Consider the following 221,692-nt stretch of genomic DNA (forward strand, 5'->3'; position numbering starts at 1 on the left):
TGGGCCTCGCCTCGCTGACCAGCGGTGTCGACTTCATCGATAACGCTGCCACCAACAAGGTGCTGACCAACCTCAACGCCGCCTCGAGCACGCTCCGCTCGCAGGCCTCGAGCCTCGGCTCGAACCTGACGATTGTGCAGGTCCGTCAGGACTTCAACAAGAACCTGATCAACGTGCTGCAGACCGGCTCGTCCAACCTCACCTTGGCCGACACCAACGTCGAGGCGGCCAACAGCCAGGCGCTGTCGACCCGACAGTCGATCGCGGTCTCCGCGCTGTCGCTGGCCAACCAGTCGCAGCAGAGCGTGCTCCAGCTGCTCCGCTAAGTCGCGGACGACGTCGCAAGACGATTACGGCGGCGGGGCTTCGGCCCCGCCGCTTTCTTTTTGCGCACTGTTCGGAGATTTCGAGAGAGCAGGCGCCGCTCGAAAAAGTAACCAGCGGTTATGGTTAATGGATCGTAGTCGCCAGGAATTGCCAATGATTTCAGATGGATTGCGCGCCGTGCGCGCACGGTCCGCCCGCTTATGGTGAACCGGCGCTTATGCGGGCTTCATGCGTTTCACCCTTTGTTAGCCATGTCACGGCACGCTGGCCCCGTCACTCGATCCGGAAGCGATCGAACGAAGACGCGTAAGCCAGAAGGGTAAGAGTCATGTCCGGTATTGTTCTCTCTGCGTCGGTTCGTCAGAACCTCCTGTCTCTCCAGTCCACCGCCGATCTTCTCGCCACCACACAGAACCGTCTGTCGACCGGCAAGAGCGTCAACTCGGCCCTGGACAATCCCACCAACTTCTTCACGGCCCAGTCGCTCGACAACCGCGCCAGCGACATCAACAATCTGCTCGACGGCATCGCCAACGGCGTGCAGGTGCTGCAGGCTGCCAACACCGGCCTGACCTCGCTGCAGAAGCTGATCGACAGCGCCAAGTCGATTGCCAACCAGGCGCTGCAGACCACGGTCGGTTACTCCACCAAGTCGAACGTTTCGACCACGATCGCCGGTGCGACGGCGGCGGACCTGCGCGGCACGACTTCGTTCGCCAGCGCGACGGCGAGCAGCAACGTGCTGTATAACGGCACCGCCGGCGGCACCACGGCCGCGAACGGCACCAGCACGCTCGGCGCCACCATCGGCGTCTTCGCCAGCACGGGCGCAACGGCCGGCGACGGCACCACGGCGCTGGGCGGCACCATGACCCTGATCGCCACCAACGGCACGACCGCGACCGGCCTCGCCGGCAACGCCCAGCCTGCCGACGGCGACACGCTGACCGTGAACGGCAAGACCATCACCTTCCGCAGCGGCTCGGCTCCGGGCGCGTCCTCCGTTCCGGCCGGCTCGGGCGTCAGCGGCAACATCGTCACCGACGGCAACGGCAACAGCACCGTCTATCTCGGCACCGCCGGCGCGCCGGCAGCGAACGTCAACGATCTGTTGAGCGCGATCGATCTCGCCAGCGGCGTCAAGACGGTCTCGATCACCTCGGGTGCGGCGACGATTGCCACGAGCAACGGCCAGACCGCTTCGACCGTCGCTGCGGGCGCCGTCACGCTGAGGAGCTCGACAGGTGCGGATCTGAGCGTCACCGGCAAGGCCGACCTGCTCAAGGCTCTCGCCCTGACGACGTCGACGGGTGCAGGCAACGCCACTGTCAACGTCAACCGGACCACCAGCGCGGCCTCGCTGGGTGCGACGATCACCGACGGTTCGACGCTGAACGTCAACGGTCACGTCATCACCTTCAAGAACGCGCCGGTTCCGGGCTCCACCGGTGCTCCCAGCGTTCCGAGCGGCTTCGGTGTCAACGGCAACGTCGTCACCGACGGCAACGGCAACTCTACCGTCTATCTGCAGTCCGGTACGGTCAACGACGTGCTGAAGGCGATCGACCTCGCCACCGGCGTGCAGACCGCGACCATCAGCGCCGCCGGCGTTGCCACGCTTGCGACGGCCACCGGCCAGTCCAACTCGACGATCAATACGTCCGGTCAGCTCAAGATCTCGACCGGCGTCAACGCTGATCTGTCGATCACCGGCACCGGCAATGCGCTGAACGTGTTCGGCCTCGCCGGCAACACCGGTAATGCGACCGCGTTCACCGCGGCACGCACCTCCGGTATCGGCGGCATCGCCGGCAAGACCCTGACCTTCACCTCCTTCAACGGCGGGACGGCGGTCAACGTCACCTTCGGCGACGGCACCAACGGCACGGTCAAGACGCTCGATCAGCTCAACACCAAGCTGCAGGCCAACAATCTGGCTGCGACGATCGACGCCAACGGCCTGCTGACGATCACCGCGTCCAACGACTATGCGTCCTCGACGCTGGGTTCGACGGCTGCCGGCGGTGCGATCGGCGGCACGCTCACCTCGGCCCTGACCTTCTCGACCGCTTCCACGCCCGTCCAGGATGGCGTTGCCCAGACGGCGCGTGCCAATCTGGTGACTCAGTTCAACAATATCCTCAACCAGATCGACACCACCGCGCAGGACTCCTCGTTCAACGGCGTCAACCTCTTGAACGGCGACCAGCTCAAGCTGGTGTTCGACGAGACCGCCAAGTCGAGCCTGAACATCACGGGCGTGACCTACAATTCCAAGGGTCTCGGCCTCGCCTCGCTGACGGTCGGCGTCGACTTCATCGACAACGCCGCCGCCAACCGGGTGCTGACCAACCTCAACGCCGCCTCGAGCACGCTGCGCTCGCAGGCCTCGAGCCTCGGCTCGAACCTCTCGGTGGTGCAGATCCGTCAGGACTTCAACAAGAACCTGATCAACGTGCTGCAGACCGGCTCGTCCAACCTGACCTTGGCCGACACCAACGTCGAGGCGGCCAACAGCCAGGCACTGTCGACCCGGCAGTCGATCGCGGTCTCGGCGCTGTCGCTGGCCAACACGTCGCAGCAGAGCGTGCTGCAGCTGCTCCGCTAACAAGCGGCTGAAATCACTGACTAAATCGAGCGGCGGGGCCTTGGCTCCGCCGCTTTTTCTTTGCGTCCGGGGGCGGGCAGGGGCGTTCATCGGCGGTTAACCCTATCCCTTAAACCGCCGTTAACCATACTTTAAAGGACACCTCCTAAAACTGGACAAAAGGCCGGCTTTCCAGTCCGCGCGGCCGATTCGTATCCGGTTCAAGAGGAAGACTCGCCAATGTCCAACATCGTTCTCTCGGCGTCAGTTCGCCAGAACCTGTTGTCGCTGCAGTCGACGGCCGACTTGCTGGCCACGACGCAGGAGCGGCTGTCGACCGGCAAGAAGGTCAACACGGCGCTCGACAATCCCACCAACTTCTTCACGGCCCAGGGGCTGGACAACCGGGCGAGCGACATCAGCAACCTGCTCGACGGCATCAATAACGGCGTCCAGGTGTTGCAGGCCGCCAACACAGGCATCACCTCGCTGCAGAAACTGATCGACAGCGCCAAGTCGATCGCCAACCAGGCGCTGCAGACCACGGTCGGCTATTCAACCAAGTCGAACGTCTCCACCACGATTCCCGGCGCGACCCCGGCCGACCTGCGCGGCACGACCTCCTATGCGAGTGCGACCGCGAAGAGCAACGTGCTCTATACCGGCGCGGCCGGCGGCGTGACCCCGGTCACGGGAACTGCCGCACTCGGCGCCTCGCTCGGTTCGAGCGCCGGCACCTTCACAGGTACGGCCGCGCTCGCGGCCGACGGCACCACCGCGCTGTCCGGCACGGCGACGCTGGTCGGCACCACGGCATCGACCACCTTCGGCACGCCGCCCGCGGACGGCGACACCATCACGGTGAACGGCAAGACCATCACCTTCCGCACCGGCGTTGCTCCGAGCGCCCAGCCGACCGGCTGGGGCCTCGACGCCAGCGGGCACATCGCCACCGATGGCAACGGCAATTCGATCATTTATCAGGGAACGGCGGCGGCGCCCCTAGCGACCGTCAACGACGTCCTCACCGCCATCGACCTCGCCAGCGGCGTCAAGACCGCAACCATCAGCGCAGGCGCGGCGACCGTCGCCGTCAGCGGTGCGGCGGGTCCCGTCGGCACGCTTCAGGTCGCATCCTCCATCACGGCGGGCGCGGTTACGTTGAAGAGCTCGACCGGCGCCGATCTGAGCGTGACGGGCAAGGCCGACTTCCTCAAAGCACTCGGCCTGACGTCCGCGACCGGCGCGGGCAACGCGAACGTGACCGCGAACCGCTCGACGACCGCGGGTTCGCTCGGCACCCTGGTCCAGGACGGCTCGACGCTGAACATCGGCGGCAAGACCATTACCTTCAAGAACGCGCAGACGCCGCAATCGACAGCGAGCGTGGCCACCGGCTATGGCGTCAGCGGCAACGTCGTCACAGACGGCAACGGTAACTCGACGGTCTACATCCAGAGCGCGACGCTGACCGATCTGCTTAACGCGGTCGACCTCGCCACCGGCGTCAAGACCGCCAGCATCTTCAACGGCGCGGCAACCATCTCGACCACCGCGGGCCAGATCCCGTCGTCGGTCAACAGCAGCGGTCAGCTTGCGCTCTCGACCGGCATCAATGCCGACCTGTCGATCACCGGCACCGGCAATGCGCTCAGCGCCTTCGGCCTCAGCGGCAACACGGGAACGGCGACGGCCTTCACCGCGGCGCGCACTTCGGGCGTCGGCGGCATCAGCGGCAAGACCCTGACCTTCACCTCCTTCAACGGCGGCACGCCTGTCAACGTCACCTTCGGCGACGGCACCAACGGCACCGTCAAGACGCTTGACCAACTCAACGCGCAGCTTCAGGCCAATCACCTGACAGCCACGATCGATGCCAACGGCGTGCTCACGGTGACCACCGTCAATGAATACGCCTCTTCGACGCTCGGCTCGACGATCGCGGGCGGCGCGGTCGGCGGCACGATCACCGGCGTTCTCGCCTTCACCACCGCGCAGCCGCCGGTCCAGGATCCCGTGGCGCAGACCGCGCGCTCCAACCTGGTCAACCAGTTCAACAACATTCTGGCCCAGATCGACACGACCTCGCAGGACTCCTCCTTCAACGGCGTCAACCTGCTCAATGGCGACACGCTGAAGCTGGTCTTCAACGAGACCGGCAGCTCCACGCTGAGCATCAACGGCGTGGTGTTCAATGCGGCGGGCCTCGGTCTCAGCAATCTCGTCAACGGCGTCGATTTCATCGACAACGGTGCCACCAACAGGGTGCTGGCCAGCCTGAACGCGGCCTCGAGCACGTTGCGTTCGCAAGGCTCCACGCTCGGTTCGAACCTGTCGATCGTGCAGGTGCGTCAGGACTTCTCCAAGAACCTGATCAACGTGCTGCAGACCGGCTCAGCCAACCTGACGCTCGCCGACACCAACGAGGAAGCGGCGAACAGCCAGGCGCTGTCGACGCGCCAGTCGATCGCGGTCTCTGCGCTGTCGCTGGCCAACCAGTCGCAACAGAGCGTGCTGCAGCTGCTCCGCTAATTCCGCAGCGCAACTTCGCTATTCGAGATTACGCGGCGGAGCTGATGCTCCGCCGTTCTTTTGAGGAAGATCGCTAAGTCGAGATTAGCCGAGATCGACGCGGATCACGCCAGGCGAGTTTACATCGTGCGTGCGTAGATCTAGCGTTGCGCTGACGAAGGACTCCGTGCCCCGTAATTCTGCGGAGTACTTCCAAGCACGATACGTAAGCAAATCTTAAGCGGTGCTGCCTAGGGTTGGGAAAGAAATCCTTAAGCGCGTACAACGCGCTAGGTAACCTCCAGGGTGTGATTGATGTCGAATTCCGCTGCCTCGGCTTATGCGCGTGTTGCAACCACCACCGCATCTCCTCGCGACATCGAGGCGCAGACTCTGCTCAAGGCCGCCAACAAGCTCCAGGACGCGGTGAACAACGCCGATCCGCTCAGCGAGCAGACCATGCAGGCCCTGATGTTCAACCGCAAGCTCTGGACCATCTTCCTAAGCGAGGCGATGCGCGACAGCAATCCGCAGCCGATCGACGTCCGGCAGAAGATCGCCAACATCAGCGTGTTCGTGTTGAGCCAGACCGCCGCGCTGCAGATGAGCCCGCAGTTCGATCACTTCCGTCCGCTGATCGAGATCAACCGCAATATCGCGGCAGGGCTGTCCGGACGGCCGTGACGGAATTCGTGATGGTCGCATCACGAGCACATCGGCGAAACTCGCAATTTAGGCAGGAGCTGATCGCGGCCAGTGGTCTTGCCTCGGCACGCGAACTCCGCGCTGACCGATGACGGCCAGACGCAGAGCAGAAACATCGGCATCGATCGCGTGATCGTTAGGCGCTGAGATCCGTGCTGAGCGGACGCGAGGGCTCGGACTTCATGTCCAGTGCGTGGAAATAGGCACGCCGGCGGAGCATCGCCTCGTCAGGGAACTGGTTCACCACCGTGTCGGTCTTGTCGTTGACGACCTGAAAGACGAAGGACGCGGCCGCCTGGTCGAACACGACCTGGCGCGAGATGTTCTCGTGGTTCGGCAAATCATTGCGCACCGGCGCGCTCGTATCGCTCGCGGCGACCGTTTGCCTCACCGGAAGATCAGTTTGCACAGCATCGTTCGCCGCCGAATTCGACGTCGGTACGATCTGCACGGGGGCCGGGATCCCCACCGGCCTGATGCTGAAATCTGTACTCATGGCAGCCTCCTGGTTGCCTTACGTGAGTCAAATCCCAACCCCTCTAATCACGCAAGCATGGAACACCAGGACTGAACACCCGGTAAGGAAACGTGCCTAACCGCGCGACGCCATCGCCGCGCGGTTTTTCTTAAAATTGTCGGTTGTTCTCGTGCTGCTCAGAGCGAGCGGCTGACCGCAAGCGGCGTGATATGGCGCGGACCTGGCGCTGCGCTGCGCCCGGCGGCCGTATAGGTGTTCGGCACGTTGCGCTTCTGGATCTCGGCGTTGACGCCGCGCACGACGCTTTCGGAAACCGCGTGCGCGGTCGCGAGCACGGTGAGATTGACCTGGAGCATCGCGCGGAACGCATCGTGATGGCGATGCAGCGTCGAGAGCAGCTCCGGCGCGGACTTCGCGAGCTGGTCCTGGTTTGCCTTCAGCTGGCCGACTGCGCTGACGTAGCTGCGCGACAATTCCTGCTTCTTGCTCTCGAGCGTCATCGCCTCGCGGACCTTGCCGGCGCGGACGAGCTCTGTCTCGCGCTCGATCAATCCGAGCAGGGCGCTCATCGCGTCCATTAGGCCTTCGGCGAGCTTGCGCGCCTCGCTGCTGACGGGCGCGCTGCCCGGGCGCTGGGCCTGCATCGGCTGACGTGAGGCGTTGAAATGGTTCATCTCGTTTGACCTTATGCCGTGCGGATCGTTTTCGCCTGCTGCAGGATGAGGGTACGGTAGACGTCGCTGGCGATGCCGACGCCGCCGGCCTGGGCGAAGTTCTTGGAATATTGCTCGGTCAGCATCGAGCGCCATACGCCGGTACCGGGCGTGTCGCCGAACGGGCCTTCGCCTTTCAGGCCCGAGGTCATCTGCGCGAACATGCTGTTGAGGAACATTGCCTCGAAGTCGGTGGCGGTCTTCTGGGCCTTGGCCTGTTGCTGCGGCGAGACCTTTTGCAGCGCCGCGGCGAGCTCGAAGTCCGGCCGGCCGTTCCGGCTCTCGACCGAGAAGGCCGAATTGGTGGCGAGGCGAGGGGGGTTGATCGCGCTGGTCTGCATCACATCACCTCGATGTCGGCTTCGATGGCGCCGGCGGCCTTGATCGCCTGGAGGATGCTGATCATGTCGCGGGGGCCGATGCCGAGGCCGTTGAGGCCGTCGACGAGCTGCTGGAGCGAGACGCCGTCCTTGACGAGCGCCAGTTTCTTGCCGTCCTCGGTGACGGTGACGCTGCTGCGCGGCGCGACCACGGTGCGGCCGCGTGACAGCGGATTGGGCTGGCTCACTTGCGGGCTCTCGGAGATGGTGACCGTGAGGTTGCCCTGCGCCACCGCGACGGTGGCGACGCGGACGTCGCGGCCCATCACGATGATGCCGCTGCGTTCGTCGATGACGATCTTGGCGGCGAGATCAGGGTCGACCTGGAGCTGCTCGATCTCGGTGAGGAAAGCGACGACGTTGCCCTTGAACTCGGGCGGGATCGACAGCTGCACCGTCGAGGGATCGATCGGCTCGGCGGTCTTGACGCCGAGATAGTCGTTGATTGCGGCCGCGATGCGCTTGGCGGTGGTGAAGTCGGGATTGCGCAGCGCCAGGCGGACGTTCGGCAGCCGGTTGAGCGCGAACTCGATCTCGCGCTCGATGATGGCGCCGTTGGCGATGCGTCCTACCGTCGGCACGCCGCGCACGATCTTGGCGGCCTCGCCCTCGGCCTGGAAGCCGGAGATCGCGAGCGAGCCCTGCGCCACCGCATAGACGTTGCCGTCGGCGCCGAGCAGGGGGGTGACCAGCAGTGTGCCGCCCTGGAGATTCTTGGCGTCGCCGAGCGCGGACACGGTGACGTCCATGCGCGTGCCCTGAGTGGCGAAGGCCGGCAGGTTGCCCGTGACCATGACGGCGGCGACGTTGCCGGTGCGGATGGTGGCGCCGCGGATGTTGACGCCCATGCGCTCGAGCATCGCCTGCAGCGACTGCTTGGTGAAGGGGATGTTGTTGAGCGTGTCGCCGGTGCCGTTGAGGCCGACGACGAGGCCATAACCGATGAGCTGGTTCTGCCGCACGCCCTCGATATTGGCGAGGTCCTTGATGCGCGAGGTCGCCGCCGCCGAGGTGACCGACAGCGCCAGCGCCGACAGCGCGGCGCAGGCCAACCCAACAATCCTCACCCAACGAACGCCTGGCATCTCTGCTCCCCAAGGCCCCTAGAAAGGGCTCCTCAAATCGGACAGGACTTGCACGACACTCCCATGACGAGCTGGTCCGGCGCTTTCCTTGCGAGCGCTGTGCCAACGCCTGGTGGCGAGCTAGGTGGCTGAATAGCTTGAATAAATCTGTTGCGTCCGCTGTCAGCACTCGTTCGCCCTGGGGAGCGAAACTGCCGCCTGTCGGCAGATTTTGCCGGGCCGTTTACGCAGCGTTAACCATAAGACAGCGAAGGTGAGGCATCGATCACCCGGATTCTTTCCGATGCGCATCTACGGACCGAACGGTACGACGCTTGGCACGCCGGCCAGCCAGGCCAAGCGGACGGGCTCCGGCAGTTTCGTGCTGCCCGACACCTCATCGGCGCAGGAGACGCGGAGCGCTGCCGCACCGAAGGCGGCCGCCAACATCGATGCGCTGCTAGCGTTGCAGGGTGTCGAGGAGGATCCGGTCGAGCGCCGCAAGCGCTCGGTCGCCCGCGGCAGGACTGCGCTCGACGTGCTCGACGATCTCAAGATGGGCCTGTTGTCCGGCAATCTCGACGCCTCGACCGTGATGCGGCTGCGTGATGCGGCGGCCCACCTGAAATCGTCCTCGGGCGATGCCGGTCTCGATGCGGTGCTCTCCGAGATCGAGCTGCGGGTCGAGGTCGAACTGGCGAAGGCCGGGCAGGCGTAGTCACGGAGGCTCTTACGCCGCTTCCTCCTTCAACTGCGCATCATAGCGGCGCTGGGCGGCGAGCACGTCTTTCAGATTTTGCTCGGCCCAATCGCGTAAGGGATCCACAGCCGCCGCCAGTGTCAGGCCGAGCTGGGTGATCGAATATTCCACCGTCACTGGCACGGTCGCGATGGCGCGGCGCCTGATCAGGCCGTCGCGTTCGAGCGACTTAAGCACCTGGCTCAGCATCTTCTGCGAGATGCCTTCAATCGTGCGGCGCAATTGATTGAAGCGCATCGGCTCCTCGCGCAGGAGCAAGAGGATCAGCACCGCCCATTTGTCGCCGACGCGATCGAGGATTTGGCGGGTGGGGCAGTTCGCTGCGTAGACGTCGGGTTTCATCGTCGGTTCTCGGAAATCCATACCGTTGCTTGGCATCCGCGTGCCGGTTGTACGCGATCAGTTACCTCAGCGTAATCAGGTAAGCACAAAGTGCTCTCTTAACACCAGCATTCTTTGCGATATCTAGTCTCTGTCAGTTACCATAGAAGCAAAGGAGCCTTCCATGAAAATCGCAGTCGCCGGCGCCTCGGGCCGGGCGGGGTCGGAGATCACCAGGGAACTGTCCCGCCGCGGCCACACGGTCACGGCCATCGCCCGGAACCCGGAAAAGATTGCGGCCCTGCCGAACGTCACGCCAACCAAGGGGGATGTGCTCGACCAGGCGGGCCTCGCCAAGCTGTGGGCCGGTCACGACGTCGCCGTGAGTTCCGTGCACTTCCTGGCCAGTGATCCGCTCAAGCTGATCGGTGCGGCGAAGGACTCCAAGGTCGGTCGCTACCTCGTGGTGGGCGGCGCCGGGAGCCTCGAGGTTGCCCCGGGCGTGAAGCTGGTCACGACTCCCAATTTTCCGGCCCAATACAAGGCCGAAGCGGAGGCGGGCTCGGCCTTCCTGGACCTGCTGCGGCAGGAAAAGGACCTGAACTGGACCTTCATCTCGCCCTCGGCGCTGTTCGAGGAGGGGGAGCGCACCGGCAAGTTCCGGCTCGGGACCGACCAGCTTCTCGCAGATGCGAACAGCAAGAGCTGGATCACCTTCGCCGACTACGCCATTGCGCTCGCCGACGAGATCGAAAAGCCGGCCCACCTGAAGCAGCGCTTCACGGTCGGCTATTAAGGGCGGCCAGCCGCCTCCAAGCCCTCAAGGATAAACCTTCCTGTGCAAGGGTTTGGGGGCGCGGACCGGGCGGTGAGGGAAATATTGTCTGTCACGGGAGGCCACTATATAAGGCCCGGCTCAACGGACCCCGGTCCGTCCGCGAGTCGTTGCTTAAGAAGATAGGCCTCCCTTGGAAAAGTTGAAAAACTACCGACCGACCGACAAAGAGCCTTTCATGAACGACCGGCAGAAGGAGTACTTCCGTTTGAAGCTCCTCGCCTGGAAGGATGAGATCCTCAAAGAATCCAAGCTCACCCTGCAGGCTCTGCAGGAGGAGAACGTGAACCACCCAGATCTCGCCGATCGGGCCTCGTCCGAAACCGACCGTGCCATCGAACTCCGCGCCCGCGACCGCCAGCGCAAATTGATCGCCAAGATCGATGCCGCGCTCCAGCGTATCGAGGACAACACCTACGGCTATTGCGAGGAAACCGGCGAGCCGATCTCGTTGAAGCGGCTCGAGGCCCGGCCCATCGCGACGCTCTCGGTGGAAGCGCAGGAGCGCCACGAGAAACGCGAGAAGGTCTATCGCGACGAATAAGGTCCGAGCCGCAGAGATGCGGCTCTTTGTTTTTGGACGCAGGGCGCCATTTCGCGCCATGCTCCGCATATTGCCCATAGCTTGCCGTCGCGCCCACCATGGCGACAGCGCGATCGCGAAAAGTGAATCGCGATCAACGGGCTAGACCGGATTGCTCCGAGCTCACGTGAGTTCGGATGAGAAGCAGCCTTCACTTCAGGTGCGGGAGATTTTGCGAGTCGCATCAACGAGATCGACTCTGAAGTTGAGACGCTGATCCAGCTGCATCAAGCATCGCTGCAATCAGGCCTGCTGCGACGTCTCGAGACGGGCCTTCCCATAAAGCCTGGACCAGCTCAATATTTCCTTAAACGCCAACAACAGGCCGTGGGCCGCATCGGTCAGCTCGTACTCGACCCTCAACGGCTTTTCCGCGAAGACAGTGCGCGACACGAGGCCGTCCTGCTCGAGCTCGCGCAGCTGCGTGGTCAGCATGTGCTGGGTGATGCCGCCGATCGACGCAAGGCGCCGAAACGAACCGCGCCGTTCATCAGCGCAAACAGGATCTCCAGTTTGAGGGGGAATGCGGGTCATGAGCACTGTTCTGGTCACCGGCGGGTCGGGCTTCGTCGGCATCCATGTCGTCCTGCAACTTCTGGCCGCCGGCCATGCCGTGCGGACGACGGCGCGACGGCCGGAGCGCCAAGCCGATGTGCTCGCCATGCTGCGCGAGGGCGGGGCGGCGACGCCCGAGAGCGTGGCCTTCGTCACCGCCGATCTGACCCGGGACGACGGCTGGGCGGCGGCGGTCGCGGGCTGCGACTCGTTCTCCATGTGGCGTCCCCGCTCTCGACCACCGTCCCGACGGACGAGAACGAGATGATCATCCCCGCCCGCGACGGAACGCTCCGGGTGCTCCGGGCCGCGCGCGCGGCCGGCGTCAGGAGGGTCGTCGTCACCTCGTCGCTGGGCGCGATCGGCTACGGTCATCCGCCGCGCGACAAGCCGTTCGACGAGACCGAATGGACCAATCTCGCCGGTGTCGACGGCCCAAGACGCTGGCCGAGCGGGCGGCTTGGGATTTCGTCGCGGGCGAGGGGAATGGGCTGGAGCTGTCGGTGATCAACCCTGCCGGTATTTTCGGGCCGGTGCTGGGGCCGGACTTTTCCGGCTCGATCGAGATCGTCAGATCTCTGCTCGACGGTGCCATGCCGGCGGTGCCGCGGGTCTATTTCGGCGTGGTCGACGTCCGCGACGTCGCCGAGCTGCATCTGCGGGCGATGATTGCTCCGGAGGCGAAGGGCGAGCGTTTCATCGCGGTCTCCGGCGAGACGATGTCGATCCTCGACATCGCCCGCGTGCTGCGGCGGGAACTCGGGCCCCGGGCGCGCCGGGTTCCGCGGCTCCAGGCGCCGGACTGGCTGGTGCGGCTCGCCGCCCGCCGGATTCCGCTGCTGCGTGCGGTCGTGCCGATGCTCGGAAAGGTCAGGCATTCCACCAGCGCCAAGGCCAAGTCGCTGCTCGGCTGGCAGGCGCGCTCCAATGAGGAGGCGATCCTTGCGACCGCCGAGAGCCTGATCCGGCTCGGCCTCGTGAAGGGGTGAGGGCACGCCAGCCGCGCTTGTCAGGCCGGGGCGGGGATGCTGAAGTGCCGCCTTGGACTGCGTAGCGTGGGAGGCGGCGCCGATGGACAAGATTCTCGAAGCCGCAAAGGCGATCGCGCTGGCGCGCCGCAACCACGCCCCGCTTGCGGCGCTGGAGCGGCCCCCTGCGGACGAAGCCGAGGGCTATCAGGTCCAGCGCACCCTGCACGATCTGCTGCTGCCGCATGTCGGCCCGCTCGTCGGCTACAAGATCGGCTGCACCAGCCAGGTGATGCAGGACTATATCGGCATCCCGCACCCTTGCGGCGGAGGCGTGTTCCAGAAGGGCGTCCATGACAGCGGCGCCAAGCTCGCCGCCTCCAATTATGTCCGCGTCGGCGTCGAATGCGAGATCGCGGTGCGGCTGAAGCGGGACCTTGCCGCCGGCGAGGCGCCGTTCACGGCCGAATGGGTCGGCGAGGCGGTCGAGTCCTATCACCCCGCGATCGAGATCGTCGACGATCGCTACGTGAAATGGGAGACGATGGGCGCGCCGACCTTGATCGCCGACGATTTCTTTGCCGCCGGCTGCGTGCTGGGCCCATTGGTCCCGCGCTCGTCGGTGCCGGACCTCAAGGCGGTCAAGGGCCGCGCCATCGTCAACGGCGAGGAGGTCAGCCACGGCACCGGCGCCGACGTGCTCGGCCATCCCCACAACGCGCTTGCCTGGCTCGCCAACCATCTCGCCGCCGAGGGCAAGGGGTTGCACGCGGGGCAGCTCGTGCTCACCGGCAGCCTGGTGAAGACGCTGTGGCTGAAAGCCGGCGACAAGGTGCGGATGGAGCTGGACGGGCTCGGCCTGGTGGAGGCGGAGTTTACGTGAGGGGCATTGGTCATTGGTCCTATCCGCAGTCATTCCCCGCGAAGGCGGGGAATCCAGTACGCCGCGCAGAATCGATTTAACCACTGACGTCTCGGAATACTGGATCGTCCGCCTTCGCGGACGATGACGGGGCACACGCTTCTGCCTTCATTTTTCCGTCGTTGCGAGGAGCCCTCGCGACGAAGCAATCCAGTCTGTCTCCGTTGAGGGATTCTGGATTGCTCCGCCTTCGCCAAGGCTTCGGCGGACAAGTCGCTGCGCTCGCAATGACGGAGTGTGTTGTCGCGGCGTTGCAATAATGTCGCGGACCTGCCTCGCAGTACGCAGTTTCTGACACATCCCGACAAAGGCATCTTGCGCCCGCCGGCAATCGGGTCTATGAGCCCCGTCCCATTCAACCTGCGCGTTCAAAATTGAGGAGACCAGCCGTGAGTACTTTGTGGCGATCGACACATTCCGTGCCGACGCTCTCAGTGCGTCCGGCTGACAGTCATCCAATCATGTTGAACGACAATGGCACAGTCATTGATTCAGCGCCGGCGGGAGGCCGAGCGCACGCGGGTTGAAGCCTACGAGCTGTCGCTGCGGCACGTGTCGCAGCGGACGCGTCCTCCACCGGATTTCGAGAACGCGATCAAAGAGGCCAGGCGTGGCTTCGAGGCGAACGTCCTTCGCGATGCTTCGGCATGGAAGCCGCAGCTGAAAACTCGCGACGCGGCGCGTCTTCGTCTTGGCGCCGCCCGCTATCTCTTTGCGCGCTATCCTGTCGCTGAGCATCTGGAGCAGATCTGGATCGACAGCGCGGGACTGAGCCGCGACGAGATCATGTTGCGCAAGGGATGGTATGTCGTGGCGGCCGGCGGCGGTTCGCTCTACGCCGCCGGTGCGGCCGAATGGCTGTCTCGCAAGGAGGTCCATGCCTTCCTCAATCCGTTGGGGAAGGTCGGCTTCGAGGCTGCGATCTGGCAGGCGATTGCGCGTTCCTATGCGACCGATCCCGCTGTTGCGATGCGGATCGCGCGCACCAGGATCACGCAGACGCAGCGCGCTCAGCATCGCTTCTGGCGCGAGGTGGTGCGCTTCTTCTGCGCGCAACCCACCACGGTCGAGGACATGGATGACTTCCATGACTACCTCGCCGATTGCCACCGGCGTGATCCAGAGTACACCCTCAAGGGGCGTTCACTGGTCTCGCTTGGGCGGCAGATGCGCGAATGGCATCGCGATCTCGATGCGATTGCTCGTATCGAGGCCGCACGCCGTCGCGCCGAGGCGGCGCGAAACCGTGCGGGGGGGCTGGCAGCAGGCCCCGAGCAGAGCGAGGACCGTTGGCCCGGTGCAGCGATCGCGGACTGGTCATGGACCAAGTCGTCCAAGGACCGCGCCAAGCGCGAAGAATATGTCGTGGTCCAGTTGCGGACCGCAGCCGATCTCGTGGCTGAGACGCGGGGCATGCGTCACTGCGTCGCCACTTACGCGACAAAGTGCATTGCCGGGCATGCCTCGATCTGGTCGCTCCGTCGCCGTGCCTCGGGTGACGTCCAGCGGCTGCTGACCATCGAGCTTGATACCCGTTCCAGGGCGGTTCAGGTTCGTGGGTTTGCGAACCGTCCGCCGTTTGCCGAGGAGTGCAAGATCCTCCAGCGATGGGCGCAAGCACGCGGGATCATGCTGCTGTGAGAGAAGCCTGCGCCGCTTTGGCGGCGCAGGCAAAATACATGCGGCCCTCGCCAGGGGAGCTAGCGAGGGCCGCGTAGTACATCGTCGTTCGCGCCTTTAGTTCGCGAGCACGATGTGGGAGCTCTTGAAGGGGCTTAGAAGGGCAGCAGCACGTCCATGACCTGCTGGCCGTAGCGCGGCTGCTGCACGTCGGTGATCTGGCCGCGGCCGCCATAGGCGATGCGGGCCTGGGCGATCTTGGTGGAGTCGATGGTGTTGTCGCTCTGGATGTCCTCGGGGCGGACGATGCCGGCGACGATCAGCTCGCGAATTTCGAAGTTGACGCGGATCTCCTGCTTGCCTTCGACCACCAAATTGCCGTTCGGCAGCACCTGGGTCACCACCGCGGCGACGTTGGTCTGCAGAGCTTCCTTGCGGTCGACGCTGCCCTTGCCCTCGCTCGAGGAGGTCGAGTCGGCGGTCAGGATGCGGCCGGGGAGGATCTTGTTGGCCTGGGTGATCGTCTGGGAGCCGATGAAGTCCGTGATCCCGGAATCTTCCTTGTTGCTGCGGCTGCGCGAGGTGTCGTTCTCGATGTTGGCCTTGTCGGTGATGTTCACGGCTACCGTCAGGAGATCGCCGACCTGGCGGGCGCGCTGGTCCTTGAAGAAGGCGCGGCTGCCGTTGCGCCACAGCGAGTTCGGATTGTAGGAGGCGACCTCAGGCTTGGGCATCGGCATCTGCACCGGCTTGTAGCCGGGCTGCGTCGTCGGGTTGTCGATCGCCGACAGCTTCGGCTGCTCGCCGATCTGCGACAGGCGGTCGATCGAGGAGCAGCCGCTCGCCAAGGCGCAAATTGCAAGCAGCAGGGCAGAGATCGCGATGCGACGAAGGCGGGAGGCCGAACTGAACGTGGACATGAATCTACTCTGACTTGGCTGGAGCTTGCGAGAGGCGGACTTGCGGAATCTGGGCTTGGGCGATCTCGGCTGCGGACGCGGGTGCCTGGACCAGGCTCTGCGCCAGGGCAGCGGCCGCCGGCACGGGGTCGCGCTTGACCGACGAGGTCTGCTCGACCGCCGGTGCCATCGGTGCGGACTGGCTGGCGCCCTGCACCGTGATCTGGCCGCGGCCGGTCACGACGCCGGTCAGCGTGCGCTTGGAGTGCAGATTGAGCACGCTGACGGTGTCGCCCTCGGCGCCGCTCTCGATCGCCTTGCCGCGCGTGGTGAGATAAAGGCCGGGCACCTGGTAGATGATGGTGACCGCCTGGTCGCGCACCACGAAGTCGGGCCTGACGAGGTCGGCGGCGCGGATCGGCGTGCCCGCGCGCATTGCTCGGCGCAGCTGCATGCCGATGCTGCGGTCGCGCGAGGCAGGCTCGCCGGCGACCTCGGCCTTCGGCCGGCGCTCCAACGACAGGTCGGAGGATTTCAGGAGATCGGCGCGGTCGATGTCGCGGGTCAGCACGGCCACCTCCACCGTCTCGATTGCGGTGCCGGTGAAGCGCAGCTGGGTCGGCGCGGCGTTGCCGTCGTTGGCGATCTCGAAGGCGATGTCGAAACGCGTGCTGCGGGCATCATAGCGGGTTGCGACCGGCTGCAGCGCGCCGCTGTTGGAGGCGTCCAGCCGCATCTCGGCGACGCTGCGGTCGAACGTGATGGTGATGTTGGCGGCGTCGCCGAGGCCGAAGCGGCGCTCGAGCGCCGCGGCGACGGCGTTTTCGATATCCTTGCTCGCGAGCGTGCGGGCGAGGCGGGTGACCTGGACCTCTTTGATGTCCCCGGTCATGACGCCGATCACCTGCTTGGCCCGCAGGACCGAGAGCACCTGGCCTGTCGTCAGCGTGCCGGTGGTGCCGAGATCGGGCGAGCGGTAGACCGGGATCAGCGCGGCCGATCCGGCGTTGTCGATGAGATCGCCGATCCGCACCACGTCCGAAGTCACCGTGACGCTTGCGCGCAGCGTCGGCGCGGCGATGAAATCGTCGGCGGCCGCTGCCGGCAAGGCCAGCGCGAGAAGGGTGGAGATGGCGGCGAGGGTGGCGCGGATCATGGTCATCACCTCAGCGGAACAACGCCGTGGTCGATTGCATCATCTGGTCGGCGGCGCTGATCACCTTGGCGTTCATCTCGTAGGCGCGCTGGGCGGCGATCAGGTCGCTCATCTCCGAGACAACGTCGACATTGGCCTGCTCAAGGCTGCCTTGCGTGAGCTTGCCGTAACCCTCGGTGTTCGCGGTGCCGTCCTGCGGCGCACCGGACGAGGGCGTCTCGGTGAACTGGTTGTTACCGACCGGCTGCAGGCCCGCCTTGTTGATGAAGCGCGTGACGCCGATCTGGCCGACGATCGAGGAGGTGGTTGAGCCCGGCAACGTCACCGAGACCTGGCCCTGCTCGCTCACGGAGATGCCCGAGGCGTTGTTGGGAATGGTGATAGTGGGCTGCACCGGATTGCCCTGCGCGGTGACGACGCGGCCCTGATTGTCCATCTGGAAGGTGCCGTCGCGGGTGTACTGGAAGGTACCGTCGGGCATCAGGATCTTGAAGAAGCCCTCGCCCGAGATGGCGAGGTCGAGGTCGTTGCCGGTCTGCGACAGCGTGCCTTGGGTCATGCTGCGCGGCGTGCCGACGGTCTTGACGCCGCCGCCGATGTCGACGCCGACCGGCAGGATGGTGCCCTGGTCCGACGATTGGGCGCCGACGCGGCGGACATGCTCGTAGATCAGGTCCTGGAACGCCGCCGTCTGCTTCTTGAAGCCGGTGGTGCGGAGGTTGGCGATGTTGTTGGAGATCACCTGAACGTTGAGTTCCTGTGCCGCCATTCCGGTCGCTGCGGTGTGAAGCGCCTGCATCTCAGTTCTCCTTCAATCAGGCCGGAACGTCGGCGAGCTTCTCGATCGCCGATTTGTGGAGGTCGCTCTGCTGCTGCAGCAGGTTGGCGACCGCGGCGTAGCTGCGCATCACCTCGACCATGCGGGTCATCTCGCCGACCGCATTCACGTTCGACTTCTCGACATAACCCTGCTGCAGGGTGGACTTGGTGTCGGGCTGCTGGTTCGCCGAGCCGGCGGCATAGAGATTGGCGCCGAGCTTGGTCAGCTTGGCCGGATCGTCGAACGAGACCATGCGGATCTTGCCGCGGATCGAGTCGGTCCGCGCCGTGCCCTCGAGCACCGTGACGGTGCCGTCGGGCGCGACGTTGATGTCGTGGTCGGTCGGCTGAAAGGTGATCGGGCCGGCATTGCCAAGCACGAGATTGCCGTCGGCGGTGACGAGCTGGCCGGTGCTATTGAGCGAGAACTTGCCGTCGCGGGTATAGAACTCGCCGCCGTTGGCCTGCACCGCGAAATAGGCGCCGCCGTTAATCGCCATGTCGAGCGGATTGTTGGTCGGCTCCAGCGGCCCCTGGCTGATGTTGCGGAAGGTGCCGCGGTCCTGGACATAGGAGACCCGGCGGTCGCGGCCGATGAAATTGTCCTCACGCGCGTTCGAGTTCAGATATTCCTCGAACAGCGAATGGTCGGATTTGAAGCCGTTGGTGTTGGCATTGGCGACGTTGTTGGCGATGACATCCATCTGCCGCTCCAACGTCATCTGCCGTGACAAGCCGATCAGACGCGCGTTCTGCATCGGAAATCTCCCCTGAGCGGATCTGCCATTTCGCTCTCCCAAGCGCCTTGGCGGACCCCGTGACCGAGACCGTCGGGTTCTCCCAAACCGTGAAGTCTCGGCCCCTTCTCAGCGAAAGCCGTGCCAATCAGGAAAATCACGTAACTTCAATGTGTTGGCGATTTTCGAGCGGCGCGAGCAGGCGGCAGAAAGGTTCTGTTAGCCATGTTTGCCCGGCAGATTTTTCCTAGCGGCGGCCCAATCGAAAGATTCCGTTAACCATTATTACCGTAGCGTTTGCGCATCAGAGGAGCGCATTGCGCTGGGGCATTCGTATCGCGTCATTGTCTGCCAGGAGGCTTCGCTCTTTCGACCCCTTTGAGAGATGAACGGGCGCGGCAACCATGGCAGAGAACGAGGAAGGCGGCGCAGCCGCTGATGGCGCGGAAGCCGCTCCGCCGAAGAACAAGCTCAAGCTCATCATCATGGTCGTCGGCGCGCTCGCCGTGCTCGGCGGCGGTGCTGCGACCTGGTTCTTCTTCTTCCGTCATAGCGGCGATGAGCATCATGCCGAGGCCGCGCCGCCGCCGAAGCCGCCGGCCTTCGTCGACGTTCCCGACCTGATGGTCAACCTCGCCGGTTCGCCCGGCGAGCGCGTGCAATATCTGCGGTTGAAGATCGTGCTGGAGCTGAAGGAAGAGAAGCAGATCGAGGCGATCAAGCCGACGATGCCGCGCGTCACCGACATCTTCCAGACCTATGTGCGCGAGCTGCGCCCGTCCGACCTCAACGGTTCGGCCGGCATCTTCCGCCTCAAGGAGGAGCTGACCAAGCGCGTCAACGCGGCGGTCGCCCCGATCCAGGTCAGCGCCGTGCTGTTCAAGGAAGTCGTGGTCCAGTGAGCATGACGGACTAGGGATCATGGCGGGCAACGACCAAGTCGACCAGGATGCAATTGCCGCCCAGTGGGAGGCCTCGCTCGATAGCGAGGATCCCGCCGAGGCGGCAAAGGCTGCCGCCGAGAACGAGCTATCGGAGACGATGGCCCTGCAATGGGCCGCCATGGTCGAGGACGGCAGCCGCGATCTCGGCACCGGCAAGAATTCCGGCGAGCGGGTGTTGTCCCAGGAGGAGATCGACAATCTCCTCGGCTTCACCGTCGGTGACGTCACGCTCGACGACCATTCCGGCATTCGCGCGATCATCGATTCGGCGATGGTCTCCTACGAGCGCCTGCCGATGCTCGAAATCGTCTTCGACCGCCTGGTGCGGTTGATGACGACCTCCTTGCGCAATTTCACCTCCGACAACGTCGAAGTCTCGCTCGACCGCATCACCTCGGTGCGCTTCGGCGACTACATGAACTCGATCCCGCTGCCCGCCGTCCTCACCGTCTTCAAGGCCGAGGAGTGGGAGAACTTCGGCATGGCGACGGTCGATTCCAACCTGATCTATTCGATGATCGACGTGCTGCTCGGCGGCCGCCGCGGCACCAGCCAGCTGCGCATCGAGGGCCGGCCCTACACCACGATCGAGACCGAGCTGGTCAAGCGGCTGGTCGAGGTGGTGCTGGCCGACGCCGAGCAGGCGTTCCGGCCGCTGTCGCCGGTGACCTTCTCGATCGACCGGCTCGAGACCAATCCGCGTTTCGCCGCGATCAGCCGTCCCGCCAACGCCGCAATCCTGGTGCGCCTGCGCATCGACATGGAAGACCGCGGCGGCAATATCGAGCTGCTGCTGCCTTACGCGACCATCGAGCCGATCCGGGGCGTCCTGCTCCAGATGTTCATGGGCGAAAAGTTCGGCCGCGACCCGGTCTGGGAGGGCCACTTCGCCACCGAGATTGTGCAGGCCGAGATCGCCGTCGACGCCGTGCTCTACGAGGCCGACATTCCGCTCAAGCAGCTGATGCGGCTCAAGGTGGGCGACACGCTGCCGCTCGACATGCGCGCCGACGCCAACGTCACCGTGCGTTGCGGCGACGTCACGCTGACCGAGGGGCGGATGGGCCGGGTCGGCGACCGCGTCGCGATCCGTGTGACGAAACCCTTGCGCAAGCCAAGTACGACACTTGCGATGTTCGAGAAGGTGGACGAGCAGAACAAGATGATGGAGGCCCCATGAACCACTCCCTGGGAATGGCGATCGAGACGCTGGTGGCTATCCTGCTGATGCTGACGATCGTCTACTGCGTCACGCTCAACAAGCGCTTGAGGCGGCTGAAGGCGGACGAGCATTCGCTGAAGGCCGTCATCGCCGAGCTGATCACCGCGACCGAGATTGCCGAGCGCGCGATCGGCGGGCTGAAGCTCGCCGTGCGCGACGTCAACGAGAACCTCGGCAGCCAGCTCGCCGCCGCGACGCAGATGTCGGATCAGCTCTACAAGCAGCTCGGCGAGGCCGACAACGTGGTGCGGCGCCTGTCCAAGATCGCGATCGCCGCGCGTCCCGTCACCAATCCGGAGACGGTCGCCGCGCCCGCGGCCAAGCCGTCGTCCGCGAAGGCAGTGGCGGCGGCCGCCGAAGCCTTCTCCGAGCGCCGACGATCCAACGGCCTTGCCGCATGAAGCCTGGGTATGAAGTCATTTCGTAACATCCGCGTCATTCCCGTCGTCCTGGTCGCCGTCGCCGGCCTCGCCACGCTGAAGGTGGCGGGCCTTGCGATCAACGGCGGCTATGTCTTCGACTACAAGCCGAACCAGGGCAAGAAATCCTGGGCGGAAGAGAACCTGAGTTTCCCGACCGGCCGCGAGGATCCCGACATTACCGGCTCGACCCCTGCGCCGAAGGAAGCACCTAAGCCGGCAGCGCCCGAGACCAAGATGGAGGGTGGCACCGTCGTCAAGATCGACGAGGGGCAGCCGCAGGTCTCGGCCGCGGAGCGCGCGATCCTGGAACGGTTGCAGGCGCGGCGTCAGGAGATCGAGGCGCGCCAGCGCGAGATCGACATCCGCGAAAGCCTGCTCAAGTCGGCCGAGAAGCGCATCGAGACCAAGGTCGAGGAGATGAAGGCGGTGGAAACCCGCATCTCCGCGACCCAGGCCGAGCAAAAGGCCGCCGAAGCCCAGCGCATGAAGGGCCTCGTGACCATGTACGAGGGCATGAAGCCCAAGGATGCCGCGCGGGTGTTCGACCGGCTCGAAATGGGCGTGCTGATCGAGATCGCCTCGGCGATCGCGCCGCGCAAGATGTCGGACATCCTGGGCCTGATGTCATCGGAAGCCGCCGAGCGGCTGACCGTCGAGATGGCCCGCCGCGCCAATGGCGGCGGCGATCAGTCCGCCTCGGCCGGCGAATTGCCCAAGATCGACGGCAAGCCGACGCAAAAGCCGAATTGAGGGCTCGAGGAGAAGCGCGCTTTCAATCCGCGCGCTGTCGACTGAAGCCCAGAGAAATGCCTCGTGCGCCTAATTCGCGAAGGCCTGTTGCACCCTGCGAACAGGCGGGCGCAACTGCTGCTCCATCTGGGCGAGGATATTGACCTGCTGCTTGATCAGCGCCGCCTTTGAGACGCGGGTCACGAGCTGCAGGGTGCTGTGGCAACAGGCACATTCATATGTCTTCAGGGCATATCCTCTTGCAATCGGGACGATCGCGACGACCGCTCTTGCTCTGCTACACACAATGCAACCGGCTTCTCCGCTCATTGATTACCCCCAGAGCTAACCAATGCGATTTGCATCGCCGAGATTCACATCTGATTCAGAGTCGCGCGCGAACCGCAACGAGCCGAAGGTTGTGAGTGCGCGCGCTCAGCAACCCGTCAAGGTGGAAATCAGAATCCCGTGGCGGATGCAGCCGGGGCAGGCGGCATCCTCCGGGACTGCGATGACTTGACGCGCGCAGGTGTGAAGTGGCGTACAGTGGTGCTCAAGGCGCCGTCCTACGCTTCGGTCATTCGCAGTCGGCAGCGCAGGAGGAGGCCATGAACTACTCGTCCGCAGCAGAACGCGTCATCGAGGCCGTCAACCGGATGCTCATAGCGGCGATGACATCCGCATGGACATCCGCGCTAAGCCATCAGCATGCCGCGCCGCCGGATGGCGAGGCCGGCAACGATGATCAATCTTCTCTTGGCGAAGAGAGCTCCTCGGCGCCCGATGGCGCCGGGACGCAACACTGAAGAGCCCATTGGCTCGGGGGTCACAAGATCAGATCGTGCAAGCCGTGGCCGTGAGCCGGACTTGGGCCATGAGGCGGATCAACATCGGGCGGAGATGGTTCAGGCGTGAACGCCAGTTCGAGCCCGTGGAATCCTCCAGCGTGGCCGGGATGACCGGCGAGGTCTAGATGATCCGGCACCACGCTGTGCTGTGAGCCCTGCGAAGCGTTATCCTTGAACTTGAACGACTCGCCGAGCTGCTGCGTCTCGCTTGCAAGCGAATGGTTGGCGCCTCCGCTCGACGACTTCAGAAGGCTCGGATTGAGCGTCGCCTCTGCCATTCCATCGTTGGCACGACCGTGGGCATGCGCCGCCTCGTCGGCGTTTCCTTGAGGCGAGGCGCCGTGATTCCCGGCATTGTTCCCCGGTGCAAGCCCGCGCCCGGCGTGCTGTTCGGCGGCATTCTGGTCAAAATTCAGCGCGGCGATGGCAATGTCAGGCATGTGGCCGCTTCCAGCAATCGCGCCACTTTTGGCCAGCAATGCTGTGTCGGGACCGGCCAGGTGGTCGAAGACAAAACTGGCCTCCGTCGGTGCGGCGACGTATTGCGACATCGTAGACGGTCCGCTGCCCGAAGGAGCTACCGCAACAATAGCGAGTGTTTCGGTCGAGGGCGTTTGCATCGGGTCCGAACTGGAGATGCTCGAATATTCAGTTTGTTCGATCTGGTCCGAAGGCGTATCCAGGTTGTGGAGCGGCTCGCTTGACTGGATGTCCGGACTCTCTGCGAGGAGCGTGCCGTCGCCGCTTCCGGAGTCGGACGAGATTTCGGAAGTGATCGTCATTAGCCCGGCCGCATCACTCTGCAGGGTTGCGGTGAGGTCGGTCAGCTCGCTGGCGACCGCCACTACAGGCGCCGCTGGCGCCAGGATGAAGTCCGAGGCATCGACGGTTGCAATCCCCTGCAAATGGATTTCGAGCAGACTGGAATCGCCGATGTGCAGGGTCTGGTCCGTTGAGTTGACGTACACGATGGTTTCGTTCGACGCGCTGTCATAGATCCAGGCGATCGTATGTGGCGGCACCGTCGTGTTGGTTGAGCTCAACGCCAGGATGGCAAACCCGAGCGCGCCAAAGGCGGTCAGGTCGATCCTGTCCGCTCCCGATGCGAAGTCGGTGATGGTGTCGAACTGACCGGCACGGGAATCGGCAACGAACAAATATGCGAAACGATCGTTGCCATTGCTGCCGGTGAGTTGGTCCGCACCAAATCCGCCGGTTATGATATCGGCGCCGTTGTTGCCGTTTACCGTATCGTTTCCCGAGCCGCCGTAGATGGTATCATTGCCATCGTTGCCCTTGATCGTGTCATTGCCTGAGCCGCCATAGAGAACGTCCGTCTTGCCGGTCCCATTGACCGTATCACTGCCGGCTCCCGCATAGATGACCTGACCTGTGTCGCCGCCGCCGGCGATGGTTTCGCTCCCCGGCGTTCCGTACACGTTCGGAGGATCGGAGATCACGACCGATCCGGTGGCCAGGTTGTCAAAATCGTTGGGGTCGGCATCGCTGGCGCCATGAATGGCGACGGTCACCGTCTGCGTGGTACCGTCGATCGCGGTCACCGTGAATGTGTCGGTCAGGGTGTCGCCGGAATCGAGAGCCTCAACCACGCTGTTGTTGTTGTCGAGGGTGTACGTCCATGCGCCGGCTGCGGTCATCGTGAAGGTGCCGTATCCGTCGTCGCTCGCGGTCGGCGAAGAGATCGCGGTGAACGTATTCGGCGCGTTGTCGACGTCGGTATCGGTCAGCGTGCCAGTCGCGATGGGAGCGCCGGGCGAGAAGGTTCCTGCCTCGGTCACTGAGCCGGTCGTGGTGCCGGAAATGAGGGCCGCGTCGTTGCTGCCGTGAATGGTGATCGTCACCACTTGTAGCGTGCCGTCGAGGGTCGTGACAGTAAAACTGTCGGTGAGTGTGTCCCCGACATTCAGCGCCTGCACCGCGCCGCTCGCATTGTCGAGCATGTAGGTCCACGCGCCGGCGGCGGTTAGCGTAAAGGTGCCATAACCATTCGTGCTTGCCTTGGGCGAACTCACCGCAGTGAAGGTATTGGACGCATTGTCGACGTCGGCGGCAAACAGCGTGCCGGTTGCGCTCGGGCTGCCCGGTGTCGCATTGGCAACGCCGCCGGCCTCGGTCACCGCACCGGTCGTGGTGCCGGAAACGATGGCGGCATCGTTGGTGCCATGGATGGTGACCGTCACCACTTGGGCGGTTCCATCCAGAGTGGTCACCGTGAACGTGTCGGTCAGCGTTTCGCCGGTATTGAGCGCCTGCACCGCAGCGTTGGCGTTGTCGAGCGTGTAGGTCCACACGCCGGCAGCCGTCATGGTGAAGGTGCCGTAGCCGGCGGCGCTCTGCGTCGGCGAGCCGACGGCCGTGAATGCATTTGCGATCGTGTCCACGTCGGTATCGGTGAGGGTGCCGGTCGCGATGGGCGTGCCGGGGTTAGCACTGGCGACGCCGCCAGCCTCGATGACGGCGCCGGTCGTGTCGCCGGAGATGACCGCTGCATCACTGGCTCCCTGGATGGTGATCGTCACCACCTGGGGCGTGCCTCCGATCGTGGTCACCGTGAAGCTGTCGGTTAGCGTTTGGCCGGCATTGAGCCTCTGCACTGCGAGGTTCGAATTGTCCACGGTGTAGGTCCACACGCCGGCAGCCGTCATCGTGAAGGTGCCATAGCCGCCGGTGCTCGTCGTTGGCGAACTCACGGCCGTGAACGTATTTGGTGGGTCGTCGACGTCGGTATCGGAAAGCGTGCCGGTCGCAATCGGCGTGCCGGGCGTTCCATTGGCAATGCCGCCAGCCTCGACGATCGAGCCGGTCGTGGTGCCGGAGATGATTGCAGCGTCGTCGACACCGTTGATGGTGACTGTGAACGTCTGACTCGCAGAACTGAGGCCGTCGGAAACCGTGATGACGAAACTGTCGGTCGTGGGCGCCTTCAGCGCGTTGATCGCGATGCTGTCAGGCACGAACGTGTAGGCGGCGCTCGTACTGTTGACGTAGAGCGTTCCGTACGGACCGGGCTTTGACAGGTCGTATGTCACTCCGCCGAGGACCGTCTCGCCGGCGGTTGCCCCTATGACGCCAAAGGTCAGCTTGGCGCTGCCGCTGGTGCTGCTGGCAGCGAAGATTCCGCTCGTCGCAGTGAATGTATCAAACACCACCGTATCGAGCTCGGTCGGCCCCGCACCGGTGCTGAGTGTCGGCGGTATGGGGTCGAAAACGGGAATGGCGAATGGCGACACAGGCGCCAGCAAATTCTGCAGCGAGGGCGCGTCGGGCTGAATGAAATTGATCGGCTGCAGCGATTGGGTTTTGACGAAGGGAGGCGTGCTCGAGCCATGCGGCCCCTGTCCGTCCAGATTGGCGAGCACGTCCTGCTGTGCGGCGCGCAACTCGTCCATGCGAGCGGCCGAGTTCGCGACCTGATTGACACTGATGGTGGATCCCACTTTCTTGACGATGATCGTTTCGCCGGGATCATCGACGATGATGTGCCGTGGGATCGGCTCCTTGGTCACGAGCTCAAATGCGCCGTGCGCAAGGTCCTTGTAAGTGATGGAGTCGTCATCCAGGAATGTGACGTCCGGGTCCGCGGCCTCGGCATTTTCCGCAACCGAGAAAGTCAATGCTGCAAGCGTCAGCATTCCGAAACCGCCCGCGTGACTTCGGGCGCGAATGCCTGCAATTGGCGTATTCAGCTGGAGAGACCCGGTTTCTGCCAGCCGACCTGGTACGAAACTGAAGCTGCCTCGGGTCACGTCGAACAGGGCTGTAGGTGGCGTGCCTTCGACGTCGAAGACGAATTCGCTCAGCGCGAGGCGAGTGTCGCAGGAGATGTTGAAGAAAGTACCGTCGATAAAGCGAATCGTGATCTGTCCGTCGGCGTCAGTCTCTATCACGTCAGCCCGGTAGACAGGCGCGCCGGCTACGGCCTGTGTGGCGACGCCACTGGCTCGCGTGAGCGTACCGCAGCCGATCGCTGTATGAATATGGCCAATGATTTGGACGGGCAGGGCCGCGGCGGCCCTATTGCCAACCTGGACATCGGATGCAACCAACATGGCTCGACCTCGCCTGGGTGATTAATTCAGGCTCGGCGTGCTGCCATGGTCTTTCGGGGCGGCCCTCGCCAAGGGACAAATATCCTGGGCGCTGGCAGCCGAAGGCTTGCCGCCGAAAATCATCAAGTCTGGTCCAGAGAGACGCATGGCGCGGGGACGGCGGCGCGTAATGCCATTCCCGGCGCGTATCCCTCCCGCTAAAGTGATTAAATTGACAAATGAGAGCTTATTTAATTTGTGGCGCTTCCGTAGCGTTACGGTAAATTAGGACGATTAAAATTATTAAACAAGAAATTTATTTATTGCGACCGCGTTTCGCGGTTCAAGAGCGGTTCAAGAAATGAGCCGCCGCTAGTCGATAGGATCTTCTCGGAAAGGGCGGATCATGTGCAGACCTACGACAGCCGCTTTGGCGACCGGCTTGGTCTTGGCGCTAGCCAATTTCTCGCCGAGTGCGGCTCAAGCGCAAGTCGATTCCACCGGGCCCGCCGTCGCCAGCTCGTCTTCCAAACCGATCGGGAAGGTGGCGACGGCCACAGGCTCCGTCACGATCGAACATGCGGGCGCAGTGATCGTTCAAGCGAATGTCTCAAGTGAGCCCGGCCAGGCCAAGAGGGGTGATCCCGTATATCTTGGTGACGTGGTGCTGACCGGAGACGACGGCCGGGTCGGAATAAATCTTAGCGACGGCAGCTCGTTCAATTTATCCAGCAACGCCCGTATGGTGCTGGATCACTATGTGTATGAGCCGGCCGGCAAGTCCAACGCGACCCTGTTCAGTCTTGCCAAGGGAACGTTCACTTTTGTTGCGGGCAATGTTGCGAAGACCGGCGATATGAAGGTCGATACGCCCGTTGCCACGTTGGGGATCCGAGGTACGACGCCGCACATCGAGATTTCTGATGACGGGTCAGCCAAATTTTCGACGCTGATCGAAGAGGGCAAAAGCAAGGTCCTGAAGAAGCCGCCGGCCGGCGCGGCGCCGGAGCCCGATCGAAGCGCCAATCGCAGGCTCATTATCTGTCGGGGATGCTGAGAAGTTTGCTCGGCCGAAGCCGCCGTGATGCCGGCGCAGCGTCCGGCCCGGCAGAGAGACGCAACATGAGTGCTTCGTTTCGCTCGCGGAGTTCGGCGCTTGGTGTGAAAATCGCACGGGCCAGTGTCATCAGGGCAGGGATGCTCATTCTGATCGTTGGACTCTCCGGTTCGTCAGGCTTGGCGCAGACGTCGAAGAAGAGCAGCTCACTCAAGAATATCGAGCTATGTAACGGGTCAGATCGGGTCTCGCCCGAAGCTCGCATCGAGGCCTGCACGGCCTTTATCGATGCGGGCGAGGGGAGCACAAATGGCTTTGCCGTCGCCCACAACAACAGGGGCAATGCCCATAGCGCCAAAGCCGACTACGAAGGCGCGATCAAGGATTTCGTCGCAGCGACCCGGCATAACCCGAATTATGCAAAAGCCTTCAACAACCTCGGAGTGGCCTATCTGAGGACGGGCTCGCACGACCTTGCCCTTGGCGCTTTTCAGGAGGCGCTGAAGCTCAACCCCAACTATGCCACTGCCTTTGCCAACCGTGCGGCAGCGTTCTTGAAGAGGAATGCGTACGACCGTGCAGCGCAGGACTATGACGAAGCAATTCGCCTTGACCCGAAGCTGGAGGCGGCCTGGAGCGGACGCTGTTGGGCCCGGGCCATCCTCGGCGCCTTGCAGGCCGCGATGGAGGATTGCGAGATGGTGCTTCGATCGGGAGCGGGTAACGCCGCGACATACGATTCGCGAGCCCTGATAAATCTGAAAATGGGACAACTCTCCGCGGCTATCGACGACTACAACGCGGCGCTGCGGTACGCCCCCAAGCTGGCGAGCGCGCTGTACGGTCGCGGGGTCGCCAGATTCAAGCTCGGCGACACCGATGGCGGCAATACGGATATCTTAGAGGCCAGAAGAATCGAGGCTGGAATCGCCGAAGACTTTGTCCGCTATGGGGTGCCGCAAAGGGACTGACCAGCCGCGACGGCACCGTCGTGCAGCCGTTAACAACTGCTTAACCGCCTGCGTCTCAAATTCAAACTGGCGATCGGCCCCCCGCTCGATCGGCGCGGCGTGCTGTTCCCGACGCAAGCCAAGAGATAGCATTAACAAGTCCTTAATTGGCGACACCTACAGTCGACGGCACCGCCGGCGTCAGTGCCGGCATGACCGCCGAACCGGAAGAAATGCCGCCAATGGCGCGAGAGGCTGCCGCTGGATTTGTGTCGCGAGCCCGCGCATCGGCGCGGAGCTTGTCGCGTGACGCCCGCGCCGCGGCCTTGCTGGCGGCCTGTCTCCTGCTTGGCCTTGCGGCGCCCGGCCGGGCGGCCGATCCGATCAGGGGCGAGGCGACGTTTTCAGCCGGTGGCGGCTTTGCCCGTCTCGTCATCAAGCTCGGCGAGGACGTTCCCTCCGAGGTGACGACCGCGGGCTCGATCCTCGTCATCCGCTTCGACCGGCCCGTCGATGTGCCCGTCGAGCGCATTCCAGAAGGCGCGCCCGATTACGTCAATTCCGCCCGCCGCGACCCTGACGGCGGCGCCATCCGCCTGTCGCTGGCGCGGCGCGTCACCGTGAACACCATGAACGCCGGCGAGCGCACCTTCATCGACCTGCTGCCCGAGGGTTGGAAGGGGCCGCCGCCGAGCCTGCCCATGGACGTGGTCAAGGAGCTTGCCGAGCGGGCACGCGCGGCCGAGCGTGCGCTGCGCGCCCAGCGTGCCGCCGCGGAGTCCAGGAAGCGTCCGCCGATCCGCGTGCGCGCCTCGGTGCAGCCGACCTTCGTGCGCTTCGTGTTCGAGATGCCTGACGGGGTCGGCGTCTCCTCCGTGCTCAACGAGCAGAAGCTGACGCTCGTCTTCAACGCCAATCTCAATTTCGACCTGGCGGACGCGGTCCTCGCCGCGCCGCCGAACGTCGCCTCGATCAAGCAGAAGTCCGATATCGACCAGACCAATGTCGAGATCGCGCTGATCGGCGATGCCGACGTGCATTCGTTCCGCGACGAGAAGAACTACGTCGTCGACGTCTCCTCCCAGTCCGATAAGGGTAAGTTGGCGGCAACGCCCGAGGCGACGATCACGCAGATGAAGCCGGTCGGTCGCGGGCCGGCGGCTGCCGCTGCACCTGCACCTGCACCGGAAAAGCCCGCCGCCGAGAAGAAGGACGCCCATCGCGAGATCCCACCGCCGACCTCCGAGACGATCGCGCGCGAGGCCAGGATCGAGATCAAGCCCGAGGTGAAGGTGGAAGCGCCCGCCGCGCTGCCGCCCGCCGAAACGCCGAAACCGGCAACCTCTCCCGCGGCCGAAGCGGCCCAACCGCCCAAGGAAGCTGCGAAGCCGGCGCCGGCGGCTGCGGCTGCGCCCGTCGAAGCGCCCAGGGAGGTCGCGAAGGAACCGGTCAAGGATGCCGCCAAGGATGCTGGCAAGGATGCTGCCAAGGCTGGGCCGGTGGAGGTGCCGGTCGCGCCCGCGATTGCCGGCGTCGATGCGCGCCGCGACAGCGACGGCTTGCGCGTGACGTTCCCGTTTCAGGTCGCAACGCCGGCGGCGGCGTTCCGCCGCGGCGACACCGTGTGGCTGGTGTTCGATACGCCGAAGCCCGTCGATGTCGAGGCGATCCGCACCAAGGGCGGCGCGATGATCGGCGAGGTCGGCCGCGTCCCGCTCGACAAGGCGCAGGCGGTGCGCATCCGTCTCACCCGTCCCCTGGTCTATTCGCTGACGAGCGAGGAGGTCGGCAAGGAGACCAACTGGATGTTGACGCTCGCCGACAAGATCCAGGCGACGCCGCTGCCGCTGATGATGTCGCGCAACATCACCGATCCCGCGCTCGCCAATATCGCGATCCCCTTCGCCAATCCAGGCCAGCTGCACAAGCTCACCGATCCCGATGCCGGCGACACGCTCTATGTCGTCACCGCGCTGCGGCCGGTGCGCGGCTTCATCAAGCGGCAGGACCTCGTCGATCTCTCGCTGCTGGAATCCGCGCACGGCATCGCGATCCGGCCGAACTCCGACGAGATCGGCGTCGAGGTCGGCTCCGACAAGGTCATTCTCGGCAAGAAGGGCGGCTTGACCCTGTCGCCGGTCGACATCTCGGCCGAGCGGGCGCCGACCGCCGTGCGCCCGATCTTCAGTCCCGAAGGCTGGCGCAAGGGCCAGTCGGAAAACTTCATGGCGCGCCAGGGCGAACTGATGACGGCGATCTCGGCGGTCGAGCCGGCGCTGCGTTCGCTGCCGCGGCTCGATCTTGCGCAATTCTACATGTCGCGCGCCATGTATCACGAGGCCAAGGCCGTGACCGACGTGATGCTGAGCGATCCGCTCAACAAGGAGGAGAGCGGCGCGCTGATCATGCATGCGATCGCCAACATCCTGATCGGCCGGCCGGCGCAGGGCCTGAAGGATCTCGCCAATCCTGCGATCGGCAATAGCCACGATTCCCAGCTTTGGAAGGCGCTCGCCTATGCGCGCCAGGGCAAATGGGCCGATGCGCGCGAAAAGTTCAAGAACGTCGAATTCGCCATCGCCTCGCTGCCGCTCGACATCCAGCGCATCGTGACGATGGACGCGATGCGCGCATCCCTCGAGGTGAAGGACTATGCCGGCGCCTCCAAGCGCCGCAACGAGCTCGAGGTGGTCGGTGTCCCGCCCGAGGCCGCGCCAGGCTTCGCCGTGCTGCGCGGCCGGCTCGCCGAGGCGCTCGGCCACGACAAGGATGCGCTCGACGATTACAAGCTCGCGGTCGCCTCGAATGACCGTCCGGCTGCGGCCGAGGCCAAGCAGCTCGAGATCGCGCTGCGTCAGAAGCGCGACGAGATCGGCAAGGACGAGGCGCTGCGCGAGCTCGAGACGCTGTCGATGACCTGGCGCGGCGATGCGATCGAGGTCAAGACGCTGCAGATGCTGTCGCGCCTCTATGCCGAGAACGGGCGCTACCGAGATGCGCTCACCGCCGCGCGCACCGCGACGCGGCTGCAGCCGAACGCCGAAGCCTCGCGTCAGGCGCAGGATCTCGCCTCCGAGCTGTTCACGCAGCTCTTCCTCGGGCCGAAGGGCGACGAGCTGCCGCCGGTCGAGGCGCTCGGGATGTTCTACGAGTTCCGCGAGCTGACGCCGATCGGCCGCCGCGGCGACGAGCTGATCCGCCGTCTCGCCGACCGTCTCGCCTCGATCGATCTGCTCGATCAGGCTGCCGAGCTCCTGCAATACCAGATCGATCATCGCCTCGAAGGCGCCGCGCGCGCCCAGGTCGCCGCGCGCCTCGCCATGATCTATCTCGCCAACCGCAAGCCCGATTTGGCCATCACCGCGCTGCGCGCGAGCCGCATCAGCGATCTCTCCGGGGAGCTCCGGCAGCAGCGCCTGCTGCTGGAGGCGCGTGCGCAGAGCGACGTCGGCCGTCACGATCTTGCGCTCGACATCGTCTCCAACGTCGCCGGGCGGGAAGTGCTCCGCCTGCGTTCCGACATCTTCTGGGCGGCGCGGCGCTGGCGCGAATCCGCCGAGCAGATCGAGCTCTATTACGGAGACCGCTTCCGCGACTTCAAGCCGCTCAATACGGTCGAGAAGAGCGACATCATCCGCGCCGCCGTCGGCTACGCCCTCGCCGACGACTCGATCGGCCTGTCGCGCTTCCGCGAGAAATACGCCCCGCTGATGAGCGAGAGCGCCGACCGTCTCGCCTTCGACATTGCGAGCAAGCCGGCCGCAGCCTCCAGCGCCGAATTCGCCGAGATCGCCAAGCTCGCTGCCAGCGTCGACACGCTCGACGGCTTCCTGCGCGAGATGAAGCAGCGCTTCCCCGACGCCACCGCCCGCGCGCCCGGCGCGCCGCAGGCCAAAGATACGAGCGACCACACCGGCTCGCTGCCCACGATCCCGGTCGTGCGGCAGATCAAGATGACGCGGTAGGACTGTCTCCGCGCGAAGCGCGGCCCGCGACCGCGCCACAAGCTCGTCATTGCGAGCGCAGCGAAGCAATCCAGACTCTTTCCGCGGCGGCAGTCTGGATTGCTTCGTCGCAAGGGCTCCTCGCAATGACGAGGAGGGAGCGGGGGCTGTCGCTGAGAGCGGAAAGGACGCAGCAGCGAACGAAGCCTTACCCCCCGTAACTCTGCACCAGGCTCCCCGCCACCAGCGACCAGCCGTCGACCAGCACGAAGAAGATCAGCTTGAACGGCAGCGAGATCGTCGCCGGCGGCAGCATCATCATGCCCATCGACATCAGCACGGAGGCGACGACGAGGTCTATGATCAGGAACGGCAGGAACAACAGGAAGCCGATCTCGAAGGCGCGCTTCAGCTCGGAGATCATGAAGGCGGGGACGAGGATGCGTAAGGCGAGATCGTCGGGCGTGGCCGGCGGCGCCTCGCCGGAGAGATCCAGGAACAGCTTCAGGTCCTTTTCGCGCACGTTCTTCTGCATGAAGCCGCGCAGCGGCACGGAGGCGCGCTGGAACGCGTCCTCGACGCCGATCTGGTTGGCGACGAGCGGGCGGATGCCCTCGTCGTAGGATTTCTGCAGCACCGGGCCCATCACGAAGAAGGTGAGGAACATCGCGAGCGCGATGATCACCGAGTTCGGCGGGGCGGTCGCAGTGCCCATCGCGGTGCGCAGCAGCGACAGCACCACCACGATGCGGGTGAACGACGTCATCATGATCAGGATCGACGGGGCGATCGAGAGCACCGTGAGCAGCGCGATCAGCTGGATCGCGCGCTCGGTGACGCCGCCGCCACCGGCGCCGCCGCCGAGATTGATGCTGATGTCCTGGGCATGCGACGGCATTGCGAGCGAAGCCGCGCCGACCAGGACAGAAAGGAAAAGAACTCTACGCGGGAGGGCGGGCAACCTCACGAAGACGGCTTCGGACGGCCGAGCAGGGAGGCCATCTCGTCTTCGAGATTTTCAAAGCTGGTCTTTTCCGCAGCCGGCTTCGCCGGCGCAGCGGGCGGTGCCGGCGGCTCGCTGCGGGCGGCGCGCGCCGGAGCGGGCGGCGGCTCCGGCGCAACCGGAGGCGCGACCGTTTCCCCGGCCGGGCGGCGCAGGGCAGCCTCGAGCCGCTGCGCCATTTCGGCGAGATTCTGCTCGGCGCTCGAGGGCGCGGCAGCGGGTGCCGGCGGCGGAACGGGCGCAGCCTGCGGCACGGGCGGAGGAGGCGGTGGTGCCGCGGCGCGCTCGGCTCGCACCGGCGGCATCTTCATCGGCTCACTGCCGCGCGGCGGACGCGGCATCAGCGGCGGCTCGCCGCGGGCGATGCGCGGCGGCAGCGGCTCGGGCCGCGGTTCGCGCTCGGGACGTGGCGCGATCGGCTCCGGCGTAAAGCCGCCCAGAGCCGGCTCGCTGCGGCGTTCGGCCAGTGCAGGCGCAGGCCGACGCACTTCGTCGGCGAAGGATGGCCGCGCGGGCCGCGGCGGCGGCTCGGGCATTTGCGGCTCGGGATGATCGAGCAGCTCGGGCCGCGGCGCGTCGTCGGCCCAGCCGCCGGCATCGGGCAGGGGGGCAAGGCGCGGCGGTTCGGCGGCACTCGGACGTTGCGGAATCTGGTCGCGGCTGGGCGCGGCGCGAACGATGTTGGGCTCGACGACGATGTCGGTCGGGCCGCCGATCATCAGCAGATGCTCGACATTGTCGCGCCGGACCAGCACCAGGCGGCGCCGGCCGTCGACGGCGGCGGCGTCGATCACGGCGAGGCGGGGCATCCGGCCGCGCTGGGTGTTGGCGCCGATGCGGCTTCCGGCGAATCGGCGAACCAGCCATGCAGCGACGCCGATCAACGCCAGAACGACGATGAACGCGACGATGAAGGTGATAGGGCTGCCTTGCATACTTGTCCCCGACAAATGGCGCTTTTCTCGTGCCCATGGTCAGTCGAGCCGACCACCGGCGGACGATGCCCCAAACTGCGATTTCTTAACGTTCCACGGCAAGTTTTGCCGTCCCCAACTCTTAATAACCCATGAATCGCCCGATCCAAAACGACTTCTTGCCCTGTGCACGTCTCGCCAAACGGTTGGGTTAATGCCACTTTTCGCGCCGTCGAATCGCGGGGGCGCAAGAATCAGTTTCGGCTGGGGACATGCATCACGACCGGTCCTTAACCAGCTGTTAACCATACAGGCGGCAAATTCTGCCTAGCGGCGGTCCCTGGGGTCCGTCGGGGCGGGGGGAGCCGCGACGATGTCCATCAACGATATTCCGGAACTGTCGGTGCTTCGCACCAAGATGCAGTGGCATCAGGAGCGCCAGCGCGTCCTGTCCGAGAACGTCTCCAATTCCGACACGCCGAAATTCCGGCCGCGCGACCTGGTCGAGCCCAAGTTCGACAAGGCCGGCGCCGTCACGGGGTCCATGGGGCCCTTGGTCCTGACCCGGACCAGCGCCTCGCATTTGGCGCCGTCGGGGGCCCCTTCCGCCTTCGACCAGAACAAGAACGCGGGTTTCGAGACCCGCCCCGCCGGCAATGCCGTCAATCTCGAGGAGGAGATGATGAAGGCCGCCAGTAACCAGATGGACTACGCCGCGGTGACCTCGCTCTATTCGAAGAGCCTGCGCCTGCTCAAGACCGCGATCGGCAAAGGTTAGGCCCTAAAGGAGGCGGATCATGGCAAATGACAGCAGCGACTTCGCCCGCTCCATGGCAATCGCGACCTCGGGCCTGCGCGCGCAGGCCGGCCGCATGCGGGTGATCTCGGAGAACATCGCGAATGCGGACTCGACGGCGCAGACCGCCGGCGGCGATCCCTACCGGCGCAAGGTGCCGACCTTCTCATCCGCGCTCGACCGCACGCTCGACGCGCAGGTCGTCACCCTCGGCAGGATCAAGCCCGACCAGTCCGCCTTCCGCGTCCGATACGAGCCGAACAATCCGGCTGCGGATGCCAGCGGCAACGTCAAATATCCCAACGTGAACTCGGTGGTCGAGATGACCGACATGCGCGACGCGCAGCGGTCCTACGAGGCCAACCTCAACATCATCAGTGCGACGCGCCGGATGATCCAGCGCACGCTCGACATCCTCAAGAGCTGAACAGGACATTTGAGCCATGGCATCACCGACAATTGCCGCCAATGCTTACGCCAGCCTCGCCCGCGTGCTGGAGAACACCGGCACCGGCGCCGGCAAGGGCAGCGAACCGAACGGGCAATCCTTCGCCGCGCTGCTGAAGGACGCCGTCGGCAGCGTCGTGGAATCCGGTCGCAAGTCCGACGCGCAGACGGTCGCAATGGCCGCCGGCAAGGCCAACGTGATGGACGTGGTTACGGCGGTCGCAGACACCGATGTCGCGGTGTCCACGCTGGTCTCGGTCCGCGACCGCGTCATCGCGGCCTATGAAGACATCATGAAGATGCCGATCTGATGCGCGCCGTCATTCCGGGGCGCGACGAAGTCGCGAGCCCGGAGTCCATGGTGCGACCAACGCTGCGGCTAAAATCGATTCCGGGTTCTCGCTTCGCGAGCCCCGAATGACGACAAACAATTTCAGAGTGAGAACTCCCAAATGACCGGACCCGAGACCCTCGACGTCGCGCGCGATGCGATCTGGACCATCGTGATCGTGTCGTCGCCGCTGATGGTGGTCGGCCTCGTGGTCGGCGTCATCGTGTCGCTGTTCCAGGCGCTGACGCAGATCCAGGAGCAGACGCTGATCTACGTGCCGAAGATCCTCGCGATCTTTGCCACGATGCTGTTGGCGCTGCCGTTCATGGCCGATTCGATGCACGCCCACATGCTGCGGATATCGTCGCGAATCATAGGCGGCTGAGGCACTATGCGTGAATTATGCGCATCGACGTCTCGCTGCTGCCGGCGCTCGCCGCTTCCTTCATGCTCGCCTTCGCCCGGGTCGGCGCGATGGTGATGCTGCTGCCCGGCCTCGGCGAGACCAACATCCCGACGCGGATCAAGCTGTCGATCGCGCTGTTGCTCACGCTGATCATCCTGCCGCTGCATCGCAACGCCTATCAGGTCGACATGGGCTCGCTGGCGCCGCTGCTGGTGCTGATGCTGCATGAGATCGCGATCGGCATCGTGCTCGGCGCGACCGCGCGCGTGACTTTGTCGGCGCTCCAGGTTGCGGGATCCGTGATCGCGCAGCAGATGGGGCTCGGCTTCGTCACCTCGGTCGATCCGACGCAGGGCCAGCAGGGCGTGCTGGTCGGCAACTTCCTGACCATGCTGGGCGTGACGCTGCTGTTTGCCACCGACAGCCATCATCTGGTGATCGCGGCGCTGAACGACAGCTACAGGATCTTCTCGCCGGGCGAGACCGTATCGAGCGGCGACGTCGCCTCGCTGGCAACGCGCGCCTTCTCCGCCGCGTTCCGCCTCGGCTTGCAGCTCTCCGGGCCGTTCCTGGTGTTCGGCCTCGTCTTCAATATCGGACTGGGCGTGCTGGCGCGGCTGATGCCGCAGATGCAGGTCTATTTCGTCGGCGTGCCGCTGTCGATCTTCGCGGGCTTCCTGGTGCTTGCCGTGGTGCTCACCGCGATGATGGGCACCTTTCTCGACTACTTCATCGGTGTCATGCACCAGATGATGCCGCTCAAGTGACGGGGATCGATCGATGGCGGAAGACAACGATCCCGAAAGTCAAACAGAAGACCCGACGCAAAAGCGCCTCGACGATGCGCTCGAACGCGGCGACGTCGCCAAGAGCCAGGAGATCAACACCTGGTTCATGATGGCGGGCGGCACGCTCGTCGTGGCGACCTTCTCGGGCTCGGTCGGCAGCGGGCTATTGACGCCGATGCGCAACCTGCTTGCCAATTCCTGGATGATCAAGACCGACGGCAAGGCCCTGCTGGCGCTGATGCAGCAGATCGAGCTCGCCGTGCTTGCCGCGGTCGGCGTGCCCCTGTTGATGCTGGTGCTGGCGGCCATCGCCGGCAACATGCTGCAGCACCGGCTGGTCTGGTCGGCCGAGTCCCTCAAGCCCAAATTCAACAAGATTTCGCCCGGCGCCGGCTTCAAACGCATCTTCGGCAAGCAGGCGGCCGCCAATTTTCTCAAAGGCATCGGCAAGCTCGTCGCCTTGGCCGTGGTCATGACCATGATCCTGTGGCCGGAGCGGCACCGCATGGAGGCGATGGTCAGGCTCGATCCGGCCGCCATGCTCGGCGCCAGCACCAGCATGACCATCCAACTGCTCGGCGCGGTGGTCGCCGCGCTCGCGATCGTCGCCATCGCCGACTATTTCTTCCAGTACCGAAGTTGGTTCCAGCGGCAGAAGATGTCGCTCCAGGAGATCAAGGAAGAGTACAAGCAGTCCGAAGGCGACCCCCACATCAAAGGCAAGATCAGGCAACTCCGGCAGCAGCGCGCCAAGAAGCGCATGATGGCGGCGGTTCCCAAGGCCTCCGTGATCATCACCAACCCAACCCACTATTCGGTAGCGCTGTCCTACGAGCGCGGCATGACCGCGCCGATCTGCGTCGCCAAGGGCGTCGACAATCTCGCCTTCAAGATCCGGGAGATCGCGCGCGAGCACGACATCCCGATCGTGGAGAACGTGCCGCTGGCCCGCGCGCTCTACGCCACAGTGGACATCGACCAGGAGATCCCGACCGAGCACTACCATGCCGTCGCCGAAGTCATCGGCTACGTCATGCGCCTGAAGCGCGGATTCAGCGCCGGGCGGGGATAAGATGCCCGAAAAGAACCGGAAATGGCCGTAATCTGGGAATCAGCGTACCTTTTGCCGCTGCTGCCCTTGCACCTCAGGGTCCGATTCAGGCAGGGAGGACCCCACGCGCCCGGTGGCGCGTTGATTCTCTGCCGACAGGCTGCGCCAGCTCGAGAATGACCGCCGAGACCGACCACGACCTCACACGCGAGCCCGTTGCGGCGCACGAGCCGTCGCCGCGCTCGGGCAGCATTGCGCTGGTGCTGCTGGTGGCCGCCGGCCTCGTCGCCGTGGCCGTCGGGCTGATGACGCTCGGGCGCGCGCAGGCGCAGCCCTATATCCTCGGCATCCTCGCCGTGCTGGCGATGGTCGGCCTGTTCAACCTGTTCGCCTTCGCCGCCGGCATCATCCGCTTCGCCGACCGCAATCTCGACGATCCCATCATCGGCCGCATCTCCGATCACGCCTTCGACGGGCTCGCGGTCACCGACGCGCGCGGACACGTGGTCTACTCCAATGCCGCCTATCTGACGCTGACCGGCGCCACCGGCCCGCAGGACGTGCGCCCCGTCGAGCGCGTCTTCATCGGCAATCCCGACGTCTCGGAAGCCGTGTTCCGGCTGCTCAAGGCCGCCCGCGAGGGCAAGCGGCAGCAGGAAGAGGTGCGCATCTCCGGCCATGACGGCAATCAGGGCCGCTGGCTGCGCATGCGCGTGCGCCCGCTCGGCACCGGCAAGCGCGAGGCGAAATACGCGGTGTGGTCGATCGCCGACATCACGCGCGACCGCGAACGCCAGGAGGACGTGTTCCAGGAGCTCCAGCACGCGATCGAATATCTCGATCACGCCCCGTGCGGCTTCTTCTCGGTCAATCCGGCCGGCGAGCTCGCCTATGTCAACGCGACATTGGCGAACTGGCTCGACTACGACCTCGCCGAGATCGGCTCCGGCGGCCTGAAGCTTACCGATATCGTCTCCGGCGACGGCGCTTCGCTCTTGACCTCGATCGTGGCGGTGCCGGGCGAGGTGAAGACCGAGGTGTTCGACATCGACCTGCGCATGCGCACCGGCAAGACCATGCCGGTGCGGCTCTATCACAAGCTCGCCTTCGGCGCCGACGGCGCGCCGGGGCCCTCGCGCACGCTCGTGATCAGCCGCGCCCGCGACGAGCGCAGCGACCCTGATCGTGCCGCCGAAGTGCGCTTCATGCGCTTCTTCGACCACACGCCGATGGCGATCGCGACCGTCGATCGCGCCGGCAACGTGGTGCGCGCCAATGCGCGCTACGCCAAGCTCAGTCAGGCGCTGGGGCTCGACACCTCTTCCAAGTCGATCTTCCGCGCGGTCAATTCGCGCGACCGGCACCTCCTGATCGCGGCCATCAACCAGGCCGCCGAAGGCAAGGCCGACATCGCGCCGGTCGAGGTGGCGCTGGAAGGGGCCAAGGAACGCTGGGGCCAGTTCTTCGTGACGCCGGTCGATTCGGCCGAGACCGAGGCGGAAGCCGCCATCGTGCACATGCTCGAGACCACCGAGCGGCGCGCGCTGGAAAACCAGATCAACCAGTCGCAGAAGATGGAGACGGTCGGCCAGCTCGCCGGCGGCATCGCCCACGACTTCAACAACGTGCTGTCCGCCATCATGATGGCGAACGACTTCCTGCTGAACGCGCACAAGCCGACCGACCCGTCGTTCCAGGACATCATGCAGATCAAGCAGAACGCAACGCGCGCCGCCACCCTGGTGCGGCAGTTGCTGGCGTTCTCGCGGCGGCAGACGCTGCGGCCGCAGGTGCTCGATCTCGGCGACGCGCTGTCCGATCTCACCATGCTGCTGCGCCGGCTGATCGGCGAGAAGGTCAAGCTCGACCTCGTCCACGGCCGCGACCTCTGGCCGGTGAAGGTCGACGTCTCCCAGTTCGAGCAGGTGATCGTCAACCTCGCGGTGAACGCGCGCGACGCCATGCCTGACGGCGGCAAGCTGATCATCCGCACCGCCAACGTCACCAGCGACGATTCGGGCAAGCTCGCCTACAAGGGCATGCCCGCCGCGGATTATGTCCGCATCGAGGTCGCCGACACCGGCACCGGCATCCCCGCCGACATCCGCGACAAGATCTTCGAGCCGTTCTTCTCGACGAAAGAGGTCGGCAAGGGCACGGGCCTCGGGCTCTCCACCGTCTACGGCATCGTCAAGCAGACCGGCGGCTTCATCTACGTCGATTCCGAGCCGGGGCAGGGCACCTCGTTCCACATCTTCCTGCCGCGCCACATTGCCGAACCGGAGGTGCAGGTCGAGCAGCCCGCAGCCGCAATCGGCGCGACCAGCGACGCCGCGAAGGAAGCCGCGCCCCCCGCGGCGGCAGAGGCGAAGCCGCGCACCGACCTCACCGGGCAGGGCACCATCCTGCTGGTCGAGGACGAGGAGGGCCTGCGCGCGCTCAATGCCCGCGGCCTGCGCTCGCGTGGCTACACCGTGGTCGAGGCTGAGAACGGCGTCGAGGCCATGGAGGTGCTGGACGAGCAAAGTGGCGCGATCGATCTCGTCGTCTCCGACGTCGTCATGCCGGAGATGGACGGCCCGACGCTGTTGAAGGCCATGCGCGAGAAGAACCCCGACATCAAGTTCATCTTCGTCTCCGGCTATGCCGAGGATGCCTTCGAGAAGAGCCTGCCCGAAGGCCAGCAGTTCGACTTCCTGCCAAAGCCCTTCACGCTCAGCCAGCTGGTCGCGGCGGTGAAGGAGACGATGACGAAGCAGGGGTGAGACCTGCCGCTCTCCTCGCAATGACGGCTGGTGGGCCAGCTCGGCTCGCGGACCCGGGGAAAAGCGGAAATCGGGTCGTAAACCCGGCGGTAAGCATCCTCCAATGGTTCCCGTAAAACCCCTGTCATATATGGGCTTTTGCCACATCCCCGCGACTGAGGGCCGCAGCCGCAAGTTCCGAAACCGGCTTCACTTTTCGGGAAGTCTGACCATCTTAGGGGCACGTCCCCATGCCGGGGATTTGGGAAACGCACATGACTTTCTCGCTTCGCTCCCGGAAATTCTTCAACACGATCGCCGTCGTGCTGGCGCTTGCGCTGCCGACCGCGCTGACGATCTCGTCGGCCGACGCCCGCGCGGGTGGCGGCATGTCGTCCGGTTCGCGCGGTACGCGCTCCTATTCGGCGCCGCCGTCGACCACGACCGCACCCGGCTCGGCCTCGCAGTTCAACCGCACCTACACCCAGCCGGGCGCAGGCATGAACTCGGCCGCGACCGCGCCGGCGCGCGGCGGCCTGTTTGGCCGCGCCGGCGGCTTCATGGGCGGCCTTGCGGCCGGCTTCCTCGGCGCCGGCCTGCTCGGCATGCTGTTCGGTGGCGGCCTGTTCGGCGGCCTCGGCGGCCTGTCCTCGATCATCGGCCTGATCATCCAGATCGCGCTGGTGGTGCTCGTGGTCCGGCTGGCAATGTCCTGGTGGCAGCGCCGTCACACTCCGCGGGCGGCTTACGCCAATGCTGAGGCCGGCGCAGCGCCCGGACCGCAGACGAACTATCGCAGCGGTCTCGGTGGCGGCCTCGGTGGCTTCGGCTTCGGCGCCAACAACGCGCCGCTCGAGATCAAGCCGGACGACTATGAGGCGTTCGAGCGCCTGCTCGGCGACGTCCAGGCCGCCTGGTCGAACGAGGACGTGGCCAAGCTGCACACGCTCGCGACGCCGGAAATGGTCTCCTATTTCGAGCAGGACCTCGCCCAGAACCGCGCCCGCAACGTGGTCAACAAGGTCACGGAAGTGAAGCTGTTGCAGGGCGACCTCGCGGAAGCCTGGCGCGAAGGCGAGACCGACTATGCCACGGTGGCGCTGCGCTTCGCGCTCACCGACAAGACGGTGGATCGCAACACCGGCGCAATCGTCGCCGGCAGCGAGCAGCCGGGCGAGGCGACCGAGATCTGGACCTTCGCCCGCCGGCCGGGCACAGGCTGGGAATTGTCAGCGATTCAGCAGACCAACTGATCGCGGACGAGATGAGGAACCAGGGCGTCGTGCTTCGGCACGGCGCCCTTTTCTTTTGGGCCTCTCGCAGCACGGCATCGGAATAAGCGGGGGCGCCTCGGGTTGAAGTCAGGCGGCGAACAAAAACAACGTTGGGAGGACAGGATGATCCGTATCGAGAAATCCATGACGATTTCCGGTGTTGCGCTGGCCATGGTCTTGCTTGCTGCCCCATCGGCGCAAGCGCAGTCGGCCGACATGACCTTCTTCGTGACCTCCAACGGCCCCGGCAAGGGCGCCGATCTCGGCGGCCTCGAAGGAGCCGACGCGCAATGCCAGAAGCTTGCACAAGCCGCCGGGGCCGGCACCAAGACCTGGCGCGCCTATCTCTCGACGCAGGCCGCCGACGGCAAGCCGGCCGTCAACGCCAAGGATCGCATCGGCAAGGGGCCGTGGCAGAACGCCAAGGGCACGGTGATCGCCAAGGACGTCGCCGAGCTGCACGGCGCAACGAACAATCTCACCAAGCAGACCGCGCTCAGCGAAAAGGGCGAGGTCATCAATGGTGCCGGCGACCAGCCGAACCGGCACGACATCCTCACGGGATCGCAACCGGACGGCACCGCGTTTGCCGGGCCGGACGATCGCACCTGCAAGAACTGGACGTCGAGCACGCAAGGCGCTGCGATGGTCGGCCATTTCGATCGCCGGGGTCTGCGCGACGACGAGCCCTCGAAATCCTGGAATAGCTCTCACCCCTCGCGCGGGCCCGACGGCGGCTGCTCGCAGGCCGATTTGAAGACCACCGGCGGCGACGGGCTGCTGTACTGCTTCGCGGCGAATTGAGACGCTGAGTTCTCTCCACCGTCGGAGCTCTCTCCATTCGTCATCGCGAGGAGCTCTTGCGACGAAGCAATCCAGAGTGTCTCCGCGGAGGCATTTCTGGATTGCTTCCGCCTTCGCCAAGCCTTCGGCGGACAAGTCGCTTGCGCTCGCAATGACGGCGTATGTTGAACCGCCGTTCCGCCTCACGCTGACGGAACCTTCAGCCACGTGCTACATTGGTCCGATCGCCTCCACGCTGACGGACCTCCCCCATGAAATACGAGCTCTACTACTGGCCCGAGATCCAGGGCCGCGGCGAATATGTGCGGCTGGCGCTGGAGGAGGCGGGCGCCGCTTACGTCGATGTCGCGCGCGGTCCGCGCGGATCGGCTGTGATGATGAAGATGATGGACGCGCAGAAGGGCACGCCGCCTTTTGCGCCGCCGTTCCTGAAAGCGGGCAAGCTCGTCATCGGCCAGACCGCCAACATCCTGCTCTATCTCGGCTCCCGCCATGGGCTTGCGCCGAAGACGGAAGCCGGCAGGCTCTGGGTGCACCAGCTTCAGCTCACGATCACCGACTTCGTCGTCGAGATCCACGACACCCATCATCCGCTCGGGCCCTCGCTCTATTATGAGGATCAGAAGGCGCCGGCGAAGAAGCGCACGGCCGACTTCTGGGACGAGCGCGTGCCGAAATATCTCGGCTATTTCGAGCGGCTCCTCGCCGGGAGCGGCGGCATTTACGTGACGGGCCGGCGCCTGACCTATGTCGACCTCTCGCTGTTCCAGCTCGTCGATGGGCTGCGTTATGCTTTCCCCAAGCGCATGAAGGCGTTCGAGAAGGATGTCCCGGGCCTCGTCGGCCTGCACGACCGCATCGCCGCACGGCCCAACATCCAGGCCTATCTCGCAAGCGAGCGCCGCATTCCCTTCAACGAGCAGGGCATCTTCCGCCGCTATCGCGAGCTGGACCGATAGCGACTTCGTGCAGTTGGCGCGTTCACCAGACGCCGGGGATGAGGCGATGGCGCACCCGCGCCGTGTAATCGGTGTAACCGGGCAGACCCTCGCGCAGCGTGCGCTCCTCGATCGGGATGCGGACCGCGAGCAAGGCGAGGAGGAGCGGCATCATCGCAAGTCCCCACCACGATCCCAGCAGCAACGGCACGCCGGTGAAGAACAGGATCATGCCGCTGTACATGGGATGGCGGACATAGGCATAGGGTCCGGTCGAGATCACGTGCTGCGCGCGCTCGGCTTGCAGCTTCACCACGGGCGCGGCGAACGAGTTCTCGCGGAACACCCACATGGTGAACAGTGTCGAGCCCAGGAACAGCCCGAGTCCGAGCACCTGCAACGCCGTCGACATGTCAGAGGATCGAACACGCCGGTCGAGCCCCATCAGGACAAGCCAGGCCAGGATGGCAACGATGAACAGCGCCATGAACATCTTGTCGGCGGCGGGCTGATCCTTTTGAAGCACCGGCCGCAGGCGTTCGGCGAGCAGCGCCGGATCGGTCCGGTAGAGCCACCAGCCGCAGAGTGGGCCGAGCAGGGCGGAGGTTGCGAGGAAGGCCCAGGCCGACGGCCAATGCAGCGTCCCCGCGCACGCGAACAGCAGCGCGCCCATGCCGACGACGAACACGGTGTTCCGCAATAGCAGCCGTGCGAACATGCGCAGGTCCCGAGTGAACGGCGCATGATCCTGGTGCAGCTATCCGGCAAAGATGCGGCCGGACACGCCAAAAGCCCGATCGACCGGATCGGGCGCTTCGGTCTCGGGACGCCTGATCAGGCGAGCTGATCGATCCGCGTGCCCTGACCCGGCGGCAGCGGCGCCGGCGGCTGCGGCTTGAAGGTCGGATTCTCGTCCTTGACCTTTGTCTGATCGTCCTGCGGCTTGGTCGTGTCGTAGTTCGGAACCACGATCGCGATCGGCGGGGGCGCAACGGTAGAAACCTTCATCCGCAAATCCTCACACATGGAAACAATCAAGCCTGCCCTGCGAGGAGCGAAATTTCCTTCAAGCCAATCGTTAAAATGTGAGGGAATTGGCGCGGTGGGATAGGTCGTCTTCGCTTCATCCACGCGGTGCGAGTACGAACACAGATATCTCCCCGTCATTGCGGGGACCCTTGCGACGAAGCAATCCAGACTCTCTCCGCGGCGACAGACTTGATTGTTTCGCTGCGCTCGCAACGACGGAGTACGTGGCGACCCGTCGCGGCCCAACTGCGCCCCTATTCGTCCTTGCCGCGCGTGATGGCGATGGACGCCTCTGTCTTGGTGCGGGTGCATTCCATGTTGAGCCGGCGGTAGCGCATGGTGACCTTGTCGCCGCGGAGTAGACCCATCCGCTTCAGGCAGCGCGTCGCGCCCGTCGTGGTGTCGTCCTTGGTCACGGTGAAGACGATCGCCGCCATCGAGCCGACCAGCGCGTAGAATTCCGGCTTCGGCTTGCGATCGCCCTTGGCGTAGAGCTCGATGGAATATTTGTCGCCGCGGCAACCCACGGACAGCTCCTTGGCCGCCGGGTGCGTCAGGTAAACGACATTGGCGGCGCGAAAATTCACCTTGAGGCGATCGACCTGGCTCGCCAGCTCCTTGGCGCTGTCGTCGCAGCGATCGGCGCGGGCAGGCGAAGCGAGAGCCACAAGGCCGGTGAAGGCGGCGGCGACCAGGATCGCGCCGCGGACGTTCAGTTTCAATGTCATGATGAAAAGCCCCTTAGGGCACGCATTCAAGCGTCGGCGGACGCGAATCGCAAGGGTGGGCAGAGGCATTTCCACGAGCTGTGCCAATGCCTTCCCGTGCCGAACCTACCCCTCCCATGCGCACCGCTCCCTTTCTTTTCTGGCTAGAATGCGCTTAGAACGCTTCTATGCTGAGAGGCCCGCCACGGCCCCAAAACCCCGAGATTTGCCCCATGAACGCTCCCACCGCCTTCCCCGACCAGTCCAAGCCCGTTCCGCCCTACAAGCACACCCCGCTGTTCCCGCTGGGCAAGGACGAGACGCCCTACAAGAAGATTTCGTCCGAGGGCGTCAGGGTCGAGAAGGTGCTCGGCAAGGACATGCTGGTGGTGTCGCGCGAGGCGCTGCGGGCGCTGTCGGAGGCGGCCTTTGGCGACATCAACCACTATCTGCGCCCCGGCCATCTGAAGCAGCTCCGCGCGATCCTGGAGGACGGCGAGGCGAGCCCGAACGACAAGTTCGTCGCGCTGGACTTCCTCAAGAACGCCAATATCGCGGCCGGCGGCGTGCTGCCGATGTGCCAGGACACCGGCACCGCCATCATCATGGGCAAGAAGGGCTGCAACGTCATCACCGACGGTGACGACGAGGCGGCGCTGTCCGAAGGCGCGCGTGACGCCTACCTGCGCCGCAATTTACGCTACTCGCAGGTCGCGCCGCTCTCGATGTACGAGGAGAAGAACACCGCCAACAACATGCCGGCGCAGTGCGAGATCTACGCCGAGGGTGACGACGCCTACAAGTTCATGTTCATGGCCAAGGGCGGCGGCTCCGCCAACAAGAGCTTCCTGTTCCAGGCCACGCCCTCGGTGCTGACCAAGGACCGGCTGCTGGCGTTCCTGAAGGAAAAGATCCTCACCCTCGGCACCGCCGCGTGCCCGCCTTATCACCTCGCCATCGTGATCGGCGGTACCTCGGCCGAGCTGTGCATGAAGACGGTGAAGCTTGCCTCCGCCCGCTATCTCGATGCGTTGCCGACGCACGGCTCGCCCGACGGCAACGCCTTCCGCGACGTCGAGATGGAGAAGGAAATCCACAAGATGACGCAGTCACTCGGCGTCGGGGCGCAGTTCGGCGGCAAGTATTTCTGCCACGACGTGCGGGTGATCCGCATGCCGCGCCACGGCGCCTCGCTGCCGATCGGGCTTGGCGTGTCCTGCTCGGCCGACCGCCAGGTGCTCGGCAAGATCACCAGGGACGGCGTCTATCTCGAGGAGCTCGAGCACAATCCCGCGCAATACCTGCCGCAGGTCGAGCAGTCGCTCGGCGGTGAGGTCGTCAAGATCGACCTCAACCAGCCGATGAAGGACATTCTGGCGACCTTCTCGAAATATCCGATCAAGACTCGCGTCTCGATGACCGGCACCATGATCGTCGCGCGCGACAGCGCGCATGCCAAGCTGCGCGAGCGGCTGGAGAAGGGCGAGCCGCTGCCGGACTATTTCAAGAACCATCCGGTCTATTATGCCGGCCCCGCCAAGACGCCCGAGGGCTACGCCTCCGGCGCGTTCGGTCCGACCACCGCGGGCCGCATGGATTCCTTCGTCGACCAGTTCCAGGCCGCCGGCGGCTCGATGGTGATGGTCGCCAAGGGCAACCGCGCCCCTAGCGTGCGGGAGGCCTGCAAGAAATACGGCGGCTTCTATCTCGGCTCCATCGGCGGCGCCGCGGCGAACCTCGCCGAGCACTGCATCAAGAAGGTCGAGGTGCTCGAATATCCCGAGCTCGGCATGGAAGCGATCTGGCGCATCGAGGTCGTCGATTTTCCGGCGTTCATCATCATCGACGACAAGGGCAACGACTTCTTCAAGGAGTTGAATTTGGGCTAGTTGCTTCACCCGCACGCGCGCGGGGGAAGATGCTCGTGCCGTAACAATGATCGTCATGCCCGGGCTTGTCCCGCCTGCGCGGCCGAAGCCGCTTCGGCGAGGCGAAGGCCCGGGCATCCACGTTCTTAGTGCCGCAAAGAAGCCGTGGATGGCTGAACAACAAGCCCGGCCATGACGAAGCCAATGCTTCAGCGCCTCAACTGCAATTCGTGACCTGGTTGGAGCACAGCGCGCGCCACCAGCCGCGGACGCCGTCGTGGCTCTCGACCAGACCCCAGAGCCCACTGCAGGCGAAGATGCGCTTCGGGCCGCCGTCGGTGTCGAGCGGCCCGCCGAGCTCGCGCTGGGCCGGCATCCATTTGGCATCGATGAAGGGCGCCTGAAACAGCCCGCCCATGCGCGTGGCGCCATTGGCATAGTTCGCGCCGACCTTGTTCGAGGCGACCCAGCCGCGCCCGGCATAGGGCCTCGGCGCGCTGCGCGGATATCGCGTCTCGTCCTCATAGTCCTTGCCCGGCGGCCTCGCGTCTTCGATCAGGAACCAGCCGTCCCTGAAGCCGATGATGCGGAATTCGGTCAGCCAGCCGCCCTCGGGCGTGTTCTCGGCGCCGCCGAGCCTCAGCCGGTAGGGCGGCGGCAATGTGCCAAGCACGCGCGCCTTGATCGACGGCTCGGCGCGCACGTTGAGGCCGCTGGAATCCTTGTCGATGGACCAGGCGCCGAGATCGCAGGGCTCGGTGCCAGCAGGCAGCTTTGCGCGCTTGGCGGCGAGCTCGGCGTGCATCCCGGCGAAATCATTGTCGTCGTTATCAGGGGCCGGCCCGGTGCGCGGCTTCAGCTCGGCTGACGTCGCCCGCGTCGCGTCCGCAGTCAGCGTGACGACCAGAACCTGGCGCGCCGCAAAGACGCTCCCCGGTGTCTTCGGATCGTTCGATGTCGCGGGATAGACCGCGAGATAACCGGTCGACCCCTCGGTTCGATAAGCGGTGCCGGCAACATAGCCTGCCGGCACCAGAGCGAGCGCGCTCGCGCGCCACGCCGGTTCGCTGTCACCTGCGCGCGCGGCCTGTGCTACGGCAGACAGGACTGCCGCCGCGATGAGGAGGAGCGCACGCATCGGTGCAGCGCGCGGTTTACGCCCGCGCGCCCGTGAAGGGGAAGCTGCCCATCGGGCCGATGCCCATCTCGCCGCTGATGCTGTCGCCGGAGACCGTGCCGGTGAATTCGAGCGTGAGCGGCATCGGCTTGTCGATCGAGACCTTCCAGGAGACGTTGTCGCCGGAGACGGTGCCGTCGAAGATCTCGGTGGTATTGCCTTCCGCGCCCTGCGTGCCCGTGAGCGTGCCGCCCGCAGCCTTCAGGCTCAGCGTCGCCTGGCGCTCGCCCATCGGCGTCGTCATGGTCAGATTCCAGTTGCCGTCTACGGCCATTCCCGTCTCCCGAACAGATTGCGGCGGTCCGCGACGATCCGCGGCCGTCCCTAGCCGAGCCTATAGCCCAACTCGCAGCTCCTGCCTAACGCTCCGGTAGGGCATTTAGGCGCGGGCAGCGGCACGTCGGCGGTTGGTTACGATCAGCCGCAGAACGAAGTACTGCACGGCAAAAGCCAGGATCTTGGCGCCGCCTGCGACCACCATAAGATAGAACGCCCAGAGCTTCAGATCGCCGGTGGCGGCGACTGCCATCATGCCGGCGCCGATCACGAACATCAGCGCCGCCCAGGCATAGCCCGCGATGGTGACATATTCCGGGACGGTCTCGACGATGACGGGCGGCATGTAGCGCAGCATCCAGCCGCGCTTGAGCATGATCGCGCCGATCGCGAAATGTGCGATCGAGGGTTTTGCCAGCATGAAGCGCGGATCATTGGTCAGCAGCGTGATACCGCCGAGCACGATGACCAGAGCGAGGCTCGCATAGGTCATGTAGTGGAGCGGCTGTCCCTTGAGGCGCGCATAGACCACTTGCACGATCGCGCCAGCAATCGCCACCGCCGTTGCGAGGATCACGTTGTCGGTGAGGAGATAGACGGCCAGGAAGATGATAACGGAGAGGAGGTCGGAGGCGAGGCGGGCGAATACGTCCTTCATCGTCATTCCTGTTTCGCGGTCGTGGGCAGGGCGCAGACTGCCGCACCCTACTTGATCCGGCGATGCCCGGCATATCACTTTGTGAAGACAACCGCGTACGAGATAGCGCATGGCAGCCCCCGACCAGAATGCCAGGCCGGGACCAGCAGCGCGGGATTCGGAACCGCAACAAGCAGAGCGCGATGCGCGAGACAGGGAGCCGCGCCGGACCGCCCGTCTCTTACAATGTCAAGACGACGTAAACGACCTCCAGAAAATGAAGTGCTGCAACGAGCTGGCTGGTCATCTCGTCGACCAACCCCGTCCAGGGCAGGCGCGACACCATCGGGAGTGCGGCCGCGAGTAGAAGGCCGGCAGCGAGCAGGACGCCGCCTTCGAAGAACGTGAGGCTCCGCCGGCGCAGCCGTATCGCCAAGCATGCAAGTACGGCGCCGGCCGGGGCGATGACAGCGGTGGAATACGCGGTGATCGAGAGCATGTGCATCGGGCTTTCTTTGACCACGCAATATCCACGTGGGTTCCGGGATTGCCACCTCCTCGCGCCCCCATTGACGAGGGGCTACGCCGCGCCGACCCAATTGCCGTGGAAGCCGTCGGGGACGCGGTGGCCGAGCTGCACCAAGGCCGCGGGGCCGGCCTCGATGTCGGTGGCATTGAACACGGCGAGATCGCTGCGGTTCTCGCGTGCGCGCCAGACCACAGCGAGCAGCCAGCCGTCGCCTTCGGCAGCATCCCTGGATCGCTCGACGAAAACAGGCTCGGAGATGGTGTCGCCGGCCGGCAGCAGGTATTGGCCGAGCCGCGTGCCGTTGCCGTCGACATGGACGATGCCTGCGAGCGCGCCGAACATCGGCAATTTCGGATTGGCACAGGCGTACCAGCCGTGACGGCTCTTCAGGCCGGCGCGGCGATCGTCGATGCGCGGGAATTCCCCAGTGAGATCGTCGAGATACGTTTGCTGGAAGCGGTCGGTATTGCCTGCGAGATCGAAAGTCCATCGGCAATGGCGGGCGCGCGACTTCTCGGGATCGGTGGGGCGGCCATCCGGATGCGGAAACAGCGGCGCTTCCTCGAACTGCATGACGTCGGCGACGATGCGGCTCCCGTCCTCCCACGCATTCATGACATGGAAGACGTAGCAGGCTTCGGCACGAAACCAGACGATGTCCTTGGCCGTGCCGCTGCGCTTCATCACGCCGACATAGGCACCCTTGTCCGGCTCCCAGGCATAGGGCGGCTTTCCGCTCATCGCGCGCTCCATGCTGCCCGTGATCGGCAGGATCGGAAACAGCACATGGTTCGCGGTGACGATGAAGTCGTGCACCATGCTGGCATAGGGCGCCTCAAACCGCTCGAACCGCGTCGCCTTGCCTGTTGCGTCGATCGATCCGTAGGAGAGGGCCGGCGTCAGCGGGCCCGCCGCGCTGTAGCCGAAGAACACCAGTTCGCCGGTGACGGGATCGATCTTGGGATGCGCGGTGAAACTGCCGGCGACGCGGCCCTGGTAGTTGTGATAGCCGCGCGTCGCCAGCGTGCCCGGCTCGATCTCCGTCGGCAGGTGCGCTTCTTCCAGCGCCAGCAGCTTGCCGGCGTGGAAGATGATGTTGGTGTTGGCGACGCCGCCATCGGTCAGGTTTGCCGGCGCATCCGGCAGCTTGCGGCCGAAGCCGCCGAACAGCGCGCGGCCGGCGTCGTGCTCGGCGAGCCATTTCGGCGTGCGGACCCAGCGGTTGCGGTAGCTGGCGCGCCCGTTCTCGAGATGGAAGGCGTGCAGCATCCCATCGCCGACGAACCAGTGCGCGCCGGGCGAGTCGAACTGCGGATTGGGGCCGTTGCGATAGAGCGTGCCGTTCAGCTCGCGCGGCAATTCGCCGACGATCCTCAGGAAGGGCGCGTCGGCCTCGAATGGGATCGGCGCGATATTGTTGCTGCGCTCGGCCATGGCGTCGTGCTGCACGGCGAATCCTCCCTTATCTTTACATCGTAAAGATTGAGTAGACCCGATCGCAGCTTTCGTCAAGCGAAATCTTTACACTGTCAATATTGCGTCATATAGCTTGCAAATGGCCAAGACAGACACCAAGGGCGACGCGGCGCGCAGCCCGCGTGCCCTAAGAAAAACCACCTCGACCGCGGCATCGCGCGCCTCGCGGCGCGCCAGAACCGCCAAGACCGAGACGCCGTATCATCACGGCGCGCTCCGCGAGGCGCTGCTCCAGGCCGCCGAACGGGTGCTGGAGCGCGACGGGCTCGCTGGCCTGACGTTGCGCGCGGTGGCGCGCGAGGCCGGCGTCTCGCATGCCGCTCCCACCCATCATTTCGGCGACCTGACGGGCCTGCTCAGCGAGCTCGCGGCCGTCGGCTTCCGCCAGTTCAACGCGGTCATGAACGCTTCGTGCGATGCCGCCACCACGCCGCTCGAAGCCGCGCTGGCGCGGCCGAAAGCCTACATCGCCTATGCGCAGGCCCATCCTGGCATGTACGGCATCATGTTCCGCACCGAGCGGCTGGATTATTCGAGGCCGTCGCTGCACGAGGCGGCCGAGGCATCCTTCGCGGGCCTTACCAATGCGATCGGCATGATGCGGCAGGAGCAGATCAGCGGCGACGCGCTGACGCTGAACCAGGGCGCCGCGATCGCGCGAGCCTGGTCGCTGGTTCACGGCTTCACCATGCTGCTGCTCGACGGACGGCTGAAGGACATTCTCGCGCGGCTGCCGGAGGGAACGACGGCCGAGCGGCTGCTCGAGACGATGCTGACCGCTCCAGTGACCGGTAAGCTGCCCGGCTCCTGATCACCAGGTGTGACGCAACTCTTGCTTTATTCAAGCGTTGATGCGCCATGGCAAAGGCATCGCGCTCTCCCTGGAAACGTGCCAACCCCCGTAAACGCGCGGGTAAGGCATCCAAGCATCTCAGTCCTGCACAGAAATCGGCGGCGAAGGCACGCGCCCGCCGCGCCGGGCGACGCTATCCCAACCTCGTGGACAACATGCGCGTGGCAGCGAAGAAGACCTCCAAGAGGAAGACGCCTTCCAAGTCGAAATCCTCCAAGGCAAAGTCTGCGAAGAAATCTGTCAGGAAAACCGGCAAGCGTAACGCAAAGAAGACCTTAAAGTCCTCGCGCAAGCGCGTCGCCTCCGCGCGCGAAAAGGATCCGCGGGGCGGGCTGACAGCAGCTGGCAGAAAGGCTTTCGCCCGCAAGCAGGGTTCCCATCTGCGACCAGGCGTCACCAAGAAACAATCCGAGATGACCCCGCAGGAAATGCGCCGGAAGGGAAGCTGGGCGGTTCGCTTCTACGGCCGCGCCAAAGTGCCACCGCTGGTCGATGCCAAGGGTCAGCCGACCCGGCACGCATTGTCGGCACATGCCTGGGGCGAGCCTGTTCCGAGGACGGTGGCAGCGGCCAGGCGCATTGCCGCGAAGGGCGAGCGCCTGCTGGCGCGCTACCGCCGCATCAAGGACAATGCCTAGCGCATTGTCGCGAGCTCGACGGCGCGGCCGCGTGTGCCGATGATCTTGACCTCGTCCTTGCCGCAAGCGAAGCCGCGGGCGAGATCGTCGGCGGCCTTGCGTGCGAGCTCGTTCGCGTTCGGGTTGGCGATCGCGTCGACATAGGCGACGTGGCAGACCGGGCCCGGCGGCAGCCGGGTCACCACCAGCATGGCCTTGGTGTTCGGCCGCCCCTGCTTGTCGGGATCGGAATTGTCGGCGATGTGCCAGCGCTGGATGATCGCGAACGGCCTTGCGCCGTCAGCGCGCCACTCGATGGTCGTCTCCGACGAATTGAACGGGGCGAACCAGACTTTTGCCGCCGGTTCCTCAGCTGCTGCCTTGCGGTTGCGTCCGACCGCGACGATCTCGCGAAGGTCGTCCTCGGCGATCAGCACGATCAGGCCGTCCTTGCCCGGACAAACCCGCGTGCTGCTGCCGTCGAGCGCGCCGGGCTTGCCGATCTGCCGGCAATCTTTTGGTGCCGTCGAGGTGTAGCTGCTGCCCAGGGATTGGGCGTCGGCGCTGTTCAGGCCGATGCAAGCCATCAGGACGGCCAAGCCAATAGTAGTGATACGGTTCATGTGAGGCTTTGATGGACTGGGAACTTCGTTCCATCAGACGTCTTGATTGTGGGCAAGGTTCAAACAGGGTTGGGATATACCTGACAGAAGCGCGGAATCGTTCTACAAGAGCGGCTTCGCTTGGGCTCCTCCTGCCTCGTTCGCGTTCTCATTTTCTCGATCATGCCAGCCACCTCGAACAAACCTTATCGCGTCGGCCGCTCCAAGACCGGGCTCGGCCTCTTCGCCACCAAGCCGATCAAGAAGGGGACCCGGATCATCCGCTATTTCGGACCGATTCTGGACTCGCGGATTCCCGAGCACGACGAGATCGAGAACAAATATCTGTTCGAGCTCAACGGGCGCTGGACCATCGACGGCTCGGTGCGCAAGAACCTCGCCCGCTACATCAACCATTCCTGCCGGCCCAACGCCGAGTCCGACGTCCGCCCGCGCGAGCGCAAGGTGTTCATCCGCGCCATCAGGAACATCGAGCCGGGCGACGAGATCAATTACGATTACGGCACCGACTATTTCAAAGCCTATCTGAAGCCGATCGGTTGCAAGTGCGACTCCTGCGAGAAGAAGCGCAAGAAGCTGCGCGCCGAGGCGAGGGCGGAAGCCGCCAAGGTGAAGGCGCGGGCCGAACGTAAGGCGCAGAAGGCGGGCGGGAAAACCACCGCTGCGAAAAAGAAGAAGCTGAACGGTAAGCACTTCCCCGGCAAGGTCGGCCGCGCCAAGGCGTAGCCTCGCGCGGCGGCCGCCGGCTTTCACGAGTCCCCCTGATTGATCCTCAGGCTGCCGGCTGAAATGCAGCGGAGTCTCCACGCACTGCGTCATTGCGAGCGAAAGCGACTTGTCCGCCGAAGCCTTGGCGAACGCGGAAGCAATCCAGAATCCCACCGCGGAAAGACTCTGGATTGCTTCGCTGCGCTCGCAATGACGCTGTTGATACAGCGCGCTCAGATGTCTGACCGTCACCCTGAGGCGGCCGCCTCTTCGGCGGCCCTCGAAGGGCGACGGCCCGCTTGCATCGGGGTCGTTCATACTTCGAGGCTCGCTGCGCGAGCGCCTCTGGCCCCGTAGGATGAATTGAGCCCTTGCGAAACCTATCGCTTTTCCGCGCCGCTCGCCGTACTGGCTGCCTACCGGCGAGGCGTCGGGCAAAACACCCAAAATCTGTCAATCTCGTCGCACAGAAATATATTGCTTTTCCGAATTTCGGATTTATGGCATACGTCCGCCATCCCGGTCCTGCCAGAGGGGCGCTTCGCGATCGTCACGAGATGCGGGCCGGGGTGCGGTGGACGCGGTAGCGCCGGCGCGATTTGCCTGAGGGCAGGGCGGGCAACCGTGAGTCTCAGGCGATGCGCATACGACACGGCGCGGTCAACGCGACTTGGTTGATGGTCTGGGGTGCGCACACTAAGCCCCGGGCGCCGAGGCCAAATCGTCCGCGGACGGAGAAGTCGTGTGGTCCTGACGCCCGGGGTCTGTGCGTCAAGCCTTGCGGTGATGCGGCGGCCCGACCGGGTGCGCGCATCAGAAGCCGCAAGTCGACGGGGGCAATAGTGCAACGCTCCCCGAGGAGAGCACGAAGGACACCGTTAAAACCATCCGCGCAGGGAAGGCCGGGCGACCGGCATCACCTGTAGTCCACCCCGTGTGCATTTCCTTGTACACGGACTCGGGTGCCGCCGGCGCCCGGCCTTCCCTGCGCCCTCCGGCAACCGAAGGGCGCAAGCAACGAAGCAAAGCTCGGGCGAAATCCGCCGCGAGAACGCGAGGTCATGCATGCATCCGGGTACGATCCGATATGACGAAGCTTTCGCGTTCCCCGATTTTGCGCCGCGGAGCTGGCACGCCAGGATCACGCCGCCACGGCGCGCCCGCTCTTCTTCAAGCCCACATATTGCAGCTCGGCGAACACGCCGGTGGCGATGGCTTGCGCGACGACCATGAGCTGGCCGGCGAGGTTCGGCGACACCGCGCCCGAGAGCAGCAGCGCGATGCTGCCGACGGTCCAGGCGGCGTTGCCGATCACGACCAGCAGCACCAGCGATTTCGCGACCGTGGCCCGCGAGGCGAGCCAGCCGACCAGGGCGGTGTAGGCGATCAGGAACAGGCCGCTCTCGCGCAGCAGCGCTTCGGGCAGGTTGAACAGCGCAGCGAAAGCGCTCGCGCCGAAGGTGAAGCCGAGCGCGGCGACGCCGCTGAAGACGGCGTCGGCGAAGAGGGCGCGGCGCAGGAAGGTGGATGCATCGATCATCTCAGGTCTCCTTGGTTGGGCTGGGGTGGAACTTTAGCGCCGACCGCGCCACCAGGCGCGGAGCAGACGGGCGAGCCGGAACGGGCAGAGGCTCCTGCCGACGCCGTGCTCGAAGGCGATGACCTGCGCGACCACATAGTCGCCGGTCGAATGCAGCAGCGGCTCCGGCATGTTGAGGCTGCGCGCCAGCATCCGCGTTGCGAACGCCATGGCCCAGGGCAAGACGTGGTCTGCGACGGTCCGGTAGAGCAGCAACGCGATCATGGTCATCTCCTGTTGCGACCAAAGATGCGCGTGCTCGTCCCCCCATTTCGATTACCTCGGTGGTAATGGAAGCGCCTAAATTCGCGTGCTAGTTTTTGATCATGAACGCACATGCATCCACCGTACGTACCGAACGCAGCCAGCCGGTCCATATCGGCGACCATTTGCGGGAATGGCGGCAGCGCCGCCGCATGAGCCAGCTCGATCTTGCCGGCGAAGCCGAAATCTCGGCGCGGCATTTGAGCTTCGTCGAGACCGGTCGCGCCGCGCCGTCGCGCGACATGGTGCTCAGGCTCGCCGAGCGCCTGGACGTACCCTTGCGCGAACGCAACGTGCTGCTGGTCGCAGCCGGTTTCGCACCGGCCTTTCCGCAGCGCCCCCTGGAGGATCCCGCCTTGAAATCAGCCCGTCAGGCGATCGACCTCGTCTTGAAAGCGCATGAGCCCAATCCGGCGCTCGCGGTGGACCGGCACTGGAACCTGGTCTCCGCCAACCGCATGGTGGCGCCGCTGCTCGATGGCATCCCGCAGCATCTGCTCGGCCAGCCGGTCAACGTGCTGCGGCTGGCCTTCCATCCCGAGGCGCTGGCACCGCGCACGGTCAATCTCGCCGAATGGTGCGGGCACCTCCTGGAGCGGCTGCACCGGCAGTGCGAGGCGACAGCGGATCCGGAGCTGATCAAGCTTTACAATGATCTGAAGAGCTATCCGATTCCAGCGCGCTCGGCCCCGCTGCCAGCCGACAACGTCGCGATCCCGTTCAAGCTGCGGCATGGCGGGGAGATCCTCAGCTTCTTCTCCACCACCATGGTGTTCGGCACGCCGGTCGACATCACCCTGTCGGAGTTGGCGCTGGAGACGTTCTTTCCGGCGGACGAGCGCACCGCCGAACGGCTGAAGCAGATGGCGGCCGGGCTGCGCTAGCGCCGTTTACAGGACGGAGCAGCGCTCGCATAATCGGCGGATGGACACACGCGCGTTCCGGCGATTGCGGCCGGCCAATCCCGTCGGTGATCTCCTGCGCCGCTGGCGCACCCGTCGTGCATTGAGCCAGGCGGAGCTGGCGTTCGAGGCCGGCATTTCGATCAAGCATCTGAGCTATGTCGAGACCGGGAAGGCGGCGGCAAGCCGGGACATCCTGCTGCAGCTCGCCTCCGCGCTCGATCTGTCGTTGCGTGATCGCAATGCGCTGCTCGAGGCCGGCGGCTTCGCGCGGCAATATGGCGAGCGCGATCTGTCGGCGCCGGAGCTTGCCGAGGCGCGGCGTGCCATCGATCTTCTGCTTCTCCGTCACGAGCCGTTCCCGGCAATCGTCACCGACCGGCGCTGGAACGTGATGCAGGCCAATCGCGCCGCCTCGCGCCTGATGACCATGCTGCTTGGCCCTCTACGCATGCAGCGGCCGCTCAACCACATGCGCATGTTCCTCGCTCCCGACGAGCTCAAGCCGTTCGTCGAGAACTGGCCGATTGTTGCGGCCGCGCTGCTGGCACGGGCGCGGCATGAGGCGATGGCCGCGCCGCTCGATGAGGCCCTGCAATCGACCTGGCGCGAATTGATGCGGCTGCCGCAGCTGCCTGAGGCGACCGAGGACAACGCGGCCCCGGGGCCGCTCTGCGAGGTGCGCCTGCGCAAGGGCGATATCGGCGTTGGTTTGATCGGTGCGGTGCTGACGCTCGGCACCCCGCAGGACGTCACGCTGCAGGAGCTTCGCGTCGAGATGTTCATGCCTGTTGATGCCGCCTCCGAGGCCGCCTTGGTCGCGCTTGCAGATCAGGACGCTTGAGCCTGCACGGCTTCGCGCCGCTCGAAGCTCATGGCCTGCATCACCTCCGCGAACGGCCCGTTGCGGTCACTCAGTGTCGCCGTGGTGAGGCCCGCGCCATGGGCGCCGACGCGCGTCGCGGCGCGGATCAGGATCCATTCGCCCTCGGGCGGACGGAAGAAATAGAGGCTGATCTCCGGGTTGATGAAGGTCCATTGGCGCATGTCGACGATCTGCGCGACGCCGCTGGAGAAGTCCGCCGCCTGCACCGCCTGGAGCAGCGGCGTGTTCGGCTCGCCCTCGACCAGCGGCGCATCGAGCCGCATCCAGGCCGCGGCCGGGCCCGGCTTCTCCAGCGCGCCCTCAATGAGCCGCACCGACACGTTCTGGAAATAACGGCTCCATTTCTGCGCGAAGGCGGGCGGCGGGCTGCCGGCCTCGGGGCCCTTGTCGACGGGCGTGGGCCTCGCGAACGGATCGATGGGCGACTCGCCGCTCGGCGCCGTCAGCAGCGCCGTGCAGCGGCCGATCTCGGTCTCGCCGTCCATCAGCCGCACCTGCAGGGTCTTGGCCTTGCGACCGTCGCGCAGCAGCTCGCTGACCGCCCTGAACAGGCGCAGGCCCGCCGGCCGCCACAGATCGAAGGTCAGGCGCCGCACAGCAAAGCCGGATCTGGCGGCGAGGCGCTCGACCTCACGGGTCATCAGCGCGGTGGTGGCGCTTCCCTGCAGCATGTCCGGCGACCACGGCCCGCCGGCATGCTCGGTGGCCCGGAACAGTTCGCCGTCCGGCTTGAAAATGGCGCTCATCGCGGTCTCCCCTTTGGGCTTGATTGTGGCCGTAAGTATCGTGGCCGTAAGTATCGGGGCGGGGAGAACCGGTCACAATAACCGCAGAGGTGAAGTCGTGAGCCATGCAGGACGGGTGCCTTGCGCCGCCCCCGGTTCGGCTTATGTTCGGGCGGACCCTCGAAGTGCCCGAAGGAGGCGCCTGACATGAGCACGCTGAAACCGCTCCAGATCGACGTCGTCTCAGATGTGGTCTGCCCCTGGTGCTATATCGGCAAGCATCGCATCGAGAGCGCGCTGGCGCTGGTGCCTGACGTTCCGGTCAAGCTCAATTTCCGTCCTTTCTTCCTCAATCCCTGGGTGCCGCGCGAGGGCATCAGCCGCGAGGCCTATCTCACCCAGAAGTTCGGCTCGGTCGAAGCCTATAAGGGCATTGCGGGACGCGTCGTCGCGGCCGCGAGCGAGGAGGGGCTCGTCTACAAGCCGGAGCTCGTGGCGCGCCAGCCCAACACGACCGACTGCCACCGCCTGATCCTCTGGGCGGAAGCGATCGGCAAGGCGCCTGAGATGAAGCAGCGCCTGATGGAGCTGTACTTCCGCGACGGCGGTGATCTCACCGATGTGAACGTGCTGGTGCAGGCGGCAGCCGACATCGGCCTCGACGCCGACGACGTGCGCAAGCGCCTCGCCACCGACGAAGACGTCGCGCGCGTCTCGGCAGATGCGCAGGAAGCCGCCGACAAGGGCATCTCCGGCGTGCCGACCTACGTCTTTGCGCAGAAGTACGCCGTCTCCGGCGCGCAGGATCCGAACCTGCTTGCCCGCGCCATCCGCCAGGTCTCCGAGGAGATCAACGCGCAGGCGGCGGAGTAACTTTTTATTTTCGGAGCCGGCGAACCACGCCGCGCGCGGCCTCGTGCGCGGCGTTGAGGCCGACCAGCGCGCCGTGAATGAGCGCCACGACCGGGTCGTGCCGCCGCAGCGGGATCAGCACATCGCCAATCGCGAGGCGTCCGCGCCAGATCGGGTTGATCATGGGGTGATCGGCATTCGCCGTCGAGTCCGCGCTGGCGACGGCGGGGTCGGCGCAGAGATGGCGGGTGAGGTCGAGCGTGAGCTGCACGCCCGGCGAATATTTTGCAAAGCGCTCGTCGATCCCGAGCTTGAAGAAGAAGGCACGATCCTGATGGCGCAACACGATGCCGGCGGCAATCGGCGTCGCGCCGGCGCGAAGGGTGACGATCTCGCACTGCGCGGTCTCTGCCAGCGCGGGAACTGCGCGGCGGATGAACGTTGCGTCGCCCGGATGCTGGACCAGCGCGGTGCCGCGCTTGCCCTTCCAGCCGCTGGCTTCGAGCTGCAGAAAGGTTTCGAGCGCACGTCCGATCTGGTCGGTGCTGCGCGCAACCTCGAACACGACGGGGCCGTGCTCCTCGAGACGGTGACGCTGGCGCCGCAGCTCCTTGAGCTTCTTGGCGCCGAGCGCCTCGCGCAACAGCGTGTCGCCATCCTGCGTCGCATCGAGGCTGGCGCGGATGTAGGAGCTGAGGATTCTCGGCTTCAGGCCGTCGCGCTTCAGCACCTGGTTGAGTGATGCCATGGCTGCGCCGTCGAGCGCGACGTCGGTCAGCACGAGCGCATGCGCGCCGGCCTCGCGCGCCTGCTGCAGCAGACGCTTGGCGGCTTCGAGCGGAGCGTCGCGGTCGAGCAGCGGGCTGCACAGCGTGCCATAGGGATGCGCGCTCACCAGGGCGGGCAGGGGAATCTTCAAAGCGCGCCAGAGTGAGACCACCGGCATCAGGCCGATCAGCCGGGCCGAAGTGCCGTCAAATGCGGCTAGCGCCAAGGCATCCGTGCGACCGCGCGCAGTTGCGCTGACGGCGAGCTCCCAGGCAGGCAGGTAATATCCGTTCGGCTCGATCGCCCGCTGCGCCAGCGCGCGCCATTGGCCGGTGTCGACGGCGGCAAGCGGGACAGGCGCGCGCGCCGTCACGGCATCCCTTGCCGATGCCGGATTGATCGCAGCCTGATGCGCGATGTCGACCACGTCCCGTCGTCCCCGTTCACGCGAGCTGAGCCCGTGCCACCGGTTATGCTTAGCGCAAAGATTGGAAAATACCGTTGGCACGCCGCCGCAATTCGAGCGGTGGTGTTAACATTCCATTCAGCATCCGGCCGCGGCTTGACCCTGAGGAATCGTGGCTAGTCTCCCGGCACGAAATGATCGCGGGTGCTCGCGCGGCCGCCGCTGGTGGTATCGGTGATGGTGATCTCGATGTCGCGGGAGGTCTTCGGCAAGTCGCTGGGCCCAACCTGTACCGACAGCCTGACCTCGCGGGTCTGATCCTGCCCGACCTCGATGATGGGCTTGCCGCCAGGTTCCGCCTCGATGCCGGCGACGCGAATGGTCGCGCCCGGCAGACCGGAGACTTCGAGCGCAAACGATCCCTGTGCACTCTTGTTGAGGATACGCACGGTGTAGTCGTTGCGCACGCCGCCGTCCGAAAGCTGGACGAAGAGGGGATTGCGCTCGTGCAGTACGTTGACGTCCATCGTCGCGCGAGTGGCGAGAGTGTACAGCATGATGCTGCCCACAATGGCGATGGCCGCGGCATAGATCAGCGTGCGCGGACGGATGATGCGGTAGATCGGCGGCTTGCCCTCGCGTCGGCGCTGCATGTTGATGTCGGTGTCGTAGCCGATCAGGCCCTGGGGCCGGCCGATGTCGCGCATGACGTTATCGCAGGCGTCGATGCACAGGCCGCACTGGATGCAGCCGAGCTGGATGCCGTGGCGGATGTCGATGCCGGTGGGGCAGACATTGATGCACTGATGGCAGTCGACGCAATCGCCGGCGGGATCGCCATGGGCGCGCGCGGCATCCGCCTTCTTCACCGACATGCGCGGCTCGCCGCGGTCACGCCGATAGGTGACGTTGAGCGCCCATTCGTCGGTCAGCGCTGCCTGGATCCGCGGCCACGGGCACATGTAGATGCACATCTGCTCGCGGGCGTGACCGGCAAAGACATAGGTCGTAGCGGTGAGGATGCCGATCCAGAGATAGGCGATGAACGGGGCCTGGAAGGTCGCGAGCTCCTTCACCAGCGTCGGCGCGTCGGAAAAGTAGAGCACCCAGGCGCCGCCGGTCCACCAGGCGATCATGATCCAGAGGAAGTGCTTGAGCGCGACCTTGCGAAGGTGGTCGAACGTCCAGTAGCGCTTGTCGCCCTGCATGCGCTCGCGCCGGTCGCCCTCGACCCAACGCTCGACCGCGTAGAACAGGTCGGTCCACACGGTCTGCGGGCACATGTAGCCGCACCACAGCCGTCCCGCGACCGCGTTCATCAGGAACAGAATCATCGCCGCGATGATGAGGAGACCGGTGAAATAATAGACCTCCTGCGGCCACAACTCGATGAAGAAGAAATAGAAGCGCCGATGCGGGAAGTCGATCAGCACGGCCTGGTCGGGCAGGCCGGGTCCGCGATTCCAGCGCACGAACGGCAGCAGGTAATAGGTTCCGAGCGTGACGCACAGGATCGCCCATTTGATGCGGCGGAAAGGGCCATTGACCGACTGCGGGTAGACCTTCTTCCGCTTCTCGTAGAGAGGCCCCTCGATGAAGGTGTCGTCATTCATCCCATGCTCCCCGCGTTTTGCGAAGGCGAGAGTCCGACTTGCCGGCGCAGAAGAGCCGGCAAAGAATCTCCAGCACTGCGCGGACTTTCGGGCTCGCGGTGTTGTAGTATATCGTTTGGCCGTCCCGCTTTGGTTTGACCAAGCTCAATGCGCGCATCTTTCCGAGATGCTGGGATAGCGCGCCCATGGTATTTGCGCCCTACGCAAGGGCGCTCTCGCTCAGGAGAGGTCATGGTCACGACGTCTTTTACGCCGATCGCGTCGCTCGTTGGCGGTGCGATGATTGGCCTCGCGGCCGTTCTGCTGATGTGGGCAACGGGTCGGATCGCCGGCGTCAGCGGCATCGCGGCGCGGCTGTTTCCGCCCTATGAGGACAGCGAACTCGCTGGGCGCCTTGCCTTCGTCGCCGGTCTTGCTGCTGCGCCCGTGCTGGTCCGGCTCGTCACCGGAGGTCTGCCGGAGCAGACGATCGCGGCGGGGCCGGCCCTCCTGATCATCGGCGGATTGCTCACGGGTTTCGGTTCGGTGTGGGGCAGCGGCTGCACCTCGGGCCACGGCGTTTGCGGCCTGTCGCGGCTGTCGGTGCGCTCGCTGGTTGCGACCATCACCTTCATGGCCGCCGGCATGGCGACCGTGTTCTTGATGCGGCACTGGAACTGACGGCGATGGCAATCCTGGTTCAATTCGCGATTGGGCTGATCTTCGGCCTCGGCCTCATCGTCTCCGGCATGTCGAACCCCGCAAAGGTGCTGAACTTCCTGGACGTCGCCGGCATTCAGGCAGGGACATGGGATGCAAGCCTCGCCTTCGTGATGGCGGGCGCGGTGGCCGTGACCTTCGTCGGCTTCAGCCGCGTTCTCAAGCTTCCGCGTCCATTCTTCGCTGATCGATTCTATTTGCCGACGCGGCGAGACATCGATCCCAGGATCGTCGCAGGTCCGGCGATCTTCGGCATCGGCTGGGGGCTGGTAGGCTTTTGCCCGGGGCCGGCGCTGACCGCGCTCGGATTTGGCTCGCTCTCCGCCGTCATCTTTGTCGTGGCGATGTGCGCCGGCATGGTGCTCGCCCGCTTCATCGCTCAGCTGCCGTCATCGACGCGCTACATCACGCCGGCCGATCCACTCGAAACCTGAGGTCACGGGACCGGGCGAATAGTCTCGCCCGGTCTCCGACCATCAAGCCTTCATCGCTCACCAGCTACCGACGCCGACGCTGACGCCGGGCGCGCGAATGCCGACGCCGGCGCGCGGGCCGTCATCGTAGTGGCGATGATAGCTCCGGCGCTCATAGTAGCGGTCGCGCGGCATGTAATTGTAGGAATCGCGCACGATCACGCGCGACCCGCCGCGCGTGCGATAGCAGCGACCATCCTCGTCGCAGACGAGTCGCACCTGCTGCACGAGATCCGGATTGGTGTATTCGCTGGTCGTATAGATATCGGAAGCCTTGGCCCCCGAGGCGGCGGCCAAGGCCCCCACGCCTGCCAGCAGCGCAATAGTCAACGTCCTCATCATGTCCTCCTCGAAACTGCCCTCGGCGGTAACAAGAAGGGGAGGCGGTGATCGTTCCGGGTCATCTACAGGTTTTTCCCGGAACCTGTCGTCAGGGGCGGGTTCCTAGATCGGCTCGTAAGTCTCCGTGCCGCAGATGTCGTCGGCGTCGGCGCGCCGGCGGTCCACGACCCTGCCGTCGTTGATCGTCACGATGTAGGTCTGGGCGCCGAGCGACGTACCGGTCGCCGAGGTGAGCTGCGCGCGGACGCACGCGGTCCAGCCCGGTCCTCGCAGCTCACGATGCGGCGGGGCGACGTGAACCTCGCGCGGATAGGACGTTGCGAGAAAGACGACGTCGATCTGCTCGCGCACCACGCGCTTGACGTCGGGCGGCGCTTCCGGCGGCTGCTCGGGCTCCTTCATGCGCATGAATTCCGGCACCGGTGCGCGGCTGTCGGCAAAGCCGCAGGCACCGAGCGCAAGCGCGCCAATGAGCAGCGCCGCATGAGCAATGATCCGCAACATCCGTGAAAGGTCCCCTGCGGGCCGACAGATAGGCACGAATGCGATCGGACGAAGTCAAGGCCGATCAAGATTTGCTGAGGTCCCGGAACCCGGACATCGCTATTCCGCGATTGGGGGCTGGCTTGTACCCCAGAGGTGGGGGATTGCGGTAATGCGGATTCTGGTCATCACGCCGCCGTGCTGGCGCTGAGGGCCGCCTCAGCGCAGGCGCAGTGCCCGCCCAATGACCGCGTCGAGTCGATCGACGTTGCGGGGCTCATCATCGCTCGCGGGTGTTACGCGCGTGATTGCGAGCCAGTCATGATGGTGGTGTGCACGCGATGCGAACCTTCGTTCACATCGCGCCCGCTATTGCACGAAAGCGAGGCCGACGCGCTTGTCGCTGCGCCAAACTGTGCGACAATGCCGTACGAAATGGTCACAGGCGATCGAGAGCGTGACCGATTGCGGCAACATGACGGGAGTGTCGAGGTCGATCGCCGCGCCGCCCGCCGACATGTTTCGCACCGTGCAAGGAATGCCGCTGTTTTCGAACGTGATCTTTCCGCCCTTGAAAACACGGTGACGTTGCGATGTGCGCTTCTCAATCATCCGCGTTAGTCCTGCCGATGAGTATGAAGTAGTGCATAGAAATTACGTTGAACTAAACTCAATACTGGCGCTACTTGCACGGCGTTTCAGACTTTGTTTACGACGTTAGAGCGGCGAGCCGCTCCCACGAACCTGCCCAAAGAGCCTACCCAAAGAGCCTACACAAGTGCCTTTCCTTTATGGCGTGACACGCCGATGGAGATATTGATGAAGACTTCGCTTTCGCTTTTGTTCGCCGCAGCGCTCTCGCTGGCCTCGATACCCGCCCACGCCGTCAAGTGGGACCTCTCGACCATGACCTGCAAGCAGTTCCTCGAGAGCGGCGAGGACAACATCGGCGTCGTGCTGACCTGGATGGACGGCTGGTACAAGGGCGACGAAGACAACGCGATCATCGACACCGACATCTTCATCGAGAATGCCAAGAAGTTCGGCGCCTATTGCGGAAAGAATCCGACCGTCAGCGTCGTCACCGCGGCCGACGAGATCCTCGGCAAGTGACATTGCCGGCGCAATGACGGCAAGCGCGATCGCGCTTGCTGTCCCGACCCGATTTCCATCGAGAGCCGCGTCGAGCCTTGCGCTTCGCGCGGCTCTCTTGTTTTCAGGGCGCGTTCACCCCGGCAGCATCGCGAACGCGCTCGACACCATCGCGGTCGGCTTGCCGTCGGCGGCCGAGAGCAGCGTGACGCGGCCAAAGCTCATGGTGCGCCCGAGCCGCACCACGCGCGCATCCGCCAGCACGTCGGACGCGGCGATCGCGCGCATGAAATGCGTGGTCTGATCGACCGTGGTCATGGGACGGTAGCCGCGATTGGCCGCGAGGATCGCGATCACCATTGCGGTATCGGCGAGCGCCATCAGGGCCTGGCCGCAGACCACGCCGCCATTGCGGCACAGCCGCTCCGAAAACGGCATGCGCAGCAGCGCGCCGGGCTGCCAATCCGGGACGTCCGCGCGCGGCACATGCTCGATGCGCTCGACCGCGAGGTTGAGGTCCTGGACCCAGGGCGCAAAGACCTCGCCGAGGATGCGTCTGGCGTCGGCGAGGCCGAACTCGGCTTCTGGCTGCGTTTGCATTGCTGTCGCGCTCTCCTGTGTTGCCGGATGTTTCACCGCATTGTGCGCGCATCCGCGAGGCAAAGTCACCCGGTCTGGCGCCGGCCGCCTCGGCTTGAAAATGCCTGACTTGGCCCGATATGATGCCTGGCTTGGGTAGGGGTGGATGATGTTGCGTCGCTGTATCCTCGTCTTTTGCATGGGCCTGCTCGGTCTCGCGCTGAGCGGGTGCACCAAATGCGGTCCGATCTGGGACGATTGGCTGCAGACGCCCAAATCATGCCGATCGGATCGGCACTAGCGGCCACCGGTCGTGACCGGGCTGACGAGGATGACAGGGCACGGGCGATCCGCGCCTCATGGAAGACTTAAGGAGTGAATGATGAAGCTTTTCCGTTTGGCCGCGGTGCTGGCCGTGCTGGCGGGACCTGCCTACGCGCAAATGCCCAACATCAACTTGATGCAGGATGCCCCGAGCAAGTCGCCGGAGGAGAAGGCCATCGAGGCCGAACGTGAGAAGGCCTACAAGGAAACACTGAAGAAGATTCCGGATACCAAGGCGTCCAGCGATCCCTGGGGTGGCATGCGTGCCGAACAGCCGAAGCAGCCGGCGGCGCCGAAGGCGTCGTCGGCCGCAACCAGTGCGCCGAAGAAGGCCAAGAGCGGGACGGCCGCCAATTGACCCGTTCCGGGGAGGCACAATGCTCCTCGGAAGGACTCCTCTTGATCCGGCCCGCGCCCTACATTGTCGGTAGCGTAGTGCGCAGAGGAAGGCAGGACATGGCCGATCGTCCGCGGGATCTCGCCGAGCGGATGGCGCGCCGGCGCAAGGCGGCCGGCAAGCCCGGCCAGTCCGCCGGCGATGGCTATCTGCGCGAGACCTTCACGCTGCCGCGGGCGGCGGCACGGGAGCGGGCGCAGGCCTTCTTCGCCCGCTACCCCAAGGCCGGCTATATGAGCGAGGTCGAGACCTGGCGCGAATTGCCCGGCGGCGATATCGAGTTCACCATGCGTCGGCTGCCCAGCGCCGACTGACGCGCGCTATGGCGCAGAGGGCGAAACGGTTCAGGCCGTCTTTCGCCCGATCGCCTTCAGCTCGCGGTCGATGCGCAGCTGCACGCGCCGGATCGCCAGCAGGTCGATCCGGGTCTCGGTCTTGCCGGTCTTGATCCGGTCGCCGATGCGAAACTGCCATTGCCAGATTCCGGGAATCGCCGTCTTGGCGATGGTGAACTCGACGCCCCTGTGATTCATGGTCACCTCCCACGATTCACCCTCATGCCTGCAAACATGTTGGTCGTCGCAATATTCCGCAGAAAGCAAAATGTCGCCCACGGCCTCCGTGGTTCTCCGACCATGAACAAAGTTCCTGGAGCCCGGACGCGATGCGTTCGGCAGGCCGCGGTTCCAACCTGCGGCGCCGGATCCGCTTTAGGTTAACGGCATGTGCCTTGCTTGCCCGACTCGCGGGCAAGCAACCATGGGCGCCTCATGCTCGGCATTCCCCGCCGCTACTCGCATTTCGTCTTCGGCATCATCCAGTCCGGGCTGACCTCGCTGATCGCGGCGGGGATCGCCAGCTTTCCCGCCGGCAGCCCGATGCTCTTCGTGCGGCACTGGATGGTGTCCTGGCTGATCGCATGGGCCGCGATGCTGCCGGTCGTGCTGCTGGCGGCGCCCGCGATCCGCGCCTTCTCGCTGCGCCTGACGCAGGAGGAGCAGGAGCCCCGCGCTGGCCGGTAGCCGGGCGACCCTAGCCGGCTGGCTGACGACAGCCTGACAGGCGGACCGCCGGCAGGTGCGCGATCGAAAGGCCGCACACTGGCCCCGTACCGGTCCCAATTTCGACATCCGTCCGCACCACTGCGGACACACCCGTCGGCAAGATTTTATCCGTTCGGCGCAGCCATGGGGGAAACGTGGCGCGCCGGAAACGGGGTGGCATCATATGGATAACGTAGAGCGGTCATTCGCCGCCGCGACGGCGGCTGGCTTCGTCGTGCTGGTGATAGGTCTGGTTTTGCTGGCGGTGCTCTAGCAGGCGCTGCTGCAGACGGAACTGACGTGCTGGGCCGTCCTATCGAAGGCGCCGGCGCGCCTTGCCTCTCAAAAGTGGCAAAACAACCCCATGCACAGTAGGGGTCCTGGCGATTTCATCGCTTCGCCAATGGGTTGCTGGTAGTATTTAGCTACCTGGTGCATCCGCGGTCGCGGCGCCCCGACCGGCGATGCCGATCGGAGGTTCCGGGCAAGGAACAGAGCGGAGTGCCGCATCGCGGGCGGGCCTGGCCCGCTCCGGACGGCGGTCCTGGCAGTGCCTAATGAACCTTGATCTCGTTCAGCGGCAGACGGAGCTCGGCGGCGCGCTCTTCGCGGTCCTTCTTGCGGAACTCGTTTTCCTTGCGCTCGAACTTCACCATCTCCTCGTGGGCGGCGTCCAGCAGCGGCTTTCGCCTCAGCGTATCGTGCTGCGTGTCGTTGTTCGTCATGACCAGAGATCCCCAAAAGTTGCGGTCCCATCCCCACAGAAGGCCCGAGACCGCGAAAAGGTTCGGTGCCGCAGGATTACGGAAACATGACGGCGCCCTGGTCGCGCGTCGTTGATCCCGGTCATGGTCGCGTCGAGGAACCCGGCGTAGGCGACTATTCCGGCGGCTGCAGCCCCGGCGATTTGACCCAATCGTTCAGATGATTGGCAACGTCGGCCTGGCGCGCCTTCTTGAGCAGCGCGTCCCGCTCCGGCCCGGGAGGTAGCTTGGACGCCTGCTCGCGGACCTGCTTCACCCATGCCGACAGCCGGTCCTGAAGGGTCAGTTGCTGCTTGAAACGTCGTCGCTTCAACATGGCGCGCTCTTTCCGTGCGAGGAGGTGGGAGCGCGAGGTCAGCGTTCTCATCACCGATAGTGGCCAGGGTCCGCGCGGTGTGATGCATTAGGATCCAGAAATGGATCCGCGTCTGTTCAGTTGTGCACAGTGCGGACGGCGTGACGATCCAGCATGGCCGGTTCGACCAGCTCCGTTGTCTCCTGGTCCAGTCAGAAAGACAAAATCCGCAAAAGAACATATTGCGAACTGAGAACAAATGGGGTACATTGCTTTTATCGCCGAGCTGCCTCGCAACCGTTTGTCCCTCACGCGAATCCTCGCCATAAGGAGCACGACCCAATGTCCGCAACTGCCCTGCGTATCGTCGAAGGATCTTCCATGGACAAGAGTAAAGCTCTGGCCGCCGCGCTCTCCCAGATCGAGCGGCAGTTCGGCAAGGGCTCGGTGATGAAGCTCGGCAAGAACGACCGCTCCATGGACATCGAGGCGGTGTCCTCCGGGTCGCTCGGGCTCGATATCGCGCTCGGCATCGGCGGCCTGCCCAAGGGACGCATCGTCGAGATCTACGGGCCGGAATCCTCGGGCAAGACCACGCTGGCGCTGCATACGGTGGCGGAAGCGCAGAAGAAGGGCGGCATCTGCGCCTTCATCGACGCCGAGCACGCGCTCGATCCGGTCTATGCCCGCAAGCTCGGCGTCAACATCGACGAGCTCCTGATCTCGCAGCCCGACACCGGCGAGCAGGCGCTGGAGATTTGCGACACCCTGGTGCGCTCGGGCGCCGTCGACGTTCTCGTGGTCGATTCGGTGGCGGCGCTGGTGCCGAAGGCCGAGCTCGAGGGCGAGATGGGCGATGCGCTGCCGGGACTTCAAGCGCGGTTGATGAGCCAGGCGCTGCGCAAGCTGACGGCCTCCATCAACAAGTCCAACACCATGGTGATCTTCATCAACCAGATCCGCATGAAGATCGGTGTGATGTACGGCTCGCCGGAAACCACCACCGGCGGCAATGCGCTGAAATTCTACGCCTCCGTCCGCCTCGACATCCGCCGCATCGGCGCGATCAAGGAGCGCGACGAGGTGGTCGGCAACACCACGCGCGTCAAGGTGGTCAAGAACAAGCTGGCCCCGCCCTTCAAGCAGGTCGAGTTCGACATCATGTACGGCGAGGGCGTCTCCAAGATGGGCGAGATCCTCGATCTCGGCGTCAAGGCCGGTATCGTCGAGAAGTCCGGCGCCTGGTTCTCCTATGACAGCCAGCGCCTCGGCCAGGGCCGCGAGAACGCCAAAGCGTTCCTCAAGGGCAACCCCGACATCACCGCCAAGATCGAGACCGCGATCCGCCAGAATTCCGGTTTGATCGCCGAGCAGATTCTGGCCGGCACGCCGGAGCGCGACGCCGACGGCGAGGAGCCGGCGGACGAGTAAGACCTAACGCGAAAATTTTTCGCGAGGAGCGGGCACTGAGGACGTTGAGTTGCCGACGTCTTCGGTGCCCGTTTCGTTTTGCGTGAGGGCGCGTCGACGATGAAGCGTGTGATTCTGACTAGTTCGTCCGGCGTTGGTCTCACCTATGCCGGTCGTGCTGACATGGTCGTCCCGTTGATCTTTCGGTTCGTTTGGGGGCCGTTGCCTACGTCGCACCACCTCGAGGACTATCTTACGGGAGGCTATTACAGGGGCGATCCGGAGGTGCGGTGGTCCGATCTTGTTGGCCGGTTGCCTCAGACCGGTCTCGCACACAAGGAGACTGGCCTGGTTTGGTTTTGCGAGACCTATGGCGTCGAGTTCATCGAGCTGTGGTTCGACCCTGAGCCTAACAGTCAATTGCAACTGATCTGGATCCTGGACTATTTGCGGTCCCATCCATCGATCACCCATTGTCTGAGACTGCGACGGGTCAATTTCGATCTGCGCGAAGCGGACGGCCCGCAACTTCGCGATCGTACGGTGCGGGAATCGGAGATCGCAGAGTGCGACTTCGAGATAGCCAACATGGCCTGGGAGGCGTATCGGGCGCCGACGCCTGAACTTTGCTTCGGGTTGCTGACAAGGGATTTACCCAGGCTACCTTTCCTGAAGCCGGCTCTGGAAGCGTTGCTAGCTGAACTGCCGTCACCAATCACCGGATTGGGCGCGACGGAGGCGCGGCTTATCGAGCTGATTGCAAGGGGGCACAACCGTACAAAAGAACTGTTTCAGCCGGGCGGGCTGCTCGAAACGCGCGTGTTCGACCAGTGGGAGCTGGGTCCGTTGCTCGAAGGGCTTGCGTCGGGCCCGATGCCGGCGGTCGCAGGTCTCGATCCGAAACTCGCGACGCTCGCCCCGCACGATGCGCGAGGTCGCAACGCCGCCTATCGTCGGAGCCGGTTGTCGCTGACCGAATTTGGCAAAGCGGTTCTGGAAGGCCGCGAAGATTTCCGTCGCCACAATCCGATTCGACGTTGGTGGGGCGGCACGCTTCTCACCAATGAACGGCTTTGGCGGTGGGATGGCGAGCGCCGGTTGTTGATTGCGCCCTAGCGGCGCACGCAGTGCCGTAGGGCCGAAGGCGTAATCCACCACCGTTCGGTTCAGCGGACGCAGAAGTGGTGGGTTACGCGTCGCGGACTGCGCTTTGCGCAGCCGCGAGGCTAACCCACCCTACACATCCTACTCCGCAGCTTCTGCGTAATCGCTCACCGGCGGGCAGGAGCACACCAGGTTGCGGTCGCCGTAGACGTTGTCGACGCGGCCGACGGGGCACCAATATTTGTCGGTGCGCGAGACGCCGTCGGGGAAGCAACCTTCGCTGCGGGTGTAGGCGCGCTTCCAATCGTCGTCGGCGATGTCGTGCACGGTGTGCGGGGCGTGGCGCAAGGGCGAGGCTGCGATCTCAAAGCGACCGGCCTCGACCTCGGCGATTTCCTTGCGGATCGCGATCATGGCGTCGCAAAAACGATCCAGCTCGGCCTTGGATTCCGATTCGGTCGGCTCGATCATCAGCGTGCCCGGTACCGGGAAGCTCATGGTCGGGGCGTGGAAGCCGTAATCGATCAGGCGCTTTGCGATGTCGTCGACGGTGACGCCACTCGTCGTCTTCAGCGGACGCGGATCGACGATGCACTCATGCGCGACGCGTCCCTTCTCGTTCTTGTAGAGCACCGGGAAATGCGGATCGAGGCGCGCTGCGATGTAATTGGCGTTGAGGATCGCGATCTCGGTGGCGCGCTTCAGGCCTTCACCGCCCATCATCAGGATGTAGATGTAGGAGATGGTAAGGATCGACGCCGAACCGAACGACGCGGCCGAGACCGGACCGACCGGCGCGTCTGCCTTCGTCGCGGGGTGGCCGGGGAGGAACGGGGCGAGATGCGCCTTGACGCCGATCGGGCCCATGCCGGGGCCGCCGCCGCCATGCGGGATGCAGAAGGTCTTGTGCAGGTTGAGATGGCTGACGTCGGCGCCGTAATCGCCGGGCCTGGAAAGGCCGACCTGCGCATTGAGGTTGGCGCCGTCGAGATACACCTGGCCGCCATGGCCGTGCACGATGTCGCAGATCTCGCGGATGTGCTCCTCGAACACGCCGTGGGTCGAGGGATAGGTGATCATGACAGCTGCGAGGTCGTTCGCGTGCTTCTCCGCCTTGGCGCGGAGATCATTGACGTCGACGTCGCCGTTCTTCTCGCAAGACACCACCACCACGTCCATGCCGACCATCGCGGCCGATGCCGGATTGGTGCCGTGGGCGGAGGAGGGGATCAGGCAGATCTTGCGATGGCCCTGTCCGCGCGCGGCATGATAGCCGCGGATCGCGAGCAGCCCGGCATATTCGCCCTGCGCGCCCGAGTTCGGCTGCAGCGAGATCGCGTCATAGCCGGTGATGTCGCAGAGCCATTTCTCCAGGCGTGCGAACAGCGCGTGATAGCCTTGAGCTTGCTCGCGCGGGGCGAACGGATGCAGCGAGCCGAATTCCGGCCAGGTCAGCGGCATCATCTCGGTGGTCGCGTTCAGCTTCATGGTGCAGGATCCAAGCGGGATCATGGCGCGGTCGAGCGCGAGGTCGCGATCACTGAGCTTGCGCATGTAGCGCAGCATCTCGGTCTCCGAGCGGTGCGCATGGAACACCGGATGGGTCAGGAACGCGGTGCCGCGCTTCAAGTCGTCCGGCAGCGCCTCGCGCGTCTCGGCGTCGATCTCGGCATAGGCAAGCTTGCCGCCGAAGGCGCGCCAGACGGCTTCGACCGTCGCGGGCGTCGTGGTCTCGTCGAGCGCGATGCGAAGGGCGGTATCACTGATGCCGAGATTGATCTTCTCGGCCAAAGCGCGCGCGACGATCTCCTCGCGCTTGCCGCTGCAATCGACGCTGAGCGTGTCGAAGAAGCTTTCGCTGGCAGGCGCAAAGCCGAGCTTGCGCAAGCCGGTCGCGAGCACGGCGGCGCGGCGATGCACGTTGCGTGCGATCTGGGCCAGGCCCTCGGGACCGTGATAGACCGCATACATCGAGGCGATCACGGCGAGCAGCACCTGCGCGGTGCAGATGTTGGAGGTCGCCTTCTCGCGGCGGATGTGCTGCTCGCGGGTCTGCAGCGCGAGCCGATAGGCCGGCGCACCGCGGGAATCGATGGAGAGGCCGACGATGCGGCCGGGCAGCGAACGCTTCAGCGCATCGTGCACCGCCATATAGGCGGCGTGCGGCCCGCCATAGCCCATCGGCACGCCGAAGCGCTGGGCCGAGCCGATGGCGATGTCGGCCCCGAGCTCGCCGGGCGAGGCGAGCAGCGTCAGCGCGAGGAGGTCGGCGGCTAGAATCGCGAGTGCGCCCTTGGCCTTCAGCGCGGCGATCGCGGGCCTGAGGTCGCGCAACGCGCCCGAAGAACCGGGGTATTGCAGCAGCGCACCGAGCACGTCCGCTTTGTCGAGATCGGTGAGGGGATCGCCGACGACCAGAGTCCACCCCAGCGGCTCGGCGCGGGTGCGCATCACCGCCAGCGTCTGCGGATGCACGTCCTTGTCGACGAAGAAGGCCCTTGCCTTGACCTGCGAGTGGCGCTCGGCGAGCGCCATGGCTTCGGCCGCCGCGGTGGCTTCATCGAGCAGCGAGGCGTTGGCGACGTCGAGCCCGGTGAGGTCGCAGATCATGGTCTGGAAGTTGAGCAGCGCTTCCAGCCGGCCCTGGCTGATCTCCGGCTGGTAGGGCGTATAGGCCGTGTACCAGGCCGGGTTCTCCAGGATGTTGCGCTGGATCACCGCAGGCAGGATGGTGCCTGAATAGCCCTGGCCGATCAGCGAGGTGAACACCTGGTTTTGACGCGCAAGCTCGGTCATGTGCGCGATCGCCTCGGTCTCGCTCAAGGGCTTGCCCAGATCGAGCGGGGCGGCCTGCCGGATCGAGGCCGGCAAGGTCTCCGCGATCAGCGCATCGACGCTCTTGGCGCCGACTGTCTCGAGCATGGCGGTGACATCGCGCGCCGATGGGCCGATGTGGCGGCGGACGAAGGAGGTGGCGGTGTCGCCGTTGGACTTGCGGTGCGCGGTCATCATTGGGTCCTCGCTTCAGATTTCGCTGTCAGTGTCATGCCCCGCGAAGGCGGGGCATCCAGTACTCTCCAGCAGCGCGGATTGAACCGAGGGGCCGCGGCGTACTGGATCACCCGCCTTCGCGGGTGATGACACTGAGCATGAGGTTAGACTTCGCTTCATCTCACGCCGTATGCGCCTTGTAGGCGGCTTCATCCATGAGGCCGCCGAGCTCGCTTCTGTCGGCCATCTTGATCTTGAAGAACCAGGCCTTGCCTTGCGCGTCCGAGTTCACCAGCGCCGGCTCGGCCGCGAGCTCGGCATTGGTCTCGAGCACTTCGCCGGTAACGGGCGCGTAGACGTCCGAGGCAGCCTTGACGGATTCGACGACGGCGGCGGCTTCGGCCTTCTTCAGCGCGCGGCCGACCTTGGGCAGCTCGACGAACACGACGTCGCCGAGCTGCTGCTGCGCGTAATCGGTGATGCCGACGGTGGCGACATCGCCGTCGATCGCCAGCCATTCGTGATCAGAGGTGTACAGCGTCGTGGTCATTTCGAATCCTCAGCGTTTGTAGGTGTTCTTGACGAAGGGCATGGCGGCGACCTGCAAGGGCAGTCGCTGGCCGCGCACCTCGGCGAAGAGTTTTGTGCCAAGCGCGCTCAGATTCGTGGGCACGTAGCCCATCGCAACCGGCGCATTCAGGCTCGGGCCGAAGCCGCCCGAGGTGACTTTTCCGATCGGCTCGCCGCCCGCGTCATTCGCAAACAGCAGCGCGCCCTCGCGCACCGGCGCGCGGCCTTCGGCGCGCAAGCCGACGCGGCGGCGGGATGCGCCGCCATCGAAATGGGCGAGGATCTTCGCAGCGCCGGGAAAGCCGCCGGCGCGTGCACCGCCGGTGCGGCGGCTCTTCTGCACCGACCATTCTAGCGCGGCCTCGGCCGGAGTGGTCGTGGCGTCGATGTCGTGGCCGTACAGGCAGAGCCCGGCTTCCAGCCGCAGGCTGTCGCGGGCCCCGAGGCCGATCGGCAGCACGTCGGGATTTTCCAGCAGCATCTTTGCGAGGCGTTCGGCATCGCCTGCTGGAACCGAGATCTCGAAGCCGTCCTCGCCGGTGTAGCCGGAGCGCGAGACGAAGCACTTGATGCCGGCAACCTCGTGCGGGCCGGCGTCCATGAACTTCATGCCTGATACCTCTGCACAGAATTTCGCCAGCGCCGCTTCCGCCTTCGGGCCCTGCAACGCGATCAGCGCGCGGTTGGCAAGCTGCTCGATCACGCAGGCGTCGGACAGGTTCGCGCCCAGATGCGCCTCGTCCTGGGCTTTGCAGGCGGCGTTGACGACCAGGAACAGGTGATCGCCGAAATTGGCGACCATCAGGTCGTCGAGAATGCCGCCGTCGTCATTGGTGAACTGGGCGTAGCGCTGCCGCCCTGCGGCGATCGCCACGATGTCCTGCGGCACCAGCCGCTCCAGCGCGCGGGCGGCGTCCTCCACATTGCCGGATTTCGGCCGGAGCGCGAGCTGGCCCATGTGGGAGACGTCGAACAGGCCCGCTTTGGTGCGGGTATGGAGGTGCTCTTTCAAGACGCCCGCGGGGTACTGCACGGGCATGTCATAGCCCGCGAACGGCACCATCTTGCCGCCCAGGGACACGTGAAGGTCGTAGAGGGGGGTACGTTTCAGTGAGTCTTGATCGTGCGCTAGCATCTTGAGGGCCCTCGGCGGTTCCCCGGGGAGGATTCCCCGATGGACACCAGTCGAAGCCCCATCTGTCGCTGTGCCTGAGAGTATTATCCCGTCGGCGGACGCTGTCCGGGCCTAGACCCGTCGGCGACTCTTTCCAGATGCTGTCAAAGCCACGCGGTCCTTTTGCCTGAGAGTTTCCGGGGCGGTTGCTCCTTCGGCGCCGGCACCCAATGCCGGTCTCTCCCGACGTGGCCGTACGATACAGATGGGTAGAGACCACAGCGGAGCCAAGCCTGTCAACGCGTCCGCGCGCCCTATCCAACGAGATTGCGCGCCTGCGGCAACCCTCTGATCTCCCTGCACAGTTTCTGGACAGCGAAGCTGGCCTTGTCTAAAAGCGCTTTGGCCCGCAGATATCAGCCTTAACGGTCCGGTTTGGACCGCGAAAAGCGGGCCCAAGCATACCCGATTGGATGAACATGAGCGGCGTCAACGAGATCAGGTCGACCTTTCTGAACTTCTTTGCCGAGAACGGCCACGAGATCGTGCCGTCCTCGCCACTCGTGCCGCGCAACGACCCGACGTTGATGTTCACCAATGCCGGCATGGTGCAGTTCAAGAACGTCTTCACCGGCGTCGAGAAGCGGCCCTATCAGCGCGCCACCACCTCGCAGAAATGCGTGCGCGCCGGCGGCAAGCACAACGACCTCGACAATGTCGGCTACACCGCGCGCCATCTCACCTTCTTCGAGATGCTCGGCAATTTCTCGTTCGGCGATTACTTCAAGGAGCGCGCGATCGAGCTCGCCTGGAAGCTGATCACGAGCGAGTTCGGGCTGAAGAAGGACAAGCTGCTCGTCACCGTCTACCACACCGACGACGAGGCGGCCGGTCTGTGGAAGAAGATCGCCGGCTTCTCCGACGACCGCATCATCCGCATCCCGACCTCGGACAATTTCTGGGCGATGGGCGACACCGGGCCGTGCGGCCCGTGCTCGGAGATCTTCATCGACCGCGGCGAGCACATCTGGGGCGGTCCTCCCGGCTCGCCGGAAGAGGACGGCGACCGCTTCCTCGAATTCTGGAATCTCGTGTTCATGCAATACGAGCAGGTGACGAAGGAGGAGCGCGTGAATCTGCCGCGTCCCTCGATCGACACCGGCATGGGCCTGGAGCGCATGGCCTGCATCCTCCAGGGCGTCGAGAGCGTGTTCGAGACCGACCTGTTCAAGAACCTGATCGACGCGGCCGCGTCCGCGCTCGGCAGCGGCCCGAACGAGCAGAACGTCGCCTCGTTCCGCGTCATTGCCGACCACTTGCGCTCCTCGGCCTTCCTGGTCTCCGACGGCGTGCTGCCCTCGAACGAGGGCCGCGGCTATGTGCTGCGCCGGATCATGCGCCGGGCGATGCGCCATGCGCAGCTCTTGGGTGCCAAGGAGCCGCTGATGCACCGGCTGGTCTGGGCGCTGGTGCGCGAGATGGGCCAGGCCTATCCGGAATTGATGCGCGCGGAAAAGCTGATCGAGGAAACGCTGCGGCTGGAAGAGACCCGCTTCCGCAAGACTCTGTCACGCGGCTTGGCCATTCTCGACGAGAAGAGCGCCGGTCTGAAGAAGGGCGACATGTTCGACGGCGACGTCGCCTTCACGCTCTACGACACCTACGGCTTCCCGCTCGACCTGACGCAGGACGCGCTGAAGTCGCGCGGCATTGGCGTCGACCAGGCCGCGTTCACCGACGCGATGGAGCGCCAGAAGGCCAAGGCGCGCGAGTCCTGGAAGGGCTCGGGTGAGGCGGCCTCCGAGGCGATCTGGTTCCCGCTGCGCGAGAAGCTCGGGGCGACCGAATTCCTGGGGTACGAGACCGAGAGTGCCGAAGGCGTGGTCTCGGCGCTGGTCAAGGATGGCGCCGAGGTGACGAGCCTCAAGGCCGGCGAGACCGGTGCGATCGTGCTGAACCAGACGCCGTTCTATGCGGAGTCCGGCGGCCAGGTCGGCGACACCGGCGTGCTCTCGGGCGAGGGCGGCATCAAGGTCCGCGTCACTGATACGCAGAAGAAGCTCGGCGATCTCTTCGTCCATATCGGCACGGTCGAGAGCGGCGAACTGAAGCTCGGCACGGCGCTGCAGCTCGAGGTCGATCATTCCAGGCGCTCGACCATCCGCGCCCATCACTCCGCGACCCACATCATCCACGAGGCGCTGCGCCAGGTGCTCGGCGATCACATCGCCCAGCGCGGCTCGATGGTCGCGCCGGACCGGCTGCGCTTCGACTTCGTGCATCCGAAGCCGATCACGGCGGAGGAACTCGCCCGGGTCGAGGACATCGCCAACGACGTGGTGCTGGAGAACGACGAGGTCACCACGCGCGTCATGGGCGTCGACGAGGCCCGTGAGGCCGGGGCGCGCGCGCTGTTCGGCGAGAAATACGGCGACGAGGTCCGCGTCGTTTCGATGGGCAGGACCGCGCGCGAGCGCGGCGCCAATTCGCTCGGCTGGTCGGTCGAGCTCTGCGGCGGCACCCATGTGAAGCGCACCGGCGATATCGGCCTGATCACGGTCACGAGCGAGAGCGCGGTCGCCTCCGGCGTGCGCCGCATCGAGGCGCTGACGGGCAACTACGCGCGAAAACATGCCAACGACACCATGGCGCTGGCGAAGATCGCGGCGAACGAGCTGCGCACCTCGCTCGACGACGTGCCGGCGCGCATCTCGGCGCTGATGGAGGAGCGCAAGAAGCTCGAGCGCGAACTCTCCGATGCCCGCAAGAAGCTGGCGATGGGCGGCGGCGCCGCAGCCGGCAACAACGGCGCAGCGTCGGGCGTGCGCGAGGCCGGCGGCGTCAAGCTGATGGCGCGTGCGGTCGAAGGCATCGAGATGAAGGATCTCAAGAGTCTCGCCGACGACGGCAAGAAGCAGATCGGCTCCGGCGTCGTCGCCATCGTCGGCGTCACCGGGGACGGCAAGGCCGGAATCGTGGTTGGCGTCACGCAGGACCTCACCGCGCGCTTCAATGCCGTGAATCTCGTGCGCATCGCCTCCGAGGCGCTCGGCGGCAAGGGCGGCGGCGGCCGGCCCGACATGGCCCAGGCCGGCGGCCCCGATGGCGCCAAGGCGTCCGAGGCCCTGAGCGCGATCGAAAAAGCGATGGCGGGCGCGTAAGGCGCGCGTCGCCAGGGTCGTCTCACCTGCTTCAATGGCATCGGCGTGGCGCCTTGATCGCGCCGCGCGGTTCGGCCCGTAAAGCGGTCAGCCCTTCTTCAGGAAGACGTAGTCAGCCGAGTAGGGCACGCTCCTGAATTCGCCGGCCTTGTCGCAGGCACCGTCGAGCTTGCCGCCATGGGTGTTGATGCGCTGGACCGTGGTCTCGGGCGTGAGTGCGCCGCTGCCGCGATGCGAGGTGACGTCCAGTTTCAGCCAGGGAATGTCGGCTGCGGTCGCGCCCGGCGCATTGCCGGCGGCTTTACCCGTCACCGCGCTGCCGTCGGCGAGCCCCCAGTTCGGCCCGGCACAGTGTGATCGGCATGGCGCATCTCCGCGCGAGGGCCACAGAATTGAAAAAGGGCCGCGCTTTGGCGCGGCCCTTGATCATGTCTGGCCCAGTCGGGCGAAATTGCAGACAGCTTATGCCGCCAGCTCTTTCGTGAGGTTCTCGGCGACCTTGTCGAGGAAGCCGGTGGTCGAGAGCCAGCGCTGGTCGGCGCCGACCAGCAGCGCAAGGTCCTTGGTCATATAGCCGGCCTCGACGGTGTCGACGCAGACCTTCTCCAGCGTGGCCGCGAACTTGGCGAGCTCGGGGTTGTTGTCGAGCTTGGCGCGGTGCGACAGGCCTCTCGTCCAGGCGAAGATCGACGCGATCGAGTTGGTCGAGGTCTCCTTGCCCTTCTGGTGCTCGCGGTAGTGGCGGGTCACGGTGCCGTGTGCAGCTTCCGCCTCGACAGTCTTGCCGTCGGGGGTGAGCAGCACCGAGGTCATCAGGCCGAGCGAGCCGTAGCCCTGCGCGACCGTGTCGGACTGCACGTCGCCGTCGTAGTTCTTGCAGGCCCAGACATAGCCGCCGGACCATTTCAGCGCCGAAGCGACCATGTCGTCGATCAGGCGGTGCTCGTAGGTCAGGCCCTTGGCGTCGAACTCCTTCTTGAACTCGCGGTCGAAGATATCCTGGAAGATGTCCTTGAAGCGCCCGTCATAGACCTTGAGGATCGTGTTCTTGGTCGACAGGTACACCGGACAATTGCGCAGCAGGCCGTAATTGAAGGAGGCGCGGGCGAAGTCGATGATGGAATCGTCGAGATTGTACATCTCCATGGCGACGCCGGCGCCGGGCGCCTTGAACACTTCCTTCTCGATCACGGTGCCGTCCTCGCCGACGAACTTCAGCGAGAGGGTGCCCTTGCCGGGGAACTTGATGTCGGTGGCGCGGTACTGGTCGCCATAGGCGTGGCGGCCGATGATGATCGGCTTGGTCCAGCCCGGAACCAGGCGTGGCACGTTCTTGCAGATGATCGGCTCGCGGAAGATCACGCCGCCGAGGATGTTGCGGATGGTGCCGTTCGGCGACTTCCACATCTGCTTGAGATTGAACTCCTTCACCCGAGCTTCATCCGGGGTGATGGTGGCGCACTTGACGCCGACGCCGACCTTCTTGATCGCCTCGGCGGCGTCGATCGTCACCTGATCATTGGTGTGATCGCGGTATTCCATGCCCAGGTCGAAATAGAGCAGCTCGACATCCAGGAACGGGTTGATCAGCTTGTCCTTGATGTACTGCCAGATGATCCGGGTCATCTCGTCGCCATCGAGCTCGACGACGGGATTGGATACCTTGATTTTTGCCATGATCGGGGAAGCCTCTTGGGAACGGCGCTTTCGGCGCGCCACGGGAATATCCGCCGCCTCTTAGCACCTGATAGCAGCGGGCGAAAGCCAAGGGATTATGCACTTTTAGCTCATCCAGCTTGCGCAGGCGAGGAGCGGCCGGCCGGGCCTCGGCCCGGCCTTCGGGCCCGTTTCGGGCGAGATTCAAAAGTCGAATCCAAGTCGTTATTTCCCTTGAGAATTTTGTCAGGACAGGCAAACGACAGGCGGGCAGCGCCCGAGCCGGCCGGTCGCCGACTTGAATCGATTCCTAAAAACGGCCTCGCCAAAGCCCTTTAGAGCAAGGCCCTGAGAGACAGTGTGAAAGCAAAGCGAGATGTCGGGGACTGACAAGAGCAAGGCCGGCCTTACCCTCGACGGTCCCATCGTGATCCTGGTCGAACCGCAGCTCGGCGAGAACATCGGCATGGCCGCGCGCGCCATGGGCAACTTCGCCCTCGACCGGTTGCGCATCGTCAACCCCCGGGACGGCTGGCCCAACATCGCGGCCCAGCGGGCCGCGGCCGGCGCCGACCACATCCTGGAAAAGGTCGAATTGTTCGGCACGGTGGCAGAGGCGGTCGCCGATCTCGACCTCCTGTTCGCCACCACCGCACGCCCCCACGACCAGGCCAAGCCCGTGGTCGGGCCGGAGGCGGCTGCCACCGAGATCGCAGGTTACGTCGCCTCTGGTGGAAAGGCCGGCATCCTGTTCGGCCGCGAGCGCTGGGGTCTGACCAACGAGGAGGTCGGGCTCTCCAACCGCATCATCACCTTCCCGGTCAATCCGGGCTTTGCCTCGCTCAACCTCGCCCAGGCCGTGCTGCTGGTCGGCTATGAATGGTTCAAGCGTGCGACGTCGGGCGCGTTGCCGCACGCCATGCCTGAAAGATCCGAGCGCGCCTCGCAGCACCAGATGCAGGCCTTCTTCGAGAACCTCGTGCGCGAGCTCGACAAGGTCGAGTTCCTGCGCCCGGCCGAGAAGCGCGACACCATGCTGGTGAACCTGCGCAACATCTTCACCCGGATGGAGCCGACCAAGCAGGACATGCACACCCTGCACGGCGTGATCATGGCAATTGCCGAGGGGCGCAAGGGTCCGGCCAAGGGCGGCGTACTCGACGGCGAGCAGGCCACGCGCCTGCGCGCGCTGCTGGCCGAGCACGGGCAGGGCCGCGGCGTCCCCGACAGCGGCTCGACCGTGCGCGGCCTTGCCCGCCTGCTCCGCCGCAACCCGACCGACGCCGAACGCCTGCTCTGGCAGGCGCTGACGCGTGATCGCCGCTTCGCAGGTGGGTTCAAGCGCCAGACTCCCGTGGGGCGCCACATCCCGGACTTCGTCTCCTTCCCGCACCGGATCGCGATCGAGCTGGTGAACCCGGGCGAGGGGGAGGCGATTGCGGCCGATCGCGCGGCGCGGCGGGCGTGGCTGGAGGCGCGAGATTATCGCGTGCTCGACATTCGGGCCGTGGATGTGGAGCGCGATCTCGAGGCGGAGCTGGTGCGGCTTGCCGAGATGTTGGGACAGTAGGTTCAGTGGGCCGCGCTGTCATCGAAGCGGGCGGATGCGGCGATGATGGCGGCAAGCAGCGCGGCGATCAGGATGATGGCCAGTGCGGCTGTCCACCCATAGGCCTCAACGGCACTTCCGACCGCGACAGGTCCGGCCACCTGGCCGAGATTGCTGCCCTGCATCACCAGTCCGGTGACCACAGGAATGAGTGCGGCGGATGGCGCGAGCAAGGGGATCGATGAGATCAGGACGGCCGGCATCAGGCCACCGACCGCAGCGAACAGGATGCACAGCAGAAGCGTGGGCGTATCGCCGAAGATCTGCAGGAAGATGCCAGGAGCTGAAAAGCCCATGGCCAGACAGGCCGCGAAGATCAGCACTGAACGCCGGGCACCGCGCGCGAGCAGGTAGCCGGCAGCGACATTGCCGATGATGTTGCTTGCGGTGGCGAGGGCACTGAGCATGCCGGCCGTGCCATGGGGGATGTTCATCCGTTCCATCAGCAGCACCGGGAGGAAGCTGAACAGCGCGAAGAACATCAGGCTGTAGAGGACAAAACATCCGGCCAGCAGAAGCGGGCCCTTGCTTGCCGCCACGTACACGGCATCGGACATCGTCCGTCGCCACGATGCCGGGGTGCGCTTCGGAGCGGCCGGAATACTCATCCACGCGGCCACGATGGCGATCGCTGCAGGACCGGCGCTGCCCCACCACAGTGCGCGCCAGTCGCTGAAGAACGTCCCGACGAGCATCGCGAGCGCAATGCCGGCCGGCATGAAGCAGCTCCACAGGGCAAGCGGAACGTCCTGTTGCCCGGACGGGACTGCTCTGTTCAGGATCGCCGGACCCGCAACAATGATCAGAAGAAATCCTGAGCCTTCTACGATGCGCGATGCGAGAAGCACCGCATAGTCGGTTGCGAGCGCGCCGATGATGGCGCCAAGGATGAGCAGCCCGAGGCCGACAATGAGACTTCGCCGATCTCCGGCGCGAGCCACGAGGGAGCCGGCGGGGATACCGCCCAACAGGCCGAGAACAGCGATGATCCCGGTCAGCCAGCCGGCAGCGGCGAGGTCAAGGCCCAGATCCTTTTGCAGCATGGGCGTGGCGATCGCAGCCTTCCCCACCTGGATCGCGGCGACGGCGCCGGAGCCCACGACGATGCTCACCACATGCCAATGCCGATCTCGCAAGGACGAGGCAGGTGCTGCCGCCGCCATCAGGCCGCCTCCGTGAGCCGCCCAGCGGCCAGGGCGCGAGCGATCTCGGCGACATGGCGTCCCTGAAAGCGTGCCCCGGCCAGTTCGTTGGCGCTTGGACGACGATCCCCGCCGCTGCCGTCGTCGGCGAGGGTCGATGCGCCGTAGGGCGAGCATCCGGTGACCTCGTCCATGCGCATCTGTCCCTTGAATGTGTAGGGCAGCCCGACCACGACCATGCCGAGGTGCAGCAGCACGCTGTGCACGGACAGAATGGTGCTTTCCTGGCCGCCATGCTGGCTGCCCGTCGATGTGAAGACGCTGCCGACCTTGCCCACGAGCTTGTTCTCGAACCACAGGCCGCCGCACTGGTCGAGGAAGTTCTTCATCTGCGCGGCCATGTTCCCGAAACGCGTCGGGGTGCCAAGGATGATCGCGTCGTAGTCCGGCAATTCGGCCACGGCGGCGGTGTCGGCGCGTTGATCGACCTTGTATCCGGCCCTCTGCGCGACGTGGTCGGGAACAATTTCCGGCACGCGCTTGATGGCGACTTCGGCTTCGGCCTCCCGTGCACCCCGGGCCATCTCTTCAGCCATCGTCTCGATGTGACCGTAGGACGAGTAGTACAGCACCAGGACCTTCGTCATTTTGCTTCCTCGCTCTCAGGTGGGGGCTAGCAGCCAAAATAGGTCTGTGCTTGATCAGCGGTAGCGCGATAAGATCGATGAGTTCGATCGATTGGATAGATCATGCTGGATGTGCTGACGCTTGATCAGTTGCGAACATTCGTGACGGTGTCGGAAAGCGGGAGCTTTCGCTCGGCGGCCGCTCGGCTGTCCCGTGTTCAGTCCGCCATCAGCCATGCCATCGCCAATCTGGAGGCCGAGCTGGGTCTTGCGCTGTTCGATCGCACGGGTCATCGGCCCGTCCTGACGCCTGAGGGACAGTCACTGCTCGCGAACGCACGTGACATTCTTCTCAGAGTGGATGCGATGCGGGCGAGAGCCCGGGGCCTTGGCGAGGGAGTCGAGCTCGAGCTTTCCTTGACAATCGACACATTGTTTCCGATCGGCATGGTCGGTGCGGCATTGACGAAGATGCGCGCTGCCTATCCCTCGGTTTCGATCAGGCTTGCGGTCGAGCCGCTGGGTGGACCGATCGCCTCGCTGATCGACAAGCGCAGTTCGCTCGCGATCGTGGTCGGCGAGGATTTCCGCGACCCGCGGATCGCAGTCGAGGCGGTCTCGTCGGTCGAGCAGGTTGCCGTCGTTTCCGTTGAGCACCCATTGGCGAGGCGGCAATCGCGCAACAGGATCAGCCTTCAGGATCTGGCCGATCATCTGCAGATCGTTCTGTCCGATCCGACGCCGCTGACGGAAGGGCGCATGTTCGGTGTGCTTTCGCCCCAGACCTGCCGGGTCACCAATCAGGACACCAAGCATGCGATGATTCTCGCCGGTCTCGGCTGGGGCCGCCTGCCGTTCTGGCTGGTGGAGCGCGATCTGAGGGAAAGGCGCCTCGTGCGCCTTGCCACCACCGCCCTCGGACGGCGCAGCCAGGTTGCCGCAGAAGCCTATCTCGCGCACCGGCTGGACCAGCCGCTCGGACCAGCCGCGCTGGCTTTTCGCGAGGCCTTGTTGCAGATCGCCGAGGCGTAGGCGGACACGGCTCGAGGCGCGTCGCGTGCTCGACATTAGGGCAGTGGATGTGGAGCGGTGATCTGGAGGCGGAACTGGTGCGGCTTCAGGGGATGATGGCCAAGTCGGCCTGAGCATCGGGCCGCACGGACCCGTCGCCTGCAAGTGCGCAACCAAGGGCTGTGCATAGACAAGATTGGTTGCTATGAAGTCTCTGGAAATTGAGTGGGGACTGCATGTTTGGAAGGATCGGCCGCGCAGGAGTTCGTGCGGCAGCAAGCTTCGGTGTTGTGGCGCTGACGGCCTTGCTCGAAATGTCAGGCGCTCGCGCGGAAATGCCGTTGGCTTCCAAGTGTAACGCGGTCGGCAATTTCAGCCTCGATGACAGGATCGCAGGCTGCACCGCCATCATTCAGGCGGCGGGGACGGGCATGCAGCAAGGTGTGGTCATGGCGCGCTTCCGCCGCGCCATGTTCTACCGCCAGAAGGGCGAGATCGACCTTGCGATAGCGGACTACAACGAGATCATTGAGCGCGATCCGGGCAATCTGAACTCCCGCATCGCGAGGGCTTCTGCGCTGATCCAAAAGCGAGAGCCCGAGGCTGCGCTGCTTGATTATGCCAAGGTGATCGAGCTCGATCCGAAGAATACCAACGCCTATATCGGACGTGCTCACGTCTATTCGGCGAGACGCGACTTCGTCCGTGCCATCGCCGATTATGATCAGGCCCTTCTGATTCATCCGGACAATGTCATAGCGCATGTCGAACGAGGCCTCTCTTACGTCCGGAATGGGGATCCCGATCGGGCCATGGCTGACTGCGATCGTGCGGTCGAGATCAGCCCGCAAAACGGTGGAGGCCAATTGTGCCGCGGTCGAGTTTACTTCGCAAAGGGTAAGAGAGAGCTCGCGTTGGCCGCACTGGATCAAACCATCCAGATCAAACCCAGAAGCGAGAATTTTTACTACTTCCGAGCCGAATCCTTTTCTCAACTGGGTGAACTCGACCGCGCGATCGCCGACTATGACCGGATCATCGAGCTAAACCCACAGAGCCGGTCTGCCTATGGTTGCCGGGGCGTCGCCTATTTTCAAAAGGGTGATTACGATCGCGCCATTGCCGATTACAATCAGGTGATCCAGCTGGCACATAAGGGTCAAGGAAACACCGGCGATCGGCAGAGTCAGCTTCAAGGTCAGGATGCAGATCCCATTTCTGCGTCCGTCGCAGGTGAATCGATTGCGCTCGCGTCCACGGATGGCCCCGTGCTCCGCGCTCGGGGTGGGGCCTACCACGCGAAAGGGGAGCTTGACCGCGCTATCGCAGACTTCGATGACGCGATACGCCTCAACCCCAAGGATAAGGATGCATTCGGGCTCCGCGCCAACGCGTACAAGGCCAAGGGGGACTTCGGCCGCTCGCTCGAGGACTACGATCAACTCGTGCAGCTCGATCCCAAGGATGCGCGCGCCTACTTTCATCGTGCGAGGCTCTATTGGCAGACCGCTTCCTTCGCCCAATCGTTGACCGATCTGAATCAGGCGATCGAGCTCGATCCGAAAGGTGCCTATCCAGTCATCTGGCGCGAAATTGTTGCAAGGCGCAGCGACCAACCGAGCCGGCTGAGCGAGGCTGCAAAGCGGCTCGACGCGACGAAATGGCCCGCGCCGGTCGTCAACCTCTTCCTGGGTACGACGACGCCGGAGCAAGTGCGCAGCGCAGCGGACGATGCCGACCCGGCGAAGAAGAAGGGGCAGGTCTGCGAGGCGAATTTCTATATTGCCGAGCGAGCCCTGCAGAGCGGCTCCAGGGAAGAGGCGTTAAAACTGTTCGAGCAGGCGGCTGCCGATTGCCCGAGGACCTTTATCGAGAAGTCGGCCGCCGACGTCGAGCTTGCCGCGCTGCGAGCGAGCCGCTGATCGAGCGGACGGGTCCGTAGGCGGGCAAATCAAAGCTTACAGTTGAGACGGAATGGTGGGCACGGCGCGTCGCGCCTTTGCCCACCCTACGAAGTCATCGTAGCCCGGATGGAGCGCAGCGCAATCCGGGACAGTGTCCCCGTTACGAAGCAAGAACCGTCACACGGCCTCCAACTGCTCCGCCGCGCGCTTCTTCTTCGCCTTGGCCTGGCCGAGCAGGGGGCCTGCCGTAAGCGCCGCGGTATCCGCGACGGCCGGGTCGCGCGAGATCATCGCGGCGACGATGGCGCCGTCGATGATGAGGCCGAGCTGGTGCGCCAGCACTGCAGGCTCGGCCGAGCCGAGCTCGCCGGCGAGCTTCTCGATGTGGCCGAGCACGATCCTCTTGTGCTTCAGCGCGATGTTGCGGAATTGCTTGGCATCCTTGTCGTGCTCGCCGACGGCGTTGATAAAGGGGCAGCCGTAGAAGCGCTCTTCGGCGAACCAGCTCTTCAGCGCGGGGAAGATGCGCGTGAGTTTCGCCTGCGCATCGCCGCCGCCTTGCTCCATGGCGCCGATGAACCATTCGCGCCATTGCTTGCCTTCGCTCTCCAGCACGGCGTTGACGAGGTTGGTCTTGGAGCCGAATAATTTGTAGAGCGTGGTCTTGGCGGTACCGGCCTCTTCGATGATCGCATCGATGCCGGTGGCGTTGATGCCGTTCTTGCAGAACAGATGCGTCGCCGCGTTGAGAAGGCGACCGCGTGCGGATTCGTCGTCGCCGGCAGCGGCGTGGGGCGGATTCTTCTTCGATGACGGCTTTGCCATGAGCGACAACTTAATCGCAGCCGCCTCGCATCAGCAAGCCGCATCTGTTCGGCGCCGAAAAGATTCGCATCCGCGCGCGCGGCTGCTCCGCCTTTGAGCAGGAGTGGGCTGACCAATCTGCAGGCAGCGACGTTTAAGCGGCTCCAAAGCCTCGCCTTTTGTTTTTCGCGAGATCTGGCACGCTCCATGCAAGGAAACAGACCGTTCGGTATCCTGCCGATTTCCACTTCTGCCAGGGAGAAGATTGATGACTGCCGTCGTTCAGAAGACAGTGCTGACGGGGTGCCTCGCGCCCATCGACAAGAACGGGCTCGAGCAACTGATTGCCAACGGCAAGGCAAACCCGAAGGTCATCAAGACCTTGAAGTGCAAGACGGTCGCGGAGGGCAAATTCCGCCACGCCAATTATATCCGCAACCTGCCGCCCTACATCGTCGACGAGCCGCCGGGGCTTTTGGGTGACGACACCGCGCCCAATCCGTCGGAAGCCTCGCTCGCCGCGCTCGGCTCGTGCCTTGCGGTCGGCCTGCATGCCAACGCCGTGCACCGCGGCTGGATCGTCAACAAGCTCGAGCTCGAGCTCGAAGGCGATCTCAACATCACCGCGGTCTGGGGCACCGGTGACACCTCCGACAAGCCGGTCGGCTTCACCGATGTGCGCGTCAAGGTGGACATGGAATGCGAGGGCATCTCGCCGGACGAGATCAACGCGCTGGTCACCCATGTGAAGAAATGGTCGCCGGTCGCCAACACCTTCACGCGGCCGGTCAATCTCGAGGTCGGCATCTAGCAGACGGCAATCAGGACAGGGTGCGGGAGACGATCATGGGTTCACTGGCTTTATCGCGGGCCGACGTTCTGGATCAGCCCGCACCGTCCATTGCGGACGAGGTGGCGCGGATCGCGCGCCAAGAGCTCGCGCCGCTGGCCGCCGGCATCGACGACGGTTCGGTCTATCCAGCCGAGGTGCTGCGCAAGTTCGGCGCGGTCGGAGCGTGGGGCAGCCATGTGCCGCACGAAGGCCCCGCCGATCTGCGCTGCGCGATCCAGGCGATGGCGGCGATCGGCGAGGTCTGCGGTGCCACGGCCTTCATGGCGTGGTGCCAGAACACGCTGGTCTGGTACGCGGCGAACTCCACCAATGTGAAGCTCGCAAAGCGCTTCGGAGATGCCTTCTCGACCGGCCGCGTGCTTGGCGGCACCGGGCTCTCCAATCCCATGAAGAGCTTCTTCGGCATCGAGAAGCTCAAGCTAAAGGGCCGCAAGGTCGAGGGCGGCTATATCGTGCGCGGTGCGTTGCCCTGGGTCTCCAACCTCGGGCCTGATCACTACTTCGGCACCATCTTCGAGCGCGAGGACGAGCCGGGCATCGCAAGTGGCGAGCCCGGCACTGTCATGTTCCTGGCCGATTGCTCCGACCCCGCGATCACGCTGACGCCCTGCAAGCCGTTCCTCGCGATGGACGGCACCGGCACCTATGGCGTGCAGTTCCGCGACGCTTTCGTGCCCGATGAGCTGATCCTGGCCGATCCCGCCGCGCCCTTCGTCAAGAAGATCCGCGCCGGCTTCATCCTGCTGCAGGCCGGCATGGCGCTGGGGGTGATCAAGGATTGCATCAACATCATGGACGAGGTCGACAATCCCCTCGGCCATATCAACCGCTATTTGCCGCAGCAGCCGGTGCATTTCCGCGAGCTCGCCGCCGAGCTCGAGGCCGAGACCATGGCGCTGGCGCGCGATCCCTACAACGAGGAGGAGACCTACTGGCGCAAGGTGATTGCGCTGCGGCTGCGCGCCGGCGAAGCCAGTGTCGCGGCGGCGCATGCGGCGATGCTGCATTGTGGCGCACGCGGTTATCTCAAAAGCCACCGCGCGCAGCGACGCCTGCGCGAGGCCTATTTCGTCGCGATCGTCACGCCGGCCACCAAGCAGCTGCGCAAGATGCTGGCCGAGTCCTGAGTTCTACGAGTCCACCCGAAGACCCCCAACCTCAACGGAGAGGCTGCCATGACTGACGTTCTGATCACTGCCGTCGAACTCGCCGATCTCTTGAAGACCGAGCCGTGTGTCGTCATCGACACCCGCAATCCCGACGCCTACGCCGCCGGCCATCTGCCGGGCGCCGTCAACGTGCATGAGATCTTCACGTTCCTCGCGACCTCCACGCCCGAGGGCATGGCCGAGCTCAAGACCAAGTTCGCCGATGCGTTCGGCAGCGCCGGCCTTTCCGGCAAGGAGACGGCGGTGATCTACGAACAGTCGATGAACTCCGGCTTCGGCCAGTCCTGCCGCGGCTATTACCTGCTCACCATGCTCGGCTATCCCAAGGTGAAGGTGCTGCATGGCGGCTTCGACGCCTGGTCGGCCGCGGGCTTCCCGGTGACCAAGGATGTGCCCGCGCCTGAGAAGGCCTCGTTCTCGATCGTGCCTGAAGCGGGCGAGATCCTGATCGACGCCAAGACCATGCTCGCCGCCGTCGGCAAGCCGGGCATCGCGATCCTCGACGTGCGCGACGTCGACGAGTGGATCGGCGACAGCTCGTCCCCGTACGGCAAGGATTTCTGCCCGCGCAAGGGCCGCATCCCGGGCGCGGTGTGGCTGGAATGGTATCGCATGATGAAGCCGACCGTCGAAGGCCCGCGCTTCAAATCCAAGGACGAGATTCTGGCGGAATGCGCCACGGTCGGCATCTCGCAGACTACGCCGGTCTATCTCTACTGCTTCAAGGGCGCTCGCGCCTCGAACACGTTCCTGGCGCTGAAGAACGCCGGCGTGAAGGACGTGCGGATGTATTTCGGCTCCTGGAACGAATGGTCGCGCGATCCCTCGCTGCCGATCGAGCAGGGCCTGCCGATCGCATCGGACGTCACCACCAAGGCAGCCTGAGCGCGCGCCTCGTCCTTCGAGACGACCGCTTCGCGGTCTCCTCAGGATGAGGCTAAGCGGCACCGGTGTCTGTTGATACTGTTGCCGCGCCCTCCGACCTCATCCTGAGGAGCCCGCCTAAAGCGGGCGTCTCGAAGGATGGGCCCCTTGCGGACGAGGCGCGATTCCCAGCGCCTTGATCCGTGAGGCCAGCGTGGTCGGCTTGATGTCGAGCATCTCGGCGGCGCCGCCGGGGCCGAAGACTTTTCCGGCGCAGGCCTCAAGCGCGGCGAGAATGTTGGCGCGCTCGTGGTCGCGCATTTCCGACGACGTCATGATTGCGGGGCGCGCGTCGGGCCTCTGGCGGGTGGCGCCGCTGGGCGCTTGTTCACCTGAAGGATCGGGCAGATCGATGCGCAGGCGGCCGTTCTGCGACAGAATCGCAGCGCGCTCGATCACGTTCTGGAGTTCGCGGACATTGCCGGGCCAGTTGTAGCGGGTCAGCCGCCGCGCATCGCCCTCCGACAGACGGAGGTTCGATTTCAGCGCCTTGCTCTCGCGCGTCAGGAAATGCTGGGCCAGCAGGGGAATGTCCTCGCGGCGTTCGCGCAAGGGAACGGTCTCGATCGGAAACACGTTGAGGCGGAAATAGAGGTCTTCGCGAAAGCGGCCGCGCTGGACCTCCTGCTTGAGATCGCGATTGGTCGCGGCGATGACGCGAACGTCGACGGCGCGGGTGCGCGCCTCGCCGACGCGCTCGAAATGGCCTTCCTGCAAGACGCGCAGCAGCTTGCCTTGCAGCTCGAGCGGGATCTCGCCGACCTCGTCGAGGAATAGCGTGCCGCCGTCGGCGAGCTCGAAGCGGCCGATGCGGTCGCGCGTTGCGCCGGTGAAGGCGCCGCGGACATGGCCGAAGAACTCGCTCTCGAACAATTCGCGCGGGATCGCGGCGCAGTTGACGCGGATCAGCGGCCGGTCGCTGCGGGTGGAATCCTCGTGGATGGCGCGCGCGATCAGCTCCTTGCCGGTGCCGGATTCGCCGGTGATCATCACCGCCGCGGCGGTCGGCGCCACCAGCTTGACCTGGCGCAGCGTCTTCTGGATCGCCTCGCTGCCCCCGATGATGCCGCGCGGGTTGGTCTCGATGCGGATTTCCTCCTGGAGATAGGCGTTCTCCAGCTCGAGCCGCTCGCGCAGACGGTCGACCTCGGCAAGCGCCGCGTGCAGCTTCTCGGCGGCCTCGCGGCGCTGGCTGACGTCACGAAACACCACGACGGCGCCGACCACGACGCCGCGATCGCGGATCGGCGTCGATGTGTATTCGACCCAGGCGGGCGAGCCGTCCTTGCGCCAAAACACCTCGCCGTCGACCTGGTGCACGGCGCCGTCGCGGAATGCCGCGTAGATCGGGCAGTCGTGATTGTGATAGTGCCGGCCGTCGTGGTGGGTGTGGTGGACGATCGGGTGGATCTCCTTGCCGACCAGCTCCTCGGCGGTCCAGCCCAGCATGCGCTCGGCCGCGGGATTGACGAAGGTGGTCTTGCCTTCGGCGTTGACGCCATAGATGCCTTCGCCGGCGGCGCGCAGGATCAACTGGTTCTCGCGCTCGATGTCCTGGAACACGCGCTCGACCCGCTGCCAAGTCGAGATGCCGCCGCGCATATGGTCCTCGGCGGCGGCATCGACATTGCGCCGGCGGCGGGCTTCGAGATCGGTCAACCTCAGCAGCAGCAGCGTGCGGCCGTCATGCGGCAGCAGGCAGCCGGCATATTCGAGCTTGAGATCTTGCCCGGTCGCGTGGCGTGGATTGAGCGCCGTGGTCCAGTAGGCGCCCTTGTGCAGCACGGCCTGGGTGAAGACGGTGAGGGCGGCAAGCTCGCCGGCGTGGAGCGTGCTGGCCCTGGTCTGCCGCAGCAAAGCGCGGTCGTAGCCGAGCAGGGCACAGGCGGCGGGATTGGCATCGACGATCTGGTCGCCATAGGGATCGACCAGCAGCATCGCCTCGACCGAGGATTCGAAGGCCGCGATGCGCGGGTCGATGACGGGCGCCACCTCGTCGTGGGCGGGCATTGGCGTCGTTGCCATTGCGAAATCTCGTAATTGAACTACGAAATCTCGTTTATCACGAGTTTTCGTAGCGGCCAAGCGCGGGGGAAAATGCTGCGTCATCAAGGCAATGTCCGCTTCTTCGTCGGTGGCATGCTCCTTGCGTAATTCCTTCTCGCATTGACGCGCAGGAGGGCCGATGTCCACGTTCGACAATCCGTTTGATCCCGATCGCAAGCTTCGAGCCGGCTGTGTTTGCGGCCAGCATCGTTCCGCAGCTGAGCATGAGCAGGCGACGGCGCTGCATTGCGAGCCGGTCGCAAGCGAAGAGCAGCGCTACGAGGGCGTGGTCGCCTCCGCATTGATGCGCGCGATGTTTCCGCAGGACGTGGCGCGGCGTGCTTTTCTGAAGTCGGTCGGAGCATCGACCGCGCTCGCGGCGCTGTCGCAATTCTTCCCGATGAAGACGGCGACCGAGGTGTTCGCGCAAGCCGGCGCGCCCGAGAAGAAGGACCTCAAGGTCGGCTTCATCCCGATCACCTGCGCGACGCCGATCATCATGGCAGCGCCAATGGGCTTCTATGCCAAGCACGGCCTCAACGTCGAAGTGGTGAAGACCGCCGGCTGGGCCGTGATCCGCGACAAGACCATCAACAAGGAATACGACGCCGCGCACATGCTGGCACCGATGCCGATCGCGATCTCGCTCGGCCTTGGCGCCAACGCCATTCCGTTCACCGTCCCGGCCATCGAGAACATCAACGGGCAGGGCATCGTGCTGGCGAGCAAGCACAAGGACAAGCGCGATCCGAAGGACTGGAAGGGGCTGAAATTCGCCATCCCCTTCGACTATTCCATGCACAATTATCTCTTGCGCTATTACCTCGCCGAGCACGGTCTCGATCCCGATACCGACGTGCAGTTGCGCTCGGTGCCGCCGCCGGAGATGGTCGCGAATTTGCGTGCCGACAACATCGACGGCTTCCTCGCGCCCGACAACATCTGCCAGCGCGCGATCTATGACGGCGTCGGCTTCATGCATCTGCTCTCCAAGGAGATCTGGGATGGCCATCCCTGCTGCAGCTTTGCTGCGAGCCGCGAGTTCATCACGTCAGCGCCGAACAGCTTCGCGGCGCTGACGCGGGCGATCGTCGATGCCACCGCCTTCGCCTCGAAGGCCGAGAACCGCAAGCAGATCGCCGAGGCGATCGCGCCTGCGAACTACATCAACGCGCCTGTCACCGTGCTGGAGCAGGTCCTGACCGGCACCTATGCCGACGGCCTCGGCGGGGTGAAGACCGATCCCAAGCGCGTCGATTTCGATCCATTCCCCTGGCAGTCCTTTGCGGTTTGGATGCTGACGCAGATGAAGCGCTGGGGCCAGATCAAGGGCGACGTCGACTACAAGGCGGTGGCCGAGCAGGTGTATCTGGCAACCGATACCAAGAAGCTGATGACCGAGATGGGCCTCACGCCGCCGGCGAGTGCCTACAAGTCGTTCGCGGTGATGGGGAAGAATTTCGATCCGGCCAAGCCCGAGGATTATCTGGCGAGCTTCAAGATCAGGAAGGCGTCGTGATGGCCCGCGCTCTATCTTCACCTCGCCCAGCTTGCGGGGAGAGGTCGGGGGTACAGGTCCCTCGACAATCTCACGTGTCGAGGGAGGCCCCTCAGAGATGACCGCCTCCCTCCGTCTCCGCGCCGGCCTCGTCTCCCTCGTGCTGCTCGCCGCCTTTCTCGGCATCTGGCATCTCGCCACGCGCTCCACCGCACAGGTGGCAACGATGAGCCCGGAATATGCCAAGCTGATGGGCCTCACGGCGACGCAGGGCAAATCGGCGATGCCCGGGCCGCTCGATGTCGGCGCAAAGCTCTGGGAGCATCTGAAGCGGCCGTTCTACGACAACGGGCCGAACGACAAGGGGCTCGGCATCCAGCTCGGCTATTCCATTGCGCGCGTCGGCACCGGCTATCTGCTGGCCGTGCTGGTGGCGATCCCGCTCGGCTTTCTGATCGGCATGTCGCCGCTGCTGAGCAAGGCGCTCGATCCGTTCATCCAGGTCTTGAAGCCGATCTCGCCTTTGGCCTGGATGCCGCTCGCGCTCTACACAATTAAGGATTCCTCGGTCTCCGCGATCTTCGTCATCTTCATCTGCTCGATTTGGCCGATGCTGCTCAACACGGTGTTCGGCGTCGCGACCGTGCGCAAGGAATGGATCAACGTCGCGCGGACGCTCGAGGTCGGCACCGTCAGGCGGGCCTTCACCGTGATCCTGCCCGCAGCGGCGCCGACGATCCTGACCGGCATGCGCATCTCGATCGGCATCGCTTGGCTCGTGATCGTCGCTGCCGAGATGCTCGTCGGCGGCACCGGCATCGGCTACTTCGTCTGGAACGAGTGGAATAATTTGTCGATCACCAACGTCATCATCGCGATCCTCTTGATCGGGATCGTCGGCATGCTGCTCGACCAGATCCTCGCGCGCTTCACGCGCATGGTCACGTTTCCGGAGTAGAGGCGATGACCGACAAGTTCATCTCGATCGAAGGCATCGCCAAGCGCTATTCCGGCGCGGGCGGAGCGACGACCACCATCTTCGAGAACCTCTGGCTCTCGATGGCGCGCGGCGAGTTCGCTTGCGTGATCGGCCATTCCGGCTGCGGCAAGACCACGGTGCTCAACATCCTCGCCGGGCTGGATGCGCCGAGCGAGGGCGCGGTCATCGTCGACGGCCAGGCGATCTCGGGCACCAGCCTCGACCGCGCCGTGATCTTCCAGAGCCATGCGCTGCTGCCCTGGCGCACGGTGCTCGGCAACGTCGCCTATGCCGTCAGCTCGAAATGGCGCAGCTGGGACCGCGCCAAGGTCAAGGCGCATGCGCAGAAGTTCATCGATCTGGTCGGCCTCTCCGGCGCCGAGCACAAGCGTCCCTCGGAACTGTCGGGCGGCATGAAGCAACGCGTTGGCATCGCACGGGCGCTGTCGATCACGCCGAAGATGATGCTGATGGACGAGCCGTTCTCGGCGCTGGACGCGCTGACGCGCGGCACGCTGCAGGACGAGGTGCGGCGGATTTGCCTGGAGACCGGGCAGACCGCGTTCATGATCACCCACGACGTCGACGAGGCGATCTATCTCGCCGACAAGATCTTCCTGATGACCAACGGTCCCGGCGCGGTGCTGGCGGAGGTGGTCGAGAATCCGCTGCCGCGCGATCGCGGCCGCACCGACCTGCACCGCCATCCGCTGTACTACGCGCTGCGCAACCACATCATCGATTTCCTGGTGACGCGCAGCAAGACTTTTACCACTGAAAAGCCGGATCACGATCCGCGCAATGTGCCGACGGTGCAGATCGGCAAGCCCGGGCTCTCGATCGCATCAAGCGGCGAAGAGCCGCGACAGACCTGGATGCCGGGGACAAACCCCGGATTGAGCGCCTAGCAAGGAGACCCTAATGAAACGCGAAGACCTCACCGAAAAACTGCTCGACATCAAGCGCGAGAAGGGGTGGAGCTGGAAGCACATCTGCGAAAAGATCGGCGGCTATTCCGAGGTGCTGATCGTCGGTGCGATCATGGGCCAGATGAAGCTGACGAAGCCGCAGGCTGCCAATGCCGGCGAGCTGTTCGGCCTGTCGAAGGCGGAAGTTGCGATGCTCAACGAGGTGCCGATGCGCGGCACCGGCACGCCGATGCCGCCGACCGACCCGCTGATCTACCGCTTCTACGAGATGGTGATGGTGAACGGTCCGGCCTGGAAGGCGCTGATAGAGGAGGAGTTCGGCGACGGCATCATGTCGGCGATCGACTTCGACATGGGCATCGAACGCGTCGCCAACCCCAAGGGCGACCGCGTCAAGATCACCATGAGCGGCAAGTTCCTGCCGTATAAATATTACGGCGCCAGCGGCAACGTGCCGGAGTACGGCTTCAAGGAGGAGTGACCGCGGCGAAGGCGGCGCGCAGCTCGCCGACCGGCGCCATCTCGCGGATGTAGGTGAAGGACCCCTTGTCCTTCATCTCGCGCGCGCAGTTCAGGAACGCTGCGAGCGCGTAGCGCGACATGGCTCCGCCGACGCTGATGCGCTTGACGCCAGCGGCGGACAATTGCTCGACGGTTAGCGTCGGGTCGGCAAAGCCCATCACGTGGTTGAAGGGCTTGCCCAGCGAGGACACCACCGTCCTGATCGTGGCGAGATCGTACAGGCCCGGCGCGTAGAGGACGTCGGCGCCGGCGGCCTCGAAGGCCTGCAGGCGGCGGATCGTATCGTCGATGTCCTTGCGGCCGTGCAGGAAGTTCTCGGCCCGCGCTGTCAGCGTGAACGGAATGGGCAGCGCGCGTGCCACCTCCACCGCGGCCTGGACGCGCTCGACGGCGTGGGAGAAGTCGTAGATCGGGCGATCGCGATCGCCGCTGAAATCCTCGATCGAGCCGCCCACCGCGCCAGTGTCTGCGGCACGCCGAATAGCTTCGGCGGCGCGTCTCGGCTCATGTGCGCCGCAATTCTCGAGGTCGACGCTGACGGGCAGGTCGGTCGCTTCCACGATCGTGCGTGCGTTGGCGAGGATGACGTCGAGGCTGACGCCGCTGCTGCCGAGCATGTTGGCGACTCCGAGGCTCGTAGTGGCCAGGGCTTCGAAGCCCATCGCCGCGAGCAGCTTCGCGGTGCCGGCATCCCATGGATTGGGAATGATGAAGGCACCGGGCCGCTCGTGCAACGCGCGAAACGCTCTCGCCTTGTCCAACTGGCTCGTCATGGCTCGTCTCCATTGTCTGTCCCAACGAGCTTTAGGCGCACTTTCGTCATCCGCCAAATTTGTTATTCTGTCAGATATCATCAGCTTTTTGCATGAGGTCGCGATGGACAGTGACGCCCTCAACACCTTCCTGGTGGTTCATCGCAGAGGCGGGATTTCGCATGCCGCGAAATTCCTGCACCGCTCGCAGCCGGCGATTTCGCGCCGTATCGCTCTATTGGAGCAGGAGCTCGGCGTTCCCCTGTTCGAGCGGGTGGCAGGCCGCACGCGACTCAGCGATGCCGGGCGCGTGCTGATCCCCTATGCCGAGCGCGCAGTGGCCGCGGCGCAGGATGCCGAACAGGCGATCCGCGCACTGACCAAGCAGAATGCAGGGCCGGTTTCGCTGGCCGTGACCGGGACGCTCGCTGACAGCCGCCTCTCGACCATCATGAAGCGGTTTACCAAGGAGCATCCCGCCGTCGTGCTGAGCTTGCGGACGGCGACCAGCGCGGAGGTCAGCGATCTCATCCGGCGCGGCGAGGCCACGATAGGCCTGCGCTACAACGCCGACGGCTCGGGCGATCTCGCCTGCGAGCAGATCCTGCGCGAATCGTTGCAAGCGGTCTGTGCGCCCGACCATCCTCGCGCCGGACAGCGGGTGAAACGCCTCGCCGAGCTTGGTGGCGAGCGCTGGATCGCATTCCCCGAGATTCGCGGGCGCCGCGAGATTGCCGCGGCTCACGTGTTCGCGCTGTTTCTGACGCGGGGACTTGGCGAGGTGGAATGGACGGCCGTGGACAGCCTCACTGCGCAGAAGCGGCTGGTGGAATCGGGCTTCGGTCTTGCACTGCTGGCAAAAAGCCATGTGGCGGAGGAGCTGCGTGCGGGCTCGATCGCGACGATCGCCGTGGGCGACCTTGGTGCGCACCAGGATATCATCCTCGTCACGCGTCGTGACGGGTTTTTGAGCGCTGCCGCAGAGCGCCTGCTCGAAACCATCCGCCGCAACTATGCCGGGCCGAATGGCTCGACCACGCGGGAAGGCAGAAGAAGAACGCCGGCGCGCAAGGCTATTGCGCGCCGGCGGGTCGGTTGACTCGATTATTTCCCCGCCTTCACCTCGGCGGCGGCAACCGCGAGCAACTCGCTCATCTTGGCGCGAATCGCCTGCTCCGTGACGACAACGTTCTTGGCGGCGAAATCGGCCGTCAGCTTGCGCAGGACGTCGGCATCGCCGGCCTCCTCGAAATCGGCCGCGACCACCTCCTTGGCATACGCGGTGGCGGCATCACCCGTGATTCCGAGCTTCTCAGCTGCCCACAGGCCGAGCAGCCGGTTGCGGCGGGCCTCCGCCTTGAACTTCTGCTCCTCGTCGAGGGCGTACTTCTTCTCAAAGCCTTCCTGGCGTTTGTCGAACTCGCTCATGCCTGTTCCAAATCCTCGCTGAATGGAGCGGGAGCCTTCCGTTGCGGCGACCCGGCTGCATGCCTACATAGATAGCACGAATCGGCAAAACAACGGGCCGTTAAGCCGCAGGCAAGACGGTATAAGTTGGTGCCGGACGGCCGGATCGATTGTGCTCGGACAGCCAATCGGATAGGTTGCCTAAGGCTTGGTTCCCGTTCTGTTTCCAACGGGTTATAGATGGGTTCCTGGCCGTTCACGGCAGCTCCGCTGTGGGTCGTAATCCTAGTCAACCGGAGCACACCAAATTCATGGATTTCAACAAAACACGGTACATCCCCATGAGCCGTCGGCGTCGCATTTATGAAGGCAAGGCAAAGGTTCTTTACGAAGGCCCCGAGCCCGGTACCCTGATCCAGCACTTCAAGGACGACGCCACCGCGTTCAATGCGAAAAAGCATCAGGTGATCGAGGGCAAGGGCGTCCTCAACAACCGGATCTCGGAGTACCTGTTTCAGCACCTCAACGACATCGGGGTGCCGACCCATTTCATCCGCCGCCTCAACATGCGCGAGCAGTTGATTCGCGAGGTCGAGATCGTGCCGCTCGAGGTGGTGGTGCGGAACGTCGCCGCCGGCTCGCTGTCGCAGCGCCTCGGCATCGAGGAGGGCACGCAGCTGCCGCGCTCGATCATCGAGTTCTATTACAAGAACGACCAGCTCAACGACCCCATGGTGTCGGAAGAGCACATCACAGCCTTCGGCTGGGCGACGCCGCAGGAGATCGACGACATCATGGCGCTCGCCATCCGCGTCAACGACTTCCTCACCGGCCTCTTCCTCGGCATCGGCATCCGCCTCGTCGACTTCAAGATGGAGTGCGGGCGCCTGTTCGAGAACGAGATGATGCGCATCATCGTCGCCGACGAGATCTCGCCGGACAGCTGCCGGCTGTGGGACATCAAGTCGAACGAGAAGCTCGACAAGGATCGTTTCCGCAGGGATCTCGGCGGTCTGCTCGAGGCCTACACCGAAGTTGCAAAGCGTCTCGGCATCCTCATGGAGAACGAGCGTCCCCAGGGCACCGGCCCGGTGCTGGTGAAGAGCTGAAGAGGACCTTTGACGTGAAGGCACGTGTCACCGTTACCCTGAAGACGGGCATCCTCGACCCGCAGGGCAAGGCCATCGAAGGCGCGTTGAAGTCGCTCGGCGTCGACGGCGTCGCCAGCGTCCGCCAGGGCAAGGTGTTCGACATCGAGCTCGCCGGCGCCGACCAGGCCAAGGCGGAGGCGGCGCTGAAGGAAGCCGCGGACAAGCTCTTGGCGAACACCGTGATCGAGAATTATGCGATCGAGATGAAAGCCTGAGCGGAGTGGCGGATATCGGCAAAGAGCTGATTTTCGAGCTGCTGAAGCAGGTCGAGCTCGGTGATGTCGAATACAAGATCGACGAAATCAGGTCTGAGCTGAGCGCCTGCCGAGAAGAGCAGCTTCTCATGCTGCACGACCTTCAGGTGGCGCAGAGCACGTGGTCTGGCAGACGAGGCATGTAACCAGTCTGAGCGTCTGGACTCACAGCCATCCCGCCCGCCGAAAGCGCCAGTACAGCGACCCGCATGCCGCCAGCATCACGCCGAGCAGCATGAAATAGCCGTACTCCCATTCCAGCTCCGGCATGTGCTTGAAGTTCATGCCGTAGATGCCGGCGAGCGCGGTCGGGACCGCGATGATGGCGAGCCAGGATGCGAGCTTCTTGGACACCGCCGTCTCCTGGGCCTGGCCGACCAAAAGGCTCGCCTCGAAGGCGAAGGCCAGCACCTCGCGCATGGAATCGATGCGCTCCTGGATGTTGCGGACGTGGTCGGTGACGTCGCGGAACAGCGGCTGCATGGCCTGCCGCACCATCGACAGGTCGTCATGCTCCAGCCGGCGGCAGACCTCCACCAGCGGGCCGATCGCGGTCCTCAGCCGCAACAGGTCGCGGCGCAGCATGTAGAGCCGCTCGATCTGCGCCTTGCTGATCTGCTTGGAGAGCACGTCATCCTCGATGCTCTCGATCTCGTCGTGGATGCTCTCCAGCACGGGCGAGTAATTGTCGACGATGAAATCGAGGATGGCATAGAGGATGTAGTCCTCGCCGCGCGCGAGCGCCCGCGGACAGCTCTCGCAGCGCTCGCGCACCGGCGTGTACGAGGTCGAGGCGCCGTGGCGCACCGAGACCAGATAGCCTTCGCCGACGAAGATGTGGGTCTCGCCGAAGGCAATGCGTCCCTCGATCAATTGCGCGGTGCGCGCGACGATGAACAGGGCCTCGCCATATTGCTCGATCTTCGGCCGCTGATGGGCGTGGTTGGCGTCCTCGATGGCGAGGTCGTGCAGGTCGAACTGCTTCTGCACCGCGCCGAGCAGCGCCATGTCGGGCTCGTGCAGTCCGATCCACACGACATGGCCGGGCTTGGCTCGCCAGCTCGAGGCCTCGCTGATGGCGATATTGGCGACCCGGCGGCCGTCGACATAAGCGCCGGCGGCGACGACGCCCTCGGCGGATACCGGTTCGGAGAGGGATGCGGGCAGCGACGGGACGTTCATGGCTTCAATCCCGGGCAAATCGAGCGGCCAAAGGCGCGTGGCTATGGCCTGTGTACAAGGGCGCTCCGCAACGCTAGCACTGGTAAAATCCCCGTCAAATGGTTATGTCTGTTCGCGAATTGGCCCGTTGGCCAGCTTCGATTCCCAGCCGCGTCGGAACCTCTGCCATGAAAGCCGCCATCCTCGTCTTTCCCGGAATCAACCGCGAGCGCGACATGGCGCGCGCGTTGAGGCTGATCTCCGGCAGCGAGCCCGCGATGGTCTGGCACGCCGAGACCGCGCTGCCTGCGGGCACCGATCTCGTCGTCGTGCCCGGCGGCTTCTCCTACGGCGATTACCTGCGCTGCGGCGCGATTGCGGCGCGTGCGCCGGTGATGGATGCGGTGCGCGACTATGCGGCCAAGGGCGGCCTCGTGCTCGGTGTCTGCAACGGTTTTCAGATCCTCTGCGAGTCCGGCCTCTTGCCGGGCGTGTTGATGCGCAATGCGCGGCTGAAATTCATCTGCCGCGACGTGCATCTGCGCGTCGAGCGCTCCGACACGCCATTCACCCGCGGCTACAATGCCGGCCAGGTGATCCGCGTGCCGGTCGCCCATGGCGAGGGCAATTACGAGGCGGACGAAGAGACCATCAAGCGGCTCGAAGGCGAGGGGCGGGTGCTCTATCGCTATTGCTCCGCTGCCGGCGAAGTCGACGATTTCAACAACATCAACGGCGCCGCGCATTCGATCGCCGGCATCGTCAACGACCGGGGCAACGTGCTCGGCATGATGCCGCATCCGGAAAACCACGTCGAAGACATCATGGGCTGCACCGATGGTCGCGGCTTGTTCGCCGGTCTCGCCCAGCATCTGGAAAAAGCCGCGTGATCTCGTTCGTGGTGAAGCGTGCGCTCGCCGCGATCGCGGCGCTAGCGTTCGCGACATTTTCGATCGCCACTTGCGCATCCGCGCAGGATTATCCCAAGCGTCCCATCACCATGATCGTGCCGTTCGCGGCCGGCGGCACCTCAGACGTGATCGCGCGCGCGGTGGCCGAGCAGATGGGCATCGCGCTCGGCCAGACCATCGTGATCGAGAATGTTGCGGGGGCCGGCGGCTCGACCGCGCTGGCGCGGGCCTCCCGCGCCGAGCCGGATGGTTATACGATTGCGATCGGCAATGCCGGCACCAATGCCGCGACCTACACGATCTATCCAAAACTGTCGTTCACGCCTGATTCCTTCGTGCCGATCGCGATGGTGGCGAAGACGTTCGGCATCATCGCGCTGCGCAAGGACTTTCCAGCGAAGGACCTGAAAGAGTTCATCGCCTATGCCAAGGCGAATCCGGGCAAGATCAATTTCGGCCATGCCGGCGTCGGCTCCTCGAACTATCTGATCTGCAAAAGCTTCGTCACAGCAGCCGGGATCGACGCGACGCTGATCGGCTATCGCGGCGCCGCGCCGGCGCTGACCGACGCGGTCGGCGGCCAGATCGACGGCGTCTGCGACGCGGCCGCCTCGGTGTCGCAGTCGATTAACGACAAGCTGGTGAAGGGCCTCGTGGTCGGCTCGACCGTTCGGCTCGCCACGCTGCCGGATCTGCCGACCTCGGCGGAAGCGGGCCTGCCCGAGTTCGAGGCACAAGGCTGGAACGGCCTGTTCGCGCCCAAGGGCACGCCGCCGGCCGTGATCGCCAAGCTGAATGCCGCGGCGCGCACGGCCGTCGAGACCGAAGCGGTGAAGAAGCGCTTCGCCGACCTGTCGACCGTCGCGCCCGATGCCGACGAGCACGCGCCCGACGTGCTGCAAAAGCTCGTGACGCGCGACGTCGAAAAGTACCGCAAGATGCTGGCGGACGACGCCAACAAGTAGCCCGGCCAAGTTGTCTGCTGGCGGCCGGCGTATGGCCGCCCGGAAGCTTACTGGAGCACAGGAATGCGGGCGATGACCTTGATCTCGAAGTCGAAGCCGGCAAGCCAGTTCACGCCGACAGCCGTCCAGTTCGGATAGGGAGGATCGCCGATCTCCTCGGCGCGAACGGCCATCACCGTCTCGATCTGGCTCGCCGGATCGGTGTGGAACGTGGTGACATCGACGACATCGTCCAGCGTGCATCCACCAGCGGCGAGCACGGCACGCAAATTGGCGAACGCGCGCCGGACCTGGTCCTCGAATACCGGTTCGGGCGAGCCGTCCTCGCGGCTGCCGACCTGCCCCGACACGAACAGCAGGTCACCGGAGCGGATCGCTGCCGAGTAGCGATGCACTTGATAGAGCGCGTGGCGGTTGGCGGGGAAGATTGCCTCTCGCTGGGGCATGGCAGGGCCTTTCGGTTGATGGGCGTGAGCGGATCGTGGGTGTTCCATGGCTGGCGCGTCACGGCAATTTCAGATACGTTTCGTATGTGAGATATCGCTCACATACGAGGCGTATGTCAAGGGGGAGGGCATGGCAAAGGGGAAGCGCGCCGCGGCCATGGCGGAAAACCGGGCCAGGCTCATCCGCGCCGCACGCGCGGCATTTGCCACGCAGGGCTATGCAGACGCGTCGATGGACGAGCTCACTGCGGCCGTCGGTCTGACGCGGGGCGCGCTGTATCACAACTTCGAAGACAAGAAGGGGCTGCTCTGGGCCGTCGTCGAGCAGATCGACGGTGAAATGGCGGAGCGGCTCCGCATCGCTCGGGAGCAAGCGCCCAGTCCGTGGCTGGGCCTGCTGGCGGAGGGAAGTGCTTATATCGAGATGGCGCTCGAACCCGAGATCCAGCGCATCATGCTTCTGGATGGACCTGCGGTGCTCGGCGATCCCTCCAAATGGCCCGGCGAGAACGCCTGTCTCGATATCACCATGCGGACGATCCGTGCGCTGATCGAGCAGGGAATCGTGAAGCCGGTCGACGTCGAAGCGGCGGGGCGGTTGCTGAACGGGGCTGCGCTCAGCGCCGCCTTGTGGGTCGCGGCCGCCGACGATCCCAAGAGCGTGCTGAGCAAGGCTGTTGATGCGTTTCGAGTGCTGGCGAGTGGATTGCTACGCGAGGCGCGTGAACCTGCATAGGTTTTGCGGCGACTGACTCCTCGTCACCATTACGGCGCGCGTTCGGGTTCGCTGATTTTGCCGGCTGACGCAACTCAAAGTTGTTTCATCGGTTCGATTGCGATATCAGGAGGCCGGCTGTCGTTGTGCTTTCCGGATGTCACATGCCCGTTGCTTTGGTCGTTCTGCTGCTCGATATCACGCTGATCTATCACGCCTCGCGAACCGGACGGTTGCGGCCCTGGGCCTTCATCATCCTGCTGGTGCCGATGATGGGCGCGATCGCCTATATCGCGGTCGAGCTCATTCCTGAATGGTTTTCCAGCCCCGGTGCCCGGCAGGCGCGCCAGCGTGTCGCCAATCGCCTCGATCCCGAGAAGCGCTATCGCGAGCTGTCCGACCAACTCGCCGGCACCGACACCATCGCCAACCGTGCGGCGCTGGCGGACGAGTGCGCGAATATCGGCCGGTTTGGCGAAGCGGAAGCGCACTATGATCACATCCTGAAGCTGCCGATGGGCAACGATCCCGCCTATGTGCTGCGCAAGGCGCAGGCGCAATTTGCCGCCAGCCGCCCGGCCGAGGCGCTTGCGACGCTCGACGATCTGCAGAAGCAATGGCCCGATTTCGATTCCGCCGACGCGCATCTGCTCTATGCCCGCGCGCTCGCCGAGGTCGGACGTGTCGACGAGGCGCTGGAGGAATATCACGCGCTCGCCGGTTACTTCCCCGGCGCCGAGGCGCGGGTGCGCTACGGCATGCTGCTGCAAACGGTGGGGCGCACCGCAGAGGCACGCATGGTCTTCAACGAGCTGCTGATCCAGATGCGCCGCGCGCCGAAATATCTGCGCAAGGCGCAGGCCGAGTGGCTGTCGATCGCGGAGAAGCAGTTGTCGGCGTGAGGAAACAGGCCCGCGTGAGTTGTTCTGATGCCTTGGGCGATTCCTTTTGATTGTTCGGCCCACATTTGAGAGAACGTTCCTGCCCGTTGACGTCGCCGAGCGGCGTCGTCATTCGCAGCAACGCCAGGAAGCATGCAACATGGTGAGTGATACAAACGTCCGGGCTGGTCAGTGCCATTGTGGAGCGGTGCGTTTCGAGGCGACGCTGAGCGACGGTTTCAATTCGATCCGCCGCTGCACCTGCTCTTACTGCCGGATGCGCGGTGCGGTCGTCGTCATGGCGGAGATGGGCGGCATAAAGTTCCTGAAGGGCGAGGATGCGCTGACGAGCTACCGCTTCCATACCGGATCAGCGCAGCATTTCTTCTGTTCTCGCTGCGGAATCTACACGCATCATCAGCGTCGATCGGACCAGAATCTGTATGCTGTCAACGTGGCTTGCCTCGACGGGGTAAGTCCGTTCGATTTTCCTGAGGTGCCCGTCATGGACGGTGTCAATCACACCAACGACACAGGAAAACCGACGCGCCGTGCAGGTACCCTCCGCTTTATTTCGGCGGATTGACCATCGCCGTCGGCTACCGCCACTTCAACCGCTCCGCCGGCACCGTCATCGCCGCAACACCGGCCATCACCAGCAATAACCCCAGTGCGAGGTTCGACGGCACGCTCTCGCCGAGCAGCAGCACCGAGAGGCCGACGCCGATCGGAATGCGCAGATAGCCTTGGGCGTTGGTCGTCAGCGTGCCGAGCCGGCCGAGGCAGACGTAGAACAGCAACAGGCCCAATGCGCTGGAAACGATGCCCATGACGATGGTGGCGACGATCGCGGTCGGAGTCGGTTGCAGCGTCCAGGGCTGGTCGATGATCAGCGCGGGCGGCAGCAGCACGAGACCGCCGAACAGCAGAGAGCCGGTTGCCACCACCATCGGATCGTACTCGGAGAGACGGAGGCCGAAGATGGTCGCGCAGGCAAAGGAAATGGTGGCAAGCAGGATCGCGATCTCCGCTACGATCTCGCTGCCAAGGCCATGCAAAGCATCGAGCCCGACGATCGCGACGGTGCCGGCCAGTCCCAGGATCGCGCCCGCGAGCTTGAGCAGCGTCGCCGGCTCGTGCCGCGTGATCAGCGAGGTGATCAGGAAGGCGAAGATCGGCGTCGTCGAAGCCAGCACCACCGTGTTCGACGCCGGCACGTATTGCTGCGACCAGGTGATGACCAGAAACGGAAAGGTCGAGTTGATCAGCTGCTGGGTCGCAAACAGCTTCCACGCCTTCACGTCGGTCGGCAGCTTGACGCCGCGCATCCGCAGGATCGCGAACAGAAAGAGGAACGCGATCAGCGAGCGCGCCGAGATGAAGGTGATCGGCGGAATGGTGGGAAGCGCTAGCTTGGTCAGCGGATAGGTCGAACTCCAGCAGCAGGCGAGCGCCAGCAGCAGCGCATAATCGCGCCAGTTGCGTGCGCCGGTGGCGATGGACGGCAACGGCGTTGATGCGGCCGCCGTCGCGCGACCCGCCTCGGATGTGCTCTGCGGCACCTTGTTCTTGCTCCCCGGCTCCAAAGCGCTTGGTGGGAAGTCTGGGCGAGGGCGCGCGAAAAGGGAAGGCGTCGAGCTATGCGTTTGGCTGAGGGAGTGCCTTCCGCTTCATCCGCTTGATCGTTCCGGAAAAGGTCAGCAGCAGCCGCTCGCCCGACACCATCTTGCCGCGCAGGAAGATCAGCGAGCCGCCGGCGCGGGTGACCTCGCCGGTGCATTCGATCAGCTCGCCCTCGCGTGCCGCATCGAGGAATTCGCAGGCGAAATTGGTCGTCACCGCCCGGCTGTCCAGGACATGGGTGGCGATCGCAAACAGCGAATAGTCGGCAAGGGCCATGTAGCAGCCGCCATGGACGTTGCCGGAGCCGTTGAGGTGCTTCTTCTCGACCCGGAAGGCGCTGCGGACGCTGCCGTCGGCCTCGATCCGGTGCCAGAACGGGCCGACATGGGACTCAAAACTGTCGCGAATCCAGGTCCGCCAACCCACAAATTCGCCCTCGGTGGCGACGTGGAGGTCGGGGCGGCGGGGCGGGGGCGCTTTGGTCAATTCGTGCAAGGAAATAGGCCTTCAATTGCGGGTCTTTAGACCTTAAATCCGATCCGACCGCGCCGTGCAATTCCCGTTCCCGCCGGCCCTGCCGGCGCAAAACGTGGGACAGCGGGAAAATGCGCCATAAAGGGCTTTTCGAAGCCGTCCGATGTTCCTAAGAACGGCCAAACCGCCGCCGAAAGCCTCGAATCCATGAAGAACGAACCCAAGATCACCCCGGAACTGGTTGCCGCCCACGGGCTCAAGCCCGACGAGTATGAGCGCATCCTGAAGCTGATTGGGCGGGAGCCGACCTTCACCGAGCTCGGCATCTTCTCGGCGATGTGGAACGAGCATTGCTCCTACAAATCCTCGCGCATCCATCTGCGCGGCCTGCCAACCAAGGCGCCCTGGGTGATCCAGGGCCCCGGCGAGAATGCCGGCGTGATCGACATCGGCGACGGCCAGGCTGTGGTCTTCAAGATGGAGAGCCACAACCACCCGAGCTATATCGAGCCATACCAGGGTGCGACCACCGGCGTCGGCGGCATTTTGCGCGACGTCTTCACCATGGGCGCGCGCCCGATCGCCTGCCTCAATGCGCTGAGCTTCGGCGCGCCCGAGCATCCGAAGACGCGGCATCTCGTCTCCGGCGTGGTGGCGGGCGTCGGCGGCTACGGCAATTCCTTCGGCGTGCCGACGGTGGGCGGCCAGGTGCGCTTCCACACCCGCTACGACGGCAACATCCTCGTCAATGCCATGGCGGTGGGCCTCGCCGATGCCGACAAGATCTTCTATGCGGCAGCCTCCGGCGTGAACATGCCGATCGTCTATTTGGGCTCCAAGACCGGCCGCGACGGCATCCACGGCGCCTCGATGGCATCGGCCGAGTTCGACGACAAGTCCGAGGAGAAGCGCCCGACCGTGCAGGTCGGCGATCCCTTCGCCGAGAAGCTGCTGTTAGAGGCCTGCCTCGAGATCATGGAGAAGGGCTGCGTCATCGCGATCCAGGACATGGGCGCGGCGGGCCTGACCTGCTCGGCGGTGGAGATGGGCGCCAAGGGCGACCTCGGCGTCGACCTCGACCTCGATGCGGTGCCGACCCGCGAGGCCGGCATGAGCGCCTACGAGATGATGCTCTCGGAGAGCCAGGAGCGCATGCTCATGGTGCTCAAGCCCGAGAAGGAGAAGGAAGCCGAGGCGATCTTCACGAAGTGGGGGCTCGATTTTGCGATTGTCGGCTACACCACGCCGAGCAAGCGCTTCGTGGTCAAGCATGGCGGCGACGTCATGGCCGATTTGCCGATCAAGGAGCTCGGCGACGAGGCGCCGGTCTATGATCGCCCGCACGTTCCGTCCACAGCGCTGCCGGTCGTGCATGCCCGCGACGTGCCGGCGCCGATGGGCCTTGGAGCTGCGCTGGAGAAGCTGATCGGCACGCCGGACATGTGCTCCAAGCGCTGGGTGTGGGAGCAGTACGATCACGTCATTCTCGGCAACACCATGCAGCGTCCCGGCGGCGATGCCGCCGTCGTGCGCGTGCAGGACGGGCCGAAGGGCCTGGCGCTCACCGTCGACGTCACGCCGCGCTATTGCGAGGCCGATCCCTATCAAGGCGGGATGCAGGCGGTCGCGGAAGCCTGGCGCAACATCACCGCGGTCGGCGGCAAGCCGCTCGCGATCACCGACAATCTCAACTTCGGCAACCCTGAAAGGCCCGAGATCATGGGCCAGTTCGTCGGCTGCCTCAAGGGCATCTCGGAAGCCTGCCGCACGCTGGACTTCCCGGTCGTGTCCGGCAACGTCTCGCTCTACAACGAGACCAACGGCCGCGCGATCCTGCCGACGCCCTCGATCGGCGGTGTCGGCCTGCTCGACGATTTCACCAAGTCGGCGTCGCTCGCCTTCAAGGCCGAGGGCGAGGCGATCCTCTTAATCGGCGAGACCCATGGCTGGCTCGGCCAATCCGTCTATCTGCGCGACATCTGCGGCCGCGAGGAGGGCGCGCCGCCGCCGGTCGATCTCGCGGCCGAGAAGCGCAACGGCGATTGCGTGCGCGGCATGATCCATGCGGGCACCGCGACCGCCGTGCATGATTTGTCGGACGGCGGCCTCCTGATCGCGCTGGCCGAGATGGCGATGGCGGGCGGCATCGGCGCCAAGCTGCTGGCGGCACCGACTGCGCTGGTGCCGCAGGCCTATTGGTTCGGCGAGGACCAGGCGCGCTATCTCGTCACCGTGCCGGAAACCGAAGCCGGCCGCGTGCTCGCCAAGATGCGCGGCTGCGAGGTGCCCTGCGTGCGGATCGGCACCACCGGCGGCGATGCCATCGCGATCGCGGGCGAGACGCCGGTTACGATCGACAGCTTGCGCAAGTCGTTCGAGCGCTGGCTGCCGGAATATATGAGCGGCAAGGCGGCGTAAGGCGCTGCCACAAATCAGATCTGTAGCCCGGATGGAGCGTAAGCGTAATCCGGGACCGCTATCACTTGTGGCGAGGTCCCGGATTGCGCTGCGCTCCATCCGGGCTACGGACCGAGAGACCGTGCCTCACAACACGCGTGACGCGCCCGGGATCTGCCGCAACGCGCGCGTCAGCGCCCAGCTCGCCGCGACAGTCAGGACGAACCCGACCGTGGCCTTGACGATCGCCGGCAGGTCATAGTCGAACAGCCAGTATTGCAGCCACAGCGCGATCGGATAGTGCACAAGGAACATGCCGAACGCGTCGCCCTGCATTGGATCGAGCAGCCTGGCTGAGCCTGATTGCTTGAATCTCTGGAAAAGGGCCAGGATCAGAAACATGATGGCCACGCTGAAGACGGTGAAGCAGATGGCATAAAGCGCTTCATACCAATCCGGCAACGGCGACGGGTTGCCCAGTATTTCGCGCTTGATGAAGATCAGGCCCCACAACAGGCAATACGGGACGATCGCCAGGACCATCCAGTCCCAGCTGACCTTTGCCATGCGACCGTCGACAGAGAGCAGCCCACGATCCATTTGCGCAACGCCGATGCCGGCACCGAAAAAGAAATAGGTCGCGTACAGCATCACGCGCCCGTGCTGGACCGAGAACGGCCCGAACTCGAACCAGCTGCTGTGTCCGTAGTGAACCAGCCCGGGAATGTAGAACGCGGCGGTGACCGCCAGCATGACCGCAAAGAACACGGCGGGCCGGCGGCGACCATGTAGCGAGAGGCGATTGATCGGATCGAGCAGGTTGGGTGACAGCCGGTACAAAAGGCAGGCAACCAGGTCGAAGGCGAACAAGACCCACAGGAACCAGATCGGCCCGCTCGGCCACGGGCCCTTCGTGACCATATTCCACCAGAATTCCGCAAAACCGATCTCGGGATGGTGCCGCAGGGAGATCGCGTAATACGCGAGCGGAATGACTGTAAAGGCGCAGATCGCGAAGGGTAGGCCAAGCCGAAGCAGGCGATCTGCCAAATAGCTCCGGACTCCCTTCCGGGCGATGCCGGACCAGGCGAACAGTCCCGACAGGAAGAAGAACATCGCCATGAAGAAGCTGTCGGTGGCGAGCACGATCATGTCGAAGCCGAAGAAATAACTCGGATCGGTATGCCCGAAATAGGTATAGGGGATCACCGCGTGATGCAGCAGCACCACCAGAGTGAGGAAGGTGCGGGCGCGATCGATCGCCAAATTGCGCACCTTGCTCGTGGGCGCGGCATGCACCTCCGCGCCGATCGTCGCTGAATGTGACATCGTCATCGTGGCCGCCCCGATCCTGACCTCGGCTGGACTCTGCCGCCGGGAACTCGATTCAGCAAGGGCCGTTTGTTTCGGAGGTCGCCCCCGACTACCTCTAGGAACCAGTTCCTCGCAGCAATGTTAGCGTTCGCCGAAAACAGCGTAGGCCGTGAGACGCGGCAGTTCGGAGCTGGCGATGTCGATCCTGAAATGGGCGCTGATCTTCCTCCTTGTCTCGATCGTGGCCGGCGTGCTCGGCTTCACCGGCATCTCGGCCGCCTCGGCCGACATCGCCCGCTTCCTGTTCTACGTCTTCGTCGTGATCTTCCTGGTGCTGCTGATATTGGGACTCACGATCTTCAGGGCGTAGCTGATTCAGCCCTCTCCGCCGTCATGGCCGGCTCGACCCGGCCATCCACGCCTTACCGCGTGCAGAACGTGGATGCCCGGGCATGACGGTCGTGGGTTGCGGCGCTTATTCCACTTCCTCGATCTTCACCTTGTCCGGATAGAACGCGAGATGGCCTGAAATCTCCGTCATCGCGGGGAAGGGTGTCTCGTAGGTCCAGATCGCGTTGTCCAGCGTCTTGCCGTCGGCCTTGACGCTGTAATAGTTCGCGTCCCCCTTGTAGGGGCAATGGGTGACGCGGTCGGTACGCTCCAACAGGGCCATGTTGGCGTCCTCCCGCGGTACATATTGCACTGCCGGATATCTGGCCTCCTTCAAGGTCAGCGCCTTGCTGGTCTCGGCGATCACGATGTCGCCCGCCGTGACGCGGACGCGCCGGGGATTTGGGGTGATGGTGATCGGGTGGTCGGGCCCTGGAAGCTTCATGATTTCACGCCTTTTCGATCAATCTGCCGCGCGCGGCACTTTGTCGTGCCTTTGTCCTGATGGGATCAGGGATATAGTGCCGGAAAGCGTGACGTAGAAGGCCGTTCACGCTAAGTTTGACCTTGCCGGCGAGGGGACCCCCGGCAGCGATTCGATGATGAGGCTGCTTTGCAGCCGAGATAAGGAGCAAGACCCGAATGCCCATGGACGCCCACGATATCGAGGCGATGATCAAGGCAGCGATCCCCGATGCCGAGGTGACCATCCGTGACCTCGCCGGCGACGGCGACCACTATGCCGCGACCGTGATCTCGGAATCCTTCCGTGGCAAATCGCGCGTCCAGCAGCACCAGATCGTCTACCAGTCCCTGCGTGGCCAGATGGGCGGCGTGCTGCACGCGCTGGCGCTGCAAACCGGCGTACCAGGTACCTGAGAAGCTGCACCTGACCTGACCAGCGCCACGAGGGGACGATGATGGCTGCGGACAATCCGCACGGCGCGATGTTCCGCGTCATTGTGCCGAACCAGCACAGCCGCGTCACTTTCGTCGAGCTGTTCTTCGACCTTGTCTTCGTCTTCGCCGTCACGCAGATTTCGCACACGCTGCTGCACCATTTCACGCCGCTCGGCGCCGTGCACGTCGCGGTGCTGTTTCTCGCGGTGTGGTGGCTGTGGGTTTTCACCGCCTGGGTTACCAACTGGCTCAATCCCGAGCTGACCCCGGTCCGGCTCCTGCTCTTTGCGATGATGTTGGGCGGCCTCGTGCTGTCGACCACGATCCCGACCGCCTTCGAGGGCCGTGGCCTGTGGTTCGCGATTGCCTATGCGGCCATGCAGGTGGGGCGTACCGCGTTCTGGCTGCTCGCAACGCCGCTGCATCGAACAGCGGTGCGGCATAACGCAATCCGCATCCTGACCTGGCTGTCGATCTCCGCGGCGTTGTGGATCGCGGGCGGCCTGGCCGAGGGCGAGAGGCGGCTATGGCTGTGGATCGCGGCGGTTACCTGGGAATACATCTCGCCGGCCGCGCGGTTCTGGGTGCCGAAGCTGGGCTTTTCTTCCGTTGAGGCCTGGGCGGTCGAAGGCGGCCATATGGCCGAGCGTTGCGGTCTATTCGTCATCATCGCGCTCGGCGAGGCCATTATCGTCAACGGCGCGACCTTCGCTGAACTGGAGTGGACCGCGAGCAACATTCTCGCCTTCGTCTCAGCGCTGGTCGGCGCCATCGCGATGTGGTGGATCTATTTCCACAAGGGCGCGGAGGCCGGCTTGGAGCGGATCTCGAAGTCAAGCGAGTCCGGCCGCCTGGCGCGGCTCGCCTACACCTATCTGCATATGCCGATCATCGCCGGCATCATCCTGACCGCGGTCTCGGACGAACTGGTGCTGAAGCATCCGTCCGGCCATTCCGACGCCCGCACGGTTCTGAGCACGATCGGCGGCCCGCTGGTGTTTCTGATCGGCACCATCCTGTTCAAGCACGCGGTCCGCGGCTTCCTCCAGCTCTCGCACGGCATCGGCATCATCGCGCTATTGGTGCTGTGGTGGTTCGCGTCGGAACTGTCGCCGCTGTGGCTGTCAATGGCGACGAGCGCCATCTTAATCGTGGTGGCGGTGTGGGAGTCGGTGTCGCTGGGGTCGAAGGTGGAGGAGGCCGGGGAGCATTGAAGCCCGGCCTTACTCCGCGACCTCCAGCGCGTGCACCGAGAACATCTTCGCCGCATCCGTCCAGCTCTCGCGGACCCGCCAGCCCGCGCCCTGGGCCAGCGCGGCAAAACGCGCGATGCTGTATTTGTAGCTGTTCTCTGTGTGGATGCTTTCGCCCGGGCGGAACGAGAAGCTGGTGCCCAGCAGGCGCACGGTCTGGCTCTTCCTGCTGATCAGGTGCATCTCGATGCGGTGCCGCTCGCGGTTGTAGATCGCGCGATGGGTGAAGGCGGACAGGTCGAAATTGCCGCCGAGCTCGCGGTTGATGCGCACCAGCACATTGAGGTTGAAGCGCGCGGTGACGCCGGCCGCATCGTTATAGGCGTCGAAGAGGATCCGCTCGTCCTTCTCGAGATCGGCGCCGATGATCATCTGCGCGCCCTTGCCGAGGATCTTGCGCGCGCTTTTCAGGAAGGCCTGCGCTTCCTGCGGCTCGAAATTGCCGATGGTGGAGCCGGGGAAGAAGCCGACCTTCGGCATGGCTGCAACCTGCTTGGGCAGCTCGAACGGCGTGGTGAAATCGGCCGCCACCGGATAGATGCCGAGCGCCGGGAAATCCCGCTTCAGGCCGCTCGCCTGTGCCTTCAGGAAGTCGCCGGAGATGTCGACGGGGACATAGGCTGCGAATTTGCAATGATCGAGCAGCAGGCGCACCTTCGTGGTCGCGCCGGCGCCGAACTCCACCAGCGCGGCGTGCTCCGGGATGATGCTTGCGATCTCGCTTCCGCGCTCCTTCAGGATCGATAGCTCGGTGCGCGTCGGATAATATTCCGGCAGCTTGGTGATCGCCTCGAACAGCTCCGATCCGGTCGCGTCGTAGAAGTATTTCGGCGACAGCTTTTTCGGCTGCTGCGAGAGGTCCTCGATGGCCTCGCGGGCAAAGGCGGTGGTCTGCTCGTCGGGAAGATGGGCCTCGGCCAAAGCGCTGGCGTGCACATTCATGATACTCTCCTGAACGCGCTGTCCGGCGCGCATCTGTCGTCGGAATACTTAGTCGTAATCGGCAAGCCGCAACCCGGTGAACTGCCAGCGGTGGTGCGGATAGAAGAAGTTGCGATAGGTGGTACGACTGTGGCCCTGCGGAGTTGCAAGCGAGGAGCCGCGCAGCACCAGCTGGTTGACCATGAACTTGCCGTTGTACTCGCCGAGCGCGCCTTCGACGGCGCGATAGCCGGGGTAGGGCGCGTAGGAGCTGCGGGTCCATTGCCAGACGAGGCCGAAGGCGTCGTTGAGCTGGCCAGCGCGGGCCGCGACCTCCCATTCCATCTCGGTCGGCAGGTGTTTTCCGGACCAGCGCGCGAACGCATCCGCTTCGTAATAGCTGATGTGGCAGACCGGCGCGTCTGGATCGACCGGCTTGAGGCCGGCCAGCGTCATCACCTGCCATGCGCCGTCGACCTCGCGCCAATAGCCGGGGGCTTGCCAGTCTTCCTTGCTGGCCGCGGCAAAGCCGTCCATCAGCCACAGGGTTGCGGTCCGGTAGCCGCCGTCCTGCATGAAGGCGAGCCACTCGGCATTGGTGACCAGATTGCGGGCGATCCTGACCGGGCCGACCAGGGCGCGGTGCGCCGGCTTCTCGTTGTCGAAATGAAAGCCGTCGTCGACATGGCCGACGGTGTGGATGCCTTCGTTCAGCGTCAGCCAGTCATCGCCGCCGCGCGTTGCGGCCGGGAAGCGCCAGGCCGGGTCATACGCCGGATAGATCGGGTTCTGCGCAAAGGCATGCAGGATGTCGGTGAACATCAGCTCCTGATGCTGCTGCTCGTGATTGAGCCCGACCTCGACCAGCGGCGCGATTGCGCGGAGCTTGTCCGCGCCCGCCTCGCGGAAGAATTTGCTGACCGCCGTATCGACGTATTTGCGATAGGCGCCGACCTCGTCGGCGCTGGGGCGGGTGATGTCGCCGCGATGATTGCGAGCATGTCGCGGGCCGGCGCTGACGTAGTAGGAATTGAACAGGAACGCGAAATCGGGGTGGAAGGGCCGGTAGCCCGCAGCATGCTCGCCGAGCAGGAATTGCTCCCAGAACCAGGTCGTATGGGCCCGGTGCCATTTGGTCGGGCTGGCATCCGGCATGGACTGGATCTGCTGGTCCTCGGGCGACAGCGGTGCGGCCCGGCGTTCGGTCTCATTGCGGACAGTCGAGAACGCCGCTTCCAGCCGCTGGGCGAGTTCGTCCTCGCGGGAGGACGGTGACGAACGCAGGGAGGCCGTGGCTGAGGCTTGTTTCGTCACGTTTTTCTCCAGACAGGACAAGAGAACGTTGTTCGCACGACCCGGTTCCATGAACAGGGTTCGTCCTAGATAGGGGCTCCGTTACGGTATGAAAGTCCTCTGCGGCGATGATATTGATGTCATCAGCCTATGGACCCGGCTGGGGTCAATCCGGCCGCGGGGACCCGTCGCCGCCATTTTACTTTGGATGCACAACGGTTTGGGCTACATATATGGGCAGGTATCGGGTTAAATCGGCTGAGCCGGCCCGAAGCAATTGGTGAGGGCTCTGCCCCAGAAGGACACGGATATGAGCATCGCGGAATTCATCGACAATGAAGTGAAGTCGAACGACGTGGTTCTGTTCATGAAGGGGACGCCGCAATTTCCGCAGTGCGGTTTCTCCGGCCAGGTGGTCCAGATTCTCGACCATATCGGTGTCGGCTATAAGGGGCTCAACGTTCTCGAATCCGCCGAGCTGCGCAACGGCATCAAGGAATATTCGAACTGGCCGACCATCCCGCAGCTCTACGTGAAGGGCGAGTTCATCGGCGGTTGCGACATCGTCCGTGAGATGTTCCAGGCCGGCGAATTGCAGCAGCTCTTCTCCGAGAAGGGCGTCGTCGTCGCGGCCTGACACGTGACCCTGCTGACGCGCCGGATTGGCGGCGCGGAGCTCGAGGTTATCGTCGCCGATATCACCACGCTCGGCGTCGACGCCATCGTCAACGCCGCGAACACGTCGCTCCTTGGCGGGGGCGGCGTGGATGGCGCGATCCACCGGGCAGCCGGGCCCGAGCTCGTCGACGAATGCCGCATGCTCCACGGTTGCAAGACGGGCGACGCGAAGATCACCAGGGGCTATCGGCTCAAGGCCGCGCATGTCATCCACACCGTCGGTCCGGTGTGGAATGGCGGCACGCTCGGCGAGGACGATCTGCTCGCCTCCTGCTATCGGCGGTCCATGGAGCTTTGCGGGAAGCACAAGCTGACCTCGGTGGCATTTCCCGCGATTTCGACCGGCATCTACCGTTTTCCTGCCGACCGGGCGGCCGATATCGCCGTGCGCACGACGATCGAAGGGCTGGCTTTGGCGCCGACCGTCGCTCGCGTCGTGTTTTGCTGCCTCTCTGAGCCGAGCGCCGGGCTCCATGCCGAGGCGCTTGCGCGACAGGGCGGCCCTTGTGCCGATTGAGCTGGTCGGTACACTCTGAGGCGCCATGTTCCGGGGAGGGGATATGATTTCACAATTTGGACTGCGTGCGCTCGCCTGCGGCGCGTTGGTGTCGCTTGCCGCGATCTCGCCGGCGCGCGCGGAGGGCACTTACGAGATTCCGGCCGGCGCACGTTTCAACCAGGAGAAGCTCGGCAGGATCACCGAGTTCTTCAAGAACGAGGTTGCGACGGGCAAGATCGCCGGTGCAAACGTGCTGATCCAGCAGCATGGCAAGCCGGTCTATCACGAAGTCTTCGGCGTTCAGGACGTGGTCAGCAAGGCTCCGATCACGGACAAGACCATCTTCCGCCTGTTCTCGATGACCAAGGCGATCACTGCGGTGGTCTCGATGCAATTGGTCGAGGAGGGCAAGATCAAGCTGGACGATCCCGTCTCGAAATACATTCCCTCCTTCGCCAATGTGAAGGTCGGTGTCGAGAAGAAGGCGGAGGACGGCACGAAATCGCTCGAGCTGGTGCCGCCGAAGCGGCCGATGACCGTGCACGATCTGATGACGCACACCTCGGGCATCACCTACGGCTTCTACGGCGACAGCCTGGTCCGCAAGGCCTATCGCGAGGCCAACATCTATGCCGGCGACTTCGATCTGGCCGAGTTCGCCGAACGAATCGCCAAGCTGCCGTTGCACAACCAGCCGGGCGCGCTCTGGCAATACGGCCACTCGACCGACGTGCTGGCGCGTGTGATGGAGGTCGCCGCCGGCAAGCCGCTGATCGACATCATGCGCGAGAAGCTGCTCGATCCTCTCGGCATGGTCGATACCGGCTTCTTGGTCACGGACCCCGCGAAGCAGAAGCTTCTGGCCCAGCCCGTGCCGAACGATGCCGATTTCCGCGTCGGCCGCATCAATGATCCGACGGTCGTCAAGAAGATCCAGTTCGCCAGCGGCGGCATGGTCACGACCATGGCGGATTACAGGCGCTTTTCGCAGATGCTGCTCAATGGCGGCAGTCTCGACGGCAAGACCATCCTCAAGCCCGAGACGTTCAAGCTGATGACCACTGATCAGGTCGGCCCCGGCTCCGGCGTCGAGCGCGACTATTTCTATTTCCCCGGCGACGGCTTTGGCTTCGGCCTTGGGCTTGCGGTCCGTACCGAGCCCGGCAATGCCAAGCCGCCGCCGCCCGGCAACCTCGGCGAACTCAAATGGGACGGCGCCTCCGGCTGCTATTTCGTGATCGACCCCAAGCAGGACATGTTCTTCGTGCTGCTGGAGCAGACCCCGAGCGAGCGCCAGCGCGTGCAGCGGACATTGAAGCAGCTGGTTTATGAAGCCATGGAGAAGTGACATGAACGGGCGCCGCGCGCTGTTCGCGGCGCTCGTTCTTTTGTTCGGCGCCGTAAGTGCGCGGGCGGGCTCGGAGGGCCGCGCGCACAGATTCACGCCCGAAGGCCTGGCAAAAGTCTCCGACTACATCAGGAATGAGATCGCGACCGGCAAATTTCCGGGAGCGATTCTGCTGCTCCAGCAACACGGCAAGCCGGTCTACTGCGAGAATTTCGGCGTCCGCGACGTCGCGACCCAACTTTCGATGAGTGCGGACACGATCTTCCGCCTCTATTCGATGACCAAGCCGATCACCTCGGTCCTGGCGATGATGCTGGTCGAGGAGGGTAAGCTTGCGATCAGCGATCCCGTCTCGAAATACATTCCGGCCTTTGCCGGCATGAAGGTCGGCGTCGAGAAGAAGGCCGAGGACGACAAGGTCTCACTGGAGTTGGAGCCGCTCAAACGTCCGGTGACGATCGAGGATTTGATGCGGCATACCGCCGGGATCCCTTACGGCTATTATGGCGGGGACCTGGTGAACAAGCTCTATGCCGACGCCGGACTGTTCGACAGGAATTCGACCAATGCCGAATTCGTCGCGAAGATCACCACGCTTCCGCTCGCCGAACAGCCCGGCACGATCTGGGACTACGGCCACTCCACCGACGTGCTCGGGCGCATCATCGAGGTGATCTCGGGGACATCGCTGCTCGAGTTCGCGAAGACGCGGCTGCTCGATCCACTCGGGATGAAGGACACGGCGTTCTACGTCGCCGATTCCGCCCAATGGCCGCGTATCGCCGAGCCGATGCCGCAGGATCGGGCGATCAGCCCGATCACGCAGGTTCGCGATATCAGGAAACCGCTGCGATGGGAGTCGGGCGGCGGCGGCCTCGTCGGCACGGTCGGCGATTATGCCCGCTTCTCGCAAATGCTGCTCAACGGCGGCACGCTTGAAGGTCGACGCTATTTGAAGCCGGAAACCATCGCCTTGATGGCGAGGGATCATATCGGTCCCGAAACCCGCGTCGAGCGCGACAAGCACTACTATCCGGGTGAGACCAGCGGCTACGGCCTCGGCTTCGCCGTACGTACCGCAGTGCCGCCGGGCACGAACTGGCCGCTTGGCGAATATCGCTGGGACGGCGTTGGCGGCACCTTCTTCTTCATCGATCCCGAAGACGACCTGTTCGGAATCTTCATGGTGCAGACCCCCTCGCAGCGCGGCCGGATCCAGCTCGAGCTGAAGACGCTGATCTATCAGGCGATGGGGCGGTGAGACCTCTCCCCCTTTGCGTAGCCGGATGGAGCGAAGCGCAATCCGGGACGTCCTCACCGCGTGGATAGATCCCGGATTTCGCTGCGCTCCATCCGGGCTACGGGGCTGAGCTTTACGCCCCGCGCACGATCTCGCGCACGTACCCGATCGTCTCCTCGATCTGGCTCGCATTGACGTCCAGATGGGTGCAGGCGCGGATGCGGCCGTCCATCATCGCGAGCGTCACGCCGCGCTGACGGAGGGCCGAGACCATCTTGTCGCCGGGAATGCCGGCGCCGTCGGGCTTGAAGAACACGAGATTGGTCTCGGGCTCCTGCACCTCCATGCCCGAGATCTGCGACAGGCCGCGGGCGAGCGCGCGCGCATTGGCGTGGTCGTCGGCCAGGCGCTCGACGTGGTGGTCGAGAGCATAGATGCACGCTGCGGCGCAGATGCCGGCCTGCCGCATCGAGCCGCCGAGCCGCTGCTTCCACTGCCAGACCGCGTCGATGAAGGCGCGCGAGCCTGCGAGCACGCCGCCGATCGGTGCGCCCAGGCCCTTGGAGAAGTCGATCCAGGCCGAGTCCCAGCCCGCGGTCATGTCGCGTGGCGAGATGCCGCTCGCGACCGTGGCGTTGAGCAGGCGCGCGCCGTCCATATGGGTGACGAGGTCGTGCTGCCTGGCGATCGCGACGATCTCGTCGAGCACCGCCTTCTTCCAGATCGTGCCGCCGCCGATATTGGCGGTCTGCTCGACGCTGACGACGGTCTGCGGCGGCTGGTACCGCGTGCGCGGATGCAGCGCCTTGCGAAGGGTCTCCGGCGTGAACTGGCCATCGGGGCCCTTGAGCTGGGTGACCTGGAAACCGCCGATTGCGGCATGCGCGCCGCCTTCGCGCGCGATGATATGCGCGGTCTCATGGGCGAGGATCTCGTCGCCGGGGCGGCAATGCACCAGCGTCGCGGTGACGTTGCACATCGTGCCCGAGGGCATGTAGACCGCAGCTTCCTTGCCGAGCAGATCGGCCACGCGCTCGCACAGCGCGTTCACGGTCGGATCGTCGCCGACCTGTTCGTCGCCGACTTCCGCCCGCGCCATCGCCTCCCGCATCCCTGCCGTCGGCTTGGTCTGCGTGTCCGAGAGCAGATTGATGCGCACCGGCGGCGCCTTGGGATCGACGGGGGGAGGGGTGTAGAGCATCAACTTGCTCCTCGAATGGAATGGCACTCTCTCGCGGGTCAGCGAGCTTTGGGTGGACGCCGGGCGGCGTGACGAAACCGCATAATAACGATTTCTGTCGCGGTCACACGATAATCGATCAGATAGGGATAAGGGTTGACCGGCAAGCGACGGACGTATGCACGCGTAGTTGTTCGCCCTGCGTAGGGGTAGTTCTCTAGCAATGCTATGAGAGCGACAATGCGGTCGCGCACATGGCCTGCGCCTTGGGGTGAGCGCACCTCGATGTAAGTTAGAACTTGGTCGATTTGGGCGAGCGCCCGCTTCGTATAACGGACCTTCACAGCCCGTGCTTGGCCCACATTGCGCGGACCTCGTCGGCGCTGGCCAACTCACCGCGCGCGATTTCTGCTTCGGCCTCGGCGAGATCCGCCTCTTCCGCCGCCGTCAGCTGGATCGGTGGCTGATCGATCCCGGCAAGCTCGAGCAGGGCCCGCGCCAGATCGTCCTGCTCTGAATCAGGCAGGCTGGAAACCTTGCTGAAGGCCTCTTCCAGAAGACGAGTCATGCTCAACTCCGCGATGTGGCGACCATAGCACAGATGGCCTGCGACATGGGAATGGCCCGTTCAAACAAAAAGGCCCCGGAGAACCGGGGCCTTTGAACGTCGATATGCCCAATAATCAGCGCGAATAGAATTCGACGACCAGATGCGGCTCCATCTGCACCGGGAACGGCACGTCGGAGAGGCCGGGGATGCGGGCGTACTTCGCGGTCATCTTGCCGTGGTCGACTTCGAGATAGTCGGGGACCTCGCGCTCGGGAAGCTGGCTGGCTTCGAGCACGTGGGCGAGCTGCTTGGAGGCTTCCTTGACCTCGACCACGTCGCCGACCTTGAGCTGATAGCTCGAAATGTTGACCTTGCGGCCGTTCACCTTGATGTGGCCGTGGTTGATGAACTGGCGTGCGGCGAAGATCGTGGAGACGAACTTGGCGCGGTACACGACCGCGTCGAGACGACGCTCCAGCAGGCCGATCAGGTTCTCGCCGGTGTCACCCTTGAGGCGGCTGGCCTCGACATAGATGCCGTGGAACTGGCGCTCGGAGATGTTGGCGTAATAGCCCTTCAGCTTCTGCTTGGCGCGCAGCTGCACGCCGAAGTCGGAGAGCTTGCCCTTGCGGCGCTGGCCATGCTGGCCGGGGCCGTATTCGCGGCGGTTGACGGGACTCTTCGGGCGGCCCCAGATGTTCTGGCCCATACGGCGATCGATCTTGTACTTCGCCTCACTGCGCTTAGTCATCGCGTCCTCTTCAGGTCATGGTTTGAGGAAACGCGCCCTCCTGTGTGACGGGATGATCCCGGCACCGACAGGTCCGATCCCCAAAGCTTAAGGGAGAGGACCACGGGTCGCGAAACGCTTCGCGGGCCGAAATCGGCCCGCGAGCAGGCGGCTTTTAGGGGACTTTGGGGTTGGCTGTCAATTCTTTAGCCTGTCATTCCGGGACCTGCGACGACGGTATTCTTATGTCCTGACCGCCCGGACCGGCTTTGACCCCGCCGCCCGCAATTCGCCAGCAATTTCAGTGTTCAGGACCTGTTCCAGCCGGGTCAGGACCCGCGCGATCGGGGCGGCGTCGGTGACGCGGTGGTCCCAGCGGATCACGACATGGATGGTCTGATCCGGCTCGACCAGCCCATAGCTCAGGACAAAGGGGCCCGGCGTGATCGGGTGGAGCTCGCCGCCGCCGTAGGCGGCGACCGAGCTTACCGCAAAGCTGCCGAACCAGTTACCGCGCTGACGGCCGAAATTCAGACCGATGGCCAAGGACAGGCGCCGCAATGGCAACGGCAGGCGGGTCGCCCGCATGATCTTGCGGTACATCGGAACATCCTCGATCGGGGCCGTCTTGCCGCGTCGGATTTCCGCATCGACTTCTGCCAGCGAAAGAGCCTCGGGACCCGCGATTCGCTGCAGCAGCACGCATTCCTCGCCATCCTCGACCCGCGCGATCGCGACCGTCGCCACGCTCTTTGGAAGCTCATACAGAGCCGGCCAGGGCCATTTGACGTAAAGGGTGCGCAGGATCGGCTCGTCCTTTGCAACCAGGGCGAAAGCCTTGACGAACATCGCGGCCCAGCCGGCGGGCGCGGCCGCGTCCGCGCGGGCCTCCAGCAGGGGGCGGATATTGAGCGAACGGGCCAATGAAACGAAAGGTACGCCCTTCGAGGCGTGCATGAGGTCGCAGATCACACGACGACGCAGCGAAATGGTCTTGGGCGTCCCGCGCATAGGCCTCCGGTTCCAAATCAAAAGATCAAAATATGTGCAACGAGCGGGGCCCGCCTGCTCGCTCTAGCACGAACCAACCCGCTTGGGGCCGGTCGGTTCGCCGCACTGGGCAGCGCCAAAGATGGACCCCCTTTAGACCAAAAAATCATCCATTTTCAATGATTTATATCTCGATCAGGCGCTCTTGGTCGCGTCGGTCGGTCATGCGTCGATCGGCCCGATCAGCGCCTGACCCCCTCGTAGGCCGCCATGATGCCGCGCTGGAACAGCGACCAGTCGAAGCCCAGCGCAATCGCGCGGTAGCCGCGGTCGATCAGCGCATTGGCCTGATCGGCGGTGCGCGCCACCCCGCCGATCGGCACCCCGCTCTTGAGGATGCCCGCCTCGGCGCGCGCGATCAGGTCCAGCAATTGCGGATCATCCATCTGGCCGCGCTTGTTGATGGAGGTGGCGAGATCGCCGGGACCGATGACCGCGACATCGATACCGGGCGTTGCCATGATCTCGTCGATGCGATTGACCGCGTCGACGTGCTCGATCGTGATCATGCAGATCATCTCGTCGTCGGCAGAGGCCATGTAATCAGGCATCGACTGGCCCCAGCGGAACGGCGCGTGGAAGGGACCCCAGAGCCGATCGCCGCGCGGCGGGTAGCGCACGCTGCGCACCGCTTTCTCGGCATCCGCGCGGCTCGTGATCATCGGGAAGTTGATGCCGAAGGCACCGATGTCCATCGGCGCTTTCGCCAGCCACGGCTCGTTGGCGGCGATCCGCACCAGAGGCGTGCACGGCGTGCCCGTGGTCGCGGCGATCATCGCGTGGGCTTCGGTCAATCCGATCGGGCCGTGCTCGAGATCGACGATGATCCAATCGAGCGAGCGCGCCATGATCTGCACCATCTGCACGCTCGGGATGGTCGCGATCGCACCGAAGGCGGGGCGACCCTCGCGCCAGAGCTGACGGAGACGGTTCAGCGGCTTTGCGGGGACCGACATGGAAAATCCTGCGGGACGATGGCGACGGCAAAGCCTAGCAGCGCGCCGCCAGTGCGCAAGCTCAGGCCACCGCGCGTCCGCCGAAGAACGGCGTCAGCGTGGCGCTGAGACCATGCACGCGGTTCGATGTAAAAATCATCTCGGCGCCGGACTGCGCGATGCCGCCGGTCGGCGGGCCGAGCAGGTCGGAGACGCGGCGGGCGATCGCGGGCGCTGGATCGATCCAGTCGACCGGCCAGGGCGCGAGCTTCTTCATCCGGTCGAGCAGAAGCGGGTAGTGCGTGCAGGCGAGCACCACAGTGTCGGTGCGCGCGCTCGCATCCGAGGCGTCGCCGACGAAGCAGGGAGCGAGCTCGGCGAGGATGGCTTCGTCGCTGATCGGGCTACCGCCGAGCGCGGCTTCGGCCAGCGAAGCGAGCTCGGGCGAGCCGACCAGCGTCACCTCGCATCCTTGTGCGAAATCGCGGATCAGCGCCTTGGTGTACTCGCGCTTCACCGTGCCCTTGGTGCCGAGCACCGAAACGCGGCGGGTCCTGGACTGCGCACAGGCCGGCTTGATCGCCGGCACCGTGCCGACGAAGGCTACGGAATAGGCGGCGCGCAAGTGAGACAGGACCAGGGTGGACGCCGTGTTGCAGGCGATGACGACGAGGTCTGGACTATGCCGGCCGATCAGCTCCCCCATCAGCGGCACGACGCGGGCGATGATCTCGTCCTCGCTGTGGTGGCCATAGGGGAAGAAGGCGTCGTCGGCGACGTAGACGTAATGCGCGTCGGGCCGCGCCGCCACGACCTCGCGGAGCACCGTGAGCCCGCCAAGGCCGGAATCGAACACCAGGATCGTCGGAGAATTGGTCACGTCGCCACCCTAGCCCGGCATGGTTACCATTCGGTTTTTAGGGCGATTTTGCGGCGATCCCGCAAAGACCGGGGGGCGTCTCGTGTCACGGACGCGCTGCGTCGTCATCCCCGGCGTCAGATCGGCCGCGCGGCGCTCACGCGATCCTGTTGGTGGTGGTCCCGCGCTCGGTTGCCAGCTGCTTCTGCAGGCGATCGATGTTCTGCAACAGGCGCTGGCTGGTCAGCACCAGGAAGTAATAGCCGAATTGCGGATCCTGGAAGTAGATCTCGAGCAGCCGGTCATAGGTGATGGTCAGCACCTGGCCGTCCTCGATGCATTCGACCGTCCCCGTGCGCCGGTTGTCCGGCGTGAGGAAGCCGAGCTCGCCCATCAGCGCCCCGGGCCCGATCTCGACGTTGATCTCCTTGACCAGGAACTTGCCGGTGACGGTGAGGAACATTTCGTTGGCTGGGTCACGCATCTTGAAGAGGATGTCGCCGCGCCGGTATCTGCGCTCGGTCATGAATGGCTTGAGCCATTCGATCGACATGTCCCCTTCGGCCGCATGGCGCGCCTTCTTGACCAGCTTCAGCATCTGCCGCAGGCGCAGCGCGTTGATCGGAAGCATCAGGAGATAGAGCAGGAACGTCGCGACGTTGGCGGAGAGCGCGCCGAAGAGAGCGAAGAACGCGCAGCCGATCATGTTGGCGACGCGCAGCGGCACCATTGTCCGCATCAAGAGGGTGGCGACGAAGAAGACCGCCCCGACCACGGCGAACAGATTGGCGAGCGTGATGTTGTGGACGAAGATCTCCAGGAGCCGGTTGAAGATCGCCTCGTAGGTGACGCTGTCGGGATCGAGCCCCATCTGGACCAGGATTTTCGCGATCCTGAGGTTGTCCGTGGCCGCTTCGAGGATGCGGTCGAGGATCGACGAAACGTCTGCGCTGCCGGACGGCATGGTACTAACCCCACGTAAGGCATTCAGTCCTGGTCGGCACCCGTATAGCCGAAATCGAATGACGACCGCTTGAATGACGCTTCCGGCCATCGTGCCGCAAGGGGCAAATTTTAGCCTGATCGGGCGTTTCGGCAATTGCCCGTTGGTTGCGCGTCCGACCGCGCAGGCCCGTGATTCGGGCCAGCCGTGCGGGCTTGAGCGTCGCTGACGGGCCCGAAGCGACCTTCGTTTACGGCTTGGCGGCGGGTTGCACGACCCGCTGCTCGACGAGGCCGAGCCGCCCCGGCAGAGAGCCGGCGCGCAGCAGCATGGCGACGCTGTTGGCCTCTTCCAGGGTGAAATTGCCGGAAATCTGGCCGGAGCCGCCGGTGATGGGCTCGCGGATCACGGGCGCGGAGATCACCTTGTCGTCGAGCACGATGGCAAAGGGCTTTCCGACATTCTCTGCCGTGATATGGGCAAAGCGCCGCGTGCCGCGGCCGTTGAAGCGGAACGATGCGATCGGCTCCTTGCTGTCGCCGGTCAATCCCGGGCCGGCATAGCTGATCTCGCCGCCCTCGAGGGCGCTGTCCTTGGCGACGAGATAAGGAAGCTTGTCCTTGAAGCCGAGCAGGACTTCCGTGCCCGCCGGCGGCGTGCCCGATTGCGCCTGCTCCGCGGACATCGAGAGGTCGATCAGGCGGAAGCCGACCTTGACCTTCCTGGCGAAGATCGCGGTGATTTGCTCGGGCTCCATCAATCCGGGCAGGAAGATGCGGATACGGTCCATTCCCTCGGGCTGGACGCTGGCGAGCTTGACGCCGGCGTCCTTGAGGCGCTGCTCGATCATGGCGATGGAATCTTCAACGAGATCGCGCAGCCGCGCGGCGGATGCGGCATCGGTCGGCGCGAGCCTGAGCAGCCCGTCGCCGGCGTCGGTGACGTTGAGCGCGTGTGTCGGCAACCCCTCCGCCGCCGCGACGAGCTTGCGCGTGAGCTGTTCGCTGCCTTTGCCGTCAGCGATCTTCACGTCGACGCCGCCGTCGCGGATCGCAAGTCCGGAGAACGCGATGCGGCCCTCGCGCAGGATCTTGTAGACGTCGTCGCGCAAATCCGTGACGACCGCCTCCCGCAAGGCATCGGTGTCGACCCTGTAGACGATCCGCGATCCGCCCAGCTTCTCCATCTTGTCGGCGATGAAGGCGGCGACCTTGACCCGCACCTTGTCGAGCTGGCTGTCGGCAAGCGAGGCACCGGGCAGGGCGATCGCGGATACCATTGTGAACGCAGCGACCAGCCGTGCGATCCGGTTCCGCAGGGGCGTCGTCATGATGACCTCTTGTCTTGCGGGAGGGCGCTGGCGAGTGAAGTCAGCGGCAGTTCTTGGTCCCTCGATCAGGCGCAGAGGTTCAAGTGGCGCAGCCGGTAGGCAATGGACGAACGGCAAATCATCCATCATTCTGGTCCGGCTCGGCCGAACACGGCCGAGACCTCGCCGAACCAAAACTGTCAAAAGATACGGCGGCGGGGACATGCATCTGAGGGAGGACGGAATTCATGGCGGGCATCCACGCGCTCGATCGGTTGATCGGCAACGACTATCCGGAACTGTTGACGGACGAGGAGGTCCGGGCGTTCGAGCAGGTCCCCTACGCCGACCGCGTCGCGGCCGAGAGCACCTATGACGCCATCAGGCTTGGTGCCGAGCGCAATCCCGACGGGGCGGCGATCCAGTTCCTGCAAAATGCCGATCCCGCCGACGCGCCGCTGGTCGTCACGCACCGCGATTTCATCGCGCGCGTCACCCAGGCCGCCAACATGTTTCACGCGCTCGGCGCCGAGAAGGGCGACGTCATCAGCTTCATGCTGCCCTTGGTGCCGGATGCGTTCGTCACTCTGTTCGGCGCCGAGGCCGCCGGCATCGCCAATCCCGTCAATCCGCTGCTCGAGCCGCACCAGCTCGCCGAAATCCTGGAAGCTGCGAACACCAAGATACTGGTGGCGCTCGGGCCGATGCCGGGCACCGACATCTGGCAGAAGGTCGAGCAGATCCGCCCGCATCTGAAGCATCTGAAAGCCATCGTGCAGGTGTTCGGCGGCGGCGATCCGGCCAATGGCATCTTCGCCTTCAGCGACCTGATCAAGCAGCAGCCGTCGGATCGGCTGGTCAGCGGGCGCAAGATTCGCGGCAGCGACATCGCAGCCTATTTCCACACCGGCGGCACCACGGGTACGCCCAAGCTGGTGCGGCATACCCATGCCAACCAGGTCTATCAGGCCTGGGCACTCAATCTGCTGTTGAAGGGCAAGCCCGGCGCCAACCTGCTGTTCGGCATGCCGCTGTTTCACGTCGGTGGATCGCTGACCCAGGTGCTGACGACGCTGTCGGGCGGGGGCTCGCTGGTCGTGCTGTCGCCGAGCGGCTGGCGCAACCCGAATGCGGTGAAGAACATCTGGCAGCTCGTCGAGCGCTTCAAGCCCGAAGCGCTGTCGAGCGTGCCGACCGTGCTCGCCGCGACGCTCGCGGTGCCGCCGGGGAATGCGGATATCTCGAGCCTGAAATATGCGGCCGGCGGCGGCTCGGCGATTCCGGTCGCGGTCGGCTCGGCGATTCAGGAGACGCTGAAGCTGCCGGTGGTCGAGGTCTACGGCATGACCGAGACCTCGAGCGTGCACACGCTCGCTTATCCGGGCCGGCCGATCCGGCTCGGCTCGGTTGGCCTTCCCATGCCCTATGCGCGCGTGCGCATCGTGCAGCTCGACGCCGACGGCCGCCTGATCCGCGACTGCAAGCCGGACGAGATTGGTGTCGTCATCATGGCCGGGCCCGGCGTGTTCGGCGGCTATCTCAACGACGAGCACAACAAGGGTGCCTTCATTGACGGGGTCTGGGTCAATTCCGGCGATCTCGGGCGGCTCGATGCCGACGGCTATCTGTGGATCACCGGCCGCGCCAAGGATCTCGTGATCCGCGGCGGCCACAACATCGATCCGGCGCCGATCGAGGAGATCATGTTCCGCCATCCCGCCGTCGGCTTCGCCGCGGTGGTCGGCCAGCCCGACGCCTATGCCGGCGAATTGCCGGTAGGCTACGTGCAGTTGAAGCCCGGCGCAAAGGTTGAGCCGGGCGAGCTGGAAGCCTGGGTGCGCGAGCGCACCCCGGAGCGCGCCGCCGTTCCTGTGCAGGTCATCCCGATCGATCCAATGCCGGTGACGGGCGTCGGCAAGGTGTTCAAGCCGCAGCTGCGCTGGGACGCGGCCGCGCGCGTGTTCACCAAGGTGCTGGCGCCGCTGGTCGAGCGCGGCATCGATTGCAAGGTGAAGGTCGGCCCGCACGGCAGCCACGGCTCGATCGCGACCGTGACGCTGACGGGCCTGCCGGCTGGGCAGCGCGAAGCGGTGGAGGGGGAGGTGCACGCACTGCTCGCACCCTTCGTGATGCGCCACGAGGTGGTGCAGGTGTAGGTCCGCGCCTGCGGGGCGAGGGCTGACTGCATTAGCTATAAGCCGCGATCGAGGAGTTTATGTGATGGGCCTCACATAGAAAAATTTGGCTTTCATCGACGCTCCGAATAGTCTCAGGGAATTGCATCCGAGGGGGCTGCAGTGATTCCGTTTCGGCTATTTGGTTTATTGATTTTTGCGACCTTACTGGCCTGCGGATCGGCACACGCCGATCGGCGGGTCGCGCTCGTCATCGGCAATTCCGCCTACAAGAGCGCGCCCAAGCTCACCAATCCCGCGAACGATGCCACGCTGATTGGCGGCATGTTCAAGAAGGCGGGCTTCGATTCCGTCGACGTCAGGCTGGATCTCAGTGCGAGCGAGATGAGGCGCATGTTGCGCGAGTTCGCCGGCAGGTCACGCGATGCGGACATGGCGGTGATCTACTATGCCGGCCACGGCATCGAGCTCGACGGCAACAATTATCTCATTCCGACCGACGCGACGCTGGAGACGGATGGCGACGTTCTCGACGAAACCATTCCTGTCGAGCGCGCATTGTTCGCGGTCGAGCCGGCCAAGCAGCTGCGCCTGATCATCCTCGATGCCTGCCGCGACAACCCCTTTGCGAAGACGATGAAGCGCACGCTGGCCTCGCGGGCGATCGGACGCGGCCTCGCTAAGGTCGAGCCAACCAGCCCGAACACGATGATCGCCTTCGCCGCGAAGGCCGGCTCGACCGCATCCGACGGCGATTCTCGCAATAGTCCGTTTGCTGCCGCGCTGGTCGAGCACCTGCCGAAGCCGGGCCTCGATCTGCGCAAGGCGTTCGGCTTCGTGCGCGACGACGTGCTCAAGACCACCGGCTACAAGCAGGAGCCTTATGTCTATGGCTCGCTCGGCGGCGACGACGTGCCGCTCGTAATGAAGCCGGCCGCAACCGGTCCGCAGGCAAATCCCCAGGACGCGGTTCGCAGGGACTACGAGCTCGCGCTCCAGCTTGCGACGCGCGATGCCTGGGAAGCCTTTTTGGCGACCTATCCGGACGGCTTCTATGCCAGCCTCGCCAAGGGGCAGTTGAACAAGATCGGTGCCGAAGAGACGCGTCTGGCTGCCGAGCAAAAGGCCAAGGCGGCCGAGCAGGAAAAGGCAAGGCTGATCGCCGAGCGCGCCCAGAAAGCCGAGCAGGAGAAGGCGGCTGCTGCGGCCAAAGCCGCTGAAGAGGCGCGGATCGCTGCGGAGAAGCAAAAGCAGATCGAACAGGCCAGGGCGGAAGCGGCCGAGCAGCAGCGCAAGGCCGCCGAGGCGGCGGCCGCGAAAGCGCTGGCCGAGAAACAGGCGGCAGAGAAGGCCAAGGCCGAGTTGGCGGCCAAGCAGGCGGCAGAGAAAGCGGAGCAGGCTGCAAAGCCGGCCGCCGATCGGCAGATGCCCGAGGTCGAGAACCAGAAAGTGGCCGCGCTCGCGCCCGGGCCCGGGCCGAAGACGACCTTATCCCCGGCCGAACTCACGAAATCCGTGCAGAGCGAATTGCGCCGCGTCGGTTGCCTGACCTCGTCTGCGGAAAGCGAGTGGAGCTCGGCCGCGCAGCGCTCGCTGACGCTGTTCAACAAATATTCCGGCACCAAGTTCGACGTGAAGCTGGCCAGCGTCGACGCACTCGATGCTTTGAAGGCCAAGCCGGGACGGGTTTGTCCGCTGGTGTGCAATTTCGGATTCAAGGCCGACGGCGACCAATGCGTGAAGATCACCTGCCGGGCCGGTTATCGTGTCAACGACGATAACGAATGCGAAAAGGTGCAGGAGAAGAAGCCGGTTGCGACGCGCGAGAATTCCAGACCGCGAGACGATGAGCGGAAGGCAAGCGAGTCCGCGCCGTCAAAACCGCAGGCGACCGGTCAGGTCTTTTGCAACAGTGCAGGGTGCCGGCCGGTCCGGCAGGGTTGTCGGCTCGAGACGTGGGGCAATAGGACTGCCGGCCAAACGGCCGGCGGCGGCACCAGCATGGTCGAAGTCTGCAACTGAGCTGGTGATTGCCCGCCTGCTACCCCGCAGGCATTCGTGTTTCCACCAGCCGCGCCCAGAACGAGGCGCCGTGACCCAGAATGTTGTCGTTGAAGACGTAAGCCGGGTGGTGACACTCGTTGCCGTCGCCCATGCCGACCAGCACCATCGCGCCGGGGCGTGCTTCCAGCATGAACGAAAAGTCCTCGGCGCCCATCATCGGGACGAACTTGTCGTTGACGCGCTCAGTGCCGACGATGTCGCGCGCGACGTCGGCGGCGAGTGCGGCCTCGCGGGCATGGTTCATCGTCACCGGATACATCCGCGTGTATTTCGTTTCGGCCGAGCCACCATAGGCGCGGGCGATGCTGTCGGCGACTTCGCCGATGCGGCGTTCGACGAGATCGCGCACTTCGGGGTCGAGCGTGCGCACGGTGCCGGCGAGCTCGGCGACCTCCGGGATGATGTTGAAGGCGGTGCCGGAGTGGAATTGTGTGATCGAGATCACCGCCGATTTCAGCGGATCGACGTTGCGCGCCACGATCGATTGCAGCGCGTTCACGATTTGCGAGCCGATCAGCACGCTGTCGACAGATTTGTGCGGACCGGCGCCGGCGTGGCCACCCTTGCCGCGGACCGTGATCTGGATGTTGTCGGAGGAGGCGAGCATCGCACCCGGCGTGGTGGCGAAATGGCCCTCGGGCAGGTTCGGCATGTTGTGCATGCCGTAGACCTCCTGGATGTTCCAGCGCGTCATCAGTCCGTCCTCGACCATCGCCTTGCCGCCGCCACCGCCTTCCTCGGCGGGCTGGAAGATCATCACGGCCGTGCCGTCGAAATTGCGCGTCTCGGCGAGATATTTGGCCGCGCCCAGCAGCATCGCGGTGTGGCCGTCATGGCCGCAGGCGTGCATCTTGCCGGGGACCTTCGAGGCATAAGACACGCCCGACGTCTCCATGATCGGCAGCGCGTCCATGTCGGCGCGCAGGCCGATGGTCTTGCCGGAGGCCGACTTGCGGCCGCGGATCACGCCGACCACGCCGGTGCGGCCGATGCCCGTCACCACCTCGTCGCAGCCGAATTCGCGCAAGCGATCGGCGACGATGCCGGCGGTGCGGTGGACTTCGTAGAGCAGCTCGGGGTTCTCGTGGAAGTCATGGCGCCAGGCAGCCATTTCGTCGGAGAGGGCGGCGACGCGATTGACGATGGGCATGAGGGAATCCGCTTTCTGGTTGTCGTTTGTAGGGTGGGTTAGCCCCGATGCGCAAGCGCATCCACTTGGCGTAACCCACCACGATTTCCGTGGGAGCGAAAGAGGTGGGTACGCCCAGCGGACTGCGCTTCGCGCAGGCCGCAAGGCTAACCCACCCTACGATCCTACGCTTCCCCGAACACGCGCCTGAAGATCGTGTCGACGTGCTTGAGGTGATAGCCGAGGTCGAACTGCTCCTCGATCTCGGCGTCGGTGAGATATGTCTTCACCTCACTGTCCTTCTTCAGCAGCTGAAGGAAGTCGCCTTCGCCGCGCCAGACCGGCATGGCGTTGCGCTGCACGAGCTTGTAGGCGTCCTCGCGGCTGGCGCCCTTCTGCGTCAGCGCCAGCAGCACGCGCTGCGAATGCACGAGGCCGCCGAGGCGGTCGAGGTTCTTTTGCATGTTGGCGGGATAGACCAGCAGCTTGTCGATCAGGCCGGCGAGGCGCACCAGCGCGAAGTCGAGCGTCACGGTGGCGTCCGGGCCCATCATGCGTTCGGCCGAGGAGTGCGAGATGTCGCGCTCGTGCCAGAGCACGACGTTCTCCAGTGCCGGCGTCACATAGGCGCGCACCATGCGGGAGAGGCCGGTGAGGTTTTCCGACAGTACCGGGTTGCGCTTGTGCGGCATGGCGGAGGAGCCCTTTTGTCCCTCCGAGAAGAACTCTTCGGCCTCGAGCACCTCGGTGCGCTGCATGTGGCGGATCTCCACGGCGATGCGCTCGATCGAGGAGGCGATCACGCCGAGGGTCGAGAAATACATCGCGTGACGGTCGCGCGGGATCACCTGGGTCGAGATCGGCTCCGGCACCAGGCCCATGGCCTTGGCGACATGCTCTTCGACGCGCGGATCGATCTGCGCGAAGGTGCCGACGGCTCCGGAGATCGCGCAGGTCGCGACCTCCTTGCGCGCCGCGATCAGACGTTCCTTGGCACGGGTGAATTCGGCATAGGCATAAGCGAGCTTGAGGCCGAAGGTCACGGGCTCGGCATGGATGCCGTGGCTGCGGCCGATGGTCGGCGACATCTTGTGCTCGAAGGCGCGCTTCTTCAGCGCGGCCAGCACCTTGTCGAGGTCGGCGAGCAGCAGGTCGGCGGCGCGGGTGAGCTGGACGTTGAGGCAGGTATCGAGCACGTCGGAGGAGGTCATGCCCTGGTGCACAAAGCGCGCCTCGGGGCCGACGATCTCGGCGAGGTGGGTGAGGAAGGCGATGACGTCGTGCTTGGTCTCGCGCTCGATCTCGTCGATGCGGGCGACGTCGAAGATGGCGTCCTTGGCCTTGGCCCAGACCGTCCGGGCGGCCTCCTTGGGGATGCTCCCGAGCTCGGCGAGGGCGTCCGCCGCATGCGCCTCGATCTCGAACCAGATCTTGAACCGGGTCTGCGGCTCCCAGATCGAGGCCATTTCCGGGCGGGTGTAGCGGGGGATCATGGGGCGGCTCCAGGAAGGTGGGCGGGCGGTCCCGAGAACGGCGGCGCCGGCCAAAATGCTTTTTACGCCGTGATGTAACAGAGCAGGCAGGGCGAAACAAACGGTCTGGGCCCCGGAAGAAGGGCATCGCCGACCTTTCCACCGGACCGGCCGGCCGGGATGGCGGCGCCTGGCCGCAGATATTAACTGTCAATCACGGATCATTGACTGACAGATATTGAAATTTGTCAGCGGGACGTGTATATCCGTTCTCGGACGCTCCGATTGGGCGTCCCGCGACAAGCCCCGGGGAGCCCGACATCCGAGCCACGCTCGGATCGGAGGGCGGATTGAAGAGCGGGGACCGCGGACGAATGGAGACTTAGACAATGACGACCGAAATCCTCAATTTCACCGGCGTGATTGGGCATTGGCTCAATTTGCTGGTGGCGCGCCAGATCGCGGCGCAGGCTGCAAAACTGCCGCATTAAGGCATAGGCTTTCCGAAACGACCGGCCAGGGCGCTTCGGAAGCAGCCCTACTGCCGGAGTAAACTGAGCCCTGAACGGGAACATGGTGCTGGCATGAATGAAGCTGTTGTCTTGACGCCGGAGCGGATCCTCGAAGTCACCGAGGACGTGCTCAGGCGTTACGGACTTGCCAAGGCCACCGTGGTCGACGTTGCCCGTGCGCTCGATGTGAGCCACAGCAGCGTCTACCGTCATTTCCCCAGCAAGGCCTCGCTGCGCGAGGCCGTTGCCAAGCGCTGGCTGGACCGCATCGACGCCCCGCTGCTGGCGATCGCCAGGGAGCAGGGCTCGGCGCCCGACAGGCTCGACCGTTGGCTGCGCACGCTGTTCGCGGCCAAGCGTTCGCGTGTGCTCGACGATCCTGAAATGTTCGAGACTTATCTGACTCTGGCGCGTGAGGCCTGCGCGGCCGTCAAGTGCCACAAGGACACTATGATCGACCAGATCGCCGCGATCCTGACCGACGGCGTGCAGCAGGGCGAGTTCGCCGTAGGCGACATCAAGGTGATCGCGCGCGCGATCTTCGATGCGACCGTCCGCTTCCACCATCCGGCCCATGCCGAGGAATGGAAGGACGCCGATCTCCCCGCGCGCCTCGATGCGACGCTGGCGCTGCTGCTGCGTGGGCTGAAGGCGGCCTAAGGCCGCAGAACCCGTTCAGCCCTGGGTGCTGTCAATCAACCTCGCGTTTTCTGGAGAGCGGCGCCGTCGCGGGGCAAGGGTGCGGATGCCGAATGTCTGCGCGTGTGGAAGGCAGGATCGGACGATGGCACGACCGGCGGACTATCCGGATAAGCGTTGACCGCGATTTCGACGGCATCCTTCGATCGCCTTCGAAGCCGGTAGAATGTCAGCTCCTGATCGAACATCGGGCAGCGAAAGTGGACGATGGCGGTGTCCGGCAGACGGCAAAGTTCGTCGATGAGCTCGCCTACTGTGATGATGGGGGGATGGTCGACTGCTTTGGGGTGACCCTTACTCATGACCCTTTACTCCTTGTCTGCCGTACTAACCGGAGCCGGATCGGAACCGTTCCAATTTCGTTCGGCAGATTGAGGATCGCGAGGGATGAGCCTGTGCGGCAGCTTTGCTGCTAGATCCTCGTCAGCCCGCAGGTCGCGGCGAGCCGCACCAGCTGCGCATCGGTGCGCGCGCCGGTCTTCGACTTGATCAGGTAGTGATAGTTCTGCACGGTCTTGACGCTGAGATTGAGATGCGCCGCGATCTCTTCGGTGGTGGCGCCGCCGGCGAACTGGCGCAAAATCTCGATCTCGCGCTCGCCCAACTGGTCCAGCACCGAGCCGGTCGGCGACAGGCTGTCCTCCGCCAGCACATGTGCGATGTCATCGCTCATGGCGCGCTCGCCGCGGGCGACGCTGCGAATGGCGTTCACGACCGCGGACGGCTCGCTGCTCTTGGTGACGAAGCCGGAGGCGCCAGCGCCGAAGGCCGCCTTCACCAGCACGGCCTCATTGTGCATGGTGAAGACGAGAATGCGGGCCCGCGGGCTGCGGGCGCGGATGTTGCGGATCGCCTCCAGCCCGCTCGCGCCGGGCATCGAAATGTCGAGCACCACCACGTCGGGGTCATGCGCCTTGAACGCGCCGTAGGCGTCGGCGGCGTTGTCGGCTTCCGCCACGACATGCAAATCGCCCTGGCTCTCCAGCACGCGCCGATAGCCTTGCCGCACGATCGGATGGTCGTCGACCAGCAGCACGGAGATGCCTGTTGCCGCCACCTCGTTCATTCCGGCCTCATGCAGCGAGCGGAATGGTGGCGGCGATGCTGAGGCCGCGGTTCGCGGGCAGGATCGACAGCGATCCGCCGGCGGCCGTGACGCGCTCGCGGATTCCGGTGAGGCCGAAGCCGGCCGATTGCGCGACACGCTCCGCATCGCCGCCGCCGTCGTCCTCGACGCGGATCAGCAGCGCATCGTCCTCGCCGGCGCGCCGCTCGACGCGGAGCGAGATCTCGCGCGCTGCACTGTGGCGCAGCGCGTTGGTCAGGCATTCCTGTGCGACTCGATAGGCGGTGGTGGCGGCCGGGCCGCTGATATCGGTGAGGTCGCCCCTGAGATCGAGCTGGATCGCCGGCCGCGCGGCGCTGTGCGAGCGCCAGCTGTCGACGAGATTGACCAGGCTCGCCTCGAGCCCGAGCTCCTCCGGCAGCGGATTGCGCAGCCGGTTCAGCGCGTCGCGCAGCGAAGCCATCAGATGGTGCGTCGCCTGCGAGATCATGCGCGCGTCTTGCGCGATCCCATCATCCTTGTGCCGCTTCGTGCTCGCCGTCTCGATCGTGTTGGCGAAGGCGAGAATGGCGGACAGATTCTGCCCGAACTCGTCGTGCAGCTCGCGGGCGAGCGCGCGGCGCTCGTCGTCGCGGATCTCGATCAGGCGGCGCGTCAGCGCGGCGCGCTGCTCGGTCGCTTCCTCCAGCCGGCCGCCGAGCTCGCCGACGGCGCTGCCGATCATCGCCAGCTCCATCGAGCGGAAGCGCGGCAGCCTGGTGCGATACTGACCGCGCGCCATGCGCTGAAGCGCGGTGACGATCGCGCGCGCCGGCGCCAGCGCGTGCGCGATGGCGAGCGAAGCAAGCAGGGCGATCGCCGCCGCCATCAGCAGCGCGACGTCGATGACGTTGAGGACGTAGTCCCAGGCGAGCGCGATCGCGGCGGCCGCATGGGGCGTCGCAACGACGGCGCCGGCGGCTGCGGCGCGGGGACTGACGGGCCGCACCACCTCGGCGTGGCTGCCGAGGAAGCTCGGCACGATGGCGGCGAACCAGCGCGGCGGCGTCTTGCCCAGCCCCTCGCTCTGGCCGCAGAGCGGCTTCTCGAAGGCCGCCGCGGGCTGGAACTCGACGCAGACGCCGGGCGAGATCAGCTTCATCGTCTCCAGCGTGCGCCACTCCGGAACCGGCAGGAGATGCTCGCGCGCCCTGCTGCTGCGCAACAACAGCTCGCGCCAATACAGCGCCTGAAGCGCCTGCGCGACCCGCTGCGCCGACGCCGCCGTCGCCCGATCGACGCTGCGATAGGCATCGAACGTGGCCCATACGGTCGCGGCTCCCAGGCACAGCGCTACGATTAGAAGCAGGCGAGCTACAAGCTGAAGCACGAGGCGCATGCGATCACCCCCGACGTTTGCTAAGGTCAGCCTAACAACGCCGCCGTGCCTTGCCAATCGCAGAACGCTAGGGATTGCAGCTCGGGCAAATTTCCCAAGCCGGATTGGGCATGGGTCTTTGGACCTGAAGCGGCGGCTTTGATCTAATCGGTGAGGACACGTTGCAGGCCGGCGCCTGCAAGCCAGGAGCGGTGCAGCATGAGTTCGATGACGATTGGACCAATCGCAAGCCAGGCTGCCGATCCATCCGAGCGCAGCGCGCTGCTGTTCTGGATGATCTTCACCGGGCTGTCGATCTTCGCTGTCGTGCTGCTGTGGCGCTTCGGCCTGATTCACCTGATGCTGACCTCGGATCGCACCTACATTTCAGCGGTGATCGCGGCGCTCTACGTCCTCACCTGCGGCCACTGCTTCCTGCGGACCCGGGCCATCGCGCGGGAAGGGGCGGCGACGCGGCGCTGCCGCGCGGTGCTGTCGGCAGCGGGCGGCAGCAAGGCGCTCGATGCGAGCGCCGTGGCGCTGCCGCGCGGTCTGGTGCGCGACCACATCGAAAGCCTGGTGACCAAGGCCGCGGCGCAGGACTACCGGCCGGTCGACCAGACGCTGCTGCTACGTAATCTCGCCGATCGCTTGCGCGGCTCCAACGGGTTCGGCGCCTTCGTCTCCGATACGCTGATGAAGCTCGGTCTGCTCGGCACCATCATCGGCTTCATCATCATGCTGGCGCCGATCGCGGGGCTGGACGCCGCCGACAAGGTCGCGATGCGCTCCTCGATGGGCTTGATGAGCGACGGCATGGCGATCGCGATGTACACGACGCTGGCCGGCCTTGTCGGCTCGATCCTGATCCGCATCCAGTACTACATGCTCGACGCCGCGACCCAGCGGGTGTTCTCGGACGCGGTGGTGCTGACCGAGACTTATGTGACGCCGGTGCTGGAGCGCAAGGGTTCGGGAACGCCGTCATGATGGATGATTTCGGTCTCTATCCGCGCGAGGAGCCGTTCGACCCGCTGGGCGTGATGCTGTTCAAGGCGCTCCAGGTGATCGCCTTCCTGTTCTTCCTGGCGCTGCTGGCGGTCTCCCCCGACGCCAAGGACGGCAAGATCGATTCCAAGGCGGAGTTCATGATCACGCTGGACTGGCCGGACAACCACCCCGACGATCTCGACCTGTTCGTGCAGGATCCCGCCGGCAACATCGCCTGGTATCGCCACCGCGAGGCCGGCTTCCTCACGCTCGACCGCGACGACCGCGGCGGGGCCAACAATTTCATCATCGTCAACGGCAAGAAGATCGCCTCGCCGATCCGCGAGGAGATCGTCACCGTGCGTGGCATCCTCGCCGGCGAGTACGTCGTGAACGTCTCGCATTTCGTCGCCACCACGGGCGAGCCTGTGACGGCCGGTGTGAAGGTGCAGAAGCTCAATCCGACCGCGCAGGTGATCTTCGACAACAAGTTCACGCTGGACCACACCGGCGACGAGAAGACCGCGGTCCGATTCCGGATCGATGCGGAAGGCAAGGTCGTCGATGTCGATCAGCGGCCGAAATCGCTGTTGGAGACGTTCCGCAGCAGCTGGCGCAACGGCGGCGATCTCGATGCCAGGACCGGTGTGAGCAGGAACGCTACGAGGGTACGCCGTGAGTAACCTGCAAACGGTCATCCTGACGCTATCGGTCGCGTATGCCGTCATCGGCGCGCTGCTGCTGGTCGTTCTGGTCTATGCGCGGCTGCACTGGTCGCTGAAGGCGGTCGCCGTGGTCGTGACCAGCACCTTCTACATCGTCAGCTTCACCGAAATGCGCGGCCTGCTCGGTTGGGCCAGCACGGAGCGGCTGCCGACCACCTTCAAGCTGCTGAAGGCCCGCATCGTCGAGCCGCATTCGCTTGAGGGCGATCCCGGCTCGATCTATCTCTGGGTCGAGGCGCTGGACGAGGACAATCGCCCGAGCGGCATCCCGCGCGCTTTTCGTGTGCCCTACAATGACCGGCTGGCCGACAAGACCCACGCCGCCGAGAACGAGATCGCGGCCGGACATCCGCAAGGAGGGCGCGCGGCGGATTTCGGCGGCGGCGACGGCAGCCTGATCGACTTGGTTCGAGAATATGTGACGCCGAAGACCATCCTGGAGACCAGCGGCGGCGATTCCTCGACCGGCGAGTTCACTGCGCCGCCGGCCGGTGCCCAGGACGCGGTGTTCACGCCGATTCCGCCGCCCCGGATGCCGCCGAAGGACGAGCAATAGGCCCATCACCATCATCGTAGAGCAGCGCTGGCAAACGGCCCAGTGCTGGCGCATCCTGTTGACCTCCCTCAATTTGGCCTCATCGGCCCCGAATAAGAATTTGAGGGGTGGAGGGTGCGTGCTTCTCGCTGTCTTCTCGGATATCCATGGCAACAGGCAGGCGTTCGAGGCCTGCCTGAAGATCGCGCATGCGAAGGGCGCAGAGGGCTTCGTCCTGCTCGGCGACTTCGTCGGCTATGGCGCCGATCCGGAATGGGTGGTGGACACCGCGATGGAGCTGGTCGCGCAGGGTGCCGTCGCGGTGCGCGGCAATCATGACCAGGCGATCAATTCCACGGCCGAGACGATGAACGCCGAGGCGCAGATCGCGATCGAATGGACCCGCGGCCGCCTCGACACGGCGCAGCGGCGGTTTCTGGCCGAATTGCCGATGCAGGTGGAGGACGATGGCCGCCTGTTCGTGCATGCGGAAGCCTCGCATCCCCAGCGCTGGCACTATGTCCGCTCGACCGTGGACGCCGCCAAGAGCCTGATTGCGACACGGGCCCACGTCACCTTTTGCGGCCACATCCACAGGCCGGCGCTCTATTCGATGTCGGTGACGGCGAAGATGACGAGCTTCGTGCCGAAGACCGACGTCCCCGTGCAGCTCCTGCGCGGACGGCAATGGCTCGCCGTGCTCGGCTCGGTCGGCCAGCCCCGCGACGGCGATCCGTCGGCGGCCTTCGTGCTGTTCGACACCGAGTCGTGCCAGATCACCTATTGCCGCGCGCCCTATGACGTCGAGACCGCAGCGAGCAGGATCCGCGACAACGGCCTGCCGCCTTGGCTTGCCGACCGCTTGTTGCAGGGGCGCTGACGGATGCCGAAACCCCTGGTCAAGTCAGGCGCGGAGATCGACGGTTTTACGATCGGCGAATGCGTTCATGCCGGCGGCATGGCGACGCTGTGGACCGTCACCCATCCCGGCATCGACGTCCCCTTGCTGATGAAGATCCCGCGGGTGTCGGAGGGCGAGGACGCCGCCGCGATCGTTTCCTTCGAGATGGAGATGATGATCCTGCCGCGGCTGGCGGGGCCGCACGTGCCGGCCTGCTTCGGCACCGGTGATTTCGCCCGCCAAGCCTATGTCGTGATCGAGCGCATTCCAGGTGCCACGCTGTACAAGCGGCTCCCCGACCTGCCGCTGCCCTATGACGAGGCGCGGCAGCTCGTCGCCAGGATCGCCACGGCGCTTGCGGATCTGCACCGGCAGAACGTGATCCACCACGACATCAAGCCGAGCAGCATCATGTTCCGCGAGAGCGGCGAAGCGGTGCTGATCGACTACGGCCTGTCGCATCACAACCACCTGCCGGACCTGTTGCAGGAGGAATTCCGCCTGCCTTACGGCACCGCGCCCTATATGGCACCCGAGCGGCTGCTCGGGGTGCGCGACGATCCGCGCAGCGATGTGTTTTCGCTCGGCGTGCTGCTCTATTTCTTCACCACCGGCGAGCGGCCGTTCGGCGAGGGCGAGACGCTGCGGGCGATGCGGCGCCGGCTGTGGCGCGATCCGCATCCGCCGCGGAAGCTTCGTGCGGATTATCCGCCCTGGCTTCAGGAGGTGGTGTTGCGCTGTCTGGAGATCGAGCCGGTGTGGCGCTATCCGACCGCGGCCCAGCTTGCCTTCGATCTCGCTTATCCGGACCAGGTCAAGCTCACCGCGCGCTCGGAGCGGGTGAAGCGCGATTCCCTCGGCATCGCCTGGCGCCGGCGCTTCAACCAGGGTGTCATGGCGCCGCGCGCGAAATCGGATGTCGCAGCCCAGATCGCATCGAGCCCGATCCTCGCCGTTGCGCTCGACACGGCGGAGGGCGCTCCGGAGCTGAACGAGGCGCTGCGCGTGACCACCGAGCGCATCCTCGCCACCTTGCCCTCGGCGCGGCTTGCCTGCGTCAACGTGCTCAAGCTGAACCGGATTGCGATCGATCGGACGTTGGACGAGCAGGGCTCCAACAAGCATATCGATCGTCTGGTCGCGCTCAGGCATTGGGCAACGCCGCTCAAGCTGGACGAGAGCCGGCTGTCGGCTCATGTGCTGGAGGCGGTCGATCCCGCCGCCGCGATCCTGGAGTTTGCCAAGGCCAACCAGGTCGACCACGTCATCATCGGCGCGCGACAGAGCTCGTTCCGGCGCATGCTGCTCGGCAGCGTGTCGGCCAAGGTGGCCTCGGAGGCGAGCTGCACCGTCACCGTGGTGCGGCCGCCGCGATTGGCGGGGGACGGCGGCGGGCCGGAGGCCGGCGAAGGTTAGGCCGGCCGGGGCGATTTGCGGGCCGGATCAGGCCGCGTGGACGGCAAACGCGCGCTTGCGGCGGATCGGCCAGGCGAATTGCGGTCCCGGCTCGCCGTGATCGGCGCTGCCGCCGAAATACTGGATGATCTCGCGGCAGGGCTCGCAATTGAACAGGTTACGCGACGCGGACGCCTTGGTCATTTCCTTCAGGCAGTTCGGGCAATGCGGTTTCATGGGTGGTCCGGAAAGGAGTCTCAGTGTCGGCGCGGCGAGCCAAGCGAACGGTCGAGGTCCGAATTGTCGAGCCCGGCATCGTCGTCCAGCGTGCCATCGGCGCGCTCGAGGCGGCCGAAGAAATAATCGAGGCTCGGATGCGGGCGCCGTGGAATCCGGCACCGGCGCTTCGGCTGACGCCTCACGAGTGCGATCTGCATGGACGTCAGCCCCTGGTGCGGTCGCGGCGGATGTTGCGGGCCGGACGTGCCGGGGCCTCGACCGGTCCGGCCGAGGGACCGAACACCACAAACGCACTGAAACCAATCCACAACGCCACGCCAGTCCAAACCAGGGTCGTCGTCATGATGTGCTCCCGCGAAACAGGCAGGAATCACTTGCAGTGATTTGCGCGAATCAGGGAAGTCCGGATGAGTACGGACCAAGGCTACAATTTTAAGCTTTGCGCCTTGCAGAACCCGTGGAAGCCGCAGTTCTTCCCGCGTGCGACCGACGTACTTTGCCGGTGCGCGCATGATCGAGGATATCCCGGATGCGCCTTGCGTCTCGAACACAGCGAAACCCATAGCGCCCGGTGTAGTCGGTATCGGGCGAACGGGTCGAGCGCCCTGACGCAAAGTTCAGGTGGCCGACGCCGCCGCCGATGTCGAGGATTTCGAACACTTCATCCATGGCGTCGAACGAAGTAGCGGTCACGCTGCGTCTGCTCCAGGCCGTGCGCACGATCAGCGCGCGGCGGTCGGTGATCACATAAAGCGTCTGCAGGTCTTGCAGCAGCATCACGAACGGAGCTGCAATCATCCCAACTCCAATCATTGCCAGAGGTTGGGTCGCTTGGTCGATCCAATCGTTGCTGACGGCGATGACGGTCAGCAACAACCAGGGAAATCCGATCCACCAGAGAAATCGCCACATTGTCGCGTTGGCGATGGCGTCGGGCTGCCCCTGCCAGACCACTTGCTCTCCATCCTGAAGGGACTCGGCGAGAAGACGAAGCAGGCCGGCAGTAAACGGAGTGGCGCGGAGTTTATCCATTCCACTTGGTCGTAGCGGCCGCGGCTCCGGTTCGGATAGCGATGATCTCAGATCGCCTCGCCGCGTGCCCCAAGTGCCGCGTTGCGGATCGCGGCGATGTTGGTCTTGTAGGCCTCCTGCGTGCCGCCTTTGAACACCGAGGTGCCCGCGACGAAAGCGTTGGCGCCGGCCGCGGCGAGCGCACCCGCAACATCGGGGCCGACGCCGCCGTCGACCTCGATATCGATCGGGCGGCCCGCAACCATCGCGCGGATGTCCCGGATCTTGTTGATCGCGGAGGGGATGAAGGCCTGGCCGCCGAAGCCGGGATTGACCGACATCACCAGCACGAGGTCGACGAGGTCGAGGACGTATTCGAGCGCGCTGATCGGCGTCGCCGGATTGAGCGAGACGCCGGCCTTCTTGCCGAGCGCGCGGATCGCCTGGAGCGAGCGGTGCAAATGGGGACCTGCCTCCGCGTGCACGGTGACGTGGTCGCAGCCGGCCTTCGCGAAGGCCTCGAGATAGGGATCGCAGGGCGAGATCATCAGATGCGCGTCGAAGATCTTCTTGGTGTGCGGGCGCATCGCCCTGATGACGTCAGGGCCGTAGGAGATGTTCGGAACGAAGTGCCCGTCCATCACGTCGAGATGGATCCAGTCGGCGCCCGCGGCGTCGACGCTGCGCACCTCCTCGCCGAGCTTCGAGAAATCCGAGGCCAGGATCGAGGGCGCGATGGCCAGGGGGCGGGGGGCGAAAGCTTGGGTCATGGCGCGTTTTCCCGGGGGCGTACGGACGACGAATGGCCTCGCCTAACATGGGCCCTTGTGCCGGGCAATGCAGGAGGGCGGGCTTCCTGTGGGCGGAAATTTCTGCCGCCGGCGGCATGAATTGCCGATGTTCCCGCGGCCTGCACGACCCGACGGATGCGGAATTCGTTGAGATTTTCGCGATGGCACGGCGCTTGCTGACTTCAGCCGCAGAACATTGGTCGCGGCATGCCGCATCCTGTTGGAGTTGTGCAATGTTGTTCGCCCTTGGTGCGGTATCGAGCGCGCTCGACGCGATCCAGTCGCTGACGAACGCGAAATCGTCGTCGGCGGCGCACAAGTCGGGCTCCTCGCAGAGCGCGCCGACCAATCCGTTCGCAACCGACAGCGGCAGCAGCACGACCGGCGCGACCTCATCGGTCAATGCAGGTAAATATCCGCAGATCTCGGCGGAGACGATGAATGCGCTGTTCGCGGCGCAGGGCCAGTCGGCCAACGGCACATCCTCGTCGTCGAAGAGCCGGGAGGCTGCGCTGAAGGATCTGTTCTCGCAGATCGACGCTGACGCCGACGGCAAGATCACCAAGTCCGAGTTCGAGGACGCGCTCGGCGCGGGCGGCACCAACCTGGCCCAGGCCGACGACGTGTTCTCGAAGATGGACGCGAATGCGGATGGCAGCGTCAATCTCGGCGACATGACGAAGGCGCTGAGGGGCGGTCACGGCCGTGATCACGCGGAAGGCGCGGGCGATGGCTCGGATTCCTCGTCGCAATCCAGCCGCGGCTCGACGTCGACCACGACGACCAATGCCGACGGCTCGACCACCACCACCGTCACCTATGCCGACGGCTTCAAGATGTCGACCACGGTGCCGGGCGCCGCCAGCTCGTCGAATGCGAAAAGTGGCGGCAATTCGCCTTATGATTGGTTCGGGCAGATGATGCAGCGCCAGGCGCAGGCCACTGCGGGATCAGCAGCTTCATCGATGTCGATCAGCGTGTGAGCGCGTCCCGAAGTTACCCGGCAAGTTCGTGCGTGATGTCACGACAGGCATAGCGGTCGCGGATCTCGCGATTGAAGAACGTTCCTTTTGCGCGCGCATCCCTGAACGCAGCAGCGATCTCGGGCGGAACATCCTCATAGACATAGAGGCGCCCGCTGACGAACGTCACCTTCAGTTCGCGTCTCTCTGGCGCATAGCGAAAAAAGCGGATCACGGAAGAGGGCATGGCCGCGCACCTTGTCCGCCGGGTAACGCTTGGGTGACGGTTTCGTTTCTAGCCGAACCGGTCCTTCCAAGCCGCCTGCGCGCCCGGAAACGGTAGGGCCGTCGCGCTGTAGACGCCGCGGGCGATCGCGCGGGCGACCACGTTGGCGGCGATCGTGCCGAGCTCGGTGAGGCCAACCAGCGGCTCGATCGGCTTTTCGCACGTGGCGGCGGCGAACAGCACGTCGCCGTCGGTCGGCGCATGCACCGGATAGATCGCGCGGGCGAAGCCGGTATGCGCGATCATCGCCAGCCGCTTGGCCTGGGGCTTGGTCAGCACCGCGTTGGTCACGACGGCGCCGATGGTGGTGTTCTCGCGCGCGCTCGCGGCAGGACCGCCCTTGATGCGCATGCGGAGCATGTCCTCGGTGAACTTGTCCGGCAGGCCGCGTCCACCGAATTCGCTGTCCACCTCGAACGGCGCCGCCCAGAACCACGGGCCATTGCCGACGGTGACGCTGCCCACGGCGTTGACGGCGACGATCGCCGCGACCTTGATTCCGCTCGGCGTCACGGCCGATGCCGAGCCAAGCCCGCCCTTGAACGTCGCGGTGGTGGCGCCGAAACCGGCGCCGGCGCTGCCAAGCGCGAAATCCGCGCTGGTGGCGGCAGTCGCCGCGGCATAGCCGAGGTCGCGATACGGCGAGAAGCGTCCCCAGGCCTTGTCGCCGCCATTGAGCAGGTCGAACAGGATCGCCCCCGGCACGATCGGGATCAGCGCTTCGCGAACCCGGTGGCCGCGGCCCTGCTCGGCGAGCCAGGCCTGCACGCCGCCGCCGGTGTCGAGGCCGAAGGCCGAGCCGCCCGACAGCGCGATAGCGTCGACGCGCTCGACCGTGTTGGCGAGATCGAGCAGTGCATCCTCGCGCGTGCCGGGGCCGCCGCCGCGCACGTCGATCGCGGCGATCGCAGGAGAATCGAAGATGATCGCGGTCGCACCGGAACCGACTTTCGGATCTTCGGCGTGGCCGACCCGGACGCCGGCGATATCGGTGAGAAGGTTCTTCAAGGCGGCCTCGTGTTTGAGAATTCACGATCTGCGATAGCGCAGCAATGCCGCAGGCTCAACCGGCGAGCGCGGTCCTCAGCATCTTGGCGAGCTCGGACTTGCGGTAGGGCTTGGCCAGCAGCAGCACGCCGGAATCGAGCCGGCCGTGATGGACGATGGCGTTCTCGGTGTAGCCCGAGGTGAACAGCGTCTTCAGGTCGGGGCGGCGCTTGTGGGCTTCGTCGGCCAGCTGGCGGCCATTCATGTTGCCGGGCATGATGATGTCGGTGAACAGCAGGTCGATGGTCTCGTCGCTGTCGATGATATTGAGCGCCTCGGCGCCGTTGGCGGCCTCGAGCGCGGTATAGCCGAGGCTCTTGACCTGCGTCACGACATACTGCCGCACCAAGGCATCGTCCTCGACGATCAAGATCTTCTCGTTACCGCCGGTGATTGGCGCATTCTGGAGCGATTCGAACTCGGTCTCCTGCACACCGGTCGAGCGCGGCAGGTAGATCTTCACGCTCGTGCCGTGGCCTTCCTCACTGTAGATCTTGATGTGCCCGCCCGATTGCTTGACGAAGCCAAACACCATGCTGAGGCCGAGGCCAGTGCCCTTGCCAACCTCCTTGGTCGTGAAGAAGGGATCGAATACCCGGTCGATCAGCTCGGCAGGAATTCCGGTGCCGGTGTCGCTGACCGCGATCATCACGTAATTGCCGGCAACGACGTCGGGGTTCATGCTGGCATAGCCGTCGTCGAGGAAGATGTTGCGGGTCTCCAGCACCAGGGTGCCGCCCTCGGGCATGGCGTCGCGCGCGTTCAGCGCGAGATTGAGGATCGCGGTGGAGAGCTGGCCCGGGTCGACCAGTGTCGGCCAGGCATCCTCGGTGAGCTGCGGCATGATGGTGATCTGCTCGCCGAGCGTCGGATGCAAGAGCTTGGCGGCTTCGAGCGCCAGTGCGTTGACGTCGATCTCGCGCGGCTGCAGCGGCTGCTTGCGGGCGAAGGCGAGCAGGTGCTTGGTCAGCTGCGCGCCGCGCTCGGCGGCGTCGTCGATCAGCTTGGTGATCGCGGCAAGATCGGGCCGGTCGGCGACCGCGTCGCTGAGAATGCCGATCGTGCCCGTGATCACGGTCAGCACGTTGTTGAAGTCGTGGGCGACGCCGCCGGTCAATTGGCCGATCGAGTCCATTTTCTGGACCTGCCGGAGCTGGGCTTCGGCGGCCTGCTTGTCGGTGAGGTCGCGGCCGATGAAGAAGTGGCGTTTCACCGGCTCGGACCAGGTGCCCATCCAGTTCAGCGTGACCTCGTGACCGTCGTAATGGTAGTAGCGCGCCTCGAAGCTGCGCTTGACCGCGCCGCGACGGGCCGCCCGCATCTCGCTCCGCGTCTTCTCGAGGTCGTCGGGATGGATGAACTCGATCGCGCTGTGCCCGACCATGTCCTCGGGGCTGTAGCCGAGAATGTTCTGCACGCTCGGGCTGACCTGGACGAAATTGCCGTAGCCGTCGGTGACCAGGATCAGGTCCTGCGATGTCTCGAAAATCCGCTGGCGTTCCTCGGTCTCGCGGCGCAGCTTCTCTCTAGCCTGCTTTTCTTCCGTGATGTCGTGGGCGATCTTGGAAGCGCCGATGATCTCTCCATCGTCGGTCCGCAGCGGCGAGACGTTCAGGACGACGTCGAGCGGGCGGCCGTCTTTGCGGATTCGGACCGTCTCGTGCTGGGCGATCGATTCATTGCTGGCGATCTGGTTGAGGGTGCTTCTGATCTCGCCCTTGCGATCCGGCGGCACGATGATGTCGATCGGCTTGCCGACGGCCTCGGCGGCGGAGTAGCCGAATAGGTTTTCGGCGGCCTTGTTCCAGCTGGTGATGATGCCGTCGAGCGACTTGGTGATGATCGCGTCATTGGAGGATTCGACCACGGCGCCGTACAGCGCGAGGCGCTTGCCGAAATAGTCGCGTTGCGAGGCCGATTGCTGGCGCAGCTTTCCGACGAGGCCCACTGTATGCGCCTGGAGGCGGACATTCTCGATCAGAAGCACCGCGAGCACGAAGGTCGCCGCGGCGAGGCCGTAGAGCCGGCCGGCATAGAATCCGAGATCGAAGCGCGCGACGTTGACGATCGCCGACAGGGCGATGTCGAACAGCCAGGCGCACATGACCACCATGAGCCAGATGTCGATTACCGTATGTGGCCTGCGGAACCAGAGCGAGACCAGCGCGGCAAAGCTCAGCGACCACACGAAGGACACGACGCCGATCATGGTCGCCGTGTAGCGGCCCTCGCTCAACAGGACCGGCAACAGATCGTGCTGCGCGGTGACGATCCAGGCGAAGACCGCCATCGCGGCGACGACGCCGAGCCCGCAGGCATAAATCGCGGTGCTTACCGCGCCGCGGATCCGGGGCCCACCGTCTTTCTCCTTCAGCCAGGCATATGCCATCACGCAGAGCGGAAAGCCGGCGTGCCAGATCATGTAGAGCCACACCGTGGTCTGTCGGCCCGCGCCCAGGAGTCCGGTCGGGGTGAACAGCCCTGGGAAGGTGAGGGCATGAACCAGCGCCGCCGCGGCGGTGAAGAGATAGCCGCTGGCGAGCCACAGCAGCGCGCGGGTGCGCAGGATCGCAAATTGCGACAGCAGCAGCACTGCCGTGACGATGTCGCTCACGGCCAGCGCGGATTGATAGCTGGCGACGAAGGCTGGCACCGGCAGGAGCGGGGTACCGGCGAAGGGCACGGCTGCGGCGAACAGGAGCGAGGACACACCGACAATCGTCAATGCTGCAGTGCGGTCGGCCGACGTGGCCGGCAGGGTCGACAGAAATGTGCTTCGGTCGATCGGCGCAGGCACGTCCATTTCGCGCGAGTAGATGGGCTTGAGCATCTCCGCTAGTCTCATTCGCCGGCAGTCCGTTTATCGTAGCGGGTTCTGGGCGCAGGTGGTCACGGAACCGGTTTACGACTCAACCGAGGGTTACAGCTTACCTAATTTCGGTGAGAGCACGGAACAGGGATTGGTAAGGGGCACTTTACTGGGCGGTGTCATAATGCCCTGCCGCTGCGGCCGGTTCCAGGCTTGAAACAGGCGATTTTGATTTCGAGATCGGGAGTTTGCCCATGCCCCGCGTTCTCATCATCGACGACCAGAAGGACGTCCGCGCGATGGTGGCGATCGTGCTTCGGGTACCATTTCGAGGTCGTGGAGGCCGAAACCGGCGCGGCGGGGCTGAAGGCCTTTGCGGAAAGCCGCTTTGACGCGGCGATTGTGGACATCTTCCTCGGTGATACCAGCGGCGTCGACGTCATCACCGCCTTGCGCGAACGCGCGCCGGCGCTGCCGGTGATTGCGGTATCCGGGATGACGGCACTCGATTTCATGGACCAATCGCCCCACCTCGCCAACGTGGTCGGCCTGCAAAAGCCGTTTCGGCCGAACGATCTGCTGCAGGCCCTGCGGAAGGCCCAGGCCGCGGCCGGCGACGAGATTTCGGCCGCGGTCTGACCGGCAAAAGAACGCCCCGGCAAGCCGGGGCGTGGTCGCGATGGCGGGAGCCTTCGGGCGATCGCTGATCGGGATCCCCGAAGAGCATTCTCGATCAAGAGCCCTTGGCGCCGAGCTCGGCGTAATTGCCCTTGGCGTCCCACTTGTAGACGACATAGTCGATCTGCTTGAGGTCGCCCTTGGCGTCAATTTCGATCGGGCCGAGCACCGTGTCCCACTTGCCGGCCTTGATGGTCTCCATGACCTTCTTGGCGTCGGTGGTGCCGGCCTTCTTGACCGCCTGCGTCCAGACCTGCAGCGCAGCGTAGGTATAGAGCGTATAGCCTTCCGGATCGATGCCCTTGGCCTTGAACGCCTCGACGATCTTCTTCGCGGTCGGCTTGTTGCGCGGGTCGGGACCGAAGGTGAACAGCGTGCCTTCGCCGGCGGGACCGGTGATGGAGGCGTACTCCTTGTCCGCGAGCGCGTCGCCCGACATCAGCACCGTCTTCATGCCCTGATCGCGCATCTGGCGGAGGATGAGGCCGGCTTCCTGATGGTAACCGCCGACATAGACGAGCTCGACATTGTCCTTCTTCAGGCGCGAGACGATCGCGTTGAAGTCCTTGTCGCCCTTGTTGTAGGATTCGTACATCTTCTCGGTGATGCCGGCCTTGTTGAGCGCCTTCTTGGTCTCGTCGGCAAGACCCTTGCCGTAAGTGGTCTTGTCGTTGAGGATCGCGATGTTCTTGCCCTTGTAGTTCTTGGCGATGTACTGCGCGGCGATCAGGCCCTGCTGGTCGTCGCGGCCGCAGACTCGCGCCACGTTCCACAGCTTGCGCTCGGTGAAGAGCGGGTTGGTCGAAGCCGGGGTGATTTGCAGGACGTTGCCGTCCGCATAGGCTTCAGAGGCCGGGATCGAAGACGACGAGCAGAAATGGCCGGCGACGAACGGGATCTTGGCGCCGGCGATCTTTTCCGCGATCGAGCGGGCCTGTTTCGGATCGCAGGCGTCGTCCTCGGCGTTGAGCGCGAGCTTCTTGCCGTTGACGCCACCGGCGGCGTTGATGTCGGCGACGGCCATCTCGGCGCCGTTCTTCATCTGGCGGCCGAAGGCGGACTCGCCGCCGGTCATCGGGCCTGCGACTGCGACGGTGACATCCTGCGCGAATGCCGCGCTCGATAGCGCGAGCGATGCGCCGAATGCCAGACCGATGAGCTTCAGTGATTTCATGAGATACCTCGCGGGTGGTCGCCTGTGGAAGTTGCCGGGCATGCCCGGTTCAAACCGGCGCCATTCTTGAATGAATTCGAGGAGAAGTCACCGGCAAAATACGGGCATACGCCAAGATATCTAGCCGCATTCTCGCGCAGGGCGGGGCCGGTCAGTGCCGGCCGCCTTCCAGATAAGCGGCGCGGATTTCGGGGCGCTGCAGCAATTCGGCGCCGCTGCCGGCCAGCGTGATCAGGCCGTTGACCATGACATAGCCGCGATGGGCCAGCTTGAGGGCGTGGTTGGCGTTCTGCTCGACGATCAGCACGGTCAGGCCGTCCTGCCGGTTCAGTGTGCGGATGGCGTCGAAAATCTGCCGCGCGATGAGCGGGGCGAGCCCCAGCGAGGGTTCATCGAGCAGGAGCAGGCGAGGGCGGCTCATCAAGGCGCGGCCGATGGCCAGCATCTGCTGCTCGCCGCCGGACAGGGTTCCGCCGCGCTGGGCGAAACGTTCCTTCAGGCGGGGAAACAGGGCGAACACGCGCTCGAGTGTGCTCTCCCGTTCCGCCGGCGTGCTCTCGGTGACGTCGGCCCCCATCTGGAGGTTCTCGGCGACGCTCATGCGCGGGAAGATGCGGCGGCCTTCGGGCGACTGCGCGATGCGCAAATGGGCGATCTCGTGGGTCGGGACGGCCGTGATGTCCTTGCCCTCGTACAGGATCTGCCCGGCGCGGGCGCGCGGCTTGCCGAAGATCGTCATCATCAGCGTCGACTTGCCGGCGCCGTTGGCGCCGATCAGCGCCACGATCTCGCCGGAATTGATGTCGACGTCGACGCCCTTCAAGGCCTCGATCTTGCCGTAGGCCGCGCGCAGGCCCCGGATCGCGAGCAGGGGGGATGCCGCCGTCACGATCCGCTCTCCATGACGGCCACGGCCTCTTCCTCGTCGGCGCCGAGATAGGCGGCGATCACCTTGGGATCGTCGCGCACCTCGCGCGGCGTGCCTTGTGCGATCTTCACCCCGTGATCCATCACCACGATGTGGTCGGAGATCTCCATCACCACCGACATGTCATGCTCGATCAGGAGGATCGACGTTCCCAGGTCGTTGCGGATCGAAAGCAGGAGCTCGTTCAACGCGGCGCTCTCTCGCGCGTTGAGGCCGGCAGCCGGTTCGTCGAGGCACAGAAGTGCGGGCTCGGTGCACATCGCGCGCGCGATCTCGAGGCGGCGCTGATCGCCATAGGCGAGATTGCCGGCGGCGTCGTCGGCGCGGTCCAGCAGGTTGACCCGCTTCAGCCAGTCGGAGGCGAGATCAATCGCGCGCTTTTCTGCGTCGCGATAGGCGGGCGCGCCGACAAGGCCGAGCAAGGTGAAGCCCGAGGCGCGCATCAGCATATTGTGCTGCGCCACCATCAGGTTTTCGAGCACGGTCATCCCGGGAAACAGGCGGATGTTCTGGAACGTGCGCGCGACCTTGGCCTGTTTGGCGATACGGAAGTCGTTGAGCCGCTGGAGCGCGATTTCCTTGCCGTCATCGTGGGTGAGGCGGATGGCGCCGCCGGTCGGCTTGTAGAAGCCGGTGATGCAGTTGAACACCGTGGTCTTGCCGGCGCCGTTCGGCCCGATCAGCGCGGTGATCTTCTTCCGCTCGGCGGCGAACGAGAGATCCTGCACGGCGACGATGCCGCCGAAGCGCATCGTCAGCCGGTCGACGCTGAGGATCTTGTCGCCGCTCATCCGTGTCCTTCCTTGACGAGGTCGGAGGAGATGGCCTGCGCCTTCTTCAGATAAACGGTCGGCGCGCGATGGCCGACCAGGCCGCGTGGCCGCCAGATCATGATCAGCACCATGGTCCAGCCGAACACCAGCATACGATAGGTCTCGAGGCCGCGGAACAGCTCGAAGCCGCCGATCATCGCCAGCGCGGCGAGCGCGACGCCCAGCTGCGAGCCCATGCCGCCGAGCACGACGATGGCGAGCACCAGCGCCGATTCCTGGAAGGTAAAGGATTCCGGGCTGATGAAGCCCTGGCGGGTGGCGAAGAACGCACCGGCGAAGCCGCCGAACATGGCGCCGGTCGCAAATGCCGTGAGCTTGGTCGTCGTGGTGTTGATGCCGAGCGCGCGGCAGGCGACCTCGTCCTCGCGCAAGGCTTCCCAGGCACGCCCGATCGGCAGCCGGCGCAGGCGGATCGTCGCCCAATTGGTGAGCAGCGCCAGCGCCAGGATCAGATAGAACAGGAAGACGATACGGTGGGTCGGCGAAAACTCGATGCCGAGCTTGGCGGCCAGCCCATCGTCGCTCCTGTCGAGCGGAATGCCGAACAGGGTCGGACGCGGAATACCGGACACGCCGTTCGGTCCGCCGGTCAGATCCTGCCAGTTGATCAGGACGAGGCGGATGATCTCGCCGAAGGCGAGCGTCACGATGGCGAGATAGTCGCCGCGCAGGCGCAGCACGGGAAAGCCGAGCAACACGCCCCAGAATGCGGCGAGGATGCCGGCGAGCGGCAGGCAGATCCAGAACGACCAGCCGAAATTGGTGGCGAGCAGCGCGTAGGAATAGGCGCCGACGGCATAGAATGCGACGTAGCCGAGATCGAGCAGGCCGGCGAGCCCGACCACGACGTTGAGGCCCCAGCCCAGCATCACATAGGTCAGCACGAGAATGGCGAGATCGAGGATATAGCGCTGGTCATAGAAGATCACGGGCACCAGCAGCGTGAAGATCAGCAGCGCGGGCGCAAGGTAGCGGCCGACCAGCGACACGCCCTTCTGCACCACTGGCGGCACCAGCTGCTCGGTGCCGGCCGGGCCGATCCATTGCCTGAGCAGCTCGATCACGATCGAGCCGCCGAACACCGCGGCGACGAGGGAGGCGAGCTCGCCGAATCGCGTCCAATAGGTGAGCTGGCCGTCGGAGCCCGCCTCGGTGCGGACGCCGACCATCAGCGAGAACAGCACCAGCGCGATCACTGCGTTGATGAAGGCGGTCTTGAGGAGAGCGGGGATGCCCGTTGCAGGTTTGGTCGTGTGGGTGGAGGGAGCTGTCACGCGCGTCAGACTTTTTCGACTTCGGGACGGCCGAGCAGGCCGGTCGGCATGAAGATCAGCACGACGATCAGGATCGAGAACGCCGCAACGTCCTTGTACTCGACCGAGAAATAGGCCGACCAGAACGTCTCGATCAGGCCGATCGCAAGGCCGCCGAGCATGGCGCCGGGCAGCGAGCCGATGCCGCCGAGCACCGCGGCGGTGAAGGCCTTGATCCCGGCGACGAAGCCCATGAAGAAGTCGACCAGGCCGTAATAGAGCAGGTACATCAGACCCGCAACGGCGGCGAGCGCCGCGCCGATCACGAAGGTCATGGAGATGGTGCGGTCGACGTTGACGCCGAGCAGCGCTGCCATGGTCTGATCCTGCTCGCAGGCGCGCATGTCGCGCCCGAGCCGGGTGTTCGACACCAGCCAGGTGAAGATCGCCAGCAGCACGATGGTGGTGATGACGACGATGATCTGGATGTTGGAAAGCTGGATGACGAAGCCGTCCGCGCTTTCATGCAGCGTATAGCCGCCGGTGATGACCGGCGGGATCGGCTTGACCCGGGCGCCTTGCGCCACTTGCGAATAATTCGTCAGCACGAAAGACATGCCGATGGCCGACAGCATCGGGGCGAGGCGGAAGGAATGGCGCAGCGGCCGGTAGGCGATGCGCTCGATGGTCCAGCCATAGAGCGCGGTGATCGCCATTGAGACCAGCAGCACCACGAGCAGGATCAGGGGAATGGCCGTGAGGCCGAGCGAGATCAGGATCAGGAAGGTGATGAGGGCGATGAAGCCGCCGATCATGAAGACGTCGCCATGGGCGAAGTTGATCATGCCGACGATGCCGTAGACCATCGTGTAGCCGATCGCGATCAGGCCGTAGATCGAGCCGAGCACGAGGCCGTTGATGAGCTGCTGGGCGAAATAATCCATAAGCTGCCGTACCCAAACTTGACGCGGCTCAAAGGGAGCTCTTGCAGAGAGTTCTTGGGCCCCGGCAGCCCTTGAGCATTTGGGTTTTGTAACAGGAGGGAACTGGCGGCTGCAACTGGCCCGGGCTCCACCTTAAGGCTTGTACAGAGATCATTTCGGCGCCGGGTTCCCTGGGTCCTGCGAGGAACCCGGTTCCCGAGGCAACCAAAGTGGATGCCGGCCGTTGTCTCCCCTCTGACGTCCAATAAGGGAGTTTCCCCGAATGACGAAGCAGCAGAACCAGAATCCGGGTCAGCAGAATCAGAATCCCGGCCAGCGCAATCCGCAGCAGGGTGGTGGCCAGAAACCCGGACAGCAGCAGCAGGACCCGCGCCAGGGCGATCGCCCGGGCCAGCAGCAGGGCGGCCAGCGCGATCAGGAATAGCGAGTTTGGGAGCCCGGTAGTGAGGAGAGGTCCCGCCGCGAGGCGGGGCCTTTTTCTTTGCGGAAGAGTCATTCCGCGTCTGGTGCTGCGCACCACCCCGGAATGACGCCGCGCGAGAGGGCAGTTAAGGTAAACAAAGGGTTTAAATTGCCGCCACAGTCTGATGCGAGTTAGCTCCGGCATGGCCGCCGCCTTCCATCGAAGGCTCGGCAAATCAGGCGGGAAGCGGCATGTTCAGGAATTGGCGGATCGGCTCGGTCAACGGCGCGCTGCTGGCGGCCTATTTCATTCCCGTCTGGAGCCTCATAGCCTTCAGCATCATCGTCGCGCCCGTGCGCGGCCTCTACGAGCGGCCGAGCGTCGCGGTGGCGCTGTACCTGAGCGACCATCTGCAGATGGCGGGCATGGACACGGTGCGTGCCGCCTGGCTGCTGGCGCTCGGAAGGCTGACCGTGGTGGCGTTCTTTGCGATCTACCTCGTGCTGCTCTGTATTCCCCGCACCCGTAAGGGCGGCGGCAGTGACGAGGCGCTCGGGATTGCGCTGGCGATCGGCAGCCTGATCTCCTTTGCCAGCATGGTGATGGCCTCGAAGGTCGGCGAGCTGGCTGCGCTTCGGCTGCACGCCACCGAGCTCCTGATGCTGCTCGGTGCCGCCGTCGTGCTCGTGATCGAAAAGCCGGCGGCTGCGTCGAAGGCGGCCGAGGTCGCCGCGCCGCCGAATCTTCAGCCTCTAGGTCTCGAGCAGGCCGAGCTCCTGCACAATCGCTGAGACTTCCTTGACGGCGTGGTTCGCCGCCGGCACGCCGCAATAGATCGCCTGCTGCAGCAGGATCTCCTTGATGTCGTCGGGCGTGAAGCCGCCCTCGGCCAGCGCCGCACGCACGTGCAGGCGGAATTCGTCCCATTGCCCGAGCGCGACCATGGTGCCGATCACCAGCACGCGCCGCGTGCGCTCGTCGAAATGCGGCCGCGTCCAGATCTCGCCCCAGGCGTAGCGGGTGATCAGGTCCTGGAAGTCGGTGTTGAAGGCATTGCGGTTCGCGATCGACTTGTCGACCCAGGCATTGCCCAGCACCTTGCGGCGCACATTCATGCCGGCATCGCGGCGCTTCTGGTCGTCCATTCTGTTCCTCCTCTTTCGTCATTGCGAGCGCAGCGAAGCAATCCAGAAATGTGTCCGCGGAGACGGACTGGATTGCTTCGTCGCTACGCTCCTCGCAATGACGGTTGTTGCTAGCGCTGCGTCAGGAACCCCACCACCGCATCCGTGAACGCATGCGGCTGCTCGACGTTCGAAATGTGCGCGGCGTCGATGATGGTCATGCTGGCGCCGGGAATGCTGGAGCGGATCAATTCGGCCGCCGAGATCGGCGTCGCCGCGTCGTGGCGGCCGGCGATCACCAGCGTCGGACTCTTGATTTTCGGCAGCAGCGCGCGCTGGTCCAGCGTCGACAGCGCCTCGCAGCAGGCGAGATAGCCCTCGACGGGCGAGGCGAGCAGCATCGACTTCATCTTCGCGGTGATCGCAGGCTCGCGCTCGCGGAAATCTTGGGTGAGCCAGCCCGCGATCACAGCGTCCGCGACCGCCGCGATGCCGCCCTCCTTTACCGCCTTGATGCGGTTGTGCCAGTTTGTTGGATCGGGATAGTAGCAGGACGTGTTGGCGAGGATCAGCTTGCCGAACCGTTCGGGCGCATTGGCGCCGAGCCATTGCCCGACCATGCCGCCCATCGACAGGCCGCACCAATGCACCTTCTCGATGTTGAGGTCGTCGAGGATCGCGAGCACGTCGCGGCCGAACCGCTCCATCGTGTAGGGGCCAGGCGGGACGTTCGACTTGCCGTGGCCGCGGCGATCGTAGCGGATGACACGGAACACCTGCGTCAGCGCCTTCATCTGCGGCTCCCACATCTGCAGCGTGCAGCCGAGCGAGTTCGACAGCATCAAGGTCGGCCCGCCGTCGCGGCCCTCGACGGAGACGTTGAGCAGGCATCCGTCGGCATCGATCATGGGCATGCGGCGTCTCCGTTCTTAATCTTGATCGAGGTTGTCGAGCAGCCGGTCGATCAGCGCCTGTGACGCCCCTTGATAGGCCATCGGCTCGAACAATGCCGCAATTTTTTCCGGCGAAAGGTGCGCGATGACTTGCGAATCGGCCGACAGCACCTCGCGCAGATGCTTCTTCTCGGCGACGGCACGCTTGCTCGCGGCCTCGACGAGATGATGCGCGTTGCTCTTGCCGATGGCTTCGGCGAGCGCGAAGGTGACGGCCTCGGCCATGATCAAGCCATGCGTCGCATCGAGATTGCGGAGCATGCGCGCTGCATCGACCTCGAGACCCTCGGCGATGTCGACGACGGCAGCCAGCGCGCCTGATGTGACCAGCATCAATTGCGGCAGCGTCGGCCATTCCGCGTGCCAGGGACCGGCACTGCGTTCGTGGTCCTGCACCTGGGCGGCGAAGATCGTCGCGGCGAGCTGCGGGGCCATGGTGGCAGAGCCCAGCGCGCTTGCGGCGGCGACCGGGTTGCGCTTGTGCGGCATGGTCGAGGAGCCGCCGCGGCCTTCGCCGGCGGGCTCGAACGCTTCGGCGACGTCGGTCTGCATCAGCAGCGAGACGTCGCGCGCGATCTTGCCGCAGCTGCCGGCGAGAATGGCGAAGCAGGATGCGGCCTCGGCGATGCGGTCGCGATGGGTATGCCAGGGCGCCTCGGGCAGCGGCAGGTCGAGCTCCTGCGCCAGCCGTTCGGCCACCGCGAGCCCCTTGTCGCCGAGCGCAGCGAGCGTGCCGGCAGCGCCACCGAATTGCAGCGCGAGGCCCTCGCGGGAGAGCCGCCGCAGGCGGCAGCGGGCGCGCGCAAGGCTCGAGGCGTATTCGGCGGCCTTCAGCCCGAACGGCATCGGCAGCGCATGCTGGAGCCAGGTCCGCGCCACCATCGCGGTGTTGCGATGGCTGCGCGCCATCGCGGCAAAGCCCTTGATGGCACGGCTGAGGTCGGCATCCAGCGCCGCGATGCCGGCGCGCAGCATCAGCATGGTCGCGGTGTCGATGACGTCCTGGCTGGTCGCGCCCCAATGCACGTAGCGCGCGGCCTCCGCGTCATTCTTGCCGACATTGGCGGTTAGCATCTTGACCAGGGGAATCGCGAGATTGCCCGACCGCGTCGCGGCCTCGGCCAGTGCGGCCATGTCGAAGCCATCGGCCTTGCACGCCGCCTCGATCGGTCCGACGGCGGATGTGGGAATCACGGCGGTGGCCGCCTCGGCGCGTGCCAAGGCTGCCTCGAAATCGAGCATGTTCTGCAAGGTCGACCGATCGTCGCAGACCACGCGCATGGCGGCGCTCGACAGCATCGGTGCGAGCAGGGGGGAGAGGGATGTGCTCATGTTGCGCGCGACCTAATCATCATGGCCCGGCCGTGCCAATCCCCCACCGCCCGCACACGTCATTTTGCAGTTGCGAATATGCATTGCACGTGACCGGGCGCCGGCCTTTTCTTTGCCGCGCCGCTGCGTTACTTGATCAGCACTATAGTTACGCGATCCGGGAGGCACCCTCATGGCCATGACGATGAACGGCGAAGTCCAGCTTGCAGCGCCGCGCGAGGCCGTGTGGGCCAAGCTCAACGATCCCGAGGTGCTGAAGGCCTGCATCCCCGGCTGCGAGGAGCTGGAGAAGACCGACGACGGCGGCTTCCGCGCGACGGCGAAGATGAAGGTCGGCCCGGTGTCGGCGCGCTTCAAGGGCAAGGTCACGCTGTCCGATCTCGACCCGCCGAACGGCTACAAGATCTCCGGTGAGGGCGAAGGCGGGGTGGCCGGATTCGCCAAGGGCGGCGCGACCGTCAAGCTCGCCGAGAAGGACGGCGGCACGCTGCTCTCCTACGACGTCGAGGCGCAGATCGGCGGCAAGTTGGCGCAGCTCGGCCAGCGCCTCATCAACGGCGCCGCCAAGAAGCTTGCCGATGAGTTTTTCGCGAACTTCGCCAAGGCCGTACAGGGCTGAAGGTCCAATACCTTTAGGGTAGCGCCTTCGGCATGGCGCCTTGCGCCCGGGGCGATGTTGCCCCGGGGCATAATGGCCCATATGATGGGTTGGAATAATTATAAGAACCGCTTCGACGGGACCCGTCGGGGTGCTGACAGAGAGTGCTTATGGCAAAAATCTCCCTCATCGTGAACGGCAATCCAGTCACCGCTAATGTCGATCCCCGCACGCTCCTGGTGCAATTCCTGCGCGAGAATCTGCGGCTGACCGGCACCCATGTCGGCTGCGACACCTCGCAGTGCGGCGCCTGCGTCGTGCATCTCGACGGCAAGGCCGTGAAGTCCTGCACCACGCTTGCGGTGATGGCCGATGGCCACGAGGTCAAGACGATCGAGGGGCTGGCTGCGGACGGCGCGCCGCTGCATCCGATGCAGGAGGCCTTCCGCGAGCACCATGGCCTGCAGTGCGGCTTCTGCACGCCCGGCATGATCATGACTGCGATCGACATCGTGCACCGCAAGGGCCACGAGCTCGACGACCACACCATTCGCGAGGAGCTCGAAGGCAATCTCTGCCGCTGCACGGGCTACCAGAACATCGTCGCCTCGATCTCTGCCGGCGCGAAGGCGATGGCCAAATCCGACCTCGCGTAACGCGCCTCCCGCGATCAGGACATACAGATGTACGAATTCAAATATCATCGCCCTGGGACCGTTCGCCAGGCGGCCAACCTCCTGGTGAAGAACGAGGACGCCAAGGTGATCGCCGGCGGCCACACGCTGATTCCCGTCATGAAGCAGCGCCTCGCCAGTCCCCCGCATCTGGTCGACCTCTCCCACATCGAGGGGCTCAATGCGATCGAGATGAAGGGCCGCTCGCTCGTGATCGGCGCCACCGCCAAGCATGCCGAGGTCGCGACCTCCGCCATCGTCGGTGAAGCCATTCCTGCGCTGGCGAACCTTGCCGGCGGCATTGGCGATCCGGCCGTGCGTCACAAGGGCACGATCGGCGGCTCGCTCGCCAACAACGATCCGACTGCCGATTATCCGGCCGCGGTGCTCGCGCTCGGGGCCACCATCGTCACCAACAAGCGCCGCCTCAAGGCGGAAGAGTTCTTCCAGGGCCTGTTCACGACCGCGCTCGAAGCGGATGAGATCATCACCAAGGTGATGTTCCCGCTGCCGAAGAAGGCCGCTTACGTCAAGTTCCGCAACCAGGCCTCGCGCTATGCGCTTGTCGGGGTGTTCGTGGCGCGGCGTCCTTCGGACGTGCGCGTTGCGGTCACCGGTGCGGGCTCCGAAGGCGTGTTCCGCGTCACCGCATTCGAGGAAGCCTTGAAGAAGCGCTTCGCCTCGAAGGCGCTGGAGGGCATCGCGGTACCGGCAGAAGGCCTCAACAGCGACATCCACGGCAGCGCCGAATACCGCGCGCATCTCATCGGCGTGCTGACGCGGCGCGCCGTCGATGCCGCCAATGCCAAGGAATGAGCTGACCTCATTCCTCGGTCCAGACCTGTCCCCGGTGAGGGCGTAGTAAGACTGGCTTTTCCATGACTTCAGCGGCCACTTCTTCCGGTGCTTTGCCGGCATCGGTCGATGCGATGCTCGAACTCCTGACGTCGCGCGGCTATCTCGCTGAGCGCTCGCTGGCGACGGTGACGTATCTGTCGCTGCGTATGGGCCGACCGCTGTTCCTGGAAGGTGAGGCCGGCGTCGGCAAGACCGAGATCGCTAAGGTGCTCTCGGCGGCGCTGGGGCGGAAGCTGATCCGCCTGCAGTGCTATGAAGGCCTCGACGTCTCCTCCGCGGTGTATGAGTGGAACAGCGCGTCGCAGATGATCGCGATCCGGATGGCGGAAGCCGCGGGCGACACTGATCGCGATCAGCTTTCGAGCGATATCTTCGCCGACCGCTACATGATCAAGCGGCCGCTGCTCCAGGCGCTGGAGCCTGATGTCGCCGGTCCGCCGGTGCTGCTGATCGACGAGCTCGACCGTGCCGACGAGGCGTTCGAAGCCTACCTACTCGAAATCCTCAGTGACTTCCAGGTGACCATCCCTGAGTTCGGCACCGTGAAGGCGCCGCATCCGCCGATCGTCATCATCACCTCCAACCGTACCCGCGAGATCCACGACGCGCTGAAGCGGCGCTGCCTCTATCACTGGGTCGACTATCCCGCTGCCGAGCGCGAGCTCGCGATCGTCAAGACACGTGTGCCCGGCATCTCCGCCAAGCTGTCGCAGCAGGTCGTCCGCTTCGTGCAGGCACTGCGCAACCAGGACTTCTACAAGTCGCCGGGCGTTGCCGAGACCATCGACTGGGCCACCGCGCTGTCGGAGCTCGATGCCCGCTCACTGACCCCGCAAGTGGTCGGCGACACGCTGGGCGCGCTGCTCAAGTACCAGGACGACATCACCCGCATGCAGGGCGACACGCTGCAGAAGGTGCTGAAGGACGTGACGAGCGAGAATTGATCTTCACGTCATTCCGGGGCGCGCGTTAGCGCGAACCCGGAATCCATCGGGCCGCAGAGTTGGTGGATGAATGGATTCCGGGCTCGATGCTGCGCATCGCCCCGGAATGACGACCGAGGGTGCTGAACCAATGGCCATCAACCACCTTGCCCCCGAAAAGACCGAGCAGTTCGCCGACAACACCGTCGGCTTCGCCCGCGCGCTGCGTGCGGCCGGCCTGCCGGTCGGGCCGGGCGCTGTCATCGATGCCATGAGCGCGCTGCAGGTGATCGACATCGGCAGCCGATCCGACGTCTTCACCACGCTGGAGGCGATCTTCGTCAAGCGCCATGAGCATGCGCAGATCTTCAAGCAGGCTTTCAACCTGTTCTTCCGCGTCTCGGAAGAATGGAAGCACATGCTGGATTCGGTGCCGCTGCCGGACGAGGCCAAGAAGAAGCCCCAGGCCGGCGCCCGCCGCGTCCAGGAGGCGATGGCGCAGCCCCGTATGACCGAGACGCCGCAGCACCAGGAGCAGGATCTGCGCCTGTCGGTCTCCGACAAGGAGATCCTGCAGAAGAAGGATTTTGCGCAGATGAGCGCGGCGGAGATTGCCGAGGCGCTCCGTGCCATCGAGCGGATGAGGTTGCCGCAGGCCGAGCTCCTGACGCGCCGGCGCCGGCCCGATGCGCGCGGCCTGCGCCTCGACCTCCGCCGCACGCTGCGCGCCTCCTTGCGCACCGGCGGTGACATCATCGACATTCATCGCCTCGGACGGATCGAGAAGCCGGCGCCGATCGTGGCGCTGCTCGACATCTCGGGCTCGATGAGCGAATACACCCGCCTGTTCCTGCATTTCCTGCATGCCATCACGGATGCCCGCAAGCGCGTCTCGGTGTTCCTGTTCGGCACGCGCCTCACCAATGTCAGCCGCGCGCTGCGCCAGCGTGACCCGGACGAGGCGCTGGCGAGCTGCTCGGCCTCGGTCGAGGATTGGGCCGGCGGCACCCGGATCTCGGCCTCGCTGCACAACTTCAACAAATTGTGGGCGCGGCGGGTGCTGAGCCAGGGCGCCATCGTGCTCCTGATCTCCGACGGGCTGGAGCGGGAGGCCGATTCCAAGCTCGCCTTCGAGATGGACCGGCTGCACCGCTCCTGCCGGCGGCTGATCTGGCTGAACCCGCTGCTGCGGTTTGGCGGCTTCGAGGCCAAGGCGCAGGGCATCAAAATGATGCTCCCCCACGTTGACGAATTCCGCCCGGTACATAATTTGAGTTCGATCCAGGAGCTGATCACGACGCTCTCCCAGCCGCTGCCGCCGCATCACCGCAGCCTGATCCGCTCCGCAGCTTGAGAGGCCAGCCATGCTCGATCGCGACGAGGACATCCTGAAGGCGGCGGAGGACTGGCAGAAGGCCGGCCGTGGCGTCGCACTGGCGACGGTGGTGGAAACCTGGGGCTCGGCGCCGCGCCCGGCGGGCTCGAGCCTCGTTATCAACGACGAAGGCACGTTCCTGGGGTCCGTATCCGGCGGCTGCGTCGAGGGTGCGGTGGTTACGGAGGCCATGGATGTGATCCAGAGCGGCAAGCCGAAGATGCTGGAGTTCGGGGTCGCCGACGAGACCGCCTGGAACGTTGGGCTGTCCTGCGGCGGCACCATCCGCGTCTTCGTCGAGAAGGTCGGTTAGCCGTGAAGCTCGACATCCTGCACGAACTCAATGCCGAACGCGCCGCGCGCCGGCCCGTGATTCTGGTAACCGACACCGAGAGCGGCGAGCAGCGGCTGGTGAAGGCGAAGGATTTCGCCAAGGATCCGCTGCGCGCCGAGCTGGAGAAGCAGCTTCGCATGGGCAAGAGCGCCAGTGTCGAGGCCGGCGGCAAGAAGCTGTTTCTCAACGTCTACGCCCCGACGGCAAAGCTCGTCATCATCGGCGCGGTCCATATCAGCCAGGCGCTCGCGCCGCTGGCGCGCTCGCTCGGCTATGACGTCACCGTGGTCGATCCGCGCACGGCCTTTGCGAGCCCCGAGCGCTTTCCCGACATTCCGTTGATCGCCGAATGGCCTGATACTGCGCTGCCGCCGCTCAATGTCGATGCCTACACCGCGTTCGTGGCGGTGACGCACGATCCCAAGATCGACGACCCCGCGCTGCTGCACGCCTTCGAGCGCAACTGCTTCTATATCGGCGCGCTCGGCTCGCGAAAGACGCATGCCAAGCGTGGCGACCGGTTGCGGGCGCAAGGCGCCAAGGAAAACGACATCGCGCGCATCCACGCGCCCATTGGGCTAGCGATCGGCGCGGTCTCGCCGTCCGAGATCGCGGTGGCGATCATGGCCGAGATCACGGCCGTGCTTCGGCTGCCTCCCAAGGAAAAAGAAGAAGCGGCATGAAGTTCGGCCCGGCGAGTCCCAGGGATGCGATTGGCGGGGTGACCGTCCACACCCTGCGCCAGGGATCGCTGGTGCTGAAGAAGGGCACGACGATCGGACCTGCCGAGGTCGAGGCGCTGGAGCGCGCCGGCATCAAGGACATCGTCGTGGTGCGCATGGAGGCGGGCGACGTCTCCGAGGACGTTGCCGCCGCCAGCATCGCGCTCGCCATCGGCGGCGAGGGCATCCATGTCGAGCGCGCTTTCACCGGCCGTGCCAATCTGTTCGCCGCGCGAGCGGGCGTGCTGGTGATCGATCGCGCCGCGGTCGACCGCATCAACAACATCGACGAAGCCATCACCTTTGCCACGCTCGCCGCCTACAAGCCGGTGGTCGAGGGCGAGATGGTCGGAACCGTCAAGATCATCCCGTTCGGCGTCGAGGCGAGTTTGCGCGATGCCGCGGTGAAGGCGGCGGGCAAGGACGTGCTGAAGGTCGCGCCTTACGTGATCAAGCGCGTCGGCGTGGTCTCGACGCTGCTGCCGGGCCTGTCCACCAAGGTGATCGACAAGACGCTGCGCGTCACTGCCGAACGGCTGGCGCCAGCCGGCGCCAGCATCATCGCCGAGCGCCGGGTCCCGCACGAGGAGCAGGCGCTGTCGGCCGCGATCAAGGAATTGCTCGGCCTCGGCGCCGAGCTCGTGATCGTTTTCGGTGCATCCGCGATCGCTGACCGCCGCGACGTGATTCCGGCGGCCGTCACCGGAATCGGCGGCGAGATCGAGCATTTCGGCATGCCGGTCGACCCCGGAAATCTCCTGCTGATCGCCCGCGCCGGCGAGGTGCCGGTGATGGGCGCGCCGGGCTGCGCGCGCTCGCCGGTCGAGAACGGTTTTGACTGGGTCTTGATGCGGCTTCTCGCCGGCATCAAGGTGACGCGGTCCGAGCTGATGGGCATGGGCGTCGGCGGCCTCTTGATGGAGATCGTGACGCGGCCGCAGCCGCGCGCCAAGCCGGAGACCGAGGGCAACAGCCAGGTCGCGGCCATCGTGCTCGCGGCGGGACGCTCGACCCGGATGGGCGGGCCGAACAAGCTGCTCGCCAAGCTCGACGGCAAGAAGCTGGTGCGCCTCGCGACCGAGCAGGCGCTGGCCTCCAGGGCATCCGAGGTGATCGTCGTCACCGGCCACCAGGCCGAGCTCATCGAGCAGGCGCTGCAAGGCCTGAAGGTGACATTCGTCCGCAATCCGGACTTCGCCGGCGGCATCGCCAGCTCGGTGAAGGCCGGGATCGCGGCCGTGCCCGAGACCTGCGATGGCGCCGTCGTGTGTCTCGGCGACATGCCGCTGATCGACGCCGGCCTGATCGACCGGCTCATCGACAGTTTTGCGCCCGACCGCGGCAATCTCATCGTCGTTCCCGTCAGCGAGGGCCGGCGCGGCAACCCCGTGCTGTGGTCGCGCCGCTTCTTCAGGGAGCTGATGACGCTCGACGGCGACATCGGCGCGCGGCACTTGATCGCCAAGCACACCGAAGCGGTCGCCGAAGTGCCCGTCGACGGCGAGAGCGCCTTCCTGGACATCGACACGCCGCAGGCGCTGGAGGCGGCACGGCGGGGCTGAAGGTGCGTAGGGCAGATTAGCCGAAGGCGTAATCCGCCGCTGTGTTTCTCCGCGGAAACAAAAGAGGCGGATTACGCTTCGCTAATCCGCCCTACGGGACTACGGCATCCTGCAAGCCTGCCGATTTCAACCCCCCGTTCACCATCTGGAAACGACCGCCGCTTAGAGTTGCCGCCACCTGCCTTGGGGGGAGGGGTTTTTCCATGGCTTCGAACGTCGTCGCGCGCCGTTGCGCGATGTTTTTCCTTGCGCTGTCCGTTTTTGCATCCGGCGCGCGCCATATGACAGAAGCCCAGGCCGCCGGCGCTTTCGCGGTCGGCAAGTGCGGCGCTTATGGCCAGGCCTATGATTATGGCCACGAGGACGAGGCTCGCGCCGCCGCGCAGAAGCAGTGCAAGGGCGATTGCACCACCATGACGATGAAGCGCGCCTGCGCTGCGATGTCGGTCGATATGACCAATCCCTGCGGCGCCTACGGCTATGCCGTCAAGCCGAATATTTCCGCCTCGCTCAACGCCGCTACGCGCGAATGCTACAAATACGGCGGCAAGGAATGCGTGATCCGCGCCTGGGCCTGTGACGCCAAGGGGTGATTTTCTCTTGCTGTCGTGATCGGGCGTTGCGTAGCATCGCCTAGGGAATGACAGTGGAAGGCATACATGCAGTTCGACACCAAGATCGCGGTCGTGATCCGTACCGATCTTCAAGCCTGGCAGAAGCTGAACGTAGCCTCCTTCCTCACCAGCGGCATCGCCGCGGCCTTTCCGGAATGCATCGGCGAAGCCTATGAGGACGCCTCGGGCACGAAGTATCATGCACTGATCGGCCAACCGATCCTGATCTATGGCGCCGACGGTCCGGCGCTGTCGCGCGCGCTGGACCGCGCGCTCGCCCGCAACGTCAAGGCGGCGGTCTATACCGAAGACATGTTCAAGACGACACATGATGCCGCCAACCGCGAGGCGGTGAGGGCGGTTGCGCGTAGCGACCTCAATCTCGTCGGCATTGCGATGCGCGCCGAGCGGAAGGTGATCGACAAGATCGTCGACGGTCTCAAGTTCCATAGTTGACAGATCGAGAGCACCGCGCGGCGTCATCGGGGTGTCATGATGGACCCGCCCTTGCGCAAACATTGTGCTTTTTGACTCTCCTCAAGGGTGCGCCGGGCGGCGTCGCTATTCTGCTTCACAAAGCACAAGGAGCAGACCGATGCCGACCATGAAAGCCGCAATCGTCAAGCAATTCGGCAAGCCGCTGGTGATCGAGGACGTGCCGGTGCCGCAGCCCGGTCCGGGCGAGGTTCTGGTCAAGGTCAAGGCCTGCGGCGTCTGTCACACCGATCTGCACGCCGCCTCCGGCGACTGGCCGGTGAAGCCGGTGCCGCCCTTCATCCCCGGCCATGAAGCCGCCGGCATCGTCGCCGCGCTCGGGCCCGGCGTGAAGAATCTGAAAGTCGCGATGCCGTCGGCGTCGCCTGGCTGCACGACGCCTGCATGTCGTGCGAATATTGCGAGACCGGCTGGGAGACGCTGTGCGAGCACCAGCACAACACCGGCTACAGCGTCAACGGCGGCTTTGCCGAATATGTCATCGCTTCGGCCGCGTTCGCCGCCAAGCTGCCGGCGACGATCGATTTCGCGGCCATCGCGCCGATCCTCTGCGCTGGGGTCACCACCTACAAGGGATTGAAGGAAACCGAGGCCAAGCCCGGCGAGTGGGTCGTGATCTCCGGAATCGGCGGGCTCGGCCATGTCGCGATCCAATACGCCAAGGCGATGGGGCTGAAGGTCGCCGCGGTTGATATCGCCGAGGACAAGTTGGAGCTGGCGCGTGAAACCGGTGCCGATCTCGCGGTCAACGCGCTGGCGGATGGTGCAGTGGAGAAGGTGCTGACGGCGAGTGGGGGAGGCGCGCATGGCGTGCTGGTGACGGCGGTGTCGACTGCTGCATTCGCTCAGGCGCTCAAGATGGTGCGTCGCAAGGGCACTGTCAGCCTCGTCGGCCTGCCGCCGGGCGAATTCCCGACACCGATCTTCGACGTCGTGCTCAAGCGCATCACCGTGCGCGGCTCCATCGTCGGCACGAGGCGTGACCTCGACGAAGCCATCGCGTTCGCCGCCGACGGCAAGGTCAAGGCCGAGGTGACCAAGGTGCCGCTCGCAGCGATCAACGACGTCTTCGACCGGATGAGGGCCGGCAAGATCGACGGTCGCATGGTGCTGGATTTTGGCTAAAGCGTTTTCGAGCGAAGTGGACACCGGTTCGCGTTAAGAAAACGCGTCAAAACAAGAATCTGGCGCTTTACCCTGGCGGCATGCCGTCGAACTTCACCAGGCCAGGGTCGAGAGGATCCCACTCATGACCGCGCGCGGCGAAGGTCACCGCCTGCGGCCTGTAGCGGGCGGGCTCGTCGAGGCTTGCCGCCCGGATCGTGAACACGTCAGGCTGCGCCGCGAAGGTCATGTAGACAGCTACGCCGCATTGTGTGCAGAAGCCGCGGGTCTTCACCTTGCCGTTGTCGGCGACCATGTCCCAGTGCCTGGCATCGCCCGTCAGCGTGACGCCGGCGCGCGCGAAGGTCGCGTACGAGCCATGGCCGCTGCCGCTTTCCCGCTGGCAGTCGCGGCATTGGCAGTGATTGCTGAAGAGGGGCTCCCCTTCAATCGAATAGCGGATCGCGCCGCAGGCGCAGCCGCCGGTATAGGGCTTCTCCACCGCAATATCTCCCACTCAACCTTCGCCGCTGATCTCGTCGAGCTTGCGAACGACCTTCTTCCAGCCGCCGCTCATCACCGTGTAGGCCGACTCGTTCCTGGGCAGGACGAAGCCCGCATGCACGAGGCGGATCCGCGTGCCGGCTTCGACCGGGGTGAGGGACCAGGTCACGACGGTGTCGAGCGGGGCGCCATAGCCGGTGTTGCGCTCGTCGCCGCCTTTCCAGGCGTAGACGAGGCGGCTGAAAGCCACGACCTCCAGAACCCGGCAATGGATCACGCCGTCCCAGTTGCCCCCCGGGGTGGTCTGGAAGGTGAAGGCCTTGCCTTCGACGGCTTCGAAGCCGGTCGGCTGCATCAGCCAGCGCCCGATCAGCTGTCCGCTGGTCAGCGCCTTCCAGATCGTCTGGGCTGTGTGAGGGAAGACCTCGTCGATGACGATGTCTCTTGTGTCGGCTTTCAACGCGGCAGCACTCACGGGTCGATCTCCTTCAAGAGGTCACGCAGGTTCCGGAAACGCTCGCGCCAGAAGACGCCGTAATGGTCCATCCAGGTGACCAGCGGCTCGAGTCCCTGCGGCGCGGCGCGGTAATAGACGTTGCGGCCCTCGGCGCGCTCGGCGACGAGGCCCGCTTGCTTCAACGATTTCAGGTGTTGCGAGACGGCTCCTTGCGTGACGCCGCTGCCGCGCGTCAGCTCGGCGACGCTGATCTCTTTGCTCTCGAACACACGCTCGAACACGGCGCGGCGGGTCGGATCGGCAAGGGCGCGCATCACGGTGGTGACGGGGTTTGGGGTGGCTTCGATCATGCCATCAAATTAGCGGATACTAATGCATTAGTCAACACTAATTCGTCTGGACAGTCGCCGCCCCCGCGCGCTCTTGACTATGACTGACCAGTCAGTCATATATATCGAATGACGAAGAAGCCGACCAAAGCCGCCTTGCCCTCCGCCGCTCCCACCGGAGCGAACGACCCTGGGACTGCTGGCCCCGATGCAGCGCCTGCCTCGAACCGCGCCTCGCGTGCGGCGGAGCGGCGTGCGGCGATCGTGGAGGCGGCGATGGAGGAGTTCATCGCGCGCGGCTTTGCCGCCACCAGGCTCGACGACATCGCCAAGCGCGCCGGCGTCGCCAAGGGCACGATCTACCTGCACTTCAAGGACAAGGAATCGATGTTCGAGGAGCTGGTGCGCATCGTCATCGTTCCCGTGGTCGCACGGCTTACCACGCTGCCGCCGCCGGCAGGCTCGGTGCGCGACCTCATCGAGACGTTCGCCGGCAACTTCCTGAAGGAGGTGATCGGCACGAGACGGGGCGATCTGGTGCGTCTGATCGTGGCGGAGGGGCCGCGCTTTCCCTCCGTCGCCGACTTCTACTACCGCGAGGTGGTCTCGCGCGGGATCACTGCCATGCGCGCGCTGATCGAGCTCGGCATCGCCCGCGGCGAGATCCGGCAGAAGGACCTCGCGCACTATCCACAGATCCTGGTCGCGCCCGCGATGATCGCCGTGATCTGGCAGAGCCTGTTTGCGCGGCATGCGCCGCTCGACGCGCAGGAGATGCTGCGCGTTCATCTCGATTTGATTTTTGGCGAACGGAGGACGACATGAGGTCGTCGCAAGTGATTTCTTTCTTGGCATTGGTCCTTGTGCTCGCAACTGGGCTTGCGGGGTGCAAGGAGAAGCGCGATCCCGGCTTCCAGGGCTGGGTCGAGGCCGACATGATCTTCGTCAGTCCGGACGAAGCCGGGCGCGTCACCAAGCTCAATGTCCGCGAAGGCGACGAGGTCAAGGTCGGCGATCACCTCTATTCCGTCGATGACGATCTCCAGCTTGCCGACCTCAACCAGCAGAAGGCGACGCTTGCGAATGCGCAGCAGACCTATGACCGTGCGGCCTCGCTGAACAAGACCGGTTCGGGCACGCAGGCCAATCTCGATTCCGCCGTGTCCGCCTTGCGCGTCGCGGAGGCGCGGGTGGCGACCTCGGAGACGCGGATGGCGCGGCGCAAGGGCTTTGCGCCGGTCGCCGGCACCATCCAGCAGATCTATTTCCGCGAAGGCGAGATGGTGGCGGCGCAGCGGCCGGTGCTCTCGATCATGCCGCCCGGCAACATGAAGCTGCGCTTCTTCGTGCCGGAGACCGAGCTGCCGAAGCTCGCGATCGGCGACACGGTGCGTGTCTCCTGTGACAATTGCGCCGCCGACCTCACCGCGAAGATCTACTTCATCGCGACCTCGGCCGAATACACGCCGCCCGTCATCTACAGCCTCGAAGAGCGCAACAAGCTGGTCTATCTGATCCAGGCGCGACCCTCGCGGCCCGATGCCTTGCGCGTCGGACAGCCGATCGATATCCACCTCAATCCCAAAACTCCTGAGACCAAGACACCGGTGGCGGACAAGCGATGAGCAACGGCAACGGCATCGCAATCGACGTCAAGGGCCTGACCAAGTCATTCGGCGGCCGCGAGGTCGTGCACGATCTGTCGATGCAGGTGAAGCGCGGCTCGATCTACGGCTTCCTCGGTCCCAACGGCTCGGGCAAGACCACCACCATCCGCATCCTCTGCGGCCTGCTGACGCCCGACAGCGGCGAGGGCACCTGTCTCGGCTATGACATCCGCCGCGATGCCGAGAAGATCAAGCGCCAGGTCGGCTACATGACCCAGCGCTTCAGCCTGTACCAGGACCTCTCGGTGCGTGAGAACCTCGAATTCGTGGCGCGGCTCTATGGCCTCGCTGACGCGCGCGGCGCCGCGCGCGACATGATCAAGCGGCTCGGGCTCTCGGGGCGGGAGGAGCAGCTCGCCGGCGAGCTCTCGGGCGGCTGGAAGCAGCGGCTGGCGCTCGGGGCCTGCACGCTGCCCAATCCACAATTGTTGCTGCTGGACGAGCCGACCGCCGGCGTCGATCCCAAGGCGCGGCGCGATTTCTGGAACGAGATCCATGCGCTGGCCGCCGAGGGCCTCACGGTGCTGGTCTCGACCCATTACATGGACGAGGCCGAGCGCTGCCACGAGATCGCCTACATCGCCTACGGCTATCTGCTGGCGCACGGCACGGTGGAGGAGGTCATCGCGAAATCCGCGCTGACGACCTATACCGTCACGGGCGACGACCTGAACGAGCTTGGCGCGGCGCTCACGGGCAAGCCCGGGATCGACATGGTGGCGCCGTTCGGCACTTCGCTGCATGTTTCCGGCCGCGACGTCCCGGCGCTCGAAGCCAGCATCGCGCCCTGGCGCGAGAGAGGCGGCCTGCACTGGCAGAAGTCCAAGCCCTCGCTCGAAGACGTGTTCATCGAGCTGATGGGACGCTCCAAGGACAATTTCCAATGAGCGCGGTAGAACATCCCGAACCACGGCGGGAAATCCGCGAGCGCTTCGGCTTCCTGCGGCGTTCCTACGCTATGCTGGTCAAGGAGTTCATCCAGCTGAGGCGCGACCGCGTCTCGTTCGCGATGATCGTGATGCTGCCGGTGATGCAGCTGATGCTGTTCGGCTATGCCATCAACACCACGCCGCGTCATCTGCCGAGCGCGGTGCTGCTCCAGGAGGATTCCGATCTCGCCCGCTCGGTGCTGAAGGCGCTGGAGAACACCAAATATTTCCGCTTCCTCTACGAGGTTCACGACGTCGACGATTTCGACAACCTCCTGAAGTCCGGCAAGGTGCTGTTCGGGGTCGAGATCCCGCGCGGCTTCGAGCGGGCGGTGCGGCGCGGCGACAGGCCGGCGCTGCTGGTCGCGGCCGACGCCACCGATCCGGTCGCCGCAAGCGCTGCGCTCGGCTCGCTCGGCATGATCGTGCAGACCGCGCTCGCGCACGATCTCTATATCGGCGAGCCCCCGGAGATGCCGTTCGAGATCCGCGCCCACGCCCGCTACAATCCGGCCGCGAATTCCAGCCTCAATATCGTGCCAGGCCTCGTCGGCACCATCCTCACCATGACCATGCTGATCTTCACCGCGCTCTCGGTCACGCGCGAGGTCGAACGCGGCACCATGGAGAGCCTGTTGTCGATGCCGATCAAGCCGATCGAGGTGATGTTCGGCAAGATCGTGCCCTACGTGCTGGTCGGCTTCGTCCAGGCCTTCCTGATCATCAGCATCGGTGTCGGCCTGTTCGGCGTGCCCGTGCTCGGCAATCTCGTCCTGCTGGCGCTGCTGTCGACGCTGTTCATCACCACCAATCTGGCGGTCGGCTACACCATCTCGACGCTGGTTCAGAACCAGCTCCAGGCCATGCAGATGTCGATGATGTTCTTCCTGCCGAGCATTCTGCTCTCCGGCTTCATGTTCCCGTTCGCAGGCATGCCGGCCTGGGCGCAATATCTCGGCGAATGCCTGCCGCTGACCCATTATTTGCGGATCGTCCGCGCCATCATGCTGAAGGGCGCGACCATGGAGAATTTGCGCTTCGATACGCTGGCTCTGGCGGCCCTGATGCTGCTCGCCATGACCGTCGCGGTGACGCGCTTCCGCCGCACGCTGGATTGAGGCACAATACCCCGGAATCGAGGGGCGGGATGGCCAAGTTTGCGAGCAGGAAAGCGCGGCAGCATGCCGTCTTGTCGGAGGACTTCGAGCGCGAGCTGACGCGGGAGGTGCTGCGCACCGAGCTGTTGCGGGTCCGGGCGCTGATCGCGACCGGCTGCGTCATGACCCTGTTCCTCACCGCAATCTATCTGATCGACCCCGCCGTGGTGAACCGGGTCTGGCGCGGCACCGAAGGGTTCGCCGAAGTCTACGGCCTGCTCGTCGGGTTCATTTTGTTCGAGGTCTGGGTCCACACCCAGATCAGGAAGAACCTCCGCCTCGATCGCGACGTGCCGGTGGCCAGGCGCTATATCGGCACGCTGATCGAGACGTCGCTGCCAACCGTGATCCTCATCCTGCAGATCCGGACCATGGGCGCGACCCAGGCCCTCGGCTTTGCCGTGCCGCTGATGTATTTCATTTTCGTCATCCTCTCGACGCTGCGGCTCGATTTCTGGCTCTCGACCTTCACCGGCTTCGTCGCTGCTGCCGAGCTGTTCGTGGTCGCACTGGTCTACGATCCCTCGAGCAGCGTCGGCGAGCCCCAGCTCTATTTTCACGCGGTCCGCAGCGCCATCATCCTGATCTGCGGCGTGCTCGCCGGCGCCGTCGGCGCGCAATTGCGCCGGCAGTTCGCCGCGAGCATCGCGGCCGCCACCGCGCGTGACCGGGTCACCAATCTGTTCGGCCAGCATGTCTCGCCGCAGGTGGTGGAGCGGCTGATGACGGCGGGAACGGGCGCTAGCGGCGACGTCCGCCGCGTCGCGGTGATGTTCGTCGATTTCCGCGGCTTCACGGCCGGTGCGCAGTCGCGCAGTCCGCAGGAGGTGGTCGACCGGCTCGACGGCGCCTTCGCCGTCCTGGTCGACATTCTCGACCGCCAGGGCGGCATCGTGAACAAGTTTCTCGGTGACGGTTTCCTCGCGCTGTTCGGCGCGCCGCTGGAAGCATCCGACGCCGCGCACCGCGCGGTCGCCGCCGGCCGCGAGATGCTCCGGGCAATGGACCGCATCAACGCAGAGAGCAGCTGGCCGCTGCGGATCGGCATTGGCATCCATTTCGGCGAGGTCGTCGCCGGCAATATCGGCTCGCCCCGGCGCAAGGAATACACGGTCATCGGCGACACCGTGAACTTCGCCTCGCGACTCGAGGCGCTGAACAAGGATTTCGGCTCGCAGCTCTTGATCTCGGCGTCCGTGCGCGAGGCGCTGGGAGCCGACGGCAGCGATGCCGTCGCGCTCGGCGAGGTCGAAGTGCGCGGCTACGAGCAGAAAGTACCGGTGTTTCAGCTGGGATAATGTGCATCACACATCGGTGCGCGCAGTTCTCTTTCATCCAAGCGATTGCTCCGATTGCACTCAATTTTGGGGCATGACGAGCGATGTTTTCGGCTTGTAGAGTGCTGCGCGATGCGGCCGGTCGCGGCCGCGACTTGCATGAGGAAGTGACGATGCAGCGCCGCTACATCACCGTCGACGTGTTCACCGACCGCGCCTTCGGCGGCAACCAGCTCGCGGTGGTGCTCGATGCCGGCGGGCTGACGACGCAGCAGATGCAGGCGATCGCGACCGAGTTCAATTATTCCGAGACCACTTTCGTGCTGCCGCCGCGCGACAGGGCCAACGACGCCGAGGTGCGCATCTTCACGCCGGTGCAGGAGATCGCCTTTGCGGGCCATCCCAATGTCGGCACCGCCTTCGTGCTGGCCTCGATGGCGAAGGAGCCGAAGCTACGCCTGCTGTTCGAGGAGAAGGCCGGGTTGGTCCCGGTCGAGATCGTGCGAGAGCAGGGCAGGGTGATCAGAACCGAGCTCACCGCGCCGCAGCCGCTGCAGCGGCTCTCAACGCTGTCAACAGCGGAAGCCGCGAGCTGCATCTCGCTCGTTGCCGACGACATCAAGACCGACAATCACGAGCCGCAGATTGTCACCGTCGGAAACGCGTTTCTGGTGATGGAGCTGCATTCGCGCGAGGCGCTGAAGCGGGCCCGGCCCGATGCTGCGGCCTTTGGCAAGGTCTTGCCGCGCGATGGTGCCCGCGCGGTGTGGTTCTATACGCGCGATGTGCCGGCGGCGGAGGCGCCTTGCGAGCGACAGGCGCGCATGTTCATGCGCGGTGCCAGCGGCCTCGTCGAGGATCCCGCCACCGGCAGCGCCACGGTTGCCGCCGCCGCGCTGTTCGCCGATCTCGATCCCGCGAGCGACGGCGAGCTGAAGCTGACCGTCGGGCAGGGTTTTGACATGGGTCGTCCAAGCATCCTCTCGACCCGCGTACGCAAGCAGGACGGCAAGATTGTATCCGCTCACATCGGCGGCGCTTGCGTGCAGATGATGGAGGGGACGTTCCGGCTGGCGGGGGAGGGGTAACTTGTCATTCCGGGGCGCGCGTAGCGCGAACCCGGAATCCATCTAGCCGCAGTGTTGGTGGAGGAATGGATTCTCAGGTGCGCAATTGCGCACCCTAGCGCGCGCTGCGCGCGCCCGGGAATGACGGCTGTGGCTACACCTACCGCCCCGCCAAATTCTTCACCGCAACCCCATCGCGCTCCTCGATGATCTCCGCGATCATCTGGCGGTGGCAGTGGGTGTGGTCGCGCTCGTAGCAGAGCAGGCACACCGGGCCGGCCTTTTTCACCAGCGCAGAAAGCTCGTCCATCTCTTCCCTCGCCTGCGGCGTCTTCAGGTGCTTGGAGAAGATCATCTCCAGCACGTCGTATTGACCGCTGCGGGCGGCGAGGCGGCCTTCCTTCGGCGTGCCGAGCGCGGCGAGATGGACATAGCCGATGCCGCGCTCGTCGAGGCCCGCCGAAAGCTGCTTCTTGGAAAAGCCCGGCCGACGCGACGACGTCACCGCGCGCACGTCGACCACGAGCTTGACGCCGGCCTGTTCCAGCTCGTCCAGCACGGCCTTCGGCGGCGTCTGCTCATAGCCGATGGTGAAGAGCTTCTTCGCCTTTGCCAAGGGACCCTCAACTCACCCGTGCGATCAGTTCCATGGCGCCGTGCGGTGCGCGTACCTTGCCCTCGTGGATGACGTAAGCGAACACGTCGCGCGGCTCCTTCTTCGGCTTGGCCTTGTCAACCTTCGGGAGATCGTCGGGTTCACCGCCCGAAGCCCAATCCTGGAAGCGCTGGGCCCAGGCATCGAGCTGCTTCGGCGGATAGCAGGTCTTGATCTCGTCATTGCCCTTCTGCAGCCGCGCATAGACGAAATCGCCGGCGACATCTGCGATGGCGGGATATTTGCCGTGCTCGGCGAAAACCACGGGCGTCTCGAACTCGCGGATCAGCGCCACGAAGTCCGGCGTGCAGAAGCTGTCATGGCGCACTTCCACGACATGGCGCAGCGCGCGCCCCTCGAGCTTGCGCGGCAACAGCTCCAGGAACTTGCCGAAATCGGCGCCATCGAACTTCTTCGTCGGCGCAAACTGCCACAGCACCGGCCCGAGATGATCGCCGAGTTCCAGCACGCCGGAATCGTAGAACCGCTTGATGGAATCACCGGCCTCGGCGAGCACGCGGCGGTTGGTCGCAAAGCGCGGTCCCTTCACCGAGAACACGAAACCGTCAGGCACCTCGCTCGCCCATTTGCGAAAGCTCTCCGGCTTCTGCGAGCCGTAATAGGTGCCGTTGATCTCGATCGAGGTCAGCTTCGAAGCGGCATAGGACAGCTCCTTCGCCTGCGCGAGCTTCTCCGGATAGAACACGCCGCGCCAGGGCTCGAAGGTCCAGCCGCCGATACCGATGAAGATGTTGCCGGAGTTTTTGGAGGCAGTTTTTACTTTGGCCACGGGAGGATCTCGCATCGACGGGGAGGGATCTCATCCTAATCAAACCAGATGTGATTGGCCAGTTGGCCGGTCCGGTCTAAGCTCGCGACGGGCCCGCAAAGAAGGAGAACAAGATGCGGATGCTGCTGGTGGGGGGCGCGCTCGTCATGATGACATCTGCTGCCATGACAAGTTCTGCCGTGGCGGATGACGACGACACGAAGGGCGCGCAGAAGCTCGCTCAGCAGGGCCGCGACGACTATTGGCATTGCCTCGCGCGGGAATATTCGCGCGAGTCCAATCAGGGCCTGTCGGAGCAGGATTTCGGCCGCTCGGTTGCCGGAGCCTGTCCGTCGGAGTGGCAATATTACCGGGTCACGCTGCTCGATTATCTCACCACGCAATATCCTGATATCGATGCCGGCGCTCATCTCGCCACCGCGAACAGAGCGGTGGAGGCGGCGCAGAAGGACATCGTGATGGCCTTCGTCAAGCACCGGCCGCCCCAGAAGTAGGGGAGTGGCGAATCGCGAATAGGGCGACAAGGCATGCCATGCTCATTCGCCACTCGCCATTCGCGATTCGCCCTGGGCCTTCCAGTCGCGCGCTCATCCATGGTATCACTGAGCCCGTCTGGAGCAGGAACTTGCATGTCGTCTGAGTCGGTGGGTGGCATTCTGGGGGCGATCGTCGCGGCGGTCGTCCTTGCGGTTGCCGTCGTGTTCGGGCCGATCGGCCAGTACGGCAAGCCGCCCAAGCCGGCGAAGGCCGAGCCGGCGGCGGCGGCACCCGCAGCCCCGGTCGCGCCCGCGCCGCGCGGGCCGGTCATCCGGGAAGTGCCCAACCAATAGGGTTTGAAAATCGGATTTCCGCCCCCTTGCGGAACGCTTTTGACATTCCCATCTAGCTTCTAACGGCGACGTTGAGCGTAAAGACCTCCGTCGCTGGAACGACCTTGGAATTGCTTAAGGCTTGCGCCGGATGTACGCGCGGCCCGCCGTTCCGGGGTCGTTGGCATTTTAGGCCCCTTTTCGGCCCTTCCCCAGACCCCCGGCTTGGCAGCGCAGGATGCGGCGGATATACGCTGCCGTCATGAACGAAGCGATCAGACCGGGCATCGACAACCAAGCCCACGAGGGGCCGGAACTGTCGGTTATCGTCCCAACTTTCAACGAGCGCGACAACGTCACCGTGCTGTACCGGCGCCTCGAGGCGACGCTCGCCAACGTCGTCTGGGAAGTCGTGTTCGTCGATGACAATTCGCCCGACGGCACCTGGGATGTCGTGCGCGAGTTGGCGCAGCGCGACAGCCGGGTGCGCTGCGTCCGCCGCATCGGCCGCCGCGGCCTGTCGGGCGCCTGCATCGAGGGCATCCTTGCCTCCAGCGCGCCCTATGTGGCCGTGATCGATGCCGACCTCCAGCACGACGAGACGCAGTTGCCCAAGATGCTGCTCTTGCTCGCGAGCGATCAGGCCGACCTCGTCGTCGGCAGCCGCTACATCGAGGGCTACAAGAGCGAAGGCTTCAACAGGCAGCGCGCCGGCGCCAGCGCGCTCGCGACCGAGGTCGCCAAGAAGATGCTGCGGGTCGAGATTGCCGACCCCATGAGCGGCTTCTTCATGATCCGCCGCGACCGCTTCGAGCAGCTCGCGCCAAAACTCTCCGTGCACGGCTTCAAGATCCTGCTCGACATCGTCGCGACCGCGCATGGCAGCTTGCGGGCGGTCGAGATTCCCTACACGTTCGGCGCCCGCCAGCACGGCGAGAGCAAGCTCGATTCCATGGTCGCGCTCGACTTCCTCGGCCTCGTCTTCGCCAAGCTAACCAACGACATCGTCTCGCTGCGCTTCATCCTGTTCGCGATGGTCGGCGGCATCGGCCTCGTCGTGCACCTGACCACGCTGTTCATCGCGCTTCGCCTGTTCAACGCGCCGTTCCCGGAGGCGCAGGCCGCGGGCGCCATCGTCGCCATGACCAGCAATTTCATCCTCAACAACTTTCTCACCTATCGCGACCAGCGGCTGAAGGGCTTTGCGCTGCTGCGCGGGCTGATCGCCTTCTACATCGTGTGCAGCGTCGGCCTGCTCGCCAATGTCGGCGTCGCCTTCTCGGTCTACGACCAGGAGCCGATCTGGTGGCTGGCCGGCCTGGCCGGCGCGTTGATGGGCGTGGTGTGGAACTACGCGATGTCCGGACTGTTCGTCTGGCGCAAGAAATAGCGCGTGATGGGCGGGGCCGACGCGCGGATCGTCCGCAACACCGCGCTGCTGATTGTCGCGCTGGTGGGATTGCGGCTCGTCGCAGCCGCCTTCACGCCGATCACGTTCGACGAAGCCTATTACTGGATGTGGTCGAAGAGCCTCGCCGGGGGCTATTACGACCACCCGCCCATGGTCGCCTATGTGATCCGCGCCGGCACCATGATCGCGGGCGATACCGAGCTCGGCGTCCGCCTCGTCTCGATCCTGCTCGCGCTGCCGATGAGCTATGCGGTCTATCGCTCCGCCGCAATTCTGTTCGGCGGGGTGCGTGTGGCCGCGACCAGCGCCATCCTGCTCAACGTGACGCTGCTGGCTTCCGTCGGCACGCTGATCGTCACGCCCGATGCGCCGCTGCTGGTCGCCTCCAGCTTCGTGCTGTTCTTTCTCGCCAAGGTGCTGGAGACCGGACGCGGCGCCTGGTGGCTCGCGGTCGGCGCCGCCGTCGGCGCGGCGCTATTGTCGAAATACACCGCGATGTTCTTTGGCGCCGCGATCCTGATCTGGCTCGCTTGCGTGCCGAAGCTGCGGCGCTGGTTCCTCTCGCCCTGGCCCTATCTCGGCGGCCTCGTCGCGCTGGCGCTGTTCTCGCCGGTGATCCTCTGGAATGCCGACCATCAATGGGTCTCGTTCGCAAAGCAGCTCGGCCGCGCCAGGATCGAGGACTTCCGCCCCGTCTTCATCGCCGAGCTGATCCCGACCCAGATCGCGTTCGCAACCCCGCTGGTCTTTATCCTCGGCGCCATGGGCCTGCATGCGCTGACCTGGCAGCGCGCCGGCGCGCTGGCCTCGCGCGTGCTGATCGAGACGATGTTCTGGACCATCGTCGCCTATTTCGTCTGGCATTCGCTGCATGCGCGCGTCGAGGCCAACTGGTTCGCGCCGGTGTATCCGCCGTTCGTCATTGCCGCGGCCGCCGCGGCCAATCTTGCGCAATGGAAGCCGCGTCAGCGGCGCCTCGTCGACGTTTGCCAGCGCTGGGCCGCGCCTGTGGGCATCGTCATGTTTGCCGCCTTGATCGTGCAGGCCAATACCGGCTGGTTGTCCGGATATCGCCGCGATGCCACCGTGCGCAGTGTCGGTGTCGGCTGGCGCGAGCTCGCGGCCGGAATCGAAGCGGTGCGCGCGCGCAGTGGCGCCACCTGCGTGCTGGCGCAGGATTACGGCACCACGAGCTGGCTCGCATTCTATCTGCCGCGCGGCACCTGCGTCGCGCAGCAAAATCAGCGCATCCGCTGGGTCAACATGGCCGAACCCGATCCCAAGCTGCTCGCCGGCAAGCTGCTCTATGTCGACGAGCTGCGCGCCGACGGTCATCCTGCCCTCAATGCTCTCTTTGCAAAGGTGACGCAGGTGGCGCAATTGCAGCGCAAGCGCGGGCCGCTCGTGATCGAGACCTACGGCATCGACCTGCTGGAAGTCGCCAAGGGCGAGGTGCTGGACCGCTCGCCGCCGCCGGAAGCGCGGTAGCGCCTTAATCAATCATCTCGGCCTTGTCAGCATCCTGCCCCGGCCCATCGCGATCGCGCCAGAACCAGACGGTCACGACGCCGGAACGGCCGCGGACCCGGGCGAGCAGGGGGCCGGACAGAACACCGTCGGGCGCGCCCTGGAAGTCGGCCGCATCCAGCAGCGTGTCGCTCAGCGCAAGGCGCGCATCGTTCTGGGCGGCAATCTCCATCAGCCGGCTTGCGACGTTGACGGTGTCGCCCGTCGCCGTGATGTGCTGATGGCTTTCGCCGAGTCGCGAGGCGACGATCGGGCCGCAATGCGCGCCGATCTTGTAGCCGAGCTGACCCGCGATCGCCGGCGGAAGCGAGGCGATCCAGCGTGCGAGGCCGCGATGCAGATCGACCGCGCATTTCAGCGCGCGCGCCGAATCGTCGGGCATGGCGCGCGGCAGCCCGAACAGGATCATGGCGCCGTCGCCGAGAAAGCCCGTGATCATGCCGCCGCAATCGATCGCGATCCGGTCGATCAGCGCATGAAACGCCTTCAGAATATCCGTGAGCTCGTCCGGATCGATCCGCTCACTCAAACCGGTGAAACCGGAGAGATCGACGAACACCACGGCTGCATCCTGCCGCACCGGCTTCGACAGGAAGTTCGGATCTCGCGAGAGCCAATCCCGCAGCGCCGGAGCCTGGAATTGCGCAAGCGACCTGCTCTTAGCGGCGAAATATTGCGTGCGGCGGCCTCCGGCCCACAGCTGCACGCCGGCAAAGACCGCAACCGGCGGCACGGCGGCGGCGAGCGTGGTCGCGGCGTTCAGCCAGACGCCGTGCGTGAACGCGAACAGGTTGAGCCCGGCCCAGGCAATCATCACCGCGGCCGCCGCCATGGTGCCGAGCGCGATGCGCCGCCAGGCGAGCAGGCCGACCAGCAGCACCGGCAGCAGGATCGCCGTGAGCGCGTCGGCAATGCGGACCCGGTGGTCACGCAGGATGGCGTCGCCGGCGACGAGATGCGTGATTGCGGTCGAGACCACCTCGACGCCGGGCATGAGGGAATCGAACGGCGTCGGATAGAAGTCGCCGCCGCCGGCGACGGAGGCGCCGATCACGACGATCCGGTTCTCGATGGCCGCGCGATCGAGCGTGCCATCGAAGATGCTCTGTGCGCTGACGGTACGGATGGTGCGGCGCGGGCCGTAATAGGTGATCGGCAATGCCAGATTGCTGTCGGTCGGCACCACGCGATCGCCGAGCATGAGATGGCCCGGCGCGACGGTCAGCGGCTCGTCGAGCGCGCGCGCCGCAACGCGCAACGGAAACGACAGCTCGACCTTGTCGCGGGTCCGGAACAGCATCGGCACCGAGAGCGGCGAGCCCGATTGCCCGGTCGCGACGTTGACGATGCCGACCTCGGCGTGATCGGCGAATGCGGGCAATGGCTGCAGGAAGCGCTCGGCCTCCGGCAGCACGGCCAGCGGACCTTCGCTGCTGGGTGACACGGTTTCGCTGGCCGAGGGGAAGATCGCGGCGGCGGCGAGCACCATGCGGCCGGTGGCCAATGTGTTGGCCAGCGTCGCATCGCCGATCGCGGCGCTGCGGTCGACCAGCAGCAGGTCGATCGCCACGACCTTCGGCTTAAACTGCACGATGGTATCGACCACGCGGGCAAGATCGGCGCGCGGCAGTGGATAGGTGCCGCCGCGCTTCACCACCGTGTCGTCGATCGCAACGATGGTGACGAAATCCGGCGGACGCCGCACGCCGCGCGCCTGCGTCCGCCAATCCGTCAACGTGGCTTCGAGGCGGTCCAGGAAGCGCAGATGGCCGTGGGCGTGCGTGGCATAGATGCCCGCGCCCCACAGCGCGGTGAGGACGAGTGCCACCAGGATCTGAACGCGTCGGCTGCGCATGCGGTCTTGCAATCGTATAATCCAAATCTCATGGGCCGGGCCTTGCCGGCCCCGGCTCATTGCCCGAGTCTGGCCATGAGCGCGTCGACGCGCGGCTGGCCCCAGGTCTTGACGGTCAACGGACCGGTTGGCTCGACATCGACGCCTTCGCCGGGGCCGAGCACGACGCCGCGTCCACGAGCCCTGCGGCTCACGCCGACCCGGCCGTCTGCGACGAACACGGAAGTCTTGGCGTCGGCGGCATCGACCGCCCATTTCGTGCCGCGCACTGCGGCGATCGCTTGCGGCGTCAGCACCTTGAAGGGATTGCCGCGCGGCTTCTTGGGCACCTCGATCAGCAGCGCTTTGCTGCTCAACTCCACGGAGTCTATATGTCCGTCGCGGTTGGCGTCCTTAAGTTCAAATCTGGCGCCGTTTTCCGCAACGATGGTGATGCCGTTGTCGCAGCGCCAGGTCTGCGTCCCGGCAGCCGACGGCGATGCCGTGCAGCCCGCATTCGCCGCAGGCTGCGCAGTCGCAGATCCGATCAACAGAAACGACCCCGCCAGGGCGAAAAACCCCGCGCGCGCAATCCCTCTCATGCCAGCCTCCGTTTGCGTGCTCGGCACAGCTCAGGGCAGGATGATACGGTACCGTATCACGCGCAGAGGCTGCTGAAAAGTGCCGAAGTGGGAGCTATTTTCTCGCACCCGCGATGTCCAGAACCGAGGCGATCAACTTTCAATCACGGCGCCGTGCCGCGGTGCCCGGCGCGTCATGAGCATGCACCGTTGTCGCGCGGCCGACGAGGCCCAATCCGACGCGTCGTCCACCAGCCTCGCGCAACGCTGGCGCGTTACGTTCGGGGGCAGTGGAGGGCCACGAAAATGACGTTCTCAAGTGCGTCATGGATGTGGCCGCAGACGTCCGCAGAGCCTGCTGAACCGGCCGAGAATTATAGTTAACAGACCCGACTAAGTCCGTAGTTCTGCGGGCGTTTTTCTCAAAACGGGACAGCGTTAACGAGTCGCCGCAGATCCGCCCGAACTTAATCCGCATTTAACTAAAAGTCGCCTTAATGACGCTCCGACCCTCTGCGAGATGCTGTTCCCGGATCGTGACCAGCGGCACTTCGAAGGGGGACAGAGTGACACCGTCCTGGACGCAAGGCGAATGAGTACGAGTATCGCTGCGCAGAGTAACGCGGCACGGAAGTCCAAGAATTTCTCGAAGACCAATTCGCGGAAATCTTCCCGGAAAATGACCACGACCAATTGGCTTGGCGCCGCGGCGATCGGCTGCGCCGTGATGGGCGCCGGCTGGACCATCCACAGCAACATCTTCGGCGCGAGCGTCTATCCCTCCGTCGGCAGCGTCGGCTACGACGAGCCGGTGATCAAGCGCGCGCCCAGGGTGGTGCTGCGCGAGGCCGGCGAGGCCATCAAGGAAACCTTCGCGCTGCTGCCCGACCGCCTCCAGGTCGCAGCTCCAATCTCGCGCGAGATGTTCAACGAGCGCTTTGCCGCGGCCGCAACGCAGGGCGTGCCATCGAATGCCACAAGCGCCGCACCCCCGGCGCAGGTCGTTGCGGTGGCCAAAGACGCCCCGAAGCAGGGCGTGATCGCGAAGGTCGCGGAAGCGCTGAAGCCGGCAGCCAAGGGCGCCGACAACGCCGCGGACAAGACCAAGCGCGCGCCGGCTGCCCAGCTGCAACTCGCCTCGGCCGACCCGGCCGAGATCGTGCCGGCGCCCGAAGCCAAGCAAAAATCCTTCGCCGACCGTGCCAAGGCCGCGGTGATGTCGATCACCGCTCCGCGCCAGGCGATGGTGGAAAAGCTGTGGGGCAAGCGCGAAGCGTCCGGCGGGCTGCTCGCCTACGCCTCGGCCGATGCCAGCATCACTGCGTCCATCGCCCCGAAGGAGCAGAACCCGATGTTCGGCGGCGCTCCGCCTTATGAGCGGGACACCGCGGTCTACGACATCACGGCCAAGATGGTGTATCTGCCTGACGGCACCAGGCTCGAGGCGCATTCCGGCCTTGGCGCCAACCGCGACGATCCGGACTCGCGCCGCCTGCGCATGCGCGGCGTGACGCCGCCGCACATCTATACGCTGAAACCGCGCGAGGCGCTGTTCCACGGCGTGCCGGCGCTGCGCCTCACCCCGATCGGCGGCGAGAGCGCGATCTACGGCCGCGACGGCCTGCTCGCCCACACCTTCATGCTCGGGCCGGGCGGCGATTCCAACGGCTGCGTGTCGTTCAAGGATTACTACGCGTTCCTCGACGCCTACCGCAACAAGGGCATCCGCAAGCTCGCGGTGCTGGCGCGGGTGGAGTGAGGCGAGCTCAGGCCGCAACGGTCTTGCGCAGCGCCATCTCGGTCGCGATCGCGCGCCGGACCGCGGGGCGGGCCTGCATGCGTTCGAGATAGGCCGCGAGCGGTGGCCATTGCGCGATGTCGATCCCTGCCGGACGGAGCAGAAGCAAGGTCCAGGTGAGATGGGCATCGGCCACGGTGAAGGCGTCGCCGACGAGGAATTCGCGGCCCGCCAGATGCGCTGCCGGCACCGACAATGTCTGCATGATCCTCGCGCGCGGCTTGGCCAGCGAGCCGTCGTCCTTGTACCAGAAGGTTGGAAACAGGAACGCCTTGTGGATCTCGGCGCCGACGAAGCTCAGCCATTCCTGCAGGCGATAACGATCGATGTCGCCGGGCCGCGGCGCAAGGCGTGCCTCCGGCTTCACATCGGCGATGTATTGCAGCACCGCTGCGCTTTCCGTCAGCCGCTCGCCGTTCTCCAGCACCAGGACCGGCACCGCGCCCTTCGGTGACACCTCACGGAAGTCGCGGCCGTCGTCCACGAGCCGCTTGGTCCAGATATGGGCGAGGTGATACTGCGCCTCGATTCCGGCCTCCAGCAACGCGATGTGGCTCGAGAGCGAGCAGGCCATCGGAAAGAAATAGAGCTGCAGCATCGGGAAGGTCTCCTCAGGTCAGCACGTCGCTCTGCGCGATGATCGCGAACCGGTCGGACAATTCGGCCAGAGCGACCTCGTGAACAATTCTCGCCGGCAGCGTGCCGCCGCGCCCATCGGGAAGATCGCGCGTGGCGCAGGCATCCGCCGCGATCGTCGTGCGCAGGCCGAGATCGAGCGCGGCGCGCGCGGTCGAAGACACGCACATATGCGTCATGAACCCCGCGAGCACGATGTTCTTGCGTCCGGTCGCGGCCAGCCGGGCCTGCAGGTCGGTGCCGGCGAAGGCATTCGGCAGCGCCTTCTCGATCACGGGCTCGGTCGCGAGTGGCGTCAGGCGTTCGACGATCGCGCCGCGCGCCGCCTCGCGGTCGAACAGGCCGCCGGCGCGGCCCTTGTGCGCGACGTGGAAGATCGCAGCTCCGCTCTCCCGTGCGCGCGCGAGCAGGCGCGCAGCCGCGGCGATCGCCGCTTGCGCCTCGGGCAGGGCGATGGGGCCGGCGCAATATTCGTTCTGGATGTCGATCAGAACGAGGCATGTCTCGTTGAGCTTGGGCGGATCGAGATCGGCGCCGGCGAGTTCGAGCAGCGTCTTTGGAGCGGTCATGCCGTCAGGCTTTCGTGAATTCGGATGCTTCGACACTAGCGCAGCAGCAGCCTGCCATTGTGCAGGACTATTGCAGCTGATGGCTGCGAATTTGCAGGTAGCGGCGGCGCCTGCTAGGCTCGCCCCGATGAATTGGGACGATCTGCGCATCATCGCCGCGGTCAGGGACGAGGGCACCTATGCCGGCGCCAGCGCGCGGCTGCGCATCGACGAGACCACCGTCGGCCGCAGGCTTGCGCGCATCCAGCGCGATCTCGGCGTGAAGCTGTTCGATGCGGTGGACGGCGTGCGGCGGCCGACGCGCCAGTGCGAGGCGGTGCTCGCGCATGTCGGTGCGATGGCCGCGCATGCGGCGGCGATCGACCGCATCAAGGAGGGCCAGGCCGGCCCGGTCGGGCGGCTGCGCATCGCCTCGACAAATGCGGTCGCCGAGGAGCTGCTGGCGCCGCATGCGAGCAGCTTCCTGCGCGATCATCCGGGGCTGACGCTGCAATTCCTCACCGCGAGCGGCAACGTCAAGTTCTCGCGCTGGCAGGCCGATCTCGCCATCCGCCTGCGCAAGCCGGAGAAGGGCGACTTCACCATCTCCAAGCTCGGCGACGTCAGGCTGTACTTCTTCGAGCCCGCGGACCGCGGCGGCGGCGAGCCCGTTGCGTGCGTCTATCCGGACGAGCTCGACGCGATCCCGGAAGCGCAGTTCTTGCGTGCGAAGCGGCTGACGAACGTGCGCTGCGTCACCGACAATATCCGCATCATCCGCACCATGATTCAGTCGCATCAGGCCATCGGCGTGCTGCCCGAGCACAGCTGCTTAGCCCTGCTCGCCGACCGCAGCCTGCGCGCCACCCTGCTGCCGAAGCGCCGCGACGTCTGGCTGCTCGTGCAGAACCACCTCAAGCGCGATCCGGCGACACGCGTGACGATCGCGTGGGTGAGGGCGTGCTTCCAGGACATCTCGCGCAATTGATGTCGCATATCGCCGCAATCATCGCGCCACGCTGCGCACGCTGCGACGAAAAAACTTCACCCGCCCCCTTGCAACCCGAACGTGCCTGGTCTATTAGCGCCGTCCTTCGCTAGGCCATGGGTTCGGGCTCGCTGAGATCCCGACTGGCGCGGGCCGGGTCTTGCCGGTTTCGTGTTCCGCCGAATGAAGGAGAAACGCAGGACGTAGCTCATGGAGAGCGTCGGGTTGAACACCCGAAGGCATCGGTTCGATTCCGGTCTCTTGCACAAAGGATAGCTCAGTTTGGTAGAGCAGATGACTTTTACTCATCGGGTCGCGGGTTCGAATCCCGCTCCAGCGCTCCGTTTCAGCCTGAAACGCTGATACCTCTGACGAGGACCGGACGCGCGCTTCAGTCGCGGTCCGGCCGTTTTGCCGCAAGGCTTTCCGTCCGAACCTAGACACTGTGAGACCGGCTTTGCGCCGCGGGTAGATGCCGCTTGCGCTGATGCCGGGTGGCTCCGCACGGCCGCGCGACACGTCTCGCGCGATCGCGCGCGTGCGCCCGTCGTCATGCAAGCTCAAGCCCCGGCCCGCCGATTTCGCGGGAAGCGTCGTCCGCGTCCTCACGTCCTTTGCAGGTGTAACCCGCTATCCGGCCGCGCTCGGCAGGAGGCAACTGAAGGAGGCGTGCCATGACTTTGAACAAGACTTGGCATTTGCTGATGCTGAACGTGACGGTGAAGGATGGCGAGCGTGCGTTGCTGACGCGCAACGGGCAGCTCGTGCGCGTGCTCGCGCCCGGCAAGCATCGCCTGTTCGATCCCCTGCACGAGCTGAAGGCCGAGGTGCTCGACGTGGTCCGCAGCGAATTTCCTGCGGAGCGCTACGCAGTGCTGAAGGCCGCGCGGCCTGATCTTGCCGCCGAGCTGTTCGAGGCGGTCGAGACCAAGGCGGACGAGATCGCCATCGTCAGCCTCGACGGCCGGCCCGTGCATCTGATGACGCCTTGGCAGGTGCGCGTCTACTGGAAGGTCGCAACGCGCATCGATGTCGAGCGCATCGATGTGTCCAGCGACGTCAGGGTCGACGCGCGGCACCTCACCATGATCGAGCGCAGCCGCTCGACCGTCATGAGCGAGACTGTGGTCGAGAACCACGAAGCGGGCCTGCTCTATGTCGAGGGCCGGCTCGTGGAGCGGCTCGCGCCCGGCCGGCACGCCTTCTGGACCGTCGGCCGCAAGATCGAGGTGAAGCGCCTCGACCTGCGGCCCCAGGCGGTCGAGATCACCGCGCAGGAGATGCTGACCAAGGATCGCATCGCGCTGCGGGTGACGCTGACGGCGTTCCGCCGCATCGTCGATCCCGAGCGCACGGTGGCGACCGTGCCCGACGTGGATGCGTGGCTGTACCGCCTGGTGCAGTTCGCGATCCGCGAGGCGGTGGCGGGCCGGACGCTGGACGAGGTGCTGTCTGCGAAGGCGGTGCTGGATGCGGAGCTGCGCGACTATGTGCGTGCACGCGTCGCAGAGTCCGGCGTGGAGGTGACCGAGCTCGGCGTCAAGGACGTGATCCTGCCCGGCGAGATCCGGGAGCTGGTGAACAAGGTGGTGGAGGCGGAGCGGGTCGCGAAGGCGAACCTGATCCGCCGGCAGGAGGAGACCGCGGCGACGCGTTCGCTCCTGAACACTGCCCGCCTGATGGAGGAGAACCCCCTGCTGCTTCGGCTCAAGGAGCTGGAGTCGCTGGAGCGGCTGGTCGAGAAGGTCGGCCGCATCGACCTCCATGCCGGTGAAGGCCAGGGCCTCGATGCCCTCCTGACCCGGCTCGTGCGTCTGAAGGCGCCCGAGAGCGCATGAACCGAAGGGCCGCCCACGGGCGGCCCTTCACATCGGCGTTGCCGCCGTCTGCGATGAACGCGATCGGCGCGCAGCGCGACCAATTTGGGCTCGTCGGGGATTGAGCGCGCTCGCAGGTTGCGTCATCTTGGGGCCGCAACGTCTTGATCAGGGAAGGCCCATGACCGTTCTTCAGGAATCGATCCGCCCCGCGGCACGATCCAGCGACTGGAAGGCGATCGTCGTCCTGATCCTCATGATCCCGGTGCTGTGGTCGCCGGTGATCCTGTTTCGCTTCGTTCTGTATCAGCCGTTCAACATTCCGTCCGGTTCGATGACACCGGCGCTGATGGTCGGCGACTACGTCTTCGCCGCGAAATACGCTTACGGGTATGGCCGCTATTCCCTCCCATTCGCGTCGTCCTGGATCTCGGGCCGCATCCTCGCCGCCGATCCCGAATACGGGGATATCGTGGTATTCCGGACGGCGAAGGACAGTTCTGCCGACTACGTCAAACGCGTCGTCGGCCTGCCCGGAGACCGCATCCAGATGCGGCAGGGCCGGCTCATCCTCAACAGCCGCCCGGTGACCCGCGTCGCCCTGGAGGCGACATTTGCCGGCGACGCCTGCGGTGTCGACGACCGCGCCGCCGTCAAGCGCTGGCGCGAGACGCTGCCGAGCGGTGCGTCCTATGTGACCTACGACTGCCTCGACAACGGCTATCTCGACAACACAGACGTCTTCACGGTGCCGCCGGGCCACATCTTCGTGCTCGGCGACAACCGCGACAATTCCACCGACAGCCGCGTGCAGTCGACGTTCGGCTTCGTGCCGATGGACAATCTCATCGGCAAGGTGACGCGGATCTTCTGGTCGCTGGATGAAGACGGCGAGCCGCGCTTCGAGCGGCTCGGGAAGGTGGAGTGAGGCTTGCTCCGTCATTCCGGGGCGGCGCGCAGCGCCGAGCCCGGAATCCATAATCACAGGCGGACGGGAATGGCCTACTATCTCTACATCCTTGCGAGCAAGAAACACGGCACGCTCTACATCGGCGTGACCAACGACCTGGTGCGCCGAGTGTATCAGCACAGAACGAAGACCGTCCCCGGCTTCACGAGCAAGTACGGCGTCGACAAGCTCGTCTTGTTCGAAATCTACGACGATGCCGTGAGCGCCAATGCCCGCGAGAAGGAGCTCAAGAAATGGCGACGTGACTGGAAGACGCGTCTCATCGAGGAGCAGAACCCAAATTGGGATGATCTCTATCCGGGGCTGACCAAATAAGGTTCATCCTGCACTCCTTGTCATTCCGGGGCGCGCCCCCTTGGGCGCGAGCCCGGAATCCATAATCACAGCCAGATGGAGTGGGCCCGCTATGCCCGTCGCCCGTGAGTTTCGTGGTTATGGATTCCGGGCTCGCGCCCAAGAGGGGCGCGCCCCGGAATGACGTGCTCCCCAAAACAAAAACCCCGGCATCGCTGCCGGGGTTTCGCAATTCGTATCGTGCCTGAACGGCTGGATCAGAAGTCCATGCCGCCCATGCCGCCGCCCGGGGGCATCGCCGGGCCGGCGCCGCCCTTCTTCGGCAGCTCGGCGACCATGGCTTCCGTGGTGATCAGGAGCGCGGCCACCGAGGCAGCGTTCTGGATCGCGGTACGGACCACCTTGGTCGGGTCGATGATGCCCTTCTTGACGAGGTCGGCATATTCGCCGGTCTGGGAGTCGAAGCCGTAATTGTAGGCCTTGTTCTCCAGGATCTTGCCGACGATCACCGAGCCGTCTTCACCGGCGTTGATCGCGATCTGGCGAGCGGGGGCCGACAGCGCCTTGCGCACGATCTCGACGCCGGTCTTCTGGTCGTCGTTCTTGGTGCGCAGGCCCTTGAGCTGCTCGGAGGCACGGAGCAGGGCGACGCCGCCGCCCGGGACGATGCCTTCTTCCACGGCCGCGCGGGTCGCATGCATCGCGTCATCAACGCGATCCTTGCGCTCCTTCACCTCGACCTCGGTCGCGCCGCCGACGCGGATCACCGCGACGCCGCCCGCGAGCTTGGCGAGACGCTCCTGGAGCTTCTCACGGTCGTAGTCCGAGGTGGTCTCCTCGATCTGCGCCTTGATCTGCGCCACGCGCGCCTCGATGTCGGCCTTCTTGCCGGCGCCGTTGACGATCGTGGTGTTCTCCTTGTCGATCATCACCTTCTTGGCGCGACCGAGCATGTTGAGCGTGACGTTCTCGAGCTTGATGCCGAGATCTTCCGAGATCGCCTGGCCGCCGGTCAGGATCGCGATGTCCTGCAGCATGGCCTTGCGGCGATCGCCGAAGCCCGGAGCCTTGACGGCCGCGACCTTCAGGCCGCCGCGCAGGCGGTTCACGACGAGGGTCGCAAGCGCTTCGCCTTCGACGTCCTCGGCGACGATGACCAGCGGCTTGCCGGTCTGCACCACGGCCTCGAGCAGCGGCAGCAGCTCGTTCAGCGAGGAGAGCTTCTTCTCGTTGATGAGGATGTAGGCATCGTCCATCTCAACGCGCATCTTGTCGGCGTTGGTGACGAAGTAGGGCGAGATGTAGCCGCGGTCGAACTGCATGCCCTCGACCACGTCGAGCTCGGTCTCGAGCGACTTGGCTTCCTCGACGGTGATGACGCCCTCGTTGCCGACCTTCTTCATGGCGTCGGCGAGGAACTTGCCGATTTCGGCATCGCCGTTGGCCGAGATGGTGCCGACCTGGGCGATCTCGTCGTTCGAGGTGACCTTCTTCGAGTTCTTCTCGAGGTCGGCCACGACGGCTTCGACCGCGAGGTCGATGCCGCGCTTGAGGTCCATCGGGTTCATGCCGGCGGCGACCGACTTGGCGCCTTCCTTCACGATCGCCTGGGCGAGCACGGTGGCGGTGGTGGTGCCGTCGCCGGCCGCGTCAGCGGACTTGGAGGCGACTTCGCGCACCATCTGCGCGCCCATGTTCTCGAACTTGTCGTCGAGCTCGATCTCCTTGGCGACGGTGACGCCGTCCTTGGTGATGCGGGGAGCGCCGAACGACTTGTCGAGCACAACGTTGCGGCCCTTCGGACCGAGCGTGACCTTCACCGCATTGGCGAGAACGTCGACGCCGCGCAGCATCTTGTCGCGCGCTTCAACCGAGAATTTGACTTCTTTGGCTGCCATCTGGATTTTTCCTTGAGGGTTTGACTGGAGGGGAGGAGAGGGGCTCTTAAGCCGCCTTCTTCTTGGACTCGCTGACTTCGAGAACGCCCATCACGTCGCTCTCCTTCATGATCAGCAGGTCCTGGCCGTCGATCTTGACCTCGGTGCCGGACCACTTGCCGAAAAGCACGCGGTCGCCGACCTTCAGGTCGATCGGGATCAGCTTGCCAGCTTCGTCGCGGCCACCGGGGCCAACGGCGACGACTTCGCCCTGGGAGGGCTTTTCCTTGGCAGTGTCGGGAATGATGATGCCGCCAGCGGTCTTCTCTTCGGCGTCGATGCGCTTGACCACGACGCGGTCGTGAAGCGGACGGAATTTCATGCAGTCCTCCTAAGCAATTGCTCGGGTTGAGGTTTTGAGTGTTAGCAATCGTTGCCCGTGAGTGCTAGCACGAGCGCGCCTGAAATAGGACAGGAATTTTGCGGGAGCAAGGGTTTGTAGCAGAAAAAATAGCAGCCGAAAGCGCGGACTGCCAGAAACCCCTCGCCATCGTTAACCGGGCAGCCGTGACCGTATTAGCACGGAGTCGTCTCTGCTGCTAAAGCATTGAATTTCAACAGCTTGTTAAACTTTTGGGCTTGAGATGAGTTGTCAGTTTGCGTCACATTTCTCTCATGTGAGCGCATCGTTTCCGGGTGGCTCCCCGGGGCACGGACCAAGCCACTCGCCGAATGCGCTCCTGCAAAGGAGGTTTGGCATGGGACTGCGCGTTGGGGGCGTTTCCGAGGAATTCCGGAAACAGATGCTGGGCTACGGGCTGACGACGGCACAAATTCTCTATCGGATGCCGGATCATCCCTCGCTGCTCCAGACCTATGTCTGGCAGAACTACGACATGTTTCCGAAATTCCCCGCGCTGACCGATTTCCTGGCGTTCTGGCAGGAGAAGCTCGACGGTCCCCTCCATTCGGTGACGGTGGCGCATTCCAAGCTGATCAAGCCGGCCGAGCTCCGCGCCGTTGACGGCGTGTTCCGCCTGCATTGAGGCCGCGTAGGGTGGATTAGCCTGCGGCGGCGCGACGCGCTGCCGCTGGCGTAATCCACCTCGCTTCTCTCCGCGTGCCGAAACAGAAACGGTGGATTACGCCTTCGGCTAATCCACCCTACGAGATCACGCAATCAGACGCCGCCGCTGCAATAACGCGTCCACATCGCGCGATAGGCCGCGTCCACCGCTCGTGCATATGAGATGGGGTTGGCCGCGGCCGTGGCGTTGATCGTTGCGGGCAGTTCGCGGCGCAATTTGTCGAGCTCGCCGGTCTCGGCCGCGCGACTGGCCGCGATCTCGACATAGGCCTCCTCGCTGTCGGCGACCCAGTCCGGCAGGCCAAGCGCGGTGAGGATGGCGCCGGCGGCGCGGCCGGGCAGGCTGTTGCCGAGCTTCGCCACCACGGGCACGCCCATCTGCAGGGCTTCCCATGTGCTGACGCCGCCGTTCTGCGGGAACGGATCGAGAGCAATATCGATGCGATTGAACGATGCCAGATGCTCGTCCCGCAACGTGGCCCCGAGCAGATCGACGCGTTCGGCCGGCAATCGGCAAGCCGCAAATCGCGCCAGCAGCTTGTCGCGGACGAGTTGATCGTCGAGCGCAACATCCTTGATCAGGAGGCGCGAGCCCGGCACCCGTTCGAGGATACTGGACCAGACTGCCGCGGCCTCGTCCGAGATCTTGCTGATGCGGTTGAAGACACCGAAGGTGACGAAGCCGTTCGAGAGTGCCGGCGTCTTGCCCTGCGCAATCCCGGCCGGCAGCGGCGCCAGCGTCACGAAGCACGGCAGGTCGACCACCGTCTCTGCAAACAGATGCCGAACGTCGTGCGGAATCCCGACCGGATCCGAGAACAGATAATCGATTGTCGGCAACCCGGTGCCGGTGCCATGGCCCCAGCCGTGCGCCTGGATCGGTGCCGGCTTGCGCGCAAATACGCCGAGGCGGTTTCCTCTGGTATGGCCGGACAGATCGATCAGGATATCGATGCGATCGTCGCGAATCTGGGCGGCGAGGCGATCGTCGCTCCATTGCGAGGCGTCACGCCAGCGATCGGCGATGCCTTGAAATTCGCGTGTCGTCGCGTCCACTTTCGCCGAGCACGAGTAGCACACGATCTCGAACTGGGCGCGGTCATGGTGTTGCAGGACGGGCTTGAAGATGAACGCAGCCGAATGCGCGTTGAAGTCCGACGAGACGTAGCCAAGCACCAGGCGGCGATCCGGATCGCGGCCGTTGTCATGCGGTGCCGCCGCTTCTGAAGCGATTTTCGCGCCGATCCGCTCCCACCATACGCGTCGCGCCTGCTGATGCCGCTCGACGCTGGCGTCCGGCACAAAATCGAGCGTGAAGATCTTGCTCGAGATCGCGCTCTCGAGATCGGGCCTGATATCGAGGGCTCTGTCGAAACTGGCGAGGGCTTCGTCTACCCGGCCTAGTCCGGCAAGACAAAGGCCCAGTACCAGATGAGCCTGATCGGAATCGGGCGCGATCGCGAGCGCCTTCTCGCAATCGGATAGTGCCTGGGCCACCTGCCGGCTCTGAAGCAAGACATTGGCGCGCCAAAGCCATCCGTTCACGTCGTCAGGGGCGAGGGCGATTGCCCGGTTGCAATCCGCCATGGCCTCGTCGAATCGCTGCAGCTCCCGGAGTGCCACGGCGCGGTTCGCCAGCGCCGCCGCATAGTCGGGCTTGATCGCGAGCGCGCGGTTCAGGCTTGCAAGAGCCTTGTCGTAGTTGCGCAGACGGCAGAGCGTGGAGCCGCGGCCGTTGTGGGCTTCGGCGAGGTTTGCGTCGACGGCGAGCGCCCGATCGTAGCTGTCGAGCGCTTCCTGGTAGCGATCCAGGGCCGCGCTCGCGTTCCCGAGATTGGAGAGAGCGAGGGCGTAGTTGGGCCGCAAGGCGAGCGCCTTGCGATAGCTCTCGCGGGCATCATTGTGACGTTTCAGCCCGTTCAGCGCGACGCCCAGGCTCATATGGGCTTCGGCCGATCGCGGATCGACGACAACCGCCCGGCTCAGCAGGCTCTCGGCCTGCTGATAATTCCCAGCATCGGACTCCAACGCGCCGAGCATATGCAGCGCGATGAATTGATTGGGCGCGATCTGCAGGAGCTGGCGATAGGCAGCCTTGGCCCCGGGCAAGCGTCCCTTCTTGTGCAACTCGAGCGCTTGCCCGAGCAAGGGCAGCACGTCGGCCTTTTGCCGCTTCTGAAGCCGGGCATTCTGAAATGCACGCTGACCGACATTGCTGCCCATGAATCAATTCCCCCGGATGTCCCGGGCGAGACTAGTTCAGCGCGAGAACGAAGACGAGACGACCCCAGCCCGACGCGCCAGCTTGGGGCAAGCTACGATCCGATACGGTGATCGCGTGATTGGCCTCAGCCTCTTACCCTCCAGGGGAGGGTCCTGGAGGGGGAGGGTGACAGCGCGGATGCGGCACTACTCAACACGACCAGCTCTGCGATTGCTGCCTCGCCCACGACTGGATAAGCTGACCTGCAAGCCATACCGCGCGACGGCGGCTCAGAAACAGGGAGGCAGACAATGGCCAAGCAAAAGGCATCGAGGCCCGCATTGAAGACCGCGGTGAAGAAGTGGAGTGGCGCCAAGGCGGCGGCGCGATCCTCGGCACGCAAGGCCGTGAAGGCGAAGGCGCGCACTGCCGCTGCGAAAAAGCCCGCACGTCCGAAGCAGCGCATCGCCGTCAGCCATCACCGCGAGGAAGACTTCAAGGCCGACGGCCTGCGCGCCTACGCGAAGTATCGCGATCTCGGCATCGGCGAGGCGACCCATGGCCTCGCGCAGGCGCATGTGATCCGCCTGCAAGGTCCCTGCAACCCGGCCGAGGTGTCCAAGCTCCACTATCACGACGTCGAATTCCAGATGGTCTACGTGCTCAAGGGCTGGGTGAAGACCTATATGGACGGGCAGGGCGAGACCTTGATGCAGCAAGGCAGCGCCTGGACCCAGCCGCCGAAGATCAGACACATGATCCTGGACTATTCGGACGACGTGGAGCTGCTGGAGGTGATCCTCCCCGCTGAGTTCAAGACGGTGGAGCTGAAGGCGTAAGCGCAACTCTCGATCGCTAAAATGCGGTCGATCCGAGAAACCGGGCGGTCAGCAATCGGGATGATTTCGGCCGCCCCGCAAGCCTGGTGCTAACCAGTCGAAAATACCTCTCGCGTCAACTCAAGGCTGTGTCAACGCGGGAAATGCTTTCATGGCGACCAACACTTTTGGCCGACGCGGCACCGTAGCGCCAGCTCCAAGAGCATCGTTTCAAGCCGCCGCCGCGCCGGTCGCGATAGAGAAGCCCTCGTCCAGCGAGGAGACGCTTTTTGCCGACAACAAGCTTCTGGCCGACATCCCCTTCCTCACCATAGGCCTGATCTTCGGTCTGGTCCTGATCTTCGTTCTGCAGCGTAGTCTCGCCATCGACATCGCGCGGGACGGCGACATTGATGTGCGCTCGCTGATCGCTCAGGGCGCGTCCGGCTACGATCTCGTCGTCGGACGGGGGGAGTGGTGGCGAATCGGCCTTGCGCCGCTTCTGCATGGCAGCGGGTGGCACCTCGTGAGCAATTGCGTTGCGCTGTTCATCGTCGGCGTCAGGCTGGAGTCGCTGATCGGCCGCGGCTGGTTTGCTTTGATCTTCGTTGCCAGTGCATTGGCCGGAGAGGCCGGCTCGCTGCTGGGCAACGGTCCCGGCACGGTCGGCGTCGGTGCGTCCGGCGCCATCACCGGGCTGATCGCCGCGCTGTTCGTGGCGAGCTTCGATCCCGAAGCGGACGCCGATCAGACCATATCGAGGCTGAAGACGTCGCTGTTCTTCGGTGTTCCCGCACTGCTGCCAATGGCCTTTGGCGCTTCCGGCAACGTCAACTATTACGCCCACGCAGGCGGTGCGGTGGCCGGCGCCGCGCTCGCCGTCACGCCGTGGCTCGCCTTCTGGTCCTATGTCAGCCTGCCGCGGAGTGCGAGCATGACCTTGCTGGCAGGATCCATCGGATCTCTCATCTGCGCCGGCTTCGCCGCCGCGCATTATTCGGCCTACATGGCCGATGCCGCGCACTATATCCGCGCCTCGGAAGTGCCGATGAAGGGCGACGAGATGGCCAGCCGGTCGCTCGATCTCGTTAGCCGCTACCCGAAAGACGCGCGGGCTCACGTCTACCGTGCTGTCTTCTTCCTGGAACAAGCGGATATCAATGCCGCCGAGAGGGAAGCGCAAACCGCCATGTCGCTCGCAGCTTCGGACGTGGCGGGTGGGCCGGTGCGCTCCGGGGCGCAGGGCTTGATAGCGGTGTTGCTGTGGGTGCAGGGGCGAACCAGCGAGGCAAAGGCCATGGCGGCCGAGCCGTGCCGTTCCAAGGTGCCTGAGGTGCGTCGCATCCTGCAGAAGTCGAAATTGTGCGGTTGAGGCAAAGATTCTCGCCGCCGTCATTGCGAGGAGCTCTTGCGACGAAGCAATCCAGACTGTCTCCGCGGACGCATGTCTGGATTGCTTCGCTTCGCTCGCAATGACGCGTGGAAAGAGAGCCTACGCCAACACCCCCACCACCGCTCCCATCAGGCACGTCGTGAGCGTCCCCGACACGATCGACTTCAGCCCCAGCGCATTGATCTCCTCGCGCCGCTCCGGTGCCATCACCCCTAAGCCGCCGATCATGATGCCGAGGCTGGCGAAATTGGCGAAGCCGCACATCGCATAGAGCATGATCAGGCGCGAGCGCGGATCGAGCGTATCGGGCGGCAGCTTCGAGAAGTCGACATAGGCGATCAATTCGTTCAGCACGGTCTTGGTGCCCATCAGGCTGCCGGCGGTGATCGCTTGATCCCACGGCAGCCCCATCAGCCAGCACACCGGCGCCATGACGAGGCCGAGCAGCCGCTGCAGCGAGATCGCGGCGCCGCCGACGTGCGGGAGCAGGTCGAGGATTGCGTTGACGAGATAGACCAGCGCCACCAGCACCAGCAGCATCGCGACGATGTTGATCAGCAGCTCGATGCCTGCGCTGGTGCCTTTCACGATCGCGTCCATCGTGCTGGCGACCTCCATCTGCGGATCCTCCAGCGCGCCGCCGGTGCGCTTGTCGGAGGTTCCAGGGACCATGATCAGGCTGACCAGGATCGCCGCCGGCGCGCTGAGCACCGAGGCGATGACGAAATGCGCGGCGGCGTCGGGAATGAGCGGCGCCAGCAGAGTCGCATAGAGCACCAGCACGGTGCCGGCGATGCCGGCCATGCCGCCGGTCATGACCAGGAACAACTCGCTGCGCGTCATCTGTGCCAGATACGGCCGCACGAACAGCGGTGCCTCGACCATGCCGAGGAAGATGTTGGCGGCGGTCGAAAGCCCGACGGCGCCGCCGACGCCGAGGGTGCGCTCCAAGAGCCAGGCCATGCCGCGGACGATCGGCGGCAGCACGCGCCAATAGAACAACAGCGTCGTGAGCACGCTCATGACCAGCACGATCGGCAGTGCCTGGAACGCCAGGATGAAGTCCGCGCCTGGCGCCTTCAGGTCGAAGGGCAGGGGTCCGCCGCCGATATAGCCGAACACGAAGGCGGAGCCGGCCCGCGAGGCCGCCGAGATCGCGCCGACCGCCTCGTTGATGGCGCCGAAGGCATGGGCGACGACCGGCAGCTTCAGCAGCACGAGGGCGGTGACGAAGGTCGCGGCAAGGCCGATCGCCGCCTGGCGCAGCGACACCGCGCGACGATTTTCCGCCAGCGCGAAGGCGATCAGCAGCAATGCGAAAATGCCGAGTGCAGATTGCAGGCGCAGCATGATGTCTCAAGCCCCTCGATGATTATGGCCGCCCATGCGTTGCAAAGGCAATGCCGGGAGCAGCCGGGAACGACCAGTGTTGACAAGCGGGGCCACCTCGGCCACCCCGGGGGCCTTCGATATCGAGGGAAAGAGCGGTCCGAGCGTGACCGAAGAGGCGATGCCAGAGCAGCCAATATCCGGACATCGACCGGTCACCGCCGGTGAGCTCCTCCGCCATCCCGCTTTCCTGTTCTTCCTGCTCTCGCGCAGCCTGTCGCGCTTCTCCAGCCAGATCGCGGCCGTCGCGATCGGCTGGCAGATCTACGATCTCACCGGCTCGGCGTTCGACCTCGGGATGGTTGGTCTCGTCCAGTTCCTGCCCACCGCGCTTCTGGTGTTCGTCGCCGGCCACGCCGCCGATCGCTACGAGCGCAAGCGCGTCGTCCAGCTCTGCCAGCTGGTGGAGGCCGCGACCGCGCTCTATCTCGGGGCCATCACCTATCTCGGCGCGGTCAGCGAAGTGCAGATCTTCATCGCGACTTTCCTGCTCGGAATCGCCGGCGCGTTCGAGAGCCCGACCACGGCGGCGCTGCTGCCGCTGATCGCGCCGCAGGGCTCGCTCCAGCGCGCCACTGCCGTCTCCAGTGGGGCGGCGCAGGTCGCGACCATCACGGGACCTGCGCTCGGCGGCATCGCCTATGCGGTCGCCCCGCACCTTGCCTATGCCGTGATGGTCCTGTTCTGGGTCTTGGGGATGATCTTGACCGGCTTCATCCGGCCGCGCCCGCAGGCGATCGCGAGGGAGGGGATGGACTCGGACAACATCTTCGCCGGCGTCCGCTTCATTCGCAGCAACCCGGCGATCCTCGGCACCATCTCGCTCGATCTGTTCGCCGTGCTGTTCGGCGGCGTCACGGCGCTGCTGCCGATCTATGCCCGCGACATCCTCCAGACCGGCCCGGTCGGGTTAGGCGTGCTGCGCGCCGCGCCTGCGGTCGGTGCCTTGCTGATGACCATGGTGCTGGCGCGCCACGCGATCTCCCGGCATGTGGGCCTTCGCATGTTCCAGGCCGTGATCGTGTTCGGCCTCGCCACCATCGTGTTCGCGCTGTCGTCCTGGATGTGGCTGTCGGTGCTGTCGCTTGCAATCCTCGGTGCGGCCGACACGATCAGCGTCGTGATCCGCTTTTCGCTGGTGCAGCTGTCGACGCCCGATGAGATGCGCGGCCGCGTCGGCGCGGTGAACTTCCTGTTCATCAACGCCTCGAACCAGCTCGGCCAGTTCGAGAGTGGAGTGGCAGCCGCGCTGCTCGGCGCCATGCCTGCCGCCGTGCTCGGCGGCGTCGCCACCGTCGCAGTGGCGCTGCTCTGGATGAAGCTGTTTCCAGCCCTGCGCAAGGTGGAGAGCCTGGAGTAGGCGCTCCGCTCTCTCAACGTCATTGCGAGGAGCTCGCGACAAAATTGCGTAGCAATTTTGCGCTGGTGCGACGAAGCAATCCAGAATCTCACCGCGGCGGCAGCCTGGATTGCTTCGCTGCGCTCGCAATGACGATTGTTGAGATGGCGTGGAGACTTAACTCGCGTCACGCCCGCGGCCCGGCAGCAGCAGGCGCCTCTTGACGCCTACTGTGCATGGGGTTGTTTTCGCGCTTTTTTGTTCAGCCCCGCCCGACGAACGGCATCTTGGTCGCCATAACCGTCATGGTCAGCACGTTGGCATCGAGCGGCAGGCCGGCCATGTAGGCCACGGCATCGCCGACTGCTTTCGCGTCCATGCGCGGCTCGTGCTTGGTGGTGCCGTCGGGCTGCAGCACGCCGGGGCCGTTGACCATGCGGTCGGTCATCGGGGTTGCGGCATTGCCGATGTCGACCTGGCCGACGGCGATGTCATACATGCGGCCGTCGAGATTGCTGGCCTTGGTGAGGCCGGTGATGGCGTGCTTGGTCGAGGTGTAGGCCGCCGAGAATGGCCGCGGCGCGTGCGCCGAGATCGAGCCGTTGTTGATGATGCGGCCGCCGCGCGGGGTCTGATCCTTCATGATGCGGAAGGCGTGCTGGGTGCACAGGAACGGGCCGGTGAGGTTGGTGTTCACCACGGCCTGCCATTGCTCGAGGCTGAGATCCTCGAAGTTGACGGCCGGCGCGCCCATGCCGGCATTGTTGAAGAGCACGTCGAGCCGGCCGTAGGTCGCCTTCACCTTGTCGAACAGCGCGGCGATGGAGTCCGGCTTGGTCATGTCGGCGGTGACGCAGAGGCTTTTTCCCGCGGGACCGAGCTTTGCCGTCTCCTCGAGCATGTCGAGCCGGCGGCCTGTGAGCACCACGGTGAAGCCGGTGTTCATCAGCGCCAGCGACGCCGCGCGCCCGACGCCGGTGCCGGCGCCCGTCACCAATGCGATCTTTTTCGCTTCACTCATCGTTTCCTGCCTTTTCTCTTCTGCTGTCAGGTTTTGGGTTCTTTGTCGTTCTTGTAGGGCGGGCGCGGAATGTTCTGATGCGCCGCGCGCAAGGCCGCCGACCAGCGCGAGCGCAGGTCGTGGAAATAGGGCTCGCCTGCCTCGATGCGGTGGTTGAGATCGGCCTCGCAGGCATCGTTGCGCACCACCAGCACGTCGATCGGCAGGCCGACGCCGAGGTTCGAGCGCATCGTCGAGTCCATCGAGATCAGGCCGGTCTTCAGCGCCTCATAGAGCTCGACGTCGTAATGCATGGCGCGGTCGAGCACCGGCTTGCCGTATTTGTGCTCGCCGATCTGCAGGTACGGCGTGTCGGTGGTGCACTCGATGAAATTGCCGGCGGTGTAGACCATGAACAGGCGCATCCGCGCGCCCTTGATCTGGCCGCCGAACAGAAAGGAGACGTCGAAGGACACGTCCTCGGATTTCAGCGCCGGCCCTTCGGTGGCATGCACCGCCCGGATCGCCCGGCCGATGCGCTGGGCGGCCTGGAACATGGTCGGCGCGTTCATCAGCGTCTCGATCTCGCCCGTATTGGGATCTTCGAGGCCCTCGGTCAGCGTCGACAGCACCGACTGGCTGATGGCGAGGTTGCCGGCGCTGGCGATCGCCATGATGCGCTCGCCGGGCTTGGAGAAGATGTGCAGCTTGCGGAAGGTTGAGACATTGTCGAGGCCGGCATTGGTGCGGGTATCGGCGATCATCACCAGACCGTCCCGAACCAGGATTCCGCAGCAATAGGTCATTTCCAGTCCCCGAACGCGTTTGCGCGGAATTACTAGCCAATTTCAAGGGCCACTCCAACCCCCGATTAAGCCCGTCATTCCGGGGCGCGACGAAGTCGCGAGCCCGGAATCCATTCCTCCACCAACTCTGCGACCAGATGGATTCCGGGTTCGCGCTACGCGCGCCCCGGAATGACGGTGCGAGACGGCAAGCTAGTCAGCTGCGTCGACCAGAAACGCCTCATCAACCGGCACGCCGAGCGCCGTCACCAGCCGGTTGGTCTCCGCGGCCATGCCGACGATGGCGAGCAGCTCCCCATATTCGGCCTCACTCATGCCCTTGGCCCGTGCCGCGGCCGTGTGGGAGTGGATGCAATAGCTGCAGCCATGCGCGATCGACACCGCGACGTAGAGCATTTCCTTGACCTTGGGATCGAGCGCGCCGGGAGCCATCACCTCCTTGATGCTCTCCCAGGTCCGCCGCAGCGTCTTCGGATCATGCGCCAGCGCGCGCCAGAAATTGTTGACGAAGTCCGATTTCCGCACCTTGCGGATATCGTCGAAAACGGCGCGCGCTTCGGCCGAGAGTTCATCATCCGAAAGTAGTTTCACAGTCGCCATGGCTACCTCGCGGGTCTGATCCGATCCCGCGATTGTAGCATGCCGAATGTGTTCGGCTGGCGGCTCCTAGCTCTGCCGCTGGGATTGCGATTGCGACTGCCCGCCGCGGCCGGCCTGTTCGACCTTCACCGCCACCGTCAGCGTTTCCGTGCCGCCGCCGTAGCGCGTGCCGCGCACCGGGGCCGCGCCGAGATAGTCAAGCCCGATCGCGAGGCGGACATGCGCGTCGGTGGCGCAGATGCTGTTGGCGGGATCGAAGCCGACCCAGCCGAGATCGGGCACGTAGGCCTCTGCCCAGGCATGGCCGGCGTCCTGGTGCACCGTGTCGTCCGCACGCAGGAAATGTCCGGAGACGAAGCGCGCCGGCACGCCGCCGGCGCGGGCGCAGGCGATGAAGATGTGCGCGTAGTCCTGGCAGACCCCGCGCTTGAGTGTGAACGCCTCCGCTGCGGACGTGCCGCTGTTGGTGGGGTCCTCGTCGAACGTCATGTGATCGGTCACCTGCGTCATCAGCGTGTGCAGGAAGCCCAGCGTGTCGCTCTCGGCCTCGCTGCGCAACTGGCGCGCGACCGCCGTCATCGCCGGATTGACCGAGGTGAGGTCGGTGACGCGCAGGAACATGCCGGGGGGAAAACGCTCGTCGCTGCCGCGCAGCACGCCGCCGGTGTCGTGAGTCTCGATCAGCCCTTCGGCAATGATCTGGATGTCGCCGACCGGCCCGCAGGACAGCACGTGGGTGACGTTGCCGAACGCGTCCTCATGCATGTCGAGCTTGGTGTCGGTGGAGACGTCGATCTGCCATTCCGCGACGTATTGCCCGTCATGGCTGCCCGGCGTCATGCGCAGGATCTGGATCACGCTGGTGGCCGGCGGCTCGTAGCGATAGGTCGTGGTGTGCTGGATTCGCAGGCGCATGGTGGACCGTGTCGTTTGTTGTAAGGCGTGACTGCCGTCGCAAAGAAGCTCGTCATGCCCGGGCTTGTCCCGGGGCATCCACGTTCTTCCTCGTCGCGCAAAAGCAAGAACGTGGATGGCCGGGACATCTAGCGCGAAGACGCGCTTCGCGCTCTTGCCCGGCCATGACAATATCCCCTGTCGTCAGTCGAGCGACATTAGATCAAATACTGCTTCGTGATGATTTCGCCCAGCCTGGAATTGTCCGCGATGAATTCCTGAATGAATTCATGCACGCCATGCTGGAAAATGTCGTTCATGTTGCTGTGTTCCAGCCGGTTGCGGATGCCGCGGGCGTGGCGCTGGGCCGGGCCCTGGCGGCCATAGGCGACGCCGATCTGGTCGAGGTTGCGCACGAGGTTGCCGTAGCAGCTGGCGAGCGAGCGCGGCAGCGTGTCGTTGAGGATCAGGAGGTCCGCGATCAGCCAGGGCTTCAGCGTCTCGCGATAGACCCAATGATAGGCTGTCAGCGCCGAGACCGAGCGCAGGATCGAGCTCCACTGGTAGAAGTCGAGCGGCCCGCCGACATGCTCCTCCTCGGGCAGCAGCACGTGATACTTCACGTCGAGGATGCGCGCGGTGTTGTCGGCGCGCTCCAGGTGCACGCCCATGCGCGAGAACCAATAGGCGTCGTTGCGCAGCATGGTCCGATAGGCCGAGCCGTCGAAACGCAGCGAGGTCTCCTGCACGAAGCGCAGGAATTTTGCCAGGTCCTCGCGCGTCGAGGTGCCCTTGCTCCACACCGCCTGAAGCTCGATCCAGGCCGAGTTGATGGTGTCCCACATCTCGCTGGTGAGGGCCGTGCGCACCGAGCGCGAGTTCAGCCGCGCCGCTTCGATACAGTTTCGGATCGAGGACGGGTTGTTCTGGGAGAACGAGAGATACTCGACGACGTTGTGCTCGTTGGCTTCCTCATAGGCCTGATAGAAGCTCGCGGCGACCCCGGCCGTGAGCAGCGCCGAATCCCATTCATTGGTCTTGCCGATATAGGCGGCGGGAAGCGCGGTGACGCGCAGCGTCGCATCGATGGTGCGCGCGAGATATTCGGCCCGTTCGACGTAGCGGGCGAGCCAGTAGAGGTTTTCGGCGGTACGCGACAGCATCTCTCTACTCGTCCAGAATCCAGGTGTCCTTGGTGCCGCCGCCCTGGCTCGAGTTCACCACCAGGGAGCCTTCCTTGAGCGCGACGCGGGTGAGCCCGCCCGGCACGATGGTCGTGCTCTTGCTGCCCGTGAGCACGAAGGGGCGAAGATCGACGTGACGTGGAGCGAGGCCCGACGCCGTGCAGGTCGGGCAGGTCGAGAGCGCCAGGGTCGGCTGGGCGATGAAACCTTCCGGCTCGCGCTTGAGCTTGTCGCGGAACGCTTCGATCGTCGCCTTGGTCGCGGCGGGGCCGATCAGCATGCCGTAGCCGCCGGAGCCGTGCACTTCCTTGACGACGAGCTCACTAAGATTGTCCAGCACATAAGCGAGGTCCTTCGGCTCGCGGCAGCGCCAGGTCGGCACGTTCTTTAGGATCGGCTCCTCGCCGAGATAGAATTTCACGATGTCGGGCATGTAGGAGTAGATCGCCTTGTCGTCGGCGATGCCGGTGCCGACGGCGTTGGCGAGCGTGATGTTACCGGCCGCGTAGGCCGACATCAGTCCGGGCACGCCGAGCACCGAATCGGGACGGAAGGTGAGGGGATCGAGGAAGTCGTCGTCGACGCGCCGATAGATCACGTCGACCCGCTTCAGCCCTTCCGTCGTCCGCATGAACACTTCGTTGTTCTTGACGACAAGGTCGCGGCCTTCGACCAGCTCGATGCCGAGCTTGTCGGCGAGGAAGGAGTGCTCGTAATAGGCCGAATTGTAGACGCCCGGGGTGAGCAGGGCGACCGTCGGCTCGCCGGAGGCGCTTTGCGGCGCGACCGAGCGGAGCGCTGCGAGCAGCTCGTCCGGATAGCGCTCGACCGGCGCCACCCGGTGGCGGGCGAACAGATCCGGAAACAGCCGCATCATGATCTCGCGGTTTTCCAGCATGTAGGACACGCCCGACGGCGTGCGGGCGTTGTCCTCCAGCACGATGAAGTCCTCGGCGTCGACCCGGACGATGTCGATGCCGGCGATGTGCACGTAGACGTCGTGCGGCACCTGCTGGCCGTTCATCTCGGGCCGGAACACCGGGTTCTGGAAGATCAGATCGTCGGGCACGATGTCGGCGCGGAGGATGTCGCGGCCGTGATAGATGTCGCGCAGGAACATGTTGAGCGCGCGCACGCGCTGCTTCAGGCCCTTCTCCAGCCGCGCCCATTCCTTGCCGGACATGATCCGCGGAATCACATCGAAGGGGATCAGGCGCTCGGTGGACTCGGAATCGCCGTAGACTGCGAAGGTGATGCCGATCCGGCGGAACAGGAGCTCGGCCTCCTGGCGGCGATATTCGAGCGCCTCGGGAGGCGTCTCCTTGAGCCAGCGCGCCAGCTCCTGATAGGCGGGGCGGAGGTCCCCGCCGGGAATGTTCATTTCGTCAAACGCGACTGCCATAGATCCCGACTTGTCTCCCCAGGCGTTGCGCCATGCGCCAGGTCGCGTCAGCCTTGATGAGACCGCAACGTCCTGTGGCCATGCGTCAACAGTGCATGACTTTCATGTGGTAGCAAGGGCCGGGCCAGCGCGATAAGCATGGAGAGGGGGCATTTGCCGGCGACGGCCGGCGGCGTGCCTGAAAAAATGGCTGAAGACTGCTTATTTCAGAAGCAAAACCGCGTGACTTCAACGCGTTACCTCGGCAAAGTCGGCGTCACAGGTGAGGGACTTAAGGCATGAGCGAGATCGTCACGGCGGGCATTCTGGTCATCGGAGACGAAATCCTGTCCGGCCGGACCAAGGACAAGAATATCGGCTTCATCGCCGAATACCTGACCAATATCGGCATCGACCTGAAGGAGGTCCGCATCGTCTCCGACGACGAGCCGGATATCATCGCTGCACTGGATGCATTGCGGCATCGCTACACCTACGTCTTCACCACGGGCGGCATCGGGCCGACCCATGACGATATCACCGCAGATGCCGTCGCCAAGGCGTTCGGCGTCGGGATCGACCATCATCCGGAAGTGGTCGCCCGCTTTCGCGAGCGCTGGAGCGAGCAGGACCTCAACGAGGCCCGACTACGCATGGCCCGCATTCCCGAGGGCGCCGAGCTGATCCAGAGCGCGACCATCCTCGCCCCCGGCTTCAAGATCGGCAACGTCATCGTCATGGCCGGCGTGCCCTCGATCATGCAAGCGATGATGGACATCGTCTCGCCCAAGCTGAAGTCGGGCGTGCGCATGCTGTCGGACTCCGTCCGTGCCAATGCGCGCGAGGGCGACATCGGCGGGCCGCTGCGGGCGATCGCTGCCGCCCATCCCGACACCATCATCGGCAGCTATCCCTTCATGGACGAGGAGCAGAAGCCCAACACCAATCTGGTGGTGCGCTCGCGCGATCCCGAGAAGCTCGCGGCGGCAATGGCCGCGGTGAAGGAAATGCTGGCGGGATTGAACGTCAACCGCTAGCAGGGAATTGCCGGACGAGATTGCAGGAGACAGGCGATGGCTGGTGAAGCACCGGAACTGAGTGCGCAGGAGCGGGCAGGCAAGGCCTTCCCCGTCTCGTGGGACCAGTTCCACCGGGATTGCCGGGCGCTGACCTGGCGGCTCAACGAGGTCGGTCCGTTCCATGCGGTGATTGCGATCACCCGCGGCGGCCTGGTGCCCGCCGCGATCGTGGCGCGCGAGTTAGGGGTGCGCGTCATCGATACGGTCTGCGTCGCCAGCTACGACCACAACAAGCAGGGCGAGCTCCAGGTGCTCAAGGGCATTTCCGAGGCGACAATGACGCTCGGCGGCGGCACCGGCAAGGGCCTGTTGATCGTCGATGACCTCGTCGATACCGGCAAGACCGGCAGGATGGTGCGCGAGATGCTGCCCGATGCGCATTTCGCCACCGTCTACGCCAAGCCGATGGGACGCCCGCTGGTCGACACTTTCATCACCGAAGTCTCGCAGGACACCTGGATCTTCTTCCCCTGGGACACAGCACTGTCCTACCACCCGCCGCTGCGCGACGGCGCGGCGTGACCAGAGCGAATGGCGAGTAGCGAATGGCGAGTAACACCGACCCCATTCGCCATTCGCCATTCGCCACTCGCCCCCTCCAGAACCGAGTCACGCCCACCGGCGACATCATCGCCACCCCACACCGCGGCCTGTTCACCGGCAATCGCGGCATCATCCACGATCCCGCGACGAAGACGCTGTTGAAGAAGCGCTGGTCGACGCCGGCCTGGATCACATGCCTGTGCGAATTCCGCGGCTGGCGGCGGCCGGTGATGGCGCGGCGGAGCTGGACCGAGCTGTTCTTCCTCGACGAAGCCACCGCCTTTGCTGCCGGACATCGCCCATGCTTCTTCTGCCGGCGTGACGATGCCAACCGGTTTCGCGCGGCATGGGAGAGGGGAAACGGCGCAAGCAAGGTGAGCGCAAAGTCGATGGACGCAAAGCTGCACCTGGAGCGTCTGGATCACGGCCGTAAGCGCCTGCACCCACTGCGAGGGCCGCTCGCAGACTTACCCGATGGCGTGATGGTGCAGCAGGGCGAGCAGAGCTATCTTGTGACGAAAGGCCGGCCGCTGCTTTGGTCGCCAGCCGGCTATGCCCGTACCGAGCACGAACTGTCGAGTGCGATGCTGCTGACGCCTCCATCCACATTACGGGCGTTCAGCGCCGGATATCGACCGGCGTTGCATCCGACCGCTCCGGACTAGCCGAGCGACCTGCGGATCACCGCCATCACCCCAGCCTCTCGCGCGCCAGCGCCGCGCCGGCGCCAAGCGCCACCAGCTTGGCTTCGGCGATCTCGCGCCGCATCGGCGCCATGCCGCAATTGGTGGTGGCGATGATGTTGCTCTTGGGCACGAATTGCGACACCGCCTCGATCACCTTCACGACGTCCTCGGCCGTCTCCACCGTGTCGCTGGCGACGTCGATGACACCGGCCTGCACGATCTTGTTCTTCAGCAGCGCGAGCAGGTCGAGCGGCACCTTGGAATTGCGGCACTCGATCGCGACCTGCTGGATCGGGCTTGCGTCGATGGCCGGAAAGATCTGCTCGTATTGCCGCCATTGGCTGCCGAGCGTCTCCTTCCAGTCCGTATTGGCCTTGATGCCGTAGCCATAGCAGATGTGCACGGCGGTGGCGCAGGTGAGGCCCTCCGCGGCGCGCTCCAGCGCCTTGATGCCCCAATCGTTGACCTCGTCCATGTAGACGTTGAAGGCGGGCTCGTCGAACTGCACGAGGTCGACGCCGTCGGCCTGCAAGGCCTTGGCTTCCTCGTTCAAGAGCTCGGCGAAGGCAAAGGCCATCTTGACCCTGTCGCCATAATAGCGGTCGGCAATGGTGTCGATGATCGTCATCGGGCCGGGCAGGGTGAATTTCAGCTGCTTCCTGGTGTGCGTGCGCGCGACGCGCGCCTCGAAGGCATGGACGCGGTCCTTCAGCCGCAGCGGCGCGACCACCTGCGGCACCATCGCCTTGTAGCGGTCTTTCCGGATGCCCATCTCGACCTTGTGGGCGAAATCGATGCCCTCGATCTTCTCCAGAAAGCCGTGCACGAAGTGCTGCCGGGCCTGTTCGCCTTCGGTGACGATGTCGATGCCGGCGTCCTCCTGGATCTTCAGCCAGATCAGCGTCGCATCGCGCTTGGCGCGGGCGAGCTCGTCGCCTTCGGACTTCCAGGGCGCCCAGAGCATGTTCGGCTCGGCGAGCCATTCCGGCTTCGGCAAGGAGCCGGCGATCGTGGTTGGAAACAGCATGGCGGCCCTCCCGGCGGGTTGTTGCGCCCCTTCCTGCCATGTCCTAACGTCGAGGTACAGAACAACAAAAGTCGTCATTGGCTGGCGGCAGCGATAGGGACGGCGCAAGGGAAGGCCCATGATCGACCTCTATTACGCGCCGACGCCGAACGGCTGGAAAATCTCGATCATGCTGGAGGAGCTCGGGCTTCCCTATCGGGTGATCCCCGTGAACATCCGCGCCGGCGAGCAGTTCAATCCTGAGTTCCTGGCGATCTCTCCGAACAACCGCATTCCCGCGATCGTCGACCACGAGCCCGCTGATGGCGGCGCGCCGTTCTCGGCGTTCGAGACCGGCGCGATCCTGATCTATCTCGCGGAGAAGACCAGCCGCTTCCTGCCCGCCGATTGGCGCGGCCGCTCCAGCACGATCCAATGGGTGATGTGGCAGATGGCGGGCCTCGGGCCGATGCTCGGTCAGCACGGCCATTTCGCGCTCTATGCGGCCGAGAAGATCCCTTACGCAATCGAGCGCTATCGCGACGAGGCGGCGCGGCTCTACGGCGTGCTCGATTGCCAATTGGCCAGGACCGGCGCCTATGTCGCCGGCGACTATTCCATCGCCGACATCGCCTGCTTCCCCTGGACCATGACCCACAAGGCGCAGGGTTTTACGCTCGACGACTATCCCAATGTGAAACGCTGGTATGCCGAGGTCCGGGCAAGGCCGCAGGTGCAGGCGGGGCTTGCGATCGGAAAATTCGTGAAAGAGCCGTTCGACGAGGAATCACGCAAGATCATGTTCGGGCAACGGGCTAAGGAAGTGCTGGGAAGGAAGTGACTCGTCATTCCGGGACGCGCGAAGCGCGAACCCGGAATCCATCAGGCAGCGTACCGAGAGGCGAAATGGATTCCGGGCTCGCGCCAAAGGGGGCGCGCCCCGGAATGACAGCAAAAAGGAACCCCCATGATCGAATTCTTCTTCGACTGCTCCAGCCCCTGGACCTATCTCGCCTTCCACAACATCCAACCGCTCGCCAAGGAGTTCGGAGCCGACATCACCTGGCGGCCGATCCTGGTCGGCGGCATCTTCAATTCGGTCAATCCGAGCGTCTACGCGCAGCGCGAGAAGCCGGTGCCGCTGAAGGCGCGCTACATGAAGAAGGACCTCGCCGACTGGGCACGTTCGGCGGGTCTTGCCATCAAGATGCCACCGACGGTGTTCCCGGTGAACAGCGTCAAGGTGATGCGCGGCTGCCTCTGGCTCGGTCAGGACATGGTGCCGTTCGCGACATCAGTGTTCGAGGCCTATTGGGGCGAGGACAAGGACATCTCGCAGGACGCGGTGCTTGCGGAGATCTGCAGGAGGGTCGGCATCGACGAGCAGAAGTTCTTCGCCGGTATTGCCGAGCAGGGCATCAAGGACCAGCTCAAGGCCAATACCGAGGAGGTCATCGCGCGCGGCGGCTTCGGCTCGCCGACGATCTTCGTGAACAAGACCGACATGTATTTCGGCAATGACCGCCTGCCGCTGATCCGCGAAGCGCTTTTGCGCAGCAAGGCGAGCGCGGCCTGATGGTGCGCGCCGTCGTCTGCCGCGAACTCGGCGCGCCCGAGCGTTTGCTGTTGGAGGAGTTTCCGTCGCGCGCGCTGAGGCCGGGCGAGGTGCGCGTCGCCATCCGCGCCGCCGGGCTGAACTTCCCCGACGTGCTGATGGCCGCCGGCGAATACCAGCTCAAGCCGGAGCTGCCGTTCACGCCGGGCATGGAAGCGGCCGGCGACGTCACCGAGGTGGCATCGGAGGCAAGCGGCGTTGCCGTCGGCGACAAGGTCATCGTGAAGATGCGCTTTGGTGCCTTCACGGATGAAGCGGTGGTGATGCCGTCGCAGCTCACTCCCATGCCGTCCACCTTCGACTATGCGGAGGCTGCCACCTATCTCGCCGGCCACGGCACGGCCTATCACGCGTTGATCGATCGCGGCCGGGTCACGCCCGGCGAGGTGCTGCTGGTCCACGGCGCCGGCGGCGGCGTCGGCCTTGCCGCCGTCGAGATCGGCAAGATGCTGGGCGCGACCGTGATCGCGACCGCCTCCAGCGACGAGAAGCTCAGAATCGCGAAATCGCGCGGCGCCGATCATCTCATCCGCTACGACCGCGAGCCGTTCCGCGATGCCGTCAAGCGCATCACCGACGGCCGCGGCGCCGACGTCGTGTTCGACCCCGTCGGTGGCGAGGTCTTTGAAGACTCGATGCGCTGCATCGCCTGGGGCGCGCGGCTCCTGGTGATCGGCTTCACCGGCGGCATCGGCTCGGCCAAGACCAATCTGTTGCTGATCAAGGGCGCCAGCGTGCTCGGCGTACGCGCCGGCGAAGCGGTGCGGAAGAATCCTGCGCTCGGCGAGGTCCGCCTGAAGGCGCTTTTGCAATGGGCGGAGGAGGGCAAGCTGCGCCCCAACGTCTCGCACCGCCTGCCGCTTAAGGACTATGCGAAGGCGATGCGGTTGTTGCTCGACCGCAAGGCGATCGGACGCGTTGCGCTACTGATGTGACGTCCGCGCGACGGTGTCGCGGCCGCCCGGCGCGTAGCCGAGGCAAGTCCGCACGATCTGGCCGCAGACGGCGTCACGCGCATTTCCGATGTCGGTATTCCCGGCATATTGCACCTCGGTGACCTTGCCGCGAGCAAAGCGCAACTGCACGCGACAATAGCCCGAAGGCGCCTGGCCTCCGATATTCAGGCCGGGCGGAAGCGTGAGCGTGGGCGGCGCGATGCCGCCGGGAGGGCTCGCCGCGTGCTCGTACATCCAGATCTCGCCCGAACCGTCCTTGGCGGTTCCGGCCGGCAGGCCGGCGCACATGCGGATCGCCGACTGGTCGAGACCGATCAAGCTGGCTCGTCCGCGCTGCGCCCACTCGGCGTCCTGCTCGGCACAGCCGGCAAGGACGAGTGGCGCGAGAGCCGCCATTCGCAGGCAAAGTTGCATCGGCATCGCTTCCCTGTGCGATGCGAACGATAGCGCAAGGTGGTTTTGCGATGCAGCAGGCCTGTCGACCGACTGTCCATGCGCACTTGGCATGGATCAAACAGCCGAGTTGCGCGTTATGGCGCGCTACGCGCTCGTCACTTGTACTCGCGCTCCGTCCACCACGGGAAGTAATCCGGCATGTCGGTGGACACCTTGTTCTTGAAGTGCGCGGGACGCTTCTCCAGGAACGACACCACGCCTTCCTTGACGTCGTCCGAGCGGCCGCGGGCGTAGATGCCGCGGCTGTCGACCTTGTGGGCTTCCATTGGATCGTCGGCGCCCATCATGCGCCACATCATCTGGCGGATCAGCGCGACCGACACCGGCGCGGTCTTTGCCGCAAACTCCTTGGCGAGCGCTCGGGCGGTCGGCAGCAGATCATCGGGGGCCACGACCTTGCTGACGAGGCGGCCCGCAAGCGCTTCCTGCGCCGGGAAGACACGGCCCGAATAGCACCATTCCAGCGCCTGCGAGATGCCGACGATGCGCGGCAGGAACCAGCTCGAGGCCGCCTCGGGCACGATGCCGCGCTGGGAGAACACGAAGCCGAAGCGCGCGGCCTCTGAGGCGATGCGGATGTCCATCGCGAGCTGCATGGTGACGCCGATGCCGACGGCCGGGCCGTTCACCGCCGCGATCACGGGCTTGAGGCATTTGAAGATGCGCAACGTCACTTGGCCGCCGCCGTCACGCACCTGCGGGTCGCTATAGTCGACCTTGCCGTCGGCAAAACGCTTGACCGGCCCGCGCCGCGCGTCGCGGTCGAACGTGTCGGCACCGGAGGAGAGATCGGCGCCTGCGCAAAAACCGCGCCCGGCGCCGGTGACGATGATGGCGCGGACATTGTCATCCTTGTCGGCAGCGTCGAACGCGTCGATCAGTTCGGCTTGCATCTGCGCGTTGAAGGCGTTGAGCTTGTCGGGCCGGTTCAGCGTGATGGTGAGGATCTGATCGGCGACCTCGTACTTGATGGTCTCATACGCCATGGCTGGTTTCCTTCCCTGTTTCTTTGTCGCTCTCTCTAGCACGTCATTCCGGGGCGCGCGAAGCGCGGGCCCGGAATCCATTTGTCCACATCAGTAATGCGGATGAGTGGATTCCGGGCTTGCGCCAAGAGGGCGCAACCCGGAATGACGAGCGAGCGTTTGTTACGCCGGCGGCTTCGGCCAGGGCCGCTGCGGGCCGCGCAGGCCTTCGAACGCCTTGGCCATGCCGAGCACGCCGATGTCGTCGAAGCGGCGGCCGATGATCTGCACGCCGATGGGAAAACCCCTGGCGTCGAAGCCGCCGTTGAGGGAGATCGCCGGGTTCTCCGACATATTCCACGGCACGGTATAGGCGATGTGCTCGAACGGCTTCATGGGATCGTTGGTCGGCGACGCCCATTCCGCCGGAAAGTTCACGTTCGGCGCGGTCGGCGAGATCACATAGTCCAGCTCGCAAAAGAGCTTCGCCGCAGCCGCGCGGATCGCCATGGTCTGGTTGAAGCCGCGGATGACGTCGACGCCCGAGAGCTTGGCCCCGGACTCGCCCCACTTGAAGATATAGGGCAGCACCTTGGCCTGCTCGGCCGGCGTCAGCTTGGACAGATCGTCCCACATCCGCGCGCGCCAGAAATTGTCGAGGCCGTCGAGCATCTCGCGCGTGAGGATGCCGTCGACCTCGGTGACGACGCTGCCTGCGGACTCGAATGCCTTCGCGGCCTTCACTGCGACCTCGCGCACCGGCTTCTCCAGCGCCAGGCCGCAGCCGGGATCGAGCATCAACCCGATGCGTAGTTTTCGCGGAGATTTCTCCAGCCCCTTCCAGTTCAGCAACTCGGCCGGCAGGCTCATGCCGTCGCGGCGGTCGGGCTTTGCGATCGCGCTCATCATCAGCGCGCAATCGTCGACCGTGCGGGTCATCGGGCCTGCGACACGGCCGACATAGGTGGGGTCGATCGGCACGCGGCCAAAACTCGGCTTCAGGCCGACGAGGCCGCACCAGCCGGCGGGCAGGCGAACCGAGCCGCCGATATCGGTGCCGAGATGCAAGGGCCCGTAGCCGGCCGCGGCGGCGGCGCCTGCGCCGGCGCTGGAGCCGCCCGGGTTCTTGCTGAGATCCCACGGGTTGCGCGCGAGCGCATGGAACGAGGAGAGCCCGGAGGACAGCATGCCGTAATCGGGCATGGTGGTCTTGGCGAAGATGATGCTGCCGGCCTCACGCAGCCGCGCAGCGGGCGGCGCGTCCTTCTCGGCCGGCACGAGCTTGACGCTGGCTGCCCCCAGCGGCACCGGCACGCCTTTGGTCGCGATGTTGTCCTTCACCGTGACGGGTACGCCGTCGAGCGGCCCGGAGGGCTCGCCGCCGGTCCAGCGCGCGGTCGAGGCCTTTGCGGCCTCGCGCGCGCCATCGGGGTCGAACGCATAGAGCGCCTTCAGATGCGGTTCCCACGCCGCGACATGCGCGAGCACGTCCTCCAGCACCTCGCTCGGCGAGAACTGCTTGGCACGATAACCCGCGATCAGGTCGACCGCGGACAGATCGTGCAGCGAGGTGACCGCTTCCTCGACGCTCTTTTTATGCATTGCCACCCACCGGCATGCGCGTCTCGACGATGCGGGCGAACATGCTGGCACCGATCGGCAGGATCTTGTCGTCGAGCACGAAGCCGGGATTGTGCACGGGCACCGAGCCGTCATGGCCGACCCAGAAGTAAGCGCCGGGAATCGTCTCCAGCATGTCGGCGAAATCCTCGCTGCCCATCTTCGGCTGGATGCGGGTGATCACGTTGGCGGGATCGACGATGGTGCGCGCGACCTCCTCGACCACCTTGGACTGCTCGACCTGGTTGACCAGAACGCCGAACGTGTCGCGGATGTCGGCTTCGATCGTGCACTGATAGGCGGCGGCGATGCCGGCGCAGATGGTGCGGATGCGCTCGGCGATCAGGGCGCGGACTTCGTTCGAGAAGGTGCGGATGGTGCCGCACAGATGCGCATCGCCCGGAATGACGTTGTAAGCCGAGCCGGCATGGATCTGGGTGATCGAGATCACCGCGGCTTGCAGCGGGTCGACGTTGCGGCTGACGATGGTCTGGATCGCCTGCGCCAGTGTGGTCGCAATGACAACCGCGTCCTTGGAGCGCTCGGGCATCGCGCCATGCGCGCCGTAGCCGGTGATGCGCAGGTCGAAGAAGTCGGCACTGGCCATGGCCGGGCCCGGCAGGATCGCGATCTCGCCATGGTTGAGGTCGGGCGCGTTGTGCAGGCCGTAGAGCTCGTCGCAGGGAAATTTCTCGAACAGCCCGTCCTTGATCATGGCGCGGGCGCCGCCGAGGCCTTCCTCGGCCGGCTGGAAGATCAGATGCACGGTGCCGTCGAAATTCCGGGTCTCGGCGAGATAGCGCGCGGTGCCGAGCAGCATGGTGGTGTGGCCGTCATGGCCGCAGCCGTGGAAGCGGCCGGGGATCTTCGAGCTCCACTTCAGATTGGTGTTCTCTTCCATCGGCAGCGCGTCCATGTCGGCGCGCAGCCCGATGCGCTTGCTGCCGGTGCCCTTGCCCTTGATGACGCCGATCACGCCGGTGCCGCCGAGGCCGCGATGCACTTCGATGCCCCAGCTCTTCAGCTTGTCGGCGACGATGCCGGAGGTGCGCACTTCCTCGAAGCCGATCTCGGGATGGGCGTGGAGGTCGCGCCTGATTGCGGTGAGCTCGTCGGCGTAGCCGTCGATGCGATCGATCGTGGGCATGTGGTCCTGTCCGGTTAGCGTGAGGGAGGCGTGAATACGGGGCCGTTCGGCTTGATGCGGATGCCCGGGCGCAGGCGCGTCCAGGGTAGCGAAGCGGTGTCGGCCGGCATCGCACCGGGCGCGGCACAGATCATCAGCTTCTCGGCGATCGGCTCGAAATCGGCGCGGAAATGCACCGAGCTCTTGTTGACCAGGATTTTCTGTTCGGTCGGCTCGATGCCGACATAGCGGTACATCGCCTGGTCGGCGAGCTGGGCCTTGTGCGAAGAGACGACGATGCGGACATCGCCGATGCGCAAGGCTGCGGACGGGCCCATCTCCATCTCGCGGCCGCCGTAATAGGGACCGGGCGCGATGAAGCGGCCGTCCGAGAGCTGCTCGACCACGAAGGTCTCGCGATAGGGCTCGTCGCCGGGGATGCCGGACTTGCCGCCGAGCGACAGCGTCACGGTGGCGCCGACGCCGGCTGCGTGCGCGGCCTTGGCCGATTCCGGATCGTAGATCGCGCCGGTTGCGGCACTCGCCTTGTTGCGCACCAGCGCGCGCAGCATGCCCGTGGTGTCGGAATCGCCGCCGGCGCCCGGATTGTCCTGGGTGTCGGCGATGATGATCGGCTTGCGCGCGCCCTTGGCAAGTTCCATGGCGTGGCGCACGCCGTCGTCGGGCGTCCAGATCTTGCCGTCGAAATCGTTCTCGTGGCTTTCGATCAGCTTCAGAAGCGCGTCGGCCGCACGATCGGCGTCGTGTTGCGTCTTGCCGTAGGCGAACACGCTGGGGCCGCAGTCGCGGAAATCGGCGGCGGGAAAGCCGGGCGCGAAAGAGAGGGTGGGAACGGCATCGCTCTCCAGCGCGGCGAGTCTTTCGTAGATGCCTTTGGTGGGCTGGTCGTTGGTGCATTGCCAGCTGATCGGGATCAGGAATGGCAATTGCCGGAAGGCCTTTGCGAAGCGCTGCTTCGTCTGCAGCAGCAGCACGAGATGGCGCGCGCAGGCGCGGCCGGTCTCGGCCATGTCGACATGCGGATAGGTGCGGTAGGCGATCAGCGCGTCGGCATGCTCCATCATCTCGGGCGTGACGTTGGCGTGGAGATCGAGGCTGGTGACCAGCGGAACATCCTTACCGATGACGCGGCGCACGCGCGCCAAGATCTCGCCTTCGCCGTCGTCGAGATGCTCGGTCACCATCGCGCCGTGCAGGTCGAGATAGACGGCGTCGATCGGGCCGGCGGCGGCGATGCCGTCGACCATGACCTTCACGATGCGCTCGAATGCGTCTTCGGTGACATGCGCCGACGGGCTCGCGCCGCAGGCGATGGTCGGAATGAGTTCCCAGCGGTTCGCCTCGGCGCTGTCGACGAAACCGGCGAGCCCGACATTGATGCGGCGCATCACCTTCAACACGTCGGCACCTTCAGTCATCGCCGGCCAGCCGCCGCCATGCTGGAAGTCCGCGAATGTCGCCTTCGTCGGAGCGAAGGTGTTGGTCTCGTGCAGGAAGCCGCCGACGGCGATGCGTGTCATTCAGTTCAGGTCCAGCGTTGAAAAGTGCGCGACGTTAGCCTTGGCTCTGAGGAGAGGGCAAGGTGAGAGGCCATCGTGCCACGCATAGGGTCAGATCGATTTGGGAATGCTGCTCCGCCGTCATTCCGGGGCGCGCGTAGCGCGAGCCCGGAATCCATCGTGCGACAGAGTTCGCAGCCTGATGGATTCCGGGCTCATCGCTTCGCGATGCCCCGGAATGACGAGTGGAGAGACCTAGGCCGTCGCCCCCACGCCCTCGGCCACCGGCCTGAAGTTCGCAAAATCCCAACCCCGCCCGGGCGCCGCATCCAGCAGCGCCTTGGTGTAGGCCTCCTTAGGATGCGTCAGCACTTCGGCGGCCGGTCCCTGTTCGACGACGCGGCCGTGCTGCATCACCACGACCTCGTCGCAGATCTGGGCTGCGACGCGGAGGTCGTGGGTGATGAACAGGATGGCGATGCCGAGCCGCTTCTGGATCTCGTCGAGCAGCTCCAGCACCTGCGCCTGCACCGAGACGTCGAGCGCGGAGACCGCTTCATCCGCGACCAGCACGTCCGGATCGAGCGCGAGTGCCCGGGCGATCGCGATGCGCTGGCGCTGGCCGCCGGAGAATTGGTGCGGATAGCGCGACACCGCATCCGGCGGCAGGCCGACCAGCTCGAGCAACTCGCGCGCCCGCTTCATCGCGTCGGCGTGCGCCACGCCGTAATTGACCGGGCCTTCGGCGATGCTCTCGCCGACGGTGACGCGCGGATTGAGCGAACGATAGGGATCCTGGAATACGATCTGGATCTTCTGCCGATGCGGCTGCAACAGGCGGCGCGAGATGTCGGCGATCTCGCGGCCGGCGAGGCGCACGCCGCCGGAGGTCGGATCGATCAGGCGCACGATGCAGCGCGCAACCGTCGACTTGCCCGAGCCGCTTTCGCCGACGATGCCGAGCGTGCGGCCCTTGCGCAGGGTCAAGGTGACCTTGTCGGCAGCGACGACCTCGCGGCCTTTGCCGAAAAAGGCGCGCTCCTTGTAGACCTTGCTGAGCTCGTTGGCCTCCAGCACCACGGGCTCGCGGGTTTCCTCGCGCGGCGGGCGCGGCACCAGGCTCGGCACCGAGGAGAGCAGGTTGCGGGTGTATTCCATGCTCGGATTGCGCAGCACGGTCTCGAGCGGACCGGTCTCGACCAGCCGGCCCTGCCGCATCACCGCGACGCGGTCGGCGATCTCGGCGACCACGCCCATGTCGTGCGTGATGAACAGCACGGCGGTGCCGTGATCGCGCTGGAGCTCGCGGATCAGCGACAGGATCTGCTTCTGCGTGGTGACGTCGAGCGCGGTGGTCGGCTCGTCGGCAATGAGCAGCTTCGGCTCCAGCACCAGCGCCATCGCGATCATGATGCGCTGGCGCTGGCCGCCGGAGAGACGGTGCGGGTAGGAGGCGAAGATGCGCTCGACCTGGGGCAGGTGGACCTGCTCCATCATGTCGAGAATGCGCTTCCTGCGCGCTTTGGCATCGAGTTTGGTGTGGGCGCGGAGCACCTCGTCGATCTGGCGGCCGACCGGCACCACCGGATTGAGCGCGGTCATCGGCTCCTGGAAGATCATCGCCATCTTGGTCGCGCGGAGCTGGCGCAGGCGGCGGTCGGTGGCGGTGAGCAGCTCCTCGCCGACCAGCTTCACGCTGCCGCCGGTTGGCACCAGCGTGCCCTTCGGCAACAGGCCCATGGTGGTGAGCGAGGTCACCGACTTGCCCGAGCCGCTCTCGCCGACGAGGCACAGCGTCTCGCGCTCGCGCACCTGGATCGAGATGCCGTCGATGATGTTGGCGCCTTTCGGCTGCTTGCCGATGGAGACGACGAGGTTGTTGATGTCGAGGATGGTGTCGGTCACGTCAATTCTCTCCGTCATTCCGGGGCGCGACAAAGTCGCGAGCCCGGAATCCATCGGGCCGCAGCACGCGTGGTGAAATGGATTCCGGGCTCGCGCTACGCGCGCCCCGGAATGACAACGCTACTTGTTTCACTTCCCCTCCCGCTGCTTCATGCGCGGATCGAGGGCGTCGCGGGCGGCGTCGCCGATCAGGTTGATGCTGAGGATGGCGATGGAGAGCAGCAGGCCCGGCCAGAAGATCAGCGACGGCTTGATCTGGAAGTACTGGCGGCCCTCGGCCATGATGTTGCCCCAGGTCGGCGTCTCCGGCGAGATGCCGGCGCCGAGGAAGGAGAGGATCGCCTCGGTCAGGATGGCGCTGGCGCAGATATAGGTGCCCTGGACGATCAGCGGCGCGATCGTGTTCGGCATCAGGTGGCGCCACATGATCTTCGGCAGGCTCGAGCCGACCGAGATCGCGGCCTCGACGTAAGGCTCCTCGCGCGCCGACAGCACGACCGAGCGGACCAGGCGTGCAACGCGCGGAATCTCGGGGATCGTGATCGCGATCAGCACGGTCCAGAGGCTGGCGCCGGACAGCGACACCACGGCGATCGCGAGCAGGATGCTCGGCATTGCCATCAGGCCGTCCATGACGCGCATCATCACGGAATCGACCAGCTTGAAGAAGCCGGAGACGAGGCCGATCGCCAGCCCGATGGCGATCGACAGGATCGCCGCACCGATGCCGATCAGAAGCGAGATGCGGCCGCCATAGATCACGCGCGACAACACGTCGCGGCCGTAGGCGTCGGTGCCGAGCAGGAAGTGTGCGGAAGATGGCTTGAGCCGCTGCGACGGGGCGAGCTGGATCGGATCATGCGGCGCGATCAGCGGCGCGAGGATTGAGACCACCACGATCAGCGCGAGCAGGCACGTCGCGGTGGCGATGATCGGGGTCGAGGTGAGGAATCCGAATCGCGGCCGCAGCGGCGACGTGATCGGAATGGAGGACTGGGGAAGGGTATCGACCGACATTTTGTTCTTGTCCTTGCCTCAGTACCGGATCCGGGGA

At 65.0% G+C, this 221,692-nt stretch carries 225 protein-coding genes, 2 tRNA genes, 6 pseudogenes and 1 riboswitch (1 of these 234 cut by a window edge); of the genes and pseudogenes, 121 read left to right on the forward strand and 112 right to left on the reverse strand.

Annotated features, from left to right (window positions below; translation table 11 throughout):
- The 4 genes from I6F28_RS08805 to flaF form a co-directional block, all read left to right on the forward strand.
- A partial coding sequence (locus tag I6F28_RS08805) for a flagellin (RefSeq protein ID WP_276573421.1) occupies positions 1-326 on the forward strand: 326 nt, incomplete at its 5' end.
- Positions 327-655: 329 nt separating this feature from the next.
- Positions 656-2,935 (forward strand): DUF1522 domain-containing protein, encoded by a 2,280-nt coding sequence (locus I6F28_RS08810; protein WP_225139727.1) that lies wholly within the window; start codon positions 656-658, stop codon positions 2,933-2,935.
- Between the two features lie 219 nt (positions 2,936-3,154).
- Complete coding sequence (locus I6F28_RS08815) at positions 3,155-5,446, forward strand: DUF1522 domain-containing protein (protein ID WP_036013121.1); 2,292 nt, start codon at positions 3,155-3,157, stop codon at positions 5,444-5,446.
- A 294-nt stretch (positions 5,447-5,740) separates the two neighbouring features.
- Positions 5,741-6,109, forward strand: a complete 369-nt coding sequence (gene flaF / locus I6F28_RS08820; protein ID WP_018642830.1) for a flagellar biosynthesis regulator FlaF — start codon at positions 5,741-5,743, stop codon at positions 6,107-6,109.
- Between the two features lie 157 nt (positions 6,110-6,266).
- On the opposite strand, the gene I6F28_RS08825 is transcribed toward flaF, so the two are convergent.
- From I6F28_RS08825 to I6F28_RS08840, 4 genes are all read right to left on the reverse strand, one after another.
- Positions 6,267-6,626: a hypothetical protein gene (locus I6F28_RS08825; protein ID WP_036013119.1), complete on the reverse strand. Its 360-nt coding sequence runs from the start codon at positions 6,624-6,626 to the stop codon at positions 6,267-6,269.
- 158 nt (positions 6,627-6,784) lie between these two features.
- Entirely contained in the window at positions 6,785-7,282 is a 498-nt protein-coding gene (locus tag I6F28_RS08830) for a hypothetical protein (protein WP_225139728.1), read from the reverse strand.
- Positions 7,283-7,293: 11 nt separating this feature from the next.
- Entirely contained in the window at positions 7,294-7,662 is a 369-nt protein-coding gene (gene flgJ / locus I6F28_RS08835) for a flagellar assembly peptidoglycan hydrolase FlgJ (RefSeq protein WP_225114645.1), read from the reverse strand.
- Complete coding sequence (locus I6F28_RS08840) at positions 7,662-8,786, reverse strand: flagellar basal body P-ring protein FlgI (RefSeq protein WP_036027924.1); 1,125 nt, start codon at positions 8,784-8,786, stop codon at positions 7,662-7,664. The genes flgJ and I6F28_RS08840 overlap by 1 nt, the downstream gene beginning before the upstream one ends.
- A gap of 283 nt (positions 8,787-9,069) precedes the next feature.
- Here I6F28_RS08840 and I6F28_RS08845 point away from each other — a divergent pair, with 283 nt between their 5' ends.
- Positions 9,070-9,483, forward strand: a complete 414-nt coding sequence (locus I6F28_RS08845) for a flagellar assembly protein FliX (protein ID WP_036027923.1) — start codon at positions 9,070-9,072, stop codon at positions 9,481-9,483.
- A 12-nt stretch (positions 9,484-9,495) separates the two neighbouring features.
- On the opposite strand, the gene I6F28_RS08850 is transcribed toward I6F28_RS08845, so the two are convergent.
- Complete coding sequence (locus I6F28_RS08850) at positions 9,496-9,867, reverse strand: winged helix-turn-helix transcriptional regulator (protein WP_025037390.1); 372 nt, start codon at positions 9,865-9,867, stop codon at positions 9,496-9,498.
- A 163-nt stretch (positions 9,868-10,030) separates the two neighbouring features.
- On the opposite strand from I6F28_RS08850, the gene I6F28_RS08855 reads away from it, so the two are divergent.
- Together I6F28_RS08855 and dksA are read left to right on the forward strand one after the other, a co-directional pair.
- The gene (locus I6F28_RS08855) at positions 10,031-10,642 is read left to right on the forward strand and encodes an NAD(P)-dependent oxidoreductase (RefSeq protein WP_225139729.1); all 612 of its coding nucleotides are present in this window, start codon (positions 10,031-10,033) and stop codon (positions 10,640-10,642) included.
- Positions 10,643-10,859: 217 nt separating this feature from the next.
- Positions 10,860-11,225 carry an RNA polymerase-binding protein DksA gene (dksA, locus tag I6F28_RS08860; RefSeq protein WP_085966600.1) on the forward strand — a complete coding sequence of 122 codons (366 nt, stop codon included), beginning with the start codon at positions 10,860-10,862 and terminating at the stop codon, positions 11,223-11,225.
- Between the two features lie 282 nt (positions 11,226-11,507).
- Here dksA and I6F28_RS08865 read toward each other — a convergent pair.
- Positions 11,508-11,779: pseudogene (locus I6F28_RS08865) on the reverse strand (winged helix-turn-helix transcriptional regulator); the annotation flags it as partial.
- A 17-nt stretch (positions 11,780-11,796) separates the two neighbouring features.
- On the opposite strand from I6F28_RS08865, the pseudogene I6F28_RS08870 reads away from it, so the two are divergent.
- The 3 genes and pseudogenes from I6F28_RS08870 to I6F28_RS08880 all read left to right on the forward strand — a co-directional run bounded on the left by I6F28_RS08870 (position 11,797) and on the right by I6F28_RS08880 (position 15,350).
- Positions 11,797-12,808: pseudogene (locus I6F28_RS08870) on the forward strand (NAD-dependent epimerase/dehydratase family protein).
- Positions 12,809-12,890: 82 nt separating this feature from the next.
- Positions 12,891-13,670 (forward strand): 2-keto-4-pentenoate hydratase, encoded by a 780-nt coding sequence (locus I6F28_RS08875; RefSeq protein WP_225139730.1) that lies wholly within the window; start codon positions 12,891-12,893, stop codon positions 13,668-13,670.
- 513 nt (positions 13,671-14,183) lie between these two features.
- A complete protein-coding gene (locus tag I6F28_RS08880) occupies positions 14,184-15,350 on the forward strand; it encodes a PcfJ domain-containing protein (RefSeq protein WP_225139731.1) in 1,167 nt (388 codons plus the stop codon).
- A gap of 134 nt (positions 15,351-15,484) precedes the next feature.
- On the opposite strand, the gene flgH is transcribed toward I6F28_RS08880, so the two are convergent.
- From flgH to flgF, 4 genes are read right to left on the reverse strand one after another with little or no spacing between them, the layout of a single operon-like run.
- Positions 15,485-16,249 carry a flagellar basal body L-ring protein FlgH gene (gene flgH, locus I6F28_RS08885; protein ID WP_036027919.1) on the reverse strand — a complete coding sequence of 255 codons (765 nt, stop codon included), beginning with the start codon at positions 16,247-16,249 and terminating at the stop codon, positions 15,485-15,487.
- A gap of 4 nt (positions 16,250-16,253) precedes the next feature.
- Positions 16,254-17,384 (reverse strand): flagellar basal body P-ring formation chaperone FlgA, encoded by a 1,131-nt coding sequence (gene flgA, locus I6F28_RS08890; protein ID WP_225139732.1) that lies wholly within the window; start codon positions 17,382-17,384, stop codon positions 16,254-16,256.
- Positions 17,385-17,394: 10 nt separating this feature from the next.
- Entirely contained in the window at positions 17,395-18,183 is a 789-nt protein-coding gene (gene flgG / locus I6F28_RS08895) for a flagellar basal-body rod protein FlgG (protein ID WP_036013098.1), read from the reverse strand.
- A gap of 16 nt (positions 18,184-18,199) precedes the next feature.
- Positions 18,200-18,961 (reverse strand): flagellar basal-body rod protein FlgF, encoded by a 762-nt coding sequence (gene flgF, locus I6F28_RS08900; protein ID WP_128264476.1) that lies wholly within the window; start codon positions 18,959-18,961, stop codon positions 18,200-18,202.
- A gap of 383 nt (positions 18,962-19,344) precedes the next feature.
- Here flgF and fliL point away from each other — a divergent pair, with 383 nt between their 5' ends.
- The 5 genes from fliL to I6F28_RS08925 all read left to right on the forward strand — a co-directional run bounded on the left by fliL (position 19,345) and on the right by I6F28_RS08925 (position 23,063).
- Positions 19,345-19,842 (forward strand): flagellar basal body-associated protein FliL, encoded by a 498-nt coding sequence (gene fliL, locus I6F28_RS08905; protein WP_036027917.1) that lies wholly within the window; start codon positions 19,345-19,347, stop codon positions 19,840-19,842.
- 19 nt (positions 19,843-19,861) lie between these two features.
- Positions 19,862-21,064, forward strand: coding sequence for a flagellar motor switch protein FliM (gene fliM / locus I6F28_RS08910; protein WP_036027916.1), 1,203 nt, complete (start codon positions 19,862-19,864; stop codon positions 21,062-21,064).
- On the forward strand, positions 21,061-21,507 hold the full coding sequence (locus I6F28_RS08915) for a DUF6468 domain-containing protein (RefSeq protein ID WP_057030304.1): 447 nt from the start codon (positions 21,061-21,063) through the stop codon (positions 21,505-21,507). The genes fliM and I6F28_RS08915 overlap by 4 nt, the downstream gene beginning before the upstream one ends.
- Positions 21,508-21,516: 9 nt before the next feature.
- Positions 21,517-22,278 carry a MotE family protein gene (locus I6F28_RS08920; protein WP_225139733.1) on the forward strand — a complete coding sequence of 254 codons (762 nt, stop codon included), beginning with the start codon at positions 21,517-21,519 and terminating at the stop codon, positions 22,276-22,278.
- A gap of 587 nt (positions 22,279-22,865) precedes the next feature.
- On the forward strand, positions 22,866-23,063 hold the full coding sequence (locus I6F28_RS08925) for a hypothetical protein (protein ID WP_074448248.1): 198 nt from the start codon (positions 22,866-22,868) through the stop codon (positions 23,061-23,063).
- 20 nt (positions 23,064-23,083) lie between these two features.
- Here I6F28_RS08925 and I6F28_RS08930 read toward each other — a convergent pair whose 3' ends face one another.
- Positions 23,084-27,175, reverse strand: a complete 4,092-nt coding sequence (locus tag I6F28_RS08930; RefSeq protein ID WP_225139734.1) for a VCBS domain-containing protein — start codon at positions 27,173-27,175, stop codon at positions 23,084-23,086.
- A 409-nt stretch (positions 27,176-27,584) separates the two neighbouring features.
- Here I6F28_RS08930 and I6F28_RS08935 point away from each other — a divergent pair, with 409 nt between their 5' ends.
- From I6F28_RS08935 to I6F28_RS08945, 3 genes are all read left to right on the forward strand, one after another.
- Complete coding sequence (locus tag I6F28_RS08935; protein ID WP_306469098.1) at positions 27,585-28,211, forward strand: FecR family protein; 627 nt, start codon at positions 27,585-27,587, stop codon at positions 28,209-28,211.
- A gap of 65 nt (positions 28,212-28,276) precedes the next feature.
- Positions 28,277-29,182: a tetratricopeptide repeat protein gene (locus tag I6F28_RS08940; protein WP_225114655.1), complete on the forward strand. Its 906-nt coding sequence runs from the start codon at positions 28,277-28,279 to the stop codon at positions 29,180-29,182.
- 221 nt (positions 29,183-29,403) lie between these two features.
- Positions 29,404-33,126, forward strand: coding sequence for a tetratricopeptide repeat protein (locus tag I6F28_RS08945; RefSeq protein WP_225139946.1), 3,723 nt, complete (start codon positions 29,404-29,406; stop codon positions 33,124-33,126).
- A gap of 187 nt (positions 33,127-33,313) precedes the next feature.
- Here the strand turns inward: I6F28_RS08945 and fliP are convergent, their stop codons facing one another.
- Together fliP and I6F28_RS08955 are read right to left on the reverse strand one after the other, a co-directional pair.
- On the reverse strand, positions 33,314-34,072 hold the full coding sequence (fliP, locus tag I6F28_RS08950; protein ID WP_036027911.1) for a flagellar type III secretion system pore protein FliP: 759 nt from the start codon (positions 34,070-34,072) through the stop codon (positions 33,314-33,316).
- A complete protein-coding gene (locus I6F28_RS08955) occupies positions 34,069-35,043 on the reverse strand; it encodes a flagellar biosynthetic protein FliO (protein ID WP_225139735.1) in 975 nt (324 codons plus the stop codon). The genes fliP and I6F28_RS08955 overlap by 4 nt, the downstream gene beginning before the upstream one ends.
- 352 nt (positions 35,044-35,395) lie before the next feature.
- Between I6F28_RS08955 and flgB the strand changes: the two genes are divergently transcribed.
- From flgB to I6F28_RS09005, 10 genes are all read left to right on the forward strand, one after another.
- Positions 35,396-35,800, forward strand: a complete 405-nt coding sequence (flgB, locus tag I6F28_RS08960; protein ID WP_036013075.1) for a flagellar basal body rod protein FlgB — start codon at positions 35,396-35,398, stop codon at positions 35,798-35,800.
- 19 nt (positions 35,801-35,819) lie between these two features.
- Positions 35,820-36,245, forward strand: a complete 426-nt coding sequence (gene flgC / locus I6F28_RS08965) for a flagellar basal body rod protein FlgC (RefSeq protein WP_036013073.1) — start codon at positions 35,820-35,822, stop codon at positions 36,243-36,245.
- Between the two features lie 16 nt (positions 36,246-36,261).
- Entirely contained in the window at positions 36,262-36,576 is a 315-nt protein-coding gene (fliE, locus tag I6F28_RS08970) for a flagellar hook-basal body complex protein FliE (protein WP_036027907.1), read from the forward strand.
- A gap of 141 nt (positions 36,577-36,717) precedes the next feature.
- Positions 36,718-36,981, forward strand: coding sequence for a flagellar biosynthesis protein FliQ (gene fliQ / locus I6F28_RS08975; RefSeq protein WP_025037372.1), 264 nt, complete (start codon positions 36,718-36,720; stop codon positions 36,979-36,981).
- 17 nt (positions 36,982-36,998) lie between these two features.
- Positions 36,999-37,769 (forward strand): flagellar biosynthetic protein FliR, encoded by a 771-nt coding sequence (gene fliR / locus I6F28_RS08980; RefSeq protein ID WP_157280795.1) that lies wholly within the window; start codon positions 36,999-37,001, stop codon positions 37,767-37,769.
- A 13-nt stretch (positions 37,770-37,782) separates the two neighbouring features.
- Complete coding sequence (gene flhB, locus I6F28_RS08985) at positions 37,783-38,862, forward strand: flagellar biosynthesis protein FlhB (RefSeq protein WP_225139736.1); 1,080 nt, start codon at positions 37,783-37,785, stop codon at positions 38,860-38,862.
- Between the two features lie 155 nt (positions 38,863-39,017).
- Positions 39,018-41,606, forward strand: a complete 2,589-nt coding sequence (gene cckA, locus I6F28_RS08990) for a cell cycle histidine kinase CckA (protein WP_225139737.1) — start codon at positions 39,018-39,020, stop codon at positions 41,604-41,606.
- A 230-nt stretch (positions 41,607-41,836) separates the two neighbouring features.
- Complete coding sequence (locus tag I6F28_RS08995) at positions 41,837-42,838, forward strand: Tim44 domain-containing protein (RefSeq protein WP_225139738.1); 1,002 nt, start codon at positions 41,837-41,839, stop codon at positions 42,836-42,838.
- A gap of 144 nt (positions 42,839-42,982) precedes the next feature.
- Complete coding sequence (locus tag I6F28_RS09000; RefSeq protein WP_225139739.1) at positions 42,983-43,663, forward strand: lectin; 681 nt, start codon at positions 42,983-42,985, stop codon at positions 43,661-43,663.
- A 251-nt stretch (positions 43,664-43,914) separates the two neighbouring features.
- Positions 43,915-44,622 carry a glutathione S-transferase gene (locus I6F28_RS09005; protein ID WP_225139740.1) on the forward strand — a complete coding sequence of 236 codons (708 nt, stop codon included), beginning with the start codon at positions 43,915-43,917 and terminating at the stop codon, positions 44,620-44,622.
- 22 nt (positions 44,623-44,644) lie between these two features.
- Here I6F28_RS09005 and I6F28_RS09010 read toward each other — a convergent pair whose 3' ends face one another.
- From I6F28_RS09010 to I6F28_RS09020, 3 genes are all read right to left on the reverse strand, one after another.
- Positions 44,645-45,319, reverse strand: coding sequence for a methyltransferase family protein (locus I6F28_RS09010; RefSeq protein WP_036027901.1), 675 nt, complete (start codon positions 45,317-45,319; stop codon positions 44,645-44,647).
- A gap of 116 nt (positions 45,320-45,435) precedes the next feature.
- Positions 45,436-45,609, reverse strand: coding sequence for a hypothetical protein (locus I6F28_RS09015; RefSeq protein WP_167361693.1), 174 nt, complete (start codon positions 45,607-45,609; stop codon positions 45,436-45,438).
- A 275-nt stretch (positions 45,610-45,884) separates the two neighbouring features.
- A complete protein-coding gene (locus I6F28_RS09020; protein ID WP_036013057.1) occupies positions 45,885-46,358 on the reverse strand; it encodes a hypothetical protein in 474 nt (157 codons plus the stop codon).
- A 212-nt stretch (positions 46,359-46,570) separates the two neighbouring features.
- Here I6F28_RS09020 and I6F28_RS09025 point away from each other — a divergent pair, with 212 nt between their 5' ends.
- A complete protein-coding gene (locus tag I6F28_RS09025; protein ID WP_225139741.1) occupies positions 46,571-48,226 on the forward strand; it encodes a fumarate hydratase in 1,656 nt (551 codons plus the stop codon).
- A gap of 196 nt (positions 48,227-48,422) precedes the next feature.
- On the opposite strand, the gene I6F28_RS09030 is transcribed toward I6F28_RS09025, so the two are convergent.
- From I6F28_RS09030 to I6F28_RS09050, 5 genes are all read right to left on the reverse strand, one after another.
- Positions 48,423-49,343, reverse strand: coding sequence for an SH3 domain-containing protein (locus I6F28_RS09030; protein ID WP_225139742.1), 921 nt, complete (start codon positions 49,341-49,343; stop codon positions 48,423-48,425).
- A 16-nt stretch (positions 49,344-49,359) separates the two neighbouring features.
- Positions 49,360-49,656 (reverse strand): hypothetical protein, encoded by a 297-nt coding sequence (locus I6F28_RS09035; protein WP_036013050.1) that lies wholly within the window; start codon positions 49,654-49,656, stop codon positions 49,360-49,362.
- 105 nt (positions 49,657-49,761) lie between these two features.
- Entirely contained in the window at positions 49,762-50,316 is a 555-nt protein-coding gene (locus I6F28_RS09040) for an inner membrane-spanning protein YciB (protein WP_157280912.1), read from the reverse strand.
- Between the two features lie 220 nt (positions 50,317-50,536).
- Positions 50,537-50,800 carry a hypothetical protein gene (locus I6F28_RS09045; RefSeq protein WP_036043814.1) on the reverse strand — a complete coding sequence of 88 codons (264 nt, stop codon included), beginning with the start codon at positions 50,798-50,800 and terminating at the stop codon, positions 50,537-50,539.
- Between the two features lie 75 nt (positions 50,801-50,875).
- Positions 50,876-52,273 (reverse strand): carotenoid oxygenase family protein, encoded by a 1,398-nt coding sequence (locus tag I6F28_RS09050; protein WP_225139743.1) that lies wholly within the window; start codon positions 52,271-52,273, stop codon positions 50,876-50,878.
- A 106-nt stretch (positions 52,274-52,379) separates the two neighbouring features.
- Between I6F28_RS09050 and I6F28_RS09055 the strand changes: the two genes are divergently transcribed.
- Together I6F28_RS09055 and I6F28_RS09060 are read left to right on the forward strand one after the other, a co-directional pair.
- Positions 52,380-53,111: a TetR/AcrR family transcriptional regulator gene (locus tag I6F28_RS09055; protein ID WP_225139744.1), complete on the forward strand. Its 732-nt coding sequence runs from the start codon at positions 52,380-52,382 to the stop codon at positions 53,109-53,111.
- Between the two features lie 47 nt (positions 53,112-53,158).
- A complete protein-coding gene (locus I6F28_RS09060; protein ID WP_225139745.1) occupies positions 53,159-53,791 on the forward strand; it encodes a DUF6321 domain-containing protein in 633 nt (210 codons plus the stop codon).
- Here the strand turns inward: I6F28_RS09060 and I6F28_RS09065 are convergent.
- Positions 53,788-54,393 carry a hypothetical protein gene (locus tag I6F28_RS09065; protein WP_036013042.1) on the reverse strand — a complete coding sequence of 202 codons (606 nt, stop codon included), beginning with the start codon at positions 54,391-54,393 and terminating at the stop codon, positions 53,788-53,790. The genes I6F28_RS09060 and I6F28_RS09065 overlap by 4 nt on opposite strands.
- A 162-nt stretch (positions 54,394-54,555) precedes the next feature.
- Here I6F28_RS09065 and I6F28_RS09070 point away from each other — a divergent pair, with 162 nt between their 5' ends.
- Positions 54,556-55,119 (forward strand): SET domain-containing protein, encoded by a 564-nt coding sequence (locus I6F28_RS09070; protein ID WP_109145723.1) that lies wholly within the window; start codon positions 54,556-54,558, stop codon positions 55,117-55,119.
- Positions 55,120-56,242: 1,123 nt separating this feature from the next.
- Here the strand turns inward: I6F28_RS09070 and I6F28_RS09075 are convergent.
- Together I6F28_RS09075 and I6F28_RS09080 are read right to left on the reverse strand one after the other, a co-directional pair.
- Positions 56,243-56,641: a hypothetical protein gene (locus tag I6F28_RS09075; protein WP_109143195.1), complete on the reverse strand. Its 399-nt coding sequence runs from the start codon at positions 56,639-56,641 to the stop codon at positions 56,243-56,245.
- 33 nt (positions 56,642-56,674) lie between these two features.
- Positions 56,675-56,905: a hypothetical protein gene (locus I6F28_RS09080; RefSeq protein WP_192893150.1), complete on the reverse strand. Its 231-nt coding sequence runs from the start codon at positions 56,903-56,905 to the stop codon at positions 56,675-56,677.
- A gap of 101 nt (positions 56,906-57,006) precedes the next feature.
- On the opposite strand from I6F28_RS09080, the gene I6F28_RS09085 reads away from it, so the two are divergent.
- A complete protein-coding gene (locus tag I6F28_RS09085; RefSeq protein ID WP_225139746.1) occupies positions 57,007-57,828 on the forward strand; it encodes a helix-turn-helix domain-containing protein in 822 nt (273 codons plus the stop codon).
- A gap of 40 nt (positions 57,829-57,868) precedes the next feature.
- On the forward strand, positions 57,869-58,690 hold the full coding sequence (locus tag I6F28_RS09090) for a helix-turn-helix domain-containing protein (RefSeq protein ID WP_109143197.1): 822 nt from the start codon (positions 57,869-57,871) through the stop codon (positions 58,688-58,690).
- Here I6F28_RS09090 and I6F28_RS09095 read toward each other — a convergent pair.
- Positions 58,678-59,478, reverse strand: coding sequence for a thioesterase family protein (locus tag I6F28_RS09095; protein WP_225114246.1), 801 nt, complete (start codon positions 59,476-59,478; stop codon positions 58,678-58,680). The genes I6F28_RS09090 and I6F28_RS09095 overlap by 13 nt on opposite strands.
- Before the next feature lie 186 nt (positions 59,479-59,664).
- On the opposite strand from I6F28_RS09095, the gene I6F28_RS09100 reads away from it, so the two are divergent.
- The gene (locus tag I6F28_RS09100) at positions 59,665-60,330 is read left to right on the forward strand and encodes a DsbA family oxidoreductase (RefSeq protein WP_036043828.1); all 666 of its coding nucleotides are present in this window, start codon (positions 59,665-59,667) and stop codon (positions 60,328-60,330) included.
- 4 nt (positions 60,331-60,334) lie between these two features.
- On the opposite strand, the gene I6F28_RS09105 is transcribed toward I6F28_RS09100, so the two are convergent.
- The 3 genes and pseudogenes from I6F28_RS09105 to I6F28_RS09115 all read right to left on the reverse strand — a co-directional run.
- Positions 60,335-61,504 carry a GNAT family N-acetyltransferase gene (locus tag I6F28_RS09105; RefSeq protein ID WP_057030320.1) on the reverse strand — a complete coding sequence of 390 codons (1,170 nt, stop codon included), beginning with the start codon at positions 61,502-61,504 and terminating at the stop codon, positions 60,335-60,337.
- Between the two features lie 155 nt (positions 61,505-61,659).
- The gene (gene ccoG, locus I6F28_RS09110; protein WP_225139747.1) at positions 61,660-63,096 is read right to left on the reverse strand and encodes a cytochrome c oxidase accessory protein CcoG; all 1,437 of its coding nucleotides are present in this window, start codon (positions 63,094-63,096) and stop codon (positions 61,660-61,662) included.
- Positions 63,089-63,277, reverse strand: a pseudogene (locus I6F28_RS09115) (ArsR/SmtB family transcription factor); the annotation flags it as partial. The pseudogene I6F28_RS09115 and the gene ccoG, both read right to left, overlap by 8 nt.
- 50 nt (positions 63,278-63,327) lie before the next feature.
- Between I6F28_RS09115 and I6F28_RS09120 the strand changes: the two are divergent.
- Both I6F28_RS09120 and I6F28_RS09125 read left to right on the forward strand, forming a co-directional pair.
- Positions 63,328-63,756: a YeeE/YedE family protein gene (locus I6F28_RS09120; RefSeq protein ID WP_036013017.1), complete on the forward strand. Its 429-nt coding sequence runs from the start codon at positions 63,328-63,330 to the stop codon at positions 63,754-63,756.
- Between the two features lie 5 nt (positions 63,757-63,761).
- A complete protein-coding gene (locus I6F28_RS09125; RefSeq protein WP_036013015.1) occupies positions 63,762-64,229 on the forward strand; it encodes a DUF6691 family protein in 468 nt (155 codons plus the stop codon).
- Between the two features lie 57 nt (positions 64,230-64,286).
- Here I6F28_RS09125 and I6F28_RS09130 read toward each other — a convergent pair whose 3' ends face one another.
- From I6F28_RS09130 to I6F28_RS09140, 3 genes are all read right to left on the reverse strand, one after another.
- Entirely contained in the window at positions 64,287-64,610 is a 324-nt protein-coding gene (locus I6F28_RS09130; protein WP_036013014.1) for a hypothetical protein, read from the reverse strand.
- 102 nt (positions 64,611-64,712) lie between these two features.
- Positions 64,713-65,114 carry a hypothetical protein gene (locus I6F28_RS09135; RefSeq protein WP_036027875.1) on the reverse strand — a complete coding sequence of 134 codons (402 nt, stop codon included), beginning with the start codon at positions 65,112-65,114 and terminating at the stop codon, positions 64,713-64,715.
- Between the two features lie 348 nt (positions 65,115-65,462).
- A complete protein-coding gene (locus tag I6F28_RS09140) occupies positions 65,463-65,705 on the reverse strand; it encodes a PilZ domain-containing protein (protein WP_036013011.1) in 243 nt (80 codons plus the stop codon).
- A gap of 207 nt (positions 65,706-65,912) precedes the next feature.
- Between I6F28_RS09140 and I6F28_RS09145 the strand changes: the two genes are divergently transcribed.
- Positions 65,913-66,206: an HdeA/HdeB family chaperone gene (locus tag I6F28_RS09145; protein ID WP_225139748.1), complete on the forward strand. Its 294-nt coding sequence runs from the start codon at positions 65,913-65,915 to the stop codon at positions 66,204-66,206.
- A gap of 114 nt (positions 66,207-66,320) precedes the next feature.
- On the opposite strand, the gene I6F28_RS09150 is transcribed toward I6F28_RS09145, so the two are convergent.
- Complete coding sequence (locus I6F28_RS09150) at positions 66,321-66,785, reverse strand: PaaI family thioesterase (RefSeq protein WP_225124725.1); 465 nt, start codon at positions 66,783-66,785, stop codon at positions 66,321-66,323.
- 361 nt (positions 66,786-67,146) lie between these two features.
- On the opposite strand from I6F28_RS09150, the gene I6F28_RS09155 reads away from it, so the two are divergent.
- Positions 67,147-67,446, forward strand: a complete 300-nt coding sequence (locus I6F28_RS09155) for a hypothetical protein (protein WP_128264514.1) — start codon at positions 67,147-67,149, stop codon at positions 67,444-67,446.
- Between the two features lie 98 nt (positions 67,447-67,544).
- Positions 67,545-67,799, forward strand: a complete 255-nt coding sequence (locus I6F28_RS09160; RefSeq protein ID WP_036013009.1) for a hypothetical protein — start codon at positions 67,545-67,547, stop codon at positions 67,797-67,799.
- Between the two features lie 30 nt (positions 67,800-67,829).
- Here the strand turns inward: I6F28_RS09160 and I6F28_RS09165 are convergent, their stop codons facing one another.
- The gene (locus I6F28_RS09165) at positions 67,830-68,018 is read right to left on the reverse strand and encodes a hypothetical protein (RefSeq protein ID WP_109143203.1); all 189 of its coding nucleotides are present in this window, start codon (positions 68,016-68,018) and stop codon (positions 67,830-67,832) included.
- 237 nt (positions 68,019-68,255) lie between these two features.
- Between I6F28_RS09165 and I6F28_RS09170 the strand changes: the two genes are divergently transcribed.
- Positions 68,256-68,507 (forward strand): DUF2798 domain-containing protein, encoded by a 252-nt coding sequence (locus tag I6F28_RS09170; RefSeq protein WP_109143204.1) that lies wholly within the window; start codon positions 68,256-68,258, stop codon positions 68,505-68,507.
- Between the two features lie 575 nt (positions 68,508-69,082).
- Here I6F28_RS09170 and I6F28_RS09175 read toward each other — a convergent pair.
- Together I6F28_RS09175 and I6F28_RS09180 are read right to left on the reverse strand one after the other, a co-directional pair.
- On the reverse strand, positions 69,083-69,253 hold the full coding sequence (locus I6F28_RS09175; RefSeq protein WP_225114240.1) for a hypothetical protein: 171 nt from the start codon (positions 69,251-69,253) through the stop codon (positions 69,083-69,085).
- A 154-nt stretch (positions 69,254-69,407) separates the two neighbouring features.
- Positions 69,408-69,608 (reverse strand): hypothetical protein, encoded by a 201-nt coding sequence (locus I6F28_RS09180; protein WP_036043863.1) that lies wholly within the window; start codon positions 69,606-69,608, stop codon positions 69,408-69,410.
- 321 nt (positions 69,609-69,929) lie between these two features.
- Between I6F28_RS09180 and recA the strand changes: the two genes are divergently transcribed.
- Positions 69,930-71,018, forward strand: coding sequence for a recombinase RecA (gene recA, locus I6F28_RS09185; protein ID WP_027577058.1), 1,089 nt, complete (start codon positions 69,930-69,932; stop codon positions 71,016-71,018).
- A gap of 99 nt (positions 71,019-71,117) precedes the next feature.
- Entirely contained in the window at positions 71,118-72,113 is a 996-nt protein-coding gene (locus tag I6F28_RS09190; RefSeq protein WP_036012995.1) for a hypothetical protein, read from the forward strand.
- A 129-nt stretch (positions 72,114-72,242) separates the two neighbouring features.
- On the opposite strand, the gene gcvP is transcribed toward I6F28_RS09190, so the two are convergent.
- The 3 genes from gcvP to gcvT all read right to left on the reverse strand — a co-directional run bounded on the left by gcvP (position 72,243) and on the right by gcvT (position 76,797).
- The gene (gcvP, locus tag I6F28_RS09195) at positions 72,243-75,110 is read right to left on the reverse strand and encodes an aminomethyl-transferring glycine dehydrogenase (RefSeq protein WP_225139947.1); all 2,868 of its coding nucleotides are present in this window, start codon (positions 75,108-75,110) and stop codon (positions 72,243-72,245) included.
- 163 nt (positions 75,111-75,273) lie between these two features.
- Positions 75,274-75,642, reverse strand: coding sequence for a glycine cleavage system protein GcvH (gene gcvH / locus I6F28_RS09200; RefSeq protein ID WP_225139749.1), 369 nt, complete (start codon positions 75,640-75,642; stop codon positions 75,274-75,276).
- 9 nt (positions 75,643-75,651) lie between these two features.
- Entirely contained in the window at positions 75,652-76,797 is a 1,146-nt protein-coding gene (gene gcvT / locus I6F28_RS09205) for a glycine cleavage system aminomethyltransferase GcvT (RefSeq protein ID WP_225139750.1), read from the reverse strand.
- 145 nt (positions 76,798-76,942) lie between these two features.
- Positions 76,943-77,032, reverse strand: a riboswitch (glycine riboswitch).
- Positions 77,033-77,255: 223 nt separating this feature from the next.
- Here gcvT and alaS point away from each other — a divergent pair.
- The gene (gene alaS / locus I6F28_RS09210) at positions 77,256-79,937 is read left to right on the forward strand and encodes an alanine--tRNA ligase (RefSeq protein ID WP_225139751.1); all 2,682 of its coding nucleotides are present in this window, start codon (positions 77,256-77,258) and stop codon (positions 79,935-79,937) included.
- An 87-nt stretch (positions 79,938-80,024) separates the two neighbouring features.
- Here the strand turns inward: alaS and I6F28_RS09215 are convergent.
- Positions 80,025-80,291: pseudogene (locus tag I6F28_RS09215) on the reverse strand (DUF3455 domain-containing protein); the annotation flags it as partial.
- Positions 80,292-80,399: 108 nt separating this feature from the next.
- The gene (locus I6F28_RS09220; protein ID WP_225139752.1) at positions 80,400-81,614 is read right to left on the reverse strand and encodes an NADP-dependent isocitrate dehydrogenase; all 1,215 of its coding nucleotides are present in this window, start codon (positions 81,612-81,614) and stop codon (positions 80,400-80,402) included.
- 355 nt (positions 81,615-81,969) lie between these two features.
- On the opposite strand from I6F28_RS09220, the gene I6F28_RS09225 reads away from it, so the two are divergent.
- Positions 81,970-83,163, forward strand: coding sequence for a TrmJ/YjtD family RNA methyltransferase (locus I6F28_RS09225; protein WP_225139753.1), 1,194 nt, complete (start codon positions 81,970-81,972; stop codon positions 83,161-83,163).
- 2 nt (positions 83,164-83,165) lie between these two features.
- On the opposite strand, the gene I6F28_RS09230 is transcribed toward I6F28_RS09225, so the two are convergent.
- Positions 83,166-84,365, reverse strand: a complete 1,200-nt coding sequence (locus tag I6F28_RS09230) for an MFS transporter (RefSeq protein WP_225139754.1) — start codon at positions 84,363-84,365, stop codon at positions 83,166-83,168.
- On the reverse strand, positions 84,365-84,991 hold the full coding sequence (gene wrbA / locus I6F28_RS09235; protein WP_036012985.1) for an NAD(P)H:quinone oxidoreductase: 627 nt from the start codon (positions 84,989-84,991) through the stop codon (positions 84,365-84,367). The genes I6F28_RS09230 and wrbA overlap by 1 nt, the downstream gene beginning before the upstream one ends.
- A gap of 102 nt (positions 84,992-85,093) precedes the next feature.
- On the opposite strand from wrbA, the gene I6F28_RS09240 reads away from it, so the two are divergent.
- Together I6F28_RS09240 and I6F28_RS09245 are read left to right on the forward strand one after the other, a co-directional pair.
- A complete protein-coding gene (locus I6F28_RS09240; RefSeq protein ID WP_225139755.1) occupies positions 85,094-86,002 on the forward strand; it encodes a LysR family transcriptional regulator in 909 nt (302 codons plus the stop codon).
- Positions 86,003-86,217: 215 nt separating this feature from the next.
- Complete coding sequence (locus I6F28_RS09245; RefSeq protein WP_225139756.1) at positions 86,218-87,903, forward strand: tetratricopeptide repeat protein; 1,686 nt, start codon at positions 86,218-86,220, stop codon at positions 87,901-87,903.
- Between the two features lie 159 nt (positions 87,904-88,062).
- Here the strand turns inward: I6F28_RS09245 and I6F28_RS09250 are convergent, their stop codons facing one another.
- A complete protein-coding gene (locus I6F28_RS09250; RefSeq protein WP_225139757.1) occupies positions 88,063-88,710 on the reverse strand; it encodes a TetR/AcrR family transcriptional regulator in 648 nt (215 codons plus the stop codon).
- A gap of 247 nt (positions 88,711-88,957) precedes the next feature.
- On the opposite strand from I6F28_RS09250, the gene I6F28_RS09255 reads away from it, so the two are divergent.
- From I6F28_RS09255 to I6F28_RS09265, 3 genes are read left to right on the forward strand one after another with little or no spacing between them, the layout of a single operon-like run.
- Positions 88,958-89,500, forward strand: a complete 543-nt coding sequence (locus I6F28_RS09255; RefSeq protein WP_024340895.1) for an OsmC family protein — start codon at positions 88,958-88,960, stop codon at positions 89,498-89,500.
- Between the two features lie 35 nt (positions 89,501-89,535).
- Complete coding sequence (locus tag I6F28_RS09260) at positions 89,536-90,669, forward strand: acyl-CoA dehydrogenase family protein (RefSeq protein ID WP_225124737.1); 1,134 nt, start codon at positions 89,536-89,538, stop codon at positions 90,667-90,669.
- Positions 90,670-90,717: 48 nt separating this feature from the next.
- A complete protein-coding gene (locus I6F28_RS09265; RefSeq protein WP_036012962.1) occupies positions 90,718-91,596 on the forward strand; it encodes a sulfurtransferase in 879 nt (292 codons plus the stop codon).
- A gap of 117 nt (positions 91,597-91,713) precedes the next feature.
- Here the strand turns inward: I6F28_RS09265 and I6F28_RS09270 are convergent, their stop codons facing one another.
- Positions 91,714-93,660: a sigma 54-interacting transcriptional regulator gene (locus tag I6F28_RS09270; protein ID WP_225114228.1), complete on the reverse strand. Its 1,947-nt coding sequence runs from the start codon at positions 93,658-93,660 to the stop codon at positions 91,714-91,716.
- A 160-nt stretch (positions 93,661-93,820) separates the two neighbouring features.
- Between I6F28_RS09270 and I6F28_RS09275 the strand changes: the two genes are divergently transcribed.
- The 4 genes from I6F28_RS09275 to cynS all read left to right on the forward strand — a co-directional run bounded on the left by I6F28_RS09275 (position 93,821) and on the right by cynS (position 97,568).
- A complete protein-coding gene (locus I6F28_RS09275; RefSeq protein WP_225139758.1) occupies positions 93,821-95,200 on the forward strand; it encodes a CmpA/NrtA family ABC transporter substrate-binding protein in 1,380 nt (459 codons plus the stop codon).
- Positions 95,201-95,297: 97 nt separating this feature from the next.
- Positions 95,298-96,137 (forward strand): nitrate ABC transporter permease, encoded by an 840-nt coding sequence (ntrB, locus tag I6F28_RS09280; RefSeq protein WP_225139759.1) that lies wholly within the window; start codon positions 95,298-95,300, stop codon positions 96,135-96,137.
- Positions 96,138-96,142: 5 nt separating this feature from the next.
- Positions 96,143-97,066: an ABC transporter ATP-binding protein gene (locus I6F28_RS09285; protein WP_225139760.1), complete on the forward strand. Its 924-nt coding sequence runs from the start codon at positions 96,143-96,145 to the stop codon at positions 97,064-97,066.
- 13 nt (positions 97,067-97,079) lie between these two features.
- On the forward strand, positions 97,080-97,568 hold the full coding sequence (gene cynS / locus I6F28_RS09290; RefSeq protein WP_025037304.1) for a cyanase: 489 nt from the start codon (positions 97,080-97,082) through the stop codon (positions 97,566-97,568).
- Here the strand turns inward: cynS and I6F28_RS09295 are convergent.
- The gene (locus I6F28_RS09295) at positions 97,555-98,382 is read right to left on the reverse strand and encodes an isocitrate lyase/PEP mutase family protein (RefSeq protein WP_036027851.1); all 828 of its coding nucleotides are present in this window, start codon (positions 98,380-98,382) and stop codon (positions 97,555-97,557) included. The genes cynS and I6F28_RS09295 overlap by 14 nt on opposite strands.
- On the opposite strand from I6F28_RS09295, the gene I6F28_RS09300 reads away from it, so the two are divergent.
- Positions 98,318-99,460 (forward strand): LysR family transcriptional regulator, encoded by a 1,143-nt coding sequence (locus I6F28_RS09300; protein ID WP_225139761.1) that lies wholly within the window; start codon positions 98,318-98,320, stop codon positions 99,458-99,460. The genes I6F28_RS09295 and I6F28_RS09300 overlap by 65 nt on opposite strands.
- A gap of 5 nt (positions 99,461-99,465) precedes the next feature.
- Here I6F28_RS09300 and I6F28_RS09305 read toward each other — a convergent pair whose 3' ends face one another.
- Positions 99,466-99,789 carry a DUF1476 domain-containing protein gene (locus I6F28_RS09305; protein WP_057029475.1) on the reverse strand — a complete coding sequence of 108 codons (324 nt, stop codon included), beginning with the start codon at positions 99,787-99,789 and terminating at the stop codon, positions 99,466-99,468.
- Between the two features lie 320 nt (positions 99,790-100,109).
- Here I6F28_RS09305 and purC point away from each other — a divergent pair, with 320 nt between their 5' ends.
- Genes purC through I6F28_RS09320 form a run of 3 tightly spaced genes read left to right on the forward strand, consistent with a single transcriptional unit; the run spans position 100,110 to position 101,319 of the window.
- Positions 100,110-100,877, forward strand: coding sequence for a phosphoribosylaminoimidazolesuccinocarboxamide synthase (gene purC / locus I6F28_RS09310; RefSeq protein ID WP_172782948.1), 768 nt, complete (start codon positions 100,110-100,112; stop codon positions 100,875-100,877).
- 14 nt (positions 100,878-100,891) lie between these two features.
- Positions 100,892-101,134, forward strand: coding sequence for a phosphoribosylformylglycinamidine synthase subunit PurS (purS, locus tag I6F28_RS09315; protein WP_109143221.1), 243 nt, complete (start codon positions 100,892-100,894; stop codon positions 101,132-101,134).
- Between the two features lie 5 nt (positions 101,135-101,139).
- Complete coding sequence (locus I6F28_RS09320; protein WP_225139762.1) at positions 101,140-101,319, forward strand: hypothetical protein; 180 nt, start codon at positions 101,140-101,142, stop codon at positions 101,317-101,319.
- A gap of 19 nt (positions 101,320-101,338) precedes the next feature.
- Here the strand turns inward: I6F28_RS09320 and I6F28_RS09325 are convergent, their stop codons facing one another.
- Positions 101,339-102,355 (reverse strand): magnesium and cobalt transport protein CorA, encoded by a 1,017-nt coding sequence (locus tag I6F28_RS09325; protein WP_225139763.1) that lies wholly within the window; start codon positions 102,353-102,355, stop codon positions 101,339-101,341.
- Positions 102,356-102,522: 167 nt separating this feature from the next.
- Between I6F28_RS09325 and purQ the strand changes: the two genes are divergently transcribed.
- Complete coding sequence (purQ, locus tag I6F28_RS09330) at positions 102,523-103,224, forward strand: phosphoribosylformylglycinamidine synthase subunit PurQ (protein ID WP_036027846.1); 702 nt, start codon at positions 102,523-102,525, stop codon at positions 103,222-103,224.
- Positions 103,221-104,210, forward strand: coding sequence for a tripartite tricarboxylate transporter substrate binding protein BugD (locus tag I6F28_RS09335; RefSeq protein ID WP_225139764.1), 990 nt, complete (start codon positions 103,221-103,223; stop codon positions 104,208-104,210). The genes purQ and I6F28_RS09335 overlap by 4 nt, the downstream gene beginning before the upstream one ends.
- A gap of 47 nt (positions 104,211-104,257) precedes the next feature.
- On the opposite strand, the gene I6F28_RS09340 is transcribed toward I6F28_RS09335, so the two are convergent.
- Positions 104,258-104,656: a RidA family protein gene (locus I6F28_RS09340; RefSeq protein ID WP_074448244.1), complete on the reverse strand. Its 399-nt coding sequence runs from the start codon at positions 104,654-104,656 to the stop codon at positions 104,258-104,260.
- Between the two features lie 130 nt (positions 104,657-104,786).
- Here I6F28_RS09340 and I6F28_RS09345 point away from each other — a divergent pair, with 130 nt between their 5' ends.
- The 3 genes from I6F28_RS09345 to I6F28_RS09355 all read left to right on the forward strand — a co-directional run bounded on the left by I6F28_RS09345 (position 104,787) and on the right by I6F28_RS09355 (position 106,838).
- Positions 104,787-105,392: a TetR/AcrR family transcriptional regulator gene (locus I6F28_RS09345; protein ID WP_225139765.1), complete on the forward strand. Its 606-nt coding sequence runs from the start codon at positions 104,787-104,789 to the stop codon at positions 105,390-105,392.
- 143 nt (positions 105,393-105,535) lie between these two features.
- Entirely contained in the window at positions 105,536-106,273 is a 738-nt protein-coding gene (locus I6F28_RS09350) for a tetratricopeptide repeat protein (protein WP_225139766.1), read from the forward strand.
- A gap of 139 nt (positions 106,274-106,412) precedes the next feature.
- Positions 106,413-106,838: a GFA family protein gene (locus tag I6F28_RS09355; RefSeq protein WP_036043496.1), complete on the forward strand. Its 426-nt coding sequence runs from the start codon at positions 106,413-106,415 to the stop codon at positions 106,836-106,838.
- A gap of 13 nt (positions 106,839-106,851) precedes the next feature.
- Here I6F28_RS09355 and I6F28_RS09360 read toward each other — a convergent pair whose 3' ends face one another.
- Together I6F28_RS09360 and I6F28_RS09365 are read right to left on the reverse strand one after the other, a co-directional pair.
- Positions 106,852-107,814, reverse strand: coding sequence for a DMT family transporter (locus I6F28_RS09360; protein WP_225139767.1), 963 nt, complete (start codon positions 107,812-107,814; stop codon positions 106,852-106,854).
- Between the two features lie 76 nt (positions 107,815-107,890).
- The gene (locus tag I6F28_RS09365; protein WP_225139768.1) at positions 107,891-108,370 is read right to left on the reverse strand and encodes a PaaI family thioesterase; all 480 of its coding nucleotides are present in this window, start codon (positions 108,368-108,370) and stop codon (positions 107,891-107,893) included.
- Between the two features lie 186 nt (positions 108,371-108,556).
- Between I6F28_RS09365 and purL the strand changes: the two genes are divergently transcribed.
- On the forward strand, positions 108,557-110,767 hold the full coding sequence (gene purL / locus I6F28_RS09370; protein ID WP_225139769.1) for a phosphoribosylformylglycinamidine synthase subunit PurL: 2,211 nt from the start codon (positions 108,557-108,559) through the stop codon (positions 110,765-110,767).
- Positions 110,768-110,893: 126 nt separating this feature from the next.
- Here purL and I6F28_RS09375 read toward each other — a convergent pair whose 3' ends face one another.
- Positions 110,894-112,081 (reverse strand): acyltransferase family protein, encoded by a 1,188-nt coding sequence (locus I6F28_RS09375; protein WP_225139770.1) that lies wholly within the window; start codon positions 112,079-112,081, stop codon positions 110,894-110,896.
- A 175-nt stretch (positions 112,082-112,256) separates the two neighbouring features.
- Here I6F28_RS09375 and I6F28_RS09380 point away from each other — a divergent pair, with 175 nt between their 5' ends.
- Positions 112,257-112,430 (forward strand): DUF1328 domain-containing protein, encoded by a 174-nt coding sequence (locus tag I6F28_RS09380; protein ID WP_157280741.1) that lies wholly within the window; start codon positions 112,257-112,259, stop codon positions 112,428-112,430.
- A 105-nt stretch (positions 112,431-112,535) separates the two neighbouring features.
- Here I6F28_RS09380 and I6F28_RS09385 read toward each other — a convergent pair whose 3' ends face one another.
- Positions 112,536-112,895 carry a DUF427 domain-containing protein gene (locus I6F28_RS09385; RefSeq protein ID WP_225139771.1) on the reverse strand — a complete coding sequence of 120 codons (360 nt, stop codon included), beginning with the start codon at positions 112,893-112,895 and terminating at the stop codon, positions 112,536-112,538.
- 197 nt (positions 112,896-113,092) lie between these two features.
- On the opposite strand from I6F28_RS09385, the gene I6F28_RS09390 reads away from it, so the two are divergent.
- The gene (locus I6F28_RS09390) at positions 113,093-113,329 is read left to right on the forward strand and encodes a BolA family protein (protein WP_011088461.1); all 237 of its coding nucleotides are present in this window, start codon (positions 113,093-113,095) and stop codon (positions 113,327-113,329) included.
- 41 nt (positions 113,330-113,370) lie between these two features.
- Positions 113,371-114,564: a low temperature requirement protein A gene (locus tag I6F28_RS09395; protein WP_225139948.1), complete on the forward strand. Its 1,194-nt coding sequence runs from the start codon at positions 113,371-113,373 to the stop codon at positions 114,562-114,564.
- Between the two features lie 9 nt (positions 114,565-114,573).
- Here the strand turns inward: I6F28_RS09395 and egtD are convergent, their stop codons facing one another.
- Together egtD and egtB are read right to left on the reverse strand one after the other, a co-directional pair.
- Complete coding sequence (gene egtD, locus I6F28_RS09400; RefSeq protein WP_225139772.1) at positions 114,574-115,545, reverse strand: L-histidine N(alpha)-methyltransferase; 972 nt, start codon at positions 115,543-115,545, stop codon at positions 114,574-114,576.
- Positions 115,546-115,593: 48 nt separating this feature from the next.
- Positions 115,594-116,889: an ergothioneine biosynthesis protein EgtB gene (egtB, locus tag I6F28_RS09405; RefSeq protein WP_192893155.1), complete on the reverse strand. Its 1,296-nt coding sequence runs from the start codon at positions 116,887-116,889 to the stop codon at positions 115,594-115,596.
- 238 nt (positions 116,890-117,127) lie between these two features.
- Here egtB and grxD point away from each other — a divergent pair, with 238 nt between their 5' ends.
- The 4 genes from grxD to I6F28_RS09425 are packed head-to-tail and all read left to right on the forward strand — an operon-like array spanning position 117,128 to position 120,603.
- Positions 117,128-117,454, forward strand: coding sequence for a Grx4 family monothiol glutaredoxin (grxD, locus tag I6F28_RS09410; RefSeq protein ID WP_018647423.1), 327 nt, complete (start codon positions 117,128-117,130; stop codon positions 117,452-117,454).
- A 3-nt stretch (positions 117,455-117,457) separates the two neighbouring features.
- Positions 117,458-118,012, forward strand: coding sequence for an O-acetyl-ADP-ribose deacetylase (locus I6F28_RS09415; protein ID WP_225139773.1), 555 nt, complete (start codon positions 117,458-117,460; stop codon positions 118,010-118,012).
- Positions 118,013-118,055: 43 nt separating this feature from the next.
- Positions 118,056-119,342: a serine hydrolase domain-containing protein gene (locus I6F28_RS09420; protein ID WP_036012922.1), complete on the forward strand. Its 1,287-nt coding sequence runs from the start codon at positions 118,056-118,058 to the stop codon at positions 119,340-119,342.
- Position 119,343: 1 nt separating this feature from the next.
- A complete protein-coding gene (locus I6F28_RS09425) occupies positions 119,344-120,603 on the forward strand; it encodes a serine hydrolase domain-containing protein (RefSeq protein WP_225139774.1) in 1,260 nt (419 codons plus the stop codon).
- Between the two features lie 112 nt (positions 120,604-120,715).
- Here I6F28_RS09425 and I6F28_RS09430 read toward each other — a convergent pair whose 3' ends face one another.
- From I6F28_RS09430 to I6F28_RS09470, 9 genes are all read right to left on the reverse strand, one after another.
- Positions 120,716-121,783, reverse strand: a complete 1,068-nt coding sequence (locus I6F28_RS09430) for a threonine aldolase family protein (protein ID WP_036027826.1) — start codon at positions 121,781-121,783, stop codon at positions 120,716-120,718.
- 38 nt (positions 121,784-121,821) lie between these two features.
- Positions 121,822-122,124, reverse strand: a complete 303-nt coding sequence (locus I6F28_RS09435; RefSeq protein ID WP_225139775.1) for a type II toxin-antitoxin system RelE/ParE family toxin — start codon at positions 122,122-122,124, stop codon at positions 121,822-121,824.
- Positions 122,103-122,330, reverse strand: coding sequence for a hypothetical protein (locus tag I6F28_RS09440; RefSeq protein ID WP_057029490.1), 228 nt, complete (start codon positions 122,328-122,330; stop codon positions 122,103-122,105). Before I6F28_RS09440 ends, I6F28_RS09435 begins: the two co-directional genes overlap by 22 nt.
- Before the next feature lie 115 nt (positions 122,331-122,445).
- Positions 122,446-123,063: a 30S ribosomal protein S4 gene (gene rpsD, locus I6F28_RS09445; protein ID WP_036012915.1), complete on the reverse strand. Its 618-nt coding sequence runs from the start codon at positions 123,061-123,063 to the stop codon at positions 122,446-122,448.
- Positions 123,064-123,285: 222 nt separating this feature from the next.
- A complete protein-coding gene (locus I6F28_RS09450) occupies positions 123,286-124,053 on the reverse strand; it encodes an acyltransferase (RefSeq protein ID WP_225139776.1) in 768 nt (255 codons plus the stop codon).
- A gap of 221 nt (positions 124,054-124,274) precedes the next feature.
- On the reverse strand, positions 124,275-125,048 hold the full coding sequence (locus I6F28_RS09455; RefSeq protein WP_225139777.1) for an HpcH/HpaI aldolase family protein: 774 nt from the start codon (positions 125,046-125,048) through the stop codon (positions 124,275-124,277).
- A gap of 61 nt (positions 125,049-125,109) precedes the next feature.
- Positions 125,110-125,907: a glutamate racemase gene (murI, locus tag I6F28_RS09460; protein ID WP_036027824.1), complete on the reverse strand. Its 798-nt coding sequence runs from the start codon at positions 125,905-125,907 to the stop codon at positions 125,110-125,112.
- Between the two features lie 136 nt (positions 125,908-126,043).
- Positions 126,044-126,850 (reverse strand): Crp/Fnr family transcriptional regulator, encoded by an 807-nt coding sequence (locus tag I6F28_RS09465; protein WP_036012905.1) that lies wholly within the window; start codon positions 126,848-126,850, stop codon positions 126,044-126,046.
- A 229-nt stretch (positions 126,851-127,079) separates the two neighbouring features.
- On the reverse strand, positions 127,080-128,159 hold the full coding sequence (locus tag I6F28_RS09470) for a SecDF P1 head subdomain-containing protein (RefSeq protein ID WP_225139778.1): 1,080 nt from the start codon (positions 128,157-128,159) through the stop codon (positions 127,080-127,082).
- A gap of 227 nt (positions 128,160-128,386) precedes the next feature.
- Between I6F28_RS09470 and I6F28_RS09475 the strand changes: the two genes are divergently transcribed.
- Positions 128,387-130,294, forward strand: a complete 1,908-nt coding sequence (locus I6F28_RS09475; protein ID WP_225139779.1) for an acyl-CoA synthetase — start codon at positions 128,387-128,389, stop codon at positions 130,292-130,294.
- 168 nt (positions 130,295-130,462) lie between these two features.
- Entirely contained in the window at positions 130,463-132,295 is a 1,833-nt protein-coding gene (locus tag I6F28_RS09480) for a caspase family protein (RefSeq protein ID WP_225139780.1), read from the forward strand.
- Between the two features lie 19 nt (positions 132,296-132,314).
- On the opposite strand, the gene I6F28_RS09485 is transcribed toward I6F28_RS09480, so the two are convergent.
- Entirely contained in the window at positions 132,315-133,487 is a 1,173-nt protein-coding gene (locus I6F28_RS09485) for a M20 aminoacylase family protein (protein ID WP_036012899.1), read from the reverse strand.
- 164 nt (positions 133,488-133,651) lie between these two features.
- On the reverse strand, positions 133,652-134,959 hold the full coding sequence (purB, locus tag I6F28_RS09490; RefSeq protein ID WP_225139781.1) for an adenylosuccinate lyase: 1,308 nt from the start codon (positions 134,957-134,959) through the stop codon (positions 133,652-133,654).
- A 563-nt stretch (positions 134,960-135,522) separates the two neighbouring features.
- Between purB and I6F28_RS09495 the strand changes: the two genes are divergently transcribed.
- Positions 135,523-136,110: a TetR/AcrR family transcriptional regulator gene (locus I6F28_RS09495; RefSeq protein ID WP_225139782.1), complete on the forward strand. Its 588-nt coding sequence runs from the start codon at positions 135,523-135,525 to the stop codon at positions 136,108-136,110.
- Between the two features lie 35 nt (positions 136,111-136,145).
- Here I6F28_RS09495 and I6F28_RS09500 read toward each other — a convergent pair whose 3' ends face one another.
- The 3 genes from I6F28_RS09500 to I6F28_RS09510 form a co-directional block, all read right to left on the reverse strand.
- Entirely contained in the window at positions 136,146-136,451 is a 306-nt protein-coding gene (locus I6F28_RS09500) for a hypothetical protein (protein WP_074448241.1), read from the reverse strand.
- Between the two features lie 110 nt (positions 136,452-136,561).
- The gene (locus I6F28_RS09505; protein WP_036027820.1) at positions 136,562-137,215 is read right to left on the reverse strand and encodes a response regulator; all 654 of its coding nucleotides are present in this window, start codon (positions 137,213-137,215) and stop codon (positions 136,562-136,564) included.
- Positions 137,216-137,222: 7 nt separating this feature from the next.
- Complete coding sequence (locus tag I6F28_RS09510; RefSeq protein ID WP_036027819.1) at positions 137,223-138,593, reverse strand: sensor histidine kinase; 1,371 nt, start codon at positions 138,591-138,593, stop codon at positions 137,223-137,225.
- A gap of 198 nt (positions 138,594-138,791) precedes the next feature.
- Between I6F28_RS09510 and I6F28_RS09515 the strand changes: the two genes are divergently transcribed.
- The 5 genes from I6F28_RS09515 to I6F28_RS09535 all read left to right on the forward strand — a co-directional run bounded on the left by I6F28_RS09515 (position 138,792) and on the right by I6F28_RS09535 (position 143,139).
- Positions 138,792-139,562: a MotA/TolQ/ExbB proton channel family protein gene (locus I6F28_RS09515; RefSeq protein ID WP_057029496.1), complete on the forward strand. Its 771-nt coding sequence runs from the start codon at positions 138,792-138,794 to the stop codon at positions 139,560-139,562.
- Entirely contained in the window at positions 139,559-140,245 is a 687-nt protein-coding gene (locus I6F28_RS09520) for a DUF2135 domain-containing protein (protein ID WP_036012886.1), read from the forward strand. The genes I6F28_RS09515 and I6F28_RS09520 overlap by 4 nt, the downstream gene beginning before the upstream one ends.
- Positions 140,238-140,843, forward strand: a complete 606-nt coding sequence (locus I6F28_RS09525; protein WP_036027815.1) for a hypothetical protein — start codon at positions 140,238-140,240, stop codon at positions 140,841-140,843. The genes I6F28_RS09520 and I6F28_RS09525 overlap by 8 nt, the downstream gene beginning before the upstream one ends.
- A gap of 118 nt (positions 140,844-140,961) precedes the next feature.
- Positions 140,962-141,702, forward strand: coding sequence for a metallophosphoesterase family protein (locus I6F28_RS09530; RefSeq protein ID WP_057029497.1), 741 nt, complete (start codon positions 140,962-140,964; stop codon positions 141,700-141,702).
- A gap of 3 nt (positions 141,703-141,705) precedes the next feature.
- Positions 141,706-143,139: a bifunctional serine/threonine-protein kinase/universal stress protein gene (locus I6F28_RS09535; RefSeq protein WP_225139783.1), complete on the forward strand. Its 1,434-nt coding sequence runs from the start codon at positions 141,706-141,708 to the stop codon at positions 143,137-143,139.
- Positions 143,140-143,166: 27 nt separating this feature from the next.
- On the opposite strand, the gene I6F28_RS09540 is transcribed toward I6F28_RS09535, so the two are convergent.
- From I6F28_RS09540 to rpe, 5 genes are all read right to left on the reverse strand, one after another.
- Entirely contained in the window at positions 143,167-143,355 is a 189-nt protein-coding gene (locus I6F28_RS09540; RefSeq protein WP_109143246.1) for a hypothetical protein, read from the reverse strand.
- Between the two features lie 20 nt (positions 143,356-143,375).
- A complete protein-coding gene (locus I6F28_RS09545) occupies positions 143,376-143,555 on the reverse strand; it encodes a hypothetical protein (RefSeq protein ID WP_036012879.1) in 180 nt (59 codons plus the stop codon).
- 5 nt (positions 143,556-143,560) lie between these two features.
- Positions 143,561-143,701: a hypothetical protein gene (locus I6F28_RS09550; RefSeq protein WP_167361692.1), complete on the reverse strand. Its 141-nt coding sequence runs from the start codon at positions 143,699-143,701 to the stop codon at positions 143,561-143,563.
- Between the two features lie 89 nt (positions 143,702-143,790).
- Entirely contained in the window at positions 143,791-144,390 is a 600-nt protein-coding gene (locus tag I6F28_RS09555) for a hypothetical protein (RefSeq protein ID WP_225114379.1), read from the reverse strand.
- A gap of 47 nt (positions 144,391-144,437) precedes the next feature.
- Complete coding sequence (gene rpe / locus I6F28_RS09560) at positions 144,438-145,139, reverse strand: ribulose-phosphate 3-epimerase (RefSeq protein ID WP_036012875.1); 702 nt, start codon at positions 145,137-145,139, stop codon at positions 144,438-144,440.
- A gap of 254 nt (positions 145,140-145,393) precedes the next feature.
- Here rpe and I6F28_RS09565 point away from each other — a divergent pair, with 254 nt between their 5' ends.
- Positions 145,394-146,143 carry an EF-hand domain-containing protein gene (locus tag I6F28_RS09565; protein ID WP_225139784.1) on the forward strand — a complete coding sequence of 250 codons (750 nt, stop codon included), beginning with the start codon at positions 145,394-145,396 and terminating at the stop codon, positions 146,141-146,143.
- 13 nt (positions 146,144-146,156) lie between these two features.
- On the opposite strand, the gene I6F28_RS09570 is transcribed toward I6F28_RS09565, so the two are convergent.
- From I6F28_RS09570 to I6F28_RS09580, 3 genes are read right to left on the reverse strand one after another with little or no spacing between them, the layout of a single operon-like run.
- Positions 146,157-146,369, reverse strand: coding sequence for a KTSC domain-containing protein (locus I6F28_RS09570; RefSeq protein WP_036027804.1), 213 nt, complete (start codon positions 146,367-146,369; stop codon positions 146,157-146,159).
- Between the two features lie 48 nt (positions 146,370-146,417).
- On the reverse strand, positions 146,418-147,416 hold the full coding sequence (locus I6F28_RS09575; RefSeq protein WP_128264564.1) for a P1 family peptidase: 999 nt from the start codon (positions 147,414-147,416) through the stop codon (positions 146,418-146,420).
- Positions 147,417-147,471: 55 nt separating this feature from the next.
- On the reverse strand, positions 147,472-150,285 hold the full coding sequence (locus I6F28_RS09580) for a PAS domain S-box protein (protein WP_036012869.1): 2,814 nt from the start codon (positions 150,283-150,285) through the stop codon (positions 147,472-147,474).
- Between the two features lie 233 nt (positions 150,286-150,518).
- Here I6F28_RS09580 and I6F28_RS09585 point away from each other — a divergent pair.
- Positions 150,519-150,903: pseudogene (locus I6F28_RS09585) on the forward strand (response regulator).
- A 94-nt stretch (positions 150,904-150,997) separates the two neighbouring features.
- On the opposite strand, the gene I6F28_RS09590 reads toward I6F28_RS09585, so the two are convergent.
- From I6F28_RS09590 to I6F28_RS09610, 5 genes are all read right to left on the reverse strand, one after another.
- On the reverse strand, positions 150,998-152,116 hold the full coding sequence (locus I6F28_RS09590; RefSeq protein ID WP_036012868.1) for a branched-chain amino acid ABC transporter substrate-binding protein: 1,119 nt from the start codon (positions 152,114-152,116) through the stop codon (positions 150,998-151,000).
- A gap of 151 nt (positions 152,117-152,267) precedes the next feature.
- The gene (locus I6F28_RS09595; protein WP_025037253.1) at positions 152,268-153,005 is read right to left on the reverse strand and encodes an ABC transporter ATP-binding protein; all 738 of its coding nucleotides are present in this window, start codon (positions 153,003-153,005) and stop codon (positions 152,268-152,270) included.
- The gene (locus tag I6F28_RS09600) at positions 153,002-153,835 is read right to left on the reverse strand and encodes an ABC transporter ATP-binding protein (RefSeq protein ID WP_225139785.1); all 834 of its coding nucleotides are present in this window, start codon (positions 153,833-153,835) and stop codon (positions 153,002-153,004) included. Before I6F28_RS09600 ends, I6F28_RS09595 begins: the two co-directional genes overlap by 4 nt.
- Positions 153,832-155,151: a high-affinity branched-chain amino acid ABC transporter permease LivM gene (locus tag I6F28_RS09605; RefSeq protein ID WP_346656734.1), complete on the reverse strand. Its 1,320-nt coding sequence runs from the start codon at positions 155,149-155,151 to the stop codon at positions 153,832-153,834. Before I6F28_RS09605 ends, I6F28_RS09600 begins: the two co-directional genes overlap by 4 nt.
- Positions 155,152-155,156: 5 nt before the next feature.
- Positions 155,157-156,074, reverse strand: a complete 918-nt coding sequence (locus I6F28_RS09610) for an ABC transporter permease subunit (RefSeq protein WP_057029507.1) — start codon at positions 156,072-156,074, stop codon at positions 155,157-155,159.
- Between the two features lie 262 nt (positions 156,075-156,336).
- Between I6F28_RS09610 and I6F28_RS09615 the strand changes: the two genes are divergently transcribed.
- On the forward strand, positions 156,337-156,498 hold the full coding sequence (locus I6F28_RS09615; protein WP_192893160.1) for a hypothetical protein: 162 nt from the start codon (positions 156,337-156,339) through the stop codon (positions 156,496-156,498).
- A 230-nt stretch (positions 156,499-156,728) separates the two neighbouring features.
- The gene (locus tag I6F28_RS09620) at positions 156,729-157,268 is read left to right on the forward strand and encodes a hypothetical protein (RefSeq protein WP_057029508.1); all 540 of its coding nucleotides are present in this window, start codon (positions 156,729-156,731) and stop codon (positions 157,266-157,268) included.
- Here I6F28_RS09620 and I6F28_RS09625 read toward each other — a convergent pair.
- The 3 genes from I6F28_RS09625 to I6F28_RS09635 all read right to left on the reverse strand — a co-directional run bounded on the left by I6F28_RS09625 (position 157,230) and on the right by I6F28_RS09635 (position 159,886).
- On the reverse strand, positions 157,230-157,622 hold the full coding sequence (locus I6F28_RS09625) for a carboxymuconolactone decarboxylase family protein (RefSeq protein WP_225139786.1): 393 nt from the start codon (positions 157,620-157,622) through the stop codon (positions 157,230-157,232). The genes I6F28_RS09620 and I6F28_RS09625 overlap by 39 nt on opposite strands.
- A 110-nt stretch (positions 157,623-157,732) precedes the next feature.
- A complete protein-coding gene (gene pcaD / locus I6F28_RS09630; RefSeq protein WP_197951564.1) occupies positions 157,733-158,515 on the reverse strand; it encodes a 3-oxoadipate enol-lactonase in 783 nt (260 codons plus the stop codon).
- A gap of 15 nt (positions 158,516-158,530) precedes the next feature.
- The gene (locus I6F28_RS09635) at positions 158,531-159,886 is read right to left on the reverse strand and encodes a 3-carboxy-cis,cis-muconate cycloisomerase (protein ID WP_225139787.1); all 1,356 of its coding nucleotides are present in this window, start codon (positions 159,884-159,886) and stop codon (positions 158,531-158,533) included.
- 172 nt (positions 159,887-160,058) lie between these two features.
- Here I6F28_RS09635 and I6F28_RS09640 point away from each other — a divergent pair, with 172 nt between their 5' ends.
- From I6F28_RS09640 to adhP, 11 genes and pseudogenes are all read left to right on the forward strand, one after another.
- Complete coding sequence (locus I6F28_RS09640; RefSeq protein ID WP_036043583.1) at positions 160,059-160,505, forward strand: SRPBCC family protein; 447 nt, start codon at positions 160,059-160,061, stop codon at positions 160,503-160,505.
- Positions 160,506-160,654: 149 nt separating this feature from the next.
- A complete protein-coding gene (locus I6F28_RS09645) occupies positions 160,655-161,140 on the forward strand; it encodes a (2Fe-2S)-binding protein (protein ID WP_014494194.1) in 486 nt (161 codons plus the stop codon).
- Between the two features lie 27 nt (positions 161,141-161,167).
- Complete coding sequence (locus I6F28_RS09650) at positions 161,168-161,974, forward strand: FAD binding domain-containing protein (RefSeq protein ID WP_036012847.1); 807 nt, start codon at positions 161,168-161,170, stop codon at positions 161,972-161,974.
- 62 nt (positions 161,975-162,036) lie between these two features.
- Complete coding sequence (locus tag I6F28_RS09655; protein WP_225139788.1) at positions 162,037-162,960, forward strand: AAA family ATPase; 924 nt, start codon at positions 162,037-162,039, stop codon at positions 162,958-162,960.
- A gap of 130 nt (positions 162,961-163,090) precedes the next feature.
- A complete protein-coding gene (locus tag I6F28_RS09660) occupies positions 163,091-164,293 on the forward strand; it encodes a vWA domain-containing protein (protein WP_225139789.1) in 1,203 nt (400 codons plus the stop codon).
- A gap of 10 nt (positions 164,294-164,303) precedes the next feature.
- A complete protein-coding gene (locus I6F28_RS09665; RefSeq protein WP_025037240.1) occupies positions 164,304-164,627 on the forward strand; it encodes an XdhC family protein in 324 nt (107 codons plus the stop codon).
- A 2-nt stretch (positions 164,628-164,629) separates the two neighbouring features.
- Positions 164,630-165,331, forward strand: coding sequence for an XdhC family protein (locus tag I6F28_RS09670; RefSeq protein WP_225139790.1), 702 nt, complete (start codon positions 164,630-164,632; stop codon positions 165,329-165,331).
- Complete coding sequence (locus I6F28_RS09675; RefSeq protein WP_225139791.1) at positions 165,328-166,932, forward strand: NTP transferase domain-containing protein; 1,605 nt, start codon at positions 165,328-165,330, stop codon at positions 166,930-166,932. The genes I6F28_RS09670 and I6F28_RS09675 overlap by 4 nt, the downstream gene beginning before the upstream one ends.
- Before the next feature lie 203 nt (positions 166,933-167,135).
- Positions 167,136-167,525 (forward strand): DUF4189 domain-containing protein, encoded by a 390-nt coding sequence (locus I6F28_RS09680; RefSeq protein WP_057029515.1) that lies wholly within the window; start codon positions 167,136-167,138, stop codon positions 167,523-167,525.
- 66 nt (positions 167,526-167,591) lie between these two features.
- Complete coding sequence (locus tag I6F28_RS09685; protein ID WP_057029516.1) at positions 167,592-168,002, forward strand: PTH2-like family protein; 411 nt, start codon at positions 167,592-167,594, stop codon at positions 168,000-168,002.
- A 139-nt stretch (positions 168,003-168,141) separates the two neighbouring features.
- Positions 168,142-169,166: pseudogene (gene adhP / locus I6F28_RS09690) on the forward strand (alcohol dehydrogenase AdhP).
- Positions 169,167-169,233: 67 nt separating this feature from the next.
- Here the strand turns inward: adhP and I6F28_RS09695 are convergent.
- Genes I6F28_RS09695 through I6F28_RS09705 form a run of 3 tightly spaced genes read right to left on the reverse strand, consistent with a single transcriptional unit; the run spans position 169,234 to position 170,456 of the window.
- A complete protein-coding gene (locus I6F28_RS09695; RefSeq protein WP_036012827.1) occupies positions 169,234-169,647 on the reverse strand; it encodes a GFA family protein in 414 nt (137 codons plus the stop codon).
- 15 nt (positions 169,648-169,662) lie between these two features.
- Complete coding sequence (locus I6F28_RS09700; protein ID WP_036027779.1) at positions 169,663-170,124, reverse strand: SRPBCC family protein; 462 nt, start codon at positions 170,122-170,124, stop codon at positions 169,663-169,665.
- On the reverse strand, positions 170,121-170,456 hold the full coding sequence (locus tag I6F28_RS09705) for an ArsR/SmtB family transcription factor (RefSeq protein ID WP_036012825.1): 336 nt from the start codon (positions 170,454-170,456) through the stop codon (positions 170,121-170,123). Before I6F28_RS09705 ends, I6F28_RS09700 begins: the two co-directional genes overlap by 4 nt.
- A 108-nt stretch (positions 170,457-170,564) precedes the next feature.
- Between I6F28_RS09705 and I6F28_RS09710 the strand changes: the two genes are divergently transcribed.
- From I6F28_RS09710 to I6F28_RS09735, 6 genes are all read left to right on the forward strand, one after another.
- Positions 170,565-171,260 (forward strand): TetR/AcrR family transcriptional regulator, encoded by a 696-nt coding sequence (locus I6F28_RS09710; protein WP_225124775.1) that lies wholly within the window; start codon positions 170,565-170,567, stop codon positions 171,258-171,260.
- Positions 171,257-172,060, forward strand: coding sequence for an HlyD family secretion protein (locus tag I6F28_RS09715; protein ID WP_036027776.1), 804 nt, complete (start codon positions 171,257-171,259; stop codon positions 172,058-172,060). The genes I6F28_RS09710 and I6F28_RS09715 overlap by 4 nt, the downstream gene beginning before the upstream one ends.
- The gene (locus I6F28_RS09720; RefSeq protein ID WP_036027774.1) at positions 172,057-172,989 is read left to right on the forward strand and encodes an ABC transporter ATP-binding protein; all 933 of its coding nucleotides are present in this window, start codon (positions 172,057-172,059) and stop codon (positions 172,987-172,989) included. Before I6F28_RS09715 ends, I6F28_RS09720 begins: the two co-directional genes overlap by 4 nt.
- Complete coding sequence (locus tag I6F28_RS09725; RefSeq protein ID WP_036027772.1) at positions 172,986-174,149, forward strand: ABC transporter permease; 1,164 nt, start codon at positions 172,986-172,988, stop codon at positions 174,147-174,149. Before I6F28_RS09720 ends, I6F28_RS09725 begins: the two co-directional genes overlap by 4 nt.
- 29 nt (positions 174,150-174,178) lie before the next feature.
- Entirely contained in the window at positions 174,179-175,486 is a 1,308-nt protein-coding gene (locus tag I6F28_RS09730; protein WP_036027770.1) for an adenylate/guanylate cyclase domain-containing protein, read from the forward strand.
- 152 nt (positions 175,487-175,638) lie between these two features.
- Positions 175,639-176,553, forward strand: coding sequence for a PhzF family protein (locus I6F28_RS09735; RefSeq protein WP_036027795.1), 915 nt, complete (start codon positions 175,639-175,641; stop codon positions 176,551-176,553).
- A 139-nt stretch (positions 176,554-176,692) separates the two neighbouring features.
- Here the strand turns inward: I6F28_RS09735 and I6F28_RS09740 are convergent, their stop codons facing one another.
- Positions 176,693-177,148, reverse strand: coding sequence for a DUF488 domain-containing protein (locus I6F28_RS09740; RefSeq protein WP_036027769.1), 456 nt, complete (start codon positions 177,146-177,148; stop codon positions 176,693-176,695).
- Positions 177,149-177,155: 7 nt separating this feature from the next.
- Positions 177,156-177,992 carry a DUF72 domain-containing protein gene (locus I6F28_RS09745; RefSeq protein WP_085972302.1) on the reverse strand — a complete coding sequence of 279 codons (837 nt, stop codon included), beginning with the start codon at positions 177,990-177,992 and terminating at the stop codon, positions 177,156-177,158.
- 98 nt (positions 177,993-178,090) lie between these two features.
- Here I6F28_RS09745 and I6F28_RS09750 point away from each other — a divergent pair, with 98 nt between their 5' ends.
- From I6F28_RS09750 to I6F28_RS09765, 4 genes are all read left to right on the forward strand, one after another.
- Positions 178,091-178,471 (forward strand): hypothetical protein, encoded by a 381-nt coding sequence (locus tag I6F28_RS09750; RefSeq protein ID WP_225139792.1) that lies wholly within the window; start codon positions 178,091-178,093, stop codon positions 178,469-178,471.
- Between the two features lie 135 nt (positions 178,472-178,606).
- Positions 178,607-178,807 carry a hypothetical protein gene (locus I6F28_RS09755; RefSeq protein ID WP_036027765.1) on the forward strand — a complete coding sequence of 67 codons (201 nt, stop codon included), beginning with the start codon at positions 178,607-178,609 and terminating at the stop codon, positions 178,805-178,807.
- Between the two features lie 241 nt (positions 178,808-179,048).
- Complete coding sequence (locus tag I6F28_RS09760) at positions 179,049-180,176, forward strand: glycosyltransferase family 2 protein (protein WP_036027763.1); 1,128 nt, start codon at positions 179,049-179,051, stop codon at positions 180,174-180,176.
- A gap of 6 nt (positions 180,177-180,182) precedes the next feature.
- Positions 180,183-181,685, forward strand: coding sequence for a glycosyltransferase family 39 protein (locus I6F28_RS09765; RefSeq protein WP_036027762.1), 1,503 nt, complete (start codon positions 180,183-180,185; stop codon positions 181,683-181,685).
- Between the two features lie 4 nt (positions 181,686-181,689).
- Here the strand turns inward: I6F28_RS09765 and I6F28_RS09770 are convergent, their stop codons facing one another.
- The gene (locus tag I6F28_RS09770; RefSeq protein ID WP_225124783.1) at positions 181,690-183,579 is read right to left on the reverse strand and encodes a CHASE2 domain-containing protein; all 1,890 of its coding nucleotides are present in this window, start codon (positions 183,577-183,579) and stop codon (positions 181,690-181,692) included.
- A gap of 56 nt (positions 183,580-183,635) precedes the next feature.
- Positions 183,636-184,160 carry a FecR domain-containing protein gene (locus I6F28_RS09775; RefSeq protein ID WP_036012807.1) on the reverse strand — a complete coding sequence of 175 codons (525 nt, stop codon included), beginning with the start codon at positions 184,158-184,160 and terminating at the stop codon, positions 183,636-183,638.
- Between the two features lie 658 nt (positions 184,161-184,818).
- On the opposite strand from I6F28_RS09775, the gene I6F28_RS09780 reads away from it, so the two are divergent.
- On the forward strand, positions 184,819-185,898 hold the full coding sequence (locus I6F28_RS09780; protein WP_225139793.1) for a tlde1 domain-containing protein: 1,080 nt from the start codon (positions 184,819-184,821) through the stop codon (positions 185,896-185,898).
- Positions 185,899-185,905: 7 nt separating this feature from the next.
- On the opposite strand, the gene I6F28_RS09785 is transcribed toward I6F28_RS09780, so the two are convergent.
- On the reverse strand, positions 185,906-186,535 hold the full coding sequence (locus I6F28_RS09785) for a glutathione binding-like protein (protein ID WP_225114395.1): 630 nt from the start codon (positions 186,533-186,535) through the stop codon (positions 185,906-185,908).
- A 13-nt stretch (positions 186,536-186,548) separates the two neighbouring features.
- Positions 186,549-187,142 (reverse strand): cysteine hydrolase family protein, encoded by a 594-nt coding sequence (locus tag I6F28_RS09790; RefSeq protein ID WP_036012801.1) that lies wholly within the window; start codon positions 187,140-187,142, stop codon positions 186,549-186,551.
- A gap of 127 nt (positions 187,143-187,269) precedes the next feature.
- Here I6F28_RS09790 and I6F28_RS09795 point away from each other — a divergent pair, with 127 nt between their 5' ends.
- From I6F28_RS09795 to I6F28_RS09820, 6 genes are all read left to right on the forward strand, one after another.
- Positions 187,270-188,109 (forward strand): LysR family transcriptional regulator, encoded by an 840-nt coding sequence (locus tag I6F28_RS09795; protein WP_225139950.1) that lies wholly within the window; start codon positions 187,270-187,272, stop codon positions 188,107-188,109.
- A gap of 196 nt (positions 188,110-188,305) precedes the next feature.
- Positions 188,306-188,375: transfer RNA gene (locus I6F28_RS09800), tRNA-Phe, on the forward strand.
- A gap of 4 nt (positions 188,376-188,379) precedes the next feature.
- Positions 188,380-188,445 (forward strand) — tRNA-Lys (locus I6F28_RS09805).
- A gap of 338 nt (positions 188,446-188,783) precedes the next feature.
- On the forward strand, positions 188,784-189,947 hold the full coding sequence (locus I6F28_RS09810; RefSeq protein WP_225139794.1) for a slipin family protein: 1,164 nt from the start codon (positions 188,784-188,786) through the stop codon (positions 189,945-189,947).
- 160 nt (positions 189,948-190,107) lie between these two features.
- The gene (gene lepB / locus I6F28_RS09815; protein WP_225139795.1) at positions 190,108-190,854 is read left to right on the forward strand and encodes a signal peptidase I; all 747 of its coding nucleotides are present in this window, start codon (positions 190,108-190,110) and stop codon (positions 190,852-190,854) included.
- Positions 190,855-190,923: 69 nt separating this feature from the next.
- On the forward strand, positions 190,924-191,211 hold the full coding sequence (locus I6F28_RS09820) for a GIY-YIG nuclease family protein (RefSeq protein WP_225139796.1): 288 nt from the start codon (positions 190,924-190,926) through the stop codon (positions 191,209-191,211).
- Positions 191,212-191,447: 236 nt separating this feature from the next.
- Here the strand turns inward: I6F28_RS09820 and groL are convergent, their stop codons facing one another.
- Both groL and I6F28_RS09830 read right to left on the reverse strand, forming a co-directional pair.
- On the reverse strand, positions 191,448-193,088 hold the full coding sequence (gene groL, locus I6F28_RS09825) for a chaperonin GroEL (protein ID WP_057029537.1): 1,641 nt from the start codon (positions 193,086-193,088) through the stop codon (positions 191,448-191,450).
- Positions 193,089-193,134: 46 nt separating this feature from the next.
- Positions 193,135-193,449, reverse strand: coding sequence for a co-chaperone GroES (locus I6F28_RS09830; protein WP_025037205.1), 315 nt, complete (start codon positions 193,447-193,449; stop codon positions 193,135-193,137).
- A gap of 376 nt (positions 193,450-193,825) precedes the next feature.
- Here I6F28_RS09830 and I6F28_RS09835 point away from each other — a divergent pair, with 376 nt between their 5' ends.
- Positions 193,826-194,113, forward strand: a complete 288-nt coding sequence (locus I6F28_RS09835; RefSeq protein WP_036015394.1) for an usg protein — start codon at positions 193,826-193,828, stop codon at positions 194,111-194,113.
- 134 nt (positions 194,114-194,247) lie between these two features.
- Here the strand turns inward: I6F28_RS09835 and I6F28_RS09840 are convergent, their stop codons facing one another.
- The gene (locus tag I6F28_RS09840; protein WP_225139797.1) at positions 194,248-196,377 is read right to left on the reverse strand and encodes an O-linked N-acetylglucosamine transferase, SPINDLY family protein; all 2,130 of its coding nucleotides are present in this window, start codon (positions 196,375-196,377) and stop codon (positions 194,248-194,250) included.
- A gap of 291 nt (positions 196,378-196,668) precedes the next feature.
- On the opposite strand from I6F28_RS09840, the gene I6F28_RS09845 reads away from it, so the two are divergent.
- Positions 196,669-197,196, forward strand: coding sequence for a cupin domain-containing protein (locus I6F28_RS09845; protein WP_225139798.1), 528 nt, complete (start codon positions 196,669-196,671; stop codon positions 197,194-197,196).
- A 151-nt stretch (positions 197,197-197,347) separates the two neighbouring features.
- Positions 197,348-198,547, forward strand: a complete 1,200-nt coding sequence (locus tag I6F28_RS09850; protein ID WP_225139799.1) for a rhomboid family intramembrane serine protease — start codon at positions 197,348-197,350, stop codon at positions 198,545-198,547.
- A 120-nt stretch (positions 198,548-198,667) separates the two neighbouring features.
- Here the strand turns inward: I6F28_RS09850 and I6F28_RS09855 are convergent, their stop codons facing one another.
- A complete protein-coding gene (locus I6F28_RS09855; protein ID WP_225139800.1) occupies positions 198,668-199,918 on the reverse strand; it encodes a NupC/NupG family nucleoside CNT transporter in 1,251 nt (416 codons plus the stop codon).
- A 160-nt stretch (positions 199,919-200,078) separates the two neighbouring features.
- On the opposite strand from I6F28_RS09855, the gene I6F28_RS09860 reads away from it, so the two are divergent.
- Positions 200,079-201,317, forward strand: coding sequence for an MFS transporter (locus tag I6F28_RS09860; protein WP_036029811.1), 1,239 nt, complete (start codon positions 200,079-200,081; stop codon positions 201,315-201,317).
- Between the two features lie 241 nt (positions 201,318-201,558).
- Here the strand turns inward: I6F28_RS09860 and I6F28_RS09865 are convergent, their stop codons facing one another.
- From I6F28_RS09865 to I6F28_RS09890, 6 genes are all read right to left on the reverse strand, one after another.
- Complete coding sequence (locus I6F28_RS09865) at positions 201,559-202,317, reverse strand: SDR family oxidoreductase (protein ID WP_008563019.1); 759 nt, start codon at positions 202,315-202,317, stop codon at positions 201,559-201,561.
- A gap of 26 nt (positions 202,318-202,343) precedes the next feature.
- Complete coding sequence (locus I6F28_RS09870) at positions 202,344-203,102, reverse strand: proteasome-type protease (RefSeq protein WP_036015360.1); 759 nt, start codon at positions 203,100-203,102, stop codon at positions 202,344-202,346.
- Positions 203,103-203,294: 192 nt separating this feature from the next.
- On the reverse strand, positions 203,295-203,702 hold the full coding sequence (locus I6F28_RS09875; RefSeq protein WP_109143279.1) for a carboxymuconolactone decarboxylase family protein: 408 nt from the start codon (positions 203,700-203,702) through the stop codon (positions 203,295-203,297).
- A gap of 66 nt (positions 203,703-203,768) precedes the next feature.
- Positions 203,769-204,617, reverse strand: a complete 849-nt coding sequence (locus tag I6F28_RS09880; RefSeq protein ID WP_036015358.1) for a transglutaminase family protein — start codon at positions 204,615-204,617, stop codon at positions 203,769-203,771.
- Positions 204,618-204,814: 197 nt separating this feature from the next.
- Positions 204,815-205,759: an alpha-E domain-containing protein gene (locus I6F28_RS09885; protein WP_036015356.1), complete on the reverse strand. Its 945-nt coding sequence runs from the start codon at positions 205,757-205,759 to the stop codon at positions 204,815-204,817.
- Between the two features lie 4 nt (positions 205,760-205,763).
- A complete protein-coding gene (locus I6F28_RS09890) occupies positions 205,764-207,182 on the reverse strand; it encodes a circularly permuted type 2 ATP-grasp protein (protein ID WP_036015353.1) in 1,419 nt (472 codons plus the stop codon).
- Positions 207,183-207,460: 278 nt separating this feature from the next.
- Here I6F28_RS09890 and I6F28_RS09895 point away from each other — a divergent pair, with 278 nt between their 5' ends.
- Genes I6F28_RS09895 through I6F28_RS09905 form a run of 3 tightly spaced genes read left to right on the forward strand, consistent with a single transcriptional unit; the run spans position 207,461 to position 209,448 of the window.
- Positions 207,461-208,198: a competence/damage-inducible protein A gene (locus I6F28_RS09895; RefSeq protein WP_225139801.1), complete on the forward strand. Its 738-nt coding sequence runs from the start codon at positions 207,461-207,463 to the stop codon at positions 208,196-208,198.
- A gap of 36 nt (positions 208,199-208,234) precedes the next feature.
- Complete coding sequence (gene gpt, locus I6F28_RS09900; RefSeq protein WP_036015348.1) at positions 208,235-208,762, forward strand: xanthine phosphoribosyltransferase; 528 nt, start codon at positions 208,235-208,237, stop codon at positions 208,760-208,762.
- Positions 208,763-208,785: 23 nt separating this feature from the next.
- Complete coding sequence (locus tag I6F28_RS09905; RefSeq protein WP_225132682.1) at positions 208,786-209,448, forward strand: hypothetical protein; 663 nt, start codon at positions 208,786-208,788, stop codon at positions 209,446-209,448.
- Positions 209,449-209,473: 25 nt separating this feature from the next.
- Here I6F28_RS09905 and I6F28_RS09910 read toward each other — a convergent pair whose 3' ends face one another.
- Positions 209,474-210,496, reverse strand: a complete 1,023-nt coding sequence (locus tag I6F28_RS09910; protein ID WP_225139802.1) for a methionine synthase — start codon at positions 210,494-210,496, stop codon at positions 209,474-209,476.
- A gap of 118 nt (positions 210,497-210,614) precedes the next feature.
- Between I6F28_RS09910 and I6F28_RS09915 the strand changes: the two genes are divergently transcribed.
- The 3 genes from I6F28_RS09915 to I6F28_RS09925 all read left to right on the forward strand — a co-directional run bounded on the left by I6F28_RS09915 (position 210,615) and on the right by I6F28_RS09925 (position 213,025).
- Entirely contained in the window at positions 210,615-211,316 is a 702-nt protein-coding gene (locus I6F28_RS09915; protein ID WP_225139803.1) for a glutathione S-transferase N-terminal domain-containing protein, read from the forward strand.
- A gap of 126 nt (positions 211,317-211,442) precedes the next feature.
- Complete coding sequence (locus I6F28_RS09920; RefSeq protein ID WP_225139804.1) at positions 211,443-212,051, forward strand: 2-hydroxychromene-2-carboxylate isomerase; 609 nt, start codon at positions 211,443-211,445, stop codon at positions 212,049-212,051.
- A complete protein-coding gene (locus I6F28_RS09925) occupies positions 212,051-213,025 on the forward strand; it encodes an NADPH:quinone oxidoreductase family protein (protein WP_225139805.1) in 975 nt (324 codons plus the stop codon). Before I6F28_RS09920 ends, I6F28_RS09925 begins: the two co-directional genes overlap by 1 nt.
- Here the strand turns inward: I6F28_RS09925 and I6F28_RS09930 are convergent.
- From I6F28_RS09930 to I6F28_RS09965, 8 genes are all read right to left on the reverse strand, one after another.
- The gene (locus tag I6F28_RS09930) at positions 213,014-213,460 is read right to left on the reverse strand and encodes a hypothetical protein (protein ID WP_225114408.1); all 447 of its coding nucleotides are present in this window, start codon (positions 213,458-213,460) and stop codon (positions 213,014-213,016) included. The genes I6F28_RS09925 and I6F28_RS09930 overlap by 12 nt on opposite strands.
- 137 nt (positions 213,461-213,597) lie before the next feature.
- Entirely contained in the window at positions 213,598-214,488 is an 891-nt protein-coding gene (locus tag I6F28_RS09935) for a crotonase/enoyl-CoA hydratase family protein (RefSeq protein WP_057029550.1), read from the reverse strand.
- A gap of 162 nt (positions 214,489-214,650) precedes the next feature.
- Positions 214,651-216,069 carry an amidase gene (locus I6F28_RS09940; protein WP_225139806.1) on the reverse strand — a complete coding sequence of 473 codons (1,419 nt, stop codon included), beginning with the start codon at positions 216,067-216,069 and terminating at the stop codon, positions 214,651-214,653.
- Positions 216,062-217,234, reverse strand: a complete 1,173-nt coding sequence (locus I6F28_RS09945) for a M20 aminoacylase family protein (RefSeq protein WP_036015333.1) — start codon at positions 217,232-217,234, stop codon at positions 216,062-216,064. The genes I6F28_RS09940 and I6F28_RS09945 overlap by 8 nt, the downstream gene beginning before the upstream one ends.
- 14 nt (positions 217,235-217,248) lie before the next feature.
- Complete coding sequence (locus I6F28_RS09950; protein WP_225139807.1) at positions 217,249-218,754, reverse strand: M81 family metallopeptidase; 1,506 nt, start codon at positions 218,752-218,754, stop codon at positions 217,249-217,251.
- Positions 218,755-218,988: 234 nt separating this feature from the next.
- On the reverse strand, positions 218,989-220,638 hold the full coding sequence (locus I6F28_RS09955) for an ABC transporter ATP-binding protein (RefSeq protein ID WP_225139808.1): 1,650 nt from the start codon (positions 220,636-220,638) through the stop codon (positions 218,989-218,991).
- Between the two features lie 129 nt (positions 220,639-220,767).
- Entirely contained in the window at positions 220,768-221,655 is an 888-nt protein-coding gene (locus I6F28_RS09960) for an ABC transporter permease (RefSeq protein WP_225139809.1), read from the reverse strand.
- Between the two features lie 18 nt (positions 221,656-221,673).
- On the reverse strand, positions 221,674-221,692 hold the 3' end of the coding sequence (locus tag I6F28_RS09965) for an ABC transporter permease (protein WP_036029753.1). The gene runs 923 nt beyond the window's last position; 19 of the gene's 942 nt are visible here — the last part of the coding sequence; its start codon lies off the right edge, out of view; it ends in the stop codon at positions 221,674-221,676.

This window comes from Bradyrhizobium sp. NBAIM14, assembly GCF_020193895.1.
Lineage (GTDB): Bacteria > Pseudomonadota > Alphaproteobacteria > Rhizobiales > Xanthobacteraceae > Bradyrhizobium > Bradyrhizobium yuanmingense.

Excerpts from the sequence above, each read along its gene's own strand:
- I6F28_RS09580 (WP_036012869.1), bottom strand. The coding sequence starts at position 150,285 with ATGCTCAAGCCCATCTACTCGCGCGAAATGGACGTGCCTGCGCCGATC.
- rpsD (WP_036012915.1), bottom strand. The coding sequence starts at position 123,063 with ATGACTAAGCGCAGTGAGGCGAAGTACAAGATCGATCGCCGTATGGGC.
- I6F28_RS09650 (WP_036012847.1), top strand. The coding sequence starts at position 161,168 with ATGTACGAATTCAAATATCATCGCCCTGGGACCGTTCGCCAGGCGGCC.
- I6F28_RS09565 (WP_225139784.1), top strand. The coding sequence starts at position 145,394 with ATGTTGTTCGCCCTTGGTGCGGTATCGAGCGCGCTCGACGCGATCCAG.
- I6F28_RS09600 (WP_225139785.1), bottom strand. The coding sequence starts at position 153,835 with ATGAGCGGCGACAAGATCCTCAGCGTCGACCGGCTGACGATGCGCTTC.
- I6F28_RS09250 (WP_225139757.1), bottom strand. The coding sequence starts at position 88,710 with ATGGCAAAGCCGTCATCGAAGAAGAATCCGCCCCACGCCGCTGCCGGC.
- flgJ (WP_225114645.1), bottom strand. The coding sequence starts at position 7,662 with ATGCAGACCAGCGCGATCAACCCCCCTCGCCTCGCCACCAATTCGGCC.
- fliE (WP_036027907.1), top strand. The coding sequence starts at position 36,262 with ATGGCATCACCGACAATTGCCGCCAATGCTTACGCCAGCCTCGCCCGC.
- I6F28_RS09645 (WP_014494194.1), top strand. The coding sequence starts at position 160,655 with ATGGCAAAAATCTCCCTCATCGTGAACGGCAATCCAGTCACCGCTAAT.
- I6F28_RS08880 (WP_225139731.1), top strand. The coding sequence starts at position 14,184 with ATGGCACAGTCATTGATTCAGCGCCGGCGGGAGGCCGAGCGCACGCGG.
- I6F28_RS09870 (WP_036015360.1), bottom strand. The coding sequence starts at position 203,102 with ATGACCTATTGCTGCGGAATCCTGGTTCGGGACGGTCTGGTGATGATC.
- alaS (WP_225139751.1), top strand. The coding sequence starts at position 77,256 with ATGAGCGGCGTCAACGAGATCAGGTCGACCTTTCTGAACTTCTTTGCC.
- I6F28_RS09465 (WP_036012905.1), bottom strand. The coding sequence starts at position 126,850 with ATGCCGTCCGGCAGCGCAGACGTTTCGTCGATCCTCGACCGCATCCTC.
- I6F28_RS09340 (WP_074448244.1), bottom strand. The coding sequence starts at position 104,656 with ATGCCCCAGCGAGAGGCAATCTTCCCCGCCAACCGCCACGCGCTCTAT.
- I6F28_RS09570 (WP_036027804.1), bottom strand. The coding sequence starts at position 146,369 with ATGCCCTCTTCCGTGATCCGCTTTTTTCGCTATGCGCCAGAGAGACGC.
- I6F28_RS09660 (WP_225139789.1), top strand. The coding sequence starts at position 163,091 with ATGGCCATCAACCACCTTGCCCCCGAAAAGACCGAGCAGTTCGCCGAC.
- I6F28_RS09040 (WP_157280912.1), bottom strand. The coding sequence starts at position 50,316 with ATGAAGGACGTATTCGCCCGCCTCGCCTCCGACCTCCTCTCCGTTATC.
- I6F28_RS08810 (WP_225139727.1), top strand. The coding sequence starts at position 656 with ATGTCCGGTATTGTTCTCTCTGCGTCGGTTCGTCAGAACCTCCTGTCT.
- fliR (WP_157280795.1), top strand. The coding sequence starts at position 36,999 with ATGCGCATCGACGTCTCGCTGCTGCCGGCGCTCGCCGCTTCCTTCATG.
- I6F28_RS09890 (WP_036015353.1), bottom strand. The coding sequence starts at position 207,182 with ATGGCAGTCGCGTTTGACGAAATGAACATTCCCGGCGGGGACCTCCGC.
- I6F28_RS08830 (WP_225139728.1), bottom strand. The coding sequence starts at position 7,282 with ATGAACCATTTCAACGCCTCACGTCAGCCGATGCAGGCCCAGCGCCCG.
- I6F28_RS08940 (WP_225114655.1), top strand. The coding sequence starts at position 28,277 with ATGAGTGCTTCGTTTCGCTCGCGGAGTTCGGCGCTTGGTGTGAAAATC.
- I6F28_RS09945 (WP_036015333.1), bottom strand. The coding sequence starts at position 217,234 with ATGCCCACGATCGATCGCATCGACGGCTACGCCGACGAGCTCACCGCA.
- I6F28_RS09180 (WP_036043863.1), bottom strand. The coding sequence starts at position 69,608 with ATGTTGAAGCGACGACGTTTCAAGCAGCAACTGACCCTTCAGGACCGG.
- I6F28_RS09285 (WP_225139760.1), top strand. The coding sequence starts at position 96,143 with ATGACCGACAAGTTCATCTCGATCGAAGGCATCGCCAAGCGCTATTCC.
- I6F28_RS09265 (WP_036012962.1), top strand. The coding sequence starts at position 90,718 with ATGACTGACGTTCTGATCACTGCCGTCGAACTCGCCGATCTCTTGAAG.
- I6F28_RS08855 (WP_225139729.1), top strand. The coding sequence starts at position 10,031 with ATGAAAATCGCAGTCGCCGGCGCCTCGGGCCGGGCGGGGTCGGAGATC.
- rpe (WP_036012875.1), bottom strand. The coding sequence starts at position 145,139 with ATGACCCAAGCTTTCGCCCCCCGCCCCCTGGCCATCGCGCCCTCGATC.
- purL (WP_225139769.1), top strand. The coding sequence starts at position 108,557 with ATGAAGAACGAACCCAAGATCACCCCGGAACTGGTTGCCGCCCACGGG.
- I6F28_RS09765 (WP_036027762.1), top strand. The coding sequence starts at position 180,183 with ATGGGCGGGGCCGACGCGCGGATCGTCCGCAACACCGCGCTGCTGATT.
- flaF (WP_018642830.1), top strand. The coding sequence starts at position 5,741 with ATGTCGAATTCCGCTGCCTCGGCTTATGCGCGTGTTGCAACCACCACC.
- I6F28_RS09790 (WP_036012801.1), bottom strand. The coding sequence starts at position 187,142 with ATGACCGCTCCAAAGACGCTGCTCGAACTCGCCGGCGCCGATCTCGAT.
- fliQ (WP_025037372.1), top strand. The coding sequence starts at position 36,718 with ATGACCGGACCCGAGACCCTCGACGTCGCGCGCGATGCGATCTGGACC.
- I6F28_RS09615 (WP_192893160.1), top strand. The coding sequence starts at position 156,337 with ATGACGAAGCAGCAGAACCAGAATCCGGGTCAGCAGAATCAGAATCCC.
- I6F28_RS09820 (WP_225139796.1), top strand. The coding sequence starts at position 190,924 with ATGGCCTACTATCTCTACATCCTTGCGAGCAAGAAACACGGCACGCTC.
- I6F28_RS09165 (WP_109143203.1), bottom strand. The coding sequence starts at position 68,018 with ATGAATCACAGGGGCGTCGAGTTCACCATCGCCAAGACGGCGATTCCC.
- I6F28_RS09300 (WP_225139761.1), top strand. The coding sequence starts at position 98,318 with ATGAAGGCACCGGGCCGCTCGTGCAACGCGCGAAACGCTCTCGCCTTG.
- ccoG (WP_225139747.1), bottom strand. The coding sequence starts at position 63,096 with ATGAATGACGACACCTTCATCGAGGGGCCTCTCTACGAGAAGCGGAAG.
- I6F28_RS09375 (WP_225139770.1), bottom strand. The coding sequence starts at position 112,081 with ATGACGATGTCACATTCAGCGACGATCGGCGCGGAGGTGCATGCCGCG.
- I6F28_RS09830 (WP_025037205.1), bottom strand. The coding sequence starts at position 193,449 with ATGAAATTCCGTCCGCTTCACGACCGCGTCGTGGTCAAGCGCATCGAC.
- I6F28_RS09470 (WP_225139778.1), bottom strand. The coding sequence starts at position 128,159 with ATGACGACGCCCCTGCGGAACCGGATCGCACGGCTGGTCGCTGCGTTC.
- I6F28_RS09550 (WP_167361692.1), bottom strand. The coding sequence starts at position 143,701 with ATGACGACGACCCTGGTTTGGACTGGCGTGGCGTTGTGGATTGGTTTC.
- I6F28_RS09515 (WP_057029496.1), top strand. The coding sequence starts at position 138,792 with ATGAGTTCGATGACGATTGGACCAATCGCAAGCCAGGCTGCCGATCCA.
- I6F28_RS08840 (WP_036027924.1), bottom strand. The coding sequence starts at position 8,786 with ATGCCAGGCGTTCGTTGGGTGAGGATTGTTGGGTTGGCCTGCGCCGCG.
- I6F28_RS09715 (WP_036027776.1), top strand. The coding sequence starts at position 171,257 with ATGAGGTCGTCGCAAGTGATTTCTTTCTTGGCATTGGTCCTTGTGCTC.
- I6F28_RS09225 (WP_225139753.1), top strand. The coding sequence starts at position 81,970 with ATGTCGGGGACTGACAAGAGCAAGGCCGGCCTTACCCTCGACGGTCCC.
- purQ (WP_036027846.1), top strand. The coding sequence starts at position 102,523 with ATGAAAGCCGCCATCCTCGTCTTTCCCGGAATCAACCGCGAGCGCGAC.
- I6F28_RS09230 (WP_225139754.1), bottom strand. The coding sequence starts at position 84,365 with ATGGCGGCGGCAGCACCTGCCTCGTCCTTGCGAGATCGGCATTGGCAT.
- I6F28_RS09730 (WP_036027770.1), top strand. The coding sequence starts at position 174,179 with ATGGCCAAGTTTGCGAGCAGGAAAGCGCGGCAGCATGCCGTCTTGTCG.
- dksA (WP_085966600.1), top strand. The coding sequence starts at position 10,860 with ATGAACGACCGGCAGAAGGAGTACTTCCGTTTGAAGCTCCTCGCCTGG.
- I6F28_RS08825 (WP_036013119.1), bottom strand. The coding sequence starts at position 6,626 with ATGAGTACAGATTTCAGCATCAGGCCGGTGGGGATCCCGGCCCCCGTG.
- I6F28_RS09125 (WP_036013015.1), top strand. The coding sequence starts at position 63,762 with ATGGCAATCCTGGTTCAATTCGCGATTGGGCTGATCTTCGGCCTCGGC.
- I6F28_RS09015 (WP_167361693.1), bottom strand. The coding sequence starts at position 45,609 with ATGAAGGTTTCTACCGTTGCGCCCCCGCCGATCGCGATCGTGGTTCCG.
- I6F28_RS09005 (WP_225139740.1), top strand. The coding sequence starts at position 43,915 with ATGAAATACGAGCTCTACTACTGGCCCGAGATCCAGGGCCGCGGCGAA.
- I6F28_RS09095 (WP_225114246.1), bottom strand. The coding sequence starts at position 59,478 with ATGAGCGCCATTTTCAAGCCGGACGGCGAACTGTTCCGGGCCACCGAG.
- I6F28_RS09545 (WP_036012879.1), bottom strand. The coding sequence starts at position 143,555 with ATGCAGATCGCACTCGTGAGGCGTCAGCCGAAGCGCCGGTGCCGGATT.
- I6F28_RS09840 (WP_225139797.1), bottom strand. The coding sequence starts at position 196,377 with ATGGGCAGCAATGTCGGTCAGCGTGCATTTCAGAATGCCCGGCTTCAG.
- I6F28_RS09535 (WP_225139783.1), top strand. The coding sequence starts at position 141,706 with ATGCCGAAACCCCTGGTCAAGTCAGGCGCGGAGATCGACGGTTTTACG.
- I6F28_RS09910 (WP_225139802.1), bottom strand. The coding sequence starts at position 210,496 with ATGCTGTTTCCAACCACGATCGCCGGCTCCTTGCCGAAGCCGGAATGG.
- I6F28_RS09850 (WP_225139799.1), top strand. The coding sequence starts at position 197,348 with ATGGCGACCAACACTTTTGGCCGACGCGGCACCGTAGCGCCAGCTCCA.
- I6F28_RS09555 (WP_225114379.1), bottom strand. The coding sequence starts at position 144,390 with ATGGATAAACTCCGCGCCACTCCGTTTACTGCCGGCCTGCTTCGTCTT.
- cynS (WP_025037304.1), top strand. The coding sequence starts at position 97,080 with ATGAAACGCGAAGACCTCACCGAAAAACTGCTCGACATCAAGCGCGAG.
- I6F28_RS09035 (WP_036013050.1), bottom strand. The coding sequence starts at position 49,656 with ATGGCCGTAGACGGCAACTGGAATCTGACCATGACGACGCCGATGGGC.
- I6F28_RS09305 (WP_057029475.1), bottom strand. The coding sequence starts at position 99,789 with ATGAGCGAGTTCGACAAACGCCAGGAAGGCTTTGAGAAGAAGTACGCC.
- I6F28_RS09345 (WP_225139765.1), top strand. The coding sequence starts at position 104,787 with ATGGCAAAGGGGAAGCGCGCCGCGGCCATGGCGGAAAACCGGGCCAGG.
- I6F28_RS09705 (WP_036012825.1), bottom strand. The coding sequence starts at position 170,456 with ATGATCGAAGCCACCCCAAACCCCGTCACCACCGTGATGCGCGCCCTT.
- I6F28_RS08875 (WP_225139730.1), top strand. The coding sequence starts at position 12,891 with ATGGACAAGATTCTCGAAGCCGCAAAGGCGATCGCGCTGGCGCGCCGC.
- I6F28_RS09000 (WP_225139739.1), top strand. The coding sequence starts at position 42,983 with ATGATCCGTATCGAGAAATCCATGACGATTTCCGGTGTTGCGCTGGCC.
- I6F28_RS09510 (WP_036027819.1), bottom strand. The coding sequence starts at position 138,593 with ATGCGCCTCGTGCTTCAGCTTGTAGCTCGCCTGCTTCTAATCGTAGCG.
- I6F28_RS09590 (WP_036012868.1), bottom strand. The coding sequence starts at position 152,116 with ATGAAATCACTGAAGCTCATCGGTCTGGCATTCGGCGCATCGCTCGCG.
- I6F28_RS09010 (WP_036027901.1), bottom strand. The coding sequence starts at position 45,319 with ATGTTCGCACGGCTGCTATTGCGGAACACCGTGTTCGTCGTCGGCATG.
- I6F28_RS09795 (WP_225139950.1), top strand. The coding sequence starts at position 187,270 with ATGAATTGGGACGATCTGCGCATCATCGCCGCGGTCAGGGACGAGGGC.
- I6F28_RS09085 (WP_225139746.1), top strand. The coding sequence starts at position 57,007 with ATGAACGCACATGCATCCACCGTACGTACCGAACGCAGCCAGCCGGTC.
- I6F28_RS09395 (WP_225139948.1), top strand. The coding sequence starts at position 113,371 with ATGGCTGCGGACAATCCGCACGGCGCGATGTTCCGCGTCATTGTGCCG.
- purB (WP_225139781.1), bottom strand. The coding sequence starts at position 134,959 with ATGATCCCCCGCTACACCCGCCCGGAAATGGCCTCGATCTGGGAGCCG.
- I6F28_RS08955 (WP_225139735.1), bottom strand. The coding sequence starts at position 35,043 with ATGCAAGGCAGCCCTATCACCTTCATCGTCGCGTTCATCGTCGTTCTG.
- I6F28_RS09500 (WP_074448241.1), bottom strand. The coding sequence starts at position 136,451 with ATGAGTAAGGGTCACCCCAAAGCAGTCGACCATCCCCCCATCATCACA.
- I6F28_RS09325 (WP_225139763.1), bottom strand. The coding sequence starts at position 102,355 with ATGAACGTCCCGTCGCTGCCCGCATCCCTCTCCGAACCGGTATCCGCC.
- I6F28_RS09835 (WP_036015394.1), top strand. The coding sequence starts at position 193,826 with ATGGGACTGCGCGTTGGGGGCGTTTCCGAGGAATTCCGGAAACAGATG.
- I6F28_RS09075 (WP_109143195.1), bottom strand. The coding sequence starts at position 56,641 with ATGATCGATGCATCCACCTTCCTGCGCCGCGCCCTCTTCGCCGACGCC.
- gcvP (WP_225139947.1), bottom strand. The coding sequence starts at position 75,110 with ATGACCGCGCACCGCAAGTCCAACGGCGACACCGCCACCTCCTTCGTC.
- I6F28_RS09270 (WP_225114228.1), bottom strand. The coding sequence starts at position 93,660 with ATGGCAACGACGCCAATGCCCGCCCACGACGAGGTGGCGCCCGTCATC.
- I6F28_RS09045 (WP_036043814.1), bottom strand. The coding sequence starts at position 50,800 with ATGCACATGCTCTCGATCACCGCGTATTCCACCGCTGTCATCGCCCCG.
- I6F28_RS08815 (WP_036013121.1), top strand. The coding sequence starts at position 3,155 with ATGTCCAACATCGTTCTCTCGGCGTCAGTTCGCCAGAACCTGTTGTCG.
- I6F28_RS09190 (WP_036012995.1), top strand. The coding sequence starts at position 71,118 with ATGAAGCGTGTGATTCTGACTAGTTCGTCCGGCGTTGGTCTCACCTAT.
- I6F28_RS09060 (WP_225139745.1), top strand. The coding sequence starts at position 53,159 with ATGGCAAAGGCATCGCGCTCTCCCTGGAAACGTGCCAACCCCCGTAAA.
- ntrB (WP_225139759.1), top strand. The coding sequence starts at position 95,298 with ATGACCGCCTCCCTCCGTCTCCGCGCCGGCCTCGTCTCCCTCGTGCTG.
- I6F28_RS08945 (WP_225139946.1), top strand. The coding sequence starts at position 29,404 with ATGGCGCGAGAGGCTGCCGCTGGATTTGTGTCGCGAGCCCGCGCATCG.
- I6F28_RS08920 (WP_225139733.1), top strand. The coding sequence starts at position 21,517 with ATGAAGTCATTTCGTAACATCCGCGTCATTCCCGTCGTCCTGGTCGCC.
- groL (WP_057029537.1), bottom strand. The coding sequence starts at position 193,088 with ATGGCAGCCAAAGAAGTCAAATTCTCGGTTGAAGCGCGCGACAAGATG.
- I6F28_RS09505 (WP_036027820.1), bottom strand. The coding sequence starts at position 137,215 with ATGAACGAGGTGGCGGCAACAGGCATCTCCGTGCTGCTGGTCGACGAC.
- I6F28_RS09055 (WP_225139744.1), top strand. The coding sequence starts at position 52,380 with ATGGCCAAGACAGACACCAAGGGCGACGCGGCGCGCAGCCCGCGTGCC.
- I6F28_RS09355 (WP_036043496.1), top strand. The coding sequence starts at position 106,413 with ATGGTGAGTGATACAAACGTCCGGGCTGGTCAGTGCCATTGTGGAGCG.
- I6F28_RS09175 (WP_225114240.1), bottom strand. The coding sequence starts at position 69,253 with ATGACGAACAACGACACGCAGCACGATACGCTGAGGCGAAAGCCGCTG.
- egtB (WP_192893155.1), bottom strand. The coding sequence starts at position 116,889 with ATGGAACCGGGTCGTGCGAACAACGTTCTCTTGTCCTGTCTGGAGAAA.
- I6F28_RS09155 (WP_128264514.1), top strand. The coding sequence starts at position 67,147 with ATGAAGCTTTTCCGTTTGGCCGCGGTGCTGGCCGTGCTGGCGGGACCT.
- flgA (WP_225139732.1), bottom strand. The coding sequence starts at position 17,384 with ATGATCCGCGCCACCCTCGCCGCCATCTCCACCCTTCTCGCGCTGGCC.
- fliL (WP_036027917.1), top strand. The coding sequence starts at position 19,345 with ATGGCAGAGAACGAGGAAGGCGGCGCAGCCGCTGATGGCGCGGAAGCC.
- I6F28_RS09760 (WP_036027763.1), top strand. The coding sequence starts at position 179,049 with ATGAACGAAGCGATCAGACCGGGCATCGACAACCAAGCCCACGAGGGG.
- I6F28_RS09455 (WP_225139777.1), bottom strand. The coding sequence starts at position 125,048 with ATGTCGGTCCCCGCAAAGCCGCTGAACCGTCTCCGTCAGCTCTGGCGC.
- I6F28_RS09930 (WP_225114408.1), bottom strand. The coding sequence starts at position 213,460 with ATGCAACTTTGCCTGCGAATGGCGGCTCTCGCGCCACTCGTCCTTGCC.
- I6F28_RS09920 (WP_225139804.1), top strand. The coding sequence starts at position 211,443 with ATGATCGAATTCTTCTTCGACTGCTCCAGCCCCTGGACCTATCTCGCC.
- recA (WP_027577058.1), top strand. The coding sequence starts at position 69,930 with ATGTCCGCAACTGCCCTGCGTATCGTCGAAGGATCTTCCATGGACAAG.
- I6F28_RS09150 (WP_225124725.1), bottom strand. The coding sequence starts at position 66,785 with ATGCAAACGCAGCCAGAAGCCGAGTTCGGCCTCGCCGACGCCAGACGC.
- I6F28_RS09120 (WP_036013017.1), top strand. The coding sequence starts at position 63,328 with ATGGTCACGACGTCTTTTACGCCGATCGCGTCGCTCGTTGGCGGTGCG.
- I6F28_RS09810 (WP_225139794.1), top strand. The coding sequence starts at position 188,784 with ATGACTTTGAACAAGACTTGGCATTTGCTGATGCTGAACGTGACGGTG.
- I6F28_RS09440 (WP_057029490.1), bottom strand. The coding sequence starts at position 122,330 with ATGACTCGTCTTCTGGAAGAGGCCTTCAGCAAGGTTTCCAGCCTGCCT.
- I6F28_RS09685 (WP_057029516.1), top strand. The coding sequence starts at position 167,592 with ATGCAGTTCGACACCAAGATCGCGGTCGTGATCCGTACCGATCTTCAA.
- I6F28_RS09450 (WP_225139776.1), bottom strand. The coding sequence starts at position 124,053 with ATGCGCGGGACGCCCAAGACCATTTCGCTGCGTCGTCGTGTGATCTGC.
- flgG (WP_036013098.1), bottom strand. The coding sequence starts at position 18,183 with ATGCAGGCGCTTCACACCGCAGCGACCGGAATGGCGGCACAGGAACTC.
- gcvT (WP_225139750.1), bottom strand. The coding sequence starts at position 76,797 with ATGCTAGCGCACGATCAAGACTCACTGAAACGTACCCCCCTCTACGAC.
- I6F28_RS09475 (WP_225139779.1), top strand. The coding sequence starts at position 128,387 with ATGGCGGGCATCCACGCGCTCGATCGGTTGATCGGCAACGACTATCCG.
- wrbA (WP_036012985.1), bottom strand. The coding sequence starts at position 84,991 with ATGACGAAGGTCCTGGTGCTGTACTACTCGTCCTACGGTCACATCGAG.
- I6F28_RS08995 (WP_225139738.1), top strand. The coding sequence starts at position 41,837 with ATGCCGGGGATTTGGGAAACGCACATGACTTTCTCGCTTCGCTCCCGG.
- I6F28_RS09350 (WP_225139766.1), top strand. The coding sequence starts at position 105,536 with ATGCCCGTTGCTTTGGTCGTTCTGCTGCTCGATATCACGCTGATCTAT.
- I6F28_RS09030 (WP_225139742.1), bottom strand. The coding sequence starts at position 49,343 with ATGCGTGCGCTCCTCCTCATCGCGGCGGCAGTCCTGTCTGCCGTAGCA.
- I6F28_RS09260 (WP_225124737.1), top strand. The coding sequence starts at position 89,536 with ATGGGTTCACTGGCTTTATCGCGGGCCGACGTTCTGGATCAGCCCGCA.
- I6F28_RS09655 (WP_225139788.1), top strand. The coding sequence starts at position 162,037 with ATGACTTCAGCGGCCACTTCTTCCGGTGCTTTGCCGGCATCGGTCGAT.
- I6F28_RS09540 (WP_109143246.1), bottom strand. The coding sequence starts at position 143,355 with ATGAAACCGCATTGCCCGAACTGCCTGAAGGAAATGACCAAGGCGTCC.
- I6F28_RS09090 (WP_109143197.1), top strand. The coding sequence starts at position 57,869 with ATGGACACACGCGCGTTCCGGCGATTGCGGCCGGCCAATCCCGTCGGT.
- I6F28_RS08850 (WP_025037390.1), bottom strand. The coding sequence starts at position 9,867 with ATGAAACCCGACGTCTACGCAGCGAACTGCCCCACCCGCCAAATCCTC.
- I6F28_RS09675 (WP_225139791.1), top strand. The coding sequence starts at position 165,328 with ATGAAGTTCGGCCCGGCGAGTCCCAGGGATGCGATTGGCGGGGTGACC.
- I6F28_RS09875 (WP_109143279.1), bottom strand. The coding sequence starts at position 203,702 with ATGGCGACTGTGAAACTACTTTCGGATGATGAACTCTCGGCCGAAGCG.
- pcaD (WP_197951564.1), bottom strand. The coding sequence starts at position 158,515 with ATGCCCATGATCGATGCCGACGGATGCCTGCTCAACGTCTCCGTCGAG.
- I6F28_RS09385 (WP_225139771.1), bottom strand. The coding sequence starts at position 112,895 with ATGAAGCTTCCAGGGCCCGACCACCCGATCACCATCACCCCAAATCCC.
- I6F28_RS09880 (WP_036015358.1), bottom strand. The coding sequence starts at position 204,617 with ATGCGCCTGCGAATCCAGCACACCACGACCTATCGCTACGAGCCGCCG.
- I6F28_RS09940 (WP_225139806.1), bottom strand. The coding sequence starts at position 216,069 with ATGCATAAAAAGAGCGTCGAGGAAGCGGTCACCTCGCTGCACGATCTG.
- I6F28_RS08915 (WP_057030304.1), top strand. The coding sequence starts at position 21,061 with ATGAACCACTCCCTGGGAATGGCGATCGAGACGCTGGTGGCTATCCTG.
- I6F28_RS09065 (WP_036013042.1), bottom strand. The coding sequence starts at position 54,393 with ATGAACCGTATCACTACTATTGGCTTGGCCGTCCTGATGGCTTGCATC.
- I6F28_RS09080 (WP_192893150.1), bottom strand. The coding sequence starts at position 56,905 with ATGATCGCGTTGCTGCTCTACCGGACCGTCGCAGACCACGTCTTGCCC.
- I6F28_RS09915 (WP_225139803.1), top strand. The coding sequence starts at position 210,615 with ATGATCGACCTCTATTACGCGCCGACGCCGAACGGCTGGAAAATCTCG.
- I6F28_RS09485 (WP_036012899.1), bottom strand. The coding sequence starts at position 133,487 with ATGCCCATCGTCAATCGCGTCGCCGCCCTCTCCGACGAAATGGCTGCC.
- I6F28_RS09520 (WP_036012886.1), top strand. The coding sequence starts at position 139,559 with ATGATGGATGATTTCGGTCTCTATCCGCGCGAGGAGCCGTTCGACCCG.
- I6F28_RS09885 (WP_036015356.1), bottom strand. The coding sequence starts at position 205,759 with ATGCTGTCGCGTACCGCCGAAAACCTCTACTGGCTCGCCCGCTACGTC.
- I6F28_RS09295 (WP_036027851.1), bottom strand. The coding sequence starts at position 98,382 with ATGACGAGCCAGTTGGACAAGGCGAGAGCGTTTCGCGCGTTGCACGAG.
- I6F28_RS09665 (WP_025037240.1), top strand. The coding sequence starts at position 164,304 with ATGCTCGATCGCGACGAGGACATCCTGAAGGCGGCGGAGGACTGGCAG.
- I6F28_RS09620 (WP_057029508.1), top strand. The coding sequence starts at position 156,729 with ATGTTCAGGAATTGGCGGATCGGCTCGGTCAACGGCGCGCTGCTGGCG.
- I6F28_RS09755 (WP_036027765.1), top strand. The coding sequence starts at position 178,607 with ATGTCGTCTGAGTCGGTGGGTGGCATTCTGGGGGCGATCGTCGCGGCG.
- I6F28_RS08925 (WP_074448248.1), top strand. The coding sequence starts at position 22,866 with ATGAACTACTCGTCCGCAGCAGAACGCGTCATCGAGGCCGTCAACCGG.
- I6F28_RS09680 (WP_057029515.1), top strand. The coding sequence starts at position 167,136 with ATGGCTTCGAACGTCGTCGCGCGCCGTTGCGCGATGTTTTTCCTTGCG.
- gpt (WP_036015348.1), top strand. The coding sequence starts at position 208,235 with ATGGCTGGTGAAGCACCGGAACTGAGTGCGCAGGAGCGGGCAGGCAAG.
- I6F28_RS09725 (WP_036027772.1), top strand. The coding sequence starts at position 172,986 with ATGAGCGCGGTAGAACATCCCGAACCACGGCGGGAAATCCGCGAGCGC.
- I6F28_RS09135 (WP_036027875.1), bottom strand. The coding sequence starts at position 65,114 with ATGTTGCGGATCATTGCTCATGCGGCGCTGCTCATTGGCGCGCTTGCG.
- I6F28_RS09905 (WP_225132682.1), top strand. The coding sequence starts at position 208,786 with ATGGCGAGTAACACCGACCCCATTCGCCATTCGCCATTCGCCACTCGC.
- I6F28_RS09785 (WP_225114395.1), bottom strand. The coding sequence starts at position 186,535 with ATGCTGCAGCTCTATTTCTTTCCGATGGCCTGCTCGCTCTCGAGCCAC.
- grxD (WP_018647423.1), top strand. The coding sequence starts at position 117,128 with ATGAGCATCGCGGAATTCATCGACAATGAAGTGAAGTCGAACGACGTG.
- I6F28_RS09860 (WP_036029811.1), top strand. The coding sequence starts at position 200,079 with ATGCCAGAGCAGCCAATATCCGGACATCGACCGGTCACCGCCGGTGAG.
- I6F28_RS09100 (WP_036043828.1), top strand. The coding sequence starts at position 59,665 with ATGAGCACGCTGAAACCGCTCCAGATCGACGTCGTCTCAGATGTGGTC.
- I6F28_RS09855 (WP_225139800.1), bottom strand. The coding sequence starts at position 199,918 with ATGCTGCGCCTGCAATCTGCACTCGGCATTTTCGCATTGCTGCTGATC.
- I6F28_RS09845 (WP_225139798.1), top strand. The coding sequence starts at position 196,669 with ATGGCCAAGCAAAAGGCATCGAGGCCCGCATTGAAGACCGCGGTGAAG.
- I6F28_RS09750 (WP_225139792.1), top strand. The coding sequence starts at position 178,091 with ATGCGGATGCTGCTGGTGGGGGGCGCGCTCGTCATGATGACATCTGCT.
- I6F28_RS09735 (WP_036027795.1), top strand. The coding sequence starts at position 175,639 with ATGCAGCGCCGCTACATCACCGTCGACGTGTTCACCGACCGCGCCTTC.
- I6F28_RS09635 (WP_225139787.1), bottom strand. The coding sequence starts at position 159,886 with ATGAGCACATCCCTCTCCCCCCTGCTCGCACCGATGCTGTCGAGCGCC.
- I6F28_RS09255 (WP_024340895.1), top strand. The coding sequence starts at position 88,958 with ATGACTGCCGTCGTTCAGAAGACAGTGCTGACGGGGTGCCTCGCGCCC.
- I6F28_RS09275 (WP_225139758.1), top strand. The coding sequence starts at position 93,821 with ATGTCCACGTTCGACAATCCGTTTGATCCCGATCGCAAGCTTCGAGCC.
- I6F28_RS09780 (WP_225139793.1), top strand. The coding sequence starts at position 184,819 with ATGACCACGACCAATTGGCTTGGCGCCGCGGCGATCGGCTGCGCCGTG.
- I6F28_RS09625 (WP_225139786.1), bottom strand. The coding sequence starts at position 157,622 with ATGGACGACCAGAAGCGCCGCGATGCCGGCATGAATGTGCGCCGCAAG.
- I6F28_RS09610 (WP_057029507.1), bottom strand. The coding sequence starts at position 156,074 with ATGGATTATTTCGCCCAGCAGCTCATCAACGGCCTCGTGCTCGGCTCG.
- flgH (WP_036027919.1), bottom strand. The coding sequence starts at position 16,249 with ATGTCCACGTTCAGTTCGGCCTCCCGCCTTCGTCGCATCGCGATCTCT.
- I6F28_RS09925 (WP_225139805.1), top strand. The coding sequence starts at position 212,051 with ATGGTGCGCGCCGTCGTCTGCCGCGAACTCGGCGCGCCCGAGCGTTTG.
- I6F28_RS09240 (WP_225139755.1), top strand. The coding sequence starts at position 85,094 with ATGCTGGATGTGCTGACGCTTGATCAGTTGCGAACATTCGTGACGGTG.
- I6F28_RS09220 (WP_225139752.1), bottom strand. The coding sequence starts at position 81,614 with ATGGCAAAAATCAAGGTATCCAATCCCGTCGTCGAGCTCGATGGCGAC.
- cckA (WP_225139737.1), top strand. The coding sequence starts at position 39,018 with ATGACCGCCGAGACCGACCACGACCTCACACGCGAGCCCGTTGCGGCG.
- flhB (WP_225139736.1), top strand. The coding sequence starts at position 37,783 with ATGGCGGAAGACAACGATCCCGAAAGTCAAACAGAAGACCCGACGCAA.
- I6F28_RS09775 (WP_036012807.1), bottom strand. The coding sequence starts at position 184,160 with ATGAGAGGGATTGCGCGCGCGGGGTTTTTCGCCCTGGCGGGGTCGTTT.
- I6F28_RS09745 (WP_085972302.1), bottom strand. The coding sequence starts at position 177,992 with ATGCGAGATCCTCCCGTGGCCAAAGTAAAAACTGCCTCCAAAAACTCC.
- I6F28_RS09420 (WP_036012922.1), top strand. The coding sequence starts at position 118,056 with ATGATTTCACAATTTGGACTGCGTGCGCTCGCCTGCGGCGCGTTGGTG.
- I6F28_RS09130 (WP_036013014.1), bottom strand. The coding sequence starts at position 64,610 with ATGATGAGGACGTTGACTATTGCGCTGCTGGCAGGCGTGGGGGCCTTG.
- I6F28_RS09895 (WP_225139801.1), top strand. The coding sequence starts at position 207,461 with ATGAGCGAGATCGTCACGGCGGGCATTCTGGTCATCGGAGACGAAATC.
- I6F28_RS09145 (WP_225139748.1), top strand. The coding sequence starts at position 65,913 with ATGAAGACTTCGCTTTCGCTTTTGTTCGCCGCAGCGCTCTCGCTGGCC.
- egtD (WP_225139772.1), bottom strand. The coding sequence starts at position 115,545 with ATGAATGTGCACGCCAGCGCTTTGGCCGAGGCCCATCTTCCCGACGAG.
- I6F28_RS09770 (WP_225124783.1), bottom strand. The coding sequence starts at position 183,579 with ATGCGCAGCCGACGCGTTCAGATCCTGGTGGCACTCGTCCTCACCGCG.
- gcvH (WP_225139749.1), bottom strand. The coding sequence starts at position 75,642 with ATGACCACGACGCTGTACACCTCTGATCACGAATGGCTGGCGATCGAC.
- I6F28_RS09020 (WP_036013057.1), bottom strand. The coding sequence starts at position 46,358 with ATGACATTGAAACTGAACGTCCGCGGCGCGATCCTGGTCGCCGCCGCC.
- I6F28_RS09865 (WP_008563019.1), bottom strand. The coding sequence starts at position 202,317 with ATGAGTGAAGCGAAAAAGATCGCATTGGTGACGGGCGCCGGCACCGGC.
- I6F28_RS09380 (WP_157280741.1), top strand. The coding sequence starts at position 112,257 with ATGTCGATCCTGAAATGGGCGCTGATCTTCCTCCTTGTCTCGATCGTG.
- fliM (WP_036027916.1), top strand. The coding sequence starts at position 19,862 with ATGGCGGGCAACGACCAAGTCGACCAGGATGCAATTGCCGCCCAGTGG.
- flgF (WP_128264476.1), bottom strand. The coding sequence starts at position 18,961 with ATGCAGAACGCGCGTCTGATCGGCTTGTCACGGCAGATGACGTTGGAG.
- I6F28_RS09425 (WP_225139774.1), top strand. The coding sequence starts at position 119,344 with ATGAACGGGCGCCGCGCGCTGTTCGCGGCGCTCGTTCTTTTGTTCGGC.
- I6F28_RS09640 (WP_036043583.1), top strand. The coding sequence starts at position 160,059 with ATGGCCATGACGATGAACGGCGAAGTCCAGCTTGCAGCGCCGCGCGAG.
- I6F28_RS09025 (WP_225139741.1), top strand. The coding sequence starts at position 46,571 with ATGAACGCTCCCACCGCCTTCCCCGACCAGTCCAAGCCCGTTCCGCCC.
- I6F28_RS08845 (WP_036027923.1), top strand. The coding sequence starts at position 9,070 with ATGCGCATCTACGGACCGAACGGTACGACGCTTGGCACGCCGGCCAGC.
- I6F28_RS09390 (WP_011088461.1), top strand. The coding sequence starts at position 113,093 with ATGCCCATGGACGCCCACGATATCGAGGCGATGATCAAGGCAGCGATC.
- I6F28_RS09935 (WP_057029550.1), bottom strand. The coding sequence starts at position 214,488 with ATGGCGTATGAGACCATCAAGTACGAGGTCGCCGATCAGATCCTCACC.
- lepB (WP_225139795.1), top strand. The coding sequence starts at position 190,108 with ATGACCGTTCTTCAGGAATCGATCCGCCCCGCGGCACGATCCAGCGAC.
- I6F28_RS09245 (WP_225139756.1), top strand. The coding sequence starts at position 86,218 with ATGTTTGGAAGGATCGGCCGCGCAGGAGTTCGTGCGGCAGCAAGCTTC.
- purC (WP_172782948.1), top strand. The coding sequence starts at position 100,110 with ATGAGCCGTCGGCGTCGCATTTATGAAGGCAAGGCAAAGGTTCTTTAC.
- I6F28_RS08930 (WP_225139734.1), bottom strand. The coding sequence starts at position 27,175 with ATGTTGGTTGCATCCGATGTCCAGGTTGGCAATAGGGCCGCCGCGGCC.
- I6F28_RS09070 (WP_109145723.1), top strand. The coding sequence starts at position 54,556 with ATGCCAGCCACCTCGAACAAACCTTATCGCGTCGGCCGCTCCAAGACC.
- I6F28_RS09160 (WP_036013009.1), top strand. The coding sequence starts at position 67,545 with ATGGCCGATCGTCCGCGGGATCTCGCCGAGCGGATGGCGCGCCGGCGC.
- flgB (WP_036013075.1), top strand. The coding sequence starts at position 35,396 with ATGTCCATCAACGATATTCCGGAACTGTCGGTGCTTCGCACCAAGATG.
- I6F28_RS09430 (WP_036027826.1), bottom strand. The coding sequence starts at position 121,783 with ATGCTCTACACCCCTCCCCCCGTCGATCCCAAGGCGCCGCCGGTGCGC.
- I6F28_RS09495 (WP_225139782.1), top strand. The coding sequence starts at position 135,523 with ATGAATGAAGCTGTTGTCTTGACGCCGGAGCGGATCCTCGAAGTCACC.
- I6F28_RS09170 (WP_109143204.1), top strand. The coding sequence starts at position 68,256 with ATGCTCGGCATTCCCCGCCGCTACTCGCATTTCGTCTTCGGCATCATC.
- I6F28_RS09720 (WP_036027774.1), top strand. The coding sequence starts at position 172,057 with ATGAGCAACGGCAACGGCATCGCAATCGACGTCAAGGGCCTGACCAAG.
- flgC (WP_036013073.1), top strand. The coding sequence starts at position 35,820 with ATGGCAAATGACAGCAGCGACTTCGCCCGCTCCATGGCAATCGCGACC.
- I6F28_RS09140 (WP_036013011.1), bottom strand. The coding sequence starts at position 65,705 with ATGATTGAGAAGCGCACATCGCAACGTCACCGTGTTTTCAAGGGCGGA.
- I6F28_RS09710 (WP_225124775.1), top strand. The coding sequence starts at position 170,565 with ATGACGAAGAAGCCGACCAAAGCCGCCTTGCCCTCCGCCGCTCCCACC.
- I6F28_RS09950 (WP_225139807.1), bottom strand. The coding sequence starts at position 218,754 with ATGACACGCATCGCCGTCGGCGGCTTCCTGCACGAGACCAACACCTTC.
- I6F28_RS09960 (WP_225139809.1), bottom strand. The coding sequence starts at position 221,655 with ATGTCGGTCGATACCCTTCCCCAGTCCTCCATTCCGATCACGTCGCCG.